Annotated in this window: 212 protein-coding genes, 1 tRNA gene, 1 pseudogene and 1 riboswitch (2 of these 215 running past the window's edge); of the genes and pseudogenes, 119 read left to right on the top strand and 95 right to left on the bottom strand. The window is 68.4% G+C overall.

Annotation, left to right across the window (positions count from 1 at the left end; genetic code table 11):
* Both ABZS29_RS09455 and ABZS29_RS09450 read left to right on the top strand, forming a co-directional pair.
* Positions 1-1,067, top strand: the 3' portion of a protein-coding gene (locus tag ABZS29_RS09455; RefSeq protein ID WP_355460124.1) for a PHP domain-containing protein. Its footprint begins 709 nt before the window's first position; only the last 1,067 of its 1,776 coding nucleotides appear in the window; the start codon falls outside the window, past its left edge; it ends in the stop codon at positions 1,065-1,067.
* Positions 1,064-1,636 (top strand): hypothetical protein, encoded by a 573-nt coding sequence (locus ABZS29_RS09450; RefSeq protein WP_355460122.1) that lies wholly within the window; start codon positions 1,064-1,066, stop codon positions 1,634-1,636. The genes ABZS29_RS09455 and ABZS29_RS09450 overlap by 4 nt, the downstream gene beginning before the upstream one ends.
* Here the strand turns inward: ABZS29_RS09450 and ABZS29_RS09445 are convergent.
* Entirely contained in the window at positions 1,630-3,867 is a 2,238-nt protein-coding gene (locus tag ABZS29_RS09445) for an AAA family ATPase (protein WP_355460121.1), read from the bottom strand. The two genes, ABZS29_RS09450 and ABZS29_RS09445, sit on opposite strands and share 7 nt — an antisense overlap.
* A 117-nt stretch (positions 3,868-3,984) precedes the next feature.
* Here ABZS29_RS09445 and ABZS29_RS09440 point away from each other — a divergent pair, with 117 nt between their 5' ends.
* From ABZS29_RS09440 to ABZS29_RS09430, 3 genes are all read left to right on the top strand, one after another.
* Positions 3,985-4,395, top strand: a complete 411-nt coding sequence (locus tag ABZS29_RS09440) for a hypothetical protein (RefSeq protein WP_355460119.1) — start codon at positions 3,985-3,987, stop codon at positions 4,393-4,395.
* Between the two features lie 35 nt (positions 4,396-4,430).
* Positions 4,431-4,958: an NADPH-dependent FMN reductase gene (locus ABZS29_RS09435; RefSeq protein ID WP_355460118.1), complete on the top strand. Its 528-nt coding sequence runs from the start codon at positions 4,431-4,433 to the stop codon at positions 4,956-4,958.
* 69 nt (positions 4,959-5,027) lie between these two features.
* Positions 5,028-6,020, top strand: a complete 993-nt coding sequence (locus ABZS29_RS09430; RefSeq protein WP_355460116.1) for an LLM class flavin-dependent oxidoreductase — start codon at positions 5,028-5,030, stop codon at positions 6,018-6,020.
* On the opposite strand, the gene ABZS29_RS09425 is transcribed toward ABZS29_RS09430, so the two are convergent.
* Positions 6,007-6,522, bottom strand: a complete 516-nt coding sequence (locus ABZS29_RS09425; protein ID WP_355460114.1) for an Lrp/AsnC family transcriptional regulator — start codon at positions 6,520-6,522, stop codon at positions 6,007-6,009. The two genes, ABZS29_RS09430 and ABZS29_RS09425, sit on opposite strands and share 14 nt — an antisense overlap.
* 144 nt (positions 6,523-6,666) lie before the next feature.
* Between ABZS29_RS09425 and ABZS29_RS09420 the strand changes: the two genes are divergently transcribed.
* Entirely contained in the window at positions 6,667-7,821 is a 1,155-nt protein-coding gene (locus ABZS29_RS09420; RefSeq protein WP_355460113.1) for a PLP-dependent aspartate aminotransferase family protein, read from the top strand.
* On the opposite strand, the gene ABZS29_RS09415 is transcribed toward ABZS29_RS09420, so the two are convergent.
* Positions 7,793-8,365, bottom strand: a complete 573-nt coding sequence (locus ABZS29_RS09415) for an ATP-dependent Clp protease proteolytic subunit (protein ID WP_355460111.1) — start codon at positions 8,363-8,365, stop codon at positions 7,793-7,795. The genes ABZS29_RS09420 and ABZS29_RS09415 overlap by 29 nt on opposite strands.
* A 126-nt stretch (positions 8,366-8,491) precedes the next feature.
* On the opposite strand from ABZS29_RS09415, the gene ABZS29_RS09410 reads away from it, so the two are divergent.
* From ABZS29_RS09410 to ABZS29_RS09395, 4 genes are all read left to right on the top strand, one after another.
* Entirely contained in the window at positions 8,492-8,839 is a 348-nt protein-coding gene (locus ABZS29_RS09410) for a helix-turn-helix transcriptional regulator (protein WP_355460110.1), read from the top strand.
* Entirely contained in the window at positions 8,840-9,817 is a 978-nt protein-coding gene (locus ABZS29_RS09405; protein WP_355460108.1) for a pyridoxal-phosphate dependent enzyme, read from the top strand.
* A 105-nt stretch (positions 9,818-9,922) separates the two neighbouring features.
* Complete coding sequence (locus ABZS29_RS09400) at positions 9,923-10,678, top strand: phosphotransferase (protein ID WP_355460106.1); 756 nt, start codon at positions 9,923-9,925, stop codon at positions 10,676-10,678.
* A complete protein-coding gene (locus ABZS29_RS09395) occupies positions 10,675-11,067 on the top strand; it encodes a GNAT family N-acetyltransferase (protein WP_355460105.1) in 393 nt (130 codons plus the stop codon). The genes ABZS29_RS09400 and ABZS29_RS09395 overlap by 4 nt, the downstream gene beginning before the upstream one ends.
* Here the strand turns inward: ABZS29_RS09395 and ABZS29_RS09390 are convergent.
* Positions 11,036-11,923 (bottom strand): hypothetical protein, encoded by an 888-nt coding sequence (locus ABZS29_RS09390; protein ID WP_355460103.1) that lies wholly within the window; start codon positions 11,921-11,923, stop codon positions 11,036-11,038. The genes ABZS29_RS09395 and ABZS29_RS09390 overlap by 32 nt on opposite strands.
* A gap of 288 nt (positions 11,924-12,211) precedes the next feature.
* Here ABZS29_RS09390 and ABZS29_RS09385 point away from each other — a divergent pair.
* A pseudogene (locus tag ABZS29_RS09385) lies at positions 12,212-13,222 on the top strand (MFS transporter); the annotation flags it as partial.
* 20 nt (positions 13,223-13,242) lie between these two features.
* On the opposite strand, the gene ABZS29_RS09380 reads toward ABZS29_RS09385, so the two are convergent.
* Complete coding sequence (locus ABZS29_RS09380; RefSeq protein ID WP_355460102.1) at positions 13,243-14,016, bottom strand: TetR/AcrR family transcriptional regulator C-terminal domain-containing protein; 774 nt, start codon at positions 14,014-14,016, stop codon at positions 13,243-13,245.
* Positions 14,017-14,064: 48 nt separating this feature from the next.
* Here ABZS29_RS09380 and ABZS29_RS09375 point away from each other — a divergent pair, with 48 nt between their 5' ends.
* On the top strand, positions 14,065-14,976 hold the full coding sequence (locus ABZS29_RS09375) for an SDR family oxidoreductase (protein WP_355460100.1): 912 nt from the start codon (positions 14,065-14,067) through the stop codon (positions 14,974-14,976).
* On the opposite strand, the gene ABZS29_RS09370 is transcribed toward ABZS29_RS09375, so the two are convergent.
* The 3 genes from ABZS29_RS09370 to ABZS29_RS09360 are packed head-to-tail and all read right to left on the bottom strand — an operon-like array spanning position 14,973 to position 16,762.
* Positions 14,973-15,773 carry an MBL fold metallo-hydrolase gene (locus ABZS29_RS09370; RefSeq protein ID WP_355460098.1) on the bottom strand — a complete coding sequence of 267 codons (801 nt, stop codon included), beginning with the start codon at positions 15,771-15,773 and terminating at the stop codon, positions 14,973-14,975. The genes ABZS29_RS09375 and ABZS29_RS09370 overlap by 4 nt on opposite strands.
* Positions 15,774-15,779: 6 nt before the next feature.
* On the bottom strand, positions 15,780-16,145 hold the full coding sequence (locus tag ABZS29_RS09365; protein ID WP_355460097.1) for a hypothetical protein: 366 nt from the start codon (positions 16,143-16,145) through the stop codon (positions 15,780-15,782).
* A 20-nt stretch (positions 16,146-16,165) separates the two neighbouring features.
* Positions 16,166-16,762 (bottom strand): LysE/ArgO family amino acid transporter, encoded by a 597-nt coding sequence (locus ABZS29_RS09360; RefSeq protein ID WP_355460095.1) that lies wholly within the window; start codon positions 16,760-16,762, stop codon positions 16,166-16,168.
* 72 nt (positions 16,763-16,834) lie between these two features.
* Between ABZS29_RS09360 and ABZS29_RS09355 the strand changes: the two genes are divergently transcribed.
* Positions 16,835-17,722, top strand: coding sequence for a LysR family transcriptional regulator ArgP (locus tag ABZS29_RS09355; RefSeq protein WP_355460093.1), 888 nt, complete (start codon positions 16,835-16,837; stop codon positions 17,720-17,722).
* On the opposite strand, the gene ABZS29_RS09350 is transcribed toward ABZS29_RS09355, so the two are convergent.
* Together ABZS29_RS09350 and ABZS29_RS09345 are read right to left on the bottom strand one after the other, a co-directional pair.
* Positions 17,719-18,567, bottom strand: coding sequence for a hypothetical protein (locus ABZS29_RS09350; RefSeq protein WP_355460092.1), 849 nt, complete (start codon positions 18,565-18,567; stop codon positions 17,719-17,721). The genes ABZS29_RS09355 and ABZS29_RS09350 overlap by 4 nt on opposite strands.
* A complete protein-coding gene (locus tag ABZS29_RS09345) occupies positions 18,564-19,064 on the bottom strand; it encodes a GNAT family N-acetyltransferase (RefSeq protein ID WP_355460090.1) in 501 nt (166 codons plus the stop codon). Before ABZS29_RS09345 ends, ABZS29_RS09350 begins: the two co-directional genes overlap by 4 nt.
* 72 nt (positions 19,065-19,136) lie before the next feature.
* Between ABZS29_RS09345 and ABZS29_RS09340 the strand changes: the two genes are divergently transcribed.
* Positions 19,137-20,234 (top strand): calcium:proton antiporter, encoded by a 1,098-nt coding sequence (locus tag ABZS29_RS09340; protein ID WP_355460088.1) that lies wholly within the window; start codon positions 19,137-19,139, stop codon positions 20,232-20,234.
* Here ABZS29_RS09340 and ABZS29_RS09335 read toward each other — a convergent pair.
* From ABZS29_RS09335 to ABZS29_RS09325, 3 genes are all read right to left on the bottom strand, one after another.
* The gene (locus ABZS29_RS09335; RefSeq protein WP_355460087.1) at positions 20,200-21,597 is read right to left on the bottom strand and encodes an ankyrin repeat domain-containing protein; all 1,398 of its coding nucleotides are present in this window, start codon (positions 21,595-21,597) and stop codon (positions 20,200-20,202) included. The two genes, ABZS29_RS09340 and ABZS29_RS09335, sit on opposite strands and share 35 nt — an antisense overlap.
* A gap of 150 nt (positions 21,598-21,747) precedes the next feature.
* Positions 21,748-22,104 carry a nuclear transport factor 2 family protein gene (locus ABZS29_RS09330; RefSeq protein ID WP_355460086.1) on the bottom strand — a complete coding sequence of 119 codons (357 nt, stop codon included), beginning with the start codon at positions 22,102-22,104 and terminating at the stop codon, positions 21,748-21,750.
* Between the two features lie 13 nt (positions 22,105-22,117).
* Positions 22,118-23,152 carry an amidohydrolase family protein gene (locus ABZS29_RS09325; RefSeq protein ID WP_355460084.1) on the bottom strand — a complete coding sequence of 345 codons (1,035 nt, stop codon included), beginning with the start codon at positions 23,150-23,152 and terminating at the stop codon, positions 22,118-22,120.
* A 121-nt stretch (positions 23,153-23,273) separates the two neighbouring features.
* Between ABZS29_RS09325 and ABZS29_RS09320 the strand changes: the two genes are divergently transcribed.
* Genes ABZS29_RS09320 through ABZS29_RS09310 form a run of 3 tightly spaced genes read left to right on the top strand, consistent with a single transcriptional unit; the run spans position 23,274 to position 24,756 of the window.
* Positions 23,274-23,690 carry a hypothetical protein gene (locus ABZS29_RS09320; protein ID WP_355460082.1) on the top strand — a complete coding sequence of 139 codons (417 nt, stop codon included), beginning with the start codon at positions 23,274-23,276 and terminating at the stop codon, positions 23,688-23,690.
* Between the two features lie 3 nt (positions 23,691-23,693).
* On the top strand, positions 23,694-24,116 hold the full coding sequence (locus tag ABZS29_RS09315) for a DCC1-like thiol-disulfide oxidoreductase family protein (protein WP_355460081.1): 423 nt from the start codon (positions 23,694-23,696) through the stop codon (positions 24,114-24,116).
* Complete coding sequence (locus ABZS29_RS09310) at positions 24,088-24,756, top strand: TetR family transcriptional regulator (RefSeq protein ID WP_355460079.1); 669 nt, start codon at positions 24,088-24,090, stop codon at positions 24,754-24,756. Before ABZS29_RS09315 ends, ABZS29_RS09310 begins: the two co-directional genes overlap by 29 nt.
* A gap of 1 nt (position 24,757) precedes the next feature.
* On the opposite strand, the gene ABZS29_RS09305 is transcribed toward ABZS29_RS09310, so the two are convergent.
* Positions 24,758-25,258 carry a DinB family protein gene (locus ABZS29_RS09305; protein WP_355460077.1) on the bottom strand — a complete coding sequence of 167 codons (501 nt, stop codon included), beginning with the start codon at positions 25,256-25,258 and terminating at the stop codon, positions 24,758-24,760.
* A 177-nt stretch (positions 25,259-25,435) separates the two neighbouring features.
* Here ABZS29_RS09305 and ABZS29_RS09300 point away from each other — a divergent pair, with 177 nt between their 5' ends.
* The 9 genes from ABZS29_RS09300 to ABZS29_RS09260 all read left to right on the top strand — a co-directional run bounded on the left by ABZS29_RS09300 (position 25,436) and on the right by ABZS29_RS09260 (position 33,068).
* Complete coding sequence (locus tag ABZS29_RS09300; protein ID WP_355460076.1) at positions 25,436-27,085, top strand: DEAD/DEAH box helicase; 1,650 nt, start codon at positions 25,436-25,438, stop codon at positions 27,083-27,085.
* Between the two features lie 128 nt (positions 27,086-27,213).
* A complete protein-coding gene (locus tag ABZS29_RS09295) occupies positions 27,214-28,110 on the top strand; it encodes a hypothetical protein (protein WP_355460848.1) in 897 nt (298 codons plus the stop codon).
* A 12-nt stretch (positions 28,111-28,122) separates the two neighbouring features.
* A complete protein-coding gene (locus ABZS29_RS09290; protein ID WP_355460075.1) occupies positions 28,123-28,491 on the top strand; it encodes a DUF1304 domain-containing protein in 369 nt (122 codons plus the stop codon).
* A gap of 38 nt (positions 28,492-28,529) precedes the next feature.
* Positions 28,530-29,906 (top strand): MFS transporter, encoded by a 1,377-nt coding sequence (locus ABZS29_RS09285; RefSeq protein ID WP_355460074.1) that lies wholly within the window; start codon positions 28,530-28,532, stop codon positions 29,904-29,906.
* A gap of 76 nt (positions 29,907-29,982) precedes the next feature.
* A riboswitch (cobalamin riboswitch) is annotated at positions 29,983-30,052 on the top strand.
* Positions 30,053-30,104: 52 nt separating this feature from the next.
* A complete protein-coding gene (locus ABZS29_RS09280) occupies positions 30,105-30,302 on the top strand; it encodes a CbtB domain-containing protein (RefSeq protein ID WP_132413373.1) in 198 nt (65 codons plus the stop codon).
* 4 nt (positions 30,303-30,306) lie between these two features.
* Positions 30,307-31,065, top strand: coding sequence for a CbtA family protein (locus tag ABZS29_RS09275; protein ID WP_355460073.1), 759 nt, complete (start codon positions 30,307-30,309; stop codon positions 31,063-31,065).
* The gene (locus ABZS29_RS09270) at positions 31,062-31,613 is read left to right on the top strand and encodes a histidine phosphatase family protein (protein WP_355460071.1); all 552 of its coding nucleotides are present in this window, start codon (positions 31,062-31,064) and stop codon (positions 31,611-31,613) included. Before ABZS29_RS09275 ends, ABZS29_RS09270 begins: the two co-directional genes overlap by 4 nt.
* 13 nt (positions 31,614-31,626) lie before the next feature.
* Positions 31,627-32,703 (top strand): alpha/beta hydrolase, encoded by a 1,077-nt coding sequence (locus ABZS29_RS09265; RefSeq protein WP_355460069.1) that lies wholly within the window; start codon positions 31,627-31,629, stop codon positions 32,701-32,703.
* The gene (locus tag ABZS29_RS09260) at positions 32,700-33,068 is read left to right on the top strand and encodes a hypothetical protein (protein ID WP_355460067.1); all 369 of its coding nucleotides are present in this window, start codon (positions 32,700-32,702) and stop codon (positions 33,066-33,068) included. The genes ABZS29_RS09265 and ABZS29_RS09260 overlap by 4 nt, the downstream gene beginning before the upstream one ends.
* 252 nt (positions 33,069-33,320) lie before the next feature.
* Here the strand turns inward: ABZS29_RS09260 and ABZS29_RS09255 are convergent, their stop codons facing one another.
* Genes ABZS29_RS09255 through ABZS29_RS09240 form a run of 4 tightly spaced genes read right to left on the bottom strand, consistent with a single transcriptional unit; the run spans position 33,321 to position 35,927 of the window.
* Positions 33,321-33,698, bottom strand: coding sequence for a VOC family protein (locus ABZS29_RS09255; protein ID WP_355460065.1), 378 nt, complete (start codon positions 33,696-33,698; stop codon positions 33,321-33,323).
* Between the two features lie 9 nt (positions 33,699-33,707).
* Positions 33,708-34,319 carry a class I SAM-dependent methyltransferase gene (locus tag ABZS29_RS09250; RefSeq protein WP_355460063.1) on the bottom strand — a complete coding sequence of 204 codons (612 nt, stop codon included), beginning with the start codon at positions 34,317-34,319 and terminating at the stop codon, positions 33,708-33,710.
* Between the two features lie 36 nt (positions 34,320-34,355).
* Positions 34,356-35,204 (bottom strand): fumarylacetoacetate hydrolase family protein, encoded by an 849-nt coding sequence (locus ABZS29_RS09245; RefSeq protein ID WP_355460061.1) that lies wholly within the window; start codon positions 35,202-35,204, stop codon positions 34,356-34,358.
* A gap of 27 nt (positions 35,205-35,231) precedes the next feature.
* Positions 35,232-35,927 (bottom strand): GntR family transcriptional regulator, encoded by a 696-nt coding sequence (locus ABZS29_RS09240; RefSeq protein WP_355460059.1) that lies wholly within the window; start codon positions 35,925-35,927, stop codon positions 35,232-35,234.
* A 136-nt stretch (positions 35,928-36,063) separates the two neighbouring features.
* Here ABZS29_RS09240 and ABZS29_RS09235 point away from each other — a divergent pair, with 136 nt between their 5' ends.
* From ABZS29_RS09235 to ABZS29_RS09210, 6 genes are read left to right on the top strand one after another with little or no spacing between them, the layout of a single operon-like run.
* Positions 36,064-37,152, top strand: coding sequence for a substrate-binding domain-containing protein (locus ABZS29_RS09235; RefSeq protein ID WP_355460057.1), 1,089 nt, complete (start codon positions 36,064-36,066; stop codon positions 37,150-37,152).
* Positions 37,149-38,237 (top strand): mandelate racemase/muconate lactonizing enzyme family protein, encoded by a 1,089-nt coding sequence (locus ABZS29_RS09230; protein WP_355460055.1) that lies wholly within the window; start codon positions 37,149-37,151, stop codon positions 38,235-38,237. Before ABZS29_RS09235 ends, ABZS29_RS09230 begins: the two co-directional genes overlap by 4 nt.
* Entirely contained in the window at positions 38,234-39,313 is a 1,080-nt protein-coding gene (locus tag ABZS29_RS09225) for an ABC transporter permease (RefSeq protein ID WP_355460053.1), read from the top strand. Before ABZS29_RS09230 ends, ABZS29_RS09225 begins: the two co-directional genes overlap by 4 nt.
* Positions 39,310-40,305: an ABC transporter permease gene (locus tag ABZS29_RS09220; RefSeq protein ID WP_355460051.1), complete on the top strand. Its 996-nt coding sequence runs from the start codon at positions 39,310-39,312 to the stop codon at positions 40,303-40,305. Before ABZS29_RS09225 ends, ABZS29_RS09220 begins: the two co-directional genes overlap by 4 nt.
* Positions 40,302-41,819 (top strand): sugar ABC transporter ATP-binding protein, encoded by a 1,518-nt coding sequence (locus ABZS29_RS09215; RefSeq protein ID WP_355460049.1) that lies wholly within the window; start codon positions 40,302-40,304, stop codon positions 41,817-41,819. The genes ABZS29_RS09220 and ABZS29_RS09215 overlap by 4 nt, the downstream gene beginning before the upstream one ends.
* A gap of 37 nt (positions 41,820-41,856) precedes the next feature.
* On the top strand, positions 41,857-42,702 hold the full coding sequence (locus ABZS29_RS09210; protein WP_355460047.1) for an amidohydrolase family protein: 846 nt from the start codon (positions 41,857-41,859) through the stop codon (positions 42,700-42,702).
* A gap of 12 nt (positions 42,703-42,714) precedes the next feature.
* Here ABZS29_RS09210 and ABZS29_RS09205 read toward each other — a convergent pair whose 3' ends face one another.
* Together ABZS29_RS09205 and ABZS29_RS09200 are read right to left on the bottom strand one after the other, a co-directional pair.
* Positions 42,715-43,566 (bottom strand): EamA family transporter, encoded by an 852-nt coding sequence (locus tag ABZS29_RS09205; protein WP_355460045.1) that lies wholly within the window; start codon positions 43,564-43,566, stop codon positions 42,715-42,717.
* Positions 43,567-43,777: 211 nt separating this feature from the next.
* Entirely contained in the window at positions 43,778-44,617 is an 840-nt protein-coding gene (locus ABZS29_RS09200; RefSeq protein ID WP_355460044.1) for a helix-turn-helix transcriptional regulator, read from the bottom strand.
* Between the two features lie 160 nt (positions 44,618-44,777).
* Between ABZS29_RS09200 and ABZS29_RS09195 the strand changes: the two genes are divergently transcribed.
* Positions 44,778-45,539, top strand: coding sequence for an SDR family oxidoreductase (locus ABZS29_RS09195; RefSeq protein WP_355460043.1), 762 nt, complete (start codon positions 44,778-44,780; stop codon positions 45,537-45,539).
* Between the two features lie 13 nt (positions 45,540-45,552).
* Here ABZS29_RS09195 and ABZS29_RS09190 read toward each other — a convergent pair whose 3' ends face one another.
* The 5 genes from ABZS29_RS09190 to ABZS29_RS09170 all read right to left on the bottom strand — a co-directional run bounded on the left by ABZS29_RS09190 (position 45,553) and on the right by ABZS29_RS09170 (position 51,369).
* Positions 45,553-46,638, bottom strand: a complete 1,086-nt coding sequence (locus tag ABZS29_RS09190; protein ID WP_355460042.1) for a DNA polymerase IV — start codon at positions 46,636-46,638, stop codon at positions 45,553-45,555.
* Positions 46,639-46,661: 23 nt separating this feature from the next.
* Complete coding sequence (locus tag ABZS29_RS09185) at positions 46,662-47,447, bottom strand: ABC-2 family transporter protein (RefSeq protein ID WP_355460040.1); 786 nt, start codon at positions 47,445-47,447, stop codon at positions 46,662-46,664.
* The gene (locus tag ABZS29_RS09180) at positions 47,444-48,247 is read right to left on the bottom strand and encodes an ABC-2 family transporter protein (protein WP_355460038.1); all 804 of its coding nucleotides are present in this window, start codon (positions 48,245-48,247) and stop codon (positions 47,444-47,446) included. The genes ABZS29_RS09185 and ABZS29_RS09180 overlap by 4 nt, the downstream gene beginning before the upstream one ends.
* Positions 48,244-49,236: an ATP-binding cassette domain-containing protein gene (locus ABZS29_RS09175; protein ID WP_355460037.1), complete on the bottom strand. Its 993-nt coding sequence runs from the start codon at positions 49,234-49,236 to the stop codon at positions 48,244-48,246. Before ABZS29_RS09175 ends, ABZS29_RS09180 begins: the two co-directional genes overlap by 4 nt.
* Positions 49,237-49,461: 225 nt before the next feature.
* On the bottom strand, positions 49,462-51,369 hold the full coding sequence (locus tag ABZS29_RS09170) for a penicillin-binding transpeptidase domain-containing protein (RefSeq protein WP_355460035.1): 1,908 nt from the start codon (positions 51,367-51,369) through the stop codon (positions 49,462-49,464).
* A 106-nt stretch (positions 51,370-51,475) separates the two neighbouring features.
* On the opposite strand from ABZS29_RS09170, the gene ABZS29_RS09165 reads away from it, so the two are divergent.
* Positions 51,476-51,790 carry an L-rhamnose mutarotase gene (locus ABZS29_RS09165; protein WP_355460033.1) on the top strand — a complete coding sequence of 105 codons (315 nt, stop codon included), beginning with the start codon at positions 51,476-51,478 and terminating at the stop codon, positions 51,788-51,790.
* A 116-nt stretch (positions 51,791-51,906) separates the two neighbouring features.
* On the opposite strand, the gene ABZS29_RS09160 is transcribed toward ABZS29_RS09165, so the two are convergent.
* From ABZS29_RS09160 to ABZS29_RS09130, 7 genes are all read right to left on the bottom strand, one after another.
* The gene (locus ABZS29_RS09160; protein WP_355460031.1) at positions 51,907-52,605 is read right to left on the bottom strand and encodes a pirin family protein; all 699 of its coding nucleotides are present in this window, start codon (positions 52,603-52,605) and stop codon (positions 51,907-51,909) included.
* A gap of 116 nt (positions 52,606-52,721) precedes the next feature.
* Positions 52,722-54,194 carry a DUF222 domain-containing protein gene (locus ABZS29_RS09155; protein ID WP_355460029.1) on the bottom strand — a complete coding sequence of 491 codons (1,473 nt, stop codon included), beginning with the start codon at positions 54,192-54,194 and terminating at the stop codon, positions 52,722-52,724.
* A 76-nt stretch (positions 54,195-54,270) separates the two neighbouring features.
* The gene (locus tag ABZS29_RS09150; RefSeq protein WP_355460028.1) at positions 54,271-54,777 is read right to left on the bottom strand and encodes a DinB family protein; all 507 of its coding nucleotides are present in this window, start codon (positions 54,775-54,777) and stop codon (positions 54,271-54,273) included.
* Positions 54,778-54,848: 71 nt separating this feature from the next.
* Positions 54,849-56,228, bottom strand: coding sequence for a trypsin-like peptidase domain-containing protein (locus ABZS29_RS09145; protein WP_355460026.1), 1,380 nt, complete (start codon positions 56,226-56,228; stop codon positions 54,849-54,851).
* A gap of 109 nt (positions 56,229-56,337) precedes the next feature.
* On the bottom strand, positions 56,338-57,894 hold the full coding sequence (locus ABZS29_RS09140) for a HAMP domain-containing sensor histidine kinase (protein WP_355460024.1): 1,557 nt from the start codon (positions 57,892-57,894) through the stop codon (positions 56,338-56,340).
* On the bottom strand, positions 57,891-58,583 hold the full coding sequence (locus ABZS29_RS09135) for a response regulator transcription factor (RefSeq protein ID WP_132412981.1): 693 nt from the start codon (positions 58,581-58,583) through the stop codon (positions 57,891-57,893). The genes ABZS29_RS09140 and ABZS29_RS09135 overlap by 4 nt, the downstream gene beginning before the upstream one ends.
* Positions 58,584-58,691: 108 nt before the next feature.
* A complete protein-coding gene (locus ABZS29_RS09130) occupies positions 58,692-59,576 on the bottom strand; it encodes a DMT family transporter (protein ID WP_355460022.1) in 885 nt (294 codons plus the stop codon).
* Between the two features lie 57 nt (positions 59,577-59,633).
* Between ABZS29_RS09130 and ABZS29_RS09125 the strand changes: the two genes are divergently transcribed.
* Both ABZS29_RS09125 and ABZS29_RS09120 read left to right on the top strand, forming a co-directional pair.
* Entirely contained in the window at positions 59,634-60,101 is a 468-nt protein-coding gene (locus ABZS29_RS09125) for an Lrp/AsnC family transcriptional regulator (RefSeq protein WP_355460020.1), read from the top strand.
* A gap of 78 nt (positions 60,102-60,179) precedes the next feature.
* The gene (locus ABZS29_RS09120) at positions 60,180-61,391 is read left to right on the top strand and encodes a pyrophosphate--fructose-6-phosphate 1-phosphotransferase (protein ID WP_355460018.1); all 1,212 of its coding nucleotides are present in this window, start codon (positions 60,180-60,182) and stop codon (positions 61,389-61,391) included.
* Here the strand turns inward: ABZS29_RS09120 and ABZS29_RS09115 are convergent.
* A complete protein-coding gene (locus ABZS29_RS09115; protein WP_355460016.1) occupies positions 61,388-61,810 on the bottom strand; it encodes a low molecular weight protein-tyrosine-phosphatase in 423 nt (140 codons plus the stop codon). The two genes, ABZS29_RS09120 and ABZS29_RS09115, sit on opposite strands and share 4 nt — an antisense overlap.
* Before the next feature lie 14 nt (positions 61,811-61,824).
* Positions 61,825-62,211, bottom strand: a complete 387-nt coding sequence (locus ABZS29_RS09110; RefSeq protein WP_355460015.1) for a phage holin family protein — start codon at positions 62,209-62,211, stop codon at positions 61,825-61,827.
* Positions 62,212-62,312: 101 nt separating this feature from the next.
* On the opposite strand from ABZS29_RS09110, the gene ABZS29_RS09105 reads away from it, so the two are divergent.
* Together ABZS29_RS09105 and ABZS29_RS09100 are read left to right on the top strand one after the other, a co-directional pair.
* On the top strand, positions 62,313-62,999 hold the full coding sequence (locus ABZS29_RS09105) for an FCD domain-containing protein (protein WP_355460013.1): 687 nt from the start codon (positions 62,313-62,315) through the stop codon (positions 62,997-62,999).
* A gap of 15 nt (positions 63,000-63,014) precedes the next feature.
* Positions 63,015-64,229, top strand: coding sequence for an enolase C-terminal domain-like protein (locus tag ABZS29_RS09100; protein WP_355460011.1), 1,215 nt, complete (start codon positions 63,015-63,017; stop codon positions 64,227-64,229).
* A 1-nt stretch (position 64,230) separates the two neighbouring features.
* Here ABZS29_RS09100 and ABZS29_RS09095 read toward each other — a convergent pair whose 3' ends face one another.
* Positions 64,231-64,899: a GntR family transcriptional regulator gene (locus tag ABZS29_RS09095; RefSeq protein ID WP_355460009.1), complete on the bottom strand. Its 669-nt coding sequence runs from the start codon at positions 64,897-64,899 to the stop codon at positions 64,231-64,233.
* A 146-nt stretch (positions 64,900-65,045) separates the two neighbouring features.
* Here ABZS29_RS09095 and ABZS29_RS09090 point away from each other — a divergent pair, with 146 nt between their 5' ends.
* Positions 65,046-66,668, top strand: a complete 1,623-nt coding sequence (locus ABZS29_RS09090; RefSeq protein ID WP_355460008.1) for a phage tail tip lysozyme — start codon at positions 65,046-65,048, stop codon at positions 66,666-66,668.
* A 13-nt stretch (positions 66,669-66,681) separates the two neighbouring features.
* Positions 66,682-67,299 (top strand): PEGA domain-containing protein, encoded by a 618-nt coding sequence (locus tag ABZS29_RS09085; RefSeq protein WP_355460006.1) that lies wholly within the window; start codon positions 66,682-66,684, stop codon positions 67,297-67,299.
* Positions 67,300-67,302: 3 nt separating this feature from the next.
* Here the strand turns inward: ABZS29_RS09085 and ABZS29_RS09080 are convergent, their stop codons facing one another.
* Positions 67,303-68,175 carry an arginine deiminase-related protein gene (locus ABZS29_RS09080; protein ID WP_355460004.1) on the bottom strand — a complete coding sequence of 291 codons (873 nt, stop codon included), beginning with the start codon at positions 68,173-68,175 and terminating at the stop codon, positions 67,303-67,305.
* A gap of 144 nt (positions 68,176-68,319) precedes the next feature.
* Between ABZS29_RS09080 and hisC the strand changes: the two genes are divergently transcribed.
* Complete coding sequence (gene hisC, locus ABZS29_RS09075; protein ID WP_355460003.1) at positions 68,320-69,399, top strand: histidinol-phosphate transaminase; 1,080 nt, start codon at positions 68,320-68,322, stop codon at positions 69,397-69,399.
* A 158-nt stretch (positions 69,400-69,557) separates the two neighbouring features.
* Here hisC and ABZS29_RS09070 read toward each other — a convergent pair whose 3' ends face one another.
* Together ABZS29_RS09070 and ABZS29_RS09065 are read right to left on the bottom strand one after the other, a co-directional pair.
* Positions 69,558-70,157: a hypothetical protein gene (locus ABZS29_RS09070; protein WP_355460001.1), complete on the bottom strand. Its 600-nt coding sequence runs from the start codon at positions 70,155-70,157 to the stop codon at positions 69,558-69,560.
* A gap of 467 nt (positions 70,158-70,624) precedes the next feature.
* Positions 70,625-71,560: an EamA family transporter gene (locus ABZS29_RS09065; protein WP_355460000.1), complete on the bottom strand. Its 936-nt coding sequence runs from the start codon at positions 71,558-71,560 to the stop codon at positions 70,625-70,627.
* Positions 71,561-72,031: 471 nt separating this feature from the next.
* Here ABZS29_RS09065 and pdhA point away from each other — a divergent pair, with 471 nt between their 5' ends.
* The 6 genes from pdhA (at position 72,032) to ABZS29_RS09035 (ending at position 81,494) form a co-directional block, all read left to right on the top strand.
* Positions 72,032-73,144, top strand: coding sequence for a pyruvate dehydrogenase (acetyl-transferring) E1 component subunit alpha (pdhA, locus tag ABZS29_RS09060; protein ID WP_355460846.1), 1,113 nt, complete (start codon positions 72,032-72,034; stop codon positions 73,142-73,144).
* 3 nt (positions 73,145-73,147) lie between these two features.
* The gene (locus ABZS29_RS09055; RefSeq protein WP_355459998.1) at positions 73,148-74,125 is read left to right on the top strand and encodes an alpha-ketoacid dehydrogenase subunit beta; all 978 of its coding nucleotides are present in this window, start codon (positions 73,148-73,150) and stop codon (positions 74,123-74,125) included.
* Positions 74,125-75,435, top strand: coding sequence for a dihydrolipoamide acetyltransferase family protein (locus ABZS29_RS09050; protein WP_355459997.1), 1,311 nt, complete (start codon positions 74,125-74,127; stop codon positions 75,433-75,435). The genes ABZS29_RS09055 and ABZS29_RS09050 overlap by 1 nt, the downstream gene beginning before the upstream one ends.
* Positions 75,436-75,744: 309 nt before the next feature.
* Positions 75,745-78,051, top strand: coding sequence for a M4 family metallopeptidase (locus ABZS29_RS09045; RefSeq protein ID WP_355459995.1), 2,307 nt, complete (start codon positions 75,745-75,747; stop codon positions 78,049-78,051).
* Positions 78,052-78,210: 159 nt separating this feature from the next.
* A complete protein-coding gene (locus tag ABZS29_RS09040) occupies positions 78,211-80,622 on the top strand; it encodes an NPCBM/NEW2 domain-containing protein (protein ID WP_355459993.1) in 2,412 nt (803 codons plus the stop codon).
* A 41-nt stretch (positions 80,623-80,663) separates the two neighbouring features.
* On the top strand, positions 80,664-81,494 hold the full coding sequence (locus tag ABZS29_RS09035) for an EamA family transporter (protein WP_355459992.1): 831 nt from the start codon (positions 80,664-80,666) through the stop codon (positions 81,492-81,494).
* A gap of 50 nt (positions 81,495-81,544) precedes the next feature.
* On the opposite strand, the gene ABZS29_RS09030 is transcribed toward ABZS29_RS09035, so the two are convergent.
* The gene (locus ABZS29_RS09030) at positions 81,545-83,005 is read right to left on the bottom strand and encodes a S8 family serine peptidase (RefSeq protein WP_355459990.1); all 1,461 of its coding nucleotides are present in this window, start codon (positions 83,003-83,005) and stop codon (positions 81,545-81,547) included.
* Between the two features lie 255 nt (positions 83,006-83,260).
* Here ABZS29_RS09030 and ABZS29_RS09025 point away from each other — a divergent pair, with 255 nt between their 5' ends.
* From ABZS29_RS09025 to ABZS29_RS09010, 4 genes are all read left to right on the top strand, one after another.
* Positions 83,261-83,962, top strand: coding sequence for a GntR family transcriptional regulator (locus ABZS29_RS09025; protein WP_355459988.1), 702 nt, complete (start codon positions 83,261-83,263; stop codon positions 83,960-83,962).
* Positions 83,959-85,275, top strand: coding sequence for an MFS transporter (locus ABZS29_RS09020; protein WP_355459986.1), 1,317 nt, complete (start codon positions 83,959-83,961; stop codon positions 85,273-85,275). Before ABZS29_RS09025 ends, ABZS29_RS09020 begins: the two co-directional genes overlap by 4 nt.
* 88 nt (positions 85,276-85,363) lie before the next feature.
* Complete coding sequence (locus tag ABZS29_RS09015) at positions 85,364-86,347, top strand: ATP-binding cassette domain-containing protein (protein WP_355459984.1); 984 nt, start codon at positions 85,364-85,366, stop codon at positions 86,345-86,347.
* Complete coding sequence (locus tag ABZS29_RS09010; protein WP_355459982.1) at positions 86,344-87,159, top strand: ABC transporter permease; 816 nt, start codon at positions 86,344-86,346, stop codon at positions 87,157-87,159. Before ABZS29_RS09015 ends, ABZS29_RS09010 begins: the two co-directional genes overlap by 4 nt.
* Before the next feature lie 99 nt (positions 87,160-87,258).
* Here the strand turns inward: ABZS29_RS09010 and ABZS29_RS09005 are convergent, their stop codons facing one another.
* Positions 87,259-88,608, bottom strand: a complete 1,350-nt coding sequence (locus ABZS29_RS09005) for a serine hydrolase domain-containing protein (RefSeq protein WP_355459980.1) — start codon at positions 88,606-88,608, stop codon at positions 87,259-87,261.
* A gap of 72 nt (positions 88,609-88,680) precedes the next feature.
* Between ABZS29_RS09005 and ABZS29_RS09000 the strand changes: the two genes are divergently transcribed.
* Complete coding sequence (locus ABZS29_RS09000; RefSeq protein WP_355459978.1) at positions 88,681-91,926, top strand: BTAD domain-containing putative transcriptional regulator; 3,246 nt, start codon at positions 88,681-88,683, stop codon at positions 91,924-91,926.
* Here the strand turns inward: ABZS29_RS09000 and ABZS29_RS08995 are convergent.
* The 4 genes from ABZS29_RS08995 to ABZS29_RS08980 form a co-directional block, all read right to left on the bottom strand.
* Complete coding sequence (locus tag ABZS29_RS08995; RefSeq protein ID WP_355459976.1) at positions 91,913-92,539, bottom strand: TetR/AcrR family transcriptional regulator; 627 nt, start codon at positions 92,537-92,539, stop codon at positions 91,913-91,915. The two genes, ABZS29_RS09000 and ABZS29_RS08995, sit on opposite strands and share 14 nt — an antisense overlap.
* Positions 92,540-92,646: 107 nt before the next feature.
* Entirely contained in the window at positions 92,647-93,159 is a 513-nt protein-coding gene (locus ABZS29_RS08990; RefSeq protein ID WP_355459974.1) for a DinB family protein, read from the bottom strand.
* Positions 93,156-93,686, bottom strand: coding sequence for a DinB family protein (locus tag ABZS29_RS08985; RefSeq protein ID WP_355459972.1), 531 nt, complete (start codon positions 93,684-93,686; stop codon positions 93,156-93,158). The genes ABZS29_RS08990 and ABZS29_RS08985 overlap by 4 nt, the downstream gene beginning before the upstream one ends.
* Before the next feature lie 144 nt (positions 93,687-93,830).
* On the bottom strand, positions 93,831-94,241 hold the full coding sequence (locus ABZS29_RS08980; RefSeq protein ID WP_355459970.1) for a DUF2000 domain-containing protein: 411 nt from the start codon (positions 94,239-94,241) through the stop codon (positions 93,831-93,833).
* A 78-nt stretch (positions 94,242-94,319) separates the two neighbouring features.
* Between ABZS29_RS08980 and ABZS29_RS08975 the strand changes: the two genes are divergently transcribed.
* On the top strand, positions 94,320-94,769 hold the full coding sequence (locus tag ABZS29_RS08975) for an Lrp/AsnC family transcriptional regulator (RefSeq protein WP_355459968.1): 450 nt from the start codon (positions 94,320-94,322) through the stop codon (positions 94,767-94,769).
* Here ABZS29_RS08975 and ABZS29_RS08970 read toward each other — a convergent pair whose 3' ends face one another.
* Entirely contained in the window at positions 94,770-98,687 is a 3,918-nt protein-coding gene (locus ABZS29_RS08970) for an RICIN domain-containing protein (RefSeq protein ID WP_355459966.1), read from the bottom strand.
* Positions 98,688-98,901: 214 nt separating this feature from the next.
* Between ABZS29_RS08970 and ABZS29_RS08965 the strand changes: the two genes are divergently transcribed.
* Positions 98,902-105,153 carry an RHS repeat-associated core domain-containing protein gene (locus ABZS29_RS08965; RefSeq protein ID WP_355459964.1) on the top strand — a complete coding sequence of 2,084 codons (6,252 nt, stop codon included), beginning with the start codon at positions 98,902-98,904 and terminating at the stop codon, positions 105,151-105,153.
* Here the strand turns inward: ABZS29_RS08965 and paaK are convergent.
* The 3 genes from paaK to paaI are packed head-to-tail and all read right to left on the bottom strand — an operon-like array spanning position 105,150 to position 108,065.
* The gene (paaK, locus tag ABZS29_RS08960) at positions 105,150-106,430 is read right to left on the bottom strand and encodes a phenylacetate--CoA ligase PaaK (protein ID WP_355459962.1); all 1,281 of its coding nucleotides are present in this window, start codon (positions 106,428-106,430) and stop codon (positions 105,150-105,152) included. The two genes, ABZS29_RS08965 and paaK, sit on opposite strands and share 4 nt — an antisense overlap.
* Before the next feature lie 10 nt (positions 106,431-106,440).
* Positions 106,441-107,643 (bottom strand): 3-oxoadipyl-CoA thiolase, encoded by a 1,203-nt coding sequence (pcaF, locus tag ABZS29_RS08955; RefSeq protein WP_355459961.1) that lies wholly within the window; start codon positions 107,641-107,643, stop codon positions 106,441-106,443.
* On the bottom strand, positions 107,640-108,065 hold the full coding sequence (gene paaI, locus ABZS29_RS08950; RefSeq protein ID WP_355459959.1) for a hydroxyphenylacetyl-CoA thioesterase PaaI: 426 nt from the start codon (positions 108,063-108,065) through the stop codon (positions 107,640-107,642). Before paaI ends, pcaF begins: the two co-directional genes overlap by 4 nt.
* A 68-nt stretch (positions 108,066-108,133) precedes the next feature.
* On the opposite strand from paaI, the gene paaN reads away from it, so the two are divergent.
* The 9 genes from paaN to ABZS29_RS08905 all read left to right on the top strand — a co-directional run bounded on the left by paaN (position 108,134) and on the right by ABZS29_RS08905 (position 120,037).
* A complete protein-coding gene (gene paaN, locus ABZS29_RS08945) occupies positions 108,134-109,804 on the top strand; it encodes a phenylacetic acid degradation protein PaaN (protein WP_355459957.1) in 1,671 nt (556 codons plus the stop codon).
* Positions 109,797-111,182, top strand: a complete 1,386-nt coding sequence (locus ABZS29_RS08940; RefSeq protein WP_355459956.1) for a serine hydrolase domain-containing protein — start codon at positions 109,797-109,799, stop codon at positions 111,180-111,182. Before paaN ends, ABZS29_RS08940 begins: the two co-directional genes overlap by 8 nt.
* Positions 111,179-111,697 carry a flavin reductase family protein gene (locus tag ABZS29_RS08935; RefSeq protein WP_355459954.1) on the top strand — a complete coding sequence of 173 codons (519 nt, stop codon included), beginning with the start codon at positions 111,179-111,181 and terminating at the stop codon, positions 111,695-111,697. The genes ABZS29_RS08940 and ABZS29_RS08935 overlap by 4 nt, the downstream gene beginning before the upstream one ends.
* A 9-nt stretch (positions 111,698-111,706) precedes the next feature.
* The gene (locus ABZS29_RS08930; protein WP_355459952.1) at positions 111,707-112,738 is read left to right on the top strand and encodes a zinc-dependent alcohol dehydrogenase family protein; all 1,032 of its coding nucleotides are present in this window, start codon (positions 111,707-111,709) and stop codon (positions 112,736-112,738) included.
* Positions 112,739-112,943: 205 nt separating this feature from the next.
* Positions 112,944-114,221 (top strand): ABC transporter substrate-binding protein, encoded by a 1,278-nt coding sequence (locus ABZS29_RS08925; RefSeq protein WP_355459950.1) that lies wholly within the window; start codon positions 112,944-112,946, stop codon positions 114,219-114,221.
* Positions 114,222-114,264: 43 nt separating this feature from the next.
* On the top strand, positions 114,265-115,164 hold the full coding sequence (locus ABZS29_RS08920; protein WP_355459949.1) for a sugar ABC transporter permease: 900 nt from the start codon (positions 114,265-114,267) through the stop codon (positions 115,162-115,164).
* Positions 115,161-116,060, top strand: coding sequence for a carbohydrate ABC transporter permease (locus ABZS29_RS08915; RefSeq protein ID WP_355459948.1), 900 nt, complete (start codon positions 115,161-115,163; stop codon positions 116,058-116,060). The genes ABZS29_RS08920 and ABZS29_RS08915 overlap by 4 nt, the downstream gene beginning before the upstream one ends.
* 130 nt (positions 116,061-116,190) lie before the next feature.
* Entirely contained in the window at positions 116,191-117,819 is a 1,629-nt protein-coding gene (locus tag ABZS29_RS08910; RefSeq protein WP_355459946.1) for a hypothetical protein, read from the top strand.
* Between the two features lie 445 nt (positions 117,820-118,264).
* Positions 118,265-120,037: an NHL domain-containing thioredoxin family protein gene (locus ABZS29_RS08905; protein ID WP_355459945.1), complete on the top strand. Its 1,773-nt coding sequence runs from the start codon at positions 118,265-118,267 to the stop codon at positions 120,035-120,037.
* Between the two features lie 5 nt (positions 120,038-120,042).
* Here the strand turns inward: ABZS29_RS08905 and ABZS29_RS08900 are convergent, their stop codons facing one another.
* The 6 genes from ABZS29_RS08900 to ABZS29_RS08875 all read right to left on the bottom strand — a co-directional run bounded on the left by ABZS29_RS08900 (position 120,043) and on the right by ABZS29_RS08875 (position 126,437).
* Positions 120,043-120,288: a DUF6458 family protein gene (locus ABZS29_RS08900; protein ID WP_355459943.1), complete on the bottom strand. Its 246-nt coding sequence runs from the start codon at positions 120,286-120,288 to the stop codon at positions 120,043-120,045.
* Between the two features lie 102 nt (positions 120,289-120,390).
* Positions 120,391-121,155: a DUF4097 family beta strand repeat-containing protein gene (locus ABZS29_RS08895; RefSeq protein WP_355459941.1), complete on the bottom strand. Its 765-nt coding sequence runs from the start codon at positions 121,153-121,155 to the stop codon at positions 120,391-120,393.
* Positions 121,156-121,251: 96 nt separating this feature from the next.
* Positions 121,252-122,505 (bottom strand): hypothetical protein, encoded by a 1,254-nt coding sequence (locus tag ABZS29_RS08890; RefSeq protein WP_355459939.1) that lies wholly within the window; start codon positions 122,503-122,505, stop codon positions 121,252-121,254.
* Positions 122,502-123,158, bottom strand: coding sequence for a hypothetical protein (locus tag ABZS29_RS08885; protein ID WP_355459937.1), 657 nt, complete (start codon positions 123,156-123,158; stop codon positions 122,502-122,504). Before ABZS29_RS08885 ends, ABZS29_RS08890 begins: the two co-directional genes overlap by 4 nt.
* Entirely contained in the window at positions 123,155-124,354 is a 1,200-nt protein-coding gene (locus ABZS29_RS08880; RefSeq protein WP_355459936.1) for a hypothetical protein, read from the bottom strand. Before ABZS29_RS08880 ends, ABZS29_RS08885 begins: the two co-directional genes overlap by 4 nt.
* A 223-nt stretch (positions 124,355-124,577) precedes the next feature.
* Entirely contained in the window at positions 124,578-126,437 is a 1,860-nt protein-coding gene (locus tag ABZS29_RS08875) for an acyl-CoA dehydrogenase (RefSeq protein WP_355459934.1), read from the bottom strand.
* 81 nt (positions 126,438-126,518) lie between these two features.
* Here ABZS29_RS08875 and ABZS29_RS08870 point away from each other — a divergent pair, with 81 nt between their 5' ends.
* Positions 126,519-127,040, top strand: coding sequence for a histidine phosphatase family protein (locus tag ABZS29_RS08870; RefSeq protein ID WP_355459932.1), 522 nt, complete (start codon positions 126,519-126,521; stop codon positions 127,038-127,040).
* Here ABZS29_RS08870 and ABZS29_RS08865 read toward each other — a convergent pair.
* The 3 genes from ABZS29_RS08865 to ABZS29_RS08855 all read right to left on the bottom strand — a co-directional run bounded on the left by ABZS29_RS08865 (position 127,028) and on the right by ABZS29_RS08855 (position 129,874).
* Entirely contained in the window at positions 127,028-127,930 is a 903-nt protein-coding gene (locus tag ABZS29_RS08865) for an endo-beta-N-acetylglucosaminidase H (RefSeq protein WP_355459931.1), read from the bottom strand. The two genes, ABZS29_RS08870 and ABZS29_RS08865, sit on opposite strands and share 13 nt — an antisense overlap.
* A 103-nt stretch (positions 127,931-128,033) precedes the next feature.
* Positions 128,034-129,380, bottom strand: coding sequence for a hypothetical protein (locus ABZS29_RS08860; protein ID WP_355459929.1), 1,347 nt, complete (start codon positions 129,378-129,380; stop codon positions 128,034-128,036).
* A complete protein-coding gene (locus ABZS29_RS08855; RefSeq protein WP_355459927.1) occupies positions 129,377-129,874 on the bottom strand; it encodes a SigE family RNA polymerase sigma factor in 498 nt (165 codons plus the stop codon). The genes ABZS29_RS08860 and ABZS29_RS08855 overlap by 4 nt, the downstream gene beginning before the upstream one ends.
* A gap of 100 nt (positions 129,875-129,974) precedes the next feature.
* Between ABZS29_RS08855 and ABZS29_RS08850 the strand changes: the two genes are divergently transcribed.
* The 5 genes from ABZS29_RS08850 to ABZS29_RS08830 are packed head-to-tail and all read left to right on the top strand — an operon-like array spanning position 129,975 to position 132,842.
* On the top strand, positions 129,975-131,135 hold the full coding sequence (locus ABZS29_RS08850) for an anhydro-N-acetylmuramic acid kinase (protein WP_355459926.1): 1,161 nt from the start codon (positions 129,975-129,977) through the stop codon (positions 131,133-131,135).
* A gap of 16 nt (positions 131,136-131,151) precedes the next feature.
* Positions 131,152-131,670: an AAA family ATPase gene (locus tag ABZS29_RS08845; RefSeq protein WP_355459924.1), complete on the top strand. Its 519-nt coding sequence runs from the start codon at positions 131,152-131,154 to the stop codon at positions 131,668-131,670.
* A 28-nt stretch (positions 131,671-131,698) separates the two neighbouring features.
* Positions 131,699-132,178: a helix-turn-helix domain-containing protein gene (locus ABZS29_RS08840; RefSeq protein WP_355459922.1), complete on the top strand. Its 480-nt coding sequence runs from the start codon at positions 131,699-131,701 to the stop codon at positions 132,176-132,178.
* A gap of 41 nt (positions 132,179-132,219) precedes the next feature.
* Positions 132,220-132,453 (top strand): hypothetical protein, encoded by a 234-nt coding sequence (locus ABZS29_RS08835; RefSeq protein ID WP_355459921.1) that lies wholly within the window; start codon positions 132,220-132,222, stop codon positions 132,451-132,453.
* Positions 132,453-132,842 (top strand): type II toxin-antitoxin system VapC family toxin, encoded by a 390-nt coding sequence (locus ABZS29_RS08830; protein WP_355459919.1) that lies wholly within the window; start codon positions 132,453-132,455, stop codon positions 132,840-132,842. Before ABZS29_RS08835 ends, ABZS29_RS08830 begins: the two co-directional genes overlap by 1 nt.
* Before the next feature lie 7 nt (positions 132,843-132,849).
* On the opposite strand, the gene ABZS29_RS08825 is transcribed toward ABZS29_RS08830, so the two are convergent.
* The gene (locus tag ABZS29_RS08825; RefSeq protein ID WP_355459918.1) at positions 132,850-135,327 is read right to left on the bottom strand and encodes a polysaccharide lyase family 8 super-sandwich domain-containing protein; all 2,478 of its coding nucleotides are present in this window, start codon (positions 135,325-135,327) and stop codon (positions 132,850-132,852) included.
* Between the two features lie 167 nt (positions 135,328-135,494).
* Positions 135,495-137,681, bottom strand: a complete 2,187-nt coding sequence (locus tag ABZS29_RS08820; protein ID WP_355459917.1) for a hypothetical protein — start codon at positions 137,679-137,681, stop codon at positions 135,495-135,497.
* A gap of 177 nt (positions 137,682-137,858) precedes the next feature.
* On the opposite strand from ABZS29_RS08820, the gene ABZS29_RS08815 reads away from it, so the two are divergent.
* Positions 137,859-138,428, top strand: a complete 570-nt coding sequence (locus tag ABZS29_RS08815; RefSeq protein ID WP_355459916.1) for a helix-turn-helix domain-containing protein — start codon at positions 137,859-137,861, stop codon at positions 138,426-138,428.
* Here ABZS29_RS08815 and ABZS29_RS08810 read toward each other — a convergent pair.
* On the bottom strand, positions 138,367-139,518 hold the full coding sequence (locus tag ABZS29_RS08810) for a hypothetical protein (protein ID WP_355459914.1): 1,152 nt from the start codon (positions 139,516-139,518) through the stop codon (positions 138,367-138,369). The genes ABZS29_RS08815 and ABZS29_RS08810 overlap by 62 nt on opposite strands.
* 111 nt (positions 139,519-139,629) lie before the next feature.
* Positions 139,630-139,703: transfer RNA gene (locus ABZS29_RS08805), tRNA-Gly, on the bottom strand.
* A gap of 337 nt (positions 139,704-140,040) precedes the next feature.
* On the opposite strand from ABZS29_RS08805, the gene ABZS29_RS08800 reads away from it, so the two are divergent.
* Together ABZS29_RS08800 and dcd are read left to right on the top strand one after the other, a co-directional pair.
* On the top strand, positions 140,041-140,481 hold the full coding sequence (locus tag ABZS29_RS08800; protein WP_355459913.1) for a MarR family transcriptional regulator: 441 nt from the start codon (positions 140,041-140,043) through the stop codon (positions 140,479-140,481).
* A 137-nt stretch (positions 140,482-140,618) separates the two neighbouring features.
* Complete coding sequence (dcd, locus tag ABZS29_RS08795; protein ID WP_355459911.1) at positions 140,619-141,194, top strand: dCTP deaminase; 576 nt, start codon at positions 140,619-140,621, stop codon at positions 141,192-141,194.
* Here the strand turns inward: dcd and ABZS29_RS08790 are convergent, their stop codons facing one another.
* The 4 genes from ABZS29_RS08790 to ABZS29_RS08775 all read right to left on the bottom strand — a co-directional run bounded on the left by ABZS29_RS08790 (position 141,195) and on the right by ABZS29_RS08775 (position 144,832).
* Positions 141,195-142,721 carry a hypothetical protein gene (locus ABZS29_RS08790; RefSeq protein WP_355459910.1) on the bottom strand — a complete coding sequence of 509 codons (1,527 nt, stop codon included), beginning with the start codon at positions 142,719-142,721 and terminating at the stop codon, positions 141,195-141,197.
* Between the two features lie 106 nt (positions 142,722-142,827).
* On the bottom strand, positions 142,828-143,061 hold the full coding sequence (locus ABZS29_RS08785; protein WP_355459908.1) for a hypothetical protein: 234 nt from the start codon (positions 143,059-143,061) through the stop codon (positions 142,828-142,830).
* A 101-nt stretch (positions 143,062-143,162) separates the two neighbouring features.
* Entirely contained in the window at positions 143,163-144,005 is an 843-nt protein-coding gene (locus ABZS29_RS08780; protein WP_355459906.1) for a DUF4097 family beta strand repeat-containing protein, read from the bottom strand.
* The gene (locus ABZS29_RS08775; RefSeq protein ID WP_355459905.1) at positions 144,002-144,832 is read right to left on the bottom strand and encodes a hypothetical protein; all 831 of its coding nucleotides are present in this window, start codon (positions 144,830-144,832) and stop codon (positions 144,002-144,004) included. Before ABZS29_RS08775 ends, ABZS29_RS08780 begins: the two co-directional genes overlap by 4 nt.
* A gap of 110 nt (positions 144,833-144,942) precedes the next feature.
* On the opposite strand from ABZS29_RS08775, the gene ABZS29_RS08770 reads away from it, so the two are divergent.
* Positions 144,943-145,737 carry an SDR family oxidoreductase gene (locus ABZS29_RS08770; RefSeq protein ID WP_355459903.1) on the top strand — a complete coding sequence of 265 codons (795 nt, stop codon included), beginning with the start codon at positions 144,943-144,945 and terminating at the stop codon, positions 145,735-145,737.
* On the opposite strand, the gene ABZS29_RS08765 is transcribed toward ABZS29_RS08770, so the two are convergent.
* The 3 genes from ABZS29_RS08765 to ABZS29_RS08755 all read right to left on the bottom strand — a co-directional run bounded on the left by ABZS29_RS08765 (position 145,738) and on the right by ABZS29_RS08755 (position 150,318).
* The gene (locus tag ABZS29_RS08765) at positions 145,738-146,526 is read right to left on the bottom strand and encodes a hypothetical protein (protein ID WP_355459902.1); all 789 of its coding nucleotides are present in this window, start codon (positions 146,524-146,526) and stop codon (positions 145,738-145,740) included.
* A gap of 87 nt (positions 146,527-146,613) precedes the next feature.
* Complete coding sequence (locus ABZS29_RS08760; RefSeq protein ID WP_355459900.1) at positions 146,614-148,770, bottom strand: (Fe-S)-binding protein; 2,157 nt, start codon at positions 148,768-148,770, stop codon at positions 146,614-146,616.
* Between the two features lie 96 nt (positions 148,771-148,866).
* Entirely contained in the window at positions 148,867-150,318 is a 1,452-nt protein-coding gene (locus tag ABZS29_RS08755) for a GAF domain-containing protein (protein WP_355459898.1), read from the bottom strand.
* Between the two features lie 80 nt (positions 150,319-150,398).
* Here ABZS29_RS08755 and adh point away from each other — a divergent pair, with 80 nt between their 5' ends.
* From adh to ABZS29_RS08735, 4 genes are all read left to right on the top strand, one after another.
* Complete coding sequence (adh, locus tag ABZS29_RS08750; protein ID WP_355459896.1) at positions 150,399-151,922, top strand: aldehyde dehydrogenase; 1,524 nt, start codon at positions 150,399-150,401, stop codon at positions 151,920-151,922.
* Positions 151,923-151,939: 17 nt separating this feature from the next.
* A complete protein-coding gene (locus ABZS29_RS08745; RefSeq protein WP_355460845.1) occupies positions 151,940-152,305 on the top strand; it encodes a DUF779 domain-containing protein in 366 nt (121 codons plus the stop codon).
* 295 nt (positions 152,306-152,600) lie between these two features.
* Positions 152,601-153,803: a S53 family peptidase gene (locus tag ABZS29_RS08740; protein ID WP_355459894.1), complete on the top strand. Its 1,203-nt coding sequence runs from the start codon at positions 152,601-152,603 to the stop codon at positions 153,801-153,803.
* 261 nt (positions 153,804-154,064) lie between these two features.
* Positions 154,065-156,926: a M36 family metallopeptidase gene (locus ABZS29_RS08735; RefSeq protein ID WP_355459892.1), complete on the top strand. Its 2,862-nt coding sequence runs from the start codon at positions 154,065-154,067 to the stop codon at positions 156,924-156,926.
* 72 nt (positions 156,927-156,998) lie between these two features.
* On the opposite strand, the gene ABZS29_RS08730 is transcribed toward ABZS29_RS08735, so the two are convergent.
* The 3 genes from ABZS29_RS08730 to ABZS29_RS08720 form a co-directional block, all read right to left on the bottom strand.
* The gene (locus tag ABZS29_RS08730) at positions 156,999-158,234 is read right to left on the bottom strand and encodes an amidase domain-containing protein (RefSeq protein ID WP_355459890.1); all 1,236 of its coding nucleotides are present in this window, start codon (positions 158,232-158,234) and stop codon (positions 156,999-157,001) included.
* Between the two features lie 194 nt (positions 158,235-158,428).
* Complete coding sequence (locus ABZS29_RS08725) at positions 158,429-158,866, bottom strand: hypothetical protein (RefSeq protein ID WP_355459888.1); 438 nt, start codon at positions 158,864-158,866, stop codon at positions 158,429-158,431.
* A gap of 154 nt (positions 158,867-159,020) precedes the next feature.
* Positions 159,021-160,028, bottom strand: coding sequence for a LacI family DNA-binding transcriptional regulator (locus tag ABZS29_RS08720; RefSeq protein WP_355459887.1), 1,008 nt, complete (start codon positions 160,026-160,028; stop codon positions 159,021-159,023).
* Between the two features lie 119 nt (positions 160,029-160,147).
* Here ABZS29_RS08720 and ABZS29_RS08715 point away from each other — a divergent pair, with 119 nt between their 5' ends.
* Both ABZS29_RS08715 and ABZS29_RS08710 read left to right on the top strand, forming a co-directional pair.
* Positions 160,148-161,065 carry an amidohydrolase family protein gene (locus tag ABZS29_RS08715; RefSeq protein ID WP_355459885.1) on the top strand — a complete coding sequence of 306 codons (918 nt, stop codon included), beginning with the start codon at positions 160,148-160,150 and terminating at the stop codon, positions 161,063-161,065.
* Positions 161,062-161,622 carry a cysteine dioxygenase family protein gene (locus ABZS29_RS08710; RefSeq protein ID WP_355459883.1) on the top strand — a complete coding sequence of 187 codons (561 nt, stop codon included), beginning with the start codon at positions 161,062-161,064 and terminating at the stop codon, positions 161,620-161,622. Before ABZS29_RS08715 ends, ABZS29_RS08710 begins: the two co-directional genes overlap by 4 nt.
* 5 nt (positions 161,623-161,627) lie before the next feature.
* Here ABZS29_RS08710 and ABZS29_RS08705 read toward each other — a convergent pair whose 3' ends face one another.
* Together ABZS29_RS08705 and ABZS29_RS08700 are read right to left on the bottom strand one after the other, a co-directional pair.
* Positions 161,628-162,440, bottom strand: coding sequence for a class I SAM-dependent methyltransferase (locus tag ABZS29_RS08705; protein WP_355459882.1), 813 nt, complete (start codon positions 162,438-162,440; stop codon positions 161,628-161,630).
* Between the two features lie 297 nt (positions 162,441-162,737).
* Positions 162,738-163,361, bottom strand: a complete 624-nt coding sequence (locus ABZS29_RS08700; RefSeq protein WP_355459881.1) for a hypothetical protein — start codon at positions 163,359-163,361, stop codon at positions 162,738-162,740.
* Between the two features lie 166 nt (positions 163,362-163,527).
* Here ABZS29_RS08700 and kdpF point away from each other — a divergent pair, with 166 nt between their 5' ends.
* Genes kdpF through ABZS29_RS08660 form a run of 8 tightly spaced genes read left to right on the top strand, consistent with a single transcriptional unit; the run spans position 163,528 to position 172,711 of the window.
* Entirely contained in the window at positions 163,528-163,617 is a 90-nt protein-coding gene (gene kdpF / locus ABZS29_RS08695; RefSeq protein WP_131363646.1) for a K(+)-transporting ATPase subunit F, read from the top strand.
* On the top strand, positions 163,617-165,251 hold the full coding sequence (kdpA, locus tag ABZS29_RS08690) for a potassium-transporting ATPase subunit KdpA (RefSeq protein WP_355459878.1): 1,635 nt from the start codon (positions 163,617-163,619) through the stop codon (positions 165,249-165,251). Before kdpF ends, kdpA begins: the two co-directional genes overlap by 1 nt.
* 11 nt (positions 165,252-165,262) lie before the next feature.
* Complete coding sequence (kdpB, locus tag ABZS29_RS08685) at positions 165,263-167,260, top strand: potassium-transporting ATPase subunit KdpB (protein ID WP_355460843.1); 1,998 nt, start codon at positions 165,263-165,265, stop codon at positions 167,258-167,260.
* Positions 167,261-167,271: 11 nt separating this feature from the next.
* The gene (gene kdpC / locus ABZS29_RS08680; RefSeq protein ID WP_355459877.1) at positions 167,272-167,823 is read left to right on the top strand and encodes a potassium-transporting ATPase subunit KdpC; all 552 of its coding nucleotides are present in this window, start codon (positions 167,272-167,274) and stop codon (positions 167,821-167,823) included.
* Positions 167,824-167,830: 7 nt separating this feature from the next.
* The gene (locus ABZS29_RS08675; RefSeq protein ID WP_355459875.1) at positions 167,831-170,389 is read left to right on the top strand and encodes a DUF4118 domain-containing protein; all 2,559 of its coding nucleotides are present in this window, start codon (positions 167,831-167,833) and stop codon (positions 170,387-170,389) included.
* Positions 170,382-171,059, top strand: a complete 678-nt coding sequence (locus ABZS29_RS08670) for a response regulator (protein WP_355459873.1) — start codon at positions 170,382-170,384, stop codon at positions 171,057-171,059. Before ABZS29_RS08675 ends, ABZS29_RS08670 begins: the two co-directional genes overlap by 8 nt.
* Positions 171,056-171,817 carry a methyltransferase domain-containing protein gene (locus ABZS29_RS08665; protein WP_355459872.1) on the top strand — a complete coding sequence of 254 codons (762 nt, stop codon included), beginning with the start codon at positions 171,056-171,058 and terminating at the stop codon, positions 171,815-171,817. The genes ABZS29_RS08670 and ABZS29_RS08665 overlap by 4 nt, the downstream gene beginning before the upstream one ends.
* A 51-nt stretch (positions 171,818-171,868) precedes the next feature.
* Positions 171,869-172,711, top strand: a complete 843-nt coding sequence (locus tag ABZS29_RS08660; protein WP_355459871.1) for a hypothetical protein — start codon at positions 171,869-171,871, stop codon at positions 172,709-172,711.
* A 10-nt stretch (positions 172,712-172,721) separates the two neighbouring features.
* On the opposite strand, the gene ABZS29_RS08655 is transcribed toward ABZS29_RS08660, so the two are convergent.
* The 3 genes from ABZS29_RS08655 to ABZS29_RS08645 form a co-directional block, all read right to left on the bottom strand.
* Positions 172,722-174,143, bottom strand: a complete 1,422-nt coding sequence (locus ABZS29_RS08655) for an aromatic amino acid lyase (protein WP_355459869.1) — start codon at positions 174,141-174,143, stop codon at positions 172,722-172,724.
* A 137-nt stretch (positions 174,144-174,280) separates the two neighbouring features.
* Complete coding sequence (locus ABZS29_RS08650; protein ID WP_355459867.1) at positions 174,281-174,526, bottom strand: type B 50S ribosomal protein L31; 246 nt, start codon at positions 174,524-174,526, stop codon at positions 174,281-174,283.
* Positions 174,523-175,626, bottom strand: coding sequence for a GTP-binding protein (locus ABZS29_RS08645; RefSeq protein WP_355459866.1), 1,104 nt, complete (start codon positions 175,624-175,626; stop codon positions 174,523-174,525). Before ABZS29_RS08645 ends, ABZS29_RS08650 begins: the two co-directional genes overlap by 4 nt.
* A 74-nt stretch (positions 175,627-175,700) precedes the next feature.
* On the opposite strand from ABZS29_RS08645, the gene rpmG reads away from it, so the two are divergent.
* Positions 175,701-175,868 (top strand): 50S ribosomal protein L33, encoded by a 168-nt coding sequence (gene rpmG, locus ABZS29_RS08640; protein WP_355459865.1) that lies wholly within the window; start codon positions 175,701-175,703, stop codon positions 175,866-175,868.
* A complete protein-coding gene (rpsN, locus tag ABZS29_RS08635) occupies positions 175,868-176,173 on the top strand; it encodes a 30S ribosomal protein S14 (RefSeq protein ID WP_355459863.1) in 306 nt (101 codons plus the stop codon). Before rpmG ends, rpsN begins: the two co-directional genes overlap by 1 nt.
* A gap of 194 nt (positions 176,174-176,367) precedes the next feature.
* Here the strand turns inward: rpsN and ABZS29_RS08630 are convergent, their stop codons facing one another.
* Genes ABZS29_RS08630 through ABZS29_RS08620 form a run of 3 tightly spaced genes read right to left on the bottom strand, consistent with a single transcriptional unit; the run spans position 176,368 to position 178,240 of the window.
* Positions 176,368-177,126 (bottom strand): IclR family transcriptional regulator, encoded by a 759-nt coding sequence (locus ABZS29_RS08630; RefSeq protein WP_355459861.1) that lies wholly within the window; start codon positions 177,124-177,126, stop codon positions 176,368-176,370.
* Positions 177,127-177,149: 23 nt separating this feature from the next.
* Complete coding sequence (locus tag ABZS29_RS08625) at positions 177,150-177,347, bottom strand: hypothetical protein (RefSeq protein WP_355459859.1); 198 nt, start codon at positions 177,345-177,347, stop codon at positions 177,150-177,152.
* The gene (locus ABZS29_RS08620; RefSeq protein ID WP_355459857.1) at positions 177,344-178,240 is read right to left on the bottom strand and encodes a GNAT family N-acetyltransferase; all 897 of its coding nucleotides are present in this window, start codon (positions 178,238-178,240) and stop codon (positions 177,344-177,346) included. The genes ABZS29_RS08625 and ABZS29_RS08620 overlap by 4 nt, the downstream gene beginning before the upstream one ends.
* Before the next feature lie 138 nt (positions 178,241-178,378).
* On the opposite strand from ABZS29_RS08620, the gene hutH reads away from it, so the two are divergent.
* The 10 genes from hutH (at position 178,379) to ABZS29_RS08570 (ending at position 189,332) form a co-directional block, all read left to right on the top strand.
* Positions 178,379-179,929 carry a histidine ammonia-lyase gene (gene hutH / locus ABZS29_RS08615; RefSeq protein WP_355459855.1) on the top strand — a complete coding sequence of 517 codons (1,551 nt, stop codon included), beginning with the start codon at positions 178,379-178,381 and terminating at the stop codon, positions 179,927-179,929.
* 15 nt (positions 179,930-179,944) lie between these two features.
* Positions 179,945-181,600 (top strand): urocanate hydratase, encoded by a 1,656-nt coding sequence (gene hutU, locus ABZS29_RS08610; RefSeq protein WP_355459853.1) that lies wholly within the window; start codon positions 179,945-179,947, stop codon positions 181,598-181,600.
* A 138-nt stretch (positions 181,601-181,738) separates the two neighbouring features.
* Positions 181,739-182,740 (top strand): ABC transporter ATP-binding protein, encoded by a 1,002-nt coding sequence (locus ABZS29_RS08605; RefSeq protein ID WP_355459851.1) that lies wholly within the window; start codon positions 181,739-181,741, stop codon positions 182,738-182,740.
* On the top strand, positions 182,737-183,396 hold the full coding sequence (locus tag ABZS29_RS08600; protein WP_355459849.1) for an ABC transporter permease subunit: 660 nt from the start codon (positions 182,737-182,739) through the stop codon (positions 183,394-183,396). The genes ABZS29_RS08605 and ABZS29_RS08600 overlap by 4 nt, the downstream gene beginning before the upstream one ends.
* Positions 183,393-184,103: an ABC transporter permease gene (locus ABZS29_RS08595; protein WP_355459848.1), complete on the top strand. Its 711-nt coding sequence runs from the start codon at positions 183,393-183,395 to the stop codon at positions 184,101-184,103. Before ABZS29_RS08600 ends, ABZS29_RS08595 begins: the two co-directional genes overlap by 4 nt.
* Positions 184,104-184,124: 21 nt before the next feature.
* Positions 184,125-185,063, top strand: a complete 939-nt coding sequence (locus ABZS29_RS08590; RefSeq protein ID WP_355459847.1) for an ABC transporter substrate-binding protein — start codon at positions 184,125-184,127, stop codon at positions 185,061-185,063.
* Positions 185,060-186,271 (top strand): allantoate amidohydrolase, encoded by a 1,212-nt coding sequence (locus ABZS29_RS08585; RefSeq protein ID WP_355459845.1) that lies wholly within the window; start codon positions 185,060-185,062, stop codon positions 186,269-186,271. Before ABZS29_RS08590 ends, ABZS29_RS08585 begins: the two co-directional genes overlap by 4 nt.
* On the top strand, positions 186,268-187,578 hold the full coding sequence (locus tag ABZS29_RS08580; protein WP_355459843.1) for a formimidoylglutamate deiminase: 1,311 nt from the start codon (positions 186,268-186,270) through the stop codon (positions 187,576-187,578). Before ABZS29_RS08585 ends, ABZS29_RS08580 begins: the two co-directional genes overlap by 4 nt.
* Positions 187,575-188,738 carry an imidazolonepropionase gene (hutI, locus tag ABZS29_RS08575; protein ID WP_355459841.1) on the top strand — a complete coding sequence of 388 codons (1,164 nt, stop codon included), beginning with the start codon at positions 187,575-187,577 and terminating at the stop codon, positions 188,736-188,738. Before ABZS29_RS08580 ends, hutI begins: the two co-directional genes overlap by 4 nt.
* A gap of 159 nt (positions 188,739-188,897) precedes the next feature.
* A complete protein-coding gene (locus tag ABZS29_RS08570; protein ID WP_355459840.1) occupies positions 188,898-189,332 on the top strand; it encodes a phosphoribosyltransferase family protein in 435 nt (144 codons plus the stop codon).
* Positions 189,333-189,402: 70 nt separating this feature from the next.
* Here ABZS29_RS08570 and ABZS29_RS08565 read toward each other — a convergent pair whose 3' ends face one another.
* Positions 189,403-189,882 (bottom strand): GNAT family N-acetyltransferase, encoded by a 480-nt coding sequence (locus ABZS29_RS08565; RefSeq protein ID WP_355459838.1) that lies wholly within the window; start codon positions 189,880-189,882, stop codon positions 189,403-189,405.
* Positions 189,883-190,098: 216 nt separating this feature from the next.
* On the opposite strand from ABZS29_RS08565, the gene dnaK reads away from it, so the two are divergent.
* The 5 genes from dnaK (at position 190,099) to ABZS29_RS08540 (ending at position 195,031) form a co-directional block, all read left to right on the top strand.
* Positions 190,099-191,964 carry a molecular chaperone DnaK gene (gene dnaK / locus ABZS29_RS08560; protein WP_355459836.1) on the top strand — a complete coding sequence of 622 codons (1,866 nt, stop codon included), beginning with the start codon at positions 190,099-190,101 and terminating at the stop codon, positions 191,962-191,964.
* Complete coding sequence (gene grpE / locus ABZS29_RS08555; RefSeq protein ID WP_355459834.1) at positions 191,961-192,620, top strand: nucleotide exchange factor GrpE; 660 nt, start codon at positions 191,961-191,963, stop codon at positions 192,618-192,620. Before dnaK ends, grpE begins: the two co-directional genes overlap by 4 nt.
* 21 nt (positions 192,621-192,641) lie before the next feature.
* Complete coding sequence (gene dnaJ, locus ABZS29_RS08550; protein WP_355459832.1) at positions 192,642-193,823, top strand: molecular chaperone DnaJ; 1,182 nt, start codon at positions 192,642-192,644, stop codon at positions 193,821-193,823.
* Positions 193,823-194,278: a helix-turn-helix transcriptional regulator gene (locus tag ABZS29_RS08545; protein WP_355459830.1), complete on the top strand. Its 456-nt coding sequence runs from the start codon at positions 193,823-193,825 to the stop codon at positions 194,276-194,278. Before dnaJ ends, ABZS29_RS08545 begins: the two co-directional genes overlap by 1 nt.
* A 216-nt stretch (positions 194,279-194,494) precedes the next feature.
* Positions 194,495-195,031 (top strand): GNAT family N-acetyltransferase, encoded by a 537-nt coding sequence (locus tag ABZS29_RS08540; RefSeq protein ID WP_355459828.1) that lies wholly within the window; start codon positions 194,495-194,497, stop codon positions 195,029-195,031.
* Here the strand turns inward: ABZS29_RS08540 and ABZS29_RS08535 are convergent.
* Positions 194,998-197,331, bottom strand: coding sequence for a glycosyltransferase 87 family protein (locus ABZS29_RS08535; protein ID WP_355459826.1), 2,334 nt, complete (start codon positions 197,329-197,331; stop codon positions 194,998-195,000). The two genes, ABZS29_RS08540 and ABZS29_RS08535, sit on opposite strands and share 34 nt — an antisense overlap.
* Before the next feature lie 143 nt (positions 197,332-197,474).
* Between ABZS29_RS08535 and ABZS29_RS08530 the strand changes: the two genes are divergently transcribed.
* The 3 genes from ABZS29_RS08530 (at position 197,475) to ABZS29_RS08520 (ending at position 201,257) form a co-directional block, all read left to right on the top strand.
* Positions 197,475-199,277 carry a sensor histidine kinase gene (locus tag ABZS29_RS08530; protein WP_355459824.1) on the top strand — a complete coding sequence of 601 codons (1,803 nt, stop codon included), beginning with the start codon at positions 197,475-197,477 and terminating at the stop codon, positions 199,275-199,277.
* Positions 199,274-199,936 (top strand): response regulator transcription factor, encoded by a 663-nt coding sequence (locus ABZS29_RS08525; RefSeq protein WP_355459822.1) that lies wholly within the window; start codon positions 199,274-199,276, stop codon positions 199,934-199,936. The genes ABZS29_RS08530 and ABZS29_RS08525 overlap by 4 nt, the downstream gene beginning before the upstream one ends.
* Positions 199,937-200,027: 91 nt before the next feature.
* Entirely contained in the window at positions 200,028-201,257 is a 1,230-nt protein-coding gene (locus ABZS29_RS08520; RefSeq protein ID WP_355459820.1) for a hypothetical protein, read from the top strand.
* Between the two features lies 1 nt (position 201,258).
* Here ABZS29_RS08520 and ABZS29_RS08515 read toward each other — a convergent pair whose 3' ends face one another.
* The gene (locus ABZS29_RS08515; RefSeq protein WP_355459818.1) at positions 201,259-201,648 is read right to left on the bottom strand and encodes a RidA family protein; all 390 of its coding nucleotides are present in this window, start codon (positions 201,646-201,648) and stop codon (positions 201,259-201,261) included.
* Between the two features lie 95 nt (positions 201,649-201,743).
* Here ABZS29_RS08515 and ABZS29_RS08510 point away from each other — a divergent pair, with 95 nt between their 5' ends.
* Entirely contained in the window at positions 201,744-202,109 is a 366-nt protein-coding gene (locus ABZS29_RS08510) for a helix-turn-helix domain-containing protein (RefSeq protein WP_355459816.1), read from the top strand.
* Positions 202,110-202,125: 16 nt separating this feature from the next.
* On the opposite strand, the gene ABZS29_RS08505 is transcribed toward ABZS29_RS08510, so the two are convergent.
* Positions 202,126-205,749 carry a S8 family serine peptidase gene (locus ABZS29_RS08505; RefSeq protein WP_355459814.1) on the bottom strand — a complete coding sequence of 1,208 codons (3,624 nt, stop codon included), beginning with the start codon at positions 205,747-205,749 and terminating at the stop codon, positions 202,126-202,128.
* A gap of 228 nt (positions 205,750-205,977) precedes the next feature.
* Between ABZS29_RS08505 and clpB the strand changes: the two genes are divergently transcribed.
* From clpB to ABZS29_RS08490, 3 genes are read left to right on the top strand one after another with little or no spacing between them, the layout of a single operon-like run.
* A complete protein-coding gene (clpB, locus tag ABZS29_RS08500; RefSeq protein WP_355459812.1) occupies positions 205,978-208,557 on the top strand; it encodes an ATP-dependent chaperone ClpB in 2,580 nt (859 codons plus the stop codon).
* A 9-nt stretch (positions 208,558-208,566) separates the two neighbouring features.
* Entirely contained in the window at positions 208,567-208,962 is a 396-nt protein-coding gene (locus tag ABZS29_RS08495; protein ID WP_355459810.1) for a hypothetical protein, read from the top strand.
* Positions 208,962-209,312 carry an ArsC/Spx/MgsR family protein gene (locus ABZS29_RS08490; protein WP_355459809.1) on the top strand — a complete coding sequence of 117 codons (351 nt, stop codon included), beginning with the start codon at positions 208,962-208,964 and terminating at the stop codon, positions 209,310-209,312. The genes ABZS29_RS08495 and ABZS29_RS08490 overlap by 1 nt, the downstream gene beginning before the upstream one ends.
* A 4-nt stretch (positions 209,313-209,316) precedes the next feature.
* Here ABZS29_RS08490 and ABZS29_RS08485 read toward each other — a convergent pair whose 3' ends face one another.
* Positions 209,317-209,916 carry a nuclear transport factor 2 family protein gene (locus tag ABZS29_RS08485; RefSeq protein WP_355459807.1) on the bottom strand — a complete coding sequence of 200 codons (600 nt, stop codon included), beginning with the start codon at positions 209,914-209,916 and terminating at the stop codon, positions 209,317-209,319.
* Positions 209,917-210,039: 123 nt separating this feature from the next.
* Between ABZS29_RS08485 and ABZS29_RS08480 the strand changes: the two genes are divergently transcribed.
* Complete coding sequence (locus ABZS29_RS08480) at positions 210,040-210,702, top strand: hypothetical protein (RefSeq protein WP_355459805.1); 663 nt, start codon at positions 210,040-210,042, stop codon at positions 210,700-210,702.
* Positions 210,703-210,817: 115 nt separating this feature from the next.
* Here ABZS29_RS08480 and ABZS29_RS08475 read toward each other — a convergent pair whose 3' ends face one another.
* Positions 210,818-211,969, bottom strand: a complete 1,152-nt coding sequence (locus ABZS29_RS08475; RefSeq protein ID WP_355459803.1) for a pyridoxal phosphate-dependent aminotransferase — start codon at positions 211,967-211,969, stop codon at positions 210,818-210,820.
* A gap of 10 nt (positions 211,970-211,979) precedes the next feature.
* On the bottom strand, positions 211,980-212,429 hold the full coding sequence (locus ABZS29_RS08470; RefSeq protein WP_355459801.1) for a MarR family transcriptional regulator: 450 nt from the start codon (positions 212,427-212,429) through the stop codon (positions 211,980-211,982).
* Between the two features lie 117 nt (positions 212,430-212,546).
* On the opposite strand from ABZS29_RS08470, the gene ABZS29_RS08465 reads away from it, so the two are divergent.
* Positions 212,547-214,079 carry an MFS transporter gene (locus ABZS29_RS08465; RefSeq protein WP_355459799.1) on the top strand — a complete coding sequence of 511 codons (1,533 nt, stop codon included), beginning with the start codon at positions 212,547-212,549 and terminating at the stop codon, positions 214,077-214,079.
* Here ABZS29_RS08465 and ABZS29_RS08460 read toward each other — a convergent pair.
* The 3 genes from ABZS29_RS08460 to ABZS29_RS08450 all read right to left on the bottom strand — a co-directional run bounded on the left by ABZS29_RS08460 (position 214,076) and on the right by ABZS29_RS08450 (position 217,802).
* Entirely contained in the window at positions 214,076-216,067 is a 1,992-nt protein-coding gene (locus ABZS29_RS08460; RefSeq protein WP_355459797.1) for a glycosyl hydrolase family 28-related protein, read from the bottom strand. The genes ABZS29_RS08465 and ABZS29_RS08460 overlap by 4 nt on opposite strands.
* Positions 216,068-216,369: 302 nt before the next feature.
* Positions 216,370-217,062 (bottom strand): FCD domain-containing protein, encoded by a 693-nt coding sequence (locus tag ABZS29_RS08455; protein WP_355459795.1) that lies wholly within the window; start codon positions 217,060-217,062, stop codon positions 216,370-216,372.
* Positions 217,063-217,139: 77 nt separating this feature from the next.
* On the bottom strand, positions 217,140-217,802 hold the full coding sequence (locus ABZS29_RS08450; protein ID WP_355459793.1) for a pyrimidine 5'-nucleotidase: 663 nt from the start codon (positions 217,800-217,802) through the stop codon (positions 217,140-217,142).
* A 49-nt stretch (positions 217,803-217,851) separates the two neighbouring features.
* Here ABZS29_RS08450 and ABZS29_RS08445 point away from each other — a divergent pair, with 49 nt between their 5' ends.
* Positions 217,852-218,619 (top strand): SDR family oxidoreductase, encoded by a 768-nt coding sequence (locus tag ABZS29_RS08445; protein WP_355459791.1) that lies wholly within the window; start codon positions 217,852-217,854, stop codon positions 218,617-218,619.
* Positions 218,620-218,629: 10 nt separating this feature from the next.
* Here the strand turns inward: ABZS29_RS08445 and ABZS29_RS08440 are convergent, their stop codons facing one another.
* Positions 218,630-219,529 (bottom strand): LysR family transcriptional regulator, encoded by a 900-nt coding sequence (locus ABZS29_RS08440; protein WP_355459789.1) that lies wholly within the window; start codon positions 219,527-219,529, stop codon positions 218,630-218,632.
* A complete protein-coding gene (locus tag ABZS29_RS08435; RefSeq protein WP_355459787.1) occupies positions 219,486-219,695 on the bottom strand; it encodes a hypothetical protein in 210 nt (69 codons plus the stop codon). The genes ABZS29_RS08440 and ABZS29_RS08435 overlap by 44 nt, the downstream gene beginning before the upstream one ends.
* Positions 219,696-219,778: 83 nt before the next feature.
* On the opposite strand from ABZS29_RS08435, the gene ABZS29_RS08430 reads away from it, so the two are divergent.
* Complete coding sequence (locus ABZS29_RS08430) at positions 219,779-220,690, top strand: LysR substrate-binding domain-containing protein (protein WP_355459785.1); 912 nt, start codon at positions 219,779-219,781, stop codon at positions 220,688-220,690.
* On the opposite strand, the gene ABZS29_RS08425 is transcribed toward ABZS29_RS08430, so the two are convergent.
* From ABZS29_RS08425 to tdh, 4 genes are all read right to left on the bottom strand, one after another.
* Positions 220,687-221,511 (bottom strand): aldo/keto reductase, encoded by an 825-nt coding sequence (locus ABZS29_RS08425; protein WP_355459783.1) that lies wholly within the window; start codon positions 221,509-221,511, stop codon positions 220,687-220,689. The two genes, ABZS29_RS08430 and ABZS29_RS08425, sit on opposite strands and share 4 nt — an antisense overlap.
* Positions 221,512-221,573: 62 nt before the next feature.
* Positions 221,574-222,659, bottom strand: a complete 1,086-nt coding sequence (locus ABZS29_RS08420; RefSeq protein WP_355459781.1) for a winged helix DNA-binding domain-containing protein — start codon at positions 222,657-222,659, stop codon at positions 221,574-221,576.
* A gap of 145 nt (positions 222,660-222,804) precedes the next feature.
* On the bottom strand, positions 222,805-223,986 hold the full coding sequence (locus ABZS29_RS08415; RefSeq protein ID WP_355459779.1) for a glycine C-acetyltransferase: 1,182 nt from the start codon (positions 223,984-223,986) through the stop codon (positions 222,805-222,807).
* Complete coding sequence (gene tdh / locus ABZS29_RS08410; protein WP_355459777.1) at positions 223,986-225,035, bottom strand: L-threonine 3-dehydrogenase; 1,050 nt, start codon at positions 225,033-225,035, stop codon at positions 223,986-223,988. Before tdh ends, ABZS29_RS08415 begins: the two co-directional genes overlap by 1 nt.
* A gap of 271 nt (positions 225,036-225,306) precedes the next feature.
* On the opposite strand from tdh, the gene ABZS29_RS08405 reads away from it, so the two are divergent.
* The 4 genes in view from ABZS29_RS08405 to ABZS29_RS08390 are tightly spaced (at most 39 nt apart) and all read left to right on the top strand, a layout consistent with a single transcriptional unit that may run on beyond the window.
* Positions 225,307-225,921 carry a class E sortase gene (locus ABZS29_RS08405; protein ID WP_355459775.1) on the top strand — a complete coding sequence of 205 codons (615 nt, stop codon included), beginning with the start codon at positions 225,307-225,309 and terminating at the stop codon, positions 225,919-225,921.
* An 11-nt stretch (positions 225,922-225,932) separates the two neighbouring features.
* Positions 225,933-226,475: an orotate phosphoribosyltransferase gene (gene pyrE / locus ABZS29_RS08400; RefSeq protein ID WP_355459773.1), complete on the top strand. Its 543-nt coding sequence runs from the start codon at positions 225,933-225,935 to the stop codon at positions 226,473-226,475.
* The gene (locus tag ABZS29_RS08395) at positions 226,475-227,179 is read left to right on the top strand and encodes a hypothetical protein (protein ID WP_355459771.1); all 705 of its coding nucleotides are present in this window, start codon (positions 226,475-226,477) and stop codon (positions 227,177-227,179) included. Before pyrE ends, ABZS29_RS08395 begins: the two co-directional genes overlap by 1 nt.
* A gap of 39 nt (positions 227,180-227,218) precedes the next feature.
* On the top strand, positions 227,219-227,889 hold the 5' portion of the coding sequence (locus tag ABZS29_RS08390) for a LemA family protein (protein WP_355459769.1). 130 nt of this gene lie beyond the right edge of the window; the window shows 671 of its 801 coding nt (coding positions 1-671); its start codon is at positions 227,219-227,221; its stop codon lies off the right edge, out of view.

The following is a 227,889-nucleotide window of genomic DNA, read 5'->3' as shown; positions in this document are numbered from 1 at the left end:
TCGGTCAGCAGGTCGACAAGCGCCGGGTCGCGGACGCGCTGTTCCTGGCCAATCACCCGGCCCGCAACGGCATCGACAGCCCGCACGAGATCCGCAATTGGCGCGACGCCAACCCGCGGATCGCGGTTGGCTTCGAGGGTGCGCCCGGTCATCAGGCCGGCGGCCTCCCGAAGGGCATCGGTACCGGCGGCGCCCGCGGCATCTACGGCAACTCGCCGAACGCGAACTCGTTCCCGGCGTACCCGGCCGAGAGCTACCGCACCTGGGGTGGCTTCGACTGGATGACCGCGACCGTCGGCGGCCTGTGGGACAGCCTGCTCGCCGAGGGCAAGCCGTGGTGGATCAGCGCGAACTCCGACTCGCACAACAACTGGAACGAGACCGCCCGCCGCCCCGACGGCTCCAGCCAGGAACAGTTCGACCGCGACGGCCGCTACATGGACCCGGTCTACGGCAACCAGGTACTCACCACGAACAGCGACTTCTGGCCGGGCTTCTACAGCCGCACGCACGTCGGCGCCGACCGGCGCGACTACCTCTCGGTGATGGAGGGCCTGCGCAACGGCCGCGTCTGGGTCGACCACGGCATGCTCGTCAAGGGCGTCGAGGTCGAGGTCCGCGAGGTCGGCCACCGGTACGGCGAACCTCTCGGCGGAGCGCTGGTAGTCCGCAAGGGCCGACCAGTCGAGCTGGTCGTCCGGATCACCACGCAGACGATGCCGAACTGGGCGAACTTCGTCCCGAAGCTGAACCGGGTCGACGTGATCCAAGGAGCGGTGACCGGTCCGGTCACCGATCGCGACACGTTCGCCGCGCCGAAGACCAAGGTCGTCCGGCAGTGGGACACCTCGGGCAAGCGCGGCACCTTCGAGCTGGTCTACCCACTCGGCCGGGTCGAGGAGCCGTCGTACCTGCGTGTTCGGGGGACGGACGGCAACCGCGGCCAGGCCGGCTACCACGGGGCTGCGGTCGACCCGGCCGGCCCGGCGCTCGACGTGGTCGGTGACGCCGACCCGTGGGTCGACCTGTGGTTCTACACCAACCCGATCTGGGTGCTGCCGAAGTGATCGTCGCTGTCGACGCGGACAGCCGGGACACGGCCGCGGCCGACCACCTGCTGTACGAACTGATCGAGGCCGTCAACCAGCCGGTCGTCGCCTGCACCCACATGGTTGTGGGCGGCGACCGTCCGCACGTGGCGGTGTCGCTGGCCGGTGCCGCCGACCTCGCCGACCCGATCCGCGCAGTCATGGCGGATCGGGGTGCGGGCCTGGCGATCACCCGGCCGGGGGCGTCCCAGCCGGAGCTCTCCGGACCGAGCCAACTCGTTCGCGGCGCCTACGTGGCCGCGGTCGAAGCAGCTCTCGGTACGGCGGGCCGCGTCGTCCGCTGGCCCGGCCACGACCGCGGTCGCGGCGTGCTGCGCGCGACCGAGCTGCGCAGCAACTGTGGAATCGACCGCCTGGAGGTGCTCGGCGGTCTACCGGTCCCCGACGACGCACTGGTCGACACCCTCGACTTCCTACGCCCAGTGCGTCGTGACGGTCAGCTGGTCCTGCAGTTGCAGCCGGCCGCCGGCAACCTGTTGATTCCGTTCGAACTGCAACACCAGCAGAAGTGCTGCGCCGATCACTGATCCCAGTCGTGCTCGGCCAGCACCTCGGGCAGCTCGCCGATCACGCCGAGACGCTGGGTGCAGCGGGTCAGAGCGACGTACAGGTCACGAAGGCCGCGCGGGGACTCGATCACGATGCCGTCCGGGTCGACGACCAGGACGGAGTCGAACTCGAGTCCCTTCGCTTCGCGGGCGGTCAGGACGGTGACGCCGCTGAGCCCGTCGACTGCCTCCTGGATCAACTCGAGGCGGCTGCGTGAGGTGATCACGCCGACCTCGCCGTGCTGGGTCTCCTCGGACGCCATCTTGTAGACGTACAAGGCCTGCTCGGCCGGCGCGACATCCGCGTGCCACGGCTGAACGCCGGTCGAACGCACCGACTGCGGCGCCTTGGCGGACGGATCGACCTCACGCAGTACGGCGTTCGCCAGCTCCATCACCTCGGCCGGGGTGCGGTAGTTCAACGTCAGCTCGGCCAGACGCCAGCGGTCGCCGAACGTCTCACCGAGAGCCGACGACCAGCTCGTGCCGCCGCCGATCGCGCTGGTCTGGGCGACGTCGCCGACCACGGTCATCGACCGCAACGGGCAGCGCCGGGCAATCGCACGCCAAGCCATCGGCGTCAGCTCCTGCGCCTCGTCCACGATCACGTGTCCGTAGGTCCAGCGGCGGTCAGCGCTGGCGCGTTCGGCCAAGGTGCGGTCGTCGTCGGCCTCGTACCGCTCGGCCAGCATCTGCGCGTCGAGAATGTCCTTCGCGGTCAGCAGCTCGGATGCGTCGTCCTCGTCGTAGTCGGTCGAGCCCGAACCGGACAGCAGGTCCAGAGCGCCTTGTGCATAAGCGATTGCGCGGGCTCGGGCAGCCCGCTCGCGAGCGGCTTCGGTGCCGTCGTCGCCCAAGAGCTCCGCCGCTTCGTCGAGCAGCGGTACGTCGGACGGGCTCCAGTCGGCGCCGTACCGGAGGAGGTGCTCGCGGTCGAGTTCGCTGAGCTGGGGTGCGGCCTGGGCGAGTCCCTGCTCGTCGCCGTACAGGTCTTCGAGAAGTTGCTGCGGGCTGAGCTGCGGCCAGAGCTGGTCGAACAGCGCCTGCATCTTCGGCTCCGCGAGGATCTCGTTGCGTAGTTCGGTCAGGTCGTAGTCGTCCAGCAGGTTCTCGCCGTCGAGCGGGTCGGTGCCGATCAGATCGGAGTACTGCGCCGTCAGGCCGTCGACGAGCTCGTTCAGGAAGAACGGCCGAGCCTGGTTGTGGGTCAGGTTGCGGCGGCGAACGCGGTCGCGCGTCGTACGGACGAACTCCGGGTCGAGGGTGAGCGTGGTCCGGTCGACAAGGACCTCGATCGGCTGCTCCGGCACCCACTGACGATCGGCGACCGCCTTCTCGATCACGGCGGCCATCACCGTGCGGCCCTTGACCTCCGCACTCTCCGGCGCCTCCGGCCGGGTCGCGGTCAGGCCCGGGTAGAGCTCGGCGATCGTGACGAGGCGTACGCCGTCCTCACCGAGCGAAGGCAGCACCTGGCCGATGAACTTGAGGAATGCCGCATTCGGTCCGACGACCAGAATTCCGCGCTTTTCCAGCTGTTCCCGATGGGTGTACAGAAGATAAGCAGCGCGGTGCAGGGCGATTGCCGTCTTGCCGGTGCCCGGACCGCCTTGGACGACGAGGATTCCGGGCAGCTCGGAGCGGATGATCCGGTCCTGGTCGGCCTGGATCGTCTGCACGATCGACTCCATCCGGCCGGTCCGGCGCGCGTCCAGCGCCTTCAGCAGGACGGCCTCGCCGATCACACCGGTCCCGGGCTTCGACGGGTCCGCGGCCTCCCGGTCGAGGTCGAGCTGCTCGTCCTGGACGTCGACCACGCGGCGTAACCGGGTCTGGATGTGCCGCCGCCGGACGATGCCCTGGTTGGCGACCGCGGTCGCGATGTAGAACGGCCGCGCCGCGGGAGCGCGCCAGTCGATCAGCAGCGGCTCGTAGTCGGCGTCGTGCAACCCCAGCCGGCCGATGTGCAGGACTTCGCCGTCAGCCGCGTCGAGGCGGCCGAAATACAGGCCTTCCTCGGCCGAGTTCAGTCGCGCCAACCGGACGCCGAGGTCGCGGATCCGTCCGTCGCGCTGGTTCAGTGCCTGCGCGTTCCGGGTGCTGACCAGCAACTCTTCGGAGGTACGCCGTTCGGTCCGCGCACGCTCGGAGTCGAGGGCGGTGTAGAAGGTGCTGAGGTGCGCTTGTTCGGCGTCGACCGGATTCGGCAAGTGAAACCCCTATGTGATAAAATGCGTCTTTGTTGGCTCCCGAATGCATTTCTCAGTGGCAGCCACAAATCAATGAGTTTATCCGGTGCAAGACATTTCTTGTAGTGGGGGATTCCGGTGCGGCTCTGGATCGCGAACGCGCTGGCGACAGTCCTGGTGGGGCTCGCCGCGGTTGGGCAGCTGGTCGACGCGTCCTCGCCTGATGACTCCTCCTGCGGGCCGAACTGCGATCCGCACGGCTACATCGTCATCTTCATGGCGATCCCGGTGCTCATCGTCATCCTGGTCGCGCTCTTCGCCCTCGGATCTCTCGTGGGCCGCCGTCGGGCCGGCTTCTGGCTGGCGCTGGTCGCCGCGGCCGGCTGCGCCCTCGAGTTGCTCATGCTGTGGTCGCTGATGACGGCCCTTCTCGCCGTGCTGGTCGGCCTGGTCATCGTGGCATCGGTCGTGCTGGCGATCGTCGGCCTCCGCAACGCGCCGGTGCACCAGCCGTACCGCGTGCCGGAGCCGCCGTACCCGTCGGCTTGACCTCAAGTCGTGTTGAGCTATTAACGTCGCACGACGTGACTGTCCACCCGCTCCGCCTGGCCGTGCTCACCCGCAACCTGGAGCCCGGCCGCTTCGGTACGACGGTCACGCACTGGTTCGCCTCCGCGGCCGACCAGCACGACGAGTTCAAGTGTGACCTGATCGACCTTGGCCGGATCGACCTGGTTGACCTCCCCGCTCGGATCGCCGAGGCCGACGCGATCGTCATCGTCACCGCCGAGTACAACCACGCCTACCCCGGCGACCTCAAGACCGCGATCGACGCCGTCCGCCACCCCTGGTTCGCCAAGCCGGTCGCCTTCGTCGTCTACGGCGGCCGCTCCCGTGGCCTGCGCGCCGCCGAACAACTCCGCCTCGTCTTCGGCGAACTCCACGCCGTCCCGATCCGCGACACCCTCGCCTTCTCCGAAACCGACTTCACCGAGACCGGCCACCCCGTCGACCCCACCACCGACCCCGCCGCTCAAGCCCTCCTCACCCAACTCGCCTGGTGGTCCCGCCCACTCCGCGAAGCGCGCGCCAGCACGCCGTACCCGGGCTAGGTCCTGGGAATAACGGGTCGGCGGGGCTGGTTCACGTTGAACGTGAGTAGCGAAGCTTTGCCTTTGTCCGTGCTCGATCTGTCGCCGGTGCCCTCGGGGACCAAGCCTTCGCAGGCGTTGCACGAGACGCTGGAGCTGGCGCGAGTGGCCGAGGCGGCCGGCTATCACCGGTACTGGCTGGCTGAGCACCACAACATCTCGAGCGTGGCCAGCTCGAGCCCCGAGGTGATGATTGCGGCGGTCGCCGGCGTCACCTCCGAGATCCGCGTCGGTTCCGGCGGGATCATGCTGCCGAACCACTCACCGCTCAAGGTTGCCGAGACGTTCCGCGTCCTGGCGGGCCTCTACCCGGATCGCATCGACCTCGGGCTCGGCCGGGCGCCCGGCACGGACCAGCGGACCGCGCTCGCCCTCCGCCGCAGCCGCGAGGCCCTCGGCGCCGACGACTTCACCGAGCAGTACGCCGAACTCCGCGCGTACGCCGAAGGCTTCCCGGCCGGTCATCCGTTCGAGCCGATCACCGCGCAACCGTCCGACGTACCGCTGCCGCCGGTCTTCATCCTCGGCTCCAGCACGTACGGCGGTCAGGCGGCGGCCGCGCTCGGCACCGGATTCGCCTATGCCGGTCACTTCGGCACGCTCGACCCGGCCGGCGTGATCTCGGCGTACAAGACGAACTTCCAGCGGTTCGAACACGACTCCGCGCCGTACGCGATTCTCGCGCTGGCCGCGATCGTCGCCGAGACCGAAGAGCGCGCACACCAGCTCGCCGAGGCGAACGCGTTGTCGCTGCTGCGGCTGCGTTCCGGTCGCCCCGGCCCGCTGCCGTCACCGGAGGAGGCGGCGGCCTACCCGTGGAGCGAGGGTGAGCGCGCCGCCGTCGAGGAGTGGGCCGGCTTGTCCGTGGTCGGCACGCCCGACCAGGTCGCCGCCGAGCTCACCCGCCGCGCCAACCAGGCCGGCGCCGACGAACTCATCATCACCACCCACATCCACAGCCCGGCCGAGCGCGCCCGCTCGTTCCAGCTCCTCGCCGAGGCCTGGGGTCTCAAACCGCGCTAGGTGTGGCGCGGACGTGTTCGAAGATGAGGCTGGTTTCCGCGTGGGCTACCGCGGAATCGGCCGTCAGGTGGTCGAGCACGAACTCGCGCAGCGCGTCCGGCGACGCAGCCGACACGTGCAGCAGGTAGTCATTGGCGCCGCTGACGTGGAACAGCGACAGTACGCCGGGCAGCGCCGGAACCTTGGCGCGGAAACGATCGATCTCGTCGCGTGAGTGCGTACTGATCCGGATCGCGATCAACGCCTGCAGCGGCTGACCCAGCGCGCCCAGATCCACGTCCGCGTGGAAGCCACGAATGACACCGCGTTCGCGTAATGCGCGCACGCGGGTCAGACACGTCGACGGCGCGATCCCGGTGGCCTCGGCGAGGGCGTTGTTCGGCATCCGCCCGTCGAGCGTGAGCAGCCGGACCAGCTCCCGATCCACCTCGTCCAGGCCGCCCCCGACCGCACCCGGTACCGCCCGTGGGGCCGGTCCGGGGCTCCGGCGATCCTTCGGCATACCACCACTGTAGAGCGCGTTCACAGAATCCACAGCGTGTGGACATCCCTGTGGACGAATTTTCTTCGGAACTCTTGCGCCTTCTCCGCAGAAGATTTCATCCTCATCTCAGCCAATGCCTGTGGATAACTTCTGGGAGGCGTCATGCACCTCGATACCCGCGCGGTGCACTCCGGCCGCGACGACCTGACCGCCCTCGGGGTGCACGTCCCGCCGATCGACCTGTCCACGACCTACCCGCTCCCGGACGTCGGGACCGGCGGCACGTCGTACGACGCGCTCGCGCAGGGCGACGGCCCGGACGGCGGCAGCCTCGTCTACCAGCGCCTGTGGAACCCGACCGTCGCCCGCTTCGAGGACGCGCTCGCGGAGCTCGAGCAGACCGACGGCGCGGTCGCCTTCGGCTCCGGCATGGCCGCGCTCACCGCCTGCCTGCGCGGCACGGTCGCCGCCGGGCGGCCGCATGTGATCGCCGCCCGGCCGATCTACGGCGGCAGCGATCACCTGTTATCCACAGGGCTCCTGGGGACAACTGTGAGCTTTGTGCGACCCGACGAGATTGCCGCGGCCGTCCGCCCCGACACCGGTCTGGTTCTTCTCGAGACCCCGGCCAACCCAACGGTCGAGCTCGTGGACATCGCCGCCGCGGTTCGGCAGGCGGGCGACGTACCGGTGCTGGTGGACAGCACTTTCGCGACTCCGGTGCTGCAGCAGCCGGCTCGGCACGGGGCGAGCCTGGTGTTGCACTCCGCAACGAAGTACCTGGGTGGTCATGGCGACGTCATGGGCGGCGTCGTCGCGGCCGGCCGGGACTGGGTCAGCCGGCTTCGGCAGATCCGTGCGGTAACAGGTGGCCTGCTGCACCCGTTGGCGGCATACGAACTGCACAGGGGACTGCAGACGTTGCCGGTGCGAGTGCGGGCGCAGCAGGCCACTGCCGCGAAGGTCGCCGACTGGCTGTCCGCGCAGCCGGCGGTCGAGCGTGTCTACTACCCCGGCCTGTCCGACCCGCTGGAGCTCGTCGGGCGGCAGATGTCCGGACCAGGCGCCGTACTGGCGTTCACCGTGGCCGGTGGCTACGAAGCGGCCGCTGCGGTCGCCGGCGGGCTGCGCCTGATCACTCACGCGGTCTCACTGGGTGGAGTGGACACGCTCATCCAGCACCCCGCCGCGCTGACTCACCGCCTCGTCGAAGCGTCGGCGAAGCCGTCCGACGCACTCCTCCGGCTCTCCCTCGGCCTGGAGGATCCGGAGGACATCACCGCCGACCTCAAGCAGGCACTGGAACCGGCCGGGTAAGCACCCGGTCGATCATTCCGTACTCCTGGGCAGCCTCCGGAGTGAACCAGCGGTCGCGGTCGAAATCCGTGGTGATCCGCTCCCGAGGCTGACCCGTCCGCTCGGCGATCAGTTCGGCCAGGTCCTCGCGGGCCTTGATCGCCTGCTCCGCCTGCACCTTGATGTCACTCGCCGTACCGCCCATACCGCCGGTCGGCTGGTGCATCATGATCCGCGCATGCGGCAGGGCGAACCGCTTGCCCGGCGTACCGCAGGTCAGCAGCACCTGCCCCATCGAGGCGACCAGCCCCATCCCGTACGTCGCCACGTCGTTGCTGATGAAGTTCATCGTGTCGTAGATCGCCAGCCCTGCGGAGACGGAGCCGCCGGGGGAGTTGATGTAGAGCGAGATGTCCGCCCGGGGGTCCTCGGCGTTCAGCAGCAGGAGTTGGGCGCAGAGGGCGTTGGCGTTCTCGTCCTTGATCTCGTCGCCGAGGACGAGGATGCGCTGCCACAGCAGGCGTTCGTAGACGTTTCGGTCCAGGTTGTTCGGTAGCTCGCTCATGCTTTCCAGAGTGCGGGCGGACCGCGGGATCAGGCCCCGGAATCTGCCCGTGGCAGATCTGCCCACCGCAGAGCCCTCGCGGATGGCACACTCGGTACAGGACAGCTGAGCCGAGGAGGGCCACACGTGTTGCTACGCGAGGTGATCGGAAACGTCTTCCGCCGGTTGCGGCGCGAGCGCGGGATCACCCTGCGCGAGCTGGCCGAGCGGGCGCAGGTCTCGGTGCCCTATCTGTCCGAGATCGAGCGGGGCCGCAAGGAGCCGTCCTCGGAGATCCTGGCCGCGATCTGCCGCGCCCTGGACCTCGAGCTGACCGACCTGCTGACCGAGGTCCAGTTCGACCTCGCCACCGCGGTCCGGGCCACGCTGCCGATCCGCCTCCAGACCACCTCCATCCGCGTGCAGCAGTCGCAGCCCCGCACGATCAGCTCCTCGCCGACCGCTTCGTACGGCGCGCTGGCGCTGGTCGCGTAGTTGGATTGGTACGAGAACGCCTCCGCTCGGGAGTGGCGGACGACGCCCGCCCCGGCGGAGGTGCTCGCGTTTCACCGGAGCCTGCCGGCGTACCGGCCGACGCCGCTGACCGCCGTACCGGGGTTGGCGGCTGAGCTCGGAGTCGGTCGAGTGCTGGTGAAGGACGAGTCATCGCGGCTCGGCCTGCCGGCGTTCAAAGCCCTCGGCGCTTGGTGGGCCATCGACCGCGCGCTGGTTGAGGGCACGGCTGAGCTCGTCACCGCGACCGACGGCAACCATGGTCGCGCGGTGGCGCGTCGAGCGGTTCAGCTCGGGCTGGATGCGTTTGTCTTCGTGCCGGATGTCGTGAGTGAGGCGGCGATCGCCGCGATCCGGGACGAGGGCGCGACGGTGCGCGTCGTACCGGGCTCGTACGACGACGCGGTGGCTGAGGCGGCGGCGTACGCGGGAGCTGAGCGGTTGCTGATCCAGGACTCCGCCTGGCCTGGCTACGAGGTGGTGCCGCAACTGATCGTCGACGGCTACTCGACCCTCTTCCGCGAGATCGAGGCTTCGGCTGACCTGGTCGTCGTACCGATGGGCGTCGGCTCAGTCGCCCAGGCCGCAGTCACCCACTACCGCAGCGAAGCCGCCGGCCCCATGCTCCTAGGCGTCGAACCCACCGCCGCCCCTTGCATCACCACCAGCCTCCTCGCCGGCAAGCCCGTCACCGTCCCCACCACCAAAACCGTGATGGCCGGCCTCAACTGCGGCACGCCCTCAACCCTCGCCTGGCCAGTCCTCCGCTCCGGCCTCGACCACGCCATCACCGTCGACGACGAAGCCGCCCTCCAAGCCTCAACAGACCTAGCCGCCGCAGGCATCTCCTCCGGCCCCAGCGGAGCCGCCACCCTCGCCGGCCTCCGAGCCGCCCGCCCCAACCTCAACCTGGGATCCGACAGCACGGTGATCCTCATCAACACCGAGGCCGCCCACTAACCCCACCCTCCGCGCTCCGCCGCCGCACGCGCCCACCTCGAGCGCACTACCCGCGCGGTGCTTAATTCGCGAGCGTCGTGTGATCGATACGCCTAGGGTCGGCCTGTGGGTAACTACATCAAGCGGCGGTCGCCCGCGGTACCTGGGTCGATCGCGGCAGCACTGGGGATGGCCGAGGCCGAAGTGCGGTTCTACCGCGAGATCGCGCCGGAGATCGGCGTTCGGGTGCCTGCCTGCTATCGCGCTGAACTCAACGACGAGGGCTCGTTACTGGAGCTCGAGGACCTCTCGTCCTGGCAGCAAGGCGCGGATCCGGTAGCCGCCGCCACGCTGCTGCGGGCGATGCACGATCGGTGGACCGATCGAGCTCACGTCCGCTGGCCGTGGCTCCGGCCGGTCGGCGCGGGCGACGACCTGGTCGCGCGTCTGTACGACGACACCTGGCCGAAGCTCGCCGCCCGCACCTTGTCCGCACCCGTGCGCGAGTTCGGAGAGCGGCTGGTCGGCAACGTCAAGCAGGCCGAGGCGCAGGTACGTGACGCCGGCCCGCAGACCCTGATCCACGGCGACGCGTCGGCCCTCAACCTCCGAACTGCTCCAGACGGCGAGATCGCCTTGCTGGACTGGGAAGACGTCTCAGCAGCACCGGGAGTCGTCGACCTGACCTGGCACCTGATCTCCTCCGTACCGCCCGAGCACTGGCCCGACGCACTAGCTGCCTACGGACCGACCGATGGACTGCTGGCAGTGCTCCCGTCGACCATGGTGCAGGGCTACCTCAGCATGTCCGACTGGCCCGAAGACTCCGAGCAGGCCGCCGGTTTCGAGGCGCGGCTCGCGGCCGGGGCGGCGATGCTATGAGGTTCGTCGTGCGGTTCCCGGTCGACGACCGGGCCTTGTCGGAGCTCCACGCCGCGGCGTTCGAGAGCGAGCCCAGCGTGCAGCCGTGGGCAGAGCGGTTGGAGCGCTGGGCTCTTACCTGGGTCGGTGCCTTTAGCAACGATCAGCTCGTCGGCTTCGTCCAGGTTTGCTGGGACGGCGGGGCACACGCCTTCGTCCTCGACACCGCTGTCCACCCGGAGTTCGGTCGCCAGGGCATCGGTCAGCAACTAGTGGCCACCGCCGCCGCGGAGGCCCGCGATGCCGGCTGCGAGTGGCTGCACGTGGACTTCGAGCCGCACCTCACGGCCTTCTACCTAGAGGCGTGCGGCTTCCGACCTACTGATGCAGGTCTGCTGAAACTTCGGTGAGCCGTTCGGTGGAGATGCATGACGTCAAGCACCGTTCCTTGGCATCACCGAGCAGTTCGGCGGTCCAGTTCGTGAACCCGCCGTCACCGAGCTCCGCGTCCACCGTCGCGACGCCGAGCGCCGTACCGGTGTAGTAGGTGGCGCTCTTGGTCCGCTCCGTGTCTTCCCGCAACGAGGCCTTCACAGCCGGCCGAACTGTGTCCTCGATGCGCTCGGTCACCGTTGATGGAGTGAACGTCGTGAACGACAGATCCGCACGATCGCCAAGCACGTCCGCCCAGAAGTTCAGGTGATCGATCAGCAGCTCGGCCTCGGTCCGCCCCGACCCCGTGTCCCGCGCACTCGACACCAGCACGAACAGCTGAAAGTGCGCGAACATCCCCGGCCCCTCCACCGGCTGCGCCCGAACCACCCGCTGACACGCCGCCAGATCAACCCGCGCCTGCCCGGCCCGCCGCCGTACGGCGGCCTCGATCGCCAGCTCGTTGGTCGGATCGCTGGCGACCTCGGTACCGCGGATCGTGCTCAGCACCTGGTGCTGGTTGATCGTCGCCACCGCCGAACACGTCCCCAACGGCGTCACCGGCGACAACTCCACCCCGGCAAACCGCTCCGGCAACGCCTCCCACAACCGCTGCTGCGTCCGTACCAACGCCCGCGGATCGGCGTTCGACGGCCGCACGAACCGATCCTCCCGCCACCGCTGCACCAACCGCGCCGGCGTCACCTGAGCCGCCCGCTCCCGACTCACATCCAGCAACACCGACTGCAACTCAGACCCACTCAATCCCGACGTCAACGCCTCCCGCGTCCCCGCCGGCAACTTCCCCCAGACCCGCCCACTGACATCCGCCATCCCCCCACTCTGCCCGACCCCCGCACCAGCCGCTCGCCAATTACCCGGACCCCCACGCCATCACAAATGCGTGCGTCGGAAGGTGGTGAGCGTGGCGGAGGGCGGCCGCCGCCACTTGTGATGGCCTGCAGATCCGCATCCACCGTCCAACCTCGCCACCGCGGGGCGAAATCGGGTGCGGGGGCTCGGGTTCGGGGGTAGCTTCGGGGGATGAGATTTCCTAGTGCGCATCTTTGACCTCGGCGACCGCGGGGTGATCGGTTGCCGGCTGGCTTGTCGGCGCGGATCGTGGCTTACCAGGGGCTGCAGGACTTCATTCCGCTGTATCCGCTGTACCAGCTCCTGTTCACCGATCACGGGTTGTCGACGGCGCAGATCTCCACGCTGTTCGTCATCTGGTCGGCGACCGGGTTCGTGCTCGAGGTGCCGTCGGGTGCCTGGGCGGACTCGTATTCGCGCCGCAAACTCCTGGTGCTCGGTGCGCTGCTCAGCGCCGCTGGGTATGCAGCCTGGATCGTGCTCCCCACGTTTGCCGGATTCGCGCTGGGGTTCGTGCTGTGGGGGATCTCGTCCGCTCTCATCTCCGGCACCTACGAAGCCTTCGTGTACGACGAATTGGCCGCCCGCTCGCTCACCGGGCGCTACGCGACGCTCCTTGGCCGAGCACGCTCCGCCTCGTTCGTGCTGAATCTCGCCGCCACCGCACTCGCCTCCCCGCTCTTCGCGCTAGGCGGCTATGCGCTGGCCGCGGCGGTCAGCATCTCGAGCAACCTCATCCAGGCAGTCGTCGCCTGGACCTTGCCCGAGGCGCCGCGCGCAACCGTGGAGTCAGAGGCAGCCACCTCGCGTGGCGCGTTCGCCGGCTACTTCAGCATGCTGCGCACCGGCCTGGCCGAAGTACTCACCACCCAAACCGTACGGCGGGCTGTCCTGCTGACCGCACTCCTCGGCGGCTTCCTCGCCTTCGACGAGTACTTCCCGTTGCTGGCCAGGGAACTCGGCACCTCCACCACGATCGTCCCGCTGCTGATCGCGGTAACAGTCGCCGCGCAAGCGATCGGCAGCGCCCTCGCCGGACCGGCCTACAAGTTGCCCAAAGCAACCTTCGCCGCCGCGCTCGCCATTGCTGCAGTCTCGATCGCCACCGGAGCGTTGAGCCGGTCCGCCTGGGGCTTCGCCGCCATCGCGATCGGGTACGGCGCCCTGCAACTCGTGATCGTGGTCGCCGACGCCCGCCTGCAGGACGCGATCACCGGACCAGCCAGAGCGACCGTCACCTCCGTCTCAGGTCTCTTCAGCGGGGTCTTCGCGATCGCGACCTACGCCGGGTTCGCGCTCGGATCGGTCTGGTTCGCGATGTCCACGCTGGTGGCCGCGCTCACCGTCCCCGTGCTCCTGACGGCGTTCGTCGTACCAGCCGCAATGCCCGCGGTGAAGATCGCCAACGCCGACTCGAATCCGCTGTCGAAGTCGTAGGCGAGCCCATCCGCACCCAGCTCGGACACAACACGGACCAGCGTCGGTGCCTTGCCCTCAGGCAACTCGGCGACCCGGCTGAGCAGATCCGGCGCGAGGTCGAACGTCTCGGCCCGCACTGCGACCTCGCCGAGCAGGAAGCCGTGGATGAAGTCGACAAGCGTGTTCACCGCCTCGACGATCTGTCGCGCCGGGAGCCCGCCGCGGTCGAGCGCGCGGTAGAACGGCTCGACCGTCACCACGACGACCGCCGACACCGCTGAGGTGTCGGACAGGATCTGCAGCGCGAGATTCGGATGCGCCCGCAGCGCGTTGCGATAAGCACGCGCCGCATCCTTGAGCTGCTCCTGCCAGCTGACCGCGTCCCCGGGATCAGGGAACTCCAGCGAAGCGAATACCAGCTCCGCCAACCCAGCCAGTACGGCGGCCTTGTTCGGCAGGTGGTGATAGAGCGACATCGGGTTCACGCCGAGCGTGCCGGCCAGCCGCCGCATGGTCAGTGCGTCGATGCCCTCGTCGTCGACGATCCGCAGCGCCGCGGTCAGGATCGCCTCCCGGCTCAGTCGCTCCTCACCTGCTCGGGGCCGCCCGCCGGAGCGCTTGCCAGCTTTAACCATACGTCGTATGGTACATAACCATACAGCGTATGGAAAGGATGACCCACGATGAAACCGTTGGCGGGCAAAGTGGCACTGGTGACCGGAGGCAGTCGCGCGGCGGGGCGGGGGATCGCGGTCCAGCTCGGCGCGGCCGGCGCGACCGTATACGTGACCGGCCGGACCACCCGTGCGAGCCGCTCGGAGATGAACCGCCCCGAGACGATCGAGGACACCGCCGAACTGGTCGACCAGGCCGGCGGCCACGGCATCGCCGTACCGGTGGATCACCTCGAGCCCGCACAGGTGCAGGACCTGATCGACCGGATCGAGCGTGAGCAGGGCGCGCTGCACATCCTGGTGAACGACATCTGGGGCCAGTACGGCGAGCCCGAGTGGGACAAGACCGTCTGGGAGAGCGACCTCGACGCCGGGCTGCGTCTGCTTCGGCTCGGCGTCGACACGCACGCGATCACCAGCCACTTTGCGCTGCCGCTGCTGATCAAGTCGCCCGGCGGGCTCGTCGTTGAAATGACCGACGGCACGAACGAGTACAACGCCGACCACTACCGCGTCTCGTTCTTCTACGACCTCGCGAAGGGCGCGGTCAGCCGAATGGCGTTCGCACTCGCCCACGAGCTCGACAAGTACGAGGCAACCGCCGTACTCCTCAGCCCCGGCTGGCTACGCTCCGAGGCCATGCTCGAAGGCTTCGGCGTCACCGAGGACAACTGGCGCGACGCCACCGAACGCATCCCGCACTTCGCCATCTCCGAAAGCCCGTCGTACGTCGGCCGCGCCGTCGCCGCACTCGCCGCCGCCCCCGACCTCCGCCGCTGGAACGGCAAGTCAACGTCCAGCGGCGAGCTGGCCCGCATCTACAACTTCACCGACCTCGACGGCTCCCAGCCCGACGCCTGGCGCTACATCGTCGAGGTCCAGGACCCCGGCAAACCCGCAGACACCACCGGCTACCGCTAAAGCCGGTACGGCGGACACACGACGGCACCCGACGTCGGAGCAGCCAGTGCCCGCCCGGAGGCATCCAGCGCCGGATGAGGATGTGCGGCCGCGATCGGAATCCCGGCCGCGGCCGCTAGCGCGAGAACCTCACGCCGCGACGTGACCGCCAGTGCCGGGTCGCGCTCGTAAACGTAGGTCAGCTCCGGCCACCGTGCCTGCGAGGGATGCACCAGCACATCCCCGCCCAGCAATGCCCGGGAGGTCACCACCGACTGATGCCCGGGCGTGTGCCCCGGCGTCGGCAACAACCGCATCCCGCGAAACCCGACGTCGCCGTCGACGACCCGCAGCTGCCCGGCCTCCTCGATCGGCCGAATCATCCGCTCGTACGTCGTCCCGCCACGGACATGCGCCAACTCGTCCGCCTGTACGACGTACTCCGCGTTCCGAAACCGTGGTCGCGTTCCCTCCGCGCTCCAGCCGACGTGATCCAGGTGCACGTGCGTCAACACAACCGCATCCACCTCGTCGACCCCGACACCCGCCAACTCCAGCAACCCCGGCAGCCGCCCCGCGACTCCCAACCACTCGGCGGCCTCACCGCCGGCCGGCCCAACTCCCGCATCAACCAGCACCACGCCCGCAGCGCCGGTCACCAAGTAACTGTGGAAGTGCAGCCACCACCCACTGCCACGCACATTGCCGGGTGTCATCCGCGCGGTCCACTCGGCGTGCTCCGCGCTCCAGCCAGGCAAGGCCTCCGCCACGGATTCCGGAAACACCGCCACGGCGTCACACAACACCGTCACGTCCATGGTTGATCAGGGGAGGTGGCGGAGGGTGGCGTCGACGATGTCGTGAAGTCCTCCATTGAGGGCGATAGGGGTAGCGGGCGCGTGCAGGTGGATGACGTTGAGGAGTTTCTCGAAGAGGGGAAGGAGCTCCTCGTTCTTGCGGATGCCGGCGCCGAGGAGGACACAGTCCCACGGGTGAGCGTCGAGGGCGGCGATCAGCGCGGGTACGTCGTCCGTGCCGTCCAGACCGATCAGACAGTTCTGGGCGTCGATGCCCAGCTCACGAAAGCGCTCTGCGGCGGCTTCGATCGCGGCGGTGACCGGGGCCGGATCCCAGGGACCAGGGATGCGGTGGGGATCGAGACCGACGACAAGGACCTGGCGTGAAGTCATGCTCCGACCGTAGTCCGAGCTCAGCTCACCAGCATCACGGTGGCGAGGGTCGTCATCAGCAGCGCGATCGTGCTGTCGAGGAACTGCCAGGCGCGCGGCCGCGCGAAGACCGGTGCCAGGCGGCGGGACAGGAAGCCGAGCGAGAAGAACCAGGTGAAGCTGGCAGTGACGGATCCGAGGCCGTAGAGCCAGCGTGCGTCGGGCCCGTGCTGGTTGGCGAGGGAGCCGAGCAGGACGACCGTGTCGAGGTAGACGTGCGGGTTGAGATAGGTGAAGGCGAGGCAGGTCAGGACGACGGTGCGAAGTGCCGCGGGCTGGTGGTCGGTCGCGGCCAGTGCTGTCGGGCGGAAGGCGCGGCGAGCCGCGAAGGCCGCGTAGGCGAGCAGAAACGCGGCGCCGCCGTACTTGGCGACGGACAGCGCGACAGGGCTGGCGGAGATCAGTACGCCGAGCCCAGCGATCCCCCCAGTGATCAGTACGGCGTCCGACAGCGAACACACCAGTACCACCGGCAGGACGTGTTCGCGGCGCAGTCCCTGGCGCAGGACGAAGGCGTTCTGGGCGCCGATGGCGACGATCATGGCCAAGGTCGTGGCGAAGCCGGCAAGGAGGGACATGCCTCGACCGTAAGAAGATTCGGCCAGGTAAACCAGCTAAAGATTCTCACGCACCATTAGAATTGCTTCATCATGCAAATCGACTCCGCGCAGCTGGAGACCTTCGCGGCGGTCGTCGACGAGGGCAGTTTCGACGCCGCGGCGCAGCGGCTCCAGGTCACGCCCTCGGCCGTCAGCCAACGCATCAAGGCACTCGAGAGCCGCCTCGGTCAGGTGGTGGTGATGCGTGGGAAGCCGGCCCGCCCGACGGAAGCCGGCGAGGCGGTCCTGCGGCTGGCCCGGCAGGTCGCGCTGCTGGAGTACGAGGCGATCACCGCGATCCAGGGCACGGTCGACGCGCTCCGGCTGCCGATCGCGGTCAACGCGGACTCACTCAACCACTGGTTCCTCGCCGCGATGCTCGATCTGTCCGAGCAGTTCCCCGCGCGGTTCGTGGTCCATCGCGAGGACGAGGAGTACTCCGCGGAGTTCCTCCGCAACGGGACCGTCCTGGCCGCGGTCACCGGCGATCCGCGGCCGGTCCAGGGCTGTCGCGTCGTACCACTGGGCAAGATGCGCTACCTACCGCTCGCGACGCCCGAGTACGCCGACCGCTGGCTGACCGGCAAGCCGCTGGCCGAGGCGCTCGCCGATGCCCCGCTGATCCAGTTCAACGAGAAGGACGTGCTGCAGCACCGGCTGATTCGCAAGATCACTCGGCGGCACCTCGATCCGCCGGCGCACGCCGTACCGGCGGCCGGAGCCTTCCATCAAGCCGTGCTGATCGGCCTCGGCTGGGGAATGATCGAGGACCAGGTCGCCGACCCGGCGATCGCGGCCGGCCAGCTGGTGAACATTGCCCCCGGCAAATATCTCGACGTGCCGCTGTACTGGCAGCACTGGAAGTTGGAGTCCGAGGTGCTCGCAGCCCTCACCGCGGCGGTCCTGCGCGCGGCGGCCACGAGCCTCCGCCGGTCCTAGCTCCAGCGCAAACCCATCGGGTTGTCCGGCGGAAGCAGCGAACCAGCCATCAGTACGCCGCTCAGCGGGTACACGAGGTCGTGCAACTCGGTCGTCAGCTCGTCGCCGAGCGCACGCCACCCGGCATCGGCCAACGCATCAGTAGTGTCTTCGACCTGCTGGCGCAGCGCCCGACCGGCCTCGGTCAATGCGCCGGCCGCGTCCAGCAGCCCGCGCGAACGCAGGTCTTCCTCGGCAGCCTCCCACTCCGACGAGCTCCAGCGCCTGGCGACGTCGAAGATCTCCTTCGTCGGGCCGCCCGCTGCCGTGGCGGTCACCAGGGCCTGACACGGACTGAGCTCAGCAGCGACGAGTGCCGCCACATGCCCGTCTCCGCGCGATTCCCGCAGGATCGTGGTCGCCTGCCAGAGCACGAGGTGCGGTTCGGTCGGCCAGTCGAGGGCCGCGTTCGCTGCCCCCAGTGGTCGCCCGCCCAGCGGCGCCGCCTCGGCAGCTCGCCGTGCCACCTCGGCCACGCGTTCGAACGACGGCGCCGGATCGAACAACCGTCGTACGGCGGCATCGACCGCGGCGAGCCGTGCTTCCAGCAACTGAGCCGGGGTGGCGCGTTCCCAGGCATCCGGAACGGACCGGGCCACCATCGCCGGATGGAAGTTGTAGAAGACCGCGGCGACCAGCTCGGCCGAGGCCGCACCGAGCGGCGCGGCGCGGCAGCCGAAGTAGCTCATCCAGCCGCCCTTGAGGCCCAGGGCATCGGTCGCCTGCCTGGTCTCGGGGGCGAAGTAGGTGATCGCGTGGAAGGGCTCGAGCGTCCTCCACATCCGGCGCGCGCGGTTGTCCGTCACATCAGCGGACGGTACATCACATGCAGACCGACGTACCCGAGTTTGGCGTGTTCGAAAGCCTCCGGCACGGTCCCGGCGATCCGGAAGCCGAGCGCCTGCCACAGATGCACGGCCGGCTCGTTCGTCTCCACCACCGCGTTGAACTGGATCGACCGGAAGCCCTCCTGGCCGGACCACGCGATCATGTCCTCGCAGAGCAGCCGGCCGACGCCGCGACCGCGCGCCGCCGGGTTGACCATGAAGCTCGCGCTGGAGACGTGCGAGCCCGGACCGGGCCGGTTCGGATACATGTTCGCGGTGCCGAGGACGGTGCCGTCGGCATCGACCGCGACGGTGACGCGACTCCGGGGCGCGGTGACCATCCACAGCGCTCGAGCCTGCTCGAAGGTGAGGTCGGGGTCGTAGGTGTAGGTCTCCCGCGCGGTGACGATGTCGTGGAAGAACGGCCAGATGGCCGGCCAGTCGGCGTCGGTCGCGACCCTGATCTGCGCTGTCATGATGCGAAAAGCATCACCTCGACCGCTGCGCATGCCAACCGATTTAGTGCGGACCCCATAGGATGACTGAGGATGACGAACTCCGTGGACCATGGGTTGCCGCGCTGGAGTCAGGCCGTGCCCCCGCTCGCCTTTGTCGTCCTGGTGCTGTCCTGGGGCCGCGATCTCGGTGCGATTCTGCTGATCCTGGTCTGCGCCGGTCTCGGCGCCGCCGTGATCGCGGCGGTGCACCATGCCGAGGTCGTCGCCCACCGCGTCGGGGAACCCTTCGGCACCTTGATCCTCGCGCTCGCCGTGACGATCATCGAGGTCGCGCTGATCGTGACGCTAATGGCGTCCGGCGGTGACAAGGCCGCGTCGCTGGCCCGGGACACCGTCTTCGCCGCGGTGATGATCACCTGCAACGGCATCCTCGGCCTCGCGCTCGTGGTCGGCTCGTTGCGCCATCACGTGCAGGAGTTCCGGGTGCATGCGTCGAGCGGTGCGCTCGCGGTGATGACCGCGCTGGTGACGCTGAGTCTGGTGCTGCCGACGTTCACGACTAGTGCGTCCGGGCCTCGGTTCAGCGGACCTCAGTTGGCGTTCGCGGGTGTGGTGTCCCTGGTGATGTACGGCGTGTTCGTCTTCGTGCAGACCGTTCGACACCGTGACTACTTCCTCCCGGTCTCCGACGATGCAGAGGACGAAGAGGAACACCATGCAGACGCCCCCAGCGGCAAGGTCGCGCTGCTGAGTCTCGGTCTGCTGTTCGTCTGCCTGGTCGCCGTGGTCGGACTGGCCAAGACCGTCTCGCCGAAGCTGGAGTCCGCGGTCGAGTCGGCCGGCGCTCCACTCGCGGTGGTCGGCGTGGTCATCGCGCTGCTCGTGCTGCTGCCGGAGACGGTCGCGGCCGTGCGTGCCGCGCTCCGCAACCGTCTCCAGACCAGCATGAACCTGGCGCTCGGCTCCGCCCTGGCCAGCATCGGCCTGACCATCCCCGCGATCGGTATCGCCTCGATCTGGCTCGACGGTCCGCTCGTGCTCGGGCTCGGCGGCAAGGAGATCGTGCTGTTCGCGCTCACGGTAGTGGTCAGCACGATCACCCTTGCCACCGGCAAAGCGACCCTGTTGCAGGGCGCCGTTCACCTGATGGTGTTCAGCGCGTTCCTGTTCCTGGCCGTAAGCCCCTGAGATAGGCAGCCACTGCCTGCTGGTGATTGTGTTCCGCCCAGCCCAGCGCATCCCCGTCGTACATCGGATCGCGGAGGTCGGGGTCGGCGCCGAGCTCGACCAGTCGCTGGACCGTGGCCAGGTGACCGTTCAGCGCGGCCCGGTGAATCGGGGCCGAGTGCGTCATCAGGTTGATGTCGAACCCCAAGCGCTGCAAGGGTTCCAGTGCCTCGGTCCGGCCGGTCTCGGCGGCGCGCATCACCAGATGCGGATTGCGCGCGACCACCCGGGCAGCAAGCTCCGGGTCAACCTCGAAAGCTTCGCCGCGCCAGGCAGCGGCGTACACCTCGTGTACGTCGTCCAGCGGCGCCGCACCGTGAGCGCGCAGTAGCTCTGCGATCTCGGTGTGCCCTTGCACAGCGGCCAGTTCGTACGCCCGATGCCCGCCGAACCCCGGATGCTCGGTACCGCGGCCCTCCGGATCCACGCCCTGAGCAAGCACCAGCTCGACCCGATGCAGCAGCCCGGCAGAAGACGCGAACACGAGCTCGTCCTCCAGTAACTGCTGTGGTGTCGGATGCGCCGCAGTCAGCCGCTCGTGCCACGGACCGCCGTCGCCCCGACCCAGTCCGAACTCCAGCAGGAGCTCGAGATGCACATCGTCGTACGGCGGCGGCGAGCCCGGACCGCAGTTGTACATGGTCTGGCTGTCGTTCGGATCCGCACCGGCTTCGAGCAGGAGCCGAGCCAGCTCGACCCGGTTGTGATGCGGCGGCTGATCACCTTCTCCACGCCCGAAAACGCCGGTCAGCGCGGTGAACGGTGAGGGCAGACCCTGCCACAGATAGCCCGCGTTCGGATCGGCGCCGTTCTCCAGCAGGAGCCGTGCGATCTCGACCTGGTTCGGTGCCTCGAGACGGTTGTAGGTGAGATAGAGCAACGGTTCCCAGCGGTACGGTCCACCCTCCACCCTTGCCTGACTCAGATTTCGCCGGACGGCGTCGAGCTCGCCCGCGACGACCATCGTATAAATGTTGCTCTGGGCAACTTCGGGAAGCAGTGCCCGCGCCGCCTCCTGCCGGGCCGGATCGTCCTGCCCGTAGTGCAGGGTCGCCAGCCGGAGGAACTCATCGGCCCGCTGCTCGGGCGTGTCCAGTGGTCCGCCGATCTGCTGCCGATGCGGGGAACGGCTGTAGCGCTCGACGAGCTCGACGTGGTGGACGATCCGCGGCCAGCTGGCGAAGCCGTAGCTGCGCGCGATCGTGAGCTGGGCCTCGGCCAGAGTCGCGTCCGGTTTGGCGGCGCGGAGCTCGGGCAGCAGGCGTTTCGCCTGCTTGCGCAGGTGATCCAGGTTCGGGTCGTTCGGAAGATTGCGGGTCGGCATCGGCCGGCCTCCTCTCTGCGAGCCTGCTGTCCGCGTCGACAGGCGAGAAAGGAGGTGTGGAAACGCATGCACCCACTCACTGCTTCAGGTGGGCTGAGCCCTTCCCGCGGACCGGTGGCACCCTGAGTGCCTGCCCAAAACAGTAGCCGATCACGGCTTCTCCATCCACCACTCGGTGAACTCGTGTGCCCGGTCCTTGGTCAGCCGGATCACCCACAGGTTGCTGAACTCGCCCGGCGGATCGGTCAGGTACGTCGTCCAGCCGCGCACGAAGCCGACGCCGTCGCCGAAGCCGAGCACCTCGTACTCGAACGTTGTCTCGCCCGGCGCGTCCGCGACCTCCGCCCAGACCGTCACGATCGCGTCCCGGCCGACCACCGGGTCCTCGTCCGGCCGCCGGTACCAGGCCGCGTCCTCGGTCCACAGCGCCGCCACGTCGGCCGGATCGTTCGACTCCCAGGCCTTGCGGTACTTCGCCACCCATCGGTCCAGATCCTTCTCCCGCATACCGAGGATCGTCTCAAGCGATCCGCGTCCCGTTCAGTACGACGCTCGCCGGGGTCGCGAGGATTTGCGGGTGATCGCGCGGATCCGCGGCGTACGTGACGAGATTCCGGTCGCCGGTCAGCCCGAGGTACTCCTGCGCTCCGGTAGAGGCGGCGACCAGCGCCTGGGTGACCGTCAGGCCGTGCTTGACCAGAAGATCCACTTCACCCGCGACCGAGCCGACCACGTCGGACCCGGCGAGCACCTGAACGCCGTACTGGCCGGCGAGCTGAAGCATCGCGCCGAGGTGCTCGGAGCGGGCGAGCCGGCGGGATCGCCGGTCGGCGCTCTCGTCCGGGTCCTCGCCGACCGAGGCGCACAACGTCGGCGTCCACGCGCCGCCGCGGGCGCCGAGCCGCTGGAGGTCGGCCTCGCCGATGACGGTGCCGTGCTCGATCGAGTCGACACCGGCCCGGATCAGCTCGCTCACGACCTCGGTGTTGCAGTGCGCGGCGACCCGGGCTCCTCGGCTGTGCGCGAGCTCGACGACGGCCGCGACCAGGTCGGTCCCATAGGTCTGGGCGATCACGCTGCCGCGGATCGGACCGTCCGGGCCGACTTCGGGAAAGTCCGCGACCAGCTTCAGCCAGGTCGCGCCGTCGGCCAGTTCGGTTTCGACCGCCGCCAGCAGGTCCTCGGCAGCGACCGGCTCGTGCATCCGCGGAAAGTACCGGCCGCTCGGAGCCAGGAAACGTCCGGCCGCGATGACGACCGGGCGGCTGTCGTCCGCCGTACTGGCGAGCTTGAGCGTGACGGCCCGGTTGCCGCCCACGTCCCGCACTGCGCTGACCCCGGCGGCGGCGAGATCGGTCAACCGCTCGGCCGCGAGTTCGTCGCCGTACAAGCGTGGGCCGTGCTCGTCCGCGCCCACGGTCAGGTGACAGTGCGAGTCGACCAGCCCCGGTACGGCGAACCGGCCGGGCAGTGGCTCGGGATCGCCCGTCCCGATCGTCAGCCGGGTGGTGTCGCCGGACGGCAGAACGGTTCCTTCGAAGACCCAGGTCGTCATCCGGCCATCCTCCTCCAGCGCGAGACCCAGGTCACGACGGCGATGACTTGAACATGTTCAAACGGACGGCGTACCGTCGACTCACGATGATTTGAACGTGTTCAACTTGTGAGGAACCGACATGAGCATGACTGTGACGACGTACCTGACCTATCTGGCGGTCGCCGTACCGCTGACGATCTGGGTCGCCCGCACGCTGAGCCGGAACGGGCGGATCTTCCTGGTCGACGTGTTCGACGGCAACGAGGAGTTCGCCGACGCGGTGAACCGGCTGCTCGTGGTCGGCTTCTACCTGCTGAACCTCGGCTTCGTGACGCTGTTCCTGCGCTCGAAGGACCCGGTGGCGGACGCCAGCGGGGTTTTCGAGGCGCTGAGCGTGAAACTCGGTGTCGTGATGCTGATGCTCGGCTGCATCCACCTCGCCAACGTCTGGGTCTTCAATCGGATCCGCCGCCGCAGCCAGGCCGAGCGGATGATCACGCCGCCGGTGCCGCCGAACGCCGTACTGGCTCCGCATCCCGAACCGTACGGCTACTGACCCATGCGGGAGCTGACAGTTCTGTACGACGCGCAGTGCGGCCTGTGCCGCCGGTTCAAGTACTGGCTGGCCGCGCAGGCGCCGGCTCCCGACGGCCAGGGAGGAGTGGTGCGCACACGCTTCGTCGCGGCGGGGTCGGCGGAGGCGCGGGCGCTCTACCCCGAGCTGGACCACGCGGCCACGCTGCGCGAGGTGACGGTGATCGCCGACGACGGCTCGGTTTATGTCGGCGATCGGGCCTGGATCGTCTGCCTGTGGACAACCTACGAGCACCGGCGGACGGCGATCCGGCTGGCGACTCCGGCGATGCGTCCGGTGGCGCGCGCGATGGTTCAGGCGGTGGCCGGGGTGCGGCGGCTCACGGTGGAGCGGGGTGGGGGTGACTACGCTGACGGCTGTGACGGACAGTGCGACCACCAAGGGTGAGCAGACGCGGGAGCTGATTCTGTCCACTGCGCTGCGGCTGTTTGCCGAGCAGGGCTACGGCAAGACGACGATGCGTGCGATCGCGACCGAGGCGGGGGTCTCGGTCGGGAACGCGTACTACTACTTCAGCTCCAAAGAGCATCTGATGCAGGCGTACTACGACCACCTGCAGAATGAGCACCGTGAGGCGGTTCAGACCGTTCTGGCCGGTGACAAGAGCTTCGCCGGCCGGCTGACCGGCGTACTGCGGGTGTGGCTGGACGTATCGGCGCCGTACCACGAGTTCGCGGGGACGTTCTTCAAGACGGCGGCGGATCCGAAGAGTCCGCTGTCGCCGTTCAGTCCGGAGTCGCAGCCGGCGCGGGAGGCGAGTGTCGAGATCTTCCGCCATGTCGTGGCGGGCTCGGACCTCAAACTCCCGGCCGAGTTGGCGGCGGAGCTGCCGGAGTTGCTGTGGCTGTTCCAGATGGGGATCGTGCTGTTCTGGGTCCACGACGACAGCGCGGATCTTCGCCGTACCAAGCTGTTGATCGACCGGTCGGTCCCGCTGATCGACCGGCTGCTGCGACTGACCCGGATCCCCGGCGTGCGCGGAGTCGCCAACGACATCGTCGGGCTAATCCGCGCGATCAAGCCCTGAGCTATTCGCCGGTGCTGCCGTCGATGCGCTCGCGGAGGAGATCCGCGTGGCCGTTGTGCCGCGCGTACTCCTCGATCAGGTGGATGTAGAGATAGCGGAGGCTGTACTCCTCCTCGCGGCGCGGGCGTCGGAACGTGTCCTCGAGGCCGTAGCGCGCTGCGATCTCCTCAGACTCTTGTACGGCGTCCGCGTACGTCTGCAGGTCGGCCTCGGCCTGGGTGGGGTCGACGAGGTCGAAGTCGCCGTCCGGGTGTTCAGCCGTCCAGTAGCGGTCGGGAACCACCTCGCCGGCCAGGCAGGTCTTGAACCAGTACTGCTCGACTTCCGTGAGATGGCGCACTAATCCGAGCAACGACATGCTGGACGGCTCCACGCTGCGCCGGACCAGGTCGTCCCCGCTCAGACCGCTCACTTTGAGCCGCAAGGTCTGCCGATGGAAGTCGAGAAATCCCTGCAGCAACTCGCGTTCGGCAGCGACGGTGGGCGGGTCGATTCGGGTCATTCGGACAAACTAGCTGGGGGATGGTCCTTCGGTGCCGTACACTGACTGTGACGGCCCGCCCAGTTCTGCCTCGGGCCAGGAGCACTCTGTGACAGAGGTGCTCGCAGTCGACCCCCAAGCGCCGCGGCCCCTGACGGCCGCGCCGGGCAGGACGACCCCACGATTCTTGGAGTACCTATGGCGGCCCGCCGCCCCTTTACGCAAGCCACGAACACGTCCAGCTCCACCTCGTCCGCCCGCCCGCCGCGGCGCCGGCGTCCGGCCGCGAAGAAGACCGGTGAGAATGTTGCTCAGAGCAACAGCCCGGTCACCGCGTCCGAGTACGACTCGGTCATCCCGCTCGAGGTTCCGGACGACCTGACCTTCGCCGATCTCGGCGTACCGGCTGCTCTGGTGACCGCGCTCGCCGCGACCGGAGTGACCAAGCCCTTCCCGATCCAGGCCGCGACGCTGCCGGACTCGCTGGCCGGCAAGGACGTCCTCGGCCGCGGCCGGACCGGTTCCGGCAAGACCTACGCCTTCGTGCTGCCGCTGCTGGCGCGCCTGTACCTGCGCGGCAACAAGCGCCAGCCGAAGTCCCCGCGAGCGCTGATCCTGGCGCCGACGCGGGAGCTCGCCACCCAGATCCAGGCCTCGATCCAGCCGCTGGCCGATGTGCTCGAACTGCGCACGATGACGATCTTCGGCGGGGTCGGCCACGGCCCGCAGACGACCGGACTGCGCAAGGGCGTCGACATCGTCGTCGCCTGCCCCGGCCGCCTGGAGGACCACCTCAAGGCCGGCAACGTGAAGCTCGACGCGGTCGAGATCACGATCCTCGACGAGGCCGACCACATGGCCGACCTGGGCTTCCTGCCCGCCGTCCGCCGGATCCTCGAGGCGACGCCGGCCAAGGCCCAGCGGCTGCTGTTCTCGGCCACGCTGGACGCGGGCGTCAACGTCCTTGTGCAGCGCTTCATGACGAACCCGGTCACGCACAGCGTCGACTCGGCCCAGTCGCCGGTCTCGAAGATGACCCACCACGTCCTGCACGTAAAGGCCGACAGCCGGCTCCCGGTCCTGGTCGACCTGACCGCCGCACCGGGCCGCACGCTCGTCTTCACCCGCACGAAGTACGGCGCCAAGTCGCTCACCAAGAAGCTGATCGCTTCCGGCGTACCGGCGGTGGAGCTGCACGGCAACCTGTCGCAGGGTGCGCGGACGCGCAACCTCGAGGCGTTCTCCGCCGGTACGGCGAAGACGCTGGTCGCGACCGACATCGCCGCTCGCGGTATCCACGTCGACGACGTCACCCTGGTCATCCACGCCGACCCGCCGGTCGAGCACAAGGCCTACCTGCACCGCTCCGGCCGCACGGCCCGGGCCGGCGCCGAGGGCACGGTCGTCACGCTGATGACCGACGACCAGGTCCGCGACGTCCGCGACCTCACCCGCAAGGCCGGCATCGCCCCCAAGACCACCAAGCTCGCGGTCGGCGACCCGCTCCTCGCGGAGCTCGCCCCCGGTGAGCGCGTCTTCGTCGAGCCCGCCAAGATCACGGTCGCCGCAGTCACCAGCCCCTCCGGTGGTGGCCGAGGCCGAGGCCGAGGCAACGGCTCTGGCCGCGCTCGCGCAGGCGGCAGCACGCCGAACCGCACCGCAGGCGGCGGCTCACCCCGCACGGCAAGCGGAGGCACGGGCACCCGCACCGCAGGCGGCTCAACCCGCACCGCGGGCGGAGGCACGGGGACCCGCACGGTCGCCACGTCCACCGCCACCCGCCCCGGCGACAGCCCGTCCGCCTCGCGCGGCCGTCGTCGCCGCGGCCCCCGCAAGCAAGCCGCGTAACCGACGCTCCACCCGCACCCCCTGAGCACACCGCCCAGGGGGTGCGGTCGTTCCACCGCCACCGCCACCGGCCCGGGTGGGTCGTTCCCTCTCCAGCCGCCCCCAACGGTGGTTAGGTTGGGGGAGTGATGATTCGGACTGTGCTGGGGGAGCTCGAGCCGGAGCGGCTCGGGGTGTGCGACTCGCACGACCACCTGTTCTTCCGGTCGGTGCTGTTGCCCGGCCAGGAGCTGGATGACGCGGCGGCGGCGCTGGCTGAGGTCCGCGAATTTGCCGCAGCAGGTGGCCAGGCGATCGTGCAGTGGACGCCGCACGGCTTGGGACGACGAGCTGAAGAACTACCCGCGATCTCAACCCAGACTGGCGTTTCGCTGGTTGCGGCGACTGGATTACACCGCGCCGAGCACTATCCGGAAGGCTTCGTCGAGCAGGTGCGGCCGCGGCTGGCGGAGATCTTCCACCACGAGCTGACCGTTGGCATCGGCAACAGTTCGGTCCGTGCGGGGTTGATCAAGGTGGCGGGTGGATTCCACCGGCTCGACGAGCACGCCACGTTCGTGATGCACGCGGCCGCGGAGGCGCATCACGCGACCGGCGCACCCATCGCGATTCACCACGAGCTCGGTTCCGCGGCGGACGCCGTACTGGATTTGCTGGTCGATACTCTCGCCGTACCGCCGACGAGTGTGATTCTCGGACACCTCAACCGCTTCCCGGACGCGCGTGCTCATCGGGACCTGGCGAAGCGTGGTGCGTGGCTGGCGTTCGACGGGCCGTCGCGGGCCAACAACGCGACCGATCCGCACCTGCTCGACTGCCTGGCTGAGCTCATCGACGCCGGGTACGGCGATCGCCTCCTGCTCGGCGGCGACACGACGACCGCCAAGGCCCGCGGTGTGACCGGTGAGGGCCCCGGGATGTCGTTCCTGCTGACCACGCTCCGGCCGCGGATCACGCGCGAGTTCGGCGCCGACACGGCGGAACTGATCTTCCGGAGGAACCCGGCCCGCGCCTTCGCCTGGTAGTACGGTTCGGCCATGAATGTCGTCGCACAGGTGTTCGTGGTCGTGGCCGGGCTGTTCCATGTGGCGATCTTCGTCATGGAGAGCCTGCTGTTCCGCAAGCCGAGCACGTACACGCGGTTCCTGGTCAAGGACGAGGCCGAGATGAACGTCGCCCGGCCGTGGGCGTTCAACCAGGGCTTCTACAACCTGTTTCTCGGCGCCGGCGCCCTCGGCGGCCTGATCGCGGGCGGGGACAAGGGGCACGCGATCGCGCTCTTCAGCTGCGCCTGCATGGCCGGCGCCGGTCTCGTCCTGGTCGCCTCCGACCGCCGGATGGTGCAGGCCGCGGCCACCCAGGCCCTGCCGCCGCTGCTCGCCCTGGTGCTCGCCGCGACGCTCTGATTGACTTAAAGCGCGCTTGAAGTTGGAGAGTGTTCGGCATGACCACCACCGCCGAACCTCCGACCGACCAGCGCGCTCCCGGCGTGCTCTCCGCGCCGTACCGGGCCCTGACGATCGGCATGGTCGCACTGATCACGCTCGTCGCCTTCGAGGCGCTGGCCGTGACGACCGCGATGCCGACCGTCGCCCAAGCCCTCGATGGTCTGTACCTCTACGCGCTCGCGTTCGGCGGCCCGCTGGCCTCCGGCGTGATCGGGATGGTTGTCTCCGGCACCTGGAGTGACCTGCGCGGCCCGACCCGCCCGCTCTGGCACGGCACCGCGTGGTTCCTCGGCGGTCTGGTCATCGCCGGGCTCGCGCCGAGCATGGAGGTCCTGGTCGCCGGCCGGATCATCCAGGGCTTCGGCTCCGGCCTGCTGACGGTCGCCCTGTACGTCGTCGTCGGACAGCTCTACCCGGCCGCACTCCGCCCGCGGATCTTCGCCGCGTTCGCGACCGGCTGGGTGGTGCCGTCGCTGGTCGGTCCCGCGATCTCCGGCCTGATCGTCGAGCACACGAGCTGGCGGATCGTGTTCCTCGCCGTACCGGTGCTCGCGATTCCGGCGGCACTGGTGATGCGTCCGGGGCTCGCGCGCGGCGACCGGTACGACGTTCGCCGCGGTCGGCTGTGGGACAAGCGGGCGCTGTGGGCGATCGCGGCCGCGCTGGGCGTCGGTGCGCTCAACTACGGTGGCCAGCAGCACGGCGTACCGCAGATCGCCTTGCTGGCGGTCGGATTGGGCGCAATCGTGGTCTTCGCGCCGAAGCTGTTGCCGCGGCGGACGTTCGCGCTCGGCCGTGGGCTGCCCTCGGTGATCGCCCTGCGCGGACTGGTCGCCGCGGCCGGGTTCGGTGCGGAGGTGTTCCTGCCGCTGATGCTCACCCGCGAGCGTGGTTTGTCGCCCGCTCTCGCCGGTCTGGTGCTGACCGTCAGCGCGCTGAGCTGGACGCTCGCCTCGTGGTGGCGCGGTCGCCCGAACCACCGCTTCGGCCCCTCGGTCTTCCTGCAGCTCGGCATGGTCGCGATCGTCCTCGGCATCGGCATCGCCGTACTGACGCTCAACCCGCATGTCCCGGTCGTCGTCGGCATCCTCGGCTGGGGCCTGACCGGCTTCGGCATGGGCACGGTCTTCCCGACCCTGTCGGTCCTGGTCCTCGAGTACTCCGAACGCGCCGAACAAGGCGCCAACAGCTCCGCCCTCCAACTCAGCGACTCGTTGTCAACAGCAACAGTCCTGGCCGTCGGCGGTTCCCTGTTCGCCGCGATCGAGCCGCACGCCCCGGTCACGGCGTACCTGGTCGCCTTCGGCGTCCCCGCCGTACTGGCCCTGGTCGGTGTGCAGGCTGCGCGGCGTACTAGTCAACTGAGGCAATAGTCACCCCGGAGCGCAGTCCGTTGACCGCCGGGTGGGCGGGCGGCTACGGTTCGGGAGACAAACTGCGATGCCTGAGGGAAGCCGGTGGGAATCCGGCGCGGCCGCGCCACTGTGAGCGAGGAGCAGGTGCTCGCGAGTCAGGATGCTCGGGCACCAGCAGCCTTTCGAAGGGGACGCGCACTTCCCCAGGAGGTTCTCATGGCAGCTCCTGCCCAGTCGGTCGGCGTACCGGCGATCTCGTCCCGGTTGCTCGTTCTCTCGGCGCTCAGCGTCGGTCTGTTGCTGTTGCTCGCGTATCTGGTCGGGTTCGACCAGGGGGCCGTGTCGCAGTCGGGGATGTACCTGCACGAGCTGATGCACGACGGTCGGCACCTGCTCGGCGTGCCCTGCCACTGATCGGATGCGCACCTTCGGATCACTCCTGGTGCGCGGCCTGATCGTCGGACTCTTCGCCGGCCTGCTGGCCGGAACCTTCGCCTATGTGATGGGCGAGTCGCGGGTCGATGCCGCGATCGCGATCGAAGAGGCCGGCGCGGGCGCGCACACCCATGACCATGGCGACGAGCACGAGCACGCCGCTCCCGCCGCTGAGGAAGAACCGCTGGTCAGCCGCGACGGGCAGAAGGCCGGCTTGTTCCTGGCCACCGGCCTGTACGGCGTCGCTCTCGGTGGCATCTTCGCCGTCGGTTTCACGCTGCTCCGGCGCAGGCTCCGGACCGGCAACGACGCGTACGCCGCCCTCGGCCTGGCCGCCGCCGGGTTCCTCGGCATCGTCCTCGTGCCGTTCCTCAAGTACCCGCCGAACCCGCCGGCGGTCGGCGATCCGGAGACGATCACCCGCCGTACGGTCACCTATTTGCTGACGATCGTGATCGGCCTGCTCGCGGTCTGGGCCGGGGTCGCGCTGTCGCGCTGGGCAGTCCGGTACGGCGAGGTCGCCCGGCTCGCCGGTGGGGTTGCCGGATTCCTGGTGACCGTCGTGGCGGCGTACCTGATCCTGCCGCGGATCAACGAGGTTCCGGACACGTTCCCCGCTACGCTGCTCTGGCAGTTCCGGTTCGCCTCGCTCGGTACGCAGGCGACGCTGTGGCTCCTGCTCGGTTTCGGGTACGCCGCCACGGTGGCCCGCCGGCCATCCGAACAGAAGGTGTTTGCTTGAGCTCGTTGACGCTGGTGGCCCACGCTCTGACTCCCGCGCTGCGCGGCCTCGTCCTCGGCGGGGCCCCCGACCCGGACCCGGCGAGCCTGGAGGCTGCCCGCGAGCTCAAGCTCGAGGCCGACACCGCGTACGCCGGTCCCGAGCCGGCCGCCGTCCGTACCGCTGAAGCCCTCGGCCTGACCGCAACCGTCGAGCCGGCGCTGCGGGACCGCGACTACGGCGACTGGTCCGGCCGCGGACTGGAGGAGTTGCTCGCCGCGGATCCCACCGGCGTCGGCGCCTGGCTGGAGCGCCCGCACACGGCGACTCCGGGCGGTGAGACCGAGAACGACGTCATCACCCGCGTCGCGGACTGGCTGGGCGATCTCGTCGAACGCCACGAGGAACGCAGCAGCCTGGTCGCCGTCGTGCACCCGTCGGTCGTCCGGGCGGTCGTGCTCTATGTGCTCGACGCTCCGGCCGAGTCGCTGCGGCATGTGGACGTCCGCCCCTTGGCAACGGTCAACCTGTCCCATCACACTGGCAGCTGGTCCCTGGCCTTCCACTGAACGGGTGTGGCGGATGACTGAGCTCGCCGAGCGCTACCGCGAGAACCACGCGCGCCTGCTCGCCGCCCGCGAACGTCTCCGCCAAGCAGTCGGCGCCGGTACGGCGACCGATGCCGAGCGCAAGCGGTTGAAGACCCTCGACGAGCTGCTCACGCCGGTCAGGGGCACCGCGGTCGATGCCAACGGCAAGGTTGTCGAGGTCGAGCGGCCGCGCCAGTTCCTGTCGGTCGATCCCGAGGGGCAAGGCCGCGCGGTCGAGGTGATCGGCGATCTCGAGCAGGCGCGGAACGTCGCCGTACTGGTTCCGGGGATGGGCAACAGCCTCGACACCTTCCGCGGTCAGTCCGACCGGGCCGACCTGATCCGCCAGGAGGGTGGGCCGGGTACGGCCACCATCGCCTGGCTCGACTACGACTCGCCGCAGGGGTTCGTCGAGGCCGCGAGCAAGCAGGCCGCGCTCGACGGCGGTCCGCGGCTCGCGCGCTTCCTGACCGAGCTCGATGACCTGACCGACGCCACGACGACCCTGGTCGGCCACTCCTACGGCACTGACGTCGTCGGCCAAGCCCTCCTGAACGGCGGCCGCGCCGACCGGGTCGTCCTCACCGGCTCACCCGGCATCACCAAGTACGTCGACGAGGCCGCCGACTTCGTGCAGCCGCCCACCCGCCTGTACGTCGAACGCGCGCCCGGCGACTACGTGTCGTACTCCGAGTGGCACGGCCCCGACCCGGCCACCTTCCCGGACGCGATCCGGATGGCGACGAACCGGGACGAGGCGGTCTCGGTCCACTGGCACAACGAGTACTACCGCGTGAACAGCGAGGCCCTCCGCAACATCGGCCGCGTCGTCCGCGGCGACCTCGCGGCGATCACCACCACCGGCACCAGCCGCTCGCAGGAAACGAAACTTGCCTGGGGCACCGTCCTCAACAAGGCAGCCGGCGTCGCCCACAAGGTCTACGACGGCCTGGCGCCTCCAGCCACCCGCCGCCCCACCCACCCGTCCCCCGGCCGCGCCGCCCCTGAACCCGCGGCCGCGCGCCCAGGCGGCACCCGACCCCGGCAGCCGGAAGGACCGCACCGATGACCACCCCCCGCGACACCCTGCGCGACGAACTCCTCGCCGTCGCGGCTGCCGTCGTACCGGATCAGCAGCCGGTCGTCACCCACGACCCCGGCCCGATCAACCCCGGCGTCCTCTTCAACGGCGAGGGCCCCGCCACCATCGCCCGCATCACCGTCGAAACCGGCAACCCCAGCGCCCCCGACCCCGCCGCCGCCGTCACCGCCGCCACCGAAGCCTTCCAAGCCCGCGGCTGGACCACCTCCACAGCCCCCGCCGAATCCGGCCACCACCGAGCCACCGCCACCCGAGACACCTTCGACGTAGCCATCCACGCCTGGTCCACCGACTGGCGCCTGACCCTCATCGGCGAAACCCCGGTTGAGTAGCGCCAAGAGCAAGGACAAAGAGCAAGAGACAAGAGCAAAAGACAAGAGCAAGAGCAAAGACAAGAGCAAAAGATTTAGATTGGCTGGGTGCCCAGATCTGTTGTCTGCAAGGCACAGCTGCCGACCTTGAAGATGCCCTGGCCATCGTCGCCTACGATGCCTGCCGCAAAACTAGCCTCGCGCTGGTGATGGCCACGGGCCCGTAGCCACATTTCGTATTACGCCATACGTTATTCGTATAGCACCCGGCGATTAGCTGGTGGCGGCTCGTTCGGCGGCGCTTCGGAGGACGCAGAACTCGTTGCCTTCGGGGTCTTGCATGACTACCCAGCCGGTGCCGTCGGGGTTGCGGAAGTCGGTGGCGATGGTGGCGCCGAGGGTTTGGAGCCAGGCGACCTCCTCGTCGCGGGGGCCGTCGGGCTCGAGGTCCAGGTGGAGGCGGTTCTTGCCGGCTTTGCCGTCGTTGTTCTGCTCGAACATGAGCATCCCGGATTCGGTGGGTACGCTTGCGTAGGGCTCTCCGGGCAGGTCGTCGGCCGGGCGCTCGGTGCGCAGGACCTGGAGCCAGAAGCCGGCCAGTTCGTAAGGGTTGTGGGCGTCGAAGGTGACGCTTCGCAGGCGAGAAGTCATCTCCAGACCTTACTTCCGGAAGACCAGTCGGTCGCCTGGAATTTCGGCGTCCTCGTACGGCGTGAGTCCGGCCGCGACCGCGAGGTCGGTCAGCTGTTCCGGTAGCCAGCGGTGGACGTACACATCCATCGGCAGATCGCCGTACCCGGAGGTCTTGTGGTTCGACTCGGTGCCGACATGGAAGCCGATCAGCAGGGCGCCGCCCGGGGCGAGCACGCGGTGGAACTCGGCGAGCGCCGCCGGTACGACGTCGCGCGGCAGGTGAATGATCGACCACCAGCTCACCACGCCGCCGAAGGTCTCGTCGGGGAACTCGAGCGCGGTCATCGAGCCGACGCGGAAGTCCAAGTCGGGGTGGTCACGGCGGGCGACCTCGATCATGCCGGGGGAGAGGTCGAGCCCGATCACCGGACTGGGATCAGCGGCGGGGGCGCGCTCGGCGAGGAGAGCCGTGGTGCGGCCGGGCCCACAGCCGGCATCCAGAATCGGTCGACCGGCGGCAAGCTTCGAGAGCAGGTCGAAGCTTTCAACTTCCCCGTCGGCGCCGTCGACCACGCGCTCGGCGTACGAGGTCGCGACCGTGTTGTACGACTCCCGAATTCGCTCCAAAACATCTGTCATGGCGCGACCCTAGAGGGCCGCGCCGACAGAAATCGCTCAGGCCTTGCCCAGGGTCTGCTTCTGCTTGCCGAGACCCTGGATCTCCATCTCCATCACGTCACCCGGTGACAGGTACGGGAAGCGCCCGGACAGCGCGACGCCCTGCGGGGTGCCGGTGTTCAGGATGTCGCCGGGGCTGAGGACCATGTACTGCGAGACGTCGCGGATCAGCGCGGCGACGGAGAAGATCATGTCGCGGGTGTTGGAGTCCTGGCGGATCTCGCCGTTCACCCAGGACTTGAGGTCGAGGTTCGTGGGGTCGACCTCGTCGGCCGGGATCAGCGCCGGGCCGAGCGGGTTGAAGGTCTCGCAGCACTTGCCCTTCGACCACTGGCCGCCGGAGACCTCGATCTGGAAGGCGCGCTCGGAGACGTCGTTGGAGACGGCGTACCCGGCGACGCAGGCGAGCGCCTCCTCGTCGGTCTCGACGTACCGGGCCTGCTTGCCGATGACGACGGCGAGCTCGACCTCCCAGTCGGTCTTGGCCGAACCGCGGGGGACCAGGACCTCGTCGTACGGGCCGACGACGGTGTTCGGGTGCTTGAAGAACACGATCGGCTGCTTCGGGGGCTCGGCACCGGATTCGGCGGCGTGGGCCGCGTAGTTCTGGCCGATGCAGACCACCGCACCGGGGCGCGCGATCGGGGCGCCGACGCGCAGGCCGTCCGCCGAGGCGGCGGTCAGCTCACCGGCCTCCAGTGCGGCGCGGGTGCGGGCGATGCCGTCGGCCGCCAGGAACGCACCGTCGATGTCGGCGGTGAGCGGGCTCAGGTCGTAGACGGTGCCGTCGGTGGCGCGCACGAACGGGCGCTCCTCGCCGACCGCGCCGAGGCGCAGCAGTTCCACAGATGTCTCCCTGGTGTCAGGACGGAATCACTCTTTGTCGAACATCGGTCGCAGCCGCTCGCGGGACGCCTCGATGTGCGCCCGCATCGCCGCGGCCGCCTCCTCGGGGTCGCCCTTGCGCACGGCGGCCACCACCGTCTTGTGCTCCCGCAACGCCTTTGTCGCGATCCCACCGCCGTAGTACAGCCGGAAGAGGTGCAGGTGGCAGTGCGTCCGGGCGAAGGACAGCCGTGCGGTCTCGTTGCCGGACAGTTCCAGCACCAGGTCGTGGAAGCGCTGGTCGTGCGCGGCCATCGCCCGGTAGCTCTCGTACGCCGGCCGGTCCGGTACGTCGGTGTAGCTCAGCATCTCGTCCTTGAGCCGGACCAGGTCCTCGGTGCCGGCCCGCTCGGCGGCGCGTGCGGCCGCCCAGGGCTCGATGTGCAGCCGGAACTCGAACAGGTCCTCGAACTCGGGCCGGCTCAGCCGTGACGACACCCGGTAACCGCGCAGCGGCTCCTTGATCACCAGACCGTCGGACTCCAGCCGGGCCAGCGACTCCCGGATCGGGGTCTGCGAGATCCCGAGCTCACGGGTCAGGGCGTCGATGTTCAGTCGGGTGCCCGGCTCGACCACGCTGTCCATGATGAGGCCCTTGACGGTCTCGTAGACGTCGTCGCTCAGCACCTGTCGCTGGGGCAAGCGGGCCAGCTGCCCCGCCAGACCCACATGCGCATCAGTCACAGTGCACTCCTCCCGAACCCCTGACTCAGGGACCTAGTCTGCCTGACTCGCATCGTTACCTCGACGAGTCTTGACGCCTTCAGTGTGAAGCGGCAGCATCAGGTTGGCAATATCCTATAGGATCTGGAGTCCGCTCATGACCGTCGCTCTCCGCCGAACCGCTCTCTGTCTGGCAGCCGTCGCGCTGGTCGCGACCGGCTGCACGACCAAGCCCGCCGACTCCACGTCCGGCGGTGCGCCCAAGGACGACGCGTCCACCGGAGCCAGTGCGGGACCGGTGAGCCTGAAGGACGGCTCCCAGGTCAAGCTAGCGCTGATCCCGGGCGGTGCCCACCCCTACTTCCAGCCGTGGAAGACCACCGCCGAGCTGGACAAGACCGACTTCAAGCTCGGCGGCGTCACGTTCAACGAGACCGGCGAGTGGGACCAGGGCAAGCAGAACAACGTGATCAGCTCGCTGGCCGCGCAGGGTTACAACGCGTTCGGCATCTTCGGCGTGTCGCCGACCGACATCAACTCGACGTTCGAGGACCTGAAGGCGAAGGGGTTCGCGGTCGGCTCGCTGGCCTCCTGCCCGGCCGGTGACACGAACTCGGCCGACTTCTGCCTGTCCACCGACGTCGAGGCGGCGGCGTACAAGGCGGCGAAGGCGACCATCGAGGCGATCGGCGGCGAGGGCACGATCGTGCACCTGACCGGCAACAACGTCGACTCCAACACCCAGCGCCGGATCGCCGGGGTGAAGAAGGCGGTCGCCGAGACGAACGGCAAGGTCACCGAACTGCCGGTGATCACCGATATCGACAAGGACCTGTCCACCGCGCAGAAGGCGGTCGCCGACCTCCTCGCCTCCAAGGGCAAGGAGATCAAGGGCATCGTCACGACGGCGTACAACCCGGCCGTGGCCGCGGCCGACGGTGTTGCCTCGAGCAAGCTTCCGATCAAGGTCGTCGCGATCGACGACGACGCGAAGATCCTGTCCGGGATCAAGTCCGGCGGGGTGGCCGCGACTGTCACGCAGAACCCCGTCGGTCAGGCGTACGTCGGCGGCTGGCTGCTCGCGCTGTTGCAGTCCAAGCAGTGCACGATGAAGACCCCTGGTGTGGTCGTGGACTCCGGCTCGTTCGTCGTCACCAAGGCCAACGTCGACACGTACGACGACGAGCGCAAGGCGAAGACCAAGGCGCTGCAGGGCGAGTTCGAGAAGCAGCTGAGCTGCCAGTGAGTGCTATCACGCGAGCTGAGGCGTACCTGGTCGACCTTGAGGTCGAGACGGTTCGCACCGACGCCGTGCAGTCGTTTCTCAAGCAGGAGACCGTGTTCGTCTCGCTGGAGACGTCGGACGGGCTGAGCGGGCTTGGGTACTCGTACACGATCGGTACGGGCGGAACCGCCGTACTGGCGTTGCTGCGGGACCATCTGTTGCCGCGACTGATCGGGAAGGACGCACGCAACGTCGAGGCGTTGTGGTCGGACCTGTTCTGGTCGACGCATGCGACCACGGTCGGTGCGATCACCTCGTTGGCCTTGGCAGCTGTGGACACCGCGCTGTGGGATCTGCGGTGTCTGCGGGCTGGTGAGCCGCTGTGGCGGTTGGCCGGCGGGTACCGCCAGCAGGTGCCGCTGTACGACACGGAGGGCGGCTGGCTGCACCTGACGACGGATGAGTTGGTTGCCGGCGCTTTGGCGTCGCAGAAGGCCGGCTGGCCCGGTGTGAAGCTCAAGGTCGGCAAGCCGCGGGTGCACGAGGACCTGGAGCGGCTGCGCGCCGTACGGGATGCTGTCGGGCCGGCCTTGGACATCATGGTCGATGCGAATCAGTCGATGACGTACGCCGAGGCCAAGCGGCGGGCGGCGGCTTTCGAGTCGGTGGACCTGTCCTGGTTCGAGGAGCCGCTGCCGGCGGACGATCTGACTGGGCATGTGCGGCTGGCTCAGTCCACGTCGATCCCGATCGCGGTGGGTGAGTCCCTGTACTCGGTTTCGCAGTTCCGCGAGTACGTCGCTGCCGGTGCGGCCGGAATCGTGCAGGTGGATGTGGCGCGGGTCGGCGGGATCACCCCGTGGCTCAAGGTCGCGCATCTGGCCGAGACGTTCAACCTCGAGGTCTGTCCGCACTTCCTGATGGAGATCCACGTCAGCCTGACCGCCGCCGTACCGAACGGACGGTACGTCGAGCACATCCCGCAGTTGCGCGCCATCACTCGATCCGAGATGGCGGTGGTGGACGGGCACGCGGTAGCGCCCGACGTACCGGGTCTGGGGATCGACTGGAACCCTGACGCCATCGACGACCGGCGGGTCTCATGAGCGCGCCGGTCTCGGAGACTGCGACGCAGGCGCTCCAAGAGGACGCACCGGTCGAGAAGCCGCCGCGCGGCACACCATGGTGGGCCAACCAGCGGGTCGGGCTGCTCCTGCTCGTCGTACTGCTGGGTGCGCTGTTCGGAGTGCTGCGGCCTGCGTTCTTCAACCAGCAGCTCGTGGTCTTCCCGCTGCTGCGCGACATCGCGATGTTCACGGTGGTCGGGCTGGCGCAGCTGTGCGTGCTGTCGATCGGGCACATGAACCTCGCCGTCGGCCGGATGGCGGCGTTCTCGATGATGATCACCGGTATCTCCTACGACCTGTGGCACCTCACCCTGTACTCCGGTCTCCTGGTGGGACTGGTGGCCGGTACGGCGATCGGTGCGGTCGCCGGCTGGGTGATCGCGCGGACTGGGGTCAACTCGTTCGTCGTGACGCTGGCGCTGGACTTCCTGCTGCTGGGGATGATTCCGCTCGTCTACACGTCGTTGACCGACAATGCGGCGTTCGTCGTCAAGCCACCGGGCATGCGTGAGCTGCGGAACTATTCGCTGGCGGATGTGTGTGTCGGCAACGTTTGCGGGTCGCCTGCCGTACCGCAGCTGGCGATCTTTGCCATCGTGGCCATGGTGGTCGTGGGCTGGATCTACTCGCGCACCAGGCTCGGTCGTGAGTTGTTGATGACCGGGTCGTCGGTGAAGGCCGCTGAGCTGTCCGGCATTCCGACTGCGCGCCGCGTGATCACTGCGCACGCCATGTCCGGCTGCCTGGCCGCGCTGGCCGGCTTCATGCTGGCTGTCTCCACCGGCTCGATCAAGGCCACGATCGGCGAGGAGTTCATGCTGCCGTCGTTCCTCGGCCCGATCCTCGGTGGCACCTTGCTGGCGGGCGGCTTCGTCTCGATCTGGGGCACCCTGCTCGGTACGGCGCTCACGTCGGTGATCCGCAAGGGTCTCGACCTGCTGGGCGTCGGTCTGGAAAGCCTGAACATCTACCTCGGTCTCATTCTGTTGCTGGCCCTGTCGACCGACCGGGTCCGAACAGTCCTGTCCGAGCGGCAGGAGGTGCGACGACAATGAAGCGCTTCGCCCGATCGACCGAGATGACCTTGCTGGTCATCGGCATCGTGTTCTTCGTCGGACTGGTGATTGCCTCCGGCGGTGATCTGCTCGCAGCGAATTCCTTGAGAGTGCTACTTCAGTTCCTTGCCGTGCCGGTCCTGATCGGATTGGCTCAAATGGTGGTACTCGCGGTGGGTCAACTCAACCTCGCCGTCGGCGCAATCGGTGGATTCGCGGCGGCGGCCATGGGCGTGCTCATGGCCGACCACGGCGTGCCGGTTCCGCTGGCGCTGCTGATCGGCTTCCTGCTCGCGGGAGCCGCCGGCCTGCTGAACGGCGTACTCGTGGTGCTGACCCGGATCAACGGATTCATCGTCACCTTGGCGACGATGACGATCCTGCTCGGCGTGCAGTACCGGCTGGTGGGGACGCGGACGGTCGACGACTATCCGCAAGGCCTGAAGACCTTCGGTTCGGCGGCGTTGTTCGGTGTCGTGCCATGGATCTTCGTCGTGGCGCTGATCGTGGCCGGGCTGCTCGCGGTGATGCTCAAGCGGACTGTGCCCGGTCGCCAGCTGCTCGCCTCGGGTGGGAATCCGATCGCTGCCCGGCTGTCCGGAATCTCCAACGACCGCTCGGTGATCGTCGCGCACGCGTTGTCCGGCGCGATCCTCGGCGTCGCTGCGATCCTGACCGTCGCTTCCTCGCCGGGCGTGAACAAGAGCATCGGCGGCGATTGGCTGCTGCCGTCGTTCGCCGCGCCGATCATCGGTGGCGCGTTGCTCACGGGCGGGTCGGCTGTCGTCCTCGGGACGGTGCTGGCGGCGTTCATCGTGCGCTTCGTGGACACCGCGCGGGCCGAGTTCTCCCTCGAACCCTCCTGGGTGAACTTCGTGGTCGGCGCCGTCGTCCTCGGCTCGGTCGTGCTCGGACAGGTCCGGACGCGTCGGCAGGAACGGCGTTCAGTGGTGAAGTCGCCCGACGTGGCGGTAGCCGGAGGTGTGTCATGACGCTGTTCGAGGCTTCGGAGATCGTGAAGGTCTTCCCCGGCGTCCGGGCGCTGGACGGTGTCACGTTGTCCCTCGAGGCAGGCTCCGTCCACGCCTTGCTGGGTGAGAACGGCGCCGGCAAGTCGACGCTGATCAAGGTCGTCACCGGGCTCTACCGCCCCGACGGCGGCCGGCTGCTGCTGGACGGGCGGGAGGTGTCCTTCGGGTCGCCGCACGAGTCGGCCTCGGCCGGCATCGGCGTCGTTCACCAGGAGCGCAACCTGATCCCCGGTTTCACGGTCGGGGAGAACATCCTGCTCCAGAAGCTGCCGACCTCGCGCGGTCTGGTCGACCGGGCCGCGATCCGGTCGGAGGCTTCGCGGTGGCTGGCCGAGCTCGAGCTCGACATCGATCCGGATCAGCCGGTCACCGAACTGTCCGTCGCGCAGGCGCAGCTGGTCGAGATCGCCAAGGCGCTCTCGGTGGAGAGTCGCGTGCTGCTGCTCGACGAGCCGACCGCCTCGATCACGCCGAACGAGGCAGCCCTACTGTTCCGCGTCGTGCAGAAGCTGAAGGACGACGGACGGGCGGTCCTGTTCGTCAGCCACAAGCTGGAAGAGGTCTTCCAGATCTGCGACACGGTGACCGTGCTCCGCGATGGCGCCTCGGTGCTGTCCGGCGGCGCACTGTCCGAGCTCACTCGTGACCAAGTGGTCGACCTGATGGTCGGCCGGGTGCACGAAGCGCTCAACCTGCCCGACCGGACTGTCGACACCGCGGCTGCCCCGATCCTGGAGCTTCGCGGCGTCGGTACGGCGACCGGCCACGCCGACGTGGATCTCGCCGTCCGCCCCGGCGAGATCGTCGGTCTGTACGGCCTGGTCGGCGCCGGCCGAAGTGAGCTGGCCAAGGCACTCCTCGGCCTCGACCGGATCACCGCCGGCGAGGTCCTGGTGCGGGGCAAGGCCGTGAAGATCCGCACGGTGCGCGACGCGCTGCGCAACCACAAGATCGGGTACGTGACCGAGAACCGCAAGGAAGAAGGCGTCTTCCTGGAGCAGTCGGTCGCGCGGAACATCGCCGTCACGATCTGGGACCGGCTGCACAAACTCCTCGGCTACGTCCCGGCGAAGGCCGAGACCGAGGTCGTCTCGTCGTACGTCGAGCAGCTCGGGATCCGGATCGCCTCACCGGCCCAGCACGCCGGCACGCTCTCCGGCGGCAATCAGCAGAAGGTCTCGCTGGCCAAGTGGCTGGCGGCCCAGACCGAGATCCTGATCATCGACGAACCGACGGTCGGGATCGACGTCCGCACCAAGGACGCCTTCCACACCCTGATCTGGGACCTCGCGGCGAACGGCCTGGCCATCCTGCTGATCACCTCCGACCTGCCGGAGATGATCACCCTCGCGGACCGGGTTGTGGTGATGCGCGACCACCGCATCCAGGGCGAACTGGCCAACGACCACAACTACGACCAGATGAGCCAACAGGTCATCCGCCTGATCCATGCGGAAGGAACCACCGCCGCATGACGCGCCCGCCCCACGCCCTCGCACCCATCGGAGCAGCATGAGCAGAGTCGACGCCCACCACCATGTGTGGGACCTGTCCGTCCGCGACCAGACCTGGATGGTCGGCCCGGACTTCGCCCCGATCCGTCGCAACTTCAGTGCGGCCGACCTGGCGCCTCTGGCGGCCGCGGCCGACATCACTGCCACGGTGCTGGTGCAGACCGGCAGCGTGCTCGCCGAGACCGGCGAGTTCCTGGAGGTTGCTGCTAGCAACGACCTGGTCGCCGGTGTCGTGGGCTGGGTCGACCTGACCGCCCCCGATATCGCCGACGTGCTGGCCGAGCTCCAAGCTCGCCCCGACGGCGCCTACCTGAAGGGCATCCGGCACCAGGTTCACGACGAGCCGGATCTCGAGTGGCTGCTGCGCCCCGACGTACAACGGGGTCTGGCAGCAGTCGCCGACGCAGGACTTGTCTACGACCTGCTCACCAGGACCCCGCACCTCCCAGCCGCGATCCGCGCTGTCCAAGAGCTCCCGCAACTGAGCTTCGTCGTGGACCACATCTCCAAACCCGTCGTCGGCGGTCCCCTCGACCCGTGGGCCACCGACCTCCGCGCGCTGGCTGCCCTGCCCAATGTCACCTGCAAGCTCTCCGGCATGGTCACCGAGGCCGACTGGACGAGCTGGACCCCCGCCGACCTCAAGCCCTACGCCGACGTCGTCCTGGACGCGTTCACTCCTGAGCGCGTCATGTTCGGCTCCGACTGGCCCGTCTGTCTCCTCGCCGCCTCGTACGGCGACGTGGTCGCGGCCGCCGAGACCCTGACCGCCCACCTGACCCCCGCCGAACGCGAGTCCGTCTTCACCACCACAGCCACCACGACCTACAACCTCAAGGCCTGAGTCCACGATCGACTACTCGCGGCGAGTCTGGAGGAGGACGGCGGCGAGGAGTACGGCTGCGCCGACGAGGCTGAACGGAGTCAGTCGCTCGTGGAACGCGAGTACGCCGATCAGTGCGGCCAGCAGGGGTTCTACCAGGGCGATGACCGCGGCGGTCGAGGCGCGGATCGATCTGAGGCCAAGATAGAAACAGGTGTAGGCAAGGGCGGTCGGGACCAGGCCGAAGTACGCGATGAGTGGCCAGCCGGCCGGTGCCGGGACAACTCCAGTTGTCATTGCCAAGGGCAACAGGATGAGTGCGCCGGTGGCGAAGCCGAGCATGGCGCTGGTGACCGGGTCCTGCTGATGGCGGTTGAGCAGGGTGCTGAGCGCGTAACCGGCGCCGGACACGAGCGAGAAGGCGCTGCCCGAGATCGACGCACTGCCGGAACCTCCGTCGCTCCAGACGAGAAGGGCGAGCCCGACGATCGCGAGCAGCAGTGCGCCGGTGATGCGCTCGCGAGCGCCCAGAGCAATGAAGAGTGGGCCGACGCCGAGCGAGACGACGGTGGCGACCCCGATACCGACGCGTGGGATCGCGGCGAAGTACCCGACTTGGCACAGGGCCAGCCCGAGGCCACTGAGGAGATAGCGTAGCGGGGCGGCCCCGAACTGGTGTGTTATTCGGCTGCGGCGGAGCAGTCGGCAGGCCGCGGCCAGCCAGATGGCACCGCCGAGCAGGCGCCAAAAAGAGATTGCCGTAGAGCTCAGGCCACTGTGTTGAGCGAGCAGGGCGCCGGTCGGCCCGCCAGTGCCCCAGGCGATTCCGGCCACGGCGACGTACAGGAAACCACGCGCCGACGACGGCGCGGGACGGTGAAGCATCAGACACTCCAGGCGTGTTCGCACGAGATGATCGGGGCGTCTGCGAACAGCCCAAAGAAGCCCGGGGCACAACCCGGGCAGGCTCGGTTTGCCGTCCGCTAAGCGGCGGCGGGCGGAGTGATGATGCGGTACATGCCGGCGACCCTAGCAAAGGCAGCCGCGGGCAGTGAACGGTTTTCGACCATGCCACCACGACCTACAACCTCAAGGCCTAGTTGGTCAGGGCCCAACTGCTCAGGAGGCGAAGCGAGTCGGCGGTCGGGGAGCCGGGCTCGACGTTGTAGACGCAGAGCATCTGATCCGGATCGTCGGGAAGGTGGAGCGCCTCGTAGGAGAAGTGCAGCTCGCCGACTTCCGGGTGGTAGTAGCGCTTGGTGCCGTGGGTTCGCCGCAGGACGTGGTGATCGTTCCACCAGCCGGGGAACTCGGGCGACTTCAGAGTCAGCTCGCCGAGCAAGTCGGAGAGCCGCCGGTCGTTCGGGAAGCGACCGGCGTCGAGGCGCAGCATCGCAACGGTCTCGGCCGCGATCTGCTCCCAGTCGCCGACCCGCTCACGCGCTTCCGGGTTCAGGAGGTAGTAGCGAGCCAAGTTCCGCTGCGGGACCGGCAATGCCTCGAAATCGGTGATCACCGCACGCGCCAGCCGGTTAGCCGCCAGTACGTCGGTCCGCCGCCCGATGATGAACGCCGGAACCTGCTCCAACGTCTGCAGCAGCAGATGCAGCCCCGGCCGGACTCGCTGCGGTGCGACCGCGGTACGGCGTACCGGGGTGGGCCTGGCCAGCAGATCGGTGAGGTGCTCGCGCTCGGCTAGGTCGAGCTGCAGTGCCCGGCATAGCGCTTCGACGACCTCCGGCGACGGCGAACCGGCGCGACCTTGCTCCAGTCGCGTGTAGTACTCCGTGCTCACTCCGGCGAGGCGGCTGACCTCGTCGCGGCGGAGCCCGGGCACCCGGCGGGCGCGGCCGTCATCGGGGATGCCCGCCTGGTCAGGAGTCACCCGGGCGCGGCGAGTGCGCAGGAAGTCGGAGAGCTCGGTACTGCGGTCCATGGATCCAGTGTCGGTCACGGACTGGCTCGCTATCTCCGTCTGGGTGGTCCTGTCGGTACCAGTCAGCAGAGGGCCTACTTCGAGCCTCAAAACAGCGCTCCGGACTGGTGTTCTGGAAAGGCGGCAGATCGCCGCCCAACCTGTTTCGAGAGGTGTTCACATGTCCCAGCCACTCACCGGCCGCGTCGCAGTCATCACCGGAGCCTCCAGCGGAATCGGCGAGGCCGCCGCCGAGCACCTGGCCGGCCTCGGCGCCCGTGTCGTGGTCCTGGCTCGTCGTGCCGACCGGCTGACCGAGCTGGTCGCCCGGATCGAGAAGGACGGCGGTACGGCGGTCGCCATCGCGGCCGACGTCACCGATGTCAGCGCGGTTCGGGCAGCCGCAGACCGGGTCGCCGGCGAGTTCGGCGGCGCCGACCTGCTCTTCAACAACGCGGGCGTCATGCTGCCCGCACCGATCGACGAGGTCGCCACCGACCAGTGGCAGCAGCAGATCGACCTCAATGTCACCGGTCTGATGAACGTGATCGGCGCCTTCGTCCCGCAGTTGGTCAAGGCCGGAGCCGAGCGTGGCGTCGCCGACCTGATCAACACGTCCTCCATCGGTGCCCAGAACCCGTACCCCAACTTCGCGGTCTACTGCGCGACCAAGGCGTACGTCACCCAGCTGTCCAAGCAGATGCGCGCCGACCTCGGCCCGAAGAACGTCCGAGTCGCCGCAATCGAGCCGGGTTTCACCACCACCGAACTCCAGGGCCACGTCACCGACGCCGGCATCTCGGACTGGCTGGAGGGCGCCAAGACCCAGCTCGAATGGCTCACCCCGGCCGACGTCGCCGCCACCGTCGGCTTCATCGCCAGCTCACCGGCGCACGTGAACTTCCAGCAGATCACGATCATGCCGACCGGCCAGCAGAACTAACCGAGCGGGCGGCCTATGCCGGCGCGGATGGGTCGACCGCGAACTCGACCCGTACCCCGAGCAGCCGGACCGGCCGCCGAAGCTCGAACTTCTCCAGCAAGTCCAGTGCAGTCGACGCGATCACGTCGGGATCCTGCGTGATCGCCTTGAGCTTGCGGCTCTTGATCGGCGTGTAGAACGACGTGAAGCGCACCTTCACCCAGACGCGCTGGATGCTGCGGCCCTCGGCGACCACATCACGCGTCACCTCGACCGCGATCCGGCGCAACTCGTCCGCGACCTCGGCCGGTTCGACGAGGTCGCGTTCGAACGTCTCCTCGCGACTCCGCGACACCGGTTCCCGCGGTACGTCGGTCACTTCGGTGTCGCCGAGTCCGCGGCCGAGAGCGGCGTACCAGGCGCCCATCTTCGGCCCGAACCGCTGCTTGAGGGCGTCGACGTCGGCGGCGGCGAGCTCGGCGACCGTCTGCAGGCCGAGCTCGTTGAGGTTGCGCTCCATGCGGCTGCCGATGCCCCAGAGTTCGCGGACCGGTCGATGGTCCATCACCTCACGCCAGTTCTCAGCGGTCAGCCGGTAGACACCCGGGGCGTCGGCAGCTCCTTCGAACGGCGTCGCGTGCGAGCGCGGCTGCTTCGCGAAGGTCGTGGCCAGCTTGGCGCGAGTCTTGTTGTCGCCGATCCCGATCGAACACGTCAGGCCGGTCCGCTCCAGCACCGCCGCCCGCAGCGACGCGGCCAGCGCCTCCGGATCCGTCGTCTCGGCCCCGACGAAACACTCGTCCCAGCCCCACACCTCGACGACGACCGGGAACGCCCGCAGCGTGTCCATCACCTCGGTCGACGCCGCCTCGTACGCCGCCGGATCCGACGGCAGGAACACCGCCTCCGGACACTTCTTGTACGCCGCCCGCACCGGCATTCCCGAGTGGACGCCGAACTCACGCGCCTCGTACGACGCCGTGGCCACGACCTGCCGCGGTTTCGCCGGATCGCCCGACCCGCCGACCACGACCGGCAGCCCGCGCAGCTCGGGACGGCGCCGGATCTCGACGGCCGCGATGAACTGGTCCATGTCCACGTGCAGGACCCACCAGCTCACCGCGCCCTCCCTTCAGCGACGACTCAGCTCGAGGCACTCGCATACGTCCGCAACCCACGCTGCCACAACAAGCGGATCAGGAACACCGCAATCGCCGACAGCCCGATCCCGAGGGCGACCGGTCCCCAGCCCAAGTCGCCCGCCAGCGCCTGCACCGGGTACGTCGTCGCGAACGCCACCGGGAACACGAAGATCAGGAAGCTCCGCACCGCCACCGGGAAGAACGTCAGCGGATACCGCCCGGCCTCGACCACGTTGAGGTAGACGCCCCCGATCGGCCCGACCGACTGCAGCCAGAACGCCAGGTACACCATCGCCGACCAGACCGCGGTCAAGAGCACCAAGCCACAGGCCGCGAGCACAATCGACTGCAGCACCTGACCGATCGAAGGAGCGAGCCCGGCCTGCACCAGCCCGAACACCAGCACAATGATGCCGCTGGCAACGTTGCTCAGCTCGGCGATGTTGATCCACCGGAACGTCAGGTAGAACTGGCTCGAGACCGGGCGCAGCAGGACGGCGTCCAGTTCGCCCTCGGTCAGGTACGACGTCATCCGGTTCAGGTTCGGCGCGATGAAGGTCGCCATCAGGCCGGTGATCACCTGGTAGACGCCGACGAGCGCGATCACCTCCGCCCGCGACCACCCGTGCACCTCCTCGGTGAACCCGAACAGCAGCAGCGTCGGCACGATCCCGAGCCCCAGCTGCACCAAGCCGACCAGCAATGTGGTCAGGAAGTGCGCGCGATAGTGCGTCTCCCGTACGACGGCCTGCGCGAAGAACCGCCGCCACAAGCGTAGGTGCCTCATGCGCCCACCGCCGAGTACGCACGGAGGCCGGCCGCCCAGACGACTCGCGCCAGCAGTCCGACCGCGACGACGTACCCGAGCTGGACGCCGACGCCGGTCAGCAGCTCGCTGCCGGACAGGTTCCCGGCGACGATCTCCACCGGGAACGACACGGTGAACCGGTACGGCTGGTAGTCGATGAAGCCGCGTGACCAGTCCGGCATCAGCGCCAGCGGTACGACGGACCCCGACAACACGGAGCCGATGATCACCCGGGCCTGGACGAGCGCGCTCACATCGTCCATCCAGAACGCGAACGCCGCGATCAGGATGTCGATCGTGAACACGAGAACCGCGCCGAGCACGAGCGTCACGAAGAACAACGCCCACCGGCCGGCTCCGGACGGTACGTCCATCGAGTCGCGGAAGATCCACCAGACCACGCCGATCATCGGGACCAGCGCGAACAGTTTCAGGAACTTCTCCGACAGGTTGTTCGCCACGAACCCGGTCAGCAGCGACGCCGGCCGGACCATCCAGCTGGACAGCTTGCCGAGCCGGATGTCGTTCGCGAGGAAACCCGCCATCCACGACGAGGTCGCCATCGTCGCGAACCCGAGCAGCACGAAGTACGTCGTGAGGTAGCGCTGATCGACCGGGAGCCGCGCGCCGTTCGCGAGTGCTGTCCGCCAGATCAGCAGCGAGATGAGCGGCGTACAGATGTTGGCGAGCATGAAGATGACCCACGCACCGCGATAGATCGACTGCTGTGCGATCTCGGCCGCGACCATGCGGCGAAGGACCCGCAAGTTGCGCCTCATGACGCCTCCTCGCGACGCTCGAAGAGGTCGCGCATGATGTCCTCGACATCGGCGTCCGCGACGTCGAGATCGACCAGCGGGCCCAGCCGGGTGAGCTGCTCCAGTACGTCGCCGGTGCGCTCGCGATCCGCCTCGAGGCGAACCGTCAGCCCGGAGACCTCGACCGCGCTGACCCCGGTGAGCAGGCTGCCGTCCACAGGCTTTGCGTACGTCGCTCGGACCAGCTTGCGTGGTCGCGCGGTCCGGACGAGTTCGTCGAGAGCGCCGTCGTACTGCAGGCGGCCGTGGTCGATGATCATCACCCGCGAGCAGAGCGCCTCGATGTCGTCCATGTCGTGGCTGGTGATCAGGATCGTCGTACCGCGGAGCCGGTTGACCTCAGCCAGGAAGCTCCGGACCCGGGCCTTCGCGACGACGTCGAGCCCGATCGTCGGCTCGTCCAGGAACAGGATCTCCGGACCGTGGACGAGCGCCGCCATCAGCTCCAGCTTCATCCGCTCGCCGAGCGAGGTCTTGCGAACCTGGACGTTGAGCAAGTCCTGCACTTCGAGCAGCTCGGCGAGTTCAGCGACGTTGCGCTCGAACTCCGCGGTGGACAGGCCGTACATCTCCTTGTGCAACAGGAGACTCTCCATCGCCGGCACGTCCCACCAGAGCATGGTCTTCTGCCCCATCACCAGCGCGATCCGGCGCAGGTAGTCGGGCTTGCGGTCCGACGGCGTGTGGCCGAGAACCTCCAGCTCACCGGACGTCTTGTAGAGCAGCCCGGAGAGCATCTTCAGCGTCGTCGTCTTGCCGGCGCCGTTCGGGCCGAGCAGCCCGACGACCTCGCCAGGCTCGATCGCGAAACAGACTCGGTCGACCGCGAGCCGGGTCTCGTACTTCCGCTTCACCAAGCTCTTCAGCGCACCGCCGAGCCCGGCGCGCTGCTGGTGGAAGGTGTACGTCTTGGTCAGATCACGCGCAGAAATGGCATGGGTATGCGTCACAGGAAGGGCACCGCTTTCGAGGGGAGCTGGACAGGACCGGGCAGCAACCCAAGGCCCATCACGGGGAAATCAACCGTGAGTGCAGCTATCTCGAAACGGGGTAGTCACCACCCCGACGCTAACCCGGAGCGCAGAGTGATGTCCAGCGGATTGCCGAGCCGCGCTGGACCCGGCCGCTGGTTAGCTGGCCCGGTACGGCACCGTGATCGCGCGCCGGTAGCGGGCTCACTTGAAGCGGGCGAGGAAGTTCTTGACGATCGGGCCGGCTGCCTTGCCGCCGGACTCGCCGCCTTCGACGATGACGGCGAAGGCGACGTCACCGCGGTAGCCGACCATCCAGCCGTTGGTGCCGACCTTGCCGTTCGTGACGACCTCCGCCGTACCGGTTTTGGCGCCGACGTTGCCGCTCTGGGCGAGCGCGTGCGCGGTACCGCCGGTGACGGTGGTGCGCATGAACGTGCGGAGCGCGGCGACAGTTGCCGGGGGCAACGGTGCGGCCGCGGTGCCGGCGGCGTCCTTGCCGGGGACCAGGACCGGCTTCATCGCGGTACCGTGCGCGACGGTGGCGCCGACCAGGGCGATCGCCAGCGGGCTCGCGGTGACGGTGCCCTGACCGATCATCGAGGCGGCTTCCTCGACGTCGTCCTTCGGCTCCGGGACCTTGCCGCCGTACGCCGGGATGGAGAGGTTGAGGTCGCGGCCGATGCCGAACATCGCGGCGGCCTTGGTCATCCCGTCCTTCTGCAGCCGTCCGTGCTGCGAGATGAACGCCGTGTTGCAGGACTGGTTGAACGCCTTCTGCATGGTGCCGGCGCCGTACGCCGCGAGGGCGTCGTAGTTCTTGAACGTCTTGCCGAACACGTTGATCGTGTCGGTGCACGGCAGCGAGCTGTTCGTGGTGAGGCCGTTGCTGAGCAGCGCGGCCGAGGTGACGGTCTTGAACGTCGAGCCGGGCGCGTAGTGCCCCTGGAACGCGCGGTTGTAGCTCGTCACGTCCGGACCGTTCGCCGCGGCCAGGATCTCACCGGTCGAGGCCTGGACCGCGACCAGCGAGGCGTGCAGCTTCTGGCCGGCCAGCGCGGCCTCGGCGGCCTGCTGCATCTTGGTGTCGATCGTGGTCTTCACCGGCTTCCCGGGCTCGCCCTTCTGGGTGAAGACGTCCTTGATCACCCGCTTCGACGTACCGTCGCGCAGGCTGACGATGCCACCGGGCGTGCCGGCCAGCTGCTGCTGGAACGCGTACTGCAGGCCGTTCACGCCGACCTGGTCCTGGGCGGACGCGGTCGGTCCCGCGTTCTTCAGGGTGTCCTCGTTCGCCAGCTTCATCGAGCCGATCAGCGACCGGGCGAACGTCGGGTTCACGGCCAGGGACTGGGTGCCGCCCATGGTCAGCACGCCGGGCAGCTTGCCCATCGTCGGCCGCAGCTTCTCCCACTGCTCCGCGCGGATCGTGATCGCGTCCACGAACTGACCCGTCGGAGCCGCCTTGGCCCGCTTGGCCAGCTTCGCGCCGTCCACATCGAGGTTCTTGGTGAAGGCGGCGTACGTCGCCGCTGTCGCGACCGCGCCGGAGGCGACACCCACGATGACGACCGGCCGGTTCGAGGTCAGCGCGGCGCCGTGCCGGTCCAGGATCGAGGCCCGGTTCGGGAGGTTGCGGACTCGCTTGAGGTAGTTCGTCTCGCCGAGCCCCGGGTAGATCGTGTCGCCGGAGGCCTTGATCTTCCAGGCGTCACCGACCTTGACGGCGGTCGCCGTACTGGTCCACTTCATCGCGCCGATCCCGCGCAGCTGCGCCTCGACGGCGAGCTCCTGGGTGCAGGTCGCGCCGTCGGAGCACTTCGCGTCACCCTGCGGTGCGACGGTCACCGTGCTGGCCACCAGCGCCGTGTCGACGTCGTCCAGCCGCTTGCCGAACGCGGTCGGGTTGTCGGTCAGCGCGGCCGCCTCGGTCGGCTTGCCGTCCGGCGCCCAGGCCTTCACCCAGGCGTCCGCGAACTGCTTGACGACCTGCGCGGAGGCCTGCTTCTCGTCGTTCGGATCGGCTTTCCCACCACCACCCGACTTGCTGTCGGAACAACCGGCGGTGATCAGCAGACTACTCAGGCAGACGACAGCAGTGGTTCGCTTCACGGTTCCAACTCTCGCACGACGATTGGCAAACACGAGGGCGAAACTACTCAACCCACCCAAGTACGACGCAGCTTCCGGCCGCAGAGTTGTCGTATTCTGCACGATTGTGACCCGCCTAGCCCTGCACAGCCGCCTGCTCCCCGGTACCGAAGAGGCGTACGAGCGCGAGCACGCCCGCGTCTGGCCCGAGCTCATCACCGTCATGAACGCCGCCGGAATCACCGACTGGTCGATCTGGCGCAGCGGCCGCGACCTGTTCCACCTGGTGGAGTGCGACGACTACGAAGCCGCCGTCGCCCAGCTCCGCCAGGACCCCACCGACCAGCGCTGGCAGCAACACATGGCCCAGTTCGTCGAAGGCTTCGCCGACAACGGCCGCCCCCTCAACCACGTCTGGACCATGACCGAACAAACCGACTAAACGACACCGCCTCCGGCCGCACAGTTCTTTTGGCGCCTCCGGCGCGTTCACCCGTGGGTGCGGGGGCTGGTGGAGCTGGACGGCGCTGGTCAGTGAAGGCGTGCTTGGGTGCGCGGCTAGTACATCTCCCACACCAGCACTTCGGCTCCGGCTGGACCAGCTGTGAGCCGACGTTCACCCGAGTGGGTGAGCCGGGCGGTGTCTGCTGTGCCCAGCTCACCCATGCCTTCCAGCGCCGCCGAACCGTCGGCTACGAACACGTGGACGTGGGTCGCCTCGGGTAGCGCCACGGACTGGGCTGGTTCGAGTCGGGCCACGGACAAGCCGGCGGAACGCTGGTGGAGGCGGATCGCCGTACTGGTGGTGTGGTGGGGGAGGCCGGAGACGACGGGGATCAGTTCGCCGGTGGTGAGGTCGAGCTCGGCTTGTGCGTACGACGGGGGTAGGTCGAGCTGGTCCGGGCGGACCCACATCTGGACGTAGTGCACAGGCTCGGCGCCGTCGTTCCATTCGGAGTGGCGGATGCCTGATCCGGCGGTCATTCGTTGCACTAGGCCCGGGTGTACGACGCCGCTGTGTCCTTCGGAGTCGCGGTGGGCCAGTGCACCTCGCAGTACCCAGGTGACGATCTCCAGGTCCTGGTGGGGGTGCGTGTCGAAGCCGGTGCCGGGCGCAACCACGTCGTCGTTGTGCGCCACCAGGAAGCCGAAGCCGATGTTCGCCGGGTCGTAGAACGGCCCGAACGAGAACGAGTGCCGCGACTCCAGCCACGACTCGGACGTCACGAACCGCTCATCCGCCCGCCGAATCTCCACGGTTACTAGTAATACCCCCTTCGGCTTGGGCGCTGGCCACGACGCTGCCGAGCACCTGCTGGGAGCAGGGGACGGATGGGCTGCCACACCTTGCGGTGGTCGCGGTGGTGTGGGTTCTACGGTCCGGCCGTAGGGGTGGCGATGCTGGACCAGGGGTCGTGGTGGTTGGGGGCCAGGGAGGTGAGGCGGGCGTGGAGGGCTTCGCGGGCGGCGGTCAGTGTTGGGTTGGGGAGGGTGCTGGCTGTGGGAAGCCGTGCCGGTTGTTCATGGGTTGGGTTACTGCTGACGCTGGCCGCGCCGAAGGTGGTTCTGGTGGCGGGATGGGCAGGCGTGTTCCAGGTGATGAGGCTGGCGAGGGTGGGGTCGGTTGGGGGTGGGTCGGCCCAGGTGGGGCGGGTGACGTGTAGGACGCCGTCGGTGATGGTGATGGTCCATTGGCCGGTGTGGGCGGCGCGGTGGTGGAGGGCGCAGAGCAGGGCGAGGTTGTTCAGGCTGGTGGGTCCTCCGTCGGCCCAGTGGGTGAGGTGGTGGGCGTGGCACATCCAGGGTGGTGCTGTGCAGACGACGCAGCCTTTGTCTCGTTTGTTGAGGGCTCGGCGTAGGTAGCGGTTGACGAAGCGTTGTTCGGTGCCGACGTCGAGGGGTTGGGAGTCGCTGCCGAGCACGATCGGCAGGACCGCTGCGTCGCAGGCCATTAGGCGCACCGCGGACGCGGAGAGGTTGCCGCCGAACACCAACTCACCCACCGCACCAGAACCAAGACCAGTGCCAGGGTTCCCGGTGGCGGGTACGACGTTTGGCGCGTCGACGGCGGTTTTGAGGTCGTTGTAGTCGATGGTGACCGTCAGGTGTGGGACGCCGGGGTGGTCGGGATTACCGGCGGCGGCGTCGAGGAGTGCTTTGAGCGCGTCGGCTTGGCGCTTGTCTCGGGGGCGGGGGTCGAGCTTGCCGTCGATGGTCTTGTGCGGCTTGGAGAGTTTGTGGATCTGGGTCTCGAGGAGCTCGGCGCTGTCGCCGGCCAGGAACCCGGTGAACTTCACGCCACCGTCGGTTCGGCGCAGTCGGAGGGATTCTTTGGCGCGGGCTTCGTCTTCGGCGGGTTCGGGGCCGTCGGTGTCCAAGGTGGCCAGAACTTTGTGGGCGAAGCGGGTGAGCTCACGGGGGTTGGCGACCCGGGCAGCCTCGACCATTTGTTCTTCGGCGACGGTCAGCACCTCGACCGGGACACTCGCCGGTGCCTTCTCCAAGGTCGTGACGATGACCTTGGCCTGCTCGGGCGACAGGACCGCCGGGCGGGACGGGTCACCAGGGTCGGGCAGGGCGGCGGTGACGGCAGGGTACTTGTGCAGGCACCCGGCGAAGGTGAGGTCCTTGCGGACCTCGGCCCGATCGGTGCGGTAGCGCAGTGAGAGCAGTTCGGCAGTGTCGCGGGCACCTAGTTCTTGGGCGGTGCCCATTTCGTCGAGGCCGCCGATGAGCTGGAGTTCGTAGGTTTTCAGCAAGGACATGGCGGCCTTGAGGGTGTCGAGAGTGGACAGCAGTTCGCTGCCGCTCTGCGACCACACCGGGGGCATCGCCAAGATCTCCATACCCAACAGCCTAGCCACGGCCACCGACAGTTTCCGAGCTCAGAACCCCTTATCTACAAGGGATTTGGGGGAGCTACTAGTAATACCCCTTCTGGCCGTCGAGGAGTTCGCGCATGGTGTCGAGGTGACCCACATGGCGCGCGGTTTCCTCGAGCATGTGGAGGAGGATCCAGCGCAGGGTCGGCCGGTACTCCGGGTCTTGGGCGAGGTCGTCGAGGCTGTGCGCGGCGGTGATCTCGTTCGAGCGTGCCCACTGGGCGTCGAAGTCGTCCAGGAGCTGCGCCAGCGGTACGCCGTCCACTCGCATCTCGGCGTTGTCGACGTCCTTGCGCCCCATCGGGTTCTCGTTTTGGGATGCGTTCTGGAAGACCACCTCGAACCACAGGTGCTCGACCCAGCGCATGTGCGACACCAGGCCGGCGGGAGTCATCAGCGGCGAGTCCGGGAACACCGACCGGTGCTCGTCCTCGGCCGCGAGTCCTTCCAGCTTCCGCCGGACGATCCGGCGCTGCAGGTCGAGCCAGCCGATCAGTTGGGTTCGCTCGTCGGCCACGAGCGGCGGTCGCGCCTCGTAAAGGTTCACCGGGCAGAGCCAATCACAAAAACGGACTCCGGCCGCTCGGTGGGCGGCCGGAGTCCTGACGTGGGGTGTGGTCAGCCGGTGGGTTTGCCGTCGTCGGAGCCGAGGGTGGCGGTGACGTCCTGGGTCTTGCCGGCCCGGGTGATGGTGACCTTGACCTGGTCGTTCGGGCGGTGCGAGCGAACTGCGGCGACCAGCGCGTCCCCTGACGCGATCGCCTTCCCGTCTACAGCGGTCACCACATCGCCCGCTTGCAGACCGGCTTTGTCGCCCGCACCGCCCGGCGTGACCTCGCGGAGGGTTGCTCCGTTCACGAGCCCGTCGGATGACTGCGCGTCGCCGACCGACACTCCGAGCCGCGCATGCGTGGCCTTGCCCTTGGCCACCAGCTCGTCGATGATCGGCTTGGCCTGGTCGATCGGGATTGCGAAGCCCAGGCCGATGTTCCCGCCGGCGGATTGTCCCGATCCGCCCGCGGTCTTGATCGCGCTGTTGATTCCGACCACCTGTCCCGCGAGGTCGATCAGAGCGCCGCCGGAGTTGCCCGGATTGATGGCGGCGTCCGTCTGGATGGCTGGGAAGACCGTCGTACTGTTCTGCTCTTCGTCGCCCGAGGTGACCGGGCGGTCGAGCGCCGAGACGATCCCACTCGTCACGGTGGACTGCAGGCCGAACGGCGAGCCGATCGCTACCACGCCCTGGCCGACGGCGAGTTTGCCGCTGGAGCCGAGGGTGGCCGGGGTCAGGTCGGTGGCCTCGGCGTGGATCACGGCGAGGTCGGTCAGCGGGTCGAGGCCCTTGACCGTCGCCGGGACCGTCTTGCCGTCGTTCAGGATCACGGTGATCTTGGCGCCCTGCCCGGCGCCGGCCACCACGTGGTTGTTGGTGACGATCAGCCCGTCCTTGCTGATCACGATGCCCGATCCGGTCGCCGCGCCCTGCTGGGTGGCGACCGCGATCTTGACGACGCTGCCGAGCACCTTCGCCGCGGCGTTCTGCACCGAGCCGTCCGGCGCCGAGGCCGGTGCGGCCTGGTTGCCGTTCAGCGGTGCGGTCACCGACGGACTCGCGCCGGTGTCGTTCGTGGCCGAATACACCGCGGCAGCTCCCACGCCACCGGCCGCCCCGACCAGTAGCGCGGTCGCGGCCACGATTGCCAGGCCCATCCGCTTCGGCTTGCCCGGTGCGGAGGGCACCGGCTGCTGCTGCGGACCGAAAGGCCAGTTCGGGCCGGGGGACGCCCCCTGATGCGTCCCCGGCGCTCCGAACTGCGGGTAAGCGCCCCCACCTGAGGGGTACTGACCCGGCTGACCCAGCTGCTGCTGTCCACCCTGCGGCGCGTACTGCTGTTGCTGATGTTGCCCATACATCGGCAACTGCTGCGTACGCTCCGGGGGATTGGAGCCGAAGGGCACGTGCCCGCTCTGCGACTCGGGCGGCTGGTTGTCGGTCATGGGGAGTACTTTGCTCGCCCCACCTGAGAACCCCCTGAAGATCCCGTCAGAGCTCCCGAAGAACTCTGTGAAGATCCGCTGAGGACTGCCGGAAACCGCACAGGTTGGTTCAGCGCGTCTGGGTCGCCGCGTGCGGCAGCCAGAGCGTGAACTGAGCTCCCGCGCCCGGTGCGTTCCGGGCGTAGATCATCCCGCCGTGCTGCTCGGCCGCATGCTTCACGATCGCCAGTCCGAGCCCGGAGCCCGGCCGGCTGCGCGCCTCGCTCGACCGGTAGAAGCGCTCGAACACGTGCGGCAGATCCGCGTCGGCGATCCCCGGCCCGGAGTCCGTGACAGTCAGTACGCCGTCCTGCAGCCGCACCGTGACCAGTCCGACCGTGCGGCCGTCCGTCGGTGCATCCTCGGGCACGCTGTACTTCGCCGCGTTGTCCAGCAGGTTCGTCACCGCTCGGCCGAGCAGTCGCTCGTCGCCCCACACCGGGAACGGCTCGAGGCTCACGTCCCACTCCAGGTTCGGCGCACGCCGCCGTACCTTGATCAGGGCGTCCTCGACGACGTTGGACAGCTCGATCAGCTCGGCGTTGCGGATCTGCGGAGTGTCGCGGGCGAGCTCGGTCAGGTCGCCGATCAGGTTCGTCAGCTCGTCCATCTGAGCCCGTACGTCGTCCAGCAGCTGCTGCCGGTCGTCGGGGCGCAGACCGCCGCGCTTGTCGGCTTGAGCGAGCAGGTCGAGGTTGGTCCGGATGCTCGTCAGCGGTGTCCGCAGTTCGTGGCCGGCATCGCCGATCAGCCGCCGCTGCCGGTCCTGAGACCGCGCCAACGCGGCCAGCATGGCGTTGAACGACATCGCCAGCCGCGAGATCTCGTCCGATCCGTCGACCGGGATCGGCCGCAGCTCCTCGGTCCGCGCCACGTGCTCGGCCGCACCGGACAACCGCGCCAGCGGACGCAGGCCGGATGCGGCAATCGCGTTGCCGGCGATAGCCGCGCCGATGACACCCAGCAGGCCGACTGCCCACAGCACGATGCCCATGTTGTGCAGCGTCCGGTCGATCGGCTTCAACGACTGCGCAACCACCAGCGCAGCCGGCTCGAGATCGTCACTGCCGCAGCGGTGCCCCAGGTCGAGCTGCGGGCAGTACTGAGCCTGTACGGCGACGACGCGGTAATGCGTGCCCATCGGAACGCCCACGGTTCGCTTGCTGAGCTGGTCCTGCGACTGTGCGACCGCCAGCTCCGGCCCTTCCATCGGCGGCGGGGTGCTGCTCGCCGCGCCGATCTGTTCGCCGTCGGCGAGAAAGACGCCGACCAGGATGTCGCTGAGACCGAGTGCTTCCGGGGAGATCTGGGCCAGGTTGTACTGGTTGGTGAGCACCTGCTTCTGCGCGGCCTGACTTGCGCGGTCGGTGAGGCTGTCGTCGAGGTTCTGGTACATCTGCTGCCGGACCGACACGTAGGCCGCAATGCTCACGAAGGCGACCGCCAGCCCTACCGCGACCGCGGCGAGCAGGGTCACTCGCGAGTGCAGGCTCAGCTTGTGGAGCTTCTCCTGCCACCAGGTCTGCGCGCTGCGAATGTTGCTCTGGGCAACAGGTTGCGCCGGCGGCCGCGGCTGGGGTTCCGGCGCGCGCCGGGCGTACGACGGGAAGTCTCCGGGACCGCTCACGGCGGGGTGTCCCGCAGGACGTAGCCGATGCCGCGGACGGTGTGGATCAGTCGCGGCAGGTCGTTGACCTCGGTCTTGCGGCGCAGGTAGCCGATGTAGACCTCGAGCGAGTTGGCGGTGGTCGGGAAGTCGTAGCCCCAGACCGCGTCCAGGATGACCGCGCGCTCGAGCACCCGGCGCGGGTTGCGGATCAGCAGCTCGAGCAGCGAGAACTCGGTGCGGGTGAGCTGGATCGGTACGTCGCCGCGGTGCACCTCGTGCGCGTCCACGTCGACCACGAGGTCGGCGTACTGGAGGACTTCGCCGCGCGGGCCGCCCTCGCCGGGGGTGCTGCTGCGGCGGAGCAGGGCGCGCAGGCGGGCGAGCAGCTCTTCGAGCGCGAAGGGCTTGGTCAGATAGTCGTCGCCGCCGGCGTCCAGGCCGTCGACCCGGTCGGCGACCGCGTCCCGCGCGGTCAGCACCAGGATCGGCACATTGTTGCCTGCGGCCCGCAGCGCCTTGGTGGTCTCCAGACCGTCCAGTCGCGGCATCATCACGTCCATCACGACGACATCGGGATCGACGTTGCCGATCACGGCCAGCGCCTCGGCGCCGTCGGAGGCGGTGACGACCTCGAAGTCGTTGAACTCCAGCGAACGGCGCAGCGAGTCCCGGACCGCCCGGTCGTCGTCCACCACCAGTACCCGCATGCCGTTCTCCGCTCGAGTTCGAGTGGGCGGTCCAGCGCAGACCACCGCGGAACCGAGCGTAGGCGGTCCGCTTGAGAAACGCCTGAGAACCCGCTGACTTTCCCCGGCTCAGACCGTCGCACGCGCCGTACGGCGACTCCGGGCGCGGCTGATCGCCACTCCGACGAGGCACAGCGCACCGCCCAGGACGGCAAGCAGTGCGGGCGTTTCGCCGAGCAGGAGCCACGCCAGCACGATGGCGACCAGCGGCACCAGGTACGTCGTCGCGCCCATCTTCCCGGCGCTCGTCCGGGACAACGCGAACGCCCAGGTGCTGAAGCCGAGTGCGGTCGGGAAGGCTCCGAGGTAGAAGACCCACCACAGCGTCGACGGGCTCGCGGTACCGACCTCCCGGACCAGAGCCGGTGCGTACGGCAGGCAGACAGCGGTTCCGATCGCGCAGGCCATCCAGGTCACCTGTGCTGCGGGCAACCTGCTGAGGAGTGGCTTCTGGGTGACCACGCCGATCGCGTAGGACAGCGCAGCGGTCAGGCACAGCACAACACCCCAGGTTTCGGCCTGCCCGGTCGAGGTGCTCGCACCAATCAGTACGACGCCGCCGAAGGCGACCAGACTCCCGATCACGAGCGGCCGCGGGAACCCTTCACCGAGCGTGAGTCCCGCGAGAACGGCCACCAGCAGCGGCGCGATGTGGACCAGCATCGCCGAGGTGCCCGCGTCGAGGCGACGCTCGGCGGCGTTCAGCGCGATGTTGTAGACCCCGAACCACAGCACGCCGCACCCGAGCAGCAGTGGCCAGTCCCGAGCCTGCGGCCGACGGAACGGCTGCCGCTGGACCAGCAGCAGTACGCCGAGGAGAACAGTGCCGATCAGCAGCCGGGCCAAGGACAGCGGACCGGGCGACAGCTCGGCGCCGAGGTGGCGGATCGCCACGAAGGCGGAGGCCCACAGGACAACAGTGACTCCGGCGGCAGCGGAGGCGGCAAGCTTCATGCCAGCAACGATAGAAGGCTAGAATGATCCACAACATAGCGAAACGGAGGCTCGACGGTGAATCTACTTACCGAAACGAGAAGTCAGGTTCTAGATGAGCTGAATATTCGGATCCTGGAGGAGTTGTCCGCGGACCCCCGTTTGCGGACCACCGAGCTGGCTCGGCGGCTGGGCGTCTCGACGCCGACCGTGCGGGAGCGGGTGACCCGGCTGGAGGAGTCCGGAGTGATCCGCGGCTACCGGCTCGAGATCGATCCGGCCGCGCTCGGGCGCCCGGTCGCGGCCTGGGTGCGGCTTCAGCCCGGCCCCGGACAGGTCTCCAGGGTCGCCGAGCTGGCCCAGAACACTCCCGAGGTCGTCGAGTGCCACCGGATCTCCGGAGAGGACTGTTTCCTGCTCCGGATCCAGATTCCGTCGATCGATCGGCTGGAGGAGTTGCTCGACCGGTTCGGCCCGTACGGGCGGACGAACAGCTCGTTCGTCGTCTCCACGCCGGTGGCGCCCCGCGCCGTACCGCTCACCTGATGGTCCTGACCACCCGCGAGAGTGGTCTGCATCACTAGTCTGGTGCTGACTTCAGCGACCTCTGGAAGGACCTGCCCCATGGCTGCCGACAAGTCTGTCCGCAGAGTTGCCCTGCTCACCGCCGGCGGCCTCGCGCCGTGCCTGTCGTCCGCCGTCGGCGGGCTGATCGAGCGCTACACCGAAGTGGCGCCCGATGTGGAGATCATCGGCTACCTGAACGGGTACCACGGCCTGCTCAGCGGCCGGCACGTCGTCGTCACGCCCGAGGTGCGGGAGAAGGCGGCGCTGCTGCACAAGTTCGGCGGTAGCCCGATCGGGAACAGCCGGGTCAAGCTGACCAACACCGCCGACCTGGTCAAGCGCGGTCTGATCGCCGAGGGCCAGAACGCGCTGCAGGTGGCGGCCGAGCGGCTGGTGGCCGACGGTGTCGACGTACTGCACACGATCGGCGGCGACGACACCAACACGACCGCGGCGGACCTGGCGGCGTACCTGCAGGAGCACGACTACGACCTGACCGTGGTCGGCCTGCCGAAGACCATCGACAACGACGTGATCCCGATCCGGCAGAGCCTGGGCGCGTGGACCGCGGCCGAGCAGGGCGCGCTGTTCGCCCGCAACGTGGTCGCCGAGCACAGCTCGAACCCGCGGATGCTGATCGTCCACGAGGTCATGGGCCGCAACTGTGGCTGGCTGACCGCGGCGACGGCGAAGGCCTACCGCGACTGGCTGGACCAGCAGGAGTGGAACCCCGGCATCGGGCTGGACGAGTCGAGCTGGGACGTGCATGCGGTGTACGTGCCGGAGGCAACCATCGATCTGGACGCCGAGGCCGAGCGCCTGCGCAAGGTGATGGACGAGAACGACTGCGTGACGATCTTCCTGTCCGAGGGCGCTGGTGTGCCGTCGATCGTGGCCGAGCTGGAGGCGCGCGGCGAGGAGGTCGGCCGGGACCCGTTCGGGCACGTCAAGCTGGACACGATCAACCCGGGCGCCTGGTTCGCCAAGCAGTTCGCGGAGCGGATCGGCGCCGAGAAGACGATGGTGCAGAAGAGCGGCTACTTCAGCCGTTCGGCCGCCGCGAACGACGCCGACCTGGCGCTCATCAAGGAGTGCACCGACTTCGCGGTCGACGCCGCGCTGCGCGGTGAGAGCGGCGTCGTCGGCCACGACGAGGAGCGCGGCGACGAGCTGCGGGCGATCGAGTTCCCGCGGATCGCCGGTGGTAAGGAGTTCGACCCGACCGTCGACTGGTTCGTCGAGCTCAAGACCACCATCGGTCAGTCCTAGCTGCGGAGGCGGTCGACCCAGCGGTCGGCCGCCTTCTCGATCTGCTCCAGTACGTCGTCGAAGCCGGCGTCCTCCCCGTAGTACGGGTCCGGTACGTCGGCCTCCGCGAAGAGTTCGATCGGTACGTCGACGCGCCCGCGCGCCTGCCGGGTCAGTGCCGCCAGGTGTCCCGTGTCCATCGCGAGGACGAAATGCCGGTCGGCGAACCACTCGCGCCGGAACTCACGGGCGCGGTGCGAGCGACCGTCGTACCCGCGGCGGTGGAGTGCCGCGGCCGCGCGTGGGTCCATCGGGTCGCCCTCGTGCCAGCCGCCGGTGCCGGAGCTCGTGACGATCACGTCGTCGATCCCGGCCTCGGCCAGCTTGGCGCGCAGCACGACCTCGCCGATCGGTGACCGGCAGATGTTGCCGGTGCACACGACTTCGACGTACCTCAGCGCAGTTCTGCCTTGTCGGGGAGGATCACGTTGATGATCATGCCGACGACGCTGATGATCAGAGCGCCGAACAGCGCGGACCAGAAGCCGTCGACGTGGAACTGGACGTCGAGCTTGCCGGTGATCCACGAGGTGAGCGCGAGCATCGCGGCGTTGATGACGAAGGTGAGCAGCCCCAGCGTCAGGATCAGCAGCGGCAGCGAGACCAGCTTGACGATCGGCTTCACCACCGCGTTCACGATGCCGAAGATCGCCGCGACGATCAGCAGCGTGACGATCTGTTTGCCCCTGGTGGCGCCCTCGAGGGTGATCCCGCCGACGAGCCAGGCCGCGATGGCCAGGGCGACCGCATTGGCGAGCAGCCTGATGATCATGTTCTTCATGCTCTGATCCTTCCACTCCGCTCCGCGCCGCACGCTCGGTACACGCCCTGAGCGATCCCTGATCTCTTGACACGAAAATGACCAAGTGATCAGATCAATTCATGCCTGCCGTGATCCGCCGGAGCCTGCTCGACGATCTGGCCGCCTCGATGCTGGACTCGATCGCCGAGCGAAGGCTCGCTCCCGGCGAGCCGTTCGAGTCGGTGCGATCGCTGGCCGCGCGGTTGCAGGTCGCAGTACCGACGATCCGGGAGGCGCTGCGCCGGCTGGAGGCGACCGGTGCCGTGGAGCTCCGGCACGGCTCCGGCGTGTACGTCGGCCCGAACGTCGGAAGGCTCGTGCTGGCGAACCCCCTCGCGCTCAAGCCGACAGCCGAGCGGCTGGTCGAGCTGGTGCAGGCGAGAGCGCTGATTGAGCCGCCGATCGCCGCAGTGGCCGCCGGTGCGCGCAGCGAAGCCGATCTGGAGCAGCTGGAGGCACAGCTCGACAGAGCGGCCGAGCTGATCGGCTCTGGTGATCACGAACGCTTGGCTGCCACCAACATGGACTTCCACCGGACGCTGGCGCAGGCGACCGGCAACGCGATCCTGGCCGAGGTGGTCGCGTCGGTGACGGTGGTGAACGTGCGCGAGCAGCTGGCGATTCTGCACATCCACGGCGACCGCGAAGCCGACCTCGCCGAGCACCAGGCGATTCTGACCGCGGTCCGGGACGGCGACGCCGTACTGGCCGAGCGGTTGGCGCGGGCGCATCTGGATGGAGTCCTGGCCGCGATCTCCAAGCACTGAAAGGACGGCGCTGCCGTGAAGATCGTCGATATTCGCGCCACTACGGTGACTGTGCCGCTCGAGGCGCCACTGCGGCACAGCAACGGCGCGCACTGGGGGCGGTTCGTCCGGACTGTGGTTGAGGTCGAGGCGGACAACGGTCTGATCGGGCTGGGCGAGCTAGGTGGCGGCGGGCAGAGTGCGGAGGCCGCCATCGCCGGTCTGAAGTCGTATCTGGTCGGCCACGACCCGGCGCGGACCGAAGCGCTGCGCTGGATGATCGCCAACCCGACCGCGAGTCTCTACAACAACCGCACACAGTTGCTGGCAGCAATCGAGTTCGCCTGTCTCGACCTGCAAGGGCGGGCGCTCGGCGTCCCGGTGCACGAGTTGCTGGGCGGCAAGGTGCGTGACCGAGTGCCGTTCGCGAGCTATCTGTTCTTCCGGCACCCCAACGACGACGGCAGCGGCGAGATCCGGACGGCTGACCAGCTCGTTGCGCACGCACGAGAGTTGGTCGATCAGCACGGTTTCAGCGTGCACAAGCTCAAGGGTGGCGTCTTCTCGCCGGACTATGAGCGCGACTGCTACCGGGCGCTCGCCGAGGCGTTCCCCGGTCATCGCCTCCGCTTCGACCCCAACGGCGCGTACGGCGTCGAGGAGGCGATCCGGTTCGCCCGCGGCATCGAGGATCTCGACAACGACTATCTCGAAGACCCCACCTGGGGCCTGAACGGCATGCGCCGCGTCCGCGCGAACAGTCGCATCCCACTGTCCACCAACACCGTGGTGGTGAACTTCGAGCAGCTGGCCGCCAACGTGCTCAACCCGGCGGTCGACGTCATCCTGCTCGACACCACCTTCTGGGGCGGGATCCGGGCCTGCGTCAAGGCGGCCGGCGTCTGCGAGACCTTCCAGCTCGGCGTGGCCGTGCACTCGTCCGGTGAGCTCGGCATCCAGCTCGCGACGATGCTGCACCTGGGCGCCGTCGTACCGAACCTGTCGTTCGCCGCGGACGCGCACTACCACCACCTGCGCGACGACATCATTGCCGGAGGCAAGCTTCCGTACGTCGACGGTGCGATCGCGGTCCCGGACGCGCCCGGACTCGGGATCGAGCTCGACCGCGACAAGCTCGCCGAGTACGCCGCACTGTACCGCGAGCTCGGCAACTACCCGTACGACCGCGATCCGGCCCGGCCCGACTGGTACCCGCTGCTCCCGAACACCGATTGGGCCGACCCGAGCTGACTCAGCTCGGCGGTGTCGCGATGGCCTCGAGGAGGGACTCCTCGGCCCCGGCCAGGTGGCGGCGGAGCTCTTCGACGCACTCGTCGAGCTCGCCGCGCTCGAGGAACCGGATCAGCTTGCGGTGCGAAGCGACCTGCTGGCGGGCGTCCTGGCGGAGCGCGTCCACGCGGGCCAGCGCCAGCCGGGCCTCGCCGGTGATCGAGTCCTGAGTGGCGATCAGCCGCTCGCTACCGGTCAGGGCGACCAGGCTGCGGTGAATGGCCAAGTGGGTCTCGGTCATCGCCTCGGGGTCGGCGCCGTCCTGGGCGGTCGCGGCGAAGGTGCGCATCGCCTGGCGGACTGCCTCCCGAGCCTCGTCGTCGGCGTCGAACCAGGCACGGATACCGGCCGACTCCAGCACGAACCGGGCGTTGCAGATGTCGGCCACCGCCGCCGGGTGCAGGATCGCGACGCTGACGCCCTTGTTCGGCTCGCGGATCGCGAGGCCCTCGGTGACCAGCATCGTCATCGCCTCACGGACGGTACTGCGGGCGACGCCGAGCGCCTCGGCCAGCGGTTGCTCGCGCAACGGCGTACCGGGTTCGAGGTCGCCGGCGAACAACGCGGAGCGGAGCGCGTCGACCACCCGGTCCACGGTGGTCGAGCGGTCTACCCGCAGCCGTTCGTACATAGGAAGATTCTCTTCCAATCGGCCGTCGTTGTCGCGTCCGGCACGGCTCCGGCGGCAACCTGTGGATAACTCTCGACACGATGACCTCGATCTGAGAGAAGATCTGCTGTGGAGTTGCCGCCCCGACACGCAGCAAGGAGAGCAGGATGGAGAGCAAGGCACCCCTGATCTTCGGCGGCGTGCTGGCGGTGTTCGTGCTGCCCATCGTGATCGTGATCGCCCTGATCATCGGCAGCCTGATGAGCCTTCCGGACGCGAACGCGGCCGACTGCGGCGGTCCCTCCGGCGGCGCTACCACGGCGTTCTCCTGGCCGACCGACCGCAAAGAGGTCGACGAGGGCTGGTCCGACGACCACCAGGGCATGGACTTCGACGTCGACGAGAAGAGCAAGGTCTACGCCGTCGAGAGCGGCGAGGTGATCAAGAACGCCGACAACCAGATCTGGATCCGGCACCAGAAGGGCGTCGAGTTCCACTACCAGTACTTCCACGACATGCCGGTCAAGGTCGGGGACCAGGTGACCCGCGGCCAGGAGATCGGGACGTCGGGATCCGGTGACGAGGAGCACGGCTCCGACGGCGAGCACCTGCACTTCGAGCTCTGGGTCGACCAGAAGGGTGACGGCAAGCTCGTCAACACCGACCCCAAGAAGGACTCGTTCGGCGATACGCCGGCGTCCTCCGACGGCGGCAGCGGTGGCGGTTGCGGGTGCGGCGGGGGTCCGCTGGTCGGCAGCAACGAGCAGCAGCAGGCCTTCAACTTCTTTGTCGCCAACGGCTACTCCAAGGAGCAGGCCGCCGGCATCGTCGGCAACATGATCCACGAGTCCGCGGTGAAGCCGATGCGGCTGCAGAACACCGCCGAGACCGTCAAGACCAAGGCCACTGACGCCGAGGGCAGCTCGCTCGGCTGGGGCATCGTGCAGTGGACACCGGCCGGGAAGCTGATCACGAGCTCGCGCAAGGCCGGCGTTCCGTACGAGGAGATCGAAACGCTGGCCTACCAGCTGAACTTCCTGCGCCGGCAGCTCGTCGGTGAGACGCCGTCGCCGGAGAAGCCGGCCGGTGACGGTCTGCGCCGGGCGAAGACCCCGGAGGAAGCCGCCTACGCGTTCGGCCACTACTACGAGCGGTTCGCCGGCCACGAGAACCCGAACGCCCCGACGTACGCGGTCCGCAAGACCTCGGCCCGCAAGGTCTTCGACCTGTACGGCGGCGGCACCGGCGTACCGGGGTCGGGCCCGGCCACCGCCTGCGCGGCCGGCAGCGGGAACATCGCCGCCGTGGCGATGAACCTGGCCTGGGACACCGCGGGACACAACGGCCGCGGGACGAACGCGACCGACGCCACCGTGGCCAAGCCGGAGTACGTGGCCGCGATGAAGAAGTACAACGACCCGAACGGTGAGCGCGCCTACACCGACTGCGGGCGGTTCGTCGCGACGGTGATGCACATGAGCGGAGCGGACCCGAAGTTCCCGCAGGTGTCGACCGGCGTGCAGTTCGACTACATGAAGAACTCGGGGAAGTACGACTACTGGCACGCGGTGCCGCCGGGCGGCATGAAGCCCGGCGACATCCTCAACGGTCCCGGTCACACCTACCTGTACGTCGGTCCGTGGGGCGCGAAGGGGCAGGGCTACAACGCGGCCGCCGCCTCGCTGTACGGTCACGTACCGGAGGCCGGTCACCTGTACGACGTCGGTGGGCAGTTCTGGGTCTTCCGGCTGAAGAGCGCGCCGGGGTCGACCCCGGACAAGAAGGCCTGAGGAGGAGCAGCGGATGGACTACGAGAACCGGCGGCCGCTGGTGCTGGGCGCGGTCGTGCTCGGCGTCGTGATCGTCCTGGTCGGCACCTTCCTGCTCTTCCGGGACAAGGGCGCGACGCTGATCGTCACCCCGATCCCGAACGACCAGACGCTGACGGTGGACGGGCAACCGGTCGTCGTCGCCAACGGCGAGATCAAGGTCAAGTCCGGCACCCACACGCTGACCGGTGAGCGGCGCGGCTTCCAGAGCTACTCGACGACGTTCCAGGCCGGCAGCGGCGACGAGCTCAAGGTCAAGATGTACCTCTACGCGAACAGCAGCGAGGGCCGCGACTGGGCCCGGAACAACCCCGAGCAGGAGCGTGAGCTGGAGGCCGAGGCCGGCCGCCAGTACGACCAGACGCAGGCGCGGCTGATGCAGAAGTACCCGATCCTCGGCCGGCTGCCGTACATCGGCGCCGGCTACGAGGTGAACTACACGTCCTCGAAGTCCGACCCGAGGAACCCGGAGGCGATCTCGGTGACGATCGAGACCTGGACGGCGGACGGGAAGACGAAGGCCCTGCAGTGGATCCAGGAGGACGGGACGGATCCCGCCACCCTGGACATCATCTACACGACCACGAAGTAGGGCTCAGGCCGGGAGGTGCAGCTCCCCGCCGGGCGTGCTGATCGCCGTCAGCGGGAAGTCGAGCGGGTTGGTCAGGCAGCGGGCCGAGCCGCCGCCCTTGTGGAACTCAGTCAGGTCGACCAGCACCACCCGCAGGCCGAGACCGGTGAGGATCTCGCGCAGCCGCGGTGAGCAGGCCGGCATGATGATCGTCTCGTTCACCACCAGCGAGTTGCCGCTGAACGCGAACGCCTCCTCGTCGGTGAGCACGATCGGGTCCGGCACGATCCCGGCCAGCTCGGCCTGGCTCGCGGCGTCGAACGCCGGCGGGTAGATCATCGCCGTCGTACTGTCGACCGGGCAGAACGGCAGGTCGAGGTGGTACATCCCCTCGTGCGCGATCCGCAGGCCGCGGACCCGGATATCCCACTCGGTGGCCAGGTGCTTGAGCGCCTCGCCCTCGGTGCGGGGGCCGTAGCCGACGACCAGGCTGTCACCGAACACGAACGCGTCGCCGGACTCGAAGTGCGGGCCGACACCCTCGGTGCCGGTCCGGCCGAGGTCGAAGCCATGGCCGGTGAACCAGTCGGTCGCGGACAGCGACTCCTTGCGCCGGGGCTCGAAGCGCATGTGCGAGAGCATCGCCCGGCCGTCGGCCGTGGCCAGCCCGAGGTTCATCGCGTAGACCATGTCGGGGGAGTCCTGACGCTGCGCCAGCACCTCGACCTCGCCGCCGGCGTCGACGATCGCCTGCCGCAACGCGTCCCACTGCTTCAGGGCCAGTTCGGCGTCCGGCTGGTCCTGCGTCGACATGTACGGGTTGATCACGTAGTCGATCCGGAAGTGGTCCGGGCGGACCATCAGATAGCGGCGACCCCACTCCAGCGGCTGTCCCATGAACCCCTCCCAGATTTCCTGATTGTCCGACAATCAGTCAGTGTGCAGGCAACCGTTCGTCCGCGCAACACGGCTCGGCAGGGCGCTCGTCACACTGCCCGGCGGGGTCTGGCCGGAGCCGGGTGTCAGGACTAACCTGCGGCTATGACTCCTGACTCAGGCGTGCGTTTCCGCGGGTGCCTGGACGATGTCGCGGCTTACAAGCCGGGTCGTCCGCCCGCGACCTCCGACGGCCGGCCGTCGTACAAGTTGTCCAGCAACGAGAACCCGTATCCGCCGTTGCCAGGCGTGCTGGCGGCCGCGACCGAGGCGGCGCAGCAGATGAACCGCTACCCGGACATGGGTGCGGTCGAGCTGCTCGAGACGCTGGCGGAGCGGTTCAAGGTGCCGGTCGACGACCTGGCCGTCGCCACCGGGTCGGTCGCGCTGCTCTACCACTTGCTGCAGGCGGCGGTGACGCAGGGCGACGAGGTGGTCTACGCCTGGCGCTCGTTCGAGGCGTACCCGATCGCGGTTCAGCTGACCGGGGCGACGTCGGTGCAGGTCCCGTTGACCGAGGACGCCCGGCACGACTTCAAGGCGATGGAGGCGGCGATCACCGACCGGACGAAGGTCGTCCTGGTCTGTACGCCGAACAACCCGACCGGACCGGCCGTGCATCGTGACGAGCTGCTGGCGTTCGTCGAAGCAGTCCCGTCCGACGTGCTGATCGTGCTCGACGAGGCGTACCGCGAATTCGTTCGGGACCCCGAGGTCATCGACGGGGTCGAGGTCTACCGCGACCACCCGAACGTCGTCGTACTTCGGACGTTCTCGAAGGCCTACGGCCTGGCCGGTTTCCGGATCGGCTACGCGATCGGCCACCCGCAGGTGGTGACGGCGATCCGCAAGTGTGCGCTGCCGTTCGGAGTCAGCCACGTCGCGCAGGCCGCCGCGCTCGCCTCGCTGCGAGCGGAGGACGAACTGCTCGCCCGGGTCGAGGAGCTGGTGAGCGAGCGGACCCGGGTGGTCGAGGCGCTGCGGGCCGCGGGCTGGCGGGTGCCGGACACGCAGACCAACTTCGTCTGGCTGGAGCTCGGCGAGGAGACGCTCGACTTCACCGCGGCGGTCCAGGCCGAAGGGGTGTCGATCCGCCCCTTCCCGGGTGACGGCGTCCGGGTGAGCATCGGCGAACGCGAGGCGAACGACCTGTTCCTCGCCGTCGCCTGCGCCTGGAAGAAGTAGGACAAAAAAGAACCGGCCCTCGCTGGGACAAGGGCCGGGAAAGAAAGTGCGGTGCCGGGAGGAGTGAGGCTTGCTCCCGGCACCGCGGATACTGCTTCCGATCAGTCACCCCACCGAGGTGACTCTTTCGGGTCCTGCATCACTGACCAGGGAGAAGGTCAGCCGTTGTTCTGCGACGTCTCCTGCTCGCAGGTCTTCAGCGAGTCCAGAGCGTTCGCGTTGTTGTCGAAGCCCAGGATGCCGGCGATGGTGCCGACGGAACCCGCAGCGCCGATGCCGGCGACCGCGAGGTCGTTGTGGCAGGCCTGGAACGGGCCAACGCTGTTGTCCGAGACGGAGATCAGGTCGCCGTCCGCGCGGTACCAACGCTTGCCGTTGTTCTGCGAGGTGCTCTGCTCGCAGGTCTTGACGGCGGTGGCGGTGTTGCCGTTGTTGTCCCAGCCGATGATGGCGAGGATGTCGTCGGCGTTGCCCGCGGCACCGATGCCGGCGACCGAGCCCTGGTTGTGGCAGGCCTGGAACGGGCCGACCGCGTTGCCGTCGACGCCCACGAGGCCGCCGTCACGCTTCACGAAGTACCAGTGCTTGCCACCCTTGGCGTAGCCCTTGGAGGCGACCGACGCCGCGTCGGCCAGACCGCCGACCTCAGCCTTCTTCTGGGTGTCGTCGAGAACGTTGGCGCTCACGACGGTGGCCAGGCCGAGGGTGGCGACAGTCGCCACGGCCGCGGCGGCGGCGATCTTACGAGTTACCTGCATTGTGCCAGGTTTCCTTTCGGGTTTGACGGGATCGTCTTAGTGGGTAACGACACCTGGCACGAGCGGTTACAAACTTTTTTGTCAGCTATTGACATCCCGCCTGAACTTCACCCGGATCCATAGCCGACAAGTGATGAGATTCTTGACGCGGCAGCGAACTGGCCTCTGACCAGGCAGTTTTCCTCTTGAGTGACGGTCGCGAGACCGCAAGGAAGTTGTATCGGGGTCGGCCGTAACCAGTGGATGGGTCCGTCGTTGAGTCAGCGCGGGTGACGGAAAAGTTCGGTGATTCGGACGATTGTCGTCGATGGGCTCGGTGGCCGTCGAATGGCGATACCACGATGAATCGGAAATCGTCGGAACTATTGCCGGGGTTTCGCGCCGTGTTTTTTCGGGGCAGGGCGCGCGCTGCCCGGCAACTCATGCCCGCTGCCGCGCGCATCGGCAGCGGTGGGAGACCCGGGTCCTCAGGGGCCCGGGTTCTTCCTTTCTGCCGACACCACCAGCGCCACCCCGCAGATGATCACCGCGCCGCCGGCCAGGATCTTCCAGGTCAGCGGCTCGCTCAGGATCAGCCACCCGAGCAGTACGGCGACCGCCGGGTTCACGTAGGCGTAGGTACTGATCAGCGAGATCGGCGCGTTCGCCAACAAGTACGAGTACGCCGAGTAGGCCAGCAGCGACCCGAACAGGATCAGGTAGCCGAGCGCGAACCAGCCGCTGCCGTGGATCCGGTCGAGGTGCAACTGCCCGGGCTCACCGCGGAGCACGCCGAGCAGGACCATCGCCGTACCGCCGAAGAGCATCTCGTAGAGAGCCGTCACCAGCGGATCCTTCGGCAGGCCGAGGCGTGGCGAGAAGCGGGAGCCGGTCGCCCAGGAAATCGTGCCGAGCACGATCAGGGCGATCGAGAGCGGCTTCGCGGAGGTGTCGCCGCCGGACAACGCCAGTACGGCGACGCCGGCGAACCCGATCAGCACGCCGAGCCAGGTCAGTGCGCGCGGGCGCTCGCCGCCGCCGACGCGCAGGGCCATCAGCCACAGCGGAGTCGCGGCGACCAGGAGTGCGGCGAGCCCGGACGGCACGGTCTGTTCCGCGATCGCGACCGCGCCGTTGCCGAAGGCAAGTAAGAGGAGGCCGACCACGACGGCGCCGAACGCCTCGCGGCGGGTGATCCGCAACCGGCGCCAGCCGGACTTCAGGGCGAGGATCGCGGCCAGCAGGGCGCCGGCGACCAGGAAGCGGCTCGCCATCCCGAGCATCGGCGGGATCTCCGCCTCCACCACGACCCGGATCCCGAGGTAGGTGGAGCCCCAGACGACGTACACGATCGCCAGCGCGGACCAGATCATCGCGCTGGACGCGGTCCGGCGCCCGGTGGCGACGGGAGCGGTAGCGGTCATCGGGGCGCCTCCGGGGTGAGTCAGGAGTGTCTTGCAGAGACGTTGCTTACGCTAAAGGTCGCCTGCGGCGAGTGCAAGGAGTGTTGCTGCCATCCGCAAGGGTTTTCCTGCCAGGGGCAAACGACGGGTGGCGCATGTCACATGCGTCCGGTTCACGCTCAGCGGGCGCTGGGAGAGGCCAAAAACCTGACCAGTGGGTGGACTGGTGTCTCGTGTCGAGACCGATTTGGGTACCGGCGTACCCACGAGCGTCCAGACTGTTAGCGCATCAGGCACCTGCTCGGTACGGTGTGCGGCAAGTGGTGTGCATCAACCCCTGGATCCATGCGGTCCTGCCTGCGAAGCCTCACCCGGCGGAAAGGCCGGGCCCGTGCAACGTTGCGGTCGCGGCGATCCCGCGCTCGAACCCGAGGAGTGCATGTGAGTGAGTCGGTGCCGGGGACTCCCCCGGAAGTGTTCGCACCCGTCGAGGTGCCGGTCAGCCCGTCCCAGCCGCCCGAGGAAGTCGAGTTCGTCCAGCTTCTGACGCCCGAAGGTGAGCGCGTCGAGAACCCGGACTACTCCTTCGACCTGGACGACGAGGCCATCAAGGGCTTCTACCGGGACATGACCCTGGTTCGCCGCATCGATGCCGAGGCGACCGCCCTGCAGCGGCAGGGTGAGCTCGGTCTGTGGGCGTCGTTGCTCGGCCAGGAGGCCGCGCAGATCGGCTCCGGCCGCGCACTGAACAAGAAGGACATGGTCTTCCCGACCTACCGCGAGCACGGCGTCGCCTTCTGTCAGGGCGTCAACCCGCTGAACCTGCTCGGTCTGTTCCGCGGTGTCGACCAGGGCGCGTGGGATCCGAAGGACAACAACTTCGCGCTCTACACGATCGTCATCGGCGCCCAGACGCTGCACGCGACCGGCTACGCGATGGGTCAGCAGCGGGACCACGCCGTCGGCGACGCCGACGAGGGCGAGGCGACGATCGCGTACTTCGGCGACGGCGCCAGCAGCCAGGGCGACGTGAACGAGGCCTTCATCTACGCCTCGGTCTTCAACGCTCCGGTCGTCTTCTTCTGCCAGAACAACCAGTGGGCGATCTCGGAGCCGATCGAACGGCAGACCCGGATCCCGCTGTACCAGCGCGCCGCCGGTTTCGGTTTCCCCGGCATCCGCGTCGACGGCAACGACGTCCTCGCGACGTACGCCGTCACCCAGCAGGCGCTGAAGCGGGCCCGTGAGGGCAGCGGCCCGACGCTGATCGAGGCCTACACCTACCGGATGGGTGCGCACACCACCTCCGACGACCCGACGAAGTACCGGCTGTCCGAGGACCTCGAGCACTGGAAGCTCAAGGACCCGATCGAGCGGGTGCACGCCTACCTGAGTAGGCACGCGGGCGTCGACCACGACTTCTTCGACGAGGTCGACGCCGAGGCGGACAAGGTCGCGGCCGAACTGCGGGCCGGCTGCCTGGCGCTGCCGGACCCGACGCTGACCGACTTCTTCCAGCACGTGTACGTCGAGGAGACGCCACAGCTGGCCGAGCAGCGCGACCAGTTCGCCGCCTACGCGGCGTCGTTCGAAGGGGAGGGCTGAGCGATGGCGAAGATCACTCTCGGCAAGGCCATCAACGCCGGTCTGCGGGCCGCGATGGAGGCCGACCCCAAGGTCGTCATGATGGGCGAGGACATCGGCAAGCTCGGTGGGGTTTTCCGGATTACCGAAGGTCTGCAGAAGGACTTCGGCGAGGACCGGGTGATCGACACCCCGCTCGCCGAGTCCGGGATCATCGGGACCGCCGTCGGCCTGGCGCTGCGCGGCTACCGGCCGGTCTGTGAGATCCAGTTCGACGGGTTCGTCTTCCCGGCGTACGACCAGATCATCAACCAGGTCGCGAAGATGCACTACCGGTCGATGGGCAAGATCAAGATGCCCGTCGTGATCCGGATCCCGTACGGCGGCGGCATCGGCGCGGTCGAGCACCACTCGGAGTCGCCGGAGACGCTGTTCGCGCACGTGAACGGCCTCAAGGTGGTGACCTGCGGCGACCCGGTCGACGCGTACTGGATGATCCAGCAGGCGATCTCCTCCGACGACCCGGTCGTCTTCTTCGAGCCGAAGCGGCGCTACCACGAGAAGGCCGAGCTGGACGAGTCCGTCCCGCCCGCCTTGCCGCTGCACAAGGCGAAGGTGGCCCGCGAGGGCACCGACGCCACGCTGTTCTGTTACGGGCCGATGGTGAAGACCTGCCTGCAGGCCGCCGAGGTCGCGGCCGAGGACGGGCGCAACCTGGAGGTCGTGGACCTGCGCAGCATCTCGCCGTTCGACCTGGAGACGATCTTCGCCTCGGTGAAGAAGACCCGGCGGGCGGTCGTGGTGCACGAGGCCACGCTCTCGTTCGGTCCCGGCTCGGAGATCGCGGCCCGGGTGACCGAGGAGTGCTTCTACCACCTCGAGGCGCCGGTCCTGCGCGTCACCGGGTACGACACCCCCTACCCGCCGTCGCGGATGGAGGAGGAGTACCTGCCCGACCTGGACCGGGTGCTCGACGGTGTCGACCGGGTGATGGAGTACTGATGGCCATTCAGCGCTTCAACCTCCCCGATGTGGGCGAAGGTCTGGTCGAGGCCGAGATCGTCAGCTGGAAGGTCAAGCCCGGCGACACGGTCAAGCTCAACGACACCATCGTCGAGATCGAGACCGCCAAGTCGCTGGTCGAGCTTCCGGTTCCGTTCGCCGGCACGGTGCACGAACTGCTGGTGCCCGAGGGTGAGACGGTCGACGTCGGTACGCCGATCATCGCCGTACTGACCGACGCGCCGGAGCCTGCTGCTACGCCGGACGAGCCTGCCGACACCGGCCGTACGGCGAACCTGGTCGGCTACGGGCCGCGAGCCACCGAAGCCAAGCGCCGCGCGCGCAAGGGTGGTCCGGCGCCGGCCGCGGCCGCAGCACCGGCAGCGGTTGTTCCGGAGCCCGAGCCGGTCGTTGCTCAGAGCAATGAAACCTCCGGATCCGTGCATGTGCTGGCGAAACCGCCGGTGCGGAAGCTGGCCAAGGACCTGGGGATCGACCTCGCCGCGGTGACGGCTTCCGGTCCGGGTGGCGTGATCACGCGCGCCGACGTGGAGAACCACGTGACTGCTCCGGCAGCACCGGCGTACGAGGCTGCGCCGGTGGTGAGTGGGCGCGGCGACACCCGGGTGCCGGTCAAGGGTGTGCAGAAGGTGATGGCGCAGGCGATGGTGGCCAGTGCCTTCAGTGCGCCGCACGTCACCGAGTGGATCACCGTCGACGTCAGCGCCACCATGGAGCTCGTCGAGCGGCTCAAGAAGGACAAGGCGTTCCGCGACCTCCGAGTCTCGCCGCTGCTGATCGTGGCGAAGGCCGTCACGCTGGCCGCCCGCCGTACGCCGGTCATCAACGCGGCCTGGGACGAGCAGGCGCAGGAGATCGTCTACAAGGGCGCGGTCAACCTCGGCATCGCCGCGGCCACCCCGCGCGGGCTGATCGTCCCGAACATCAAGAACGCCGACACGATGACCTTGCCGGAGCTCTGCGCGGCACTGGGGCAACTCGTCGCCACCGCCCGCGAAGGCAAGACCTCACCGGCCGACCAGGCCGGCGGCTCCTTCACGATCACCAACGTCGGCGTCTTCGGCGTCGACGCGGGCACGCCGATCATCAACCCCGGCGAAGCCGCCATCCTGGCCTTCGGCGCGGTCCGGAAGATGCCCTGGGTCGTCAACGACGAGATCGTCCCGCGCTGGATCACCACGCTGGCGCTCTCCTTCGACCACCGCCTCATCGACGGCGAGAAGGGTTCCACCTTCCTCGCCGACGTGGCGAGCATCCTCGAGGACCCCGCCCGGGCCTTGATGTTCTAGACCGCGGGCAGGACCGACCGCCGACGGATTTCCGTCGGCGGTTTGTTCTGTCCAAGGTGGTGCGGAAAGCGATGTCCGGAGGGTGACAACGTGGCCACTTGGCGTGTTGGTGCCAGCGGCATTTCCGCGCCTTGCCGAGGAAATTTCCCCGGCATAGTGTCCGTCCGCGCGCTCCATCGGTGATGAATGGAACGGGAGGGGCAGGACGCCGGGTGGGGAGCCGGAGCGGTCCGGACAGAGTTGGTGCGCCTGTCTGCAGGCCCGGCGTTGCGCGATCCGCCCAGCACCACTTCGCGAAGGGACCACACGATGGTCTTGTTGCAGCATTCCCGTAAGCCCGCCACCGTTCTCGCGATCCTCGGCCTCTCAGTAGCCACCGCTGCTGCGCTGGGGACCACGGCCGTCAACGCCGTGCCGAGTGCGGCACCTCCGCCGCGGCCGTCACAGGCCCAGTCGAAGACGTTCGCGGCCCAGACCGCGTCGTCGGTGGTGGCGGCCCGTCCCGCCGTGCTCCACGCCGGCAAGGGCGACAGTTTCGTCGCCAAGCCGGTCATCTCCGACCCGTCCGGGCTGCAGTACGTCCCGTACGAGCGCACGTTCAAGGGCCTGCCGGTCATCGGCGGTGACTTCGTCGTCGTCACCGACGCCCAGGGCGCGGTCAAGGCCACCTCGGTCGCGCAGACCACGGCCGTCCCCGACCTCTCGACCAAGTCCGCCATCAGCGCCGCGACGGCCAAGGCGACGGCGACCAAGCAGCTCAAGAAGGTCACCGCCAGTACCACGCCGACGCTCGCCGTCTACGCACTCGGGAGCACGCCCAGGCTGGCGTGGCAGTCCCGCGTCACCGGCAGCAACGGTCACGAGCCGTCGAGCCTGTCCGTGTACGTCGACGCCATCAGCGGCAAGGTGCTCGGTACCAAGGAGCACGTGATGGCCGGCACCGGCACCGGCGTCTACAGCGGGCCCGCTCCGTTGCCTTTGGCAACGACGCAGTCCGGCAGCACGTACAGCATGAAGGACCCCGGGACCACCAACCTGTCCTGCCAGGACGCGGCGAACAACACCACGTTCTCCGGTCCGGACGACGTCTGGGGCAACGGGGTCGGCACGAGCAAGGAAACCGGCTGTGTCGACGCGCTCTTCGCCGCGCAGACCGAGAAGAAGATGCTCACCGACTGGCTCGGGCGCAACGGCATGGACGGCAACGGCGGCGCCTGGCCGATCCGCGTCGGCCTGAACGACCAGAACGCCTACTACGACGGTTCGCAGGTTCAGATCGGCAAGAACACCGCCGGTGCCTGGATCGGTTCGATCGACGTACTGGCGCACGAGATGGGCCACGGTATCGACGACCACACCCCGGGTGGCATCTCGGGATCGGGAACGCAGGAGTTCGTCGCCGACACGTTCGGCGCGGCCACCGAGTTCTACAGCAACCAGGGCGCGTCGTACGACCCGCCGGACTTCCTGGTCGGCGAAGAGGTCAACCTGGTCGGCCAGGGCCCGATCCGGAACATGTACAACCCGTCGGCGCTCGGCGACCCCAACTGCTACTCGAGCTCGATCCCGGGCACCGAGGTGCACGCGGCGGCCGGACCCGGCAACCACTGGTTCACGCTGCTTTCCCAGGGCAGTGGCGGCAACCCGAACGTGCCGACCTGTAACAGCTCGACGGTAACCGGTCTGGGCATCCAGAAGGCCATCAAGATCATGTACAACGCGATGCTGATGAAGACGAGCAGCAGCTCGTACCTGAAGTACCGCACCTGGACGCTGACCGCGGCCAAGAACCTGTACCCGGGCAGCTGCACCGAGTTCAACACCGTCAAGGCGGCGTGGGACGCGGTCAGCGTTCCGGCGCAGACGGCCGACCCGACCTGCAGCGTCAGCGGTGGCGTCACCGTCGGCAACCCGGGCAACAAGTCCGGCGTCGTCGGTACGGCGATCGCGTCGTTCACGCTGTCGGCCACCGGCGGCACCGCGCCGTACACCTGGTCGGCCACCGGCCTGCCGGGCGGCATCACGATCGGCTCCTCGACCGGCACCATCTCCGGTACGCCGACCGCCGCGGGAACCTTCAACGTGACGGCGACCGCGACCGCGAGTGCCGGCGGATCCGGCAGCACCTCCTTCACCTTCACCATCACCGGTGGCGGTGGGGGCTGCACCGGCCAACTGCTCGGCAACCCGGGCTTCGAGGCCGCCACTGCGGCACCGTGGACGGCTTCGGCCGGAGTGATCGACAGCTCCTCCAGCCAGCCGGCGCACGGTGGGGCGAAGAAGGCATGGCTCGACGGTTACGGCACGACGCACACCGACACCCTGAGCCAGTCCGTCACCATCCCGGCCGGTTGCCACGGAACCCTGTCCTTCTACCTGCACATCGACTCGGCTGAGACCACCACCACGGTCCAGTACGACAAGCTGACGGTAAAGGCGGGCTCCACCACGCTGGCCACGTACTCCAACCTCAACAAGGCCGCCGGGTACACCCTGCGGTCCCTGGACGTCTCGTCCCTCGCGGGCACGACGTTCACCGTCACCTTCACCGGTACCGAAGACAGCTCGCTGCAGACCTCGTTCGTCGTCGACGACACGGGCCTCACCCTGAGCTGAGCTGGCTGCGAGGCCCCGGCGACCAGTGACCTGGTGGCCGGGGCCTTTCAGTTGTGGCCGAATGTGTTGGTTTCTGGGGCTTCATGTCTTGTCGGCCCGTGACGAGCCGTGTACTTTCCATCGCAGTGAGTGCCGCCCCACCCACGGATGGAGTTCGCCATGCGCCGAGGTCTGCCTGCTGTTCTGCTTGCACTCGTTGTGAGTGTCGTCGGTGTGCCGACCGCGGTTCAGGCGGCGCCGACGGCGAAGCCAGACCTGGCGCCGACGCCACCGATGGGGTGGAACAGCTGGAACACCTTCGCCTGCAACATCAGCGAGGGTTTGATCCGCGAGACGGCCGACGCGATGGTGTCGTCCGGGATGGCCGCGGCAGGCTACGAGTACGTGAACATCGACGACTGCTGGATGGCGCCGCAGCGCGACTCCGGTGGGCGGTTGCAGGCCGATCCGGCGCGGTTCCCCAGTGGCATCAAGGCGATCGCCGACTACGTGCACGCGAAGGGGCTCAAGCTCGGGATCTACTCGTCGGCCGGATCGCACACGTGCCAAGGGCTTCCGGCCAGCCTTGGGCACGAGACTGTCGACGCGCAGTCCTGGGCGAGCTGGGGCGTTGACCTGCTCAAGTACGACAACTGCGGTGAGCAGAACGGCATCCCGGCCACCACGCGCTACAAGACCATGGCCGACGCATTGCAGGCCACTGGCCGGCCGATCCTCTACAGCATCTGTGAGTGGGGTGCGAACCAGCCATGGCTCTGGGCGGCCAACGCCGGCGGCCACATGTGGCGCACTACCGGGGACATCGCCAACAACTGGTCCAGTGTGATGTCGCTACTCGACCAGCAGGTCGGACTGGAGCAGTACTCCGGCCCGAACGCCTGGAACGACCCGGACATGCTCGAGGTCGGCAACAGTGGTCTCACGTACGCCGAGAGCCGCGCGCACATGAGCCTGTGGTCGATCATGAACTCACCGCTGATCGCGGGTAACGACCTCCGCTCGATGCCTGCGTCGACCCGCGACCTGCTCACCGATCCCGATGTTGTAGCGGTCAACCAGGACTGGGCCGGCCGGCAGGGCGCCAAGCTCCGGGACGACGGTGAGGTCGAGGTGTGGTCGAAGAAGCTGTCCGACGGCTCGGCCGCCGTCGTACTGCTCAATCGGTCGTCGACCAGCGCCACGATTGGTACGACGGCATCCGCGCTCGGGTTGCCCGCAGCATCGGCGTACACGGTGAAAGAGCTGTGGAGCAACGCTGTTCGGGCATCTACCGGAAATGTGCGGGCGCAGGTCGGTGCACACGACGCGGCGATGTTCCGAGTGACTCCTGGTGCTGCAGCTGATGTTGCGCCGATGGTGGTGCCGGAAGCTGTGCCGGTGAAGCCCTACGTGAGCTCCGCTGCCGGCCGGGCTGACGTGCAAACCAAGCTGTACAACGACGGACCGAGTGCGGTGACCGCCGCCCAGCTGTCGCTGGCCGTTCCGGCGACGTGGACCGCCACTCCGGAGGGCTCGACTCAGGTGGGCACGGTAGGAGCCGGTCAGACCGGTTCGGTGACCTGGCACTTGACGACGAACCAGTCCGCGCTCGGACCGGTCGCGCTGACCACCAGTGCCAGCTGGACCTGGAACGGGACCTCACTGACCGCCACGGGTGTCGGCCGCTTCACGGTGGCCGATCCACCGGCCATCGGCCGTACGACGCTCTCCGACCTGCCCTGGGCCTTCGCCGAGAACGGCTGGGGACCGGTGGAGCGCAACACCAGCGTCGGTGAGCAGGCCGCCGGCGACGGCAAGCCGTTGACGGTCGCCGGAACGGTCTACCCGAAGGGCCTCGGGACGCACTCGCCCTCCCGGGTCGGCTACTTCCTGGATGCGCAGTGCACCCAGCTGACCGCGAAGGCCGGTATCGACGACGAGGTCGGCGACAAGGGCGACGTACGGTTCGAGGTCTGGGGTGACGGCACCCGCCTGGCACAGGCCGACGCCACCGGCGCAGGCGGTGCGGCGACGCTCACTGCCAACGTCACCGGCGTACAGGTGGTGGAGCTGCGCGTCGAGTCCAAGGACTCGCCCGACTTCGACCACGCCGACTGGCTGGCCCCGGAGATCGCCTGTGTCGGTACGCCGCCGCCCGCAGGCAAGTCACGGCTCGCCGACCGCCCGTGGGTCTCGATGACCAACAGCTGGGGCCCGATGGAGCGCAACCGCAGCGTCGGCGATCAGGCAGCCGGCGACGGCCTCCCGCTGACCGTGGCCGGCACCGTCTACGGCTCCGGCCTCGGCGGTCACGCCAACAGCTCGGTCACCTACCACCTCGGCAAGAAGTGCACCACCCTCACCACCGGCGTCGGTATCGACGACGAGGTCGGCGACCGCGGCCAGGTGCACTTCGAGATCTGGGGCGACAGCACCCGCCTCGCCCAAGCCGACGCCGTCGGCACCGCCGGCGTCACCCAACTCACCGCCAACCTCACCGGCGTCACCACCCTCGAACTCCGCATGGACACCGCCGGTTCCCCCGACTACGACCACGCCGACTGGCTGACCCCCGAGGTCACCTGCACCTGACATGGTCCGGACCAATCACAGCGCCGTGAGAAGGTGGAGCTGTGCTGGTTCTGGTGGTGGTGCTCGGGGCTGCGGTGTTGCATGCGACGTGGAACGCGATGGCGCATGGAGCGGTCGATCGGGTGGCCGGCCTGGCGCTGTTCGAGCTGACGGCCGGGGTGATCGGGCTGCTGATGGTGCTCAAGCAGGGCTTGCCGCCATCGGACACCTGGGGATACATCGTGGCGTCGACCGTCCTGCACCTGGTCTACCTGGGTGGGCTGGTGGCGTCGTACAACTTGGGGCAGTTCAGTCAGATGTATCCACTGGCCCGCGGTACGTCGCCCTGGGTCGTGGCGGTGGTGTCGATCGTGGTGCTGCAGCAGACGCTGGCGCCCGGCGTACTGGTCGGCGTACTGCTGGTGTCGACCGGGCTGATCGCGCTGGTGTTCATCGGGCGGCCCGGGCGTCGGCAGGTGCCGGCGTTGGCGGCGGCGACGGGCACCGGGCTGACGATCGCGGCGTACACGGTGGTGGACGGGCTCGCGGTGCACAAGATGCCGGTGCTGACCTACATGGGCTGGGTCTTCATGCTGCAGGGGTTCGCGATGCCGCTGATCGTGGTCGCCTGGCGGGGGACCGCCGTACTGCGGCAGCCGCGGCGAGCCGTGCTGTCCGGGGTGGCGGGCGGTGCAGTGTCGATGGTGGCCTACGGGCTGGTGCTGTGGGCGCAGACCCGGGGCACTCTGGCGGCGGTCGCGGCATTGCGCGAGACCAGCATCATCTTCGGCGCCGTCATCGGCGCGGTGTTCTTCGGCGAGCGGTTCGGGCCGCGGCGAGCGATTGCGGCCGCGGTCGTCGTCGCCGGCATCGTGCTGATCAGTCTGGACTGACCTGAATGAGTGGGGGTCCCGGGCGGGAGACCCCCACTCTGCTCAGGGCGTCACCAGCCGCGCTTGACCGCGTCCAGTGCGTCGACGAGGCCTTCACCGAAGAAGGCGTTGTTCGCCGTGGTGCCGGTGCACCGGGCGTCGGCGACGGCCGGGCAGGCGACGTCGTCGGCCTGCTTGCGCAGCGCGGCCTCCATTTGCAGCGGGCCCCACCACGGGTGCGCCGACTTCATCAGTGCGGCGACGCCGGCGACGTGCGGCGAGGCCATCGACGTACCGCTCTTCGTGCCGTAGCCACCGCCGGGCAGGGTGGACAGGATCGTCCGGCCCGGCGCCGTCACGTCGATCTTGTTCAGGCCGAAGTTGGAGAAGTCGGCGCGGGTGCCGTCCTTCTGGAACGCGGCCACGGTGATCACGTGCGGGAGTTCGGTCGGCATGTTCAGGCAGTTGTTGTCGATCGTCCGGGTGACCGGGGTCGAGTCGTTCGGGCTGCCGGTGTCGGTGGTCTTGTTCGCCAGGTCGTAGCGCGAGTTGCCGGCGGCCGCGACCGCGAGCACACCCTGACCGGTCGAGTACGCCACCGCACGCCGGACGGCTTCCTGGACCGCGCCCTGGTCGGCGCCGTCCTTGCACCAGTACTCGAACGGGTCGATGAAGTAGCTGTGGTTGGTGACGTCCATGTGCCGCTCGGCCGACCAGATGAAGCCGCAGATCGCGTACTCCGGGTAGATGAAGCCGCTGTCGTTGACGACCTTGACCGAGGCGATCCGGACGCCCGGCGCGACGCCGACGATGCCGATGCCGTTGCGTGCCGCGGCGACCGTGCCGGCCACGTGCGTGCCGTGGTCGCTGGTGGTCGGGCGCCAGCCGCCCGGCGTCTGGTTCGCGACGCCGTTGGTCGTGCAGTTCACCGAGTCGGCTGCGTCGAAGTTCGGTGCGAGGTCCGGGTGGGCGTCGTCGACGCCGCTGTCGTTGATCCCGACCAGCACCCGGCGGGAGCCGTCGGTGATCGCGTGGGCCTGGTCAGCCTTGATCTGGGCGTTGTCCCACTGCTCGCTCTCCCGCGGGTCCGGCACCGGAGCCGTCGCGGTCTCGAGGTCGGACGAAGTGACCCCGGCCGCGGTAGCCGATGCCGCGGGGGCGCCGTCGGTGACGGGCGCCGTCCGGGTGGCGCCGACCGACTGGACCTCGCGGCCGTCGCGGCCGGACTTGATCGCGGTCTTGAAGTCGGGGTTGGTCGACTGCGCGACGACGACACCGATCTGCCGGTACGAGACCAGGACCTTGCCGCCGGCGGCCTTGACCGCGTTCTCGACCTTGCGGATGTGACCGGGCGAGGCCTTGGTGTTCACCACGTAGTTCATCAGCGGACCGGCTTCGGTGGCGGCTGCCGTCGAGGTCGGTACGGCGCTCGCGGCGGTGGCGCCGAGCGCGGTGAGCGCCAGGGCGGTGGCGGCCAGGCCGGCGGACAACCGGCTCGACTGTGCACCAAAAAGCGGGGACAAACGGCTCACGCTACCTCCAGTGAATGCGGGGTCTGGAACGGACGGGCCCAGACGCTCGACAACCGTGACTCTAAATCTCCGCACTGACAAGTGGTCAGGTTTGTCCCCAAGACAGGGGAAACCCTGCGTTTGTCACTACCGATGGTTCGGCGGTTCACGCTCAGTTACCCACATCATGTGGATCAGCCTGTGGATAACTTGGGGATTTCTTGTGGGTGTACGATAGATACAACAGAGATACCAAATGCGTTCTAGGGTGAGGTTGTGCAGTTCGAGCTGGGGGAAGAAACCGCCGAGATCGCTCGGGTGGTCGTCGAGGCAGCGCCGGGAGTGGAGAAGATCCCGGCCGCCGAGCGGGTGTACGCGTATGTGAAGGCAGCGATCCTGGACCGGGTGTACCCCGGCGGGGAGCTGCTGACGGAGGGCGAGCTGGCGACCGCGGTCGGCGTCTCCCGCACTCCGGTCCGGGAGGCGTTGCTGCGGCTGGAGGAGTCCGGCCTGGTCAAGCTGTACCCGAAGCGGGGCGCACTGGTGCTGCCGGTGCTGCCGCAGGAGATCAACGACGTGCTCGAGGCCCGGGAGCTGATCGAGACGCACGCGGCCGCCAAGGTCTGGCCGCGGCGCAAGCAGCTGATCGAGAGTCTGTCGCAGCGCGTCGACGAGATGCGCGCGCACCGCAAGGCCGGTGACGCGAAGAGCTTCCTGGAGGCCGACCGGGCCTTCCACGAGGCGATTGTCGGTGCCGCCGGCAACGAAATTCTCGCCAAGCTCTACAACAGCCTGCGCGACCGTCAGGTGCGGATGGGCGTGCCCGGGATCGAGATGCAGCCGGCCCGGATGGACCGCTCCATCACCGACCACCAGGAGCTGATCGCGGCCCTCGGTGGCAACAGCGTCAAGCGGTTCCGGGACCTGGTCGTCGCCCACATCGACTCCGCCGCGGCGGACCTGCGGGGGACTCGGTGACCGAACTCCTCTTCCCCCTGGGCGGACGGCGTGCCTGGGTGGTGTGGACCACTGCTGTCTTCACGTACCTGGTGACCGTGCTGCACCGCGGCTCGATGAGTGTGGCGGGTCTGCAGGCCGCGGAGCGTTTCCACATCTCCGCGTCCGCGCTCGCCAGCTTCACCGTCGTACAGCTGACTGTGTACGCCGCTATGCAGGTGCCCGTCGGTGTCCTGCTCGACCGGTACGGCTCAAAGCGACTGCTGGTCGCTGCGTCCGGACTGTTGTTCGTGGCGCAGTCCGCGTTCAGCATGGTCGATTCGTACCCGGCCGCACTCGCTGCGCGCGCCGTACTGGGTGTTGGTGACGCACTGGTCTTCATCAGCGTGCTGCGCGTCGTCATGTCCTGGTTCCCCGCACTGCGGCAGCCGGTGATGTCACAGGCGACCGGCATGCTCGGCGGTATCGGTGCGATCGTCTCGACCGCTCCGATGGCTGCTGCGTTCCATGCCTTCGGGTGGACGCCGACGTTCGCCGGGGCCAGTGTCCTCAGTCTGATCGCGGGCCTCGCCGTACTGGTGCTGATGAAGAACACCCCGTACGACGAACCGCTCCGCCGCACCAAGCAGTCGGTCACCGAGGTCCGCAAGAATCTCCGTCGGGCCTGGCAGGAGCCGGGCACGCGGTTGGGGCTGTGGACGCACTTCACGACCAGCTTCTCCGGCAGCACGTTCGGACTGCTCTGGGGCTACCCGTTCCTCGTGCAGGGCCAGGGCGTCGCCCCCGGAACCGCAGCGGCGATGCTCATCCTGCCGGTGCTCGCGGGCCTCTGCTACGGCCCACTGGTCGGCCGGTACGCCGCCAAGTTCCCGTTCTACCGGTCGTGGATCGTGCTGGCCGTCATCGCCGGCTCGGTGCTGATGTGGACCGTCGTACTGCTGTGGCCGGGACAGGCGCCGATGCCGGTGCTCCTGCTGCTGATCGTGGTTCAGGCGGCCGGTGGACCCGGCTCGATGCTCGGACTCGACTACGCGCGGACCTTCAACCCGAGCAACCGCTTCGGTGCGGCCAACGGGATGGTCAACACCGGCGGCTTCATCGCCACGTTGATCTGCATCGGCATGGTCGGCATCCTGCTCGACGCCTCGTCCGGTGGCGCTCCGCAGACCATCGGTGACTTCAAGTACGCGCTGGCCTTCCAGTACGTGCTGTGGGCGATCGGTATCCGCCAGATCCTCAAGTACCGCCGCCGGGCCCGCGGCCACCTGGCTCGCTACAACCCGGAGGTGTACCAGGCGCTGCTCGCCAACAAGGTGGTCCCGCTCAGCGGCTGAACCAGGACCGTGCCAGAGCAGTGCCAGGCCCGTGCCAGCACTCCAGGCGACGGTAGTCCCAGTGAAGTACGTCAACTGGGAGGAATCGATGAGTCCATCGAACCAGGTCGCCATCGAGGCGGTCGGCTTGGTCAAGAAGTACGGCAACACGACTGCGCTGGCCGGGGTCGACCTGACTGTCCCGACCGGGACAGTGCTCGGAGTGCTCGGGCCGAACGGCGCGGGGAAGACGACAGCGGTCCGGATCCTCGGCACGCTGCTGCGTCCCGACGCCGGGCACGCCACGGTCGGCGGGTACGACGTCGTCCGGGAGGCCGCCAAGGTCCGCGGGATCATCGGCCTGACCGGGCAGTACGCGTCGGTCGACGAGGACATGTCCGGCCGCCGCAACCTGGTCATGATCGGCCGGCTGCTCGGGATGTCGCGGGCCGATTCTCGCCTTCGGGCCGAGAAGCTGCTCGAGCGTTTCGAGCTGATCGACGCCGGCGACCGGATCGCCAAGACCTACTCGGGCGGCATGCGGCGCCGGCTCGACCTGGCCGCGAGCCTGGTCGGCAACCCCCGCATCCTGTATCTCGACGAGCCCACCACGGGTCTGGACCCGCATGCCCGCAACGGCGTCTGGGAGACGATCCGCGAGCTCGTCCTGGACGGCACCACGGTGCTGCTCACGACGCAGTACCTCGAAGAAGCCGACGCGCTGGCCGACTCGCTGATGGTGTTCGACAAGGGCCGCGTGGTCGCGTCCGGACGCCCTGCCGAGCTGAAGGCCCAGGCTGGGAAGCAGACCCTCGACGTCCGCCCGTCCGAGCCGGCTCACCTCGAACGCGTCGCCGCGATCGTCGCCGAAGCGGTCGGCGTCCGCCCGAGCGTCGACGTCGTGAACGCGCTGGTCAGCGCCCCGGTCACCGACGGTACGGCGCTGCCCGTGGTGGTCCGCCGCCTCGACGAGGCCGGGATCGCCGTCACCGAACTGGCGCTGCGGCTGCCCAGTCTGGACGAGGTCTTCCTCGCCCTGACCGGACACGCCGCCGAAGAACAGCCCGCCGTACTGGAAGGAGCGAACCGATGACCACCGCGACTCTCGACAGCATTCCGCCGGTGGAACACCGGTCTCGTCCGTTCGCCTGGGTGCAGCAGAGCCTGACACTTGCCTGGCGCAACATCGTCCGGATCCGGCAGAACCCCGAAGCCCTGGCGGACGTGACGTTCCAGCCGATCATCTTCCTGGTGCTGTTCCTGTTCGTCTTCGGCGGCGCGATCGCCCAGGGCGCCGGCTGGAAGGGCTACCTGCCCTTCCTGCTCCCCGGCCTGCTCGTCCAGACGGTCGTCTTCTCCACGATGGGCACCGGCGTCGGCCTGAACGACGACTTCGCCAAGGGCGTCTTCGACCGCTTCCGCAGTCTCCCGATCGCCCGCATCTCACCGCTGATCGGCGCCGTCCTGGGCGACGCCGTCCGCTACACGCTCTCGATCGTGATCCTGATGGGGACCGGTTTCGCGCTCGGTTTCCGGTTCCACAACGGCCTCGGCTACGGCCTGCTCGGACTGGTCATCGTGCTCGGCTTCGCGCTGGCGATGTGCTGGATCTGGGTCTGGCTCGGCCTGACCATGAAGACCGCGCAAGGCGTCCAGGGCATCGCGTTCCTGGTGATGTTCCCGCTCACCTTCGGCAGCAACATCTTCGCCCCGACCAGCACCATGCCCGGCTTCCTGCAGGCCTTCGCCAAGGTCAGCCCGATCCCGTACCTGGTCGACCTGGAACGTGCCCTGATGGGCGGCGGCGCGATCCAGAAACCGCTCCTGGTCACCCTGGCCTGGATGATCGGCCTGGTAGCCGTCTTCGCCCCCCTGGCCATCCGCGCCTACCGCCGCCGCACCTGACCGATCCACCACACCAACGGATATCCCCTCCCGTTGCCCCTTCTCCGCTCGTATACAGGGGGAAGAAGGGGCAACACGGACGGATATCCGTTCTTGTGGTCAGTGGGGGATGTCGGCGAAGGCGAGGGGTTCGCGGGTGCAGAGGTAAGTTGCCCAGTGCAACTTCACCGGGGTGCCGGTGGCGTCTCTCGTGATGGTGAGGAGTTCGCCGGTTTCGCGGCCGGAGACGGTGCGGTAGGTGTCGTCCGCGATTCGCTCGAAGACGGCGGGGGCTTGCCAGTCGGCGGCGGCCGGTGACTTGGCCTGCAGTACGCCGGCCTTGACCTGGAAGTTGAACGGCGAGCCCTCGGTCCACCACGTGCCCAGTACGCCGCTCAGTTCGTCCGGGACCGGCGTACCGGGGAGCCACGGGTCGGCGGGCAGCGGGTCGAGCTCCAGGGTCTTGGTGATCAGGTCGATCGCGAGGGCCGAGGGAGCCGGCGCCGAGGTCGACGACTGCAGGCAGATGCCGGCGGTGCCGGAGGCGCGGTGGACGAAGGTCGAGGTGATGTGACCGGGCATGCCGCCGTCGTGGCCGACGTACAGCTCGTTGTCGACGCGGAACAGCATGAAGCCGAGGCCGAAGGCGAGCTGCCAGCGGGCGGTGTCGGCCATGATCTGGACCTGGCACATCTCCTCGAGAGTGTCCGGGGACAACACCTCGGAGACCGGGTTCGCGACGAACATGCCCCACTTGGCCAGGTCTTCCGCCGTACTGGCCAGGCCGCCGCAGGCCGCCATCGCCTTGATGTCGAGCAGCGGCTCACGCACCGGTACGTCGGAGAACGGCGGCACGTAGTACCCGGTCGCGGCCGGTCCACCGTCCATCCCGACCGTGGTCCGGCGCATCTCCAGCGGGTCCAGGATCCGGGCCTTGATCGCGTCGTACCAGGGCTTGCCGTCGAGCCGGGCGACGACCTCGCCGAGCAGTGCGTAGACCAGGTTCGAGTAGTGGAAGCGGTGGTGCGGCTTGCCGATCCGGTCGGCCTCGTTCCAGCCGGAGACGAGTTCCTCGCGGTCGGGGAACTTCATCAGGTCCCAGACGTCGCCGACCGGTTCGCGCTGCATGCCGCTGGCGTGGCTGAGCATCTGCCGGATGGTGACGCCGCCGTGCTTGCTCTCCGGCACGTGCGTCTCGAGCGGGTCGTCCAGGCTGAGTTTGCCCTCGTCGCGCAGCGCCAGGACGGCGACCGCCGTCAGGGTCTTGCTCTGCGAGGCGATCAGGAACTGCGAGTCCGCGGTCGGCGGCACTCCGGGAGTGTCCAGATCGGCGGAGCCGGCGCCGTGCGACCAGACCAGCGACCCGGCGCGAGCGACAGCGCCCACCACTCCGGGAACACGGCCTTTGGCCTGGCGATCGGCGACGAGTCGGGTGAGGGCGGTTTGCGTCTGCGCGGCGAGTTCGGTCACGACAGTCGACAATAAGCGAGCGAGATGACAAAAGGCAGGGCCCTCGGTACGTCGATGTGCGAGGCTGGGTAGGTGCGCATAGCGGTGCTCGGTCCTCTCGCGATGTGGGCGGCCGACGGGACTCCGCTCGACGTCCGCGGCGTTCGCCTGCGTGGGCTGCTCGCGCGGCTCGCGTTGAGTGCGGGGCGGCCGGTCAGTGTCGAGACTCTGGTGGACGGCCTCTGGGGTACGGCGGCACCGAGCGCCAACGCGTTGCAGTCGCTGGTGTCCCGGTTGCGCTCGAGTCTGCCGGTCACGGAGTCGAGCATCTCGATTCAGTCGGGTCCGGCCGGCTACACGCTGACCATCGGTCCGGACTGCGTCGACGCACAGCAGTTCGAAGACCTGGTACGCCGGGGCCGCGCGGTGCTCGGAGCCGATCCGGAGCAGGCCCACAAACTGCTCACCCAGGCCGAGAAGCTGTGGCGTGGCGAAGCGCTCGCCGACCTGCGTGACCTTCCGTTCGCCGCGATCGAGGCGGACCGCCTGACCGAGCTCCGGCTCGGCGCGGCCGAGGACCTCGCCGAGGCGGCAGTCAGCTGCGGCCGGGCCCGCGACCTGATCACCGAGCTCGAGCAACTCGCCGTCACGCATCCACTCCGCGAACGCCTCCACGAGCTCCTCATCCGCGCCCTGTACGCCGACGGCCGCCAAGCCGAGGCGCTGTCGGCGTACGAACGAGTCCGTACGACGCTCGCCGACGAGCTCGGCGCGGATCCGGGTGCACGACTCCGTGAGGTCCATGTCGCCGTACTGCGTGGTGATGCGGTCGACCCGGTCGCGGTCAGCGCTCCGGCGCCGCCGCCGGCTGAACCGCGGAGCAATCTGCGCGCACCGCTCACCAGCTTCGTCGGCCGTCGCGAGGACGTCTCCGAGTTGAGCCGTCTGCTCAGCGACGGCACTCGACTCGTCACCATGGTCGGCCCCGGTGGCGCCGGGAAGACCCGGTTGGCGACCGAGACCGGTCGGACCCTGGTCGAGCAGAGCGGTGACGGCATCTGGTTCGTCGAGCTCGCGCCACTCGGTGACGCGGCCGACGTGGCCCCCGCCGTACTGTCGACGCTGGGAGCCAGTGAGTACGTCGATCTGACGCCACCGTCGAGTCTCGTGCCCAAGCAGGTGCGAGCAAGCCGGGCTGCCACCGAGCGCCTGGTCGAGGTGATCGCGGACCGCCGGATCCTGCTCGTCCTCGACAACTGCGAACACCTGGTGCAGGAGGTCGCCGGCCTGGTCGACTCGCTGCTCGCGGTCTGCCCGCGGCTGCGGGTGCTGGCCACGAGTCGCGAGCCGCTCAGCATCCCCGGCGAGCACCTGCACGCGGTCGGACCCCTGGGCCTGCCGCCCGAGGACTCACCGAGTGACGAGTACCCGGCCGTGCAGCTGTTCATCGACCGGGCCCGCGCAGTGCGGCCGGACTTCGCGCTCACCGACGCCAACCGCGCCGCGGTCGCCGAGATCTGTCGCCGGCTCGACGGTATGCCGCTCGCGATCGAGCTTGCCGCAGCACGATTGCGTGCCCTCACGCCCGAACTCATCGTCGAACGGCTCGCGGACCGCTTTCGCTTGCTGACCAGCGGTTCCCGGACCGCTTTGCCCAGGCACCAGACGCTGCGTGCGGTCGTCGAGTGGAGCTGGGACCTGCTCGATGCCGATGAGCAGGCGGTGGCTCGCCGGCTCTCGCTGTTCTCCGGTGGCGCCTCGCTGGAGGCCGCCGAGCAGGTCTGCAGCGACGAGAACCTCCCGCCTGAGGCGGTGCTCGGCGTACTGGCTTCGCTGGTCGACAAATCGTTGGTCGAGGCAGCCGCCGGTGAGCGGTCGGTGCGCTACCGGATGCTGGAGACAGTGCGCGCGTACGGCGCCGAGCAGCTCGCGGCCGCTGGTGAGCGCGATCGGTTCCGCGCAGCGCACACCGACTACTTCCGGCGGTTGCTGCGGGAGGCGTGGCCGAACCTGCGGACCCGTGCCCAGGTCGACTGGATCGCCCGGTTGAAGGCGGACCACGACAACCTGATCGACGCGCTGCGCAGTGCGATCGACTCCGGTTCGGCGCGGAACGCCGTACAGATGGTGTCTGCGCTGGCCGAGCTCTGGAACATGAGCGGCCGCCCGGCCGAGGCGGTCGCCTGGATGCGCGCAGCGCTCGCCGTACCGGGACCGAGTGCGCCGGTCGAGCGCGCGACAACGCTGATGATGCTTGCCTTCGGCACCATGTCCACCGAGGAGAACACGGTGGAGATGATTCCCAAGGCGTTGCGCTGTCTGGCCGAGGTCCGGATGCTGTCGCGGCGGCACCAGCACGTCCACGAGTCTGCCGTCGGCCGGTTCACGAACGCGATGTGGGCGGCGATCCGGCGCGACACCGCGACGTCGTTCGCCGAGCTCGAGGCCGCGCGGGAGAATCCGGACCCGTGGACCCGGCACATGGCCGCGCTGCTGCTGGCGATGTTCCGCGACAACGAGGGCGAACCCGTTCAGATGGACGCCGACCTGGGCGTCGCGCTCGAAGGTTTCCGTAGTCTCGGCGATCGCTGGGGGACCTCGATGGCCCTGCGCGGGCTGGCGAGTCTGCAAGCCGCTCGCGGCGATCACCAAGCGGCGTTGGTTTCGCTGGAAGAGTCGATGAGCCTGTTCGAGGAGCTCGGCAGCACCGAAGGCATGGGACAGCTGCTCGGTTCGGCCGCGATCAGCCGGCTCGAGCTCGGCGACTTCGACGGGGCGCGGGCGATGCAGCTGCAGGCGCTGCGGATGGCCGAGGAGAACGGCTCCCGCGAGGGCGAGGCGATGTCGCTGTTCGGCTTCTCCCGGATCGAGGTGCGCGCCGGACGGCTCGACGAGGCGAAGGATCTGATCGTTCGCGCCCGCACCAGGCTCGGCGACGCCTACGAACGGATGGCCCCACAGGTCATGGCGATGCTGCTGGCCCAGTCCGCCCGCATCGACCTCCGCCGCGGCGAGCTAGAGCAGGCTCGGGCAAGCAGCCGCGAGGCGGTCGAGACTGCTTTGGGCAGCTCGGACATGCCGGTCACCGCGTCGATCGTCGACATGGCGGCCGAGGTCGACCTCGGGTCGGGCGACCTGGAACCGGCCGCGCGAACCCTCGGCCTGGCGGCCGCGCTGCGCGGCATGCGCACCGTGCCGGACGCCGATGTCCGCGTCGTCACCGAACAGCTCCGTGAGCTGCTGGGTGGCGACGCGTTCGAGACGATGTACGGCGACGCGGCCGCGATGACGCGCGACGACGCCCTCGACGAACTGCGCAAGCGGTTCAGCTCGTCATGAGCTGAATCGCCAGTTCCCGCAGGGAATTCTGCACCTTCTGCTCGGGCGGCCGTGGGTCCGCGAGCATCCAGTCGGAGACCACCGCGTTCACCGCGCCGAAGAAGCTCAGGCCGACGAACCGGAAGTCCCGGCGGTCGATCTCGCCCTTCTCCGCCGCGCTGTCGCCGAGGTCGCGCACACTCGCGATCAGCAGATCGCGAAAGGCGAGCCGCTGTTCCTCGACCGCCGGACTGGTGCCGACCACCTCGACGAACGAGATCCGTGCCCGGCGTAGATCGGCCATGATCGTTTTCAGATAGCTGTCGACGGCCGCGGTGATGCGTTCGCGCACCGGCCGGCCGGCGGTCCGCCGGATCGCGTCCCCGGTGTTGCGGACGGTCAGCTCGATCACCTGCGCGTGCACCGCGAGCAGCACGGCTTCCTTGTTCTGAAACTCGTGGTAGAAGTGCCGCGTCGATACTTTCGCCTGTGTACACAGGCGTTCCACCGATGTCGCCGGGTACCCCTCGGTCCCGAACAACTCCACCGCGGCGGCCAGTAGTCGCTCCCGGCGCGCTGCCTTCCACTCCTCGACCGATCGCCCGGAATAACGGCGTACGGAGGGTTCCCTCATCACACCTCTTGTCGCTACCCCGTGCCAGATCCCGGACATCCTATCCACCCTTCGGCGGGACCGGAACCGGGCCGGAGATCTCCTTCGTCTCCGGCCCGGAATGGTGGTCAGTTCATCGACTCGTAGCCCGTGTTCCCGTCGAGCAGTTCGCGGACGATGTCGAGGTGCCCGAGGTGCCGGGCGGTCTCCTCGATGAGGTGGCAGAGCACGAACCGCACCGAGGCCTGTCCGCTCTCGCGAACGGCCGCCCGCTCGAGATCACCGAGGTCCATCGCGGCCACGACTTCGTTCGACCGCGCGGTTTCGGCGTCGTACTCGTCGAGCAACTGGGCCAGCGGTACGTCGTCGACCAGCATCTCGGCGTCGGGATGCCCGTCCGGCGTCCACGGCGTCTGTCCGGTGTCGGGAACTCCGGCGAGATTCATCTGGAACCACGAGTACTCCACCCAGCGCAGATGTGCGACCAGAGCGGCGACGTTGGTGAGCGGCGAGGTGGGGAGCACCACGCGATGCGCATCGGCCTCACTCAGGCCTTCGCACTTCACGCGAACGAGCGAGCGAAGGTGGTCCAGCCAGCCGACGAGCTGAGTTCGTTCGTCACCGGTCAGGGGTGGTCTCATGCAGTCTCCTCAAGTGTGGTGTAGCCGGTTCGGCCGTCGATCAGTTCACGAATGATGTCGAGGTGCCCGACGTGCCGGGCGGTCTCCTCGATCAGGTGGCAGAGGACGTAGCGCAGCGAGGCCGGATCGCCGTTCCCGGTGCCCTTCTCGAGCGCGTCGAGGGGAAGGTCGGCGATGGCCGCATTCGATCGCGCGCACTCCGCTTCGTACTCGTCGAGGAGCTGGGCGATCGGTACGTCGTCGACCAGCATCTCGGCGTCGGGATGGCCGCCCTCGGTCCACGGGGTCTGACCGGTGTCGGGGACACCGAGCATGCTGAGCTGGAACCAGGCGTACTCGTTCCAGCGCAGGTGGGCGACGAGACCGGCCGTCGTCATCAGCGGCGACGTCGGAACAACGTTGCGGTGGGCATCTTCTTCGGAGAGTCCGGCGCACTTCATCCGGACGAAGGATCGCTGGTGATCCAGCCATCCGATCAGCTGCTCGCGCTCAGGTGCGGTCAGCGGCGGACGCGGTACTTCGGTCATGCGAATACTCCTGTAGTGGAGCCGCCCGACCTCAACCGCGGGTGCGGCGGACGGGCAGCGCGACGGTTCGGTACGACATCGCACTCACCTCCTTCCGCGTGGACCTGCACCGTAGCCAGTCGCCTCCCGCGCTGGCAACCACATTTACCGGTAGAGCGCGAGAGCTCCGGTCAGCGAGTCGACCGCCTGCCGCGGACCGTAGACGGCCAGACCGAGGTACTCGACATCCTCGGGCTTGGTGCCGCCCAACGTCTCGCTGAACTGCTGATAGGTCCGGGCCCGCTGCGCGATCTGGTTCATGTCGTGCACCACCACGTCGTCGCGGGCGGCGGCCTGCGCGCGCAGCTCGTGCAGCCGCTCGGCGGATGCCTTCAACACCGGGATCGGGTACGCCGACATGCCGGTGTGCGGATGACCGCCGGCGTCCACGGTGTCGGCGCCGACCGTGTCGGCATGCCAGTGGCCGAGCGCGACGCCGAGCAGCGCCGCAGTGTTCAGAGCAACGCCGACCGGGGACTCGGCCGCGATCACCACCACGATCTTGTTCGTCAGCACGGCGGGAACCTACCCCGACGTACGACGATCTGAAGCGGTCGCCGAACATCGTTCGGCAGATCTGCGAAAATCGTGGTCATGGACGAACTTGATACGGCGTTACTGCGGATCCTGCAGAACGACGCCCGCCGCACCAACCGCGAGATGGCCGCCGAACTCGGTATCGCCCCGTCCACCTGCCTCGAGCGGATCCGCTCACTGCGCGAGCGCGGCGTGATCAGCGGCTACCACGCGGCCGTCGACCTCAAGGCGATCGACCGCGCCACCCAGGCGATCATCTCGATCAAGCTGCGCCCCCAGGCGATGGCTGTCGCCACCGCCTTCTCCGACTACGTGATGCAGCTCCCGCAGACCCTCGACATGTTCATGGTCTCCGGCGCCTCCGACTTCCTCGCCCACGTCGCCGTCAAGGACACCCAGCAACTCCGCGACCTGGTCCTCGACCTCGCCAAACGCCAGGAGATCGCCGACATCCGCAGCTCGGTGGTCTTCGAACACCACCACCGAACCACGGTCCTGCCGCTCTGACTACATCTTGGTGAGCCCCCAACGCTGGCAGCTCCCGTTCCAGTAGTGCCAGGTGATCAGATGATCGACCTTGCCCGGATCACACCCGGGGATGTCCATCGTGAAGCCGGTGTCGGCCTGCTGGATCGTCCAGCTGCCGTCCACCGCGGGTTCGATCCGCCACCGCTGGCATTCCGACGAGTCGACCGGAGTCACCACCAGACTCGTCGCGGGTTCCCGGGAACAGCTGTCGACCTGGAGCGCGGAACCCGACGACGGGTCGATGATCTGGTACACGTCGTCGCCGAGTGGTTTGAGCTGCCAGCGCTGGCAGGCGCTGGCCGGAATCCAGTCCCAGATCTGGACCCCGCTCGACGGCGTGCAGTTCTCGATGTCGAGGACGTAGTCGCCCTTCTCGTTGCGGAGGTCGCCGATCTTGTACCGTCCGTCGAGCTGGGTCGAGTTCAGTGCGGCCCGCAAGATCCACTGCTGCTCGGGTACGCCGGCGCACGTCTTCTGGATCACCTTCGCACCGTTCGCCGTACCGGCGTTCTCGACGGCGGCGCACTTGTCGCTGTGCGCGAACCGGACCCGGAACACGGTGTCGTAGCTGCTGCCCTCGACATAGTCCAGCAGCACTTGCTGATTACCTGTCCCTCGGCATTTCCACTGCACCATCGGTGCGCCGTCGGCGACACTTTCCGCACCCACGTCCACGCAGCGGGGCTTGCCGTCGGCAGGATCCACCCGCTCATGCACCATCTGCAGCTCGTACTGCTCGGTGCCGGCCACCGGGACCACGCGGAACCTCTGGTGCAGCCCGTTGAAGCAGTCCCACTGCTGGATCGATGCCGGGTCGGTCTGACTCGCGCCGGCCACCTCCATGCACTTGCCGCTATTGCGTGACACCAGCTCGTACGTCCGTGGCTCCAGGTCGAACTTCGGCCCGCTGCCGGCGCCGACCGCAGTCTCCTTCCAATCGCTCACCGGCGCGGTGAACGCCGTACCGGTGGAACGCAACCGCGAGACCTCACGACCGCCGCCGTCGAGCGAGGTGATCAGCGCCGCGTCGGCCTTCTGGTCGCGGTCGAAATCGCCGATCTGCAAGGCGGTTCGCAGCGGGTCCACGCCGGCACCGGTCCACCAGTCCGCCACCGTGTACGTCGTCCCGGTCGAACGGAGCACCTTCAGCGTCGTGCCGGTGCCGTTGTCGTACACCGAGACCACGTCATCCTTGCCGTCGGCATCGACATCGCCGACCTCCAGATGGCCCTTGTCCAGGCAGTAGTCCCCGTCGTACGCCGTGGTCGGCGCGGCGAAGCCGGCCCCGGTCGAGCGGTACACGTCAGCTACGGTCCGGCAGGCCCCCAGCTTCCGGAACACGACCAGGTCGTCCCTCTTGTCGCCGTCGACATCGGCCAGTACCGGCTGGGTCGCGGACCAGTCCCCGCCCGAGGCCGTGGTCTGCAGCCACTGAACAGGTGCAGACAGGTTGCTGCCCGAGTACACGACCACCCGCCAGGTGCCGTTGCCGGTGTTCAGCTGTACGGCGATGTCATCCGCATCGTCACCGGTCAGGTCGCCGGCGCTGACGTGTGCGGTGGCGATCGTCCAGTCCGGCTGCGCCGCCTTCCAGACCGGGGTGGAGGGAGCGTCGTACCGGTTGCCGTCGGACGGCAACGTGTACAGCGCCACTCGCCGGCCGGGCTCGTCGCGGAAGAACGCCACATCGGTCCGGCCGTCCTTGGTGAAGTCGCCGCGGACCGGGCGGCTGCGGGACAAGGCGAAGCCGCCGTTGTTCTTGCTGTCCCACGAGATCGTGCCGGTGGCGAAGCTCCCGTTCATGCTGTCGACGTTCCAGACCGTGGTCCGGCCGTAGCCCTGGTCGAGCACCATCGCGACATCGGCCGCCCCGTCGCCGTTGATGTCGCCGCGCACCGGCGTGGTCGCCGGGTTGGCCTTCGCGAGCAGGACGTAGGTCTCCTTCATCAGCGGCCCCGGGTTGCCGGCTCGGTCGACCGCGCGGACCCACAGCCGCGCGCTGGTGTTCACGCTGACCGGGAGGTCGGCGGTTCCGTCCGGCTTGGCCTTGATCGTCAGCAGCACCCGGTCCGCGCTGAAGCCGTACAGGTACTCCGAGACGTCGCTGTCGCCCGCGGCCGGGCTGAGCTTGACGATGCCCACCTCCCGGGCCGGTTTGCCGGGGAGGCCCTTCGGGAAGTCCGTCGACATCGCCGTCGGTGCGCCCGGCGCGGTGCTGTCGATCGTGAAGTAGCAGCGCGGGCTCGGCGGACCGTAGTCGATCCCGTCGTCCGGCACCTGGTCGTCGCTGCGCGCCGTGTAGTAGTACGGCGTACCGCCGCTCAGCGTGCCGGCCGGAACCGGTGACCAGGTGAACGCGGCGCCGTTGCTGGTGATCCCGGAGTTCTGGCTGTAGACCGTGCTGTCGTCGCCCGCGCGGTGGATCTCCAGCCGGTTGACCAGCGAGTCGCCGTCCGGATCGCCCGCGACCCCGGAGAAGGCCGGGCTCGCGGTGTTGATCGCGGTCGGGGCGGCCGCGGTCCCGCAGCGCTTCGGGTAGTCGAAGTTCACCTTCAGCGGCATCCGCGGCGCGTTGTTGTAGTTGATCACGATGTTCGCGGTCTCGCCGCGGAACCGCTTCCACTGGTACGGGTTCTGCTCCTCCGGTGCCTTCAGCCCCAGGGACACCCGCTGCTCGCCGCGGTCCGCGATCCCCTGGAACAGGGCCTTCAGCTCCGAGGTCTCCCAGCCCATCGACATGTCGGGTTCGGAGTCCTTGGCATGTCCCTTCACCTGGCCGAGGAAGCCGAGCCACGTGGTGTTGCGCCACGTCACGTCGCCGGCCCGGCTGATCGGACTGGTCTGATACAGATCGACGGGGTAGGGAGTGCCGTCCGGCGAGTGGTCCAGCACGATCTTGAAGACGGCCTTCGTGATCCGGGCGCCGTTGAGTCCGGCGGTGCTGAAGTTGAACAGCGATCGGTACGTGTCGGTGTCGGCGCCCCACGCTTCACCGACCTTGGCGCCCTGAGCCCGGTCGTAGTCCCAGTAACTCTGGTCGACGTGGTCCTCGTTGATGTGCGTCCACAGGTCGTTCGCGGACTCGTCCCAGGACGGATCGATGGTGACCGGGTACGTCGTCGTGGGCGCGGTCAGCAGGCTCTGGTCGGGGCGGATCGTCAGCACGCCGCCGGTCAGCGAGGACGCCGCGCCAACCGTCGCCGGTTCCGGGGCGGAGTCCCACATCAACGGCTGACCGGACGTGTAGACGACCCGGCCGCGCCGATCCGTGGCCAGCGTCGTACCGTCCGGCTGGTGGCGGAACGACAGCCCGCTGCCGGTCAGCGTGAAGCGCAGCTCGCGCAGCGCCGGGTTGTTCGCCGCCGCGCGGTTCTTGACGATCAGTGCCTTGGCGAAGCCGGTCGATCGCGCCTGCATCCGCAGGTCGACGCCGGGCAGGACCTCGGCGTACGTCGCGGTGTCACCGCTCAGCACGGGCTTCGGCAAGACTCCGGGCCACCCGAGGCGTAACCGGTTGCCCAGGCTGACCAGGCCCGCACCTGGACCACCGCCGGACAACGCCAGCCCGGTGTCGGCGGCTGCGGGGCGGACTCTGCCGTCCTTGCCGGCGCGCAGCGTCAGGTCGATTCCGGTCCCGGCGGAGGTCCGCACCGGAGCGACGTGCTGAACCATCGTGTGCGAGCCGTCCGGGTTCACGTAGACCTCACGGGAGGTCGTGCGCTGCTCGGGCACCTCGATGCGATGCCCGGCCCGGCGGGCCTGGAGGGCGTAGCTGTCCGGTTCGGGTGGCGCAGGGGCGGCGGTCGCCGCAGTCGAGGGCGGAGCGCTCTGGATCAGCGCCAGGGGCAGGGCGACGGCGAAGGCCGTCAGGAAGTGCGTGAACCGGAAGGCGGGCACGGCCGGTCCTCCTGTCGAGAGGAGTGCGGAGACGGCCGTCACGATCGCATTCCGCGCGCTCGCAGGGAACGGAATTCGGCGCTGCCCGAATGAATCGGCGAGGCCATTTCACGGCGGTGGAATCGATTGCCGGATCAGTCCGCCGGCCATCCACTGGAGCCCCGACCGCCGCCTGTTTCCGGGAGGACCCATGCCTGTCCGCCAGCGATTGAGGATGACGTCCACGGCCGCCGCCGTGGCGATCAGCCTGGTCGTCTCCACACCGGGAGTAGCGCCTGCCGCGCAGGTCCCGCTCAAGCACGGCTTCACGAAGGCGAAACCGCGCAAAGCTGTGACCGTTCGTACCGAGAAGCTTCCGGCCAAGCCGGGAGTCCCCGACCACGACGCCGACATCGCGGTGACGTCGGTCCCCGAACCGCGCTGGCCGGCCGCCGGGCACGCGGAGGTCGCCGTACCGCAGGCGCAGGTGGGGCGGACGGCGAACCAGCCGGCGCCGGCCGGCACGCTGCCGATCAAGATCGGTCCGCCGGCCGCGGCGATCCGCGCGGCGGGCACGGCCGCCACAGCGGCGGATCGAGCGGCCGCGGCGGCCACACCGGCGAAGGTCGCGGTCGACCTGCTCGGCCGGTACGGAAGCGAGCTCCGGTTCACCGTACGGCGCGCCGATGCGGTGCAGAAGGCAGGTCAGGTCCAGCTGAGCCTGGACTACAGCGGGTTCAAGCAGGCGTACGGCGGTGACTGGGCCACCCGCCTGCAACTGATGCAGCTCCCGGATTGCGCCGGCTGTGCCCCGGTCCGGTTACCGAGCCGGAACAACGGTACCGGCGAGATCACGGCCGACGTACCGGCGAGCGCCAGGACCGCCACCTTCGCGCTCAGCGCGGCCGCGTCCGGCGCGGCCGGTGACGGCTCCTCGACCTCCCTGAACGCGACCGCGACCTGGCAGGTCGGCGGCTCGTCGGGTGACTTCACCTGGTCGTACCCGATGCAGGTTCCGCCGAGTCTCGGCGGGCCCAAGCCGGAGCTGAACATCGGCTACAACTCCGGCGCCGTGGACGGCCGGACGACGGCCGCGAACAGCCAGGGCTCCTGGCTGGGCGCCGGCTTCGAGTTCGCCCCGGGTGGCTCGATCGAGCGCCGGTACGCCTCCTGTGCCTCGAAGACCGAGCAGAAGGGCAACAACGGCACGAGCCCGACCGGTGACTACTGCTGGGCCACCGACAACGCCACCTTCAGCCTGAACGGCGCGGGTGGCGAACTCGTGCTCGACGACGCCAGCCAGACCTGGCACTCCCGCAACGACGACGGCCTCAAGGTCGAGCGGCTGACCGGCGCCGACAACGGCGACGGCGGTCCCGACACCGGGCTGGGCGCGAAGGGGGAGCACTGGAAGATCACCGACAAGGGCGGGGTCCAGTACTACTTCGGGCTGAACAAGTTGTCGGGGGCAACCAACGCGACGAACTCGACGTGGACGGTTCCGGTGGCCGGCAACAACGGCGGTGAGCCGTGCAACAAGACCGCGTTCGCCGACTCCTTCTGCAAGCAGGCCTATCGCTGGAACCTGGACTACGTGGTGGATCCGCACGGGAACACCGCGAGCTACTACTACGACGTCGAGACCAACAAGTACGGCCGCGCGGGCAAGGGCACGCTGGTCGAGGAGTACACCCGGGCCGGCAACCTGAAGCGGATCGAGTACGGACAGCAAAAGGACAAGCTGTCCGACAGCACCGCCCAGGTCGCGCGGGTCCGGTTCGAGACCGCCGACCGCTGCCTCAAGGCGAGCACCTGTACGCCGGCCGACTTCGTCGACACTCCGCTGGACCAGGAGTGCACGAGCAGCACCGACTGCGGCGACAAGGTCTCGCCGACCTTCTGGACGAAGAAGCGGCTCAACCGGGTCGTCACCGAGGTCTGGCGCGGATCGTCGTACCAGCCGGTGACCTCGTGGACCATGCAGCAGTCGTTCCTGGACCCCCAGGACGGCGGCCGCTCGAGCATGCTGTGGCTGGACGGGATCACCAGCAGCGGTCTGGCCAACGGCGGGAACGTGGCGCTGCCCAAGGTGACCTTCGCCGCGCAGATGCTGCCGAACCGGCTCTCCAGCCCAGAGACCGCCGGGCAGCCGGTGCTCAACTGGCCGCGGGTGCGGACCATCACCTACGGCTACGGCAGCCAGGTGACGGTGCACTACGTGACCCCGGACTGCGTCAACCCGACCAAGCTGCCGGCCCGCGACGACAACCACATGCGCTGTTATCCGGTCAAGTGGACGCCCAAGGGCGAGGCCGAGCGTGAGGACTGGTTCGGCAAGTACGTCGTCGACGAGGTCAAGGAGTCCGACCAGGTCGGCGGCTCCCCGGACCAGACCACCAGGATCGAGTACCCGGGCACGCCGTCGTGGCGGCACGACGAGGAGGACGGCCTGGTCGAGGTCGACCGCAAGACCTGGTCGCAGTGGCGCGGCTACGACAAGGTCAAGGTGATCAGCGGCGACGGCGTCGACGGCCCGGCCACGGTGAAGCTGAACACCTATTACCGCGGCATGGACGGCGATGTCCGCGCGGACAACACGGTCAAGTCCGCCACGATCACCGACTCCACCGGCGTCGCGGTCAAGGACCTGAACGCCCTGACGGGCCGGTTGCGCGAACAGGCGACGTACTCGGGCAGCACCATGGTGGAGCGGTCGATCACCGACCAGTGGGTCTCGAAGGACCCGACCGCGATCCGTCAGCGGACCTGGGGTACGACGATGACGTACCGGACCGGTGAGCAGGCGATCCGTCAGGACCAGGCGGTCGGCACCGGATGGAAGCACAGCGAATCGTCGAACACGTTCGACGAGCAGACCGGCCGGCTCACCCAGAAGACCGACCTGAAGGACTTCGGCAACCCCAACGACGACACCTGCACCCGCTACGAGTACTTCGACAACGCGAGCAAGGGCCTCGTCGAGCTGCCGTCGCGGACCCAGACCGTCGACCTCGCCTGCAGCAAGGCGTGGACCAAGGACGACGTCATCGCGGACACGGTCACGCAGTACGACCCGAACACCGGCGACCAGCTCGCGGTCCGGCGGCTGTCCGGCTTCGACTCCGTCGGCAAGGAGGTGTACCAGACCGTCAGCACGATGGACTACGACCTGTTTGGGCGGATCCGGCACACGATCAACGCCGACGCCAAGACGGTCGCGGTGGACTACACGCCGGCCGCGGGCGGTCCGGTCACCAGCACGAAGACCACGCAGCCCAACGGCCAGACCGCGAGCAGCACACTCGACCCTGCCTGGGGCGAGGAGATCGCGGTGACCGATGTGGCCGGCCGGACCACGACGACCAAGCGGGACGCGCTGGGCCGCGTACTCGAAACCCGGCAGGCGGGGAACACCTCGGCGATCCCGAACGTGAAGAACGAGTACAGCAACGAACAGGGCAAGCCCGGAGTCACCACGACCACCTTGTTGCGTTCCGACGGCCGCAGCGAGACCCGGCGCGAGTTCAGCGACGGGATGGGTCGCCGCCGGCAGACCCAGGAGGAAGGCGCGGACGGCGTCGGCCGGATCGTCACCGATTACCTGACCGACACCCGTGGCCAGGTCGTCAAGCAGAACGGCCCGTACGCCGACGACGCGCCGCTCGGCTTCGAGATCGTCAAGCCGGTCGACGAGAAGCAGGTACCGGCGCAGAAGTTCACGTCGTACGACGCGCTCGGCCGCCCGCAGCAGGAGTCGTTCGTGTCGATGGGCATCCAGCAGTGGAGCCGGTCGCACACCAACGCCACCGGCACCGAGACGATCGAGCCGCCGAACGGTGAGCAGGCGACCACCCGGATCTCGAACGTCCAGGGCCAGCTCGTCGAGTTGCGCGCCTATCACGGCAACAAGGCGACCGGCGACTACGACAAGACGACCTACACCTACACGACGGCGGGTCAGCTGGAGTCGGTCACCGACCCGGCCGGCAACGTCTGGTCGTACAAGTACGACCTGCGCGGCCGCAAGATCGAGGACCACGATCCGGACCGCGGAGTCACCACGTACACCTACAACGATCTCGACCAGCTGAAGACGACGACCGATGCCCGCAAGTCCGTGCTGAGCTACGAGTACGACGACCTCGGCCGCCAGACCTTCGTGAAGCAGGGGACGACCATCCTGGCCGAGTTCGTCTACGACAAGGTCACAGCGGGGGCGCTGGCGAGCGCCACCCGCTACGTGAACGGCAACGCCTACACGACCCGGTACACCGCCTACGACGATGCCGGCCGCCCGACCGCCAGCCAGGTCGAGCTTCCGGTCTCCGAGGGTGCCCTCCAGGGCACCTACCCGGTGACGACGACCTACACCGAGGACGGTCAGGTCAAGACCATGACGATGCCGAAGGCCGGCGACCTGGCCGCGGAGACCATCAGCTACTCCTACGACAAGCGTGGCCGCCCGATCACGCTGACCGGTGCCGCGAAGTACGTCACCGACACCGAGTACACCGCGTACGGCGAGACCAGCCTGATCGTGATGGGCGACCAGCAGGCACCGAACTGGGCGCAGCAGATGTACGAGTACGAGGAAGGCTCGCACCGGACGCACCGGGCCAGTCTGCTGACCGAGAACGGGCTCGAGTCCGATGTCGCCTACGAGTACGACGCCGCCGGCAATGTGCTGAAGGCGACCGACACCCCGGCGACCGGCCCGGAGGCCGACACCCAGTGCTTCGGCTACGACTACTACCGGCGGCTGACCCAGGCCTGGACGCCGAAGAGTGGCGACTGTGCGGCGACCCCGACGCAGACCACGCTCGGCGGCCCGGCGCCGTACTGGTCCAGCTGGTCGTTCGATGCCATCGGCAACCGGAAGACCGAGAAGTACACGACGCCGACCGGTCAGACCACCGCCACCTACGAGTACCCGGCCACGGGCCAGGCGCGGCCGCACGCCGTCCAGAAGGTCACCACGACCGGCGCTGACGGAACCCGGGTCGACCAGTACGTCTATGACGAGGACGGCAACCTGAAGACCCGCACCAAGGGCAGCGTGACCGACACACTGACCTGGGGCAGCGACGGTCAGCTCACCAAGCTGAGCGGCAACGGCAAGGACAGCAACTATGTGTACGACGCCGCCGGCACCCGGCTGCTGCGCAAGGACGCGACCGGAACGACGCTGTACCTTGGCAACACCGAACTGCAGCTGAAGCCGAACGGCACGCAAGTCGGTACCCGGTACTACTCGCTCGGCGACCATCAGGTCGCGGTCCGCACCGCCGGCAAACTCAGCTGGGTCACCGGTGACCACCACGGCACGATGACGGTCACGGTCGACGCTGCCAACACAGCCACCGTCCAGCGACGGCGGACCACGCCGTACGGCGAGCTGCGCGGCACGGCGCCGGCGGTGTGGCCGGGCAACCGGGGCTTCGTCGGCGGCCTCCAGGACGACCAGGCCGGACTGGTCCGGCTGGGTGCCCGCGACTACGACGCGAGTACCGGGCGGTTCATCTCGGCGGACCCGAAGCTCGAGGTCGACGATCCACAACAGATGAACGCGTACGCCTACGCCAACAACAGTCCGGTCACCTTCAGCGACCCCGACGGCCAGCGTTACGTCACCGACACGGTCACGACGCTGCGCCAGACCGTCAAGTGGGTCAGCAAGCGGATCACCGAAGAGAAGGAAAAGATCGTCAAGCACCAGAAGACGGTCATCCTCGCGATCGGTCTCTACCTCGCCTTCCGCGCCATGGGCTGGTGGTCGCTGGCCAACGCCCTGCTGAGCGTCGCGGTCTGGTACACCCGCGAGATCATCAGGATCACCCGCACCATCCAGGTCCTGGTCAAAGTCCAAGAGCGCGTCACCCGGAAACTCAAACGCTGGGTGGGCGATGCCGAAGCCAAAGACCTCGACCGCATGCTCAAACAATCCAACGACATCTTGAACTACGCGGCGCAGGCATCGCGGGCCGCGGTCGTCAACGTGGGCTGGGCCGCCGCGCTGCGCGGTGCCAACAGTCAAGGTGGCGGCGGCGGTGGCGGTGGCGGTGGCGGCGGGTTGATGCCGCCGGACAACGGTCGTCCCATCTTCGACCTCGGCGACAACGACCCGGGCGACCTGTCCTGGGCAGAGATTTCCGGTATCGCAGGAATCGGCAAGATTGGCTACGACGTGGCCGACGAGAACCTCCGGAAGCAGCTGGGCAAGCCGAGCGCCAGTGGCCTTGGGAAGGCGAAGGGAAACCTCTGGACCATGCTGGCTCTGGTGGGCGGCGGGGTGATCTGGAACGACTCGAACGAGCCGGGTGGGATCAACTGGGCCAAGCTGATGTCGTGGGCCTCGCCGGCGGCCCGGCTGCTCTACGCCGGGATGCAGTACGACCAGCGCCACCCGTTGCCGCAGCGGCCGGACAACACGGATCCGAAGGCGGGTTGTGGGATGTATGCGATGGGAGCGGGTACACCCAACTGCTAGCGGTTGTCCTTGATGCGTTTCGCCTTACCTAGCGAGCGTTCCAGGGCATGGGGCGTCACGATCTCCACGGAGATCGTGACGCCTACGCGTTCCTTGACGCGGCGAGCCAACTGCTGGGCGGCGGTCTCGTGATCGGTGAAGCCCGGGGCGGCTTCGACCTGGATGGTGAGTTCGTCCATCCGGCCGGGGCGGGTGAGGACGCAGAGGTAGTGCGGGGTGAGACCTTCGACGAGCAGGATCTGCTCTTCGATCTGGGTGGGGAAGACGTTCACGCCGCGGACGATCATCATGTCGTCGGTGCGGCCGGTGATCTTCTCCATCCGGCGCATGCCGGGGCGCGCCGTACCGGGGAGGAGGCGGGTCAGGTCGCGGGTGCGGTAGCGGAGGACGGGGAAGGCCTGCTTGGTCAGGGTGGTGAAGACGAGTTCGCCTTCGGAGCCGTCGGGCAGGACCTCGCCGGTGACCGGGTCGATGATCTCCGGGTAGAAGTGGTCCTCCCAGATGTGCAGGCCGTCCTTGGTCTCGACGCACTCCTGCGCGACGCCGGGGCCCATCACCTCGGACAGGCCGTAGATGTCGACGGCGTGCATGCCGGTTCGCTGCTCGACCTCGGTACGCATCTGTTCGGTCCAGGGTTCGGCGCCGAAGATGCCGATCCGGAGCTGGGTGTCGCGGGGATCCAGCCCGCGCTTGTCCATCTCGTCGAGGATCGAGAGGAAGTACGACGGGGTGACCATGATGATCCGGGCGCCGAAGTCGCGGATCAGGTCGACCTGCCGCTCGGTCATGCCGCCGGAGACCGGTACGACGGTGCAGCCGAGCCGCTCGGCCCCGTAGTGCGCGCCGAGTCCACCGGTGAAGAGTCCGTACCCGTAAGCCACATGGCACACGTCTCCCGCGCGACCGCCGGCCGCGCGGATCGACCGCGCCATCAGATCGGCCCACGTGTCGAGGTCCCGCTGGGTGTACCCGACCACGGTCGGCTGACCGGTCGTCCCGGACGACGCGTGCACGCGCGCGACCTCCGTCCGCGGTACGGCGAACATCCCGAACGGGTAGTTGTCCCGCAGATCCTTCTTCGTGGTGAACGGCAGCCGGCTCAGGTCGGAGAGTTCGCGCAGGTCGCCGGGCGCGAAGCCGATCCCGTCCAGCGCGGCCCGGTAGTGCGGCACGTTCTCGTAGCAGCGCCGTACGGTTGCCTGCAGCAACGAAAGTTGCCGCGACCGCAGTTCGTCGACCGACAATCGCTCGCCGGAATCCAGCAACTCGTCGGGCACAGCAAGCTCCCTAGGGACGGGCGAGCAGGGTCGCGATGCCCTGCCCGACGCCGATACACATGGTGGCGAGCGCGTACCCGGCGTCGCGGTGGCGAAGCTCCAGGGCGGCGGTGAGGGCGAGACGGGCGCCGGACATCCCGAGAGGGTGACCCAGGGCGATGGCGCCGCCGTTCGGATTGACGTGCTCGGCGTCGTCGGGGAGGCCGAGTTCGCGGAGGACTGCCAGGGACTGCGAGGCGAAGGCCTCGTTCAGTTCGATCGCGCCGATGTCGGTCAGTGCGACGCCGGTCCGGTCGAGAAGTTTGCGGGTGGCGGGCGCGGGCCCGATCCCCATGATCCGCGGCGGTACGCCGGCTATCGCGGTGCCGACGATCCGGGCCAGCGGTGTGACGCCGAGCCGCTCGACCATCTCGCCGCTCATCACCAGCAACGCGGCCGCGCCGTCGTTCACGCCGGAGGCGTTGCCCGCGGTGACGGTGCCCGGCGTACGGAACGGTGTCTTCAGGCCGGCCAGGGCCTCGAGTGAGGTCTCGCGCGGGTGCTCGTCGGTGTCGACGACAGTCACCGCGCCGCGCTTGCCCGGAACCTCGACCGGCACGATTTCCTCGGCCAGCCGCCCGTTCGCCTGCGCCTTCGCCGCGCGCTGCTGTGACCGCAGTGCGAAGAGGTCCTGGTCTTCGCGAGAGATGTCGAAGTCCGCGGCCACGTTCTCGGCCGTTTCCGGCATCGAGTCGATCCCGTACTGCTTCTGGAGCAGGGGATTCACGAAGCGCCAGCCGATCGTGGTGTCGAACACCTCGGCCTGTCGCGAGAAGGCAGCGGTTGCCTTGGGCATCACAAACGGTGCCCTGGACATCGATTCGACACCACCGGCGATCAGTACGTCGTTGTCCCCGGCGATGATCGAGCGGGCGGCGTACGCGAGGGCGTCGAGGCCGGATCCGCAGAGCCGGTTGATCGTCGTACCGGGGACCTCGACCGGGAGTCCGGCGAGCAGCACGGCCATCCGGGCGACGTCGCGGTTGTCCTCGCCGGCCTGGTTCGCGCAGCCGAGGACGACGTCATCGATCAGCGCCGGCTCGAAGGAGTGTCGCGCGAGCAAGGACGAGATCGCGTGCGCGGCCAAGTCGTCCGGTCGGACCGTCGCCAGCGCGCCGCCGTACCGGCCGATCGGCGTCCGTACTCCGTCGACGAGAAAAGCCTGGCGGGTCATGAATCCTCCGCAATGATGGTGCCGGACAGTTGGCGGCTGCGGCCGCGGAACTCGGCGATCACGTCGTCGCCGCGGCGGACGGTCACGTCGTAGATGGCGTTCCGGCCGAAGGTCGTGCGCTCGGCGGCCGTGGCGACGAGCAGGTCGCCGCGCCGGGCGGGCGCGACGAAGACGATGTCGCAGGCCTGCGCGACGGTGACCTGGTTCCGGGAGTTGCAGGCGAAGGCGAACGCGGAGTCGGCCAGGCTGAAGACGAAGCCGCCGTGCGCGATTCCGTGACCGTTCACCATGTCGTCGCGGACCGGCATCTCGACCGACGCCGTACCGTCCCCGACGGCCACCAGTCGCATGCCCAGTCCGGCGGAGGCGGTGTCTTCCGCCCACATCGCCGCGGCCACGCGGTTCGCCAGGTCGTCGCCCATGACTGTCCCTTCGGGTGAGGGTTGTGACACTCTAGCCCCGATTACGCCAATGACTGTAACATCGCCGCATGACCTCGGATCTGCTGGCTGCTCACCGTGACCGCCTCGACGCCGCTCTGACCGCGATCCGCGGCCGCGGCTACCACTCCGCGTTCCCGGAGTCCCCCAGCCCGCGGGTCTACGGCGAGACGGCCGCAGCCGACGGTCAGGCCGCCTTCGAGGCCCACCTCGGTACGACGTACGCCGTGGAGACGCCCGGGGCGCGCGGGACGGTGGTCACCGAGGAGTCGCCGTTCGGCCTCAAGCTGGACGTGTCGTACCCGCGGACGGTCGAGGCCGGTCTGGACGAGCTGCTCGCGGCGTCGCGCCAGGGACTGACCGCCTGGCGCAACGCCGGGATCGACGGCCGCACCGGCGTCGTCCTGGAGATCCTCGACCGGCTGCACAAGCGGGTCTTCGAGCTGGCCAACGCCGTCCAGCACACCAGCGGTCAGGCCTTCGTGATGGCCTTCCAGGCCGGCGGCGCGCACGCGCTGGACCGGGCGCTGGAGGCGGTCGCCTACGCGCACGAGGAGATGAGCCGTTACCCGGCCGAGGCGCTCTGGGAGAAGCCGGCCAAGGGCGACCCGATCCGGATGCAGAAGAACTTCACCGTCACCGGCCGCGGTGTCGCGCTGGTGATCGGCTGCAACACCTTCCCGACCTGGAACTCCTGGCCCGGTCTGTTCGCCTCGCTCGTCACCGGCAACGCGGTCGTCGTGAAGCCGCACCCGCTCGCGGTGCTGCCGCTGGCGATCACCGTGGAGGTCTGCCGCGAGGTGCTGGCCGAGGGCGGTTTCGATATGAACCTGGTCACCCTGGCGGTCGAGCGGGCCGGTGACGGCCTGGCCAAGCCGCTGGCCACCCGCCCCGAGGTCAAGCTGATCGACTTCACCGGCGGCAGCGAGTTCGGCGAGTGGCTCGAGCAGAACGCGACCCAGGCGACAGTCTTCACCGAGAAGGCCGGCGTCAACGCGGTCATCATCGACTCCACCGACGCCTTCAAGGCGCTCTGCGGCAACCTGGCCTTCACGCTCGCGCTCTACTCCGGCCAGATGTGCACGACCACCCAGAACATCTTCATCCCGGCCGGCGGCATCGAGACCGACGAGGGACACAAGTCCTTCGACGAGGTCGGCGCCGGGATCGCCGGCGCGCTGAACAAGCTGCTCGGTGACGACGCCCGCGCGGTCGAGATCCTCGGCGGCATCGTCAACAACGCCGTGATCAGCCGCCTCGACCTGGCCGCGGAGTACGGCGACGTCGTCCTGGAGTCGCGGACGATCAAGCACCCGGCCTTCCCGGACGCCGTGGTCCGGACGCCACTGCTGGTCGCGCTCGAGGCCAAGGACACCGACGTGTACGGCAAGGAGTGCTTCGGTCCGGTGTCGTTCCTGGTCAAGACCGCCGACACCGCGGAGTCGATCGCGCTGTTCCGGCAGACCGTCACCGAGGGTGGCGCGATGACCGCGGGGATCTACTCGACCGATGCCGGCATCCTCGACCAGGCCCGCGAGGCCGCGCTGGATTCCGGGGTCGCGCTGTCGGAGAACCTGACCGGTCCGGTCTTCGTGAACCAGTCGGCTGCGTTCAGTGACTTCCACGGCACGGGAGCCAACCCGGCGGCGAATGCGACATACACCGACGGCGCTTACGTTGCGAGTCGCTTCCGGGTCATTCAGTCTAGGCGTCATGCCTGACGCTCTCGTTGCCCCGTCCTTGCACGAAGCTCTTGCCTACTACGACCGCTGGCTGGCGTTCAATCAGCGCTACCAGCGGGTGCCGGGGGTGCAAGCTGCGGTCTATGCCGACGACACGGTCGCCTTCTCCGCGGCGTACGGGCTGGCGGACGTGGAGAACGACGTACCGCTGACCGAGCAGCACCTGTTCCGGATCGCGTCGCACTCGAAGACCTTCACCGCGGTGGCGATCTTCCAGCTGGCCGAGCAGGGCCGCGTGCGTCTCGACGACACTGCCGGCCAGCACGTGACCGAGCTGGTCGGTACGCCGCTCGGTGAGCGCACGGTGCGCGAACTGCTCGCGCACTCCGGCGGCGTGACGCGGGACAGCGGCGAGGCCGACTGGTGGCAGCTGGCGACCAGCTTCCCGGATCGCGACCAGCTGCTCGCCGTACTGCGGAACGCGAGTGCTGCGGTGCTCCCCGAGAACGATCGCTTCAAGTACTCGAACATCGGCTACGGCCTGCTCGGACTGATCATCGAGGCCGCGGCCGGTACGTCGTACAACGCGTTCGTGCAGACCGGGATCGTCGACAAACTCGGGCTGACCGGGCTCGGACCGGAGCTTGATCCGGCGCGGCTCGGTGAATACTCGAGCGGCTACAGCGCCCTCTCGTACTCCGACGCTCGGGTGCCGATCGACCACGTGGACACCCGAGCGCTGGCCTCCGCGACCGGCTTCTTCGGGAACGCCCGCGACCTGGTGACCTACTTCTCCGCGCAGTTCCCCGGCGACGACCGGCTGCTGTCGGATCGTTCGAAGCGTGAGATGCAGCACCCGCTCTGGCAGACGGCCCGCGACGACACGACGCGGTACGGGCTCGGGTTGCAGATCACGAAGATCGGCGACCGGGACTACTTCGGGCATGCCGGCGGCTACCCGGGGCACATCACCAAGACCTTCGTCGACGGATCGCGCCGGCTCGCACTCTCCGTGCTGACCAACGCCATCGACGGCCCGGCCGCCGCGCTCGCCGAAGCCGGCCTGAAGCTGATCGACCTGGCCAGCTCCACGGAGCGGGGTGACGCGACCGGGCTCGACCGATTCGTCGGCCGCTACGCGAACCTGTGGGGCGTCACGGACATCGCCGTCCTCGGCGGCCGCCTGTACGCGATCGACCCGACCAACACGGACCCGTCAGCCGAGCCGCAGTCGCTCGAAGCCGATGGCGACGCCCTCCGCGTCACCGGCGGATCCGGCTACGGCTCGTACGGCGAGTCCTACGCCTTCACGTTCGGTCCGGACGGCGCCGTCGACTCGGTCCGCGGCTCGAGCGGCCTCCTCATGCACCCCATCGACACCTACAGCCTTCCGGAGCGAGTTACCGTCAAGCCGTGACGATTCACGGTGACCATCCGTTCCTGCCGCCCGAGTCCGAGCGCAGCCCGGTCCGCCGGCTGCGCGGGCGGTTGCCGTCACCGGTCGGCCTCTGGACGACGTCGTACGGCGGGAAGCGGGCGGGGCTGACGGTCTCGTCGATGCTGGTCGCCGACGGCGAACCCGGGTTCGTGATCGGGTTGATCGACCCGGACTCGGACCTGTGGGAAACGTTGCGCAAGGCAAGAAGTGCGGTTGTGGCGTTGCTCGGCGGACCGCACCAGCAGCTGGCCGACGCGTTCGGGTACGTCGCGCCGGCGCCCGGTGGTCCGTTCAAGATGATCGACTGGACCGACACCGAGTGGGGCCCCGCCCCGGTCGGCGTCAGCACCTGGGCCGGCTGCACCCTCGTCGATCCCGACCCGCCCGAGGTCGGCTGGGCGCTCCAGGTCCAGCTGGAGATCGCCCACGTAGAACTTGCTCCCGACGAGATCCCGCCCCTGATCCACCGACGTGGGCGGTACACCACGTTCTAAGGTGGCACTATGCGAGCCACCACGATTCACGCGCCGTACGACATCCAGCTGAGTGACGTTCCGGATCCCCGGATCGACGGCCCGACCGATGCTCTGGTGCGGGTCGTTGCCTCGTGCATCTGTGGGTCGGATCTGTGGCCGTACCGGGGCGAGAACAAGATCAAGCCGGGCAGCCGGATCGGGCACGAGTTCGTCGGCATCGTCGAGGAGATCGGCGCCGAGGTGCGGACGGTTAAGCCGGGGGACTTCGTGATCGCGCCGTTCGTGGTCAGCGACGGCACCTGCCCGCATTGCCGGGCCGGCTTCCAGACTGCCTGCGAGAACCTGGTCGGCTACGGCAGCAGCCGCGCGGACGGCGGCCAAGGCGAGTACGTGAAGCTCCCGTACGCCGACGGCACGCTCGTCGCGACGCCGGAGCTGCCGGACGAGTCGATGATTCCGTCGCTGCTGACGCTGTCCGACGTGATGGGGACCGGCTGGCACGCGGCCCGGTCCGCGCGGGTGAAGGCGGGCGACACGGTCGTCGTGGTCGGCGACGGCGCGGTCGGGCTGTCCGGCGTACTGGCGGCGGCGCGGATGGGTGCCGAGCGGGTGATCGCGCTGTCGCGGCACGAGTCGCGACAGAAGCTGGCCGTCGAGTTCGGTGCCACGGACATCGTTTCCGAACGCGGTGACGAGGCGCGGGACGCCGTACTGGCGCTCACCGGCGGCGTCGGCGCGGACGCGGTGCTGGAGTGTGTGGGGACCGGGCAGGCGATCGAGACCGCGTTCGACGTGGCGCGGCCGGGGTCGACGGTCGGGTTCGTCGGCGTACCGCACGGGGTCGAGGTGCCGATCTCGACGATGTTCCGGCGCAACGTCGGGCTGGCCGGCGGGATGGCGCCGGTCCGGGCCTATCTGCCGGAGCTGATGGCCGACGTACTGGCGGGGGAGATCGACCCCGGCAAGGTGTTCGATCTGGACCTGCCGCTGGCCGAGGTGGCCGAAGGTTACAAGGCCATGCACGAGCGGCGCGCCATCAAGGTTCTGCTCCGTCCGTAACGGAGGGTGGCTACTCAGCAACCCACAAAAACGCGCGTAACCGCTCGAATGTGCTCGCTCTCACAGCAGTTGTGCGGTGCGATGACGGTTGCGCAACGCGCTCGCGCACATCGTTGACACCGGGGTTCGGGATGCCCAGAGTGGGGCGGTGTCAAGGGGGCATCGTTGTCAACGGCGCCACAACGGCTTGATCGGAGAGTGGAAAATGCGTGGTGGTCTGAGCAAGACCTTCGCGGTGCTGGGTGCGGCGGGTCTTCTCGCGGTGAGCGCCTGCGGTAACAGCGACAACGGCGGTGGCAGTGGCGACACGGCCACCAAGGATGTCACCGTCTTCACCTGGTGGGCCGACGGCGGCGAAAAGGCCGGTCTGGACGGCCTGGTGTCGGTGTTCAAGACCGACTGCAAGGACTACAACTTCGTCAACTCGGCGGTCGCCGGTGGCGCGGGGTCGAACGCCAAGCAGGTGCTGGCCAACGACCTGCAGGCGGGCAAGCCGCCGTCCACCTTCCAGGCGCACGCGGGTGCGGAGCTGAAGGACTACATCAACGCCGGTCAGGTCGACGACGTGAGCGGGCTGTACAAGGACTTCGGTCTGGACAAGGCTTTCCCGCAGAACCTGATCGACCAGCTGACGGTCGACGGCAAGATCTACTCGATCCCGGCCAACGTGCACCGGGCGAACGTCGTGTGGTCGAACCCCGACGTACTGAAGAAGGCGAGCATCGACGGCACCAAGGCCCCGGCCACCGTCGACGCCTGGATCGCGGACATGACCAAGCTGAAGGCGGCCGGCGTCAAGGCGCCGCTGGCCATCTCCAAGGGCTTCGCCCAGGAGATGGTGCTCGAGGACGTCCTGCTGGCCGAGCTGGGCACGGACACCTTCAACGGGCTGTGGGACGGCAAGACCGACTGGGCCGGCGCGAACGTCACCGCCGCGCTGAACAAGTACAAGACGCTGCTCAGCTTCACCAACGTCGACCGCGAGAACCTCGACTGGCCGGACGCGCTGCAGGCGGTCAACAAGGGCCAGTCCGGCTACACGCTGATGGGTGACTGGGTCGCCGCGCAGCAGCTGGCCGACAAGGTGCCGGACTCGAAGTACAACTACTGGCCGGCGCCGGGCACCGCGGGCACCTTCCAGTTCCTGTCGGACTCCTTCACGCTGCCGACCAACGGGCAGAACCCCGAAGGCACCAAGTGCTGGCTGAAGACCGTCGGCTCGGCCGAGGGCCAGAAGGCGTTCAACACCAAGAAGGGCTCGATCCCGGCCCGGTCCGACGCCAACCCGGCGGACTACCCGAAGTACCAGCAGTCGGCGATGGCGGACTGGAAGAGCAACAAGATCGCCGTCTCCTGCGCCCACGGCTCCGGCTGCTCGGCCGGTCAGAACAACGACATCCTGTCCGCGCTGAGCCAGTTCAGCGGCGCCCAGGACGTCGCGAAGCTGCAGACCGCGCTCGGCACCGCGATGAAGACGAGCTGATGCTCGGCGAGTTGCGTACCGGCTTCGAGACGGAGAGCTGACCATGCACGGAAGAATCCGGACCTGGGGCCCTGGCGCCCTGGTGCTGCTGCCGACCGTGCTGCTGATCGGGTACTTCGTCTACGGGTTGATCGCGTGGTCGTTCAACACGTCGCTGACGGATCGGCACACGGCCCGCAAGGGTCCGGCCGACTACGTCGGTTTCGAGAACTACGCGCATTTGTTCGGTGAAGAGCGGTTCCTCAACTCGCTGAAGAACCTCGGCGTGCTCACGGTGGCGTTCATCGTGGGCACGCTGATCTTCGGCCTGCTCTGGGCACTGCTGCTGGAGAAGGGCGTACCGGGCGAGAGCATCTTCCGGTCGGTCTTCCTGTTCCCGATGGCGGTCTCGATGATCGCCTCGGGAGTGGTGTGGAGCTGGTTGCTGAACCCGTCGCAGGGTGACGACGCCCGCGGCCTGAACCGCCTGTTCCACATCCTGCACCTGAACTTCCTGGAGAACCCGTGGTGGACCGCGGGCAGCCGGTGGACGACGATGATGTCGATCGCGCTGCCGGCGGTCTGGCAGCTGTCGGGCTACATCATGGCGCTGTTCCTGGCCGGCTTCCGGGGCATCCCGGGCGAGCTGCGCGAGGCGGCCCGGGTGGACGGCGCGTCGGAGTTCAAGCTCTACCGGCACGTGCTGTTCCCGCAGTTGTCCCCGATCGCGCTCTCGGCGCTGATCATCCTCGGGCACATGTCGCTGAAACTGTTCGACCTGATCTACGCGATCACCGGGCCGAACCAGTTCCGGACCGAAGTGCCCGCGGTCTACATGTGGAACACCTTGCTGCGCAGTGACATGGCGAAGGCGGCCGCGATCGCGATCGTGCTGCTGGCCGTCGTCGCTGTGCTGGTGATCCCGTACGTCGCCTACACCGTCCGGCAGGAGGCCGAAGAGTGAGCGCCGCAGATGCGACCGGACAGGCCGCGGCGGCGATCCGTCGTACGCCGAAGAGCCGTGGGGTGATCGCGGACGGGTCTACCCGCAGGAGCCGGACCGTGCGGTACATCCTGCTGCTGCTGTTCCTGCTGTTCGTGCTCACACCGGTGTACGTCGTGATCGTCACCAGCTTCAAGACGTCCGCCGACACCAGCGCCGCCGATCAGTGGTCGTTGCCGAGCGACTGGACGCTGGAACCCTGGCGCAAGGCGTGGGACGTGCTGCAGCCGTACCTGATCCGCTCGCTCTCGCTGGCGGTGCCGGCGGCGATCATCTCGTCGCTGATCGGTTCCGCGAACGGGTTCGTGCTGGCTCGCTGGCGGTTCCCCGGCGCGAACCTGGTGTTCGCGTTCATCCTGTTCGGGATGTTCATCCCCTACCAGGCGGTGATGCTGCCGCTGCGGACGACGTTCACCGAGCTGGACGTCACCCGGGGCGTGCCGACGCTGATCCTGGCGCACTGCATCTACGGCCTCCCGATCTGCACGCTGATCTTCCGCAACTACTACGCGACGGTGATCCCGAACGAGATCATCGAGTCGGCGCGGGTGGACGGCGCCGGGCTGATCCAGACCTATCTGCGGATCATCCTGCCGGTCTCGATCTCCGGCTTCGTGGTGACGCTGATCTGGCAGTTCACCTCGGTCTGGAACGACTTCCTGTTCGCCCTGTTCCTCACCCAGCAGAACAACGGCCCGGTCACCCTCGGGCTCGCGGCGCTGTCGGGCGGCCAGAAGGTCGACTACGCCGCCAGCATGGCGGGGGCGCTGATCACGTCGTTCCCGACGCTGCTGGTCTACATCCTGCTCGGTCGCTGGTTCATCGGCGGCCTGATGGCAGGCGCCCTCAAGGGCTGACCGCTGTGTGACGACGGCCCGTACACCTGTACGGGCCGTTGTCACGTGTTCACGGCGTGTCCATACCGTTGTCCACAGGACGCGCGCACGGGACTGCGGGGGATCGGCGGAGGGCGGTAATCTCACGAAGGTGACCAAGTCACCTCGAGGGCGAGACGGACGGCGCAGCCACCTGCGGCTCGTCGATTCGGGCCCGGATTCCCCCCAGGCACCCACGGCAGGCGTCGACGTCGACACCACGCCGAGTGTCGCCGTGCTCGAAACCCTGCTGGAGACGCTGACCCTCGACCTGGCCGCCGCCCCGCGCAGCCTGCACCCGGTGATCGCCGAGGCCTCGGTGGCCCGGTCCGCCGCGATGCTCGCCGACCAGCTCTGGCCGGCCGGACGCCCGGACGAGATCGGAGAGGTCGAGCGGTTCTTCTGGGCCGACGCCGCCCGAGTGCTCGGCGAGCGGCGTGACCCCGAGTCTTTTCAGTTGCTGACGTCGCTGGCTCGTACGGTCGGTCCGGCCGGACGGCTCCCGCTGCAACGTGCTCACCTCTCCCGCCTGCGCACCGAGGACGAGGTGCCTGACTGGGTGACGCGGATCGCCGGATTTCGGCTGACCAGCGCGATCGTGTCCGAGGACATCACCGGCGACGGGCTGAGCGTCGTACTGGATTATGACGACGAGCAGCATCCGCACACCGTGGTCGTGTTCATCGACAACAACATCGGCGCGATCGCCAAGGACGTCTTCGTCGGCCCGCCGGTCGACCGTGTGCTGGACGCGTACCAGCGCGGGGGCCGGGTGACGATCCGCACCGTCCGCGCGGCGACCGCGGCCGGCATCATCCTGCAGGCGCTCGGCGAGACCAACGACTACGACGACCCACCGGTCACCGAGGACTTCGAGTTCTTCTCGGCCCTGCTGGTGAATCGCCTCACTCAGTTGCCCGAACGCCCTATCCGCCCGCCGATCCGCCCGCTGCTGTCCCCGCGCCAACGCGACCAGTTGGTCGACGAGTTCCTCGAGTCTCCGTTCGCGATCGACCTTCCGGCCGACGCGGCCGACATCGTCCGGTTGTGGATCGACCACGCCGTGGATCACACCGTCGGCGGTCCGCTGCGGGTGAGCGCCGTACTGGTCGAGCTGTTCCTCGCCCACTGGCTGCCCCGCAAGGTGCTTGCCGACAGCACCTACTTCGCCGCGGTCCCGACCGTCGTCAAAGCCTGGCTCAGCTACGCCGGCGACCGCACCCAGCTGGCCCTCGACGTGATCGACGAAGCCATCGACGCCGTCGACGTCTGGACCCCCGCCCTCGAAGCCGCCGCCGTCATCGACCCCGTCGGCGAACGCGTCTTCCTCGACGACACCACCAGCGACCTCGAAGATGCCTACCGAGCCCTCTCCGGCCTAGGCTCCCCACCCCAGCCAGACCTCCAAGGCCTGGACAAGTCCCAAGCCGCCACCCTCTCCGTCCTGGCCCCCCACGCCTGGCTCATGGCTGGCGAAACCCTAGGCACCGCCTACGCCCCCGACGCCTTCGACATCGCCGAACGCCTGGTCCGCGAAGCCCCCGACCTCCTCGCCAAGGCCCGCCTCTCCACCTGGCCCCGAGCCATCGTCTGGCTCCTGGCCCACCGCCACCGCCTAGTAGGCCCCGGCGAACCCCTAACCCCCTACGCCCTGGCCACCGACCTAGCCTCCTCCCCGGCCACCCTGCGGAAGACGGCCAAGTTGTTGACGGACACGCTGATCCTCCCCACCATCACCTGACGCCCTGAGGAGCGCGCGCCACCCTCCGCCCCTCAGCCATCACGCCTTGTGCACCCACCAACCACATTGGGCGCCCGCACATGACTGAACCGTGCCCAGGGCCGTACCACCGCTGCACCTTGTGCACCCACCAACCACATCCGGTCGGTCCCGGTGGTCGAAGCGTGCTCAAGGTGTCGGCGTGGCGCCTTGTGCGCCCACCAACCATCGTCGACGCCGCCGCGCGACCGAACCGTGCTCAAGGTCGTGTCGACGCTTCACTTTGTGCGCCCACCAACCACATTTGGTGCCGCCGCGTGGTTGAACCGTGCTCAAAGCTCCCGGCCTGGATCACCTTCGCGTGGCTGGTTGTTGGCGGCAACCAATCGACAGCTCACGACGTGCGGGGGTGCTCACCACGTGGGTGTGGGGCGGGCGCTTGGGCGTGCCGAGCGATACTGGGGGCATGCATGTGCGTGCGCCGGAGCTCAAGGGTCGTGGGTGGCTTAATACGGGTGGGCGGGAGTTGGCTTTGGCTGACTTCCGGGGGCGGTTCTTGCTGCTCGACTTCTGGACGTTTTGTTGTGTGAACTGTTTGCATGTGCTGGACGAGTTGCGGCCGTTGGAGGACAAGTACGGCGATGCGCTCGTGATCGTGGGCGTGCATTCGCCGAAGTTCGCGCATGAGGGGGAAGAAGCCGCGGTGAAGGCGGCGGTGGCGCGGTACGAGGTGGGGCATCCGGTGCTGGATGATCCGGAGCTGGTGACGTGGCAGAACTACACGGCGCGGGCTTGGCCGACGTTGGTGCTGGTGGACCCGAACGGGTACATCGTGGCGCAGTACTCCGGTGAGGGGCATGCGCATGCGTTGGATGCGTTGCTGGCGGAGTTGATCGCCGAGCACGAGGCGAAGGGGACGTTGACGCGCGGCAAGTCGCCGTACGTCGCGCCCGAGCCGGAGTCGTCGGAGTTGCGGTTCCCGGCGAAGGTGATTGCCTTGGACAACGGCAACTTGCTCGTCGCGGATGCGGGGAACCACAGCGTCGCGGAGCTCGCACCGGACGCAGAGACCCTGGTACGACGAATTGGCACCGGCAAGCGCGGTTTCGCCGACGGCGCCGAGCCCAGCTTCTCGGAGCCGAACGGGCTGACCCAACTACCTGGCGAGATCGCCCAACAGGTCGGGTACGACGTCGTGGTGGCCGACACCGTCAACCACGCACTCCGCGGGATCGACCTGGCCACCGGCGCGGTCACCACCCTCGTCGGCACCGGCAAGCAGTGGATGGACGGCGACAGCACCGACGTACTGAGTTCGCCGTGGGATGTCGCGTGGTGGCAGGACAAGGTGTGGATCGCGATGGCCGGCGTCCACCAGTTGTGGACGTTCGACCCGCTGACGAAGGTCACTGAGATCGCCGCCGGTACGACGAACGAAGGTCTCAAGGACGGCGACCCGCGCGAGGCATGGTTCGCGCAGACGAGTGGCCTGGCGGCTGACGGCGATCGGTTGTGGCTCGCGGACTCGGAGATCTCGGCGCTGCGCTGGATCGACACCGAGGTGCACACCGCCGTCGGGACCGGACTGTTCGACTTCGGGCTTCGGGACGGCAAGGCGAGTGAGGCGTTGCTGCAGCATCCGCTTGGCGTGACCGTGCTTCCGGACGGTTCGATCGCGATCGCCGACACCTACAACGGCGCCGTACGCCGCTATGATCCGCGCACCGAAATCGTTGAGACCATGGCGACCGACCTCGCCGAACCGAGCGGTGCTGTTGTCATAGGCAACGAATTGCTCGTCGTCGAGTCGGCGGCCCATCGCCTCACCCGGATCCCCTTGGGGGCATCGGCGAAGGCCGACGAGTTCAGCACGCGGACGCAACGGCCGCCGATGGAGATCGCGGCCGGCGAGGTGACACTCGAGGTCGTGTTCACGCCGCCGCCCGGGCAGAAGCTCGACAATCGCTATGGCCCGTCGACCCGGCTGCTGGTCTCTTCGACGCCGGACACGTTGCTCACCGACGGCGCGGGCGACTCGACGGATCTCACCCGAAAGCTGGTCATCGACGAGCGCGTCGGCGACGGCGTACTGCATGTCGCGGTGCAGGCCGCGTCGTGTGACGACTCGGACGCGGTCGAGTTCCCCGCCTGCCACATGCATCGGCAGGACTGGGGTGTGCCGGTCCGCGTCACTGCCGACGGACCGGCACGGTTACAACTGGTGCTGTCGGGCGGCTGAGCGGACTACTCGCGGATGTCGCGGTGCTCCTCGACGACGCGGTACTCCTCCTCGACCGCCGGGTCGATGGCGTCCGTCGGCACCCGGCGCCGCCGGTTGGTGATGTAGAACGAGAGCACGATCCCGGCCGCGCCTGCGAGCAGCAGGATGTAGCCGACGACCTGCAGATTGACCGCGTCCCAACTGTCTCGGACGGCGAACGCGAACACCGCGCCGACCACCATCAGGAAAATCCCCACACCGATGCTCATCCGAGCCTCCTAGTGAAGTACCGCCTCATCGAAGACGCTACTCCGTAGCCGCGACGTAATCCATCAGTTCCCCGTGACCGATCAGTACCCCACGGCAAACCGTCAGTGGCGCTTGAGGTCGATGTCGCCGCTGACGGTCGTGGCCGTGATGCTGTGGCTGCCGGCGCTGTCGTTGCCCAGGCCGTTCTCGACATCCCCGGAGCGGGTGTCGGTCTGGACCCGGTAGCCGCCCGGCGCGCTGATCTCCACGTCGCCGCTGGTGCCCTTGACCCGTACGTCGTTCGCCTCGGTCAGGTCCAGGTCGATGTCACCGGATGACGTCTCGACCTCGACCGAACCACCGCGGAGACCCCGGGCCTCGATGTCACCGGAGTTGGCCTTGATCGACAGCCGGCCGGCCAGATCGCGGATCGACACGTCGCCGGAGGTGAGGTCGAGCTTCACGTCACCTTCGACGTCGGTGAGCTGCACCTCGCCGGATCGCGAGTCGGCGTCGACCCCGGCGACGCCGGTCAGCGCGAGGTCGCCGCTGCCGTTCTCGCCGACCACCTTGGTACCGCGCGGGACCGTCACCTCGTAGTCAGCGCTGCAGTTCCAGCCGCAGTCGCCGTCGAGCTTCAGCGTGCTGCCGTCGACGGAGTACGCGTCACCGTGGCTGAAGAACCAGTAGTGGCGCTTCTCCTTCACGGTCGTCGTGTCGTCGTCGGAGACCTTGATGGTGATGTCGGCGTTGTCGGCCGCAAGCCTGACCGTGTCGATCTTGGCGTCGATCCGATGGTCGTCGTCGCCGTCCTTGTCCCCGAACTGCCACAACCCGATGCCGGCTGCAATCACCAGCACCGCGACCCCCAGCTGCCTGCTCTCCATCGTCCGCCTCCCAGCGTGTCAGCCTCGACCGTACGGCGGCAGTGGCGGACGGAGGATCCGGCAGAACCCCCGGATCACCCCTGGCGGACCCCCGGATCAGCTGCGGTACTCACCCCGAGCAACCGCGCCGACGAGATCCTCGCCGAGCGCACCGAAGAAGGTCCGCGCCCACAGGTCGGTCCCGTGCCAGTACGGCCCGTCGTCCCCAGGAAGCGATGCCGGCGCCGTACCGCGTTTGAGCGCCCGCCGGCACTCCGCGCAGAGCGGCAGCGTGACCGTCGTACCGTCCGACTCGACCTGCGTCGGCGCACCAGAGGCGCGTCCGTGCAGCGGATTGAACGCACACAACTCCGGTACGTCGGCCACGGGCCGATCGGCCGCCACCGCAACCGCAGCGTCGTACTCGCGCCGGGCCTTGTCCAGCAGCACCATGGCGCCCACGACATCGACCAGATCCTCGGACGAGTCCAGCACCTTGCCGGCCGCGTGGTGCGCGTCGAGTGCGGCCTGCTGATGCCGCAGACCGAGCCCATGGGCATCCGGCAGAGCAGCCAATTCAGAGCCCAGAGTGGTCAGCTCCTGTGAGGTCTCGCGCGTCAATCGCCGGCGCCGCTCCGCAGCCACGGTCGCGGCCACATGCGGCGGAATGCTGAACGTCTTCTCGCCCCGCGTCCGACCAGCACCAGCACCAGCAGAAGCCCGACCACCACCGCGCCGAACCAGACCGATCACCAGCCCCAGTACGACGAGTGCCACGATCCCCGCCACGACGATCGTGGCGACCGTCCCTGACGACGAGTCGTCTCCATCGCTGTACCGGCCGCTCGAAGGCTTGGGCTTCTCAGGCGCCTTCAACGACGGATCCGCCAGCACCTCGTACATCCGGGCCAGTACCTGCGTCGGCCCCGCGTCGTACTCGGTGTCGTCGAGCGCCCGCTTCCGGGCCGCGCGCACCTTCTCGTCGTCGACCTGCGGCAGCTCGTGCACCTCGGCCCACGGGAAGCGCGAGCCGCCGTTCACGACGACGTACAGCCCGGGCCTGCGTAGTGCGTCGGTCACCAGCGTGATCACGTTCTGCTCCTTGCCCTGGAACACATCGCCCGGGGTCAGCGGCAGCACGATCGAGTACACCGGAAATCCAAGCGCCGTAGCTTTCGCCGCCACGCCCGCGCGCAGGTTCTGCGGTACGGCCGAGGCATACACGGGATCGATGTACAGCGGATCCTTCTGGAGCGCGGTCGCGATCTCCCGCGCCCGCTCGGCAGGTGTCTGCGCCCACGCCGGTACGACGGCCATCACCAGCAGCATCGTCACCGCGCCCAGCATCGACAGCACTCTCAGGGCCTTCATGACTTCCCTCCACGTCCGCTGCTGACGATCGCTGCCACCGCCAAGACCACTCCGGCGAGTAGTCCGCCGCCGATCAGCCCCACCAGTCCGCCGGCCACCCCGACCCCGATCGCCTTGCCCACACCGACCCGTTCCGGCGCCGCTGCCGGCCGCGGCGCCGCCGGCTGGTACGGCGTGGTCCGCGCGGGCTCGGCCGGGTAGTCATCACCGACCCGCACCTTGGCCAGGTAGTTGCTCAGCTGATCGCTCAGCGGCTGATTCGAGTCCCGTGCCCAGGTGTTCCCGACCGCGGAGGCCGCGAGCTGGTGCTCCACGGCGTCCATCGTCGAACCGTCCATCACGATGTAGAGGCCGGGCTTGTTGTTCGCGGTGGCGAGCCAGCCGGCCAGCAAGTCGGCGTCACCCTTCTCCTGGAACCAGTCACCGGTCGGCACGACCGCGACGAACGTCGGCACCTTCGCCGCCCGGATCGCCGCCAGCATCGGCTCCTCGTCCGCGATCGCCGCGAAGTCGGGGTCGACGTACAAGGGCTCGGTCGCCCAGGCCCGCACCGCCGCGGTGATCCGCGGGTCGGCCGGAACCGCGGCGGACGCCGCCAGGGGGACCGCCAGCACAGCGATGGTCGCCGCAAGCAACATCATGAGCCGTCTCATCGACGGTCCTCCGCTCGCGCGATGATCCGCTCGGGAAGGTCGTCGGACAAAGCGCCGAAGCCGGTCGCGACCAGCGGGCTCTTCTCGGGGTCCAGCGTCCAGTACGGCACCGACTTCACGAACAGGCCGCGCGGTGTCTCGTCCTTGGCGATTCGCGCCTCGCACAGTCTGCACGCCGGTACCTCGACGCCGTCCCAGTCGACCTGCTGGGTCCCGGACTTGTGGATCGGGTTGAAGAAGCAGGGCGGCTGAACCGGGGCGCCAGTCGCGCCCCGCTCGGCCTGCCGTGCCAGCACCAGCGCACCGGCCACGGCGAGCAGATCGTCCGGATCGCCCGCGCGAAGTTTGCGTGCGGCAGCGAGACGACGATTGGCGTCGTCGCGCCGGTCAAGTTGCTCCAGGGTCGGCTGTGGCTTGCTCTCGATGCGTTTGACGGCCTGACTGGCCCGCTTGATCATCGAGTCGGCCTGTCGCCGGATCTCCGTGGTGTAGACGTTCGGTCGCTGTCCGGCCGCCTGCGTCGCGAGCGGGCGGCGGAGGCGCTTGCGGTGGAGAGCGAGCAGGAGTGTCAGCAGGAAGCCGAGCAGCCCGCCGGTCCCGAGCCCGACGAACGTGACCCGATCCTCCTCGAGGGTGGCCGACTTCCCGTGGCCCGGCCGCGCCGGCTCCAGGTCCTCGGCCGCGACCGGCGGCAGCGGGCGACCGTCGTACGCCGTCTGGGCCTGCTGGATGGTCCGGATGACGTCGGGCGCCGGGCGGTCGGTGTCGAGGTCGAAGCGTTGCTTGTCGTCGCCTCTGACGCTGGTCAGTGTCCGGCCGCGGAGCCCGCCGGGCCGGTACAGCTCCTCGACTCCACGCCAGTAGCTGCTCACGACCTCGACGATGTACAGCCCGGGTTGTCCGGTGCGCGCCTGGAGCAGCGTCGGCATGTCGTAGAGCGTTTCCCGCAGGTACGGCGTCTCCGGCACCAGCGCGATGTACACCGGGAAGTCGGCCGCCTTCGCCGCAGCGCGGATCCGGGTCAGTTCGACCTCCGGCATCGCGGGGCGGAGCCGCTCGTCGACGTACACACGGTCCTTCGACCAGGCAGCGACGATCTGGTCAGGTACTTCCGGGGTCGCCGCGCGGGCCGGGACAGCAGGCAGGAACGCCAGTACGGCGAGCAGGGCGGCGGCGGTGGTGCGGCGGACGGACATCGCCGACAGCGTACGACGACCGGTTCTGGACACGTTCACACGGACGCGGTCGCGCCCCTACCGGTTCCCGAAAGTGACGCGACCCTGGCCCGGACAGGGGAGGCCAGGCCAGGGGCGCGGTGTTTCCACGGGCAGAAACGCTGCTACACGGAACCGCTTCACGGGAAGGGCAGATCGCGGGGCATCTAGGGGCAGCGAGCGCTGCCCCTTGACGCGGCAGGAATCAGAACGCGGACTCGGGGAGATCCATGATGTCGAGATCGGTCAGCTCGGCCTTGATCCGCTCGGCCCGGACCGTCGGCATCGTCGAGCGGACGAACCACTGCGCCGCCGCGACCTTGCCGCTGTAGAAGTCCTGGTCGGCCGGCGTCAGCTCGCCGCCCAGCCGCTCGAGAGCGACCTCGGCCTGGCGCAGCATCAGCCACGAGCAGACCACGTCACCCAGGACGAACAGCAGCCGCGAGGTGTTCAGCGCGACCTTGTAGACGTTCCGCGGGTCGCCGTTTTCGGCCTGCGGGTTGCTCGCCATCAGCGCCTGGCCCATGATGCCGAGCAGCTTCTGGGTGTCCTCGAGGCCCTTCGCCAGCAGCCCGCGCTCCTCCTTCAGGCGACCGTTGCCGGCCTCGGAGGCGACGAAGGCCTGGATCTGCTCGGCCAGGTGGCCCAGCGCCTTGCCCTGGTCCTTGATGATCTTGCGGAAGAACAGGTCCTGACCCTGGATCGCCGTGGTGCCCTCGTAGAGGGTGTCGATCTTGGCGTCGCGGACGTACTGCTCGATCGGGTAGTCCTGCAGGAAGCCGGAGCCGCCGAAGGTCTGCAGCGACTCGGTGCCGAGCAGCGTCCACGACTTCTCCGAGCCGTAGCCCTTGACCAGCGGCAGCAGCAGGTCGTTCACGCTCTCCGCGATCGGGTCCTCGGCGCCGGAGTACCGGGCCTGCTCGGCCCGGTCCTGGTACGTCGCCGTGAACAGCACCAGCGCCCGGAGCGCCTCCGAATAGGCCTTCTGGGTCAGCAAGGAGCGCCGTACGTCGGGGTGATGGGTGATCGTGACCCGGGGTGCGTCCTTGGCCGGGTTGGTCAGATCGGCGCCCTGGACCCGGGTCTTGGCGTACTCGAGCGCGTTGAGGTAACCCGAGGACAGCGTCGCGATGGCCTTCGTGCCGACCATCATCCGCGCGTACTCGATCACCTGGAACATCTGCGCGATGCCGTCGTGCACCTCGCCGAGCAGCCAGCCCTTGGCCGGTACGCCGTCGCCGAAGGTGAGCTCGCAGGTCGTGGAGACCTTGATGCCCATCTTCTTCTCGACGTTCGTGACGAAGGCGCCGTTGCGCTCACCGGTCAGCTCGCCGGTCTCCAGGTCGAAGTGGTGCTTCGGGACGACGAACAGGCTGAGCCCCTTCGTCCCCGGACCGCCGACGCCCTCGATGCCCTGCGGGCGGGCCAGCACCAGGTGGACGATGTTCTCGGACATGTCGTGCTCGCCCGACGTGATGAACCGCTTGACGCCCTCGATGTGCCAGCTGCCGTCGTCCTGCAGGGTGGCCTTCGCGCGCCCGGCGCCGACGTCGGAGCCGGCGTCCGGCTCGGTCAGCACCATGGTGGCGCCCCAGCCGCGCTGGATCATGTGCTGGGCGATCTTCTTGTCCCGGTCGATGCCGTTACGCCACAGCACGTGGGCGAAGTTCGGCCCGGCGGCGTAGATGTGCACGGCCGGGTTGGCGCCGAGGATCATCTCGGCCGCGGCCCAGCGCAGCGACGGCGGGGTCGGCTGACCGCCCAGCTCGGCCGGCAGCTCCAGCTTGAACCACTCCGCGTCCATGTACGCCTGGTAGCTCTTCTTGAACGACTCCGGCATCCGCACCTCGTGCGTCTCCGGGTCGAAGACCGGCGGGTTGCGGTCGGCGTCCTCGAACGACTCGGCGATCTCGTTCTTCGCCAGCCGGTCGATCTCGCTCAGCACCTCACGCGCCGTGTCGACGTCCATGTCGGCGTACGGTCCCTGCCCGAGCACCTCGCCCCGGCAGAGAACCTCGAGCAGATTGAACTCGATGTCCCGCAGATTCGACTTGTAGTGGCTCACAGGTTCCCCTTTGACATTTACTCGTCGGTAACTTGAGTATATACCGGGCAGTAACGAAGGGAAAGCGGCTTGAGTGTTCACGTGACCACAAAGCTGATCTACGAGACGCACTCGACCACCCTCGACAATGAGAACGGGATCTCCACGGGGTGGCTGCCCGGGGAGTTGTCAGAGCGCGGGCGCCAGGAGTCGGTGGAGCTGGGGGAGCGGCGGCGCGGAGTCGATGTGGTGTTCAGCTCGGACCTGCGGCGCGCCGTACAGACTGTCGAGCTGTCGGGGCTGACCGTCCCGCATCTGCAGGACTGGCGGTTGCGTGAGTGCAACTACGGCGAGCTGAACGGGGCTCCGGTCAGCGAGCGCGGCCGGAAATCCAGGTACGTCGATACGCCGTACCCCGGCGGGCAGAGCTACGCGGACGTCGTGGAGTTGACGCGGTCGTTTCTCGACGACGTCAAGCGCTGGTACGACGGGCGCGTGGTGCTGGTGGTCGCCCATTCGGCGAATCGGTGGGCGTTGGACCATCTGGTGGGAGGCGGCGCGCCGATGGCCGAGCTCGTCGACGCGCCGTTCAACTGGCAACCCGGCTGGGACTACGGCGTATAGACGGTCTTCTTGCCGTAGAGCTTCTGAGTGAAGGCGGACATGTACGTCGCGGTGTTCGCCTCGGTGAGGTTGTAGGTGAGGAAGACGCCGTAGCCGTCGGCCACCGTGCGTCGGGCGAAGTCGGCCGCTGTGGACTGGCTGGTGGCGGTGTAGCTGACGGCGGCCGGCGAGTACTTCGACTTGGCAAACGCTGGGTTGGCCGAGTAGCTGCCGTAGTACGGCTGCCAGGCGTAGTCGAAGACGTTGGCGAGGTTCACGCCGCCGTATTCCAGCTTGGTCGACGCGGGGCCGATGTCGTAGAGCGAGATGATCTTGTTCGGGAGCTTCTGACGCAGAGCCTGCACCAGGTAGACGAACGAGTAGTCGTTCGGCTGGCCAGTGCCGTTGTTGCCGTACTCGACGTACTCGTCGTCGAAGTCGATGCCGTCGAGGCCGTAGCGGGTGACGGCGTCGGCGAGTTGCTGGGCGAAGTCCGCGGCAGCGGCCTGGTTCGGGAAGTTCGCGAAGCCGGCGCCCTGGTGGTTGCCGAGGATCGAGAGCAGGACCTTGATGCCCTTCTGCTGCAGCGGCCGCACCTGGGTGGCGACGTTGTTCAGCACGTTCGTCACCTGCGGGTTGAAGAACAGGTACGCCTTCTGGGTGGCCGTGTCGTAGTTGATGTTCGCGGCGAAGATCACCGCGATGTCGATCACCGGCCGGCCGTCGTTCGCCAGGGTGTACTTGCCGGCGCTGAGCATGCTGTGGTCGTTGACCTCGATGTACGCGACCGTGGTCGGCTTCTTCACCGCGGCCTGGCACGCCTGGGCGGACGCGGCGGTGCCGGTCGCGGCCACGGCGGTGCCGGCGGCGACAGCGGTCAGAAGGGTCCTTCGGCGGATGAGCTCACTCATTCGGGCGACTCCTCGTCACAAGGGTGGGCGGTCCGCTACACCGACGAACTAAACCGGTATAGCGGACTGATCATCGATCGGGCCCAAACCCAGTGTCAAGGGATCACCGCGGAGTGATCGCGACGATCTCAGTCCGCTCCGGGCGCTCGACCTGGACCTCGACGTCCGCGCCGTACGGAATCAGGAGCGCGTTGTCCGAGGTCGCGCTCCACTCACCGTCGCCGTACCGGTAGGAGAGCGTCGCGCCCTCGGCGGCGACCGCCCAGCCCTGGTTGCCCGGCAGCTTGATCTGCACCGGCAGGGCAGTGTTGCGCGCCGGTTCGCCGCCCGCGATCAGCCGGGCTTTGCCGGTCTTCGGCTTCAGTACGGCGTACACGTGGGTCGGGTCGGTGTCGAGCTGGTGCTCACCGAGGTACACCGCACTGCCGTCGGCGGTGACGCCGTACCCGATCCAGAGCGAAGCGGCGGCCATGTAAGACGCCGGATCGGAGACGCTGCCGACCGTGGTGCCGAACGTCTCCCGGGCGCCTTCCGCGAGCCGGTCGGCACCCGGCGACATCGGCCAGAGTCCATCGCCTTGGACATTCGGCCAGAGGCGGAACTCCGGCATCATGCCGTTCTGCAAGTTCACGGCCGCGTTGGCGATCAACTGGTCGGCCGGACCCGTCGCCGGCAGCGTGTCCAACGCGAGCCGCTTCGGGTCGGCGCCCTGCGGCAGCTTGACGATCCCGACACCGTCCTTGAACCGCACGGACGTGTACTTGCGCCCGCTGCTGCCGTCGTCGTTGTACTGCCGGGCCGGCGACCAACCGAGCTTTTTGCCGGTGTCGAGTACGACCAGCGTGTCCTTGACGACGAAGCCGGTGGTCAGACCGACGCCCGGTGCCGGGTAGCTGTCCGCGACGACAGCGGGCTTGCCGTCCGCGCCGTCGGCGACGAAGCCGACCAGCGTGTGCACGCCCTGCCGGTCGAGCTGGATGTTGTCGTGATGGCGGAGATCGGCGTACTGGCCGATGATCGCGACCCGCCCGGCCGGGGTCTTGCCGGCCCAGAAGACCTGCGGCTGGCCCTGCAGGCGATCGAAGATGCCGCGCTCGCGGTTGATCGAGTCCCGGTGCGACTTCTGCCAGGCCAGGAGCGCCTGGTCGAGGTAGTCCTGGTCGCCGGCCAGATCGCCGCGCGGGTGCCCCTTCATCAGGAAGCCGTACGGATCGTTCTGCACCGGTACGCCGGCCACCGGCGGCTCGGTGATCGACTGGTAGAGCCCCGGTCCGGTGAGGAGGGCGCCGCCGACCGCGATCACGGCCAGCGTGCTGGCCGCCAACGTGGTCAGCCGCCGCCGACGCAGGCGACGGGCGCCTCCGGCGCGGACGCGGTCGAGGACGTCGGGCCTTGCCTCGATCTCGTCGACGCTGGCCGTCAGCCGGTTCTTGAGTTCGGTCTCGGTCATCGCAGTCCTTCCAGGAGTGCGGGCTCAGTGATCAGGCGGAGGCGGTCGAGACCGCGGGAGGTCTGGCTCTTCACGGTGCCGATCGAGCAGCTCAGCGCTTCCGCCGTCTGCGCCTCGGTCAGGTCCTCGTAGAACCGCAGGACGATCACCGCACGCTGACGCGGCGGGAGCTCCTGCAGTGCGCTGAGCAGTCCGTCCCGAACGGCGTACTCGTCCGATCCGTCCGGAGCTCCGGCGTCATGGTGGTCGGTGAGCGCCACCTCGGGTTTGCGGCTCTTGCTGCGCCACCTGTTCGCGGACAGGTTGGCCAGCGTCTTGCGGGCGTACGGTTCCGGGGATCCGTGGATCCGTCGCCACTTCACGTAGACCCGCTCGAACATCTCCTGCACCAGGTCCTCGGCCGCGGCCCGGTCCCCGGTGAGCAGTACGGCGGTCCGCAGCAGCCTGGTCGCGCTGCCGCGGACGAATTCGTCGAAGTCGTCGCCCCGAGTCACCCGTCGCCTCCCCATCATCTGGTCTGTACCGACAATGACACCGGCGAGGTGCGCAAGGTTGAGACAGAATGTGTGCGGAGCGCCGGAGGAGGGACTGCCCATGCGAGTGATCGGCTTGATGTCCGGGACGTCGTACGACGCCGTCGACGCGGCGGCGGCCGACCTCCGCCTGGACGGGGACCGGCTGGTGCTGACCCCGCTCGGCATGTTGAGCCAGCCGTACCCGGACGATCTGCGCCGGGAGCTGGCCGGGTTGTTGCCACCGGCAAGCACTTCGGTGGAGCAGGTGTGCCGGCTGGACACTGGGATCGGGCAGGCGTTCGCCCGGGTGGCGCAGCAGGCGGTCGAGCAGCTCAGCGGCGGGTCTGCCGATCTGATCGTGTCGCACGGACAGACGGTGTTCCACTGGGTGGACGATGGGCGCGTGCGCGGCACGCTTCAGCTCGGACAGCCGGCCTGGATCGCCGAGGCGACCGGTGCGACGGTCGTTTCGGACCTGCGGGCGCGGGACGTCGCGGCCGGTGGTCAGGGCGCGCCGCTGGTGAGCATCGTCGACGTCCTGTGGCTGCGCGGGCGTTCCGGCGTACCGATCGCGTTGAATCTCGGTGGGATCGCGAACATCACCGTGGTCGGCGAGGAGCCCGTCGCCTTCGACACCGGCCCGGCGAACGCGTTGATCGATGCGGTGGTTTCGGAGCTGACGGTTGGGCGGCTGACCTTCGATGCCGACGGCGTGATGGCTGGACGCGGGCAGGTGCACGCTGAACTGCTCGAGCGGCTGCTGGCAGAGCCGTACTACGCCGCTGCGGCACCCAAGAGCACTGGCAAGGAGTTGTTCAACCTCGCTTACCTGGCTCGGATGATGGAGGGTCTGCCGGAGATTCCAGCTGATGACCTGGTCGCGACGGTGACCGCGCTGACCGCCCGCACGGTCGCGGACGCCGTACGGCGGCATGGTGGGACCGAGGTGATCGCGTCCGGCGGCGGGATCCGCAACCCGGCGCTGATGCGGCAGTTGGCGGCTGAGCTCGGAGACGTGCCGGTTCGGAACACCGACGAGCTGGGTCTGCCTTCGGCGGCGAAGGAGGCGTACGCGTTCGCCGTACTGGGTTTTCTGACTCTGCACGGGTTGGGCGGGACGGTTCCGAGCTGCACCGGTGCCCAGCACTCGAGCGTGCTCGGGTCGATCACTCCGGGGTTCGCTGGTGTGCCGCAAGTCTCGGCCGAGGTGCGCCCTCCGGCGAGCCTTCTGATCGAGTGAGCGCCACACTAGTGCTGTGACGAGGTTGTTCGTGGTGACAGGTGCGCCCGGGGCCGGGAAGTCGACGGTCGTGCCGGAGCTGGTGCGGTTGAATCCGGGGAATCTCGTCGTGATGGACATGGACGAGCTGCTCGACGACCAGGGACGGTTGCTCGGGATCAGCATCGCGAGTCCGACCGCGGCGCCGATCTGGCCGGCGTACAACGCGCTGTGGTTGCGGATCACCGAGCTGATCAGGCGATCCGGGATCTCCGTCCTGCTGCTCACGCCGGGGCTGCCCAGTGAGCTGCCGGAGGGGCGGTGGCTGCATCTGGACTGTCCGGACGCTGTTCGCCGCAAGCGGCTGGCCGCGCGGGGCTGGCTTCAGGACCAGATCGACGAGGCCATCGCGGATGCGGCCGAACTCCGCAAGTACGTGCCGCGCTCGGTCCGGGGTGATGTCTCGCCCGAGCGCGTTGCCCGCAGCATCCTGGACTGGATCCGCGGCGAGCGCTTCGGCAAGACCCTCAGCCTGTGGACACGCTTCCGCGCTTGAGCTCTTGTTCTATGACAACATGTTGTCTATGACCGCTGTCCCTCCGCGCGCCGAGTGGCCCCAGCCTGCCAAGCAGACCGAGGGTGGCGCCCTGCTGACCGACGTCATCCTGGCCACCTTCCGCCTCAACGCCCGCTTCCTCGAGGTGGCCCAGGAGCTCGCCGCCCACGGCGGCATCACCGCCGCCTGGTGGCAGGTCCTCGGCGGCGTCCTCGACGAACCCCGCTCGGTCGCCGACGTCGGCCGCATCATGGGCGTCAGCCGCCAAGGCGTCCAGCGCATCGCCGACCTCCTCGTCGACCGCGGCCTCGCCGAGTACCGCGACAACCCCGCCCACCGCCGCGCCAAACTCCTCGCCTGCACCGAAGCCGGCTACTGGGCCGTCCGCCAGATCTCGGTAGCCCAAATCCCCTGGGCCAACACCCTCAGCGCCGACCTCCCCCGCAAAGACCTCCAAACCACCCTCACCACCATGCAAGCCCTCATCGCCAAGCTCGAACAAGGGTGATGGTCCTGGCTATGTAAGACGTTTTGTCTTACAGTTGACGCATGGCAGATACCATCACCATCCGCACGGATGCGGAGACAGAACACGCGCTCGACGTGCTCACCCACGATGGCGGTTCGCGTTCGGCGGTCGTCCGGCAGGCGGTCCTCGAGGCGGCGCTGAGGAAGGAGCGTGCCGCGGCTCTGCGACGCGCGGTTCTGCGGATGCCGCTGGGCGATCCGGACGGCGTCGATGTCGGTGCTGAACTTGCTCGTGACCGCGAGGGCGAACGCTGATGATCTACCTCGATTCGGCGGCCATCGTGAAGCTGGCGCATGCCGAAGCCGAGTCGCAGGCGCTCCGTGACTGGCTGGATGAGCGCGTAGAGACCGGCTGGGTGAGTTCGGTCCTCGCCGAGGTCGAGTCGTCACGTGCGCTGGCGCGGCATGCGTCGAATGCCGTCGGACGCCTCCATCTGGTGCTGGATCTGATCGACTTGATCGATCTGGACGCCGGAGTTCGCATCCTGGCGCAGACGGTGCGGCCGGCCGCTGTGCGCAGCCTGGACGCGATCCATCTGGCGACGGCGCTTCGGGTGCCGGAGCTGAGCTCGTTTGTCACCTATGACAAGCGGTTGGCTGACGCTGCCCGGGCGGCTGGCCTCGTCGTGGACATGCCTGCCTGACACCTCATCACCAAGCTCGAACAAGGGTGATGGCTTGGGTTTTGCCGTGGGTGTGGTGGGTGGTGAAGGTGAGGCGGGTGCCGGTGTGGGTGGCGGTGACTGTGATGCCGGGCGTGGGGGTGGCGGGGCGTAGGTGGTGGGTGTTGAGGTGGAGGGTGATGGTGTCTCGGGTGGTGGTGGGGTCGGAGACGGCGACCGTCACTTCGTTGCGGTGGTGACGGAGGAGGGTTGCGGCGGGGCCGTCGATGGTGAGGCCAGGGAGGTGGTGGGGGCCGGGGGTGAAGGTGTTGGCGGCGGTGAGGCGGAGGCCTTGGTGGTGGATCGCTTGGAGGCGTGGGGTGTTGGCCAGTACGGCGATGCGGCCGTGCTGGTAGGTGCGGAGCGCGCGTTCGGTGGCGTGGGGGACCAGGGCGTAGGCGAGGGCTCGCGTGGTGCCGGCGGGTTGGGCGGCGGTCAGGGCGAAGACCTGCTTCGTGACCGGGGTGTCGGGGTTCGACGTGCGGATCGTACGGCGGCTGCGGGTGACGTCCTGCAGGCTCGTCGCGACCTCGATGGCCGCGAGGAAGTAGTAGCCGACGGCAACGTTATCGGCGGCGTAGCGGAGCCAGCGTGGCGTGCCGGATCCGGTCCAGGCGCGACCGTCTCGCCGTACGCCGGTGATCGTGACGGCCTCGCCGGGAGCGGCGATGCGGGTGTCGAGCGTGGTCGTGACAGGTCGGTCGGCGTCGTGAACACCGGCAGCCAGTACGACGATCTCGTCGTCGAGCAGGAACCACGACTTGGTCGCCGACGCGTTCTTGTACGTCACGAAGTCGGCCGGTAGTTCATCGCGGGAGGCGTACGCGAAGTCGTCGGACTGCACCCACCCGACAGCGCCGTACGCGTCGAGGGTCGCGCCGCCGGAGTGCGTGTTCGTGCCGGTCGGGAAGTAGACGTAGGTGTTCTGCGCCTCCGACGACGCGGTGAACTCCGGCGGATGGTCGTAGTACGCCGTGCCGTAGAGTTCGGGGATCGTCTTGCGGGTCTCGACCGGCGCGGTCACCCCGGCCAGCCCGTACGGCGAGACCGTGGTGAAGTAGTCGACGCCGTACGAGCGGGTTTGGTCCTGGCCGCTCAGGTATAGGTAGTGCGCCCCGTCGCCCTGGAACCACGGCATCAGATTCTCGCCGCTCATGTACTCGTACTTGCTGATCCGGTTCGAGTTCCGCGCCAGCGCGAACGCGTAGCCCGGTCGCCGGTGCACAGTGCGGTCCATCGCGTTGAACGCCGTACTGCTCGCGGGCGGGTTGAGGTCGGCCGGGACGATCGCCGGGTCGGCGCGCAGGTCGGCGAATCGCGCGATGCTGACCGGCGAGACGAAGCTGTTCGGGTTGATCGTCGGCCGCGCGGTGAACTTCGCGAAGGCCTTCAGTCTGGCCGCGTCCTGCGGTTCCGCGTAGTCCGCGAGGTCGACGACCGCCTCGACGATCACGGCCACGTCGTCGTACCCGGTGCCAGGGCGGGAAACCGCTCGGCCCTTGACGATCTCCATCATCCAGCCCTCGAAGATCAGCGGCGCGAACCCGTCCTCGACCCAGCCCTGGACGACGCCGATCAGCTCGCCGGTCTGCGCGTACGACGTACCGGCGAGCACCTTGATCGTCTGCACGACCCGGCTCAGCAGGGCCTTGCCGTAGGAGCCGGTGTACGCGACCGACGCGTGCTGCACGAACGAACCGTCGGCGTAGTACCCGTCGGTGACGCCGTGCTGCAGGTTGTACGGATCGATGGTCGCGAAGACGGTGAACTGATCCGCGAGCGCCTTCCGGATCCGAGCGTCGTCGTCGAGTAGTGCGCCCTGCAGGACGCGGTTCGCGGTGATGTCGACCAGGTTCGCCCCGGTGTGGAATCGCGAGTCGAGGTCGACGTCGCCGTTCTTCCCGTTGCGGAGGTACGCGTCCATCGCGGCGACGTACGGCGCGATCAGCGTCGACGGCGCGTCGATCAGGGCGAGCGTCTTGGCGACGAACGTGGAGATGCCGATCTCCCAGGTGAACCAGTTGCCGTAGTAGCCCTTCGACTGGTCGCCGTACCAGCCGTCGTACAGGCGGCGCAGGCCGTCCGCGATCCGGGTCCGGACCTGCTCGCTGCCCTGCAGTTCGGAGGCCGGTCCAGGCCGGCGGTAGGCGAGAGCGATCTCGTACAGGTGCTGGTACGACGCGCTCAGGTTCGGGTCGCTGGCGCCGAGCGGGAGACCGGCGAAGAGCTCACCGGCACCGGCCCGATCCATCGCGGCCAACCAGGTCCGCGCGGTCGCATCCACCGCGGTGAGCTTGGCGGCGACCTCGGGGCGCGCGTTCGATTCCGCCGTACCGGCGTAGATCGCGATCGCGTTGGTGAGCAACAGCGACGGCTCGGCCACCGCGGTGGCGCGGGGTGGATTCACCGCGGTCAGCAGTGCGGTGGCCGGGACGAACGACAGCAAGCGGCGGCGGGTGATCTGCACAAAAACTCCCAGGGCGATGGGAAAAACCTCACCCTGGGAGTCAATCAGCCGCCACTATCTTTCGGCAAGCGGTTGCCGCCCGGTTGTTTCCCTCCCCGAAGCGGTTTGGGGAGGGGAGTGGGCCGGTCGGGGCGAAGATCGTCCCCGGCCTCCGTGGCGGTTGGTGCTCAGGAGCCGCCGGCTCCGACCAGTTGGCCGTCCATCGAGAGGATGCGGATCGGGCCGCCGGTGGCCTTGGACGGGATGACCAGGGCGACCTGGTGCAGGTAGTCCTGGTGCAGGGTCTGGGTGTACTTGACCATGCTGCTGAAGGCGGTTGCTTCGCCGCTGGTCCAGTAGGCGTTCGAGCCCGGCTCGACGCGCTGCAGGTATTGCTCGGTGAGGGTTAGGAAGACCAGACCTTCACCGTCCTTGGTGATGAACGTGACCGGGGTGCCGCTCGGCTTGAACGTGTCGGTGACGGCAGCAATGTAGGACTCGGCCGCGTCGGAGACCTTGGACTTGGCGCGCTGCTCGAGCAGCTTCGTCATCCCCGGCGAGGCGGTGAACAGCTTCGCCTCGGGCGCCTTCGGCCCGCCGCTCAGGTACGCCGCGAGGCTCGGCGCGACTGCGTTGGGGTGCGTGGCCAGGCTCGTGACGTCCGCCCGGCTCGGGGTGCGCAGACCCTCCATCGATGGCAGGTCGATCGAGTGGCCCGGGTAGACCGAGTGCGTCAGCAGCCACGGCGCGCCCGCGCTCTGCCGCTCCCAGACGCCGAGCTGCCGGGTGTCCGCTGACCCCGAGACGCCGGTGGTGACCACGAACCGCATCGGGTACGCCGCGAACTCCGGAGCGCCCACGATCGGATCGGTGAAGGTGAACGGCTTGCCGAGTTCCTTGCCGGCCGCGTCGAGTTTGCGGCCGATTTGGTACCCGGCGAGGGTCTGGGCGAGCGTCGGCTCCGCTTCGATCGTGGCGGCCAGCTTGTTGTCGCGGGTCTGGTTGGCCTTGTTGTTGAGCTCGTTGTACTTCGCGACGACGGCGGTGGCGTCGGCGACGGTCACCGCGGGCCGGCGGTCCGGAACCGCCAGGTTGTTCTTCGGCGGCATCAAGCCACAGCTAGTTGCCGTCAGCAACAAGGCGCCGCTGGCGAGGAGGGCCGCCGTCCGCTTCACCGCCTCGTCGCTCTTCACAAACTCCGGCGACTCGACCAGCGGCAACGTCTCCGCAGGAGGCGTGAGAGTGGGAGTGGCGTCGGCCGGCTCCGCAACCGAAGCGAGAGTGGCGTCGGCGCGGTCGGCAACTGGCGCGGGTGTGGCCTCGGCAGCGGGAGTGGCGGTGATCTCCGCCGGGTCGGCGGTCGGAGTGTGGGTGTTGACTGAGGTGCTGGGTGCGGGGGTCGTGGGGAGTGCGGCGCGGGACTTTGCGCGGGCTACTGCGGCGGGCGACATGAGCATCGGGGCCGAGCGCAGCGGCTGCACGCCGGGCCGGACCGGCGGTTCGGTCTGGCGCTGGACGACGAGGGCGGGAGTGGTCTTCGTTCGGACGGGCATCGGCCGGTCGAGGACTGCGAGCTTCTCGGTCGCCTCGTCGGCCACCGGCTGCCGGTACGCCGGGACGTCGTCGACGACCGCGGTCGCCGGGCTGCCTGCATCGGCCGGGGCGAACGGACTGCGAGCCGCGACCGGCGTGCTGGCGGCGGGCGCCGTACCCAAGGCTGTGGCCGTGGCTGCCGGGCCAGGGACCGCTGCCGACTCGTCGGCGTCCTGGACCGGCGACCGGCGGAAGGCCAGCGCGATCCCGAGCACGAGCGCGACGAGACCGCCGCCGAGCACCAGCAGGCTGATGCCGAACGAGCGATGCAGCTCGATCCCGAAGCTGACCTTCGCGTCGACCGCGGGGGTGCCGTCGGCGTTCATCACGACGACCGAGTAGCGGCCGTCCTGCATCGGCCAGGCGATCGACTGGTTGCCGCTGCCCCCTGATTTCGCCACCCACCAGTCCAGGTCACCGGGCGGGGTCAGCTTGTTCTCGAAGCCGCGCATGGTCTGCGTGCTCAGCGTCGAAGGCACGTCGTACCGGATCACGCGGGTGTGGGCGGCGCCGGTGAGGTAGTCGGCGACGTCCAGGTCCTGCGCGATCCCGACGAACAGTGGCTTGGACCCGGTGACGCTGACCCGCAGCGTCGGGCCGTGCCGGTCGAGCAGGTCGGGCGCGGTGACCACGGCCAGGCCGTCGCTGCTGAGCGCGCGGCCTCCGGTGGAAATGGTGTTGTCCGGGCCGACCAGCCAGAATGCGGCGGCGGCGCCGGCGATGCCGACGACCAGGCCGATCAGGGTCAGCAGCAGGCCCAAAGCAGTGCGGGCGAAACGCATCGAGAGCTCCCGTTGGTACGACGAGCCCGGCCCGCGGACGGGGGACCGGACGGCGGGCGCGGCCGCGGGCCCCTCGGGATCCCCGTACTTCACCCGTTGACGTACCTAACTGACCGCGCACGGATGCGTTACGATCCCGTCAATAGTGAACGACCATTCGTAAACTCGGAGGTGGTCGTGGCCCGTCCGCGGCTGGTCGACGACGAGACGATCCTCGACGCCACCCGCCGGGTGCTGGCCGAGGCCGGACCGGCGAAACTCACCCTCGCCGCGGTCAGTGCCCGGGTCGGTCTCGCGCCTCCGACCCTGATGCAGCGCTTCGGCAACAAACGCGGCCTGCTGCTCGCCTCGGCCGCCCGATCACCCCAGCTGGTCCTCCGCGCCGCCGCAACAGCGGAAGCGGCCCACACCTCTCCGCTCGCGATCCTGCGCGACTTCGCCCAGCTCGGCGACGGTCTGGGCTTCGGCCGGCTCGACATCGCCGATCCGGAGTTCCGCGAACACGCCCTCGCGCACTCCGCCGCGATCGTGAACAGCTGCGCCCGCTTCTACCGAGCCGCTGTCGAAGCCGGCGAGCTTCGCGCGGAGACCGACGTACCGGCGTTGGCTCGGCACACGTTGGTCTGCTTCAACGGCGCTCTCCAGGTCTGGGCCGTCAACGGCTGGGGTTCGCTCGCGACGTTCCTCAGCGAGCAACTGGAACTGCTGCTCGCCTCTTATCTCTCGAAGACACCACCAGTGCACTGATGATGTCGGCGACGAAGAGCAGATGCAGTACGACGTGGATCGCGCAGAAGCGTGGCGTGATCAGCCGCTGGCGAAGCATCAGCGCCAGGCAGGTGATGCCGTAGATCGAGGTCGGCAGGAGCATCAGATACGCGCCGATGATGCCGGGCACGATGCTGAGCGAAACGAACGGCACGGCCAGCCAGGCATCGCTCGGCTTCTGCATCATCCGCAGCGGGAAGTAGGAAATGACGCCGGTGATGACCGCGCAGAGGAAGAAGTTCTGCAGGAACAGCGGGATCATCGTCAGCTTGACCGTGCGGTTCGATCGCCGGAGCGCGTCGACATCACCAGCCAGGTACCACCGCACGGCGGTCCGGAACGCGACCAGCGGCACGATCGGTACGACGACGAGGATCAGGAACGCCACGAACGGGACGAAGCCGAGTCGGTAGTGCCAGTCGGCGTCGAAGAGCGGGTAGTCGGAGTAGAAACCCGGGAGCATGACCAGCCAGATCGTCGCGAAGACCGAAAAGATCAGCAGGACTCCGGTCAGTAGCTGCCGCGACAGCGGACCCGGACGCTGCGCCGTACCGAGCCGGTTCCGGGCCACCTCGATCACCACAATCGCGCTGACCACGTCCGCCACGAACAAGAACTGCAGGATCAGGTGCAGACCGAAAAACCCGGGCCCGATCTGCCCGTTCTGCCGCATCACGGCCAGACACCCGATCGAGTACGCCGACGTCGTCAGCATCACCAGATAGGTCAGCACCACAAAGAGAACCGCGGTCAGAAACCCGCGCAAACCGAAGTGCTGCCTATCACCGGCGCCCACGTGCAGGACCACCCGGGCGAGCGCCACGAAGTTCACCAAGAAGAACGGCACCGCGGCGACCTTCACCACATTCGCCGACCGCTGCAGACCGTCCAGGTCTTCACGCCGCCGGAGCCGCAGCGCATCCGCGACCACAACGCCACCCACGACGAAACACCCCACCAGCCAGCCGCCGAGCACCACCGGAACAGCCGGCAGCTCCTCGATCAACGCCACCATCAGCAGCGTCCCGACACCAAGCCAGCCGCCCAGCACCTTCGCGGGTGTACTCACACCTGACCGTATCCAGGCCAGGGGGCACGTACCGGGCACGAGCGGGACGAACACGCTCCGAGACGACAAACGCCAGGTCGGGGAACTACCCTCTGACCTGGCGTTTTCTCGTGGAGCGGGTGACGAGAATCGAACTCGCACTGTCAGCTTGGGAAGCTGATGTTCTGCCATTGAACTACACCCGCGCGCGTCGCCCAACTCCAGCGAGCGGAGAAAGCATAACCGATGGGTGGGGGCAGCGGCACGGTGGGTCCGGCGCGGCGGATCGAGGCAGTTGTTGCGCGGTCAGCGGAACCGGGACCGAAGGTGGCCGAGTGCACCGAAAAGGGGTCTGGATCGGTTTGCGCGGGGGGTTCCGGGGGAGTTTTCCACAAAGGGTTCGTCCAAGGACTGGGCAGGCCCGGCATCTTCTGGCAGATTAGAACGCGTTGCCGGGGGCAACATTTCGACGCAACGTGAGGATGCGGTCCTGGCCAGGACCGGACAAGATGGTTGCGGGGCAACTGGATGAAGGGGTGAACGGTGGCAACAGACACGAGTGACGCGCTGGAGAACCTGGAGAAGGAGCTCGTCACGTTGGCACGGCGGCTGCGCGGTCTGCAGCGGACGCTGTCCGACGAGGCGCATCCGGATCTGGAGCCGGCGCAATATGCGTTGCTCAACCACGTCGAGGAGCTGGCTCCGGTGCGGATGGCCGACCTGGTCGCCGCGCTCGAGGTGGACAAGGGACCGGTCAGCCGGGCCTGTGCGCGACTCGAGGAGGAGGGCCTGCTCAAGCGTGCCGCCGACAAGACGGACGCCCGGGCGACGCTGCTGACGCTGACGGCGGCCGGCAAGCGCAAGCTCGCCGCGGCCCGCAAGAAGCGGCACAAGGTGATCGAGGATCTGCTCAAGGACTGGTCGCCGGCACAGGTCAAGACCTTCGCCACCCAGGTGTCGAAGTTCAACAAGCTGTCCGACTAGGTCGTTGCCTCGGGCCACAGGAGTGGTGATCTCACGCCGGGGAGCTGAGGGCTCCGGACGAGCTGCCACCGCCTGCGGCGAACGGCCGGGGCGACGTTGTACTGGGCGAGGAGCAGCACGCTTGCTACCGTGCATCCGTGCTGCTCTCCGACCGCGACATCCTGTCCGAGCTCGACGCCAAGCGCGTCCAGCTGGAACCCTTCGACGCCGCGATGGTGCAGCCGTCCAGTGTCGACGTACGGCTGGACCGGTTCTTCCGGGTCTTCGAGAACCACCGGTACCCGCATATCGACCCCGCCGAGGAACAGCCCGACCTGACCCGCGAGGTCGAGCCGGAGGGTGACGAGCCGTTCATCCTGCACCCGGGCGAGTTCGTGCTGGGCTCGACGTACGAGCTGATCACGCTGCCCGACGACGTCGCGGCCCGGCTCGAGGGCAAGTCCTCGCTGGGGCGGCTCGGCCTGCTCACGCACTCCACCGCCGGCTTCATCGACCCCGGCTTCTCCGGGCACGTGACGCTCGAGCTGTCGAACGTCGCGACCCTCCCGATCAAGCTCTGGCCCGGGATGAAGATCGGCCAGCTCTGCTTCTTCCGGCTGTCGTCGCCGGCCGCGCACCCCTACGGTTCCGCCAAGTACGGCTCCCGTTACCAGGGACAGCGCGGCCCGACGCCGTCTCGCTCCTACCAGAACTTCCACCGCACCGACATCTGATCAGGCGATCGGCTTCATCGCGATCAGGATCTTGTCGATGTCGTAGTTGTCGGCCTTGTCGTTCTGCAGGTAGGTCGCGCCGTACTCGGTGATCGCGGTCGGCGACGGTGTGCCCAGCTTCGGGTCGAACTGGGACAGGTCGGAGCCGAACATGCTGCCGACGTCCTGGCTCGGGGTGCCGGTCGGCGGGGTGACGTTGCCGTCGTCGGAGGGGGTTTCGGTCGGGGTGCCGCTCGCCGACGGGGTCGTGCTCACGCCGCTCGACGGCTGCGGGATGTCCGCGCCGGTCTTCGCGTCGAGCATCACCGGCTGCTCTTGTGCCGTCCCGTAGGCGACGCCGTGGAAGGCGCCGGTGACGACCGGAACGACCCGGCTGGCCGAGTTCTTGTTGTAGCCCCAGACCTTCTTGCCGGTGGTGTCGTCGATCCCGATGATCTCTTCGGTGCCCAGGTTCTCGCCGGTGCTGCAGACGACGGCGGTGGCCTGGTCGCTCAGGCAGGTGTACCCGTAGGTCTTCTCGGTGCCCAGGGTGGACTTGATCTGGCCGACCATCGCGCCGGTCGCGATGTCCACGGCGTACAGGCCGCTGTCGTAGGTGTACTTCATCGACTTCGAGTTCGGCACGTACGAACTGCCGTTGAGGTAGGCGTGCTTGCCGCCGCTCACGGCCGGGCGCAGGTAGTCCATCTTGGTGGGGATCTGCTTGCTGATCTTCCCGCTGACGCCGTCGAAGACCACGATCGTGCCGTCGTGCGCGCCTTCCTCGTTCGTGCCCTTCGCGCCGACGACAGTGCCGTTCAGTACGGCGGCCGGGGTGATCTCGGCGGTGAGGTTCGCCTGCTGGGTCTTCGGGTCGGCGAAGACGGTGAACGGAGTGCTCTTCCGCGTAGTGGGGTTCTGTGCCAGCAGCCCGAAGACGACCTGGCCGGTGGCCGCGTCGTACGCCTGGGCGGTGAAGTCCGCGGTGGTGGCGCCGGGACCGAACTTCGCGCTGACGTCCGTCGTCACCTCGGCGATCTTCTTGCCGTCAGCGGCGTCGAGCCACTGGATGACGACCTGGCCCTTGGCCTTCTGGGTGCCGTTGCCCTTGTCGGTCTGGCTGTAGGCGATCACCGCGACGTCCTTGCCGTCGAGCTTGACCGGAATCACGTCGCTGTGCTCGACGGTGCTGATCGTGTCGGGCTTCTCGGTGGAGAGCACGGTCCACGGTTCGCGCTGTCCGGCGATGTGGCGACCGGTGAGACCGTACTGGCCGGCCACCAAGGCGGTCTGCCCGACCATCCCTGCCGAGAGCGTCCGGTCCTCGCTCTTGCCGCTCTCGATCGGTACGCCGTACGCCGCGACCGGGGTGAGGCCCTTGGGCGGGTCGAAGGAGGCGACGGGCGGAGGCACCGGAGTGGCTGTGGCCTCGCCGCCGTCCTTCGGTGCGTCGCTGCCCTTGTCGTCGTCCTTGCCGCCGCAACCGGCGACCAGGATCAGCAGGGCGGCGGCGGAGGCGACGGCTCTGGTTGTCGTCGGACGCTGCATCGTTGCTTTTCTCCCCAAGTCGAAGTGTTCGCTTGAAACCTAGCAGCGTGACTGGGGCTCGATCATTGTTCTCCACAGGCGTTGCACGAAGCTGCAACACAGGTGGTCAGCGCACCACCGAGAGGCCGGTACCGCGGGGTTCGGGGCGGGCGTGCCGGGCCTGCGGCGCCGGGGTCGTCAGCGGCTCGAGCTTGTCGGCGAGCAGGCGCAGCGCGATCGCCAGGCCGTGCCGGGGACCTCGGTCGGTGGTCTCGTGGTCGTGCAGGAGGGCGCGGTTCTCGGCGGCGCGGACCTGCTCGGCGACGCGGTACCGGGCGACCTCTTGGTGTTCGGTGATCATGTCCGTACTTCCCTTCGAGTTGTCCCCGTTGACCGGTTTTCGGCAGTGCTTCGCCCAGGTCCCGCCGGATCGCTTCCGGCGGAACCTCCTGGAGGCGTGGATCAGACCTTGACGACGGTGATGTCGCCGGTGACGGTGCGGGCCCGCAGAGTCAGCGAGCGAGCGCCCGCCTCGGGCTTCTCGCCGGGCTCCAGCTCGCAGCGGATCCGGCCGGTGACCGACTTCAGGTCCAGGTACGTCGGGATGCCGTCGGGAACTCCGACGCGGACATCGCCGTTGGCCGTCTCGGCCTGGATGCTCGGCCCGTCGGCCACCTCGACGGTGACGTCGCCGGAGCCGGAGGTGGCGACCGAGTGGTCGCGGATCCGCTCGATGGTGATGTCACCCGAGCCGACCTTGACGCTGGCCGGGCCGGCCGCGTCGCCGATCCGGACGTCGCCGGAGCCGGTGCTGAGCCCGATCGCCTCGCCGGCCTCGCCGATGTCGATCGACCCCGAACCGGTGCTGCCCTTGGCGATCCCGGTCACCTGGGTGGCGCGGACGTCACCGCTGCCGGTGCTGACCGCGAGGTCGCCCTCGACGGTCTCCAGCCGGATGTCGCCGGAGCCCGTGGCCAGCCGCGCCGAGCCGATCGGCACCTGGGCGGTGATGTCACCCGAGCCGGTCTTGGCCCGCAGGTCCAGGACCGCCGGGGTGGAGATCCGGAGGTGGATCTCGGGACCGCGACGAGTGCTGAACCGACGTCCCTTGCGCAGTTCGACGATCAGCTCGCCGTCCTCCAGGGTGTAGACGACGTCCTCGTCGGAGCCGTCCTCGACCTCCAGGTCGACGATTGTCTGGGTGCCGTCGATCGGGACCAGCAGGACCTCGCCGGAGCCGATCTCGATCCGCGCCCGGGTGATCTCGCCGTCCTCGGCGATCAACTGACTCGTGAAGCCGCTCACTGTGCCCACCCCTGGAATCGCTGGCTTGAGCCCCGCTGACCGTGGTTGGGTGGGTTGGGGGTCAGCGAACTAGCAGAGTCGCCGCGGCGGTGATCCTTCTCTTCGCGGCGGCGCTCGGCCTCCGCGCGACGCTGGTCCCGCTCACCGCGACGCTCGTCGCGGCGACCGTCCCGCTCGCGCCGGCCACGCTCCGGGCCGAAGACGCCGTTGTCGCCGAAGGGTCCACCGGGACCGAACACGCCGTCCGGGCCGAAGACGCCGTCGGGTCCGAGCGGACCGTCAGGGCCCAGCGGGCCGTCCGGGCCGAAGATCCCACCACCGCGCGGCGGGCGCGGGGGCCGCGGCGGGCGGGGACCGCCACCACGGCGACCACGGTCGCTCAGCGACATCATCACCGTGCGCATCAGCCACGCGTTCGAGGAGATGCCCTCGGCGGTCGCGGCCTCGTCGACCTTGTTCTTGATCGACATCGGCAGCCGCAGCGTGATTCGCGCGGTGGGTTCGTCGGCGTCCGGGGCCAGGTCGGTGGCTTCCGTGTCGTCGTCCACTTCTTCTTCCACGTCGTCAGGCCCGGTCAGCTGGCTGGGAGCCGGCGTGACCACGAACTCGGGACGGCCGCCGGCCATCCGGAGCTCGACCGAACCGGGCGACAGCTCGCGGCTGATCTCCCCGGCGGCGTCGGACAGGGCTGAGATGAGGGCCAGGCGGCCGGCGTCATCCAGCGTGGCTCCGAGGCGCTGGGCCACGGAGCGAGTTTGGTCGTCGGCCAGGGCGGTTGCGTTCTCCACGCTCCGCCGGACCGACTCGAGGTAGTGATCAAGTTCCATGACGCCAACTATGACGTCACGATGACGTCACTGTCAACCCCATCTGATGTCACGACGATGTCGTCGCGGCGTCAGGGCAGAATGGTGGCCACCGAAACCATGGAGGAGACGTGTCCAGAGGAGTACTCGTGACCGGCGCATCGCGCGGGGTCGGAGCTGCCACGGCGATGGCCTTCGCGCGGGGTGGTGACCGGGTGGTGCTGCACTGCCGCGGCGCCGTCGAGCGGGCCGAAGAGGTGCGCGCTTCGCTGCCTGGTGACGGACATGCGGTGGTCGCCGCCGACGTCGGCGATTCGGCCGCAATCCCTTCCCTGGTTGAGGAATCGGCTCGCTTGCTCGGGCGGATCGACGTGCTGGTGAACAACGCGGCCCTGTACGTCGACGAGCCGGTCGCCGGGTCCCGGCGGGTCGGGCATCCGCTGGCGGAAACGTCGTACGAGGAATGGGTCGCGGCCTGGCGGCGGACGCTGGCGGTCAACCTCGAAGGCGCGGCGCACCTGACGTGGTGCGTGGCGCGGCAGATGCTCGACGTCGAGCCCGCGGACGGCGTACGGCGGGGTGCGATCGTGAACGTCGGGTCGCGCGGCGCCTATCGCGGTGAGCCGGACGTGCCCGCGTACGGCGCCTCGAAGGCGGGACTGCACGCGATGGGTCAGTCTCTTGCCGTCTCGCTGGCGCCACATGACATCACCGTGACGTCAATCGCGCCCGGCTTCATCGCCACCGACATGACGGAGAGCCTCCTGGCCGGTCCCGGTGGGGACGCCATCCGCGCCCAGAGCCCGTTCAACCGGACCGCCACCGCCGAGGAAGTCGCCGAAGCCATCCACTGGCTCGCCTCTTCCCCGGCCGGCTGGTCGTCCGGCGCCGTCCTCGACTTCAACGGCGCCTCGTACCTGCGGTGACTAGCTGACGATCTTGCTCGCCGGCGGTGCGGTGATGCTGACCGGCTTGTTGTAGTCGGAGGTGGTCATCACCATCGAGACGCCGCTCAGGTTGAACGAGAGCTTGCGGACGAGGTGGGACTTGTCCATCCACATCGCGTAGGTGAGGGTCGCCGGGATGCCCTTGGGGACCTTCTTGCCTTGGAACTTCAGCGCCTTGGCGGTGTTGACGGTGACGGCGTAGCGCTCGAGCTTCTCGCCGCCGACGGTCTCCTCGCCGACGAACTTGAGGCTGACCATGCTCTTGTCGAAGGACTTGTAGATCTTGGTCGGGTCACCGCTGTCCAGGAGTTCGCCGACGCCGCCGGCGTCCTGCGGCAGGATCTTGGCGAACTTGCCGGCCGGCGTCACGCCGGGGAGCGACAGGTAGGCGGTGTTCTTGACGAGAATGATCTTGGCGCTCTTGCCCTGGAAGGCCGCCCCGGTCATGGTCATCGACATGGCGTTCGGGTTGGTGCTCTGGTAGCCGTCCATCGTCATCAGCGTGGAGCCGTTGCCGGTCATCTTGCCGACAACGTGCCAGGACTTCTGCTTGGTCAGCGCGCTGTTCATCGCGGGCACGAAGGTGACGCGGTTCAGGCGGGTGACCGCCGGCGGCGGAGTGCTGACGGCCTTCTGCGGCTCGGCGGTGGTGGGCACCGAGACCGGTGCGGGCGGTGCGGCTGCGGGCTTGTCGTTGCCGCCGCAGGCGGCCAGGCCGAGGGCTAGCGGTACTGCGGCGGCCGTGGCGACGGCGGCGCGGAACTTCATGATGCGGTTTCCTCCCCAGGTGATACAGGACCCTGGATCTTATGGTCCGAACCACCTGAGGAGGAAGGAAATTGCACGTTGTTGCAACTATCCCCGCTTGACCGAAGCCAGCAGGAGCTGGGCGACGTCCTGGACCTCGACCTCTTCGCGGGCCGAACCGTCGGCCTGCTTGGCGGTCAGACCGTCCGACAGCATCACGCGGCAGAACGGGCAGCCGGTGGCGATCTTGTCGGCGCCGGTCTCGACGGCCTCGGTGGTGCGGTTGACGTTGATCCGGGTGCCGATCTTCTCTTCCATCCACATCCGCGCGCCGCCGGCGCCGCAGCAGAACGACTTCGTCTTGTTCCGCGGCATCTCGGCGTACTCGGCGCCGGGGATGATGTCGAGCAGTTCGCGCGGGGCGTCGTAGACCTGGTTGTGGCGGCCTAGGTAGCAAGGGTCGTGGTAGGTGATCTTCTGGCCGTTGAGCGAGCTGTCGGCCGGGGCGACCGGGGTCAGCTTGCCTTCGCGGACCAGCCGGTTGAGCAGCTGGGTGTGGTGGATGACGTCGAGCTCGACGCCGAGCTGTGAGTACTCGTTCTTCAGGGTGTTGAAGCAGTGCGCGCAGGTGGAGACGACCTTCTTCGCGCCGGTCTCCTTGAAGACCTCCGCGTTCTGCATCGCGAGCTGCTGGAAGACGAACTCGTTGCCGGCCCGGCGAGCGGGGTCACCGGTGCAGGTCTCCCCGTCACCCAGTACGGCGAAGCTGACGCCGGCGATGTTGAGCAGTTCGGCGACGGCCTGCGTCGTCTTCTTCGCCCGGTCCTCGTAGGCGCCGGCGCAGCCGACCCAGAACAGGTACTCGACCTCGGCCAGCGTCTCGACATCGGTACCGACCTGCTTGACCTCGAACGGCAGGTCCTTGGCCCAGTCCATCCGGCCGGACGGGCTCATGTTCCACGGGTTGCCCTTGTTCTCCAGGCCCTTGAACAGCCCGTTGAGCTCAGAGGGGAACGACGACTCGATCAGCACCTGGTAGCGGCGCATATCCATGATCGCGTCCACGTGCTCGATGTCGACCGGGCACTGCTGCACGCAGGCGCCGCACGACGTACAGGCCCAGAGGGCCTCTTCGTCGATGACCGCGACATCAGCCGGGCCGACGAGCGGCTTCTCCTGCTCGTCGAGCACCAGCTGCGACAGCGACTTGCGGTCGTCCTCAGAAGCCAGCAGGTACGGCGCCTTGGCGTAGGCGTGCTCGCGCAGGTTCATCATGACGAGCTTGGGCGACAGCGGCTTGTCGGTGTTCCAGGCAGGGCACTGCGACTGGCAGCGACCGCACTCGGTGCAGGTGGTGAAGTCGAGCAGGCCCTTCCAGGTGAAGTCCTCGACCTTGCCGACGCCGAGCGGCGCGTCCTCGTCGAGCTCCTCGATGTTCTCGAAGTCGATCGGCTCGCCCTTGACCATGATCGGCTGCAGGGCGCCGAGCGCCGTACCGCCGTCGGCCTTGCGCTTGAACCAGATGTTCGGCCAGGCGGTGAACCGGTGCCAGGCGACACCCATCGTCGCGTTCAGCGAGATCGTGATCATCCAGGCGAACGAGATCAGGATCTTCACCATCGCGACCAGGTAGACGGCGTTCTCCAGTCGCGACTCGGGCCAGCCGGTGACCGCCTCACCGAGGAACCAGGTGAGCGGGAAGTGCCACTTGTTGGCCTCGCCGAGGTGCACGGCCAGGCCCCACTCCAGCGCGCGCAGCGCCAGGATGCAGACCAGTACGCCGAGGATCGTGTACTCGACGTAGTACGCCTGCCAGCTCCGGGAGCCGAAGAACCGGCTGTAGCGACCCTCGGATCCGCTCGGCAGGTGCCGCAGCCGGATCGCGATCAGCCCGAGGATCGACAGCAGGCCGGTCCAGGTGAGGAGCTCGGTGACCCACTCGAAGACCACCCAGTGGCCGAGGATCGGCAGCGCGAAGTGGGCGTCGAACAACTGGCCGAACGCGGTCACCAGGCTGAGCACCAGCCCGAGGAAGCCGAACGCGACGAACCAGTGCAGGATGCCGATGTGGCTCCACTGCAGCATGCGGGTGTGACCGAGGGTCTCCTTGGCCAGCGTGACGCTGCGCTGCCCCGGCTGGTCGGTCCGGCCCGGGGCCGGCTGACCCAGCTTGATGACGGACACCATGTGCCCGATCGTCTTGCCGAACAGCGCGACGCCGACCAGGGCGATCGCGAGCGACACGATGATGGCGAGGATCTGCATACCAGCGATGTTATTGGTTGGTTACTGGTGAGTCATGGTGATGGGGTCATCATCACGCCCGCGTGTTCCGTCTCACGTTCGCAGATCAGGGCACCCTCAGTCGGCCAAGCGGACCAGGCGCGCCGCCACCACGGCACGCCGCGGGTCCTGCGCGGGGAGAGCGGTTGCGAGTTCCTCGAAGATCTCCAGGTCCTCGGCCCCGAGCGCCGTCTGGGCGAAACGCCACAGCAAGTCCGGATCTCCGGCGTCGAGGGCTGCTCGGCGCAGCGTGACGTCCAGCTCGTCCCGCTCGGCCCGGATGGCGGGAGCATCCGAGCGGGTGAGCAACGAACCGGCGTAATGTTCCAGTGCGGTCTGCAGGTCACCACGACGTACGGCGCTCTGTACGTCGGTGACGTCACCGGTCACATCGGCGATGATCCGGTACGGCTTCGTGTCGAGGACTCCGCCGCCGAGCAGATTCCGCAGCCGGTGCATCTCGGCGCGGACGGTGGTCGGGTTGCCCTCGTCGCCGTACAGCTGGAGCATCAGCTGCTCGGCGGTCAGTCCGGACGGGTGCAGTAAGAGAAGCGTCAGTACCTCGGCGCGGCGCAGGGTGAGCGGGATCTCGCGGCCGCCGACGACGGCGAGCGGCTGGCCGGCGCCGAGCAGCTTGAGGCGCAACGACGGCCGGCTGCGGCGGATCGGCGTACCGGGGATGTGGAGCAGGTAGCCCTCGTCGAGCGGCTCGATCAGGCCCTCGCGGCCGTCGCCGAGCTCGATCCGATCGGTGTCGGCCGGCACGATCAAGCGGTCCGGCAACCACTCCAACGGTTGGACGGCGAGCACGCGACCCGACGGCGTGAGCAGGGCGCCCGGTGCGTCGCCGAGTGCGACCAGGTGCCGCATGTTGCGGGCGCGCAGCATCTCGTCGGACGCGGCCATCCGAACCCGCAGTTGTCCCTCCGCGAGCTTGGCGGCGGCCGTCACCAGCGCCACCATCGCGGGATGCACGGTCCGCAGTGGGCCGGAGACGTCGACCGCGCCGAGCAGTTTGCCGGTGTCCGGGTCGTGTACCGGCGCCGCGGCGCAGGTCCACTCGTGGATTCGGCGGACGAGGTGTTCGGCCGAGTGGATCTGCACTGGCTGACCGGTGGCGAGCGCCGTACCCATGCCGTTGGTGCCGATCTGTTCCTCGGACCAGATCGCGCCTTCAGACAAGGCGATCCGGTCGGCCTGACGCCGGACCGAGGCGGACCCTTCGCGCCACAGGATCATCCCCTGGGCGTCGGTGATGATCATGATGTGCGACGCCTCGTCGGCGATCGTGGTCAGGGTTTGCCGCAGCACCGGCAGCACCGCCTGCAGCGGATGGCTCGACCGGACGCCTTCCAGCGCCTCGTGGTCGACGACCACCGGTGGCGCGTCCAGCTCGGGATCGACGGCGGCCGCCAGCGATCGTTGCCACGACTCGGCGACCAGTCGGCGCGGCACTCCGGGCACTCGGTGGCCACCGAGCACCTCGTCGTACAGCTCGCTCAACCGGCGCGCCTCGTCCGCCGCGTCCATCGCCTCACCTCATGTGCAACGTCCGTGCAACGTCGCCCTCCGTAGATTCCGGACCACGTCAGGTATCCCGAGGAGGACCTATGACGATCTTCGCAGCTCCCGGGCAGGATGGAAGCCCGGTCACCTACAAATCGCGCTACGAGCACTTCATCGGTGGCGAGTGGGTCCCGCCCGCCAAGGGCGGGTACTTCGAGAACCCGACACCGGTCACCGGCCAGAACTTCACCGAGATCGCCCGCGGTACGGCGGACGACGTCGAACTGGCCCTGGACGCCGCACACGGCGCCGCACCTGGCTGGGGCCGCACCTCACCGGCCGAACGAGCCAACATCCTGAACAAGATCGCCGACCGGATGGAGGCGAACCTCGAACTGCTCGCGGTCGCCGAGAGCTGGGACAACGGCAAGGCGGTGCGCGAGACGCTGGCCGCCGACCTGCCGCTCGCGATCGACCACTTCCGGTACTTCGCCGGGGCGTTGCGGGCCCAGGAAGGGTCCGTGTCGGTGATCGACGACGACACGATCGCCTACCACTTCCACGAGCCGCTCGGCGTCGTCGCGCAGATCATCCCGTGGAACTTCCCGCTGCTGATGGCGGTCTGGAAGCTGGCGCCCGCACTCGCGGCCGGTAACGCGATCGTGCTCAAGCCTGCCGAGCAGACCCCGGCCTCGATCCACGTCTGGCTCGAACTGGTCGCGGACCTGCTGCCGCCGGGGGTGCTGAACGTGGTCAACGGCTTCGGCGTCGAGGCCGGCAAACCACTTGCCTCCAGCAACAGAATTGCCAAGGTCGCGTTCACTGGTGAGACCACGACCGGCCGGCTCATCATGCAGTACGCCTCGGACAACATCATCCCGGTGACGCTGGAGCTCGGCGGGAAGAGCCCGAACATCTTCTTCGCCGACGTCGCGTCGGCGCGGGACGAGTTCTACGACAAGGCGCTCGAGGGCTTCACGATGTTCGCGCTGAACCAGGGCGAGGTCTGCACCTGTCCGTCCCGGGCGCTGATCCAGTCGTCGATCTACGACCAGTTCCTCGGCGACGCGACCGCCCGCACGCAGGCCATCAAGACCGGGAACCCGCTCGACACCGACACGATGATGGGCGCGCAGGCGAGCAACGACCAGTACGAGAAGATCCTCGCCTACATCGACATCGGCAAGGCCGAGGGCGCCAAGGTGGTCACCGGCGGCGAGCGCTCCGACCTCGGCGGCGACCTGAGCGGTGGCTACTACATCCAGCCGACGATCTTCGAGGGCGACAACAAGATGCGGATCTTCCAGGAGGAGATCTTCGGGCCGGTCGTCTCGGTGACCCGGTTCGACGACTACGCCGACGCGATGAAGATCGCCAACGACACCTTGTACGGTCTCGGCGCCGGTGTCTGGTCGCGCGACATCAACACGGCGTACCGGGCCGGGCGGGAGATCCAGGCCGGCCGGGTCTGGACCAACTGCTACCACGCCTACCCCGCGCACGCGGCCTTCGGCGGCTACAAGAACTCCGGCATCGGCCGCGAGAACCACAAGATGATGCTCGACCACTACCAGCAGACCAAGAACCTGCTGGTCAGCTACAGCCCGAACAAGCTCGGGTTCTTCTGACCGTGGTTGTTCACAAAGTGCTCTTGAGTGCGTCGGCGGAGGACCTCCTCCGTCGGCTCACCGAGACCCACGGGCCGCTGATGTTCCATCAGTCCGGTGGGTGTTGTGACGGCAGTTCGCCGATGTGTTTCCCGGAAGGCGAGTTCCGGATCGGTCCGGCCGACGTGCACCTCGGCGACCTCATGGTCGAGGGGCTCAGCAAGCCGATCGGCTTCTGGATGGCCGCCGATCAGTACCAGTACTGGAAGCACACGCAGCTCACTGTCGACGTCGTGAAGGGGCGGGGTAGCGGATTCTCGGTCGAGGCGCCGGAAGGCGTCCGCTTCCTGATCCGCTCCCGCCTCTTCACCGACGCCGAGTCCGAGGTTCTCGGACTCCTCTGAAGCGGGTGCCGACCGTCCGGTGGCGTTGCCGGACGGCCGGCACCCTTTTGCGTTGTGCGGGAAAGTCGCGGGGAATCCTTCAACGATTTCCGGAGTGCGCGGACGGCCGTTCTGACGCGGAAAATCGAGGCTCTTCGGGGCGGGTGTCACGGGTCGGCCCATGACATTTGTCAGAGGCGTAATCGCTGGCATCGGATCCCTTGCCGGGCGGACGATTTCGACACCATCCACTGTCGGTCACCGCCCCCCGCCAATCTGTGAACGGGCGATGGCCTGGCCCATCCGAGGAGTTCTGTTGAGGCAACGGATTCTCGTCACCGCCCTGGGCGCCGGCGCACTGGCCGTCGCGGGTCTGACCGCACCTACCGGGGCTCTCGCGGCCCCGATCACCCCGTACACCGCCGGGAAGCACGCGGCCCAGGTCTGCTCGGCCGCCAAGTCCAAGCACACCGCGAGCTGCCATGCGATCAAGCTGGTCGCGAGCAACGGCGTCACCCCCGCCGCGACCGCGCCGCCGGCCACCGGCCTGACGCCGAGCGGCCTGCGCGACGCCTACAAACTCAACGGGTTGAGCGCCGGCGGCCGGACGGTCGCGATCGTCGACGCGTACGGCTACCCGAACCTGGAGCGCGACCTCGGCGTCTACCGCTCGCAGTTCGGCCTGTCCGCCTGTACGACGACCAACGGCTGCCTGCGGATCGTCAACCAGACCGGCGGGACCACGCTGCCGAACTTCAACGCGGGCTGGGCCGGCGAGCAGGCACTCGACGTCGACGCGGTCTCGGCCGCGGCGCCGGATGCCAAGATCCTCGTCGTACAGGCCAAATCGGCCAGCTTCGCCGACCTCGGCTCGGCGGTCCAGACGGCCGCCAAGCAGGCCGGTGTGGTCGCGATCTCGAACAGCTACGGCGGTGGCGACGCCTCCGACAGCAGCTACGGCGCCTACTACAACCACCCGGGCATCGCGGTCACCGCGTCGACCGGTGACGACGGTTACCAGGGCGGCAGCTACCCCGCATCCTCGTCGTACACAACGGCTGTCGGCGGTACGTCGCTTGTTGCCGCCAGCAACACTCGTGGCTGGAGCGAGACCGTCTGGGACGGCGCCGGCTCCGGCTGCTCGACGTACAACACGGCGTTGAGTGCGGCCTCGTCGTTCGGCACCGGCTGCGCGAAGCGGGCCATGGCCGACGTGTCCGCGGCGGCCGACCCGAGCAAGGGCGGAATGGCGGTCTACTACCCGACCAGCAGGACCGCCTCGACCTGGGCGCAGTTCGGCGGAACCAGCGAAGCCGCGCCGATCATCGCCGCGGTCTACGCGCTGTCCGGCAACACGGCCGGCTACGCGAACGCGCTGCCCTACGCACACCCGGGCTCGCTGTTCGACGTGACGAGCGGCAGCAACGGCAGCTGCCCGACGACCCAGTGGTGCAACGCCCGCACCGGCTGGGACGGACCGACCGGACTGGGTACGCCGAACGGAGCAGGCGCGTTCTGAGTACCCCCTGAACGGGCGGCCGGACCCCTACCGCGATTGGGGTCCGGCCGCTCGCCTACGTCCTTTTCGAGAGTGCTTTTAGTAAGGTGCCGAGCACGAAGGACAACCCTCGTCTCCGCGCCATTCCGGGGATATCTCTTCCCCGGTTCCGGTTCCCCGCCTAAGGTCAGGCGCGGACGGGTCGCGGAGGGCGATCCGCGCAGGTGACTTTTCTGGAGTATCGCTGTGACCACATCACGCAGACGACGGGGGCTTCTCGCCGTGTCCGCCGTCTCCGCGGCCAGTCTGCTGGCCGTTTCGATGGCCGGCGGCGCGACCGCCGCCCCCCAGGCCGGACCCGGTGAGGGCAAGGCCGCCAAGGCCGAGAGCGTCAAGGGCAAGGAGCGCAAGGGCAACTACGACGCCCGCACGCCGAACGCGAAGACGACGTACAACCGCGCCGCCAAGGTGGCCGGCAAGGAGTCCGACGCGTCGGAGAAGTTCCGCAACTCGCTCGGTACCCAGGGCATCGTCGAGCTGGACCCGAACACCGGCACCCCGGCCCAGGTCTCGAAGCTGGACGGTTTCCTGACCGGTCGCAGCGCGAAGAAGGCCCAGGACGTCGCGCTGTCCTACGTGAAGGCGCACCCCGAGGTCTTCAAGCTCACCGCCGCCGACCTGGCCACGCTGAAGCTCCGCAAGGACTACGTCGACGACCTCGGCACCCACCACATCTTCTGGTCCCAGGTGGTCGACGGGATCGAGGTCTTCGGCAACGGCCTGAAGGCCAACGTCACCAAGCACGGCCAGCTGATCTCGGTGATGGGTTCGCCGGTCGCCGGCCTGACGACGGCCGCCCAGGCCCGTTCGGCCGCACCGGCGGTCTCTGCCGACGAGGCCCGCCAGGCCGCCGCCAAGGACATCGACGGTACGGCGAAGTCCGCCGCCGCGAAGAAGTCCGGCACCACGACCGTGTGGAGCAACGGCGACCAGGCCAAGCCGGTCTGGTTCCACACCGCCGACGGCCTGCGCAAGGGCTGGATGACGTACGTCAACGCCGGTGGCAGCAAGGTCTACACCCACGTCATCGACGCCCAGACCGGCGGCCTGCTCTACCGTCGCGACCTGCAGAACGAGGGGGTCGGCGACGCGCTCGTCACCGACAACTACCCTGGCGCCCCCAAGGGCGGCACCCAGCGGGTCGAGAACCTGATCTACAACAAGTGGCTGCCGAAGAACGCCAAGACCCTGCTCGAGGGGACGTCGGTCGCCGCCTTCGCCGATGTCAACGACGACAACGAACCGAACGCCGGTGAGTCCGTCAAGGTGCCCGGCACCAAGACCGGCGCGGAGTACAAGCTCACGGCGTTCAACAGCAACCCGCTGTGCTCGGCGGCGTTCGTCTGCACCTGGGACCCGGCCAAGCCGGACTCCTGGAAGACGAACATGAACGAGGACGTCACCAACGGCTTCTACCTCGCGAGCAACTTCCACGACTGGCTGGCCAAGCCACCGATCAGCTTCACCCCGGCGGCCGGCTCGTTCGACGCCGCGGGCGGTGACCCGGTCCTGCTGAACGCGCTCGACGGCGCCGCGACCGACGCCAACGGCGGCCCGGACGCGAACCACATCAACAACGCGAACATGAACACCCCGCCGGACGGTATCTCGCCGACCATGCAGATGTTCCTGTTCGGCAGCCCGGGTGACAACACCACCCTCCCGAGCAGCTCGTCGACCTCGGCCGAGATCCTGTACCACGAGTACACCCACGGCCTGTCGAACCGCCTGGTCGTCGACGCGACCGGCAGCTCGACGCTGAACAGCATCCAGGCCGGCTCGATGGGTGAGGCGTGGAGCGACTTCTACGCGCTCGACTACCTGGCCTCGCACGGCCTGGAGAAGGACACGGTCGCCAACGGCGAGATGCGGATCGGCAAGTACGACACCGCCGGCGGCACCATCCGGACGATGCCGAACGACTGCCGGGTCAAGGCCAAGGAGGCGGCCTGCGTCGGCATCGACGGTTCGCAGGGCGGCTACACCTACGGCGACTTCCCGACCATCGGCGGCACCCCCGAGGTGCACTCCTCCGGTGAGGTCTGGGCCCAGACGCTGTGGGACCTGCGGGAGCGCTTCGGCCGTGCATACGCGGTCAGCATCATCACCCGCGCGATGGAGCTGTCCGCCGCCGACCCGACCATGCTCGACATGCGCAACGCCATCGTGCAGGCCGACCTGGTCGCCAGCGGCGGCAAGAACGCCGGCATCATCTGGCAGGTCTTCGCCAACCGCGGCATGGGCTGGTACGCCGGCGTCATCGACGGCGGCGACTCCTTCCCGGCCGAGGACTTCCACGTCCCGCCGAAGGGCAAGACCACCACGCTGACCGGCACCATCACCGACAAGGACACCGGCAAGCCGATCCCCGGCGCGCTGGTCTACATCGGCGGCCACTCCTCCGGCTTCGCCGGTGACTACTCCGCCACCACCGACGCAGCCGGCAAGTACGCCATCACCAACGTCGCCCCCGGCACCTACCCGAAGTTCGTGGTCGCGTCCCCGGGCTACGAGCTGGCGGTCAACCCGGTCGTCGTGAAGGCCGGTGCCAGCGCCAGCTACGCCGTACGCCGCAACTGGGCGGCAGCCTCGGGTGGCGGCGCCATCGCGGCCTACACCGGCCCGGACTACAGCAGCAACAACTGTGGCCCCGGCGGTGCGATCGACAACGCTCAGGGCACCGGCTGGGGCAGCACCACCGGTGACGACAAGGGCACGCCGACCAACGTGATGATCCCGAAGCACATCGACATCAAGCTCCCGGCTTCGGTGACCATCGACTCGTTCAAGGTCGACCCGTCCAACGTCTGCGGTGACCCCGGCAGCTCGTCCACCGGTCAGTACCGGATCGAGACCTCGGCCGACGGCACCACCTGGGCCACCGCCCAGGAAGGCACCTTCACCGCCGCCAACCGCGGCAAGTACAACCTGCTCACCCCGACCGGCAACGCGGCCGGCGTCCAGTACGTGCGGTTCACCATGCTGAGCCCGCAGGTCCCGGACTTCGCCAACGCCTGCCCCGGCCCCTTCGGTGGCTGCACCTACACCGACATGACTGAGATCCAGGTCTTCGGCAAGAAGTAGTAAGCACGTCGAGAGAACAATGGTGGCCACCCCGGACCGGGGTGGCCACCATTGCTTTGTTCAGCGGCCGGATCAGGTCCGGGCCGCGTACCACCAGGCGTCGGTGTCCGACCTCAGGACGGTGATCAGCGGGTTGTTGTGGGTCTCGTTCGTGTGGTAGGTCAGATAGACCATGCTCGAGGTCTTCTTCGTCACGATCATGGCGTGGTTCATGTTGTGGTTCTTGTCGTTGTCGACCAGCAGTACATCGCCGTTACCCAGGTACCAGACGTTGCTCAGCCAGCTCACCCGTTTCGGGGCGAAGCGCGACCAGTTCTCGGCTGCGGCCCAGGTCCGGGTCTGATTCAGCCGGTTGTACCACCAGTTCGAACTGCTGGTGTACAAACCGTAGTCGTACGCCCAGCCGCCGGCTTTCATGGTCTGGGAAACGAAGTTGGTGCAGTCCGTGCTGAATCTCCGGTAATTCGGATTGAAGTTCTGCCAGTAGGTGTTCGCGTAATTGACCATGCAGGTGTAGCAGTACCCGGCCATCAGCCGCGCGGCCGCGGCGCCGGTATCCTCCTTCGGGTCACCGGTCGGCGTGCCGTCTTCTGGTGCCGCGGACTCGGGGATGACGGGAGTGGGCTCCGGCTGCTGGTCCTCGTTCTTGTCGGTGGCCGACAGCGGGCCGGGAATGCCGTAGGTGTACTCGGGTACGTCGATCATCGGCGAGGCCTCGAACGCTGCTTCGGTGATGGTGCGCGGTGCGTCGTTCACCGCCACCGACTGCTCGGCGTTGGCCGGGCGCAGATCGGCGATGGCCCACTGTCCGCCGGTCTTCACATAGGTGAACACCCGGTCGACCGACTGCTCGGTTGCCTCTGGTGCCTCGGGATCCAAGGTGCGATCGAACAGCAGTCGCGTCTTCTCCGTGACAGTTGCCGTCACCGAGCCGTCGGGCTGCCGCTCGACGCTCGAGGGCACGACGGTGGTCTCCGACGAGATCCACCGCTGCTTGTGGGCCGCCAGCTTCTGGCGGTTCTGCGCGAGGTAGCCGTCCACGGCGGACGCGACTCGTTGCTGTCCGGCGGACAGTGCGACTGGTGCTGCGGTGGCCTTCGACAGCGGTCGGCCGCCGCGGTCGGAGAGCAGGCTGCGGGTACGGGCGTCGAGGTAGCTTTTCGCGAGTGCGACGAGCTGGGTCTGCTCGTTTGCTCCGACGGCGGGCGGTTCGCCGTCGGTTCGGGCGACTGCCGGTGCCACACCGGCGCCGCTCAGAAGAAGTACGCCGATTCCCCCGGCTAGCAGACGTGTTCGTGAGCGATGCATTGTTCCCCTCACTTTGTTCGCAGTAATGACCGCAATCGGTCGTACTGCGGGCGGTTGCCGTGAAGGTACAAGGAGTAGCGAGACGCTACCAACGGGCGAAGTGCCGAATCGGTCTGCAGGTTGATGCAATTTGCCGGATTTATCGATCTATTGAGAATGCGGACTCCGGCTATGGCGTGATTCGGTCCGTCGGGCTAGCGATTGGTCGCCGCGGTCGGTTCGGGTCCGGGACTGCCCGCCCCCAGGGAGATGAACCAGCCGCTCTCCGTCCGGGTGAACTCCAGGGTCAGTTGCCGGCAAGGGCTCTTACCGCGGGGGACCGAGACGTCACCCCAGGCGATCTCAGGGCCGAAGCCGCCGCGGAGGTCGACCTTCGCGCCGTCGAAGGACGACCCTTTGCAGTCGTCGACCAGCTTGTGGGCCGCTGCCTCACGCCCGTTCAGCTTCGGGTCCGGGTTGGCCAGTTTCAGCAGACCGGTCTCGTCCTGGGCGGAGAGTGCTCGCAGCGCGCCGTCGGCAGCTTCTTGCGAGGTCTTGGCGCCACTCGGTCCGTCGTTCGCGTTCAGCACCACGATCGCTGTTGCGGCACCCAATACTACGACCGCACAGCCTGCGGCGAGCAGTACCTTCATCGGGCCGACCTCCTCGTCGTTGCTTGGAACCAGTGAGACGCGGCGAACACGGTATGTGTTCGCCGTATCCACATTCTGGGACCGGTCAAGTAAGTCTATTGGGTTGGTTTAGTTTCAAGGGGTGGATGCAGGGAGTGGTCGGTCGGCGCTGCGCTCAGGTGGGTGGAGCGCCGACCGAGCCACGCTCGATCAAGGTCGGTACGACGGTGGTCCGGCGGACGCGGCGGTTGGTGTCGACCGTGGCGGTAACGCGGTCGACGACGTCGGAGACGAGGTCGTCGAGGGGCCAGTGGAAGCTGGACAGGGGTGGCGTGAGCAGCTGCGAGAGCGGCTGGTCGTCGTAGCCGAGCAGAGAGACGTCCTCGGGGACGCGGAGGCCGAGCTCGCGGCCGGCGGCGTAGACGCCGAAGGCCATCGAGTCGGCGAGCGCGAGGATGCCGGTCGGGCGCGGGCTGCTCGTGAGCAGGGTGCGGGCCACGTCGGTGGCGCCGGCCAGGTCGTGCGGACACTGCTGGACGCGGATCTTCAGCTTGAGCTCGGCTCCGATCCGGTGCGCGATCTCCTCGGCCGGCCGGTCGATCTCGGCGCGCAGCGTGGGGCTCAGTACGGCGACGTCGCGGTGGCCGGCGGCGGCCAGCCGGCGCAACGCCGTACTGACTCCGGACTCGTTGTCGAAGACGACCTCGGACTTCGCCTTCGCGCCGGGGAGCGCGTCGCCGATCGCGATCACCGGGGCTTGCTCGGCGATCGTGGTCCAGCCGGGCGCGGCCGGGTCGATCGGAATCACGACGATGGCGTCGGCGCGGTGGTCGACCAGGTGCTGAGCCAGCTCGAGTTGACGGCCGGCGTCGCCGGCGGAGTCGATGATCCACGCGTTCCGGTCCGGGGCGAGCAGCTCGCGGCCGAGCGCGGCGGCGAGGCGTTGCTGCCAGAGGTCCTCGAGCGACGCGCAGAGCACGCCGATGGAGCCGCTGCGGCCGGAGGCCAGGGCGCGTGCCACCGGGTCGGCCTGGTAGCCGAGCCGCTCGGCCGCCTCCTGGACCCGCTGCCGGGTCTCCGGCGTTCCGTGCAGACCGCGCAGCGCGTAGGAGACAGCGGCCATCGACAGGCCGGTGTCCGCCGCGATGTCTTTGAGGGTCGGTCTGCGGCCGGTACCAGACATGGTCAGCACCCTAGCCCGCGGCTCGGACAAAAACTTGACAAGAGCCGCATTGAAGCGCTTCACTCTTCGCATACTGAAGCGCTTCAATCTGATCAAATGACAACCGGCGAGGAGGAGCTGTGATCGACGTCCACCAGCACCTCTGGCCGGCCGAGTTCATCGATCGCCTCCGCGCTCGCACCGAGCCGCCGTACCTGGACGGCTGGACGCTGCACACCGCGACCGAGACGCCGTACGAGGTGGATCCGGCGGCGCACGACGTCGACGCGCGCGTCGCGATCGAGCGTGAGCTCGGGACCGAGCTCGCAGCGGTGTCACTGTCGAGCCCGCTCGGGATCGAGTCGCTCGGCGACGACGAGCTGCTGGACGCCTGGCATGCCGGTGCGGCGGCCTTGCCCCAACCCTTCCGGGCCTGGGCCTCGGTGCGGCTGCCCGAGCCGGATCTGGATGAGGCGAAATCCCTTCTGGACCAGAGATTCCTGGGTTTCCAGCTGCCCGCTCATGTGCTGACCACGCCGGCCGGCTGGTCGACGTACGGCGAGTTGCTCGCGATCGCCGAGGGTTGGGACCGGCCGGTGCTCGTGCACCCCGGGATCGCCGGCCCGGCGGGCGACGTACCGGGGTGGTGGGCTCCGGTGGTCGACTACAGCCAGCAGTTGCAGGCCGCTTGGTGGGCCTGGCATGCGTACGGCGGCCGCCGGGAGTTCCCGCGGTTGCGAGTCTGCTTCGCCGCCGCAGCCGGCCTCGCGCCTGTGCACCATGAGCGGCTGACCGCCCGTGGCGGCCGCCTCGGCACCATCGACACCAACCTGTACGTCGACACCTCGAGCTATGGCCCGCAGGGAATCGACGCGGTCGCACGAGTCCTCGGAATCGACCAGGTCGTGCACGGCACCGACCGGCCGTACGCAGGACTCAGTGACCTCCGCCAAGGCGCCGCCGCGACCGCGGTGATCCGCCACGACAATCCGAACCGGTTGCTGTTCGGGGGAGACCCCAGCGCCGGCCGTCCATCTCCTGAGAGGGGAGTGCAGTGACTGCTCAGCCCATCGACGCACCCGTCGTCCCGGCACGTCAACCCAGCCGGCTAGTGGATCTCAACAACTGTCTGTCGCTGGACAACCTTCCGGGCCGCGACCTCACCCCGCAGGAGCTGGCCGAGCTGGCGTCGTCCATCGCCGCTCAGCCGCACCTGTGGGAGGACAAGGTCGCCTACAGCGACGACGAGCGCGTCTTCGCGTCGCTGCACCGCGACGCCAACGTCGACGTCTGGCTGATCTGCTGGACCCCGGTCAACGACACCGGCTGGCACGACCACGACACCTCGTCGGGTGCCGTGGCCGTGGCCAAGGGAACTCTCGTCGAACACAACCTCGCCATCGGCGCCGACTCCATCGAGACCGAAGTCCCCGCCGGCGCCGTCTACGGCTTCGGTCCCGACCACATCCACCGCATGGTCGGCCGCGACAAAGGCAGCGTCAGCGTCCACGCCTACAGCCCGCCGCTGTGGCGGATGGGTCAGTACTCCGTCAAGGACAACGTCCTCCGCCGGGTCTCCGTCTCCTACGCCGACGAGCTCCGCCCGATCGACTGAACCGCTCAGTCACGCTGACCGATCCCGAACAGCAGTGAGCTCGACTGCACCATCTCGGGATGCCGGTCAGCGAGACGTGCGCACTCCAGAGCGGTCTGCAGCGGGTCGGGCTCGCGCAGGGTGTCGGGCAGTGGCAGTCCGTTGTAGTGACTGTCGATCATGACCGTCAGCCAGCCGCCCGGCCCGGTGAGGCCGTGCACCGACACGGCCCGCAGGCCGGCACCGGTCAGCTCGGACCGCAGCTGAGCGACCGTGTGGTACGTCGCCTGCGCCAGCCGCTCGTTCCGTGCGCTGAACCCGTCCCGCAGGATGTCGGCGACCACGCCGCGCCGCTCGATCAGGTTGTTGGCCATCGTCGAGCCGACCAGGTTCGCCGTACGGTTGATCGCGACCACGGCCACGAACCCGCCGTACTTGGTCACCCGCACCGCTTCCCGCAACGCCGTACGCCGGTCCGCCGCCTCGACCAGGTGATACATCGGCCCGGCCAGGAACGCCGCGTCGAACTCCTCGTCCTCCCACGGCAGCTTCCGCGCATCACCCAGTACGGCGGGGATCCCGGCCGCCCCGGCCTGCTCGACATGATGCGGCACCGGATCCAGCAGTTCCACGTCGTACCCGTCGCTCCGCAACCACTGCGCATGAACCCCGGGCCCACCCCCGATATCCGCCACCCGAGCCGGCGGCTCCGGCAAATACCGGCACAGCAGCTCGCGCACCCGCGCCAGCTCCAACCGCCCCTTGACGCTCGAGCCCAACCGGCTCGCCTCGTCACACCGCTCCGTATAGAACTTCTCGAGTTCGCCATGAATCGTCATGACAACCAACCCTGAGCACATTTCCCGCGTCCAGGGAGGCCAGATCCCGGGGCAGCCCGGGGCATCCCTGCTCAGATCGCGGACCGCCAGGCCATCACAATCGGCCGAACCGCCGTCCGCCAAGCGTGGACCCGGCGAGCACACCCAGTTGTGATGGCGTGGCCGTCCGGGCCGGCGATCACCCGGCCGCCGGCCCCCACCGGGCTTGGGGGTTCAGCACCGCCGACCACGGTGCTGAACCCCCAACGAGGCTGCCTAGGCAGGCAAATCGGACGGGGGGCGGGGGTGCCGGGTCGGTCAGGCCCAGGATTCGGCGTGGGTGGGGATGCCGTTGGGGGCGGAGAGCTCGGTGGTGATGTCTTCGGCGTCGGGGTCGAGGGGCTCGAAGGGGGCTTCGGGGACGACGTAGGCGCGGGCGCCGGCGAGCATCTCGATGCCGGGGAGTTCGAACCAGGCTTCGCCGACCTCGCGGCTGATCTCGAAGATGGCCTGCTCGGCGGTCTCGACGGGCTCGGCCTCGCCGCCTTCCTCGAGTTCGGCGGGGTGGCGCTCCTGGGCGGCGCGGCCGGCCTCGAGCAGGGTGTCGAGGTCGACGACGCGGAGGTCGAAGCGGGAGACGACGCTGATCACGTGGTCTTCCTCGGTGTCGTCGTCGGCCTCGGGGTCCTCGGTCTCGTCGAGGAGCAGCGGCGTGGTGCCGGTGTGCTCGAAGACGGCGTCGTTCCAGTCGGCGACGAGCTCCTCGAGCGCGGCGTTCTGCTCGTCGAGGGCCTCGTGGTTCTCGGAGCCGTTCATCGCGAGCAGGGCCTCGGTGTGGGCCTGCAGGCGCTCGGCGAGCTTCCGGCTGGCCTCGGCGAGAGCCTCGCGGCTCTCCGGGGAGAAGAACTGCTCGGCGGGGGCGGTGGTGTCCAAATCTGTCACTGGCGGTTCTTCCTCAGTCCGTGGGGGTCTTGCCACGCGTAAGTATGAGAGAGACGCGTGAGAGCTGCGTCGGCGGGTGTGAGAGAGCTGTGAGAACCCTCCTGGCCACGCAGCGAGCGGTGTGCAGTGAAGGCATGAGCAACCTAGCCCCTGGAGTGGGGAACCTGTGAGCGCCGAGAACATCGCCGGACTCGTGGTGGCCGTGGCCCTGGTTCTGTACCTGGTCGCCGCCCTGATCTTCCCCGAGAGGTTCTGATGTCCGACACCGCCGCCGGCCTGTTACAGGTCGGCCTCCTGGTCGCGTGCCTGGCCGCGGTCTACCGGCCGCTCGGCGTCTACCTGGCCCGGGTCTACACCTCCGAATCCGACCTCCGGGTCGAGCGAGCGGCGTACCGGCTGTTCGGTGTGGACGCGCGGACCGACCAGACCTGGGCCGTCTACGCCCGGTCGCTGATCGCGTTCTCCGTGGTCAGCCTGGTCCTGCTCTTTCTGCTCCAGCGTCTGCAGAGTCACCTGCCGCTCTCGCTCGGCCTGCCGAACGTCGGATCCGGCCTCGCCTTCAACACCGCGGCATCGTTCGTCTCCAACACGAACTGGCAGTCCTACTCACCCGAGGCGACCATGGGCCACCTGGTCCAGTTCGCCGGCCTCGCCGTCCAGAATTTCCTCTCCGCCGCCGTCGGTCTCACGGTCGCCATCGCGGTGATCCGCGGTTTCGCCCGCTCCAAGACCGACCGCCTCGGCAACTTCTGGGTCGACCTGACCCGGACAGTACTGCGTGTCCTCCTTCCGATCGCCGTGATCGGAACACTTGCCCTGGTCGCGATGGGCGTCGTACAGAACTTCTCCGGCGGTCACGAAGTCACCTCGGTCGTCGGGCAGACCCAGACGATCCCCGGCGGACCGGTGGCCAGCCAGGAGGTGATCAAGGAGCTCGGCACCAACGGTGGCGGCTTCTACAACGCGAACTCCGCGCACCCGTTCGAGAACCCCAACGGCCTGTCGAACCTGTTCGAGATCTTTCTGCTGCTGGTCGTCCCGGTCTGCCTGACCCGCACCTTCGGCTTGATGGTCAAGGACAAGCGGCAGGGCTACGCGATCCTCGGCGTGATGGGCATGCTCTGGGCGACCTTCACCTTCTCCGCCACCTTCTTCGAGGTCCGCGGCGACTCGATGGAAGGCAAGGAGACCCGCTTCGGCCAATGGGCCTCGGCCCTCTTCGCCAGCTCCACCACCGGTACGTCGACCGGCGCGGTCAACGCGGCGCACGACTCGTTCACCCCACTAGGCGGCGGTACGGCACTCTTCCACATGATGCTCGGTGAAGTCTCGCCAGGCGGTGTCGGTACCGGTCTCTACGGCATGCTGATCCTCGCCGTACTGACTGTGTTCATCGCCGGTCTGATGGTCGGCCGGACGCCGGAGTACCTGAAGAAGAAGATCACCGCGCGCGAGATGAAGCTGGTCTCGCTCTACATCCTCACCACGCCGACCCTCGTCCTGGTCGGGACCTCGATCGCGATGGGCCTGGCCGTGGCGCGAGCGTCGATCTTCAACACCGACAGCCCACATGGATTCTCCGAAGTCCTCTACGCCTTCACCTCCGCCGGCAACAACAACGGCAGCGCGTTCGGAGGGCTCAGCGCGAACATCCCGTTCTACAACACTGCACTCGGACTGGTGATGCTGCTCGGCCGGTTCGTACCGATCGTGTTCGCGCTCGCGCTGGCGGGTTCGTTCGCGAAGCAGCAGCCGGTGCCGGTCACCCAGGGCACATTGCCCACGCACAAGGCGCTGTTCGTCACGATGCTGGTCGGCGTCGTCCTGATCGTCACCGGCCTGACGTACTTCCCCGCCCTCACCCTCGGACCCCTCGCGGAGGGACTGTGAGTACGCCAACAATGCTGCTGACCTCTTTCCCGGACGCGCTCCGCAAGCTCGATCCGCGGGTGATGGTGAAGAACCCGGTGATGTTCGTGGTCGAGGTCGGTGCGGTCGCGTCGACGCTGATCGCGCTGACCGACTCGACCGTGTTCGCCTGGTGGATCGTGGTATGGCTCTGGCTGACCGTGATCTTCGCGAACCTGGCCGAGGCGGTGGCCGAGGGTCGGGGCAAGGCTCAGGCCGAGACGCTGCGCCGGGCGAAGACCGAGACCACCGCCCGCCGGTTGACCGACGACGGCGAGGAGCAGATTCCGGCGGCTCAGTTGCAGCTCGGCGACCTCGTGGTCGTGGAGGCCGGCCAGATCATCCCCGGCGACGGTGACGTCGTCGAGGGCGTGGCGAGTGTCGACGAGTCGGCGATCACCGGTGAGTCGGCGCCGGTCATCCGGGAGTCCGGTGGCGACCGCAGTGCGGTCACCGGCGGGACCAAGGTGCTCTCGGACCGGATCGTCGTGAAGATCATGACCAAGCCTGGCGAGAGCTTCATCGACCGGATGATCGCGCTCGTCGAGGGCGCGTCCCGGCAGAAGACGCCGAACGAGATCGCGCTGAACATCCTGCTCGCCAGTCTGACGATCGTGTTCCTGATCGCCACGGTCACGCTGCCGACCTTCGCCACGTACGGCGGCGTACACCTCAGCATCGTGATCCTGGTGGCTCTGCTGGTCTGCCTGATCCCGACCACGATCGGTGCGCTGCTGTCCGCGATCGGTATCGCCGGGATGGACCGGCTGGTGCAGCGCAACGTGCTGGCGATGTCCGGCCGGGCGGTCGAGGCGGCGGGTGACGTGAATACCTTGCTGCTGGACAAGACCGGCACGATCACCTTGGGGAACCGGCAGGCCGCCGACTTCATCCCGGTCGACGGAGTGACCGACACCGAGTTGGCGGACGCGGCCCAGCTGTCCAGTCTGGCCGACGAAACGCCGGAGGGGCGATCGATCGTCGTACTGGCGAAGAACGGGTACGGGCTGCGTGAGCGGCACACCGGAGAGTTGCCGCAGGCAACGTTCGTCGAGTTCACCGCGCAGACCCGGATGAGCGGTGTGGACGTCGACGGCCGCCAGGTCCGCAAGGGCGCGGCCGGTGCCGTCAACACCTGGATCACCAACCACGGCGGTACGTCGGACGCGCGGCTCGGCGAGATCGTCGACGGAATCTCGGCCTCCGGCGGTACGCCGTTGGTCGTGGCGGAGGCGGTCGCCGGCTCGGCCCGCGCGCTCGGCGTAATCCACCTCAAGGACGTAGTCAAGGCTGGGATGCGGGAGAGGTTCGACCAGATGCGCGCGATGGGCATCCGGACCGTCATGATCACCGGCGACAACGCGCTGACCGCAAAGGCGATCGCCGAGGAGGCCGGGGTCGACGACTTCCTGGCCGAGGCGACGCCCGAGGACAAGATGGCGCTGATCAAGAAGGAGCAGGAAGGCGGCCGGCTGGTCGCGATGACCGGTGACGGCACCAACGACGCGCCGGCGCTCGCGCAGGCCGATGTCGGGGTCGCGATGAACACCGGGACGTCAGCGGCCAAGGAGGCCGGCAACATGGTCGACCTGGACTCGAACCCGACCAAGCTGATCGAGATCGTTGAAATCGGCAAGCAGTTGCTGATCACCCGCGGATCGCTGACCACCTTCTCGATCGCGAACGATGTGGCCAAGTACTTCGCGATCCTGCCGGCCTTGTTCGCCGGGGCCTACCCGGGCCTGGATCGGCTGAACATCATGCACCTGCACTCACAGCAGACGGCGATCGTCGCCGCGATCGTCTTCAACGCGCTGGTGATCGTTGCCTTGGTCCCCCTTGCCCTCCGTGGCGTCCGGTACCGGCCGTCGTCCGCCTCGGCGATGCTGCGCCGCAACCTGCTCGTGTACGGCGTCGGCGGGCTGATCACGCCGTTCGTCGGAATCAAACTTCTCGACCTGGTGATCGCGCTGATCCCCGGTCTACGGTGAAAGGTCGAATCATGAGGCAGTACTGGGTTGCAGCGCGGGTGTTGCTGGTGTTCACGGTCGTGCTCGGTATCGCGTACCCATTGGTGATGACGGGCGCTGCGCAGCTCCTGTTCCACAGCAACGCGAACGGCTCGATCATCAAGGTCAACGGCAAGGAGGTCGCCTCCGACCTGATCGGTCAGTCCTACGAAGGCAACCAGTGGTTCCACACCCGCCCGTCGGCCGCGAAGTACGACGGCAAGGCCAGCGCCGCGTCGCAGTACGGGCCCAACAACCCCGACCTGCTGAAGCTGGTGCAGGAGCGCCGGAAGGCGGTGGCCGCGCTGGAGGGCGTGAGCGAGGCGCAGGTCCCGCCGGACGCGGTGACGGCGAGCGGATCCGGCCTCGACCCGGCGATCAGCCCGGCGTACGCCGCCTTGCAGATCAACCGGGTCGCGCGGGAGCGCGGGCTGTCCGTGGCGCAGGTGCAGAAGCTGGTTGCCGACAACACGCACGGCCGCGTGCTGGGTTTCCTCGGGGAGCCCTACGTCAATGTCGTCACGCTCAACGCAGCGCTGGCATGATCGCAGTATGAAGCGAGGCCGGCTCAGGGTCTATCTCGGCGCCGCACCTGGCGTCGGGAAGACGTACAAGATGCTGGGCGAGGGCCAGCGGCGGCTGTCCCGGGGCACGGACGTAGTGGTCGGATTCGTCGAGACCCACGGGCGCGAGCACACCGCTGCGATGCTCGAAGGACTGGAACTGGTACCGCGGCGGATCGTCGACTACCGCGGTGCCAGCTTCACCGAGCTGGACCTGGACGCGCTGCTGGCGCGTCGGCCCGAGGTCGCGCTGGTCGACGAACTCGCGCACACGAATGTGCCGGGCGGCCGCAACGAGAAGCGCTGGCAGGACATCGAGGAGCTGCTGGCGGCCGGGATCGACGTGATCTCGGCCGTCAACATCCAGCACCTCGAGTCGATCAACGACGTGGTCGAGAAGATCACCGGCGTACCGCAGCAGGAGACCGTGCCGGACCGGGTGGTTCGGGCCGCGGACCAGATCGAGCTGGTGGATATGACACCGGAGGCGCTGCGCCGCCGGATGGCCCACGGCAACGTTTATGCGGCCGACAAGATTGATGCTGCCTTGGGCAACTACTTCCGCGTCGGCAACTTGTCGGCATTGCGTGAGCTGGCGTTGCTGTGGCTGGCGGATCGGGTGGATGCCGGTCTGCAGCAGTATCGACAGCAGCACGACATCGACTCGACCTGGGAAGCACGGGAGCGGGTCGTGGTCGCGCTCACCGGCGGCGCCGAGGGCGAGACGCTGATCCGCCGGGCCGCCCGGATCGTCGCGCGCTCGTCGGGTGGGGATCTGCTGGCCGTCCATGTGGCGCGCTCCGATGGGCTGACCGGTGCCGATCCGAAGCGGTTGGCCGAGCAGCGCAATCTGGTCGAATCGCTCGGTGGGACTTATCACCAGGTGGTCGGGGACGACGTTCCCGCCGCGCTGCTGACGTTTTCGCGCGCGGAGAACGCGACGCAGTTGGTGCTGGGTGGGTCGCGGCGATCGCGGTTGTCCGCGCTCACCGGGCCGGGAATCGGAGCGTCGACGATCCGCGGTTCGGGCGATATCGACGTCCATATCGTCACGCACTCGCAGATGGGTCGCGGGCGGTTGCCGCGGCTGCACGGGAGCCTGTCGCGGCGGCGCAAGATCCAGGGGTTCGTGCTCTCGATCGTGCTGCAGCCGATCCTCGCGCTGGCGCTGGATCTCGGCGGTGACCGGCTGAACCTGACCAGCGACGTCCTCGCCTTCCTGCTGGCCGTGGTCGTGGTCGCACTGGTCGGTGGCCTCTGGCCCGCGCTCGTCACCGCGGTCGGCGGGTCGCTGGTGATCAACTACTTCTTCACTCCGCCGACCAAGACCTTCACGATCGCCGAGGTGAACAACGCGCTCGCGCTGGCGATCTTCGTGCTGGTCGCGGCACTGGTGAGTTCGGTCGTCGACCGGGCGGCCCGCCGTACCAGACAGGCCGCGCGAGCGGCCGCCGAGTCGGAGACGCTGGCCACGCTGGCGGGTTCGGTGCTGCGCGGCGAGACCGCGCTGCCGGCGCTGCTCGAGCGGGTCCGCGAGGCGTTCGGGATGACGAGCGCCTGCTTGATGGAGCGCATCGACAACGACGAGCTGACCGAGGTCTGGCGGCCGATCGCCTCCGCCGGTACGCCGACCTGCCGGCGACCGGAGGACGGCGACGCAGAGATCCCCGGCCGGGAGAACCTAGTTCTCGTGCTGCAGGGTCGTCAGCTCGCGGCGGACGAACGACGCCTGGTCGGGGCCTTCGCCGCTCATGCGGCCGCGCTGGTCGATCGCGCCCGGCTGACCGAGGCCGCCGCGGAGGCCAAGCCGCTCGCCGAGGCAGACAAGCTGCGGACGGCCTTGCTACGCGCAGTCGGGCACGACCTGCGATCGCCGTTGGCCTCGGCCAAGGCCTCGGTGACGTCGTTGCGCAGCGATGATGTGGAGTGGAGCGAGTCCGAGCGGTCCGAGCTGTTGGAGACCGCGGACGAGTCGCTCGACCGCCTGTCGCGGCTGGTCGACAATCTGCTCGACCTCAGTCGGCTGCAGGCCGGCGTACTGCCTGTGTTCACGCGGCCGATGGCGCTGGACGAGGTGATTCCCGGCGTACTGGCTGAGCTTGGCGACGACAGTGAGCGGGTCGTCGTCGACATCCCGCACACGCTGCCGTTGATCGAGGCGGATCCGGCGCTGATCGAGCGGGTGCTCGCGAACCTGGTCGCGAATGCGCTGCGGTACTCGCCGCCGGAGCGCGGTCCGCTGGTGACCGGGAGTTCACTGGGGGAGACCGTCGAGATCCGGGTGATCGATCGCGGGCCGGGGATTCCGCGCGAGGAGCGGGATCGGGTGTTCGCGCCGTTCCAGCGGTTGGGCGACACCGACAACACCGTGGGCGTCGGGCTCGGGCTGGCGCTGGCGCGGGGACTGGCCGAGGCGATGCGAGGCTCGGTGCAGCCTGAAGACACGCCAGGCGGCGGGTTGACGATGGTGGTCTCCGTGCCGGCGGCCACCACGGCCGACGTACCGGTGCCGGGGACGCGCGAACGAACGGGGACCTCTGATGACTAGGGTGCTGGTGGTCGACGACGAACCGCAGATCGTGCGGGCGTTGCAGATCAACCTGAAGGCGCGTGGGTACGAGGTGCATCTGGCCGGCACCGGTACGGCGGCGCTGAAGGTGGCGGCGCAACACCCGCCGGAGCTGGTGATCCTCGATCTCGGGCTGCCCGATTTCGACGGGGTCGACGTGATCCGCGGGCTGCGCGGATGGACCGAGGCGCCGATCCTGGTGCTGTCCGGGCGAACCGATCAGACCGACAAGGTCGAGGCGCTGGACGCCGGCGCGGACGACTACGTCACCAAGCCGTTCGGGATCGACGAGCTGCTGGCGCGGATGCGCGCCGTACTGCGGCGCAGCAACCTTGCACAGGATCAACCCGTCGTCACTGTCGGTGGGATCAGCGTGGATCTCGCCGCGAAGCGGGTGACACTCGAGACCGGCGAGGACATCCGGCTGACCCCGACCGAATGGCATCTGCTCGAAGTTCTGCTGCGTCATCCGGGCAAGTTGCTGTCGCAACGCCAGTTGCTGACCGAGGTGTGGGGGCCGGGATACGAGTCCGCGAGTGGAAACCTTCGCTTCTACATGGGCCAGTTGCGGCGCAAGCTCGAAGCCGATCCGGCCCGCCCAAAACATCTGTTGACCGAACCTGGGATGGGCTACCGTTTCGAGCCGTGACTACTTCGGGGGACCCACGGCGGGTCAATTATGCGAAACGTACTGCTGATACCCAGGCCGCCTTCTTCACAAGGCACCTGCGGCCAGGGATCAGCCTTCTCGACCTCGGCTGCGGACCGGGATCCATCACGGTCGGACTGGCCGAGCGGGTGCACCCGGGATCGACGACCGGCTTCGATCTTCACCCCGGGCTGCCGGAAGGGGCAGACGCCGCGATCACCGTGGTGGAAGGCGATGTGACGAAGGGACTTCCGTTCGAGGACGGTACCTTCGACGCGGTCTTCTCCAGCGCGATGCTGCAACACCTCCCCGATCCACTCGCCGTACTGCACGAGGTGCGCCGCGTGGTCCGCCCGGGCGCGGTCGTCGGCCTGGTCGACGCCGACTGGGACGGTCAGTTGCTCTACCCGACGAATCCGTTGCTAGAGGCATCTTTCGAGGTGCTGCGCCGGCTGCGCGCCGGGACGTCGCCGAACGTCGGCAAGCAACTGCGCTCGCTGCTCGTCGAGGCCGGCTTCGTCGACTGCGAGAGCTACGCGCGCGTCGTCCACCACGGTACGCCGGACGAGGTCGCCGGGGTCGGCACCTTCACGGCCAGCCTGATGTCCGGCCAGCGCGAGCAGATCATCGAACTGAACATCGCCACCGGCGCCGAGGTGGACGAGATGGAGCGCGCCTGGAAGGTCTGGTCCGAAGAGCCGGGCGCCTTCCTCGCCCGGTTCTGGATCGAGGCCGTCGGTTGGGCGCCCGAGGCCTGAACGTCTGATTCCTTCAAGACAGCCGGGTCGCTGGTGCGGGAGGGTGTGGGTATGGACATCTTCACCGCAGGTCGGAATTTCGTACGGCGTGAGGCCCGGCTGGTCGAGAACCGGTTGTTCGACACCGTCTTCGCCGGGGCCGACCCGGCAGGCGTGGTCGACGCGTTGCGTGGCTATCAGAACGCGGACGGTGGTTTCGGCCACGGGCTGGAACCGGACAAGCGGACGCCGGACAGCCTCGGACTGGACGTGGAGACCGCCTTCGATGTCCTGCTGGCGGCCGGTGCGCGGGACGAGGTGATGGTCCGGCGGGCGGTCGATTGGCTCGCTTCGGTTGCCACGCCGGAGGGCGCGGTCTCGCTGGCGTCTCCGGTGATCGAGAACTACCCGCGGGCCTCGCACATGAGCGAGTGGACGTACGAGCCCAGCCTGAACCCGACCGCCGGACTGGTCGGACGACTGCACAAGCTCGGCTTCGACCACCCGTGGCGGTCGTTGGCCGGCGCGTGGTGCGCCGCTGAGCTGGAGCGCGGGCTGCCGACCGAGGCGCACTCGCTTCACGAGGCGCTGGAGTTCCTGGAGCACAGCGGCGACGTCGATCTTGATCGGATCCGCGACTGGCTGCCCAAGCTCTCGTACTTCCGGGCTGATGCGGCTGACCCGTCGTACGGGGTGACGCCGCTGCAGTTCGCGCCGACGCCGGACAGCGTGTGGGCCGGCCTCTTCACCGAGGCCCAGCTGGGCGCCCACCTCGACCGTCTGGTCGCCGATCAGCAGTCCGACGGCGGCTGGGCCATCACGTGGGAACCGCCGAGCCAGGCAGCCACGCTTGAGTACCGAGGCATCGTCACCGTCGGCGCCCTCCGGACCCTGAAGGCCTACAACCGCCTGTGACCTTCTGTCGCTAGGCGGATTCGGCCGGGTGTTCTACCTGGCGGTCGCCCCATTGGGTGAGCAGGCCGCGGGCGATCTCCAGGTCTTCGCGGAGGGAGCGGTCGGTGAGGTCGTCGGGGAGGGCGGCCAGGGCGTCGGTCAGCCAGGGGGCGATGGCGGCGGGAGCGAGGTCGTCGGGGGTGAGGCCGGCCAGGCGGATGGCGCGGACGGCGGTGACGAGTTCGCTGGCGATGACCTCGCGGAGGGCGTCCAGCAACTGAGCAGTCAGTACGGCGGCCTGTGGCGCGAAGCTGGCATGGTGTTCGGCGCCGCGCGATAGCGTCGCCGTACCGAGAGTGGCCGGCTGCGCGGAGGAACGGACCGCGGCCAGTGCGTCGTGGGCGACGTACTCGATCATCATGACGCCGGAGCTGGCTTCGGCGCCGCTGGCCAGGAAGCGGCTGAGTCCGGTGAAGTCGGGGTCGACCAGGTTGGCGACGCGGGATGTCGAGAGCGTGGCGACGCTGTGCAGACTGAGGCGGAGCGAGTCGAGCGCGAGCGCGATCGGCATCGCGTGCCAGTTGCCGTTGTGCAGCACGGTGTCGCCGGCCACCAGCGGGTTCTCCGCCGAGGCGTTGATGTCGATGCGCAGACTGTTGCCGAGGGCATCTACATGGTCGACGGCGGGACCGAGCACCTGGGCGAAGGCGCGCAGACCGAACGGATCCTGGATCCGCGCCGGCTTGAGTGGCAGATCATCAAGCAGTCCGCGCATCCGGCGAGCGACGCGCACCTGGCCTGGTTGCGGCCGCGCCTCGTGTACGCGGACGTCGTACACCTCGGCGTTGCCGCGTAGGGCGACATGCGAGAGTGCACCGACCAGCGGTACGACGTTGATCAGCGTGGCGGCCTCGACGTACGCGAGGCAGCATTCGGCCAGCGTGATCGCGTTGCTGGAAAGCAACGGCAGTGCGCTCGTGCCGTCAATGACCGGACCGAGCGCGAGGCCGAGTTCGGCGAGCGGCCCGAGGTCGCCGGTACCGATCGCGCCGCCGCGATGCAGGTCGGGGAGCTCGCCATCGTTCAGGAGGGCAACGATCGCGTCCGCGACCGCCGGCTCGAGACCGGATCCTCCGGAGGCCAGCTGGTTGACCCGGATCAGCAGTCCGAGGCGGATGACGTCCTTAGGGTACGACGTCGTACCGGTCGTGGAGTGGGAGCCGAGCAGACGTGCGCCGTGTTCGGGGTCCGAGGTCAGGACGTCGCGGTTGGCGCCGACGCCGGTCGTGCGCCCGTAGACAGGCCGGTGCCGGGCCACCTCGGCGACCGCCAGGGCCGACTCGTGCATCCGCTTCCGGGCGTCGTCACCCAGTCGCACCGCAGTCCGCCGCTGCGCCAACGCGACGGCCTCCAGCGGCGCCAACCCACCCCCGGACAGTTCCACCGGCTCCATGGCCCCAGTGTGGGACCGCCGGTGTCGTCCCGGTAAGCGCCGCGCCTACGCCGCCGTCTCAAATCCGAGACGCCTGAGCTCCGGCAAAGCGAAAGGGCCCACCCCCGCCCCGGGGTGAGCCCTTGCGCTGCTTGTGGTTACAGCTGGCCGTAGCGCTTCTTGAACTTCTCCACGCGGCCCTGCGTGTCCATCACGCGCTGGTTACCCGTGTAGAACGGGTGACTGGCGGACGAGATCTCCACGTCGACGACGGGATAGGTGTTCCCGTCGGTCCAGACAATGGTCTCGTTGCTCGCGCTGGTCGAACCGGTGAGGAAGCTGAAGTTGCCGGACTTGTCCCGGAAGACGACCCGGCGGTAGTCGGGGTGGATGTCTTTCTTCATGCTGCACTACTTCCTTCCAGATAAGGGGCGAACGGGTCGGTCAGTGGATGAACCGCTTCGTCCGCACGCAGGACACAACCGTCGAGGCGTGCCGTTAATTCCCGGGTGTCGAGGCCGACTCCGGTGATGGACAGGTACGACGCCCGGTCGCCGTACTCGGGGTGCCACTCGAGGGCGGAGCGGGCCTGGTGCTGCTGGCCGACGCCGGCCCAGCGGTCGGCGGGCAGGTCGGCCAGCCAGGGGCCGAGTACGCCGATCGAGATGTTGGTGCCGAAGCTGTCCCAGCTCAGGCGGTTGCGGTGCTGGGTCGCGATCCAGACGGTTCCGCGGCCGCGCGCCGTACCGGTGACCAGGTCCTCGAGCACCTCGTAGAGCCGCTCGGGGTGGAACGGCCGCGCGGACTGCCAGACCAGCGTGCTGACCAGGCCGTCCTCGCGGATTGGTGCAGTAATAGAGCCAGGCTCGGTGCGAGTCTCGGCCGCGTCCGGGTCGTGCAGCCGTACGCCGAGCAGCCCGGCCGGAGTGGTCTGCACTCGCGCCTGCGGGTTGATCGCCTGGATCAGGGCTTTTGCGGTGGCGTCGTCGGCGCTCAGTACGACTGCGTCGGAGTACTCGAGCTGACGCGCGACCACCTCCGCGATCACGCGACCGTCCTCGGCGGCGGTCGCGATTCCGCGGTCGTGGATGAACTGGTCGCCTGTGAGGTCGTCGACCACGGTCGCGGTATCGGCTGCACTGATCACCCCGTCGACGCGCAGCTCGGCCTCGCGGGCGATCTCCTCCGCCAGCGACTGCGTGTCGCCGGCGCCCGGCACCGAGACGATCGCAACGCCGTACCGGTCGACGGCGGCGATGCTGTTCAGCAGCTCCACCAGCGATCCGCGCATCGCGCACGACACACACGGGTGACTCATCCGGATCGTCTCCTGGTCGATCACCCCGGCCGCCGTCCGCGCGGTCCGGACGACCGCGCCGCTGGCCAGGTCGCTCACGTCGTACTCGATCAGGACACCGGTGAGGCCCGCGGCGGCCAGCAGGTTCGCACCCACGGCCCCTCGGAATTCCTCGTCGACACCGGTCAACAGGGTCACCGGCAGCATCCGCGCTCCCACCTTATTGAAAATGATTACCAGTACAAGGTACACTGAGGACCGTACTTGAGGAAAGGAACAGCATGGCCAAGCACAACGAACTCCGGCCGATCGTCAAGCTCCGTAGCACGGCGGGGACCGGCTTCACCTATGTAACGCGGAAGAACCGCCGGAACAATCCCGACCGGCTGGTCATCCGCAAGTACGACCCCCAGCTCCGCCAGCACGTCGACTTCCGCGAAGAGCGCTGATGGCCAAGACCAGCAAGATCGCCAAGAACGAGCAGCGCAAACGCATCGTCGCCCTGTACGCCGACCGCCGCGCCGAGCTGAAGCGCATCATCGCGGCCCCCGCCTCCTCCGCCGAGGAGCGCACGGCCGCCCAGCTCAAGCTCCAGAAGCTCCCCCGCGACGCCAGCCCCATCCGCATCCGTAACCGCGACGCAGCCGACGGCCGCCCCCGCGGCTACCTCCGCAAGGCCGGCATCTCCCGCGTCCGCTTCCGCACCATGGCCCACCGCGGCGAACTCCCCGGCATCACCAAGTCCTCCTGGTAATTCCCGGCGCGCGACGTGGATGCCGCGCACCCCGGGTCCCGACGGCCCTCCGCAAAGCTCAGGTGGCTTCGCGGAGGGCCGTCGTGCGTGTACGGACGGACTGTTAGTAGTCCCCGCTCGGCGACCGCCGCGACCGTCTGCCCGCCTGAGAAGGCACCGAGCGACGTACCTCTAACAGTCCGTCGGTACGCCAATCAGCCGTGCAACCGGCGGGTGAGGGCGTTGGCGGCTTGGCGGAGACGGTGGGCCAGGTGGGGGCGGTCGGACGGGGGTACGGCGTCGGTGCGGAAGGTGACCGAGATGGCGGCGGCGGGGTGGCCGGCGTGGTCGAGGGCTGCGGCGGCCAGGGAGGAGACGCCGGGGGTGATGTGGCCTTCTTCGAAGGCGTAGCCCTGGCGTTTCTCGTCGGCGAGCAGGCGACGGAGCTGGGTGAGGGACTCAGGGCCTTTGTCGGTACGGCGGACGAAGGACTCGGGGGTGGGGAACAGGGCGCGGACCTGGGCCGGGGGGAGTTCGGCGAGGAGGGCGCGGCCGGAGGCGGTGAGGGTGGCGGGGAGGCGGACGCCGACGTCGGTGACGAGGGTGACGGGGCGCGGGGGCTGTTCCTTCAGGAGGTAGACGAGTTCACGGCCGTGCAGGACGCCCAGGTGGGCGGTTTGGCCGATCTCGGCGACCAGTTGGCTGAGCAGTGGGCGGGCGAGGCGTTCGAGCGGATCGTGGCGCAGGTACGCCGAGCCGATCTCGAAGGCGGCGACGCCGAGGCCGTAGCGCTTCTCCTCGGGGAGGTGGACGACGAAGCTCTCGTCCATCATTGCCCGGAGCAAGTGGTACGTCGACGAGCGTGGCAGTCCGACCGCGGAGGCGATGCGCTCCATCGGTACAGGCCCGGGCTGGGTCGCCAGGAACGTCAGTACCCGCAGGGTCCGGGTCGAGGCGGGAACGTTGCCGCTCACAACGGCAGGGTAACCGGCCCGTCTCAGATTCCGGACGATTGCCGAGCGGAATTCTTCGCCGGCTTTCGGCGAAGCCACCAGCGGAACAGCTCACCGGCGACCGCGACGGCGAACAGACCACCCGCGATCGGCCAGTCGAAGTAGTCGTCGCCGGAGAGCAGGAAACCGACCCCGAGCGACACCGCGAGGAAGAACAGCAGGACCAGCGCGGACCGGGTCACAGGGCCTTCTCCGCGGTCCAGGCCGAACCGGCGACCCGGTAGCCGAGCCACTCGTTGACCGCCAGCATCGGCTTGTTGTTCGCGTCGTTCCCAGTGAAGGCGGTGCTCAGACCGGCGTCCCGGGCCCGGCCGAGGGCTACGGATTTCACCAGTTTCGCCAACCCGCGGCCGCGCGCGGCGGGGACAGTGCCGGTCGAGGCCGTCCAGATGACCTTGCGCTCCGGGTCGGCGCTCGTGGTGGTGAACGCGAGGACGGTATCGCCGTCCAGGGCCGCGATGCTCAGATCGCGGCGCAGTTCCGGATGCTGCCAGTCACCGGCGAGCCAGTCTTCGTACGACGGAACGCCGGACAGGCCGCTGGGATCGTCGTCACCCGTGGCCGCAAGCGCCTCCCACAACGAACGCGGGTCCACGGCGTCGAAGTCGGCCACCCGCACCCCCTCCGGAACAGGGGGAGCATCCGGTACGCCGCTCAGATCCGCGGCCGAATGACTCAGCGCACGACCGAGTGCGAACCCACGTCGGACGGCGAACGCCTTCGACGGCTCGTCGTCGTTCACCACGACCAGTACCGATGCCGCGCCCGCGTCGGTCGCGCGCGCGGTTACCCGCTCGGCGAGCGCCGTACCGATGCCGCTGCCGCGGTACGCCGGGACGACCTGCACGGTGATGCGTACTCTCGGCGCCGTTTCGCCGGCCTCCGGGAGGTAGATGTTGCCGTACCCGACGACCTCGGAGCCGGTCACCGCCACCAGTACGACGCGGTTGCGAGCGTTCCGCAGTCCCGCCTCGACGCCTCGCGCGGTCATCACCAGGTGCGGCATCGCCGCCGCCCAGACCGCCGCGATTCCGACCGCATCCTCCGGCACCGCCGTCCGGATCTCGAACACCATGCACACACCGTAATGCCGCCCCAGGTCCACGCCGTCCCCTTTCCCGAGGCGAGCGGCCGGCAGCGATGTCTCAGATTTGAGACGGAACTGGGGTGGGATCGGGTGGCTGTCGGATGCAGTAGGGGGTCCAATGATCGGGTGGAACAGAGCAGCAGCACGGTGATCGTCGGAGTCGGCCCGCTGACCGCGGCCGAGGTCGTGGCAGTGGCCCGGGACGGTGCGCAGGTCCGGATCAGCGACCAGGCACTCGAGGAGATCGCGAAGTCGCGGGCCGTGATCGAGGGTCTGGCGCACGCGGACACGCCGCACTACGGCGTCTCGACCGGGTTCGGGGCGCTCGCGACCAGGCACATCGCCCCCGAACTGCGGGCGCAGCTCCAGCGCAGTCTGGTCCGCTCGCACGCGGCCGGCTCGGGGCCCGAGGTCGAGACCGAGGTCGTCCGGGCGCTCGCGCTGCTCAGGTTGTCGACGCTCGCGACCGGCCGTACCGGGGTCAAGGTCGAGACGGCCCAGGCGTACGCCGGTCTGCTCAACGCCAAGCTGACGCCGGTCGTGCACGAGTACGGCAGCCTCGGCTGCTCTGGCGACCTCGCGCCGCTGAGCCATGTCGCGCTCGCGGTGATGGGCGAAGGTCCGGTCCGTGATGCCGAGGGCAACCTTCGCGACGCCGGTGAGGCGCTGAAAGCTCACGGCCTCCAGCCGGTCGTGCTGGCCGAGAAGGAAGGCCTCGCGCTGATCAACGGCACCGACGGCATGCTCGGCATGCTGGTGCTCGCCCTCGCCGACCTCGACCGGCTGGTCAAGACCGCCGACATCGCCGCCGCGATGAGCGTCGAGGGGCAGCTCGCCACCGACCGCGTCTTCGCCGCCGACCTGCAGGCCCTGCGGCCGCAGCTCGGTCAGGCGGCCGCTGCGGCCAACCTGCGCACGATCCTGACCGACAGCGGCATCGTGGCCAGCCACCGCGGCCCCGATTGCAACCGCGTCCAGGACGCCTACTCACTACGCTGCTCACCCCAGGTTCACGGCGCTGTCCGCGATACCGCAGCCCATGCCGCGACCATCGCCGACCGCGAACTCGCTGCCGCGATCGACAACCCCGTCGTACTGGCTGATGGCCGGGTCGAGTCCAACGGTAACTTCCACGGTGCCCCGGTCGGTTACGTCCTCGACTTCCTCGCGATCGCGGTGGCGGACCTCGCCAGCATCAGCGAACGCCGTACCGATCGCTTCCTCGATGTCGCCCGCAACCACGGGCTGAACGCCTTCCTGGCCGCGGATCCCGGCGTCGACAGCGGGCACATGATCGCGCAGTACACCCAGGCCGCGATCGTCTCCGAGCTGAAGCGGCTCGCCGTACCGGCCAGCGTCGACTCGATCCCGAGCAGCGCGATGCAGGAGGACCACGTCTCGATGGGCTGGTCGGCCGCTCGCAAGCTGCGCAAGGCGATCGACGGGCTCCAGCGGGTGCTCGCGATCGAGATCCTGACCGCCGCCCGCGCCCTCGACCTGCGCGCTCCGCTCACACCGTCCCCGGCGACTGCCGCCGTCCGCGATGCGTTGCGCGCGTACGTCGAGGGCCCGGGCACCGACCGTCATCTCGCCCCCGAGATCGAGCACTCCGTCCAGCTCGTTGCCAATGGCACCTACCTGGAAACCGCCGAGGCCGTCACCGGCCCGCTGAACTGAAAGGCTGGATCACCCATGTCCGGACCCCGTCCTGTGCGCGCTCCTCGCGGTACGACGCTGACCGCCCGCGGCTGGCAGCAGGAAGCCGCGCTGCGGATGCTGCAGAACAACCTCGACCCCGAGGTCGCCGAGCACCCCGACGAACTGGTCGTGTACGGCGGTTCCGGCAAGGCGGCCCGGGACTGGAACTCGTTCGACGCGATGGTCCGGACGCTGACCACGCTGAAGGACGACGAGACGATGCTGGTCCAGTCGGGCCGGCCGGTCGGCGTCATGCAGACCCACGAGTGGGCGCCGCGGGTGCTGATCGCGAACTCGAACCTGGTCGGCGACTGGGCCACCTGGGAGGAGTTCCGCAAGCTCGAGGCGATGGGCCTGACCATGTACGGCCAGATGACGGCCGGCTCGTGGATCTACATCGGCACCCAGGGAATCCTGCAGGGCACCTACGAGACCTTCGGTGCGGTGGCCGAGAAGAAGTTCGGCGGCACGCTGGCCGGGACGGTCACACTGACCGCGGGACTCGGCGGTATGGGCGGCGCGCAGCCGCTGGCCGTCACGATGAACGACGGCGTCGCGATCTGCATCGATGTCGACTCCACCCGGATCGACCGGCGGATCGAGCACCGCTACCTCGACGTACGGGCGTCTTCTGTGGACGAGGCGCTCCAGCTTGCGGAGGAAGCGAAGAAGGCGCGGAAGCCGCTCTCGATCGGGGTCCTCGGCAACGCGGCCACGATCGTCCCGGACCTGCTGCAGCGCGGCGCGCCGATCGACATCGTCACCGACCAGACCTCGGCGCACGACCCGTTGATGTACCTCCCGGTGGGGATCGACTTCGACGACTGGGTGACCGCCCGGGAGAAGGATCCGGCGGGCTTCACCGAGCGCGCGCAGGAGTCGATGGCGCGGCACGTCGAGGCGATGGTCGGCTTCCAGGATGCCGGCTCGGAGGTGTTCGACTACGGCAACTCGATCCGCGACGAGGCCCGGAAGGCCGGGTACGCGCGCGCCTTCGAGTTCCCCGGGTTCGTCCCGGCGTACATCCGGCCGCTGTTCTGTGAGGGCAAGGGCCCGTTCCGGTGGGCGGCGCTGTCGGGGAACCCGGCGGACATCGCCAAGACCGATCAGGCGATCCTTGATCTGTTCCCGGACAACGAGCACCTGACCCGCTGGATCAAGATGGCCGGTGAGCGGGTCGCGTTCCAGGGCCTGCCGGCGCGCATCTGCTGGTTGGGTCAGGGCGAGCGGGACAAGGCCGGGGTGCGGTTCAACGACATGGTGGCTTCGGGTGAACTCGAGGCGCCGATCGTGATCGGCCGGGACCACCTGGACACCGGCAGCGTGGCCTCGCCGTACCGCGAGACCGAAGGAATGCTCGACGGCTCGGACGCGATCGCGGACTGGCCGTTGCTGAACGCGATGGTGAACGTTTCGTCCGGCGCGTCCTGGGTGTCGATCCACCACGGCGGCGGCGTCGGCATCGGCCGGTCCATCCACGCCGGTCAGGTATCGGTTGCCGATGGCACCGACCTCGCCCGGCAGAAGCTGGAGCGGGTGCTCACCAACGACCCGGGCATGGGCGTGATCCGCCATGTCGACGCCGGGTACGACCGGGCCGCCGAGGTGGCGGCCGAGCGTGGGGTCCGGATCCCGATGCAGGAGTCCTGACCACCGGCTGCGACCGGACAAATCCCTATCGTTATGGTGCACTTTCCCGCGGGCCCGGATTACCGCGGATCGAGTGGAATCGTCGGCTCGGTCCGCTAGGGTCGTTCGGGCGACCGACGACAAGCGCGAAGGGGCGCCATGATCGAGTTCTCCGACGTCACCAAGAGGTATCCGGACGGCACCGTCGCCGTCGACAACCTCTCCCTGCGGATCCCCAGCAACGAGATCACCGTGTTCGTCGGCCCGTCCGGCTGCGGCAAGACCACGTCGCTGCGGATGATCAACCGCACCATCGAGCGGACCAGCGGCACGATCTCGATCGATGGTGAGGACATCAACAGCAAGGACCCCGTCGCGCTGCGGCGGGGAATCGGCTACGTGATCCAGAACGCCGGCCTGTTCCCGCACAAGACGGTGGTGGAGAACGTCGCCACCGTGCCGAAGCTGCTCGGCTGGGACAAGCGCAAGGCGCGGACCACGGCGATGGAGCTGCTCGAGCGGGTCGGGCTCGACCTGAAGCTCGCCGAGCGGTACCCGGCCCAGCTGTCCGGGGGCCAGCAGCAACGAGTCGGCGTGGCCAGGGCGCTCGCGGCCGACCCGCTGGTGATGCTGATGGACGAGCCGTTCAGCGCTGTCGACCCGATCGTGCGCAACCAGCTGCAGGAGGAGTTGCTGCGGCTGCAACGCGACATCGGCAAGACGATCGTGTTCGTCACGCATGACATCGACGAGGCGATCAAGCTCGGTGACAACGTCGCCGTACTGCGCGTCGGCGGCAAGCTGGCGCAGTTCGGTCCGCCGGCGGAGCTGCTCGCCAACCCGGTCGACGACTTCGTCGAGAGCTTCATCGGCAAGGACCGCGGTTACCGCGCGCTGACGTTCGTCACCGCCGACGAGTTGCGGCTGGCCGACGTACCGGCGGAGTTGACCGTGGCCGCGGACGGCTCGCCGGTCGGCTGGGCGAACGGTTCTGCCGAGCTCGCGCCGGTCGGTGCCACCTTCCAGCGCGGTGACTCACTGCGTGCCGCGCTCGACGCCGTACTGACCTCGCCGGTCGGCAAGGGCGTCTGCGTCGACGAGTCCGGCAAGGCCGTCGGCGTGATCGAGTACGCCGCCTTGTCCGAGGCGTTCCGCCCATGAGTTGGGTCGGCGACAACTCGGCGCTGATCTGGGAACAGCTGCGCGAGCACCTTTATCTGGCGCTCATCCCGATGCTGCTCGGGCTGCTCATCTCGCTGCCTCTCGGGTACGTCGCGACGCGGTACAGCTGGTTGGCGAACCCGCTGGTGGCGCTCGGCGGCGTGCTGTACTCGCTGCCGTCGATCGCGTTGTTCATCGTGCTGCCGGCCATCCTCGGGACGCAGATCCTGTCACCGGTCAACATCATCGTCGCGCTGACCATCTACGCGGTCTCGCTGCTGATCCGGAACGTGATCGACGGACTCCGTTCCGTGCCGGAGGAAGTGCTGCAGGCCGCAGTGTCGGTGGGCTATGGAACCCTGCGAAGAGTGCTGACCATCGACCTGCCGATCGCGATCCCGGTGATCTTCGCCGGCCTGCGCGTCGTCACGGTCGCGAACATCTCGATGGTCAGTGTCGGCGCGATCATCGGCATCGGCGGGCTGGGTGAGCTGTTCACCACCGGCTTCCAGCAGGACTTCCTGACCCCGATCGTGGTCGGCGTCGTGCTCTCGCTGGCACTCGCGCTGCTGTGCGACATCGCGCTGGTCGGGTTGCAGCGGCTGCTGACACCGTGGGCCAGGGCGGTCGCCCCGATCAAGGAGGCGATCGCATGATCCAGGGCCTCTTCGACTTCTTCGGTGACTCGGTCAACTGGTCGGGTTCCGAAGGCATCCCCGCTCGCCTGCTCGAGCACCTGCTCTACACGTTCCTGTCGCTGCTGATCGCCGCGGTGATCGCGTTCCCGATCGGCCTGCTGATCGGGCACACCCGGCGCGGCGCGTTCGTCGCGATCAACACCGTGAACGCGTGGCGCGCGCTGCCGACGCTCGGTCTGCTGACGCTGATCGTGCTGCTGATCGGCATCGGCCAGGTGCCGGTGATCATCGCGCTGGTCGTGCTCGGCATCCCGCCGATCCTCGCGTCGACGTACGCCGGAGTCTCGGGCGTCGACCGCAACACGATCGACGCGGCCCGCGGGATGGGGATGACCGGGCGCGAGATCCTCACCAAGGTGGAGATCCCGATCGCGCTGCCGCTGATCATTTCCGGGCTCCGCAGCGCGACCCTGCAGATCGTCTCGACCGCGACGGTCGCGGCGTACGTCGCTCTCGGCGGTCTCGGGCGGTACGTCATCGACGGGCTCGGCGTGCGGGACTTCCCGCAGATGCTGGCGGGCGCCGTACTGGTGGCTGTGCTCGCGATCGTGCTCGACCTCGCCTTCGCCCTGGTCGGGCGGTACGCGGTCTCGGCCGGACTCACCGGCCGGCTGCGGAAGAACGTCAACACCTCGACGGCGCCGGCACCGGCCGGCGCGAACTGAGAACGGACCCTGGAGGATCCCGTGTTCAGAAGAACCTTCATCCGCAGTGCCATCGCCGCATCGGCGGTCTTCGCCCTCGCGGCCTGCGGAGGCGGTAACGGCGGCGACCCGCTGGCCGGTGGTGGCGACGCCGGCGGCGGTGACGCCCCGGCCAAGGTCGACTCGATCACGGTCGGCTCGGCGAACTTCGCCGAGAGCCAGGTGCTCGCCGAGATCTACGGCCAGGCGCTCGAGGCCAAGGGCATCAAGGTGACCAAGAAGCTCAACATCGGCGCCCGTGAGGTCTACATGGCCGCCATCCAGGACAAGTCGATCGACCTGCTCCCGGAGTACACCGGCGCGACGCTGGTCTACTTCAAGAAGGACGCGACGGAGAACGAGGCCGAGGCCGTCTACAAGGCGATCCCGGGCGTGCTCCCGAAGGGCCTCGAGGTGCTGGACAAGTCGCCGGCCGCCGACGAGGACGCCATCGTCGTCACCAAGGCGACCGCCGACAAGTACAACCTGAAGTCGATCGCCGACCTCAAGGCCGTCGGCAAGGACCTGGTCGCCGGCGGCGGTCCCGAGTTCAAGACCCGCAAGGCGGGCGTGGCCGGCATGAAGGAGGTGTACGGCGTCGAGTTCAAGGAGTTCAAGTCGCTCGACCCGGGCGGCCCGCTGAGCCTCAAGGCCCTGCTGGACAACACCGTGCAGGTCACCCAGTTCTTCACCACGCAGTCCGTGATCAAGGACAACAACCTGGTCGTGCTGGAGGACCCGCAGCACATCCACCTGCCGAACAACATCGTTCCGCTGATCCGGACCGACCACAAGAGCCCTGACGTCGCGTCCACCCTGAACGCGGTCCAGGCCAAGCTCACCACCGAAGGCCTGACGGATCTCGTCAAGCGCATCGACAGCGGCAAGGAGAGCGCCGACGCGGTGGCCAAGGACTGGCTGTCGAAGAACCCGCTGTCTTGAGTTTCGAACAACTGTGGGCGGACCAGTCCGCCATCGGGCGAGACGCCGGCACCGGCGGCTACACCCGAGGCGGCTGGACCCCGTCCGAACGTGAAGCCACTGATTGGTTCCTGGATCAGTGCGCCACCCGCGACCTGACGGTGGAATCGGACGGCATCGGCAACCTCATCGCCTGGTGGGACCCGCGGGGGACTGACCTTGGCCATCCACCTTCCGGTCGGGGGGTCGTGACCGGTAGTCATCTTGACTCGGTGATCGACGGCGGTGCTTTTGACGGGCCGCTGGGAGTGGTGTCGGCTCTGGCGGCTGTTGATTTGCTGCGGGCTCAGGGCTTCTCGCCTTCGGTGCCTCTTGGGGTCGGCGCGTTCGTGGAAGAGGAGGGCTCCCGGTTCGGGATGCCTTGCCTCGGATCACGTGTTGCTGCTGGGGTTCTGCCTGCTGAGAAGGCGTTGGCGTTGACCGACCGGCAGGGTGTCTCGCTGGCCGCGGCGCTCGAGGCGGCGGGGACCGACCCGGCCGGAGTCGGACCTTCGCCTTTCCTGGACCGGATGGGGACGTTCGTCGAGCTGCATGTCGAGCAGGGACGCGGACTGACCGCACCTGTCGGCGTGGCGAGTTCGATCTGGCCGCACGGGCGGTACCGGTTCACGTTCGAGGGTGAGGCGAACCATGCCGGCACCACGCTGATGGAGGACCGGCACGATCCGATGCTCACCTACGCGATGACCGCGCTGGCCGCGAACAAGCAGGCCCGGCTCGCCGGTGCGCGCGCCACGTTCGGGAGGCTGTCGGTCGAGCCGAACGGGACGAACGCCGTACCGTCGCGGGTGATCGCCTGGCTGGATGCCCGTGCCGCGGACACCGCCACGCTGGAGTCGTTGCTCGCGGCAATCACTCGGCAGGCGGTCGAGCGGGCCGAACGCGACGGTACGACGGTGGCCGTCATACCGGAGTCGGTGTCGCCTGTCGTCGACTTCCCGGCCGGCCTGCGGGACCGGCTGGTCGGCGTACTGGATGGTGCGCCGGTGCTGCCGACCGGGGCCGGGCATGACGCTGGGGTCTTCTCGGCGGCTGGAATTCCGACCGCCATGCTGTTCGTCCGGAACCCGACCGGCATCTCGCACTCACCGGCCGAGTTCGCCGAAGAGGACGACTGTCTGGCCGGCGTCGAGGCGCTGGCCGCCGTACTGAAGGATCTTGCGCAGTGACGTCGTACTGGTGCTCGACCGCACTCCTGCCCACCGGCGTCGCATCGGACGTCCTGGTGACGGTTTTGGATGGACGCATCACTGCAGTGGACGCCGATGCCGAGCCGGGGAACGCTGTGCGGCTGGAGGGCCTCGTGATCCCGGGGCTGGCGAACTGCCACAGCCACGCCTTCCACCGAGCGCTCCGCGGCCGGACGCAGACCGAGCGCGGCACGTTCTGGACCTGGCGCGAGCAGATGTACGCCGTTGCGTCCGCGCTCACGCCGGATTCGTACTACAACCTTGCCCGCGCCGTGTACGGCGAGATGCTGCTCGCGGGGATCACCGCGGTCGGCGAGTTCCACTACCTGCACCACGCGCCGGGCGGCCGCCGGTACGACGATCCGAACGCGATGGGCGCCGCGCTGATCGCCGCCGCGCGTGATGTCGGGCTGCGGATCACGCTGCTCGACACCTGCTACCTCGCGGGTGGGATCGATCAGCCTTTGAGTGAGGTTCAGCAGCGCTTCAGCGACGGCGACGCCGCGTCCTGGGCCGTGCGGGTCGCGGCGCTGAAGGGTTCGGACGACGTGGTGATCGGTGCCGCCGCGCACTCGGTCCGCGGTGTTCCGCAGGCTCAGCTCGGGGCGGTCGCCTCCGCGTTTCCCGACGTACCGCTGCACATTCATCTGTCCGAGCAGGTCGCCGAGAACGCGGCCTGCGTCGAGGCCTACGGGCGTACGCCGTCGCAGGTGCTCGACGAGGTCGGCTTCCTGAGCGGACGCACCTCAGCCGTGCACGCGACCCACCTGACTCCGGTGGATGTGGGTCTGCTGGGTAGCTCCGCGACGTACTCGTGCTTTTGTCCGACCACCGAGCGAGACCTGGCCGACGGCATCGGCCCGTCCGTGGCGCTTCGCGATGCCGGGTCGCGGCTGACGCTGGGCTCGGACAGTCACGCGGTGATCGACCTGTTCGAGGAGATGCGCGCGGTCGAGCTCAACGAGCGGTTGGCCTCGCAGGAGCGCGGCCACTGGTCGGCGCCCGAGCTCTTCACCGCCGCAACCGCCGACGGTCACCGCTCCATCGGCTTTCCTGACGCCGGTGTCATCGAGGTCGGTGCTCGGGCCGATCTAGTCGCCGTACGGCTGGACAGCATCCGTACGGCGGGCACCGGCGGAACCGTCGAGACCGCAGTCTTCGCAGCCTCGGCGGCCGACGTGACCGACGTGGTCGTCGACGGCCGTCATTTGGTTGCTGGAGGCAATCACGTGAGTATGGATGTGCCCGCCGAGCTGGCTGCCTCGATCGGAGCGGTGACCCCATGACTTCTCTTCTCGTGACGGGTATCGGTTCGCTGGTGACCAACGATCCGTCGCAGGGCGGGCTGCTCGGCGAGATCCTCGATGCAGCGCTCGTGATCGAGGGCAGCAAGGTCGCGTGGACCGGCCGTCGTGCTGATGCACCCGCCGCCGACAACGCGATCGACGTCGGCGGCCGGGCCGTGATCCCGGGGTTCGTCGACTCGCATTCGCACCTCGTCTTCGCCGGTGACCGGGCCGAGGAGTTCACGGCGCGGATGACCGGTACGCCGTACTCGGCGGGTGGGATCCGGACCACCGTCGCGGCGACGCGGCAGGCGACCGACGAGCAGCTGACGGCGAACGTCGCGCGACTGGTCACCGAGATGCGGCGGCAGGGCACGACGACTGTCGAGATCAAGTCCGGTTACGGGCTGACGGTCGCGGACGAGGCTCGGGCGCTGGAGATCGCGCGGCAGTTCACCGACGAGACGACGTACTTGGGTGCGCACGTCGTACCGGCTGACTATGCCGACGACCCGGCCGGCTACGTCGACCTGGTCACCGGGCCGATGCTCGACGCCGTGGCCGGTCACGCGAAGTGGATCGACGTGTTCGTCGAGCGCGGCGCCTTCGATGAGGACCAGGCCCGCACGATCCTGCAGGCCGGCATCGCCCGCGGCCTCCAACCGCGCGTCCACGCCAACCAGCTCGGCGAAGGCCCCGGCGTCCAACTCGCCTGCGAGCTCGGCGCCGCCGCCGCCGACCACTGCACGTACCTCACCGACGCCGACATCGACGCCCTCGCCCAGACCGGCGTCGTGGCCGGCCTGCTCCCGGCGATCGAGTTCTCCACCAGATCGCCGTACCCGAACGCCCGCCGCCTCATCGACGCCGGTGTCACCGTAGCCCTCGCCACCGACTGCAACCCCGGCTCCGGCTACTCCTCCTCCATCCCCTTCTGCATCGCCCTCGCCGTCCGCGACATGCACATGACCCCGGCCGAGGCCCTCTGGTCCGCCACCCGCGCCGGCGCCACCGCCCTCCGCCGTACCGACGTAGGCCACCTCACCCCCGGCGCCCAAGCCAACCTCGCCATCCTCGACGCCCCCACCTACCTACACCTCGCCTACCGCCCCGGCGTCCCGCTCGTCGCCCAGACGTACGTGGGTGGCCGGCCGGTGTAGAGGAAGGTCCGCAAAACCATGTGCGCGTCCTGCCACGCATCAGCCACCCTTGATCGTATGGACATCCAAGGGCGGTTGAAGGTGGCGTTTCGGTGGCGGAGCGACCGGGGGGCTTGAAGTTGGTCGGCTGATGTCACCGGGTGGTGGCGGGATGCCGGGTTGTTGCGGGATGTCGGGCCGGCGTTGGCCGACCTGTACGGCGAGGTGCCGACGGTGATCGTGGGGCCGGTGTCGCGGGGGTCGCTGGTCGGGGCGGTGACGGCGATGTCGCTCGGGGTCGGGTTCGTGGAGATCCGGAAGAACCAGGCGCAGGCGATGGACAGCGATCGATGGGTACGGCGGATCGCGGGGCCGGACTATCGCGATCGGCAGCTCGAGTTCGGGTTCCGGCGGGCGCTGGTCCGGCCGGAGGATCGGGTGCTGATGGTGGACGACTGGGCGCAGACCGGGATGACCGCTCGGGTCGCGCGGGAACTGGTGGCCGACTGCGGGGCGCGGTGGATCGGGGCGGCGTGCATCGTGGACGGGTTGACGGATCCGCGGTTGCGGCACGATCTGCCGCTCAGGGCGCTGCTGGACGTGCGGCAGCTGTAGGCGAGCGGCCTGCCGCCCCACAACGGCGGCAGGCCGAGCGGCGGCGAGCCGAGGGGGGCGGGCCGCTGGGCTAGGCGGGGAGGTCCTTGGCGAGGAGAGTCGTCGTGCCGCCGTTGGGGCTCGGGTGGGTGGCCACCTCGCTGTAGCCGCGGGCGGTGTGGAAGCCGAGGCCGACGGGGTCGTCGGAGCGGACTCGGGTGACGACCCGGGTGAAGGGTTTGGCGGCGCGTTCGATGGCGCGGTAGACGGTGGAGGCGACGCCCTCGCGGCGGCGCTCGGCGTCGACGACGATGCGGTCGACGAACAGGAACTGGTCGCCGTACGTCGAGGCGAACCAGCCGAACTCTAGCCCGTCGTACGCCGAGCCCGGGGTGAAGGTGAGGACGAAGCCGATCGGGCGGCCGTCGTCCTCGACCACCACGGCGTGGGCCGCGATCAGCCGGAGCCAGTCGAGACGGTCGAGACCGAGCGGGTCGACCAGTCCGGCCGCGGTGGTGTTGAGGGCGAGCACCGAGGCGTAATCGGCAGGGACCAGTGGGCGGAGTTTCACCGCGTCAGCGTCCCACGGAAAACGCCTTCCCCGGGAGGGGTGACCCTGGTGGAACCCCGGGACCGACCCCGAAATCGGCGACCGCCCTTGGGAATGACCCAGGGCGTGTGCAATGTTGAGTCAAGTGAACTCAAGTTTGTTCAGTCACGGATTTGAATACCGAGCGACCGAACGGCAACATTGAGTCTGTATCACTCAACTCGTGGAGGTAACAGCATGGCCCGCGCGGTCGGTATCGATCTCGGTACGACGAACTCCGTCATCGCCGTACTGGAAGGTGGCGAGCCCACCGTCATCCCCAACGCCGAGGGAGCGCGTACGACGCCCTCGGTCGTGGCCTTCGCCAAGAACGGCGAGGTCCTGGTCGGCGAGGTGGCCAAGCGCCAGGCCACCACGAACGTCGACCGCACCATCCGCTCGGTCAAGCGCCACATGGGCGAGGACTGGAGCGTGGACATCGACGGGAAGAAGTTCAACCCGCAGCAGATCAGCGCCTTCGTGCTGCAGAAGCTGAAGCGGGACGCCGAGGCGTACCTCGGGGAGCAGGTCACGGACGCGGTCATCACCGTGCCGGCCTACTTCTCCGACGCGCAGCGCCAGGCGACCAAGGAGGCCGGCGAGATCGCGGGCCTGAAGGTGCACCGGATCGTCAACGAGCCGACCGCCGCGGCGCTGGCCTACGGTCTCGACAAGGGCACCGAGCAGACCATCCTGGTCTTCGACCTCGGTGGCGGCACGTTCGACGTGTCGCTGCTGGAGATCGGCGACGGCGTCTTCGAGGTGAAGGCGACCAGCGGTGACAACCACCTCGGTGGTGACGACTGGGACGCGCGGATCGTGCAGTGGCTGGTGACCCAGTTCAAGAACAAGAACGGCACCGACCTGTCCGGCGACAAGATGGCCATGCAGCGGCTCACCGAGGCCGCCGAGAAGGCCAAGATCGAGCTGTCGTCGGCCGCCGAGACCAGCATCCACCTGCCGTACCTGAGCCTGACCGACTCCGGCCCGCTGCATCTGGAGGAGAAGCTCTCCCGGGCCGAGTTCCAGAAGCTCACCGCCGACCTGCTCGAGCGCGCCCGCGCGCCGTTCAAGGCCGTCATCAAGGACGCCGGCGTGGACGTGTCGAAGGTCGACCACGTCATCCTCGTCGGTGGCTCCACCCGGATGCCCGCCGTGGCCGAGCTGGTCAAGGAGCTGACCGGTGGCAAGGACCCGAACAAGGGTGTGAACCCGGACGAGGTCGTCGCCGTCGGCGCCTCCCTGCAGGCCGGTGTGCTGAAGGGTGAGGTCAAGGACGTCCTGCTGCTCGACGTGACCCCGCTGAGCCTCGGTATCGAGACCAAGGGCGGCGTCTTCACCAAGATCATCGAGCGGAACACGACGATCCCGACCAAGGGTTCGGAGATCTTCACCACCGCCGAGGACAACCAGCCGTCGGTGATGATCCAGGTCTACCAGGGTGAGCGCGAGATGGCCCGCGACAACAAGTCGCTCGGCAACTTCGAGCTGACCGGCCTGCCGCCGGCGCCGCGCAACGTGCCGCAGATCGAGGTCACCTTCGACATCGACGCGAACGGCATCGTGCACGTCAACGCCAAGGACCTGGCCACCGGCAAGGAGCAGCGGATGACGGTGACCGGTGGCTCCGCGCTGCCGAAGACCGACATCGACCAGATGGTCCGCGACGCCGAGCAGTACGCCGAGGAGGACCGCAAGCGCCGCGAGGCGGTCGAGGCCCGCAACCAGGCCGAGGGCTTGGTCTACCAGACCGAGAAGTTCCTGTCCGAGAACGAGGACAAGATCCCGGACGACGTGAAGACCGAGGTCAAGGACGGCGTGGCCGAGCTGAAGAAGGCGCTCGAGGGCACCGACGACGACGCGATCAAGGCGGCGTCGGAGAAGCTCGGGCAGTCCAGCCAGAAGATGGGCGCCGCGATGTACGCGAACGCCCAGGCCGCGGGTGGCTCCGAGGACGGCGCGCCGGCCGATGGCGCCACCGACGCGAACAACGACGACGATGTCGTCGACGCGGAGATCGTGGACGAGGACCGGCCGCAGGACAAGAAGGCGGAGGACAAGTGACGGATCGACCCTCAGGCAGCGAGTTCGGTGACGGTGACCCCGTCATCCGCGACAAGCGCCGGATCGACCCGGAGACCGGAGAGCCGCGGGAGTCTTCAGAGTCAGCTGAGGGGACTTCCGCGGAGGTTCCGGACGACGTGTCGTCGCTGACCGGTCCGTCGGCTCAGGAGGCACTGCTCACCGAGGCGCTATCGGAGCGTACGGCGGACCTGCAGCGACTGCAGGCGGAGTACGTGAACTACAAGCGCCGGGTGGACCGGGACCGGGAGGCGAGCCGCGAGCTCGTCATCGGCTCGGTGCTGACCGAGCTGCTCGGAATCCTGGACGACATCGGCCGGGCCCGCGAGGCGGGTGAGCTCGAGGGCGCGTTCAAGGCGGTCGCGGAATCGCTGGAGCGGGTCACCGAGAAGCTCGGCCTGCAGAAGTTCGGCGAGCCGGGGGACGCTTTCGACCCGCGGATCCACGAGGCGCTGTTGCACAACTACTCCGACGAGGTCGACGGCCCGACCGCGACCATGGTGATGCAGCCGGGCTACCGGCACGGCGAGCGGATCCTGCGGGCGGCCCGGGTGGCCGTCTCGGAGCCGACCGAGCAACTGCCGGACACGAAGGCAGAGAGCACAACCGATGACGACGCGGAAAAATCCGCCGAGTAACGACGGGAGGGGAGACGCCGGATGAGCACGAAGGACTGGATCGAGAAGGACTTCTACAAGGTTCTCGGCGTCTCCAAGACCGCCGAACAGGACGAGATCAAGAAGTCCTATCGCAAGCTGGCGCGGAAGTACCACCCGGACTCCAATCAGGGTGACGCTTCCGCGGAGGCGAAGTTCAAGGAGGTCTCCGAGGCGTACGACGTCGTCGGGGACGCCAAGAAGCGCAAGGAGTACGACGAGGCGCGGCGGCTGTTCGGCAGCGGCGGCTTCCGGATGCCGGGCGGTGGTCAGCAGGGCGGCGGCGGGTTCAACTTCGACGTCGGCGACCTGTTCAACCGTGGCGGCAGCGGTGGCGCGGCCGGTGCCGGTGGTGGGCTGGGCGACATCCTCGGCGGCATGTTCGGCGGTGGCGGCCGTTCGTCGACCAGTACGACGACGGCGCGGCCGCGGCGCGGGCAGGACATCGAGACCGAGGCGACGATCGAGTTCGCCGAGGCCGTGAACGGTGTCACCGTCGCGCTGCGGATGACCAGCGACGAGCCGTGCAAGACCTGCCGCGGTACCGGAGCGAAGTACGGGACGGTGCCGAAGGTCTGCCTGAAGTGCGAAGGCACGGGCATGCAGACCTCGGTCCAGGGCGGCGTGTTCGCCATGACCGAGCCGTGCACCGAGTGCAAGGGACGCGGTCTGGTCGTCGACCAGCCGTGCGAGACCTGCCACGGCTCCGGCCGCGGCCAGTCGAGCCGGACCATGCAGGTCCGGATCCCGGCCGGTGTCCAGGACAACCAGCGGATCCGGCTCAAGGGCAAGGGCGCGGCCGGCGAGCGGGGTGGCCCCGCGGGCGACCTCTACGTCACCGTGCACGTCACGCCGCACCGGATCTTCGGCCGGCAGGGCGAGCACCTGACGCTGAACGTCCCGGTGAGCTTCACCGAGGCGGCCCTCGGCGCCGAGATCAAGGTGCCGACGCTGGACGGGTTGCCGGTCACGGTCCGGATCCCGGCCGGTACGGCGAACGGCAGCAAGCTCCGGGTCCGGGGCAAGGGCTCGGTCCGCCGGGACGGCAGCAAGGGCGACCTGCTGCTCACCCTGGAGGTCCAGGTCCCGCACGAGCTGACCGACGAGCAGCGCACCAAGCTGCAGGAGTTCAGTTCGGCCGCGGACCAGCCGGATCTGCGGGCTGGGTTGTTCGGGAGCGCGTGATGGGCATCCCGTTCAACCAGGTGCCGACCTGGGACGACCGCACCCCGATCTACGTGATCTCGGTGGCGGCCCAGCTGGCCGGCATGCATCCGCAGACCCTGCGGCAGTACGACCGGCTCGGCCTCGTGGTGCCGAGCCGGGCGTCCGGCCGCGGCCGCCGCTATTCGGCGTACGACGTCGCCCGCCTGCGGTACGTGCAGCATCTGTCGCAGGAGGAGGGTGTCAACCTCGCGGGAATTCGGCACATCCTCGCGCTACAGTCTGAAGTAGAGGATCTGCGTTCCCGGGTGAACCAGCTCCTGGCAGAGGTCCAGCGCGGTGTCGGCGTTTCTCAACGCAGCACCTCCAGCCGGGTCTTCTCGGCCGGTCCCGCCGGCGACGTGATCGCCATGGGCCGCCAGCAGACCACGACGCGCTGGATCCGCACCCAGCCGCTGGAGCTCGGATCGCGCTGATCCGCCAGCGTGACAACTGAACTACCGGAGCGTCCTCGAACCCCACCCCTCGGGGCCTCCGGATCCGGTGGAGACCGTCGATCCCCCTCGACGTCTCCACAGCCGGAGTCGCACCCTCCCCCGGGTGTCTTCGGCCCCCGCGGGGTGGTCCGTAGTTCCGGGCCACCCTGCGGCTTCTTCTCCTGATCTGCTGGCGGAGCGACGTACGCTGGCAAGGTGACGCTGAGCCTGCAGACGGACCGGCTGTTGATCCGGGACTGGCACGAAGACGACGCCGAAGCCGCGCTGGAGATCTACGGTTCGCCCGAGGTGGCACCGTGGCTCTCGCCGGCCATTGACCAGGTCACCGACGTGACGACCATGAGGATGATCCTGACCGCCTGGATCGAGGCGCAGCCGAACTTCGTCGTTCCGGCCGGCCGCTGGGCCGTTGTCCGTCGGGAGGACAACCAGGTGATCGGCGGGTTGCTGATCCGCCTGCTGCCGCCGTACGAGGAGGATCTCGAGATCGGCTGGCAGCTGCGGCCGTCGGCCTGGGGCAACGGCTTCGCCACTGAGGCGAGCAAAGCGTTGATGGACTGGGCGTTCAAGACCGGCGAGGTCGACGAACTGTTCGCCGTCGCGCGCCCCAACAACAAGCGCGCGATCGGTGCTGCCCGTCGGCTCGGTATGGAGTGGGTCGGCGAGACAGACAAGTACTACGACCTCAATCTGCAGGTCTATCGCGTCCGTGCCTCGGAGTTCACCGCCTGACTGGTCAGGCCGAAGGTGATCAGGGCCAGAGCGCAGAGCAGGTACGAGTCCGCGACCAGCGTTTGCGGGCCGCTGTAGTCGAATTCGCGGTCGCCGCCGAAGGGCAGCCAGCGCGGTAGCCCGGCCAGGAACACCGCGATCCACAAGGCGGAGAACGCCGTACGCGCGGAGAACAGCTTGCCGCGGTGATGCCAGGCGAGGGCGGCCGCGGGCAGTGCCCAGACCCAGTGGTTCGTCCACGAGATCGGCGAGACCGCGAGGCCGGTGAACGCGGTGACCACGACTGCCTCGAAACCCAGACCGCGCTCGTGCAGGCGGCGCGCGACGGACAGACCGGCGACGGTGACGATCATTGCTGGGAGCAACCACAGTGGCCCGGAGACGGGTGAGTTCTCGGTGATCCGGACGATCGCGCCACGGATCGACTGGTTGCTGATGTAGTGCGGCGGACCCACTCGGCCTGGATCGAAGATGTACTTCGTCCAGAAGTCGATCGTCGAGTTCGGTGCGACCAGGAACGCGAAGATCATGGTGAGAGCCGTTGTGACGCTCGCAACCAGCGCCTCGCGGTACCGCTTGGTGATCAGCAGGAACACGATGAAGAGGCCCGGTGTCAGTTTGATGCCGGTGGCAACACCGACCAGGATGCCGCGGTAGCGCCGCGGGATCAGTCCGAGCAGATCCACCATCAGCATGGCCAGCAGGACGACGTTGATCTGACCGAGCCGGAAGGTCGACTGCACCGGCTCGAACAGCAAGCCCGCAAAGGCGAACAGTACGCCGGCCATCGGCGACCAGCGCAGCTTCTTCGCGATCGCCCAGCCGATCACCAGCAACGCCACTGCCGATGCGAGGGTGATCAGCGTGCGGGCGAACGGCAGCCCGATCGCGAACGGCGAGAACACCATCGCGGCGAACGGCGGATAGGTGAAGCCCAGCCCGATGTCGGGGTAGTAGGTGAGGTGCGAGGTGTAGATGTCCTGCCCGTGCACCAGTCCACGGGCGGCCGCGTAGTAGATCCCGAGGTCGTCCATCCGGGCACTCCATGGGTGCCAGCGCAGGAGGCAGACCACCGGCAGAATCGTTGCTGCGAGCACCAACAACCTGCGGCCCGAGAACACGTACGCGGCGGCACCGAGCAGGACAGCCGCGCAGATCGCATAGGAGTTACCGAGATACAGCTGGAAGCCGTGGTGATGCAGCTCTCGGTCATCCATGTACGGCGCCAGCCACGGCAGGCCGATCCCGAAGGTGAGAGTCGTCAGTACAGCCAGCGCGATACGGCACATCGTCGTGGCGCGCGTCCAGAGCAGCGCGCAGGCCGGGAGTGCCCACACCCAGTGAGCCGTCCACGAGATCGGCGAGACAAGCAGTCCGATCGCCGCCGTCAGCAGGATCGATTCCACGCGATACCCGCGGTCGTAGGCCCGCCGTACCGTGAGGAAGCCGAGGACCATGGTGATGGCGACTGCGAGCGTCCACACCGGACCGAGGCCCTGCGGACCGCCGGACAGCCGGTCGATGACCCCGCGCCACGCCTGGTTGGACACCAGGGTGCTCGAGCCGGGGCGAGTCGGATCCAAGATGTACTTGGTCCAGAAGTCCACTGTGGCGCTCGGCATCGCCATGAAACCGACCAGCAGTGTCGCGGCAGTCGCCATCGAAGCTGTGATCGCCTCGCGATACCTGCGCGTCACCAGCAAGTAGATGATGAAGATGCCCGGCGTCAGTTTGATCCCGGTCGCGATGCCGATCAGCGCGCCCCGAAAGCGCCGCGGCAGGTGCCCGAACAGATCGACCATCAGGAGCGCGAGCAGCATCAGGTTGATCTGGCCGTAGTGGAACGTCATCCGGACCGGCTCCAGCGCCAGCCCGGCGGCGGCCAGGCCGATTCCCGCTGCCACGACCCGGTACGTCGACCAGCGCGGCCGCACCGCCCGCAGCGTGACCCAGCCGATCGTGAGCAGCGAGACGGCGGAGAGCGCGCTCATCACGAACCGGCCGACGCCCGCGCTCAGCACTCCCAAGGGCGAGAAGAGCAAGGCGGCGAACGGCGGGTACGTGAACCCGAGCAGGCTCGGGTCCCCCGCATGAGCGGTGTAGATGTCCCGTCCTGCCAAGAAGGCCTTCGCCGCGACGACGTACACCTGGAGGTCGTAGGGGTCGTCGGTAGGCGGCCAGATCGCCACGCACAGGGCCACGAACGCCGCGGCGGCCAGGCTCAGAACGAGGATCGGAGGCCGGGCAATTCTGTTGCCGGGAGCCCCTTCAACGGCGGGGCGAACGGGACTGATCGTCATGCTTTCGACGATCCCGGCGCGACCCCCGCCGCCACATCGCCGCCAGGTACCGACCGTGGTCGCCGGTCGGGATGACTCGCCACGCCCGGGTGTCACTCCTGAGAGTGACGGCCTGCGGGGCACCCGCGCGTCAGAATGGCAGCGTGAAGGACCTCTGGACCGAACGGCGTGCGCTGTGGGTCGATGCCGCCCTCGCGGTCGTCGCCCTGGCCAGCCTGCTGCCCTCCGCCGCCGATCCCCAGTTCCACCAGTACCTGGAGCTGCGGATGGCCGTGCTGGTCTTTCCGCTGCTGATCGCGATCCGCCGGATCGAACCGGTGATCGCTCTGCCCGGACTGGCCGTCGGCGCCTATCTGGCCGGTCTGCTCGGGCAGCCGGTCTGGCTCCTGTACGGCGCGGTCGTGCTGGCGCTGTGGTCGTTGGCCGGTCGGTGCGGGGTTTGGACGACGCTCGGCGTCGCGGCGGGGTCTCTGGCGCTGCCGATCCTGCTGGATCTGCGGCCCCGCGCCAGCGCGATCACGTCGATCCGCTACGACTTGGAGGACTCGCCGCTCAACCGATGGCCGTGGTGGCCCTGGTGGCTGTCAGTCGTGTTCCTGCTGCTGACCCTCGTGTTCCTGGCGATCAGGCACCGGACTCACGTCGTACCGGCGAGGCAGCAGTGGGCCGAACTGCGGACGTTCCTGCGCGACCCGCAAGACGCCTGGATCCGCAATCTGTTGATCGCGCTCACCGTCTCCGCGCTGATCATGGCCGAGATCGGTCAGGGACTGCTCGACAACGCTTGGTGGAGTGCGCCGCAGTGGATGCCGTACGGCGTCGCCGCCGCCGGACTGACCCTCGTGTTCCGGCGTCGGCCGGTGATCCCGGCTCTCGTTCTGACTGTGGCGTCGCTGCTCTCGAACTGGCAGTCGTACGAGCCGAACATCAGTCTGTCCTGCGCCTTCGGCCTCGCCCTCTACTGGCTGGTTGTCAGCCCGAAGCGGTCGCGCAGCCTGCGCTGGACGTTGCCGTTGGCAATCACCGTGCTGACCCTGCTCCCGGTGATTACCCGGGTGATGCGGGTCAGCTACCTGCAGCTGATCTTCCCGTCGATCAAGATCATGGGCTGGGACTACACCTACAACGGAGTCCTGCACAATCGCACCTACGACAGCATCGCGCAGAACGTCTGGCCGATCAGCTTCTCGCTGGCCCTGCTGTTGCCGGTCCTCGCGGCGATCGCGGTTCGGCAGTACCGGCGCAACCGTGAGGCGGCCCGGCGTGAGGCCGAGCTGGAGCAGGCGGCTGAGCTGCTCGAGGCCGAGCAGGTCATCCTCACCGAGCGCGCGACCATCGCCCGCGATCTGCACGACGTGGTCGCGCACGCGGTCAACCTGATGGTCATTCAGGCCGAGACCGGTCCAGATCTCGTACGGCGCGGGGAGGCCGACGTACTGGCTGGGTTCCAGCGGATCGGGGATGCGGGCCGGCGGGCACTGACCGAGCTGGACCGGTTGCTGTCGACGTTGCGGGACGCGGACGGGATCGCCGATCCACAGTTGGCTCCACAGCCTGGACTCGCCGATCTGCCACAGTTGGTCGCGGATGCCTCCGGCAACCAGTTGCCGGTCGAGCTCGACCTGCAAGGCGATCTTGAGACTCCGCCGGAGGGGCAGCAGGTGACGGCGTACCGGCTGGTGCAGGAGGCACTCACCAACGTGGTGAAACATGCGCAGGCGACCGGAGTCCGGGTGGCGGTGCGGAGCGAGGAGACGGGAGTGCGGGTCGAGGTGACCGACGACGGGATCGGGTTCGACGTCGCGGCGGCGCGCCGTGGCAACCGGCACGGCCTGGCCGGGATGCGCGAGCGGGTCCGGATCGAGGGCGGCACGCTGGACATCCGCAGTACGCCGGGCGCCGGCACGACCGTGGACGCGTGGATGCCGGTCGGCGGTGACCGATGAGCGACCGCCCGATCAAGGTGATGGTGGTCGACGACCAGGACCTGGTCCGGGACGGGATCGCGATGATCCTGGACGGCCAGCCCGATATCGAGGTGGTCGCGCAGGCGGTGGACGGCGCGGACGCGATCCGGCAGGCGGCCGCGATCCTGGATCTGGCCGTCGTCCTGATGGATGTCCGGATGCCGGTGATGGACGGTATCGAGGCGACCCGGCGGCTGGCCGGCGGGCCGCGGGTGCTGATCCTGACCACCTTCGACCTCGACGAGTACGTGTACGACGCGCTGCGCGCCGGAGCGAGCGGCTTCCTGCTGAAGCGTTCCTCGCGTGACGAGCTGATCAACGCGGTTCGGGTGATCGCGGCCGGCGACGCGTTGCTGGCGCCTCCGGTGACTCGGCGGCTGATCGACCGGTTCGCCGACACCCGGCTGGATCCGGCGGTCGCCGCGCGGATCGACGTACTGACGGCGCGGGAACGCGAGGTCCTGGTGTTGGTTGCCAAGGGCAACTCGAATGCCGAGGTCGCGGACGAGCTGCACCTCACCGAGCACACCGTGAAGACGCATGTCAGCCGGATGCTGGCCAAGCTCGGGCTGCGGGATCGGGTGCAGGCGGTCATCCTGGCCTACGACGCGGGGCTGGTGACCGCGGGGCAGCGGTGAACGGTGCCCACTGGTAAGAACAGGACAACGGTGAGAACTGGCCAGTGCGACTCGTTGACCGCGGTCAGCGGTCGCCCGGACGCTTGCAGACGTGTCTACCTTCGCCGCCTCCTTCCTCCTGTCCGCAACCCTTCTCACGGCTCCCGCCGCGGAGCCTCCGACCACCTTCTACATCGACTCGGTCGCCGGAAACGACGCCGCCTCCGGCACCTCGGCCGCCACGCCCTGGAAGAGCCTCGCCAAGGTCAACGGCTACGCCTTCCTGCCCGGCCAGCAGGTGATGTTCAAGCGCGGCTCGTCCTGGACCGGCTCGCTGAACGTGTCGCGGGACGGGATCACCATCGGCGCCTACGGCTCCGGCGCGCTGCCGAAGATCGGCGGCCCGGTCCTGAACTGCGTGAACGTCACCGCCAACGACGTCTTCATCGGTGACCTCCGCGCCAGCGGCTGCAACTGGGCCGGGTTCGAACTCTTCGGCGACAGCATCGTGCTGGACACCGTCCAGGCCGACAACAACGTCGCCGGCATCTCGATCACCGACGGCTCCGACTGGAACGACGTACGGTGGAGCACGATCGTCGACAACAGCAAGATGAGCGTCGACGACGACCGGTTCCCCGACGACGACTCCGGCGCCTTCGGTGTCCTGGTGCACGGCGACGACAACAAGATCCGCCACAACACCATCAGCGGCAGCTTCCACACCAGCCACGACTACGGGTACGACGGCGCCGCGGTCGAGATCTTCAACGGCGACCGCAATCACATCGAGTACAACAAGACCGCCGACAACGACACCTTCACCGAACTGGGCCACGAGTCCGGCCACACCGCCGACGACAACGTCTTCGCCTACAACTCGGTCACGTCGACGAAGCCCTCCGGCACCTTCCTGATCACTCGCGGGGCTCTCAGCCACATCGGCCCGGTCCGCCGTACGCTCGCGGTCAACAACTCGGTCAACCTCCCGAACGGCGACGGCTGGAGCTGCGACGCCGGCTGCGGCCCCGGGATTCTCAAGCTCCGGAACAACATCGTGAAGGTCGGCAAGAAGGTCGGCTACGACGACTCCTTCGACACGCACAATCCCGCCGACGCGGCTGATGAGGACCGCGGTGTCTACCAGGGTGCGGTCTACCAGTTCACCCTTGGTGCTCGGTCGGTCAAGGCGGATCCGCTTTACACCAGCGCGACCGACCTTCGGCTGAAGGCCGGCAGCCCGGCGATCGGCCGCGCCGAGAACTCGGGGTACCCGGAGGACCTGGCCGGCAAATCGCTTGCTGGTCTGACGTCCTGGGACTCAGGGGCCTACCAGCGCTGACTCAGTCCAGCACTGCGGTGGCCTCGACCTCGACCAGGTGCTCCGGTACGTCGAGCGCGGCGACCCCGATCAGCGTCGCGGGCGCGGTCGGGGTGACGCCGAGCTTGGCCGCCGCCCGGGCGATCCCGTCGAGCAGCTCCGGCATCTTCTCCGGCGTCCAGTCGACCGCGTACACGGTCAACCGCGTGACATCGGCGAACGAACCGCCCGCCGCGGCGAGCGCCGTACCGACGTTCAGGTAGGCCTCCTCGACCTGCGCCGCCAAGTCCGGTACGGCGTTCCACGCGACCTGACCGGCGGCGAACACCAGCCGCGTCCCGGACCCGACCGCGACCTGGTGATAGACCTCGATCTCCGGCAAACCAGCGGGATTGATCAGTGTGACTGCCACGATGTTCCTCTCATACTCTCTTGTGGTTACTCAGAAACCGTAGGAGAGTATGGCGCGGAACGGAAGAACGCACTTTTCGGTGATTGGGGCACCCGATGGGAACCAAGGACGACCAGGCCGACCTCGGCCGTGCCGACTCACTGGCCCGCGAGATCTTCTCCGACGTCGCGAACAAATGGGCCTTCCTGATCATCGAGACCCTCGGCGACGACACCCTCCGCTTCAGCGACCTCCGCAACCGCGTCGACGGCATCAGCCACAAGATGCTCACCCAGAACCTCCGCATGCTGGAACGCAACGGCCTGGTGGAGCGGAGGGTGTACCCGGTCGTTCCCCCGAAAGTCGAGTACACCCTCACTGACGCGGGCCAGGGTCTCCGAGCGACCGTCGACAGCATGTGCGTGTGGACCCACAAATACTTCGACCACATCGAGTCCGCCCGCCGCACGTTCGACGGCTGACCCCCGCCCGTCCGGACTACTTCAGGCCGTAGGCGGCGGTGATTTGCTGGGTGAGACTGTTGCCGTCGGCATCGGTTGCGGTCAGGCGTAGGGAGGGGGACTGGCCGGCGGCGGTGGCCGGATGGATCACCTTGGCGGCGTATGAGCCGTCGGTTCCGGTGACGGGCAGGGCGGTCCAGCGGTTGCCGTCGTACGAGATCTCCAGCTTGGGCTTGGCGAACTTCGCCGTCGAGCCCGAGCCGAACTGGTGACGGAGGCCGAGACTGATCGTGATCTGCTGACCGACTCGCACCTGGCTGTGGGCGTCAGCTTGCGGCAGGTCCAGGTCAGCGAGCACCAGGGGCATCTGCTCCTCCTCGCCGCCCTTCGAGCGGAACTTCCAGTGCGACTCAACCGTGCTGGAGTACCGGAACAGCGTCGGATCCGGGCTGTTCTTCAAGTCGATGCGGTAGTCAGCAGCCTCGGGCGGCACCTCGACGAAGCCTCCCGGTGCGCTGGTGTCGGAGTAGATCTGTTCGCCGTTGCGATAGGCGGTGATCTCAGTCGACCCAGTCGTCGACCACCACGGCGAGTACTGGCTCGGACCGTGGCTGAGCGTGCTGATCGTCATGCTCAGCCCGCCGTTGTAGCGGCCGACCTGCGAGATCTCGCCGACGCCGGCGTCGGGTAGGCCGCTGTTGATGATCGGGGTCATCCAGCGTTCGACGGTCTTCGCGCCGGGCTGGTAGCGGTGCGGGACGCCCAGGATGTTCGGGTCGGCTTCTTCGCCGTCGATGACGATCCCGCCGGTCCAGGAAACATCATTCGCCAGCACGTACGACGTTCGCTTGGCCGGCGGGGCGAAGTACGGGAGCAGGAAGCTGTTCAGGTCGGCGCCCGCCGGGGTGAAGCCGGTGCGTGATTCGGCGGTGGGGATGCCGGTGTGGGTACCGAAGGTCTCGTCGACCGTCGCGAGCTGGTCGCGCCTGACGGTCAGTTCGGTGTCGGCCGGGAGCTGGCCGGACCACGGCACGGCCAGGTCGTAGACGTACGGCGACTTCGCCTGGCCGGTGACCCGGACGGTCGTGGGGCGAGCCAGCAGGCGCTGGGCGTTGATGCGGGAGATCCGCATCGTCGGGACCTTCACATCGCCGGTTTCGCCGTAGACCCAGTAGGAGGAGACGGCGCCGTCACCAGCCTTGCTCGGGTCGTACAGCATGACCGCGGCCGCGCCCGCCTTCTCGGCGGCTGCCGCCAGGTCCCCGCTGTAGTGGCCAAGGTCCCAGCGAATCAGCGCGAGCTTGCCTTTGGCACCGGTTAGTTCGGCGGGAGTTCCGGTGCCGCCGTCGAAGACCTGCAGGTCCTTCCGTCCGGTGAACCGCGGCCCGAAGTAGAAGTCCAGCGCAGTAAAGGACGCCCCGCCGACGATCTGAGCCTGGTACGGCGGTTCCTCGAGCCGCTTGCCGAGCGCGAGTTCGACGCTGCCGGTCGCCTTCACCGGCGTCCGGGTCGCGGCGAAGATCCGCCGGGCACCGGTCTGACTGGCCGAGTCGGTACGCCGCCAGTTCGGTACGTCGCGCAGATGCGTCATCGACGTTTCGCGGGGTGCTGCGTTACTGGGCTGCCCCTGCGCATTGAGGTCGAGCGTCTGTGTCCGCCGCCCGTCGAGTGTAAGAGCGGTGGCCTTGCTGATCGTGAACTCGTCCGACAGCGCCAGGTCGAACCGGCCGGGCGCGCCGTCGACGGCGGACGCGATGAGGAACGACGAGACGTCGTACTTGCCCGGTGCGAGCCGGACCTTCGCGGTGCCGTTGACGATCGGCACGCTGTGCGAGTCGCCGAGGTCAGGTTGCGGGCCGTCCAGCCGGTTGACGGCGAGATCGGCGTTGGCCGGGGTGCCGTCGTGGGCGATGCCGGTGACGGTGAGCTCGTAGACCTCCGGCTCGGCGTACCAGCCGATGGTCGTGACGAGCGGGTCGGCGCCGGCCGCGGTGGCGGTGATCCGGCCCGCGAAGTTGCCGGGGCCCTTCTTCGCGCGGTCGGTCGTGACGGTGACCTTGGCGTCGCCGTTCGCCGGGACGACCAGTTGGTCGGTGCTCAGCTGCGTCGATTCCACATCGACGGCGAGCTTGAGGGTGACCGGCGTGCCGGTCGGGTTGCGGTAGGTGAGCTCGCGGGTGACCACATCGGTCTGCGGGTAGGGCCAGGTCAGGCTGCCCAGTTCGAGCTCGCCGGTGTCGACGGTCACGTCGGTGACTGTGGCCTGGTCGGCGTCGACTCGGCCGGCGCCTTGTTCGGACAGCGGGCTGCCGGCTTGCGGGTCGGCGGTCGAGATCAGGCGGGCCTTGAGCGCGTCCGCCTTCCAGTCCGGATGCGCCTGGGCCACCAGGGCCGCCGTACCGGCGACGTGTGGGCTGGCCATCGACGTACCGGAGAGGGTGGTGTAGTTCTCGTCGACCGGCTCGCCGCGGCTGGTTCCCGCGGCGCGGGCGGCGACGATGTCGGTGCCCGGTGCGGACAGCTCCGGCTTCAGGGCGCCGTCGCCCTTCCGCGGGCCGTGGCAGGAGCCGGCGTTCGGCCGGCCGTCACGCTGAAGGTTGCCAACAGCAAGAGCTTCGTCCGCTGCGGCAGGCGTGCTGACGGTGCCCGGTGCGGGGATGAAGCAGTTGCCTGCAGCAATGACAAACAGTACGCCGCTCTGCTTGCTGATCCGGTTGACGGCTTCGGAGAGCGGATCCGTGCCATCGCTAGGACCGCCGCCGAGGCTCAGGTTGGCGACCGCGGCGCCCTGGGCCGCGGCCCACTCCATCCCGGCGATGATGCCGGAGTCGTAGCCGTTGCCGTCGTTGTCGAGCACCTTGCCGTTGAGCAAGGTGGCTTCCGGGGCAACGCCCTTGTACTTGCCCTGCGACGCGGCGCCGTTGCCGGCCGCGATGCTCGCGACGTGCGTGCCGTGCCCGTTGTGGTCGACCGCGTCACCGGAGTTGCTGAAGTCCTCGGCCGCCGCGATCCGGCCGGCGACATCGGGGTGCGTCGGGTCGATCCCCGTGTCCAGTACGGCGATCTTCACGCCCTTACCGGTGAATCCGCGCTGCCAGGCGGCCGGACCACCGATCTGCGGCACACTCTGGTCGAGACTCGCCTTGACCTTCCGATCGAGGGTCACCCGAGTGACGCCGGTCGCGACGCGGGCGGTCTTGTCGGGCGTGAGGGAGCGCCAGAAGGTGGTCGCCTCGCCCTTCGCCACCCGGGTCGCGCGGGCGCCGAGACTGGCGAGCACCCGCGCTCCCGTCGTACCGGCGAAGCTGGAGCGCGCGGCACCGGCGTACCGGATGATCACCGGGGTGCTGTCGGTCGCGCCCTCGGCGATCAGGGTGGTGACGTCGAACAGCGTGCGGTCGAGGCGGCCGGCGGTGACATCGGCCGCGGCGGCGGTCGGTACGACGTACGTGTGGCCGTTCACAGTGCTGGTGAGGGCGGAGTCCGACGTACTGCCGACGCCGGGGATGAACGACGTCTGGACTCGGTTGCCGGGGAAGGTGGTAACCCGGACCTGGTCGCCGGTGATCAGGGTGACCGTCGAAGCGGCGGGCCGGGCGGGGCGGGGCGGTGGAGACGCCGTGGCGGCGGTGGCGCCGCCGAGCGTCAGGCTCAGGCCCACGAGGGGCGCTAGCCAGCGATGGGTTTGCAAAGTGTTCCTCCAGAGGCGGGCGGATGTCTCATCTGCCCTGACGGAACGACGACGCCAAAGGTTCAAGACTAGACCGGAATTCGGAGCACATCCCTGGGTTGTCCCGGAGAGATCCCCTAGAGTTGAGTGGAATGGACTCAAGTTTGGCTAGGTTGTACCTAGTGACTGTGTTTGCTTGAACTGAAAGGCTGGAACTCCATGGACGTTCAGCGGTTGACGACGCTGGCCCGCGAAACGCTGTCGGTTGCCATCCGTCAGACCTCCGCGGCGGGCAACCCGACCGTGGAACCGATTCACCTGCTGTCCGCGCTGTTCGCGCAGCCCGAGGGGACCACGATCGGTCTGCTCGAGGCCGCCGGCGGCTCGGCGGACGCCGTCCGCGGCCGGGTCACCGAGCAGGTCGCCCGGCTGCCGAAGGCGAGCGGCGGCAGTGTGCAGGCGCCGAGCCTGTCACCGAAGACCGGCGAGGTGCTGAACCAGGCTGAGCAGCGGGCTCTCGGGCTCGGGGACGAGTACGTCTCCACCGAGCACCTGCTGATCGCGCTCGCGACCGTCGACGGGCCTGCCAAGACTGCGCTCGGGGTCACCCCGGAGGCGCTGCTGCAGGCGTTCGACCAGATGCGCGGCAACCGGCGGATCACGTCGCCGGAGGCCGAGGGCACGACCAAGACGCTGGAGAAGTACGGCGTCGATCTGACCGAGCGCGCTCGGGACGGCAAGCTCGACCCGGTGATCGGGCGTGACTCCGAGATCCGGCGCGTCGTGCAGGTGCTGTCTCGCCGTACCAAGAACAACCCGGTGCTGATCGGTGAGCCCGGCGTCGGCAAGACCGCCGTCGTCGAGGGCCTGGCTCAGCGGATCGTGGCCGGTGACGTGCCCGAGTCGCTGCGCGGCCGGCGGCTGATCAGCCTCGACCTCGGTGCGATGGTCGCGGGCGCGAAGTACCGCGGTGAGTTCGAGGAGCGGTTGAAGGCGGTGCTGACCGAGATCAAGGAGTCCGACGGTCAGGTCATCACGTTCATCGACGAGCTGCACACCGTGGTCGGCGCCGGTGCGTCCGGCGAGGGCGCGATGGACGCCGGCAACATGCTGAAGCCGATGCTGGCGCGGGGTGAGCTGCGGATGATCGGCGCCACGACGCTCGACGAGTACCGGACCCGGATCGAGAAGGACCCGGCGCTGGAGCGTCGCTTCCAGCAGGTGTTCGTGGGTGAGCCCTCGGTCGAGGACTCGATCGCGATCCTGCGGGGGCTGAAGGAGCGGTACGAGGCGCACCACAAGGTCGCCATCTCCGACAGCGCACTGGTTGCTGCCGCGACGCTGTCGAACCGATACATCAGCGGTCGGCAGCTGCCCGACAAGGCGATCGACCTGGTCGACGAGGCGGCGTCCCGGCTGCGGATGGAGATCGACTCGTCCCCGGTCGAGATCGACTCACTGCGCCGTACGGTCGACCGGCTGAAGATGGAAGAGCTGGCGCTGTCCCGCGAGGACGACGCCTCGTCGCAGGAGCGGCTGGAGCGGCTGCGCGCCGACCTCGCCGACCGCGAGGAGGAGCTGCGCGCGCTCGAAGCACGCTGGGAACGGGAGAAGTCCGGCCTGAACCGGGTCGGTGAGATCAAGGAGCGGATCGACGAGCTGCGTGGCCAGGCCGAGCGGGCCCAGCGCGACGGCGACCTCGAAACCGCGGCCCGGATCCTGTACGGCGAGATCCCTGAGCTGACCAAGGAGCTCGAGGCCGCCGACGCGCAGCCCGAGCCGGCCGAGGCCCCGGAGGCGATGGTCAACGAGGAGGTCGGCCCCACCGAGATCGCCGAGGTGATCGCGATGTGGACCGGAATCCCGACCGGCCGGCTGCTCGAGGGTGAGACCGGCAAGCTCCTCCGGATGGAGGACGAGCTCGGCCGCCGCCTGATCGGTCAGCGCGAGGCGGTCAAGGCCGTCAGCGACGCCGTACGGCGGGCGCGGGCGGGCATCTCGGACCCGGACCGGCCGACCGGTTCGTTCCTGTTCCTCGGTCCGACGGGTGTCGGTAAGACCGAGCTGGCGAAGGCGCTGGCCGACTTCCTGTTCGACGACGAGCGGTCGATGGTTCGCATCGACATGTCGGAGTACAGCGAGAAGCACAGCGTCTCACGGCTGGTCGGTGCCCCTCCGGGCTACGTCGGCTACGACGAGGGCGGTCAGCTGACCGAAGCGGTACGCCGTCGTCCGTACTCGGTGATCCTGCTCGACGAGGTCGAGAAGGCGCACCCGGAGGTCTTCGACATCCTGCTCCAGGTCCTCGACGACGGCCGGCTCACCGACGGTCAGGGCCGGACGGTCGACTTCCGCAACGTGATCCTGATCCTGACCAGCAACCTCGGCTCGGCGTACCTGGCCGACCTGACCATCGACGACAAGGTCAAGCGCGACCAGGTGATGGCCGTGGTGCGGCAGTCGTTCAAGCCGGAGTTCATCAACCGGCTCGACGAGATCGTGCTGTTCGACGCCCTCGGCACCGAGGAGCTGACCAAGATCGTCGCGCTCCAGATCAGCGCGCTGCAGCGTCGCCTGACCGATCGCCGAATCACGCTCGAGGTGGACGAAGGCGCCTTGGAGTGGCTGGCGCTGACTGGGTACGACCCGGTGTACGGCGCGCGTCCGTTGCGGCGCCTGGTGCAGTCGGCGATCGGTGACGAACTCGCTCGCGGCCTGCTGAACGGGACCGTCCGCGACGGCGACACCGTCCGCGTGACATTGAACGAGTCGAAGGACGCGCTGGAGGTCACCGCCTAGGATCGAGGAGTGATCGGGGCCGAGTACTACGAACAGAGCGGACCACCGCGGCAAGTCACCGTGGCGACCGTCGTAGTACTCGGCTTCGGCGTTCTCTACTTCCTGCTCGGCCTGATGGCGCTCACCTCGGCCGGTGACCAGATCTCCGAGATCGTCATCGGTTCGAAGGGCTCGTCCGCCGTCGTGGCCGTCCTGGCCTGGGTCGGTGCCGCGCTCTACATCGTCCCCGCGCTCTTCCTGCGGAGCGGACGGCCCTGGGCGCGGTACCTGATCATCGCGGTCGCGGCCCTGGGTATCGTCGGCGGTCTGCTGAGTATCCCCACCGGCCTGCTCGGTCTCGTCCTGCACGCAGGGCTGCTCTTCCTCATGCTCCACCCGTCGACGAAGGCTTGGTTCCACCGCTGATGGAAACCTGGATCAACCCCGCCTGCTCCAAATGCCAGGCCGCGACCAAGGCCCTCGACGAGGCCGGCGTGGAGTACACCGTCCGGCGCTACCTCGACGACCCACCGACGGCCGCCGAGCTGGACGCCGTACTGGTTCGTCTCAACCTCGACCCGTGGCACGTGGTCCGCCACAACGAACCCGAGGCTGAGGCCGTGCGCGACCTACCTCGCGACGACGCCCACCGCGCCGACTGGATCGCCGCCATGGTTGCGCATCCGATCCTCATCCAGCGCCCCATCGTCACGGCCGACGACGAAACCACCGCCATCGCCCGTGACCCGGAGACGCTCTCCCGCTTCCTCAGCTGAGCGGTCAGCCCTGCTTGGCCTTCGCCAGTGCCTTCTTCAGGTCGGGGATGCTTGTGGCAGGCGTGATGATCTCCTGACGGAGCCGGGTGAGTTTCGAGCTCTTGATCCGCCACTGGCCGTCGATCTTCACGTAGGTCTCGTGGTAGTGCCCGGCTCCGTGCATACCGACCGCGGGGGTGAGGTCGACGGTGTCTTCGAGCGCCCAGATCCCCTTCGCGGTAGTGGCCGAGGTCAACGTGATCTCGGGCGCCTGCACCTGGTGCACGGTGGTCTGCGACGGCTGACCGATCTGCTGCCGCACGTACGCGACGAACGCGTCGCCACCCTTGACGACCTTGCCGCCCGCTTCGGAAGTGTCGCTCACGAAGTCGTCCGTGAACACCTGGCGCCAGGCACCCCACTGCTTGGTGTCCAGCAACCGGCAGTACCGCGCCTTGAGCTGCTTGATCGCCTCAAGATCGTTGAGCTGGGCAACGTCGTACGCACCAGGCTTGATTGCCTGGCTCTGGGCATCCGCATGGCGCGACGTCGTCACCTGAACAACGCCCGCAGCCACGACCAGGCTGCCGATCAGGAGAGCGGCTGGGAGGGCACGAGTCCTCATATCTCTGTCCTTGTCCTCAGTTGGTTCGCAAGCGATGGCACCCCCCTCCCCGGCGATGCCATCGCGATTGAGCCGAACCCTAGCCGCACGCGTCCCCGACGATCTGCCCCGGGATGCCCCTGGATGCCCCGCGACACCTGTGGACAAACGGCATCACCAACTGTCGTGCTCCGGAAGAATTCGGGGATGCCTAGCTCGCATTCTGCTGACTTCGCCCTGACTGCTTGGGTTGATGAGTCGATCGTGGTCGGACGTGACAAGACGGCCGGCACCTACACGATGGCGGCCGCGATCGCTGATCCGGCGGCGAGCCAGGCGATCGGGGAGAGATTACGAGCGATCACGGTTGGGCGCGCGGGACGATTGCACTGGGCGAACGAGCCGACCAAGCGGCGCGACCTGATCACAACGCTGATCGCGAGCATCGATCTCGCCGCGGTGGTAGTTGTCGGAGCGCCGATGCTTGGATCGAAGCAGGAGCGTGCTCGGCGCTGCTGCCTGGAGCGATTGCTGCAGGAGCTGGCCGACTTCGGGGTCGGCGACGTCTTGATGGAATCTCGATCGCCGGTACCTGATCGGCGTGACATTCGTCTGGTCGACAGTGCGCGTGCCAAGGGGCTGATCCCGGGCAGCCTCGTCATGCGCTTCGCCCGCCCGCTGGATAACCCAATGCTGTGGATCCCCGATGCGATCGCCGGAGCGGTGACGGCTGCGACCTTGGGCGAGCCCCGGTGGATGCTGGCGCTCGACGAGATCCTCACGAGACACGACATTGTGGTGCGGTGAAAGCGCGAAGGCTGGGTCCCACCCTCCGGAGGGGTTCCCAGCCTCACTTCTCATCGGGCAGCGCCCGGGAGCTGACACCAGTATTACACAGATCGTGACGGCCTTCGCAAGAGACTTAGAGCTTCTGCAGGCGGACCAAAGCCTCTTGGAGCAGTTCTTCCTTTTTGCAGAAGGCCCAGCGGACCAAGGGGCGGCCGGCTTCTTTGTTGTCGTAGAAGACTTGGGTGGGGATGGCTACTACGCCGGTGCGCTCGGGGAGGAGGCGGCAGAAGTCGATGCTGTCGGTGTGGCCGAGGGGGCGGATGTCGGTGGTGATGAAGTAGGTGCCGGCGGGGCGGTGGACTTCGAAGCCCAGGTCTTGCAGGCCGTTGGCGAGGAGGTCGCGGCGGGACGCCAGGGTGCCGCGGAGGGTGTCGAAGTAGTCGTTGCCTAGGGCAAGGGCGTTGGCGACGGCCGGCTGGAAGGGGGAGCCGGAGACGTAGGTGAGGAACTGTTTGGCGGTGGTGACGGCGGTGACCACCTCGGGGGAGCCGGTGACCCAGCCGATCTTCCAGCCGGTGACGGAGAAGGTCTTGCCGGCGCTGCCGATCGAGACGGTGCGGCCGGCCATGCCGTCGTACGTCGCGAGCGGGATGTGCCGGTGGTCGTCGTACACGAGGTGTTCGTAGACCTCGTCGGTGATGACGACGAGGTCGTGTTCGACGGCGAGGTCGCGGATACCGCGCAGCTCGACATCGGTGAGGACCGTGCCGGTCGGGTTATGCGGGGTGTTGATCAGCAGGACCTTGGTGCGCGGCGTGACGGCGGCGCGGAGTTCGTCCAGATCCAGCCGGTACGACGGCGCGCGCAGCGTGACCGGAACCCGCCGGCCACCGGCGAACGCGATGCCGGCGGCGTACGAGTCGTAGTAGGGCTCGAGCGCGATCACCTCGTCACCGGGCTCGACGAAGGCGAGCAGGGCGGCGGCGATCGCCTCGGTGGCGCCGGTGGTGACCAGGACCTCGGTGTCGGGGTCGTAGGTCAGGTTGTAGAACCGCTGCTGGTGGTCGACGATCGCCTGCCGGAGCGCGGGGATGCCGCGGCCGGGCGGGTACTGGTTGGCGCCGGCGCGGATCGCGGCGATCGCGTCCTCGAGCAGAGAGTCGGGACCGTCGGTGTCGGGGAAGCCCTGCCCGAGGTTGACCGAGCCGGTCGCGACCGCGAGGGCCGACATCTCGGCGAAGATCGTGGTGCCCAGTCCGTTCAACCGCTCAGCGTGTCCGCGCATGGCTCCGACCTTAGCTCCGATCGGCGCAGTAGCTGTTGGCGTCTCGCACCATCTGGCCCAGCCAGTCGCGGGCGGTCTCGCGGTCGGCGGTGCTGAACGACGCCTCGAGCTCCGCCTCCAGCGCCAGTACGGCGGGGGCCGCGGCCTCGAGCCGCTCCTCGCCGGCCGGAGTGAGGAACAACTGCTGGGTACGCCGGTCATGCGGGTTCGGGCGGCGCTCGACCAGGCCGGCCTTCTCCAGTCCGGTCATGAGTTCGTTGGCCGACTGCCGCGCCGTACCGACCGCGCGTCCGACCTCGGCGACGGTGTGGCCCGGGTGGAACGTGAGCACCATCAGGGCGCCGTACTGCTGCACGGACAGGCCGTGGTCGGCCAGTGCGACGGCCACGGCCGAACGCATGTTCAGCCAGGCATGCCGCACCAGGAACGTCACGCCGAAGCGGTAGTCGGGTTCTTCCATGCTCCTCATTCTGCCAACGCCCGAACTCTGCCATTCGCAACAAAAGTGATTGACAGGAACCTGTCAATCATCGCAGACTGAAACCTCGTCAGGGTCCTGTCAATCATAGGAGACGCGGTGTCCGCTTCACCACCACCTACCCGTCCCGGCCGGGTGCTCGCCGTCCTCGTTCTGTCCGCGCTGCTGATCTGGATCGACTCGACCGTCCTGGGCGTCGCCCTGGAACGTCTCGCCGACCCGGTCCAGGGGCTCGGTGCGTCACCCGGTCAGCTCCAGTGGGCGATCGGGATCTACTCGCTGCTGTTCGCCACCGCCTTGTTCGCCGCGGGCGCGCTCGGCGACCGCTACGGTCACCGAACGGTGCTGATGGTCGGCCTGGCCGTTTTCGGCGCCTCGTCCGCCTGGGCGGCCTGGGCCGACGGGCCGGTCGTCCTCATCCTCGCTCGCGCCACGATGGGTCTCGGCGGCGCGCTGATCATGCCGACCTCGATGGCGATCCTCGGCCGGACGTTCGCTCCCGAACGGCGAGCCGGTGCGATCGCGATCTGGTCGTCGGCCGCCGGAGTCGGCGTGGCTGCCGGGCCGGTCCTCGGCGGTCTGCTGCTCAGCCACTTCTGGTGGGGCTCGGTGTTCCTGATCAACCTGCCGCTGGTCGCGATCGCACTGATCGGTGCCGTGGCCTTCCTCCCGAACACGCGGAGCCCGCAGCAACGCCGGTTCGATCTGCGCGGCCTCAGCCTGTCCACGCTCGGCCTGCTCGGGGTGTCCTACGGCCTGATCGAGGGCGGCCACCTCGGCGGCTGGAGCCGCTGGCAGGTCTGGGCGAGCATCGTTGCCGGCCTCGTCCTGATCGCCACCTTCCTGTACGCCGAAGCGCGTGAGCACGATCCGAGCTTCGATCCCCGCCTGTTCCGCAACCGGCACTTCGCCGCCGGCAACCTCGCGCTCGGCGCGTTGTTCCTCACGATCACCGGTCAGGCGTTCTACCAGACCTTCTACCTGCAAGGGACTCGCGGCTTCAGTCCCTTGCATGCCGGCCTGCTGTCGTTGCCCGGGGCAATCGGTGTCGTTCTCGGCTCACCGCTCGGCGCCCGCCTGGCCGCGCGGTTCGGGATCGCTCGCGTCTCCGGTACGGCGCTGGCCGTGTTCACGCTCTGCCTGGTGCTGAACCTGACCTTCACCATCGACACGTCGCTGGTGTGGTTCTCCTTCGTCGGTACGGCGGCCGGTCTCGCCATCGGAGCCGCGGTCGCGCCGACCACGGCCGGTGTCGTCGCCACACTTCCGATGGATCGCATCGGCGCGGGTTCGGCGGTCAGCAACGCGATCCGGCAGGTCGGCAGCGTGCTCGGCGTCGCCGTCATCGGCACGATCGTCTCCTCGACGTACCAGCACGCGATCGCGCCGTCGTTGCCGGCGAATCTCCGTGACACCGCGGGTGAATCGGCCGAGGCCACCCGGCACGCCGCGGCGACGCTCGGCCGGCCGCAGCTGATCCCGCTGGCCAACGACGCGTTCATCCAGGCCATGCACACTGCGGCGCTGGTGGCCGCATTCTTCACCTTGGCGGGAGCGGTCGTCCTGATCCTTGCCTTCCGCAACCGCTCGGCCCCGGTGGTCGAGGCCGAGCCGGTCACGGCCGAGGTTTAGTTCCAGACCGACGGCGGCGGGGGCGGTATCACGACTGGGCGGTCCTCGCACCAGGTGGCGCCGTACCAGCCGCCGTCGTTGCCGCTGAGCAGCCGTACGTCGAACTCCGGCGGACCATCGAAGTGGAACGTGCCGCAGTTGTTGACGAACGGCGCCCCGACGTTGCGGGCGTCGACGTTCTCGAACGAGGCGAAGCCGCCGACCCGGGCGTTCACCACGCCGGTCCCGGTGCCGTCCACCTTGATGTTGCGTACGGCAACGTTATTGATCGCGTAGGTGTCCTTCACCGGCCAGTCGACGACGAACATCATCGCGTTGTACGTCGAGTCCAGGAACGAACTGTCGGTGATCTGCAGGTCGGCGGACATCGTCGACTGCAAGGCGTAGAGCCAGATGGCGCCGAGACCGATGTTCCAGTTGAGGTCACGGGGACCGCCGCGGACGGTGGTGTTCCGGGCGAAGGTCAGCTTGCCCTCGAACGGCGTCGAGTTGAACCGCGAACCGGCGTGCAGGGTGCTGCCCTCGCGGATCGGGTCGGCGACCAGGTTGTCGGTGACCGCGTTGTCGCGACCGCCGTAGATGGCGATGTTGTTGGCCAGGACCGGCGTCTGCACGGTGTTGTGGTCGTAGACGTTGTCGTGGTTGGCCAGTCCGTCCGGGTTGGCCTCCGACCACATCGCCAGTCCGTCATCACCGCTGTTACGGACGAAGTTGTTCGTGGCGCGGACGTTCGAGACCCCGAGGTGCAGGTTCATCCCGTCGGCGATCGCGTCGGTGATGATGTTGTTGCGGATCAGCAGACCGTCCATCGGGCCGTCCAGCCAGATGCCCACCTTGGTGTGGTGCAGGTAGAGGTTCTCGATCGTCGAACCGCCGCCGATCGCGCCGCCGATCCCGTTCACCTGGTCGGTGTCGATGCGTTCCCGGACGTCGCTCTCGATCGCGAAGTCGGCCAGGTGGACCTTCGTGCTCCCGCCTGCGTCGGCTGGTTGAATACCTTCCCCACCCCGCCGCCCCGAACGCCGGCCGTAGAAGCCGGGGGCACTGTGCACGGACTTGTCCGGTGCGGGCTCGGCGAGTGGCAGGACTTTGCCCTTGATGATCGTGTGCCAGTTGCCGGCGCCGCGGACGGTGACCTTGTCGACCACGATGTGCCGGTTGACCTGGTAGGTGCCCGGCGGGATGAAGACCGACCAGCCGAGCTTCTTCGCGGTCGCGATGGCGCGGTCGATCGCGGGCGCGGCGTCGCGGCGGCCGGTCGGGTCGGCGCCGAACAGCCGTACGTCGAGAGACCGGGCGGGCTGCCGGTTCGGCGCCTTCACGAGCTCGAAGTCGGCGACGTCGATGACGGTCCAGGCGGCGTTCGTGTGCTTCGGTACGGCGAACCGGACGCGATCGCCGGCCTGGTACGTCCGGTCGAGCAGCACACGCTGCTCGTCGTAGAAGTGGTTCGGCCGGAAAGGCCTGGCGACCGGATCCGGTTCCGGCTTCCACCAGCCGGGGGTCGGGTCGACGTTCGGGTCATTGGAGAACGGATACATCCCGTACAGCCAGGCGTACTCGGACGTGAGCGTCAGGGTGCGCTTGTGCTTGCCGTTGACCGTGAGGTCGAGCGGCGCCTGGATCCCGCCGCCGGTTGGCGCGTCCGGGATGCTGTAGCGAAGCGTCAGCGCGTTGGCCGGGTGGGTCAGCGTGAACTCGACGTACTGCTGTGGTTGCAGGCGGACGGCCGTGCGGCCGGACGCCTCCGCAGGCAGCGTGTAGGCCTCGCGGCCGGGGCCGAGCTGCTCGCCGGTGAAGAAGGCGTTCTCCGCCTCCTGCTCAACGAACGGAACCGTCGCTCCGCGCCCGGCGACCAGCGCCGGATCAAGGCCGGCCCGAGTGATCCGCGGTGCCGGCCGGACGGCCATCGCGGGAGCGGTGAGTGTGGCGCCGAGCACCGCGGTCGTCAGGGCGACAGCGAGCGCGCGCAAGTGTGTTCGGGACATTGGCGGATCCCCTCCAGAAGAACTCCCTGGAGGCTAAGCACTAGACCACCCCACCGCAAGATCTCGACAGAATCTCGCAAATATCCGCGCCGCCGAGCCAGCTGGATCAACTTTGTGCACCCACCAACCGTCTGCGGGCCCTCGCGATGGTTGATGGATGCACAAGGTCGACAACGCTCCCCGGTCCGCGCCCAAAGAGCAGCCCGGCCACCTTTGTGCACGCCTCGACCACGGCAGGGCGACTTTGTGCACGCATCAACCATCCACGGGTCGTGGGGATGGTTGGTGCGTGCACAAGGTGGCTAGTTGGGCTGGGGGTCGGGGCGGAGGGCTCGGAGCCAGAGTTCGGTTTGGGCGATGTGGGCGGAGGCGGCGGTGGCCGCGGCGGCGGGGTCGCGGTGGGTGATGGCGGCGAGGATCGCGCGGTGGCCGCGGTCGCTGGTTTGTTTGATGGCGTCGAAGTCGACGCCGGGTTCGAAGATTCGGTAGTGGCCGCCCCGGCCGCGGATCACCGCGGTGAGAGCGGTGACGGTCGGATTGGCGCCGGCCGCGCAGATCGCGCCGTGGAACTCGGCGTCGAGCTGCTGGATCTCGGCCGCGTCGGTGGTCGCCTCGAGGCGGTCGAGGATCTCGGCGAGGCGGTCGGCGAGGCCGGCGTCCTGGCGAGCCGCGGCTGAAGCGGTCGCGTGTGCTTCGAGGACTCGTCGTACTTCGAGGAGTTCGAGGACGCCTTCGAGCGGGATCAGCTCGACCGAGAGGGAGAAGCGGCTGATGATTTCGGCCGGATCCAGGGCTGACACGTAGGTGCCTGAGCCGTGCCGGGACTCGATCACACCCAGGGCAGCCAGCGAACGGACCGCCTCTCGCAACGAGCTCCGCGATACGCCGAGCTGGTCACACAGCTCGGGCTCGGGCGGGAACTTCGCGCCCGGTCCCAGTGCGCCTGATGCGATCATCTGCCGTAGTCCGGCCAGCGCCGTGTCGGTCGCCGCCATCGTCCACCTCCCGCAAGTCCTCAGACCATTCATGCCCACAATCACCCAAAACCCGCAAAAATGCGAGCTGACAAGCCTTAGTCATCAGATGTCAAGGTGTGCAACATCCTCGCGAGGTCCCACGTTCGCCACCGCCGCGGGCCGAGCACCTCGTACGGCGCCGGCCCGGCGACCGGCGTACCGGAGACCCAGACCGTGGTCATCCCGAGCTGTTCGGGGACGTCAAGGTTGACCGCCAGATCGTCGCAGAAGACGGACCGCTCCGGGGCCACCGCGAATTTGGTGATGAAGCGCTGGTAGCTCTCCGGGTACGGCTTGGGCATGAGGTCGCCGGCCACGATGTCGAAGACACCGTCGAAGATCCCCTCCAGTCCGAGCCTCGGCAGCGCCTGATCCGCGTGGTACGCCGAGCCGTTCGTGAACAGAAGCTTCCGCCCAGGAAGGGCGCCGAGTGCGGCGACCAGTGCCGGGTCGGGGCACAGGACGGAGTAGTCGATGGTGTGTTCCCAGGCGAGGTAGTCGTGGGGGTCGATGCCGCGGGTGTTCATCAGTCCGCGCAGGGTCGTGCCGTGCTCGGCGACCAGCTTGGCCTGGAGGCGGCGGGTCTCGGGCTCGTCGGCTTGGAGCAGGTCGGCCAGGTAGGCGCGGATGCGCGCGTTCATCTGGTCGGCGAGGCCGGTGGCCGGGGGATAGAGGGTGTTGTCGAGGTCGAGGATCCAGGTGTCGGCAGCGAGGGGCACGGGGTCAGGGTAGTGACAGACTGGGGATGGCATCGACGGGAGGAGTGACGTGGCGACTGGGCTGATCACGGGACCTACGGCTGGGATCGGCCGGGCGTTCGCGGACAAGCTGGCGGCCGAGGGGTACGACCTGGTGCTGGTGGCGCGGGACGAGGCGCGGCTGAAGGAGGTCGCGGCCGAGGTCACGCAGCGGTACGGCGTTTCCTGTGAGGTGCTGGCGGCGGATCTGACTGACCGGGACGGCTTGGCGCGGGTGGAGGAGCGGTTCCGGAGCGGGCCGATCGAGGTGTTGGTGAACAACGCCGGGTTCGGGCAGAAGAAGCCGTTCTGGGCGAACTCGATCGAGGCCGAGGAGAAGCAACTCGACCTGCTGGTGCGGGTGGTACTGCGGCTGACGCATGCCGCGGTGCTGCCGATGATCGAGCGCGGGTCGGGCGCGGTGATCAACGTGTCGTCGGTCGCCGGGTTCCTGCAGCGCGGGAGCTACAGCGCGCACAAGTCCTGGGTGACGAACTTCTCCGCGGGGCTCGCGATCGAGCTGCACTCCAAGGGCGTTGCGGTGATGGCGTTGTGCCCGGGGTTCGTGCACACGGAGTTCCACGAGCGGATGGGGATGGACAAGACGGTCGTCCCGTCGTTCATGTGGCTGGATGCGAGCGAGCTGGTCGATGCCGCGTGGAAGGACGTCATGCGCGGCAAGGCGATCTCGATTCCGAGCCGTCGCTACAAGGTGATCGCCGCGGCTGCGCGCTACACCCCGCGCACGCTGATCGCGCGGCTCTCCACGGTCGGTCTGGACGGACGCCGCCGTACCTGATCGGCCGTGATCAGAGCTTGTCGGCGACCTCGGTCAGTACGGCGAGGGTCGCGGTGATCAGCGGGTGGTCGGCGCGACTGCGGCGGACTGCGGCGTAGACCCGGCGTACCGGGGCGGGGTCGGGGAGCGGCCGGATCACGGCGAGAGTCGGCGTGGGGACGGCGAGTCGCGGGACCAGCGAGACGCCGGCGCCGGCGGCGACCAGGGCGGCGACGGCGCGGAAGTCGTCGGACTCGTGCGCGATCTTGGGCTGGAAGCCGGCCTGTTCGCACGCGAGCAGCACGACGTCACGGATCGGGTTGCCGGGCGCGGTCATCACCCAGTCGTCGCTCGCGAACATCGCGAGATCGACGGAGTCGTGTCGGGCGGCCGGGTGTTCGGGCGGCAGTACGGCGACGAAAGGCTCGGCGTACAAGGGGATCCGGGTCAGGCGCTGGTCGTCGGGGCGCGGAGAGCCTCGATGCTCGACGGCGATCGCGAGGTCCGCGTCACCGTCGAGGAGCTGAGTGATGCCCTGGTGGCCTTCGGCGTCCCGGACGACCAGGGTGAGGCCGGGGCTGGTGTCGCGGAGGCGGGCGAGGGTCGGTGCGACGAGCAGGCTGATCGCGGTCGCGAAGGCGGTGATCCGGACCTCGCCGGTCGAGCCGTCGGCGAACAGCCGGAGTGCGTCCTCGGCGCGCTCGACCTCGCCGAGGATGGTGTCGGCGTGGCTGAGGAGCAGCCGGCCGGCGGAGGTGATCGCGACCCGGCGGCCGCGGCGTTCGAGCAGCTCCTGGCCGACCTCGGACTCGAGGGCGGCCAGCTGCTGGGAGACGGCCGACGGGGTCAGGTGCAGGACCTCGGCAGCCGCGGTCACGGTGCCGTGGTCAGCAAGCGCGCGCAGGACCCGCAACCGTCGTACCTCGATCACGGACCTCAGCTTGGCACACCTCGGTCGAGGGGCGGTCGAACAGCCGGCGGACGCCGCGGATCACCGCGCGGTCCCGCATCGGAAGGTGGGGGCGGACGGGGGCGTGCGGTTCGGCGGAGTGGATCTCTTCGTGGATCGCCTTGATGAAGGAGAACGGGATGTACATGTCTTCGACGGTAGAAGCGTGACGGTGATGCGTCCAATGAAACTTCTGCGCAGAGTTGATGTCTCTGCTGCATGATTGGGTCTATGGAGCTACGGCAGTTGCGGTCGTTCGTGGTGGTGGCCGAGGAGCTGAACGTCGGGCGGGCGGCCGTGCGGCTGCATCTGACGCAGCCGTCGCTGAGCCGGCAGATCGCGGCGCTCGAGCGCGACATCGGGGTCGAGTTGTTCGCCCGGGTGCGGAAGCGGTTCGTGCTGACCGCGGCCGGAGCGACGTTTCTGGCCGAGGCGCAGGACTTGCTGCGGCGATCGGACGAGGCGATCCGGGCCGCACAACGAACGCAGCGCGGTGAGCTGGGAACGTTGCGGCTGCGGTTCGTGCAGTCGGCGACCTTCGAGGTACTGCCGCGACTGCTCGGAGCCTTCCGTACGGCGTACCCGGAAGTGGAGCTCGATCTGGAGTCGCTGACGACGCTGCGGCAGACGGAGGCGTTGCTCGACGGTCGGATCGACGTCGGGCTGCTGCGGCCGAACGCGCCCGCGGTCGGTGCTCAGCCAGGGGGCGAGACAGTGGTGGTGCGGTTGGCGCCGGGGCTGTCGTCGCGGGTGGTGTCGTCGGATCCGGTGCTGGTGGCGTTGCCGGCTCGGCATCGGTTGGCTCGTCGGAAGCGGCTGCGGCTGGCGGAGCTCGCGGAAGAGCCGTTCGTGTTCTACAGCCGGCCGAGTGGGCCGGTTGTCCACGACACCTTGGTCGGCTTCTGCCGGGCGGTCGGGTTCACGCCGCGGATCGAGCAGGTGGCGGCCGACGTACAAACGATCGTGTCACTGGTGGCGGCCGGTCTCGGTGTCTCACTGTTGATCGGGCCGACACCGCCGTCCAACCCGGACACGGTCGTGTACCGCGAGTTGTCCGACGACCTACCTCTGTGGCAACTCTCCGTCGCCTGGTCGCCGGACAACCGGTCCCCGGTGCTGGCCCGCTTCCTGGAATCTGTTTAGGGAAAGAGGTCCGGGTCGCCGCCGGTGCGGACCCCGGTCTCGAGGTCGGCGATCGCGGCCATGTCGTCGTTGTCGAGCTGGAAGTCGAACACCTCGATGTTCTCCTGGATCCGGCTCGCCGTCTTCGACTTCGGGATCACGACGTTGCCGAGCTGCAGGTGCCAGCGGATCATCACCTGCGCCGGCGACTTGCCGTACTTCTCGCCGATGCCCTTCAGCGTGCTGTCGCCGACCAGCTCACCCGAGGCGAGCGGGCTCCAGGCCTGCGTGACGATGTCGTTCTCCGCGTTGAACGCGCGCAGCTCGTCCTGCGGGAGCGCCGGGTGCAGCTCGATCTGGTTCACCGCCGGCCGGATCGTGGTCTCGTCGAAGATCCGCCGCAGCGCGGGCTCGTGGAAGTTCGACACCCCGATCGCGCGCACCCGCTTGTCGGCGTACAACTGCTCGAACGCCTTCCAGGTCTCGACGTACTTGTCCTTCTTCAGATGCTGCCAGTGGATCAGGTACAGGTCGACGTACTCGAGGCCGAGCCGTTCCACACTGGCGTCGAACGCGGCCAGGGTGCTGTCGTAGCCCTGGTCGTCGTTCTGCAGCTTGGTGGTGATGAACAGCTCGTCGCGCGGCAGACCGCTCGCCGCGATCGCGCGGCCGACACCGGGCTCGTTCCGGTACGCCGCCGCGGTGTCGATGTGGCGGTAACCGGCCTCGAAGGCGGTGGTGACCACGTCGGCCACGATCGCGTCCTCGACCTGCCAGACCCCCAGGCCCAGCTGCGGGATCTCGACGCCGTTGTCCAGAGTGATGGAGGGGACTGTGTTCATTGATCCATTTCACCGGGCCGATGGGTTCTGGCCCAGTCATCTGATGTGTGACAACAACCTCATCAACTGCCCGTAACCACCTCGTAGGACTTCGCATCGGGCTCCAGGAACCCGAGCAGGGCGGTCCCCTCGCGCTCCAGGTCGCCTTTGTTCCGCTTCAGCAGCCGGCCGAACGGGGTCAGGGTGAGAGTGGCCACACCACGCTTCTTCTCCGCCGTCCACAGGCCGGCCACGTAGCCGTCCACCGTGTACGTCGCCTTCACGCGGAGGTTCTTGGTGAACACGGCCGGGCGGTGTTCGTCGGCGATGATCCGCTCGCGCTTGGCGTGGGCGAGCAGCAGGTTGTCGAACTCCGGCAGGAAGCGAACCGGGACCGGAGTGCCGGGATCAGGTCTTGGCGCGTCAGGTACGTCGTACAGGGTTTTGCCGTTGTCGTCGGTGAAAGTTTCGAGGTCGAGGCTGTCGAAGACGGGCTTGGCTTTCGGCAGGCCGGACCAGGTCTGGAAGTCGGCGGGGGTCGCCGGGCCGAATGCCTGCAGGTACCGGGTGACGAGCTCGGCCTGCTCTTCCTTCCGGTGCAGCTTCTTGCCGATCCATTCCTCGGCCGGCGTGAACCGCGCATTCGCCGGCCAGCTCCAGCGGCCACCGGTCGGGTACATGACCAGCGGCACCAGCATCCGCGTGCAGAACCCCAGCGCCCGCTCGTTCACCGCCGGGAACTCCTTCTGCAACGCGTCCCGCACCTCGGTAAACGTCAACGGCTCCTTCGCCAGAATCCGCTCCGCCGCCGCGACGACCTTTGCAGGCTCCATCCCCTCCGCCCGCTCCTTCAGCAACCGCAACCCTGCCTCCAGCACCGGTGCCACCGTCGCGCGGAACCGCAGGAAGTCAGCCGCAGTCACCAAATGCAAAGTCCCCCGAAACAACGTCCCCCTGACCACCTCGCGCGCTTCAACAGCCCGATCCAGGTCGCCTTCCGCAAACCCCGCGACCCGCGACCACAACCCGACGTACGGATGCTTGGCCTCCTGCCCCTGCATCCCCACCAGCTGCTCAACAGCCGCGGCCACACTCACATCCGCCCGCTCCACCAACAGCTGCCGAGCCAACGTCGCCCGATTGACCGCTCGCCCACTCATCACCACCATGCAGGCATCGTCGCGCACCCAACCGACAAACGCAGTCAGAAGCGGATCTGTGCCACTCAGTAACCGGCCCGCGGGGAGTTGTCGGGCCGGTGGCTGAGCGTGGAGTGGAAAAGCTTGGGCGAGTTGGTGAGTGGGGGCGGTCCGCTCAGGCCAGGGCGGCGCGGGCTTCGATGAAGGCGGCGATGGCCTTCTCGACGTCTTCGGTGGAGTGGGCGGCTGACAGCTGGACGCGGATGCGGGCCTTGCCGTGGGGGACTACCGGGTAGGAGAAGGCGATGACGTAGATGCCGAGCTCCAGGAGCTTTTCTGCGAGTACGGCGGCCTGCGCGGCGTCGCCGATCATGACGGGGGAGATGGGGTGGGAGCCGGGGAGGATGTCGAAGCCGGCCTCGGTCATCTTGGTGCGGAAGAGGGCGGTGTTCGAGTCCAGCTGGTGGCGAAGGGCGGTGGAGGTGGCGATGAGCTCCAGGGCCTTCAGGGAGGCGGCGGTGACCGAGGGGGCCAGCGAGTTGGAGAAGAGGTACGGGCGGGAGCGCTGCCTCAGCAACTCGACGATCTCGCGGCGAGCGGAGACATAGCCGCCGGAGGCGCCGCCGAGGGCTTTGCCGAGGGTGCCGGTGACGATGTCGACCCGGTCCTTCACGCCGAACAACGACGGGGTGCCGGCGCCGTCGGGGCCGACGAAGCCGACGGCGTGGGAGTCGTCGACCATGACGAGGGCGTCGTAGCGTTCGGCGAGGTCGCAGATCTCGTCGAGGGGGGCCAGGTAGCCGTCCATGGAGAAGACGCCGTCGGTGGCGATCAGGCGGTAGCGGGCGTCGGCGGCGTCCTTGAGCTGGGCCTCGAGGTCGGCCATGTCGCGGTTCTTGTAGCGGTACCGACGAGCCTTCGACAGGCGGATGCCGTCGATGATGCTGGCGTGGTTGAGCTCGTCGGAGATGATCGCGTCGTCAGCGCCGAGCAGGGTCTCGAAGAGGCCGCCGTTCGCGTCGAAGCAGGAGCTGTAGAGGATCGTGTCCTCGGTGCCGAGGAAGGTGCTCAGCGCGGACTCGAGATCCTTGTGGACCTGCTGCGTACCGCAGATGAAGCGCACCGACGCCATCCCGAAACCCCAGGTGTCCAAGGCGTTCCGGGCGGCCGCGATCACCTCGGGGTGGTCGGCCAGGCCGAGGTAGTTGTTGGCGCAGAAGTTCAGCACCTCGTTGCCGCTGGCAACGGAGATCAGCGACTGCTGTGGTGACGTGATCACCCGCTCGGACTTGTACAGCCCGGCGTCGCGGATCTCGCCGATCGTCGTGGTCAGGTCCTCGCGCATCTGCCCGAACATCAGTGCTTCTCCTCCAGTACTTCGCTCGTCCAGTCCAGAATGACCTTGCCGCACTGCCCGGCGCGGGCGACGTCGAAGGCCTGCTCGAAGTCGCCGTACCCGAACCGGTGCGTGATCACCGGGGTCAGGTCGAGGCCGCGTTCGAGCATCACCGACATCGAGTACCAGGTCTCGAACATCTCCCGGCCGTAGATGCCCTTGATCGTCAGCATGTTGAGGACGACGGTGCTCCAGTCGATCGCGATCTCGTCGGCCGGCAGGCCGAGCATCGCGATCTTGCCGCCGTGGTTCATGTTCGCGAGCATGTCGCGCAGCGCGGCCGGCTGACCGGACATTTCCATCCCGACGTCGAACCCCTCGCGCATCCCGAGGCTCGACTGGGCGTCGGCGATCGTCTCCGAGCCGATGTTGACCGCCCGGGTGACGCCGATCTTCCGGGCGAGATCGAGCCGGTACTCCGACAGGTCCGTGATCACGACGTTCCGCGCACCGGCATGCAGTGCGACGGCCGCGGCCATCACGCCGATCGGTCCGGCGCCGGTGATCAGCACGTCCTCGCCGACCAGCGGGAACGACAACGCAGTGTGTACGGCGTTCCCGAACGGATCGAAGACCGCGGCGACGTCGAGGTCGACCGGGTCCTTGTGTACCCACGCGTTCTGCGCGGGCAGAGCGACGTACTCGGCGAAGGCGCCAGCCACGTGGACGCCCAGTCCGCGTGTCTTGATGCAGAGGTGCCGGCGGCCGGCGCGGCAGTTGCGGCAGCGGCCGCAGACCAGGTGGCCCTCGCCGCTGACCAGGTCACCGACCGCGACGTCGCGGACGCCGACCCCGATCTCGACGACCTCGCCGACGAACTCGTGCCCGGTGACCATCGGCACCGGCACGTTCTTCTGCGCCCACGCGTCCCAGCTCTGGATGTGCAGATCGGTACCGCACAGACCCGTCCGCAGGACCTTGATCAGGACCTCGTCGGCCTCGATCTTCGGCTCCGGAACGTCCTGCAACCACAGACCGGGCTTCGCCTCAGCCTTGACCAGCGCCTTCACCGCACACCTCCGTTGTAAGGACGCCCACATCGTCGTCCCGGGCAACCATCCGCGTCCATCGACACGTCGTACACAGCCTTTGCAGTTGAACTGCATACCAGGGCATGTCGCCCGGCCCCACGCCTACTGCGCGGCACTCGGCACGGCACCTCGCCGCACTGGAGGAAAGACCACGATGGAAAAGCATCGAGGCCTCCCCTCCAGCACGCCGAGCTACCGCACCGAGCACCTGCTCGCTACGGCGTGGAGCCGGGCGACATACCCTGGCGACATGCGGGGAGTCAGGGGTCTGGGGATCCTGTTGCTGGTGGCGGGTCTCGGGCTGCTCGGCTGGGTGGGCTGGCAGTACTTCGGGACCGGGATCACCTCGAACCAGCAGATGGGCGAGGCGGAGAACGCGCTGCGTGAGCAGTGGAAGAAGCCGGCCGCGAAGACGCCGGCCGAGGGGCAGCCGGTGGTCCTGCTGCGGATTCCCAAGTTCGGCAAGGACTGGGAGAAGCCGGTCATCGAGGGGATCGGCAAGGGCGAGCTGGCGCGCGGGATCGGGCACTACCCGCAGACGCAACTGCCGGGCCAGCCGGGGAATTTCGCCCTTGCCGGCCATCGGGTCACGCACGGTTCGCCGTTCCGCAAGCTGCTCGAGCTGCGCAAGGGCGACCAAGTGATCGTGGAGACCGCCGACTCGATCTACACCTACGAGCTGGACGGGTCGCCGCGCGATCTGACCGTGAAGCCGGCCGACAATTGGGTGCTCGATCCGGTCCCGGGCAAGCCGCAGGAGACCGCGACCAAGTCGGTCATCACGCTGACCACCTGCCAGGACCTGTTCCACTCACCCGACCGCTCGGTCGCCTTCGGCCAACTGGTGCACGTCACCAAGAAGTAAGCTCAAGCCTCATGAGCTACGACCGGGAAGCCCTGCTGGAGCAGGTCAAGACGAAGGCCGTCGTGCACGGCAAGGTGACGCTGGCCTCGGGCAAGGAAGCCGACTACTACGTCGATCTGCGCCGGATCACGCTGGACGCGGCCGCGGCGCCGCTGATCGGCCCGGCGATGCTCGAGCTGACCAAGGACCTCGAGTACGACGCGGTCGGCGGGCTGACGCTGGGTGCGGACCCGGTCGCGATGTCGATGCTGCACGCGGCAGCGCAGCAGGGCCGGACGCTGGACGCGTTCGTGGTCCGCAAGGCCGAGAAGACGCACGGCCTGCAGCGCCGGATCGAGGGGCCGGACGTGAAGGGCCGCCGGGTGCTCGCGGTCGAGGACACCTCCACCACCGGTGGTTCGGTGCTGACCGCGGTCGAGGCGCTGCGCGAGGCCGGTGCCGAGGTCGTCGCGGTCGCGGTGATCGTGGACCGGGCCACCGGCGCCAAGGAGAAGGTGGAGTCGGAGGGTTTGGAGTACAGGACCGTCTTCGGGCTCGACGACCTGGGGCTGTAGTGGACTCCAGGCTGATCCTGCTGGTCGTCCTGCTCGGACTGCTGATCGGTGGCGGGATCGCCTATGTCAGCTATGTCCAGGCGAAGAAGCGCCGTGAGCTGTTCGCCGGGTTCGCGGCACAGTACGGCTGGTCCTACACGCCGGCCGACAACTCGCTGGCCGGCCGCTGGCAGGGCACGCCGTTCCGGACGGGGGACAACTGGCGGGTAAAGAACGTCCTGGCCGGGCTGTTCAACGGGCACCAGATGGTTGCCTTCGACTACAGCTACCAGACGCACACGACCGACTCGAAAGGCCGCCGTACGACGACCACGCACAAGTTCGGCGTGGTCGTGCTGGGACTGCCCGGTGCCCTGCCGCACCTGGAGGTCACCCACGAGGGCATCTTCGGCGGCGCGGTCGCGAATGCCTTCGGTTTCCGGGACCTGCAGTTCGAGAGCGACCAGTTCAACCGGGCGTTCCGGGTGAAGGCGGACGACGAGCGGTTCGGGCACGCGGTGATCACGCCACGGATGATGGAGTTGCTGCTGGCCCGCGGCGAGATCGGCTGGCGCTTCGAGGGCAACTCGCTGATCGGCTGGGACAAGGGCGCCCACGACCTCACCGAGGTGCTCAACCGGCTGGCCCTGCTCGAGCAGGTCGCGGGCCAGATCCCGCCGTACGTCTGGCGCGACTACGCCGGGATAGAACTCCGCAACCCGTAGAGTCTTGGCCAGCATCGCCAACACTCGGGAGCAGGACCAATGACCTTCGTCATCATCGCGATCCTGGTGATCGTCGTGATTCTGGCCATCGCGCTGATCACGTCGTACAACCGGTTCGTCAAGCAGCGGAACCTGATCCAGGAGTCCTGGCGGCAGATCGACGTCGAGCTGCACCGCCGGTACGACCTGATCCCCAACCTGGTCGAGACCGTCCGGGCGTTCGCCGCGCACGAGCGGCACGTCTTCGAGGAGGTCGCCCGGCTGCGCTCGCAGGCGGTGAACGTCCAGGGGGCGTCGCCGGAGCAGCGGGCCGCTGCCGAGGGTGAGCTGTCGGGTGCGCTGCGCCAGATGATGATCTCGGTCGAGGCCTACCCTCAGCTGCAGTCGAACCAGAACTTCCTCGGTCTGCAGCGCGAGCTGACCGACACCGAGGACCGGATCGCGGCCGGCCGCCGGTTCTACAACGCCAACGTCGGCGACTACAACACCCGGATCGAGGCGTTCCCGTCGAACGTCGTGGCGGGCGCCTTCAAGTTCGAGAAGGCCGGCTACTTCGAGGTGAAGGACGAGGCGGTCCGCTCGGTCCCGCAGGTCTCGTTCGGGACGATCGGCTCGGTGGCCGGTGAGCAGGCGCCGCCGCAGATGCAGCCGGGCGTGCAGTCCTCGGGCCAGATCCAGCCGCAGATGCCCGGCCAGCAGGACGCGCCGCA

It is taken from the genome of Kribbella sp. NPDC005582, assembly GCF_040605415.1.
Taxonomy (GTDB): Bacteria; Actinomycetota; Actinomycetes; order Propionibacteriales; family Kribbellaceae; genus Kribbella.
This window is presented reverse-complemented; position numbering and strand designations above follow the sequence as displayed.

What these genes read in the sequence shown, in the direction of transcription:
- ABZS29_RS08650 (WP_355459867.1), bottom strand. Translation starts at nt 174,526, where the DNA reads ATGAAGAAAGACATCCACCCCGACTACCGCCGGGTCGTCTTCCGGGAC.
- ABZS29_RS08985 (WP_355459972.1), bottom strand. Translation starts at nt 93,686, where the DNA reads ATGACCGAAGTACCGCGTCCGCCGCTGACCGCACCTGAGCGCGAGCAG.
- pcaF (WP_355459961.1), bottom strand. Translation starts at nt 107,643, where the DNA reads ATGACCCGCCAGGCTTTTCTCGTCGACGGAGTACGGACGCCGATCGGC.
- ABZS29_RS08905 (WP_355459945.1), top strand. Translation starts at nt 118,265, where the DNA reads ATGCATGTGCGTGCGCCGGAGCTCAAGGGTCGTGGGTGGCTTAATACG.
- kdpA (WP_355459878.1), top strand. Translation starts at nt 163,617, where the DNA reads ATGTCCGACACCGCCGCCGGCCTGTTACAGGTCGGCCTCCTGGTCGCG.
- ABZS29_RS08755 (WP_355459898.1), bottom strand. Translation starts at nt 150,318, where the DNA reads ATGGACGCGGCGGACGAGGCGCGCCGGTTGAGCGAGCTGTACGACGAG.
- ABZS29_RS08425 (WP_355459783.1), bottom strand. Translation starts at nt 221,511, where the DNA reads ATGAACACAGTCCCCTCCATCACTCTGGACAACGGCGTCGAGATCCCG.
- ABZS29_RS09085 (WP_355460006.1), top strand. Translation starts at nt 66,682, where the DNA reads ATGGACTACGAGAACCGGCGGCCGCTGGTGCTGGGCGCGGTCGTGCTC.
- ABZS29_RS09195 (WP_355460043.1), top strand. Translation starts at nt 44,778, where the DNA reads ATGTCCCAGCCACTCACCGGCCGCGTCGCAGTCATCACCGGAGCCTCC.
- ABZS29_RS08990 (WP_355459974.1), bottom strand. Translation starts at nt 93,159, where the DNA reads ATGAGACCACCCCTGACCGGTGACGAACGAACTCAGCTCGTCGGCTGG.
- ABZS29_RS09255 (WP_355460065.1), bottom strand. Translation starts at nt 33,698, where the DNA reads ATGACTTCTCGCCTGCGAAGCGTCACCTTCGACGCCCACAACCCTTAC.
- ABZS29_RS08430 (WP_355459785.1), top strand. Translation starts at nt 219,779, where the DNA reads ATGGAGCTACGGCAGTTGCGGTCGTTCGTGGTGGTGGCCGAGGAGCTG.
- ABZS29_RS08660 (WP_355459871.1), top strand. Translation starts at nt 171,869, where the DNA reads ATGGACATCTTCACCGCAGGTCGGAATTTCGTACGGCGTGAGGCCCGG.
- ABZS29_RS09260 (WP_355460067.1), top strand. Translation starts at nt 32,700, where the DNA reads ATGACCACCCCCCGCGACACCCTGCGCGACGAACTCCTCGCCGTCGCG.
- ABZS29_RS08730 (WP_355459890.1), bottom strand. Translation starts at nt 158,234, where the DNA reads ATGCATCGCTCACGAACACGTCTGCTAGCCGGGGGAATCGGCGTACTT.
- ABZS29_RS09215 (WP_355460049.1), top strand. Translation starts at nt 40,302, where the DNA reads ATGACGCTGTTCGAGGCTTCGGAGATCGTGAAGGTCTTCCCCGGCGTC.
- ABZS29_RS08675 (WP_355459875.1), top strand. Translation starts at nt 167,831, where the DNA reads ATGAAGCGAGGCCGGCTCAGGGTCTATCTCGGCGCCGCACCTGGCGTC.
- ABZS29_RS08595 (WP_355459848.1), top strand. Translation starts at nt 183,393, where the DNA reads ATGATCCAGGGCCTCTTCGACTTCTTCGGTGACTCGGTCAACTGGTCG.
- ABZS29_RS08725 (WP_355459888.1), bottom strand. Translation starts at nt 158,866, where the DNA reads ATGAAGGTACTGCTCGCCGCAGGCTGTGCGGTCGTAGTATTGGGTGCC.
- ABZS29_RS08435 (WP_355459787.1), bottom strand. Translation starts at nt 219,695, where the DNA reads ATGTACATCCCGTTCTCCTTCATCAAGGCGATCCACGAAGAGATCCAC.
- ABZS29_RS08405 (WP_355459775.1), top strand. Translation starts at nt 225,307, where the DNA reads ATGCGGGGAGTCAGGGGTCTGGGGATCCTGTTGCTGGTGGCGGGTCTC.
- ABZS29_RS08995 (WP_355459976.1), bottom strand. Translation starts at nt 92,539, where the DNA reads ATGAGGGAACCCTCCGTACGCCGTTATTCCGGGCGATCGGTCGAGGAG.
- ABZS29_RS08965 (WP_355459964.1), top strand. Translation starts at nt 98,902, where the DNA reads ATGACGTCCACGGCCGCCGCCGTGGCGATCAGCCTGGTCGTCTCCACA.
- ABZS29_RS08920 (WP_355459949.1), top strand. Translation starts at nt 114,265, where the DNA reads ATGCACGGAAGAATCCGGACCTGGGGCCCTGGCGCCCTGGTGCTGCTG.
- ABZS29_RS09045 (WP_355459995.1), top strand. Translation starts at nt 75,745, where the DNA reads ATGGTCTTGTTGCAGCATTCCCGTAAGCCCGCCACCGTTCTCGCGATC.
- ABZS29_RS09010 (WP_355459982.1), top strand. Translation starts at nt 86,344, where the DNA reads ATGACCACCGCGACTCTCGACAGCATTCCGCCGGTGGAACACCGGTCT.
- ABZS29_RS08840 (WP_355459922.1), top strand. Translation starts at nt 131,699, where the DNA reads ATGACCGCTGTCCCTCCGCGCGCCGAGTGGCCCCAGCCTGCCAAGCAG.
- ABZS29_RS09325 (WP_355460084.1), bottom strand. Translation starts at nt 23,152, where the DNA reads ATGACGACCTGGGTCTTCGAAGGAACCGTTCTGCCGTCCGGCGACACC.
- ABZS29_RS09390 (WP_355460103.1), bottom strand. Translation starts at nt 11,923, where the DNA reads ATGGCGGATGTCAGTGGGCGGGTCTGGGGGAAGTTGCCGGCGGGGACG.
- ABZS29_RS08830 (WP_355459919.1), top strand. Translation starts at nt 132,453, where the DNA reads ATGATCTACCTCGATTCGGCGGCCATCGTGAAGCTGGCGCATGCCGAA.
- ABZS29_RS08475 (WP_355459803.1), bottom strand. Translation starts at nt 211,969, where the DNA reads ATGCGCGGACACGCTGAGCGGTTGAACGGACTGGGCACCACGATCTTC.
- ABZS29_RS08480 (WP_355459805.1), top strand. Translation starts at nt 210,040, where the DNA reads ATGCCCCGCGACACCTGTGGACAAACGGCATCACCAACTGTCGTGCTC.
- ABZS29_RS08545 (WP_355459830.1), top strand. Translation starts at nt 193,823, where the DNA reads ATGGGCATCCCGTTCAACCAGGTGCCGACCTGGGACGACCGCACCCCG.
- ABZS29_RS09110 (WP_355460015.1), bottom strand. Translation starts at nt 62,211, where the DNA reads ATGAAGAACATGATCATCAGGCTGCTCGCCAATGCGGTCGCCCTGGCC.
- ABZS29_RS09375 (WP_355460100.1), top strand. Translation starts at nt 14,065, where the DNA reads ATGAAACCGTTGGCGGGCAAAGTGGCACTGGTGACCGGAGGCAGTCGC.
- ABZS29_RS09315 (WP_355460081.1), top strand. Translation starts at nt 23,694, where the DNA reads ATGCGGGAGCTGACAGTTCTGTACGACGCGCAGTGCGGCCTGTGCCGC.
- hisC (WP_355460003.1), top strand. Translation starts at nt 68,320, where the DNA reads ATGACTCCTGACTCAGGCGTGCGTTTCCGCGGGTGCCTGGACGATGTC.
- ABZS29_RS09380 (WP_355460102.1), bottom strand. Translation starts at nt 14,016, where the DNA reads ATGGTTAAAGCTGGCAAGCGCTCCGGCGGGCGGCCCCGAGCAGGTGAG.
- ABZS29_RS09070 (WP_355460001.1), bottom strand. Translation starts at nt 70,157, where the DNA reads ATGCAGGTAACTCGTAAGATCGCCGCCGCCGCGGCCGTGGCGACTGTC.
- ABZS29_RS09370 (WP_355460098.1), bottom strand. Translation starts at nt 15,773, where the DNA reads ATGGACGTGACGGTGTTGTGTGACGCCGTGGCGGTGTTTCCGGAATCC.
- clpB (WP_355459812.1), top strand. Translation starts at nt 205,978, where the DNA reads ATGGACGTTCAGCGGTTGACGACGCTGGCCCGCGAAACGCTGTCGGTT.
- ABZS29_RS09120 (WP_355460018.1), top strand. Translation starts at nt 60,180, where the DNA reads ATGGCTGCCGACAAGTCTGTCCGCAGAGTTGCCCTGCTCACCGCCGGC.
- ABZS29_RS08620 (WP_355459857.1), bottom strand. Translation starts at nt 178,240, where the DNA reads ATGGTGTTCGAGATCCGGACGGCGGTGCCGGAGGATGCGGTCGGAATC.
- ABZS29_RS08785 (WP_355459908.1), bottom strand. Translation starts at nt 143,061, where the DNA reads ATGATCACCGAACACCAAGAGGTCGCCCGGTACCGCGTCGCCGAGCAG.
- ABZS29_RS08705 (WP_355459882.1), bottom strand. Translation starts at nt 162,440, where the DNA reads ATGACGATTCATGGCGAACTCGAGAAGTTCTATACGGAGCGGTGTGAC.
- rpsN (WP_355459863.1), top strand. Translation starts at nt 175,868, where the DNA reads ATGGCCAAGACCAGCAAGATCGCCAAGAACGAGCAGCGCAAACGCATC.
- ABZS29_RS09090 (WP_355460008.1), top strand. Translation starts at nt 65,046, where the DNA reads ATGGAGAGCAAGGCACCCCTGATCTTCGGCGGCGTGCTGGCGGTGTTC.
- ABZS29_RS09135 (WP_132412981.1), bottom strand. Translation starts at nt 58,583, where the DNA reads ATGCGGGTACTGGTGGTGGACGACGACCGGGCGGTCCGGGACTCGCTG.
- ABZS29_RS09235 (WP_355460057.1), top strand. Translation starts at nt 36,064, where the DNA reads ATGACCGTCGCTCTCCGCCGAACCGCTCTCTGTCTGGCAGCCGTCGCG.
- ABZS29_RS08820 (WP_355459917.1), bottom strand. Translation starts at nt 137,681, where the DNA reads ATGCGTTTCGCCCGCACTGCTTTGGGCCTGCTGCTGACCCTGATCGGC.
- ABZS29_RS08535 (WP_355459826.1), bottom strand. Translation starts at nt 197,331, where the DNA reads ATGACGATCAGTCCCGTTCGCCCCGCCGTTGAAGGGGCTCCCGGCAAC.
- ABZS29_RS09295 (WP_355460848.1), top strand. Translation starts at nt 27,214, where the DNA reads ATGATTCGGACTGTGCTGGGGGAGCTCGAGCCGGAGCGGCTCGGGGTG.
- ABZS29_RS09095 (WP_355460009.1), bottom strand. Translation starts at nt 64,899, where the DNA reads ATGTACGAACGGCTGCGGGTAGACCGCTCGACCACCGTGGACCGGGTG.
- ABZS29_RS09345 (WP_355460090.1), bottom strand. Translation starts at nt 19,064, where the DNA reads ATGACAGCGCAGATCAGGGTCGCGACCGACGCCGACTGGCCGGCCATC.
- paaN (WP_355459957.1), top strand. Translation starts at nt 108,134, where the DNA reads ATGACCTCGGATCTGCTGGCTGCTCACCGTGACCGCCTCGACGCCGCT.
- ABZS29_RS08865 (WP_355459931.1), bottom strand. Translation starts at nt 127,930, where the DNA reads ATGAGTGAGCTCATCCGCCGAAGGACCCTTCTGACCGCTGTCGCCGCC.
- ABZS29_RS09425 (WP_355460114.1), bottom strand. Translation starts at nt 6,522, where the DNA reads ATGCCGAAGGATCGCCGGAGCCCCGGACCGGCCCCACGGGCGGTACCG.
- hutI (WP_355459841.1), top strand. Translation starts at nt 187,575, where the DNA reads ATGACTTCTCTTCTCGTGACGGGTATCGGTTCGCTGGTGACCAACGAT.
- ABZS29_RS09180 (WP_355460038.1), bottom strand. Translation starts at nt 48,247, where the DNA reads ATGAGGCGCAACTTGCGGGTCCTTCGCCGCATGGTCGCGGCCGAGATC.
- ABZS29_RS08525 (WP_355459822.1), top strand. Translation starts at nt 199,274, where the DNA reads ATGAGCGACCGCCCGATCAAGGTGATGGTGGTCGACGACCAGGACCTG.
- ABZS29_RS09320 (WP_355460082.1), top strand. Translation starts at nt 23,274, where the DNA reads ATGAGCATGACTGTGACGACGTACCTGACCTATCTGGCGGTCGCCGTA.
- ABZS29_RS08415 (WP_355459779.1), bottom strand. Translation starts at nt 223,986, where the DNA reads ATGTTCGGGCAGATGCGCGAGGACCTGACCACGACGATCGGCGAGATC.
- ABZS29_RS09265 (WP_355460069.1), top strand. Translation starts at nt 31,627, where the DNA reads ATGACTGAGCTCGCCGAGCGCTACCGCGAGAACCACGCGCGCCTGCTC.
- ABZS29_RS09065 (WP_355460000.1), bottom strand. Translation starts at nt 71,560, where the DNA reads ATGACCGCTACCGCTCCCGTCGCCACCGGGCGCCGGACCGCGTCCAGC.
- ABZS29_RS08835 (WP_355459921.1), top strand. Translation starts at nt 132,220, where the DNA reads ATGGCAGATACCATCACCATCCGCACGGATGCGGAGACAGAACACGCG.
- ABZS29_RS08485 (WP_355459807.1), bottom strand. Translation starts at nt 209,916, where the DNA reads ATGAGGACTCGTGCCCTCCCAGCCGCTCTCCTGATCGGCAGCCTGGTC.
- ABZS29_RS09280 (WP_132413373.1), top strand. Translation starts at nt 30,105, where the DNA reads ATGGCAGCTCCTGCCCAGTCGGTCGGCGTACCGGCGATCTCGTCCCGG.
- ABZS29_RS08850 (WP_355459926.1), top strand. Translation starts at nt 129,975, where the DNA reads ATGCGAGTGATCGGCTTGATGTCCGGGACGTCGTACGACGCCGTCGAC.
- ABZS29_RS09395 (WP_355460105.1), top strand. Translation starts at nt 10,675, where the DNA reads ATGAGGTTCGTCGTGCGGTTCCCGGTCGACGACCGGGCCTTGTCGGAG.
- ABZS29_RS08760 (WP_355459900.1), bottom strand. Translation starts at nt 148,770, where the DNA reads ATGCAGATCCTCGCCATCATCGTGTCGCTCGCGATCGCCCTGGTCGGC.
- ABZS29_RS08765 (WP_355459902.1), bottom strand. Translation starts at nt 146,526, where the DNA reads ATGAAGTTCCGCGCCGCCGTCGCCACGGCCGCCGCAGTACCGCTAGCC.
- kdpC (WP_355459877.1), top strand. Translation starts at nt 167,272, where the DNA reads ATGAGGCAGTACTGGGTTGCAGCGCGGGTGTTGCTGGTGTTCACGGTC.
- ABZS29_RS09080 (WP_355460004.1), bottom strand. Translation starts at nt 68,175, where the DNA reads ATGGGACAGCCGCTGGAGTGGGGTCGCCGCTATCTGATGGTCCGCCCG.
- ABZS29_RS09285 (WP_355460074.1), top strand. Translation starts at nt 28,530, where the DNA reads ATGACCACCACCGCCGAACCTCCGACCGACCAGCGCGCTCCCGGCGTG.
- ABZS29_RS09050 (WP_355459997.1), top strand. Translation starts at nt 74,125, where the DNA reads ATGGCCATTCAGCGCTTCAACCTCCCCGATGTGGGCGAAGGTCTGGTC.
- ABZS29_RS08775 (WP_355459905.1), bottom strand. Translation starts at nt 144,832, where the DNA reads ATGGAACTTGATCACTACCTCGAGTCGGTCCGGCGGAGCGTGGAGAAC.
- ABZS29_RS08670 (WP_355459873.1), top strand. Translation starts at nt 170,382, where the DNA reads ATGACTAGGGTGCTGGTGGTCGACGACGAACCGCAGATCGTGCGGGCG.
- rpmG (WP_355459865.1), top strand. Translation starts at nt 175,701, where the DNA reads ATGGCCAAGCACAACGAACTCCGGCCGATCGTCAAGCTCCGTAGCACG.
- ABZS29_RS08930 (WP_355459952.1), top strand. Translation starts at nt 111,707, where the DNA reads ATGCGAGCCACCACGATTCACGCGCCGTACGACATCCAGCTGAGTGAC.
- ABZS29_RS08490 (WP_355459809.1), top strand. Translation starts at nt 208,962, where the DNA reads ATGGAAACCTGGATCAACCCCGCCTGCTCCAAATGCCAGGCCGCGACC.
- ABZS29_RS09250 (WP_355460063.1), bottom strand. Translation starts at nt 34,319, where the DNA reads ATGACAGATGTTTTGGAGCGAATTCGGGAGTCGTACAACACGGTCGCG.
- ABZS29_RS09015 (WP_355459984.1), top strand. Translation starts at nt 85,364, where the DNA reads ATGAGTCCATCGAACCAGGTCGCCATCGAGGCGGTCGGCTTGGTCAAG.
- ABZS29_RS09420 (WP_355460113.1), top strand. Translation starts at nt 6,667, where the DNA reads ATGCACCTCGATACCCGCGCGGTGCACTCCGGCCGCGACGACCTGACC.
- ABZS29_RS08605 (WP_355459851.1), top strand. Translation starts at nt 181,739, where the DNA reads ATGATCGAGTTCTCCGACGTCACCAAGAGGTATCCGGACGGCACCGTC.
- ABZS29_RS08720 (WP_355459887.1), bottom strand. Translation starts at nt 160,028, where the DNA reads ATGTCTGGTACCGGCCGCAGACCGACCCTCAAAGACATCGCGGCGGAC.
- dnaK (WP_355459836.1), top strand. Translation starts at nt 190,099, where the DNA reads ATGGCCCGCGCGGTCGGTATCGATCTCGGTACGACGAACTCCGTCATC.
- ABZS29_RS08455 (WP_355459795.1), bottom strand. Translation starts at nt 217,062, where the DNA reads ATGGCGGCGACCGACACGGCGCTGGCCGGACTACGGCAGATGATCGCA.
- ABZS29_RS08885 (WP_355459937.1), bottom strand. Translation starts at nt 123,158, where the DNA reads ATGAGACGGCTCATGATGTTGCTTGCGGCGACCATCGCTGTGCTGGCG.
- ABZS29_RS09225 (WP_355460053.1), top strand. Translation starts at nt 38,234, where the DNA reads ATGAGCGCGCCGGTCTCGGAGACTGCGACGCAGGCGCTCCAAGAGGAC.
- ABZS29_RS08890 (WP_355459939.1), bottom strand. Translation starts at nt 122,505, where the DNA reads ATGAAGGCCCTGAGAGTGCTGTCGATGCTGGGCGCGGTGACGATGCTG.
- ABZS29_RS08420 (WP_355459781.1), bottom strand. Translation starts at nt 222,659, where the DNA reads ATGGTGGTGATGAGTGGGCGAGCGGTCAATCGGGCGACGTTGGCTCGG.
- ABZS29_RS08790 (WP_355459910.1), bottom strand. Translation starts at nt 142,721, where the DNA reads ATGCAGCGTCCGACGACAACCAGAGCCGTCGCCTCCGCCGCCGCCCTG.
- ABZS29_RS09275 (WP_355460073.1), top strand. Translation starts at nt 30,307, where the DNA reads ATGCGCACCTTCGGATCACTCCTGGTGCGCGGCCTGATCGTCGGACTC.
- ABZS29_RS09355 (WP_355460093.1), top strand. Translation starts at nt 16,835, where the DNA reads ATGCAAATCGACTCCGCGCAGCTGGAGACCTTCGCGGCGGTCGTCGAC.
- ABZS29_RS09365 (WP_355460097.1), bottom strand. Translation starts at nt 16,145, where the DNA reads ATGACTTCACGCCAGGTCCTTGTCGTCGGTCTCGATCCCCACCGCATC.
- ABZS29_RS09155 (WP_355460029.1), bottom strand. Translation starts at nt 54,194, where the DNA reads ATGGAGATCTTGGCGATGCCCCCGGTGTGGTCGCAGAGCGGCAGCGAA.
- ABZS29_RS08655 (WP_355459869.1), bottom strand. Translation starts at nt 174,143, where the DNA reads ATGGAGCCGGTGGAACTGTCCGGGGGTGGGTTGGCGCCGCTGGAGGCC.
- ABZS29_RS08860 (WP_355459929.1), bottom strand. Translation starts at nt 129,380, where the DNA reads ATGACCGAGACCGAACTCAAGAACCGGCTGACGGCCAGCGTCGACGAG.
- paaI (WP_355459959.1), bottom strand. Translation starts at nt 108,065, where the DNA reads ATGGGCGACGACCTGGCGAACCGCGTGGCCGCGGCGATGTGGGCGGAA.
- ABZS29_RS09145 (WP_355460026.1), bottom strand. Translation starts at nt 56,228, where the DNA reads ATGACCGACAACCAGCCGCCCGAGTCGCAGAGCGGGCACGTGCCCTTC.
- pyrE (WP_355459773.1), top strand. Translation starts at nt 225,933, where the DNA reads ATGAGCTACGACCGGGAAGCCCTGCTGGAGCAGGTCAAGACGAAGGCC.
- dnaJ (WP_355459832.1), top strand. Translation starts at nt 192,642, where the DNA reads ATGAGCACGAAGGACTGGATCGAGAAGGACTTCTACAAGGTTCTCGGC.
- ABZS29_RS09055 (WP_355459998.1), top strand. Translation starts at nt 73,148, where the DNA reads ATGGCGAAGATCACTCTCGGCAAGGCCATCAACGCCGGTCTGCGGGCC.
- ABZS29_RS09105 (WP_355460013.1), top strand. Translation starts at nt 62,313, where the DNA reads ATGCCTGCCGTGATCCGCCGGAGCCTGCTCGACGATCTGGCCGCCTCG.
- ABZS29_RS09300 (WP_355460076.1), top strand. Translation starts at nt 25,436, where the DNA reads ATGGCGGCCCGCCGCCCCTTTACGCAAGCCACGAACACGTCCAGCTCC.
- ABZS29_RS09200 (WP_355460044.1), bottom strand. Translation starts at nt 44,617, where the DNA reads ATGGACCGCAGTACCGAGCTCTCCGACTTCCTGCGCACTCGCCGCGCC.
- ABZS29_RS09210 (WP_355460047.1), top strand. Translation starts at nt 41,857, where the DNA reads ATGAGCAGAGTCGACGCCCACCACCATGTGTGGGACCTGTCCGTCCGC.
- ABZS29_RS09330 (WP_355460086.1), bottom strand. Translation starts at nt 22,104, where the DNA reads ATGCGGGAGAAGGATCTGGACCGATGGGTGGCGAAGTACCGCAAGGCC.
- ABZS29_RS09305 (WP_355460077.1), bottom strand. Translation starts at nt 25,258, where the DNA reads ATGACCCGAATCGACCCGCCCACCGTCGCTGCCGAACGCGAGTTGCTG.
- ABZS29_RS08975 (WP_355459968.1), top strand. Translation starts at nt 94,320, where the DNA reads ATGGACGAACTTGATACGGCGTTACTGCGGATCCTGCAGAACGACGCC.
- ABZS29_RS08895 (WP_355459941.1), bottom strand. Translation starts at nt 121,155, where the DNA reads ATGGAGAGCAGGCAGCTGGGGGTCGCGGTGCTGGTGATTGCAGCCGGC.
- ABZS29_RS09220 (WP_355460051.1), top strand. Translation starts at nt 39,310, where the DNA reads ATGAAGCGCTTCGCCCGATCGACCGAGATGACCTTGCTGGTCATCGGC.
- ABZS29_RS08460 (WP_355459797.1), bottom strand. Translation starts at nt 216,067, where the DNA reads ATGTCCCGAACACACTTGCGCGCGCTCGCTGTCGCCCTGACGACCGCG.
- ABZS29_RS09290 (WP_355460075.1), top strand. Translation starts at nt 28,123, where the DNA reads ATGAATGTCGTCGCACAGGTGTTCGTGGTCGTGGCCGGGCTGTTCCAT.
- kdpB (WP_355460843.1), top strand. Translation starts at nt 165,263, where the DNA reads ATGCTGCTGACCTCTTTCCCGGACGCGCTCCGCAAGCTCGATCCGCGG.
- ABZS29_RS08940 (WP_355459956.1), top strand. Translation starts at nt 109,797, where the DNA reads ATGCCTGACGCTCTCGTTGCCCCGTCCTTGCACGAAGCTCTTGCCTAC.
- ABZS29_RS09040 (WP_355459993.1), top strand. Translation starts at nt 78,211, where the DNA reads ATGCGCCGAGGTCTGCCTGCTGTTCTGCTTGCACTCGTTGTGAGTGTC.
- ABZS29_RS08470 (WP_355459801.1), bottom strand. Translation starts at nt 212,429, where the DNA reads ATGGAAGAACCCGACTACCGCTTCGGCGTGACGTTCCTGGTGCGGCAT.
- ABZS29_RS08880 (WP_355459936.1), bottom strand. Translation starts at nt 124,354, where the DNA reads ATGTCCGTCCGCCGCACCACCGCCGCCGCCCTGCTCGCCGTACTGGCG.
- ABZS29_RS09185 (WP_355460040.1), bottom strand. Translation starts at nt 47,447, where the DNA reads ATGAGGCACCTACGCTTGTGGCGGCGGTTCTTCGCGCAGGCCGTCGTA.
- ABZS29_RS08925 (WP_355459950.1), top strand. Translation starts at nt 112,944, where the DNA reads ATGCGTGGTGGTCTGAGCAAGACCTTCGCGGTGCTGGGTGCGGCGGGT.
- ABZS29_RS08645 (WP_355459866.1), bottom strand. Translation starts at nt 175,626, where the DNA reads ATGCTGCCGGTGACCCTGTTGACCGGTGTCGACGAGGAATTCCGAGGG.
- ABZS29_RS09340 (WP_355460088.1), top strand. Translation starts at nt 19,137, where the DNA reads ATGACGAACTCCGTGGACCATGGGTTGCCGCGCTGGAGTCAGGCCGTG.
- adh (WP_355459896.1), top strand. Translation starts at nt 150,399, where the DNA reads ATGACGATCTTCGCAGCTCCCGGGCAGGATGGAAGCCCGGTCACCTAC.
- ABZS29_RS09130 (WP_355460022.1), bottom strand. Translation starts at nt 59,576, where the DNA reads ATGAAGCTTGCCGCCTCCGCTGCCGCCGGAGTCACTGTTGTCCTGTGG.
- ABZS29_RS08600 (WP_355459849.1), top strand. Translation starts at nt 182,737, where the DNA reads ATGAGTTGGGTCGGCGACAACTCGGCGCTGATCTGGGAACAGCTGCGC.
- ABZS29_RS09205 (WP_355460045.1), bottom strand. Translation starts at nt 43,566, where the DNA reads ATGCTTCACCGTCCCGCGCCGTCGTCGGCGCGTGGTTTCCTGTACGTC.
- hutU (WP_355459853.1), top strand. Translation starts at nt 179,945, where the DNA reads ATGTCCGGACCCCGTCCTGTGCGCGCTCCTCGCGGTACGACGCTGACC.
- ABZS29_RS09360 (WP_355460095.1), bottom strand. Translation starts at nt 16,762, where the DNA reads ATGTCCCTCCTTGCCGGCTTCGCCACGACCTTGGCCATGATCGTCGCC.
- ABZS29_RS09335 (WP_355460087.1), bottom strand. Translation starts at nt 21,597, where the DNA reads ATGCCGACCCGCAATCTTCCGAACGACCCGAACCTGGATCACCTGCGC.
- ABZS29_RS08510 (WP_355459816.1), top strand. Translation starts at nt 201,744, where the DNA reads ATGGGAACCAAGGACGACCAGGCCGACCTCGGCCGTGCCGACTCACTG.
- ABZS29_RS08900 (WP_355459943.1), bottom strand. Translation starts at nt 120,288, where the DNA reads ATGAGCATCGGTGTGGGGATTTTCCTGATGGTGGTCGGCGCGGTGTTC.
- ABZS29_RS09415 (WP_355460111.1), bottom strand. Translation starts at nt 8,365, where the DNA reads ATGAGCGAGCTACCGAACAACCTGGACCGAAACGTCTACGAACGCCTG.